212 protein-coding genes, 1 tRNA gene, 2 pseudogenes and 1 riboswitch (1 of these 216 cut by a window edge) are annotated in these 226,840 nt (G+C 57.2%); of the genes and pseudogenes, 111 read left to right on the forward strand and 104 right to left on the reverse strand.

Translation table 11 applies throughout. The annotated features are described in order from the left end of the window. From ACR0NN_RS02840 to ACR0NN_RS02870, 7 genes are all read right to left on the reverse strand, one after another. On the reverse strand, positions 1–1,236 hold the 5' portion of the coding sequence (locus tag ACR0NN_RS02840; protein ID WP_170719468.1) for a DUF3772 domain-containing protein. 1,206 nt of this gene lie to the left of the window's left edge; only the first 1,236 of its 2,442 coding nucleotides appear in the window; its start codon is at positions 1,234–1,236; the stop codon falls past the left edge of the window. Then, positions 1,236–2,270, reverse strand: a complete 1,035-nt coding sequence (locus tag ACR0NN_RS02845; protein WP_170682877.1) for a cysteine synthase A — start codon at positions 2,268–2,270, stop codon at positions 1,236–1,238. Before ACR0NN_RS02845 ends, ACR0NN_RS02840 begins: the two co-directional genes overlap by 1 nt. Positions 2,271–2,339: 69 nt before the next feature. Then, positions 2,340–3,455 (reverse strand): NUDIX domain-containing protein, encoded by a 1,116-nt coding sequence (locus tag ACR0NN_RS02850; RefSeq protein ID WP_170719469.1) that lies wholly within the window; start codon positions 3,453–3,455, stop codon positions 2,340–2,342. A gap of 30 nt (positions 3,456–3,485) precedes the next feature. Beyond that, the gene (locus tag ACR0NN_RS02855) at positions 3,486–3,926 is read right to left on the reverse strand and encodes a TrgA family protein (protein WP_170719472.1); all 441 of its coding nucleotides are present in this window, start codon (positions 3,924–3,926) and stop codon (positions 3,486–3,488) included. 16 nt (positions 3,927–3,942) lie between these two features. Beyond that, positions 3,943–5,151 carry an SAM-dependent methyltransferase gene (locus tag ACR0NN_RS02860; RefSeq protein ID WP_170719474.1) on the reverse strand — a complete coding sequence of 403 codons (1,209 nt, stop codon included), beginning with the start codon at positions 5,149–5,151 and terminating at the stop codon, positions 3,943–3,945. 69 nt (positions 5,152–5,220) lie between these two features. After that, positions 5,221–6,645, reverse strand: coding sequence for a cryptochrome/photolyase family protein (locus tag ACR0NN_RS02865; RefSeq protein ID WP_480683849.1), 1,425 nt, complete (start codon positions 6,643–6,645; stop codon positions 5,221–5,223). A 47-nt stretch (positions 6,646–6,692) separates the two neighbouring features. After that, on the reverse strand, positions 6,693–7,919 hold the full coding sequence (locus tag ACR0NN_RS02870) for an aminotransferase class V-fold PLP-dependent enzyme (protein WP_170719478.1): 1,227 nt from the start codon (positions 7,917–7,919) through the stop codon (positions 6,693–6,695). A 266-nt stretch (positions 7,920–8,185) separates the two neighbouring features. Here ACR0NN_RS02870 and ACR0NN_RS02875 point away from each other — a divergent pair, with 266 nt between their 5' ends. Beyond that, a complete protein-coding gene (locus ACR0NN_RS02875) occupies positions 8,186–8,566 on the forward strand; it encodes a VOC family protein (protein ID WP_170719481.1) in 381 nt (126 codons plus the stop codon). A 48-nt stretch (positions 8,567–8,614) separates the two neighbouring features. Here the strand turns inward: ACR0NN_RS02875 and pyrH are convergent, their stop codons facing one another. Beyond that, positions 8,615–9,367: a UMP kinase gene (gene pyrH / locus ACR0NN_RS02880; protein ID WP_170719483.1), complete on the reverse strand. Its 753-nt coding sequence runs from the start codon at positions 9,365–9,367 to the stop codon at positions 8,615–8,617. 97 nt (positions 9,368–9,464) lie between these two features. Here pyrH and miaA point away from each other — a divergent pair, with 97 nt between their 5' ends. From miaA to ACR0NN_RS02905, 5 genes are all read left to right on the forward strand, one after another. Further along, a complete protein-coding gene (gene miaA, locus ACR0NN_RS02885) occupies positions 9,465–10,367 on the forward strand; it encodes a tRNA (adenosine(37)-N6)-dimethylallyltransferase MiaA (protein ID WP_480683850.1) in 903 nt (300 codons plus the stop codon). A 344-nt stretch (positions 10,368–10,711) separates the two neighbouring features. Continuing rightward, complete coding sequence (locus ACR0NN_RS02890; protein ID WP_170719487.1) at positions 10,712–12,382, forward strand: ABC transporter substrate-binding protein; 1,671 nt, start codon at positions 10,712–10,714, stop codon at positions 12,380–12,382. Between the two features lie 135 nt (positions 12,383–12,517). Continuing rightward, positions 12,518–13,564, forward strand: coding sequence for an ABC transporter permease (locus tag ACR0NN_RS02895; protein WP_170682887.1), 1,047 nt, complete (start codon positions 12,518–12,520; stop codon positions 13,562–13,564). Positions 13,565–13,577: 13 nt separating this feature from the next. Further along, the gene (locus ACR0NN_RS02900; protein ID WP_170719489.1) at positions 13,578–15,041 is read left to right on the forward strand and encodes an ABC transporter permease; all 1,464 of its coding nucleotides are present in this window, start codon (positions 13,578–13,580) and stop codon (positions 15,039–15,041) included. 93 nt (positions 15,042–15,134) lie between these two features. Beyond that, positions 15,135–17,222, forward strand: a complete 2,088-nt coding sequence (locus ACR0NN_RS02905; RefSeq protein ID WP_170719490.1) for an ABC transporter ATP-binding protein — start codon at positions 15,135–15,137, stop codon at positions 17,220–17,222. A gap of 108 nt (positions 17,223–17,330) precedes the next feature. Here ACR0NN_RS02905 and ACR0NN_RS02910 read toward each other — a convergent pair whose 3' ends face one another. The 3 genes from ACR0NN_RS02910 to ACR0NN_RS02920 all read right to left on the reverse strand — a co-directional run bounded on the left by ACR0NN_RS02910 (position 17,331) and on the right by ACR0NN_RS02920 (position 20,075). Next, on the reverse strand, positions 17,331–18,317 hold the full coding sequence (locus ACR0NN_RS02910) for an MBL fold metallo-hydrolase (RefSeq protein ID WP_170719492.1): 987 nt from the start codon (positions 18,315–18,317) through the stop codon (positions 17,331–17,333). A gap of 128 nt (positions 18,318–18,445) precedes the next feature. Continuing rightward, the gene (locus ACR0NN_RS02915) at positions 18,446–19,369 is read right to left on the reverse strand and encodes a LuxR C-terminal-related transcriptional regulator (RefSeq protein ID WP_480683853.1); all 924 of its coding nucleotides are present in this window, start codon (positions 19,367–19,369) and stop codon (positions 18,446–18,448) included. A gap of 127 nt (positions 19,370–19,496) precedes the next feature. Next, on the reverse strand, positions 19,497–20,075 hold the full coding sequence (locus tag ACR0NN_RS02920) for a lytic transglycosylase domain-containing protein (RefSeq protein WP_170719497.1): 579 nt from the start codon (positions 20,073–20,075) through the stop codon (positions 19,497–19,499). A 207-nt stretch (positions 20,076–20,282) separates the two neighbouring features. Between ACR0NN_RS02920 and ssb the strand changes: the two genes are divergently transcribed. Next, positions 20,283–20,768 (forward strand): single-stranded DNA-binding protein, encoded by a 486-nt coding sequence (gene ssb / locus ACR0NN_RS02925; protein WP_170719499.1) that lies wholly within the window; start codon positions 20,283–20,285, stop codon positions 20,766–20,768. An 18-nt stretch (positions 20,769–20,786) separates the two neighbouring features. Continuing rightward, positions 20,787–21,857 carry a site-2 protease family protein gene (locus ACR0NN_RS02930; RefSeq protein WP_170719501.1) on the forward strand — a complete coding sequence of 357 codons (1,071 nt, stop codon included), beginning with the start codon at positions 20,787–20,789 and terminating at the stop codon, positions 21,855–21,857. A 6-nt stretch (positions 21,858–21,863) separates the two neighbouring features. On the opposite strand, the gene aroB is transcribed toward ACR0NN_RS02930, so the two are convergent. After that, entirely contained in the window at positions 21,864–22,973 is a 1,110-nt protein-coding gene (aroB, locus tag ACR0NN_RS02935; RefSeq protein ID WP_170719503.1) for a 3-dehydroquinate synthase, read from the reverse strand. Next, positions 22,973–23,560: a shikimate kinase gene (locus ACR0NN_RS02940; RefSeq protein WP_170719505.1), complete on the reverse strand. Its 588-nt coding sequence runs from the start codon at positions 23,558–23,560 to the stop codon at positions 22,973–22,975. The genes aroB and ACR0NN_RS02940 overlap by 1 nt, the downstream gene beginning before the upstream one ends. A 79-nt stretch (positions 23,561–23,639) precedes the next feature. Here ACR0NN_RS02940 and ACR0NN_RS02945 point away from each other — a divergent pair, with 79 nt between their 5' ends. From ACR0NN_RS02945 to ACR0NN_RS02990, 10 genes are all read left to right on the forward strand, one after another. Further along, positions 23,640–23,789 carry a hypothetical protein gene (locus ACR0NN_RS02945; RefSeq protein WP_170682897.1) on the forward strand — a complete coding sequence of 50 codons (150 nt, stop codon included), beginning with the start codon at positions 23,640–23,642 and terminating at the stop codon, positions 23,787–23,789. After that, positions 23,779–25,305, forward strand: coding sequence for a hypothetical protein (locus ACR0NN_RS02950; RefSeq protein WP_170719507.1), 1,527 nt, complete (start codon positions 23,779–23,781; stop codon positions 25,303–25,305). Before ACR0NN_RS02945 ends, ACR0NN_RS02950 begins: the two co-directional genes overlap by 11 nt. Before the next feature lie 2 nt (positions 25,306–25,307). Continuing rightward, positions 25,308–26,264, forward strand: a complete 957-nt coding sequence (locus ACR0NN_RS02955) for a tyrosine recombinase (RefSeq protein WP_170719509.1) — start codon at positions 25,308–25,310, stop codon at positions 26,262–26,264. A gap of 63 nt (positions 26,265–26,327) precedes the next feature. Then, a complete protein-coding gene (locus ACR0NN_RS02960) occupies positions 26,328–27,635 on the forward strand; it encodes an HlyC/CorC family transporter (protein ID WP_170719512.1) in 1,308 nt (435 codons plus the stop codon). A gap of 87 nt (positions 27,636–27,722) precedes the next feature. Further along, a complete protein-coding gene (locus ACR0NN_RS02965; RefSeq protein ID WP_170719514.1) occupies positions 27,723–28,478 on the forward strand; it encodes an aldolase/citrate lyase family protein in 756 nt (251 codons plus the stop codon). 83 nt (positions 28,479–28,561) lie between these two features. After that, entirely contained in the window at positions 28,562–30,979 is a 2,418-nt protein-coding gene (locus ACR0NN_RS02970; protein WP_480683858.1) for a GcvT family protein, read from the forward strand. 31 nt (positions 30,980–31,010) lie between these two features. Then, entirely contained in the window at positions 31,011–31,625 is a 615-nt protein-coding gene (locus ACR0NN_RS02975; RefSeq protein WP_170719519.1) for a nucleotidyltransferase family protein, read from the forward strand. Positions 31,626–32,372: 747 nt separating this feature from the next. After that, positions 32,373–33,809: a Do family serine endopeptidase gene (locus ACR0NN_RS02980; RefSeq protein ID WP_170719521.1), complete on the forward strand. Its 1,437-nt coding sequence runs from the start codon at positions 32,373–32,375 to the stop codon at positions 33,807–33,809. Between the two features lie 163 nt (positions 33,810–33,972). Beyond that, complete coding sequence (locus tag ACR0NN_RS02985) at positions 33,973–34,653, forward strand: response regulator transcription factor (protein ID WP_170682905.1); 681 nt, start codon at positions 33,973–33,975, stop codon at positions 34,651–34,653. Continuing rightward, positions 34,646–36,016, forward strand: a complete 1,371-nt coding sequence (locus ACR0NN_RS02990) for a sensor histidine kinase (protein WP_170719524.1) — start codon at positions 34,646–34,648, stop codon at positions 36,014–36,016. The genes ACR0NN_RS02985 and ACR0NN_RS02990 overlap by 8 nt, the downstream gene beginning before the upstream one ends. Before the next feature lie 35 nt (positions 36,017–36,051). On the opposite strand, the gene ACR0NN_RS02995 is transcribed toward ACR0NN_RS02990, so the two are convergent. After that, the gene (locus tag ACR0NN_RS02995; RefSeq protein WP_170719526.1) at positions 36,052–37,275 is read right to left on the reverse strand and encodes a cytochrome P450; all 1,224 of its coding nucleotides are present in this window, start codon (positions 37,273–37,275) and stop codon (positions 36,052–36,054) included. Positions 37,276–37,367: 92 nt separating this feature from the next. On the opposite strand from ACR0NN_RS02995, the gene ACR0NN_RS03000 reads away from it, so the two are divergent. Further along, positions 37,368–37,715, forward strand: coding sequence for a TfoX/Sxy family protein (locus ACR0NN_RS03000; protein ID WP_170719529.1), 348 nt, complete (start codon positions 37,368–37,370; stop codon positions 37,713–37,715). A gap of 60 nt (positions 37,716–37,775) precedes the next feature. On the opposite strand, the gene ndk is transcribed toward ACR0NN_RS03000, so the two are convergent. Both ndk and ACR0NN_RS03010 read right to left on the reverse strand, forming a co-directional pair. After that, positions 37,776–38,198, reverse strand: a complete 423-nt coding sequence (ndk, locus tag ACR0NN_RS03005) for a nucleoside-diphosphate kinase (RefSeq protein WP_008757405.1) — start codon at positions 38,196–38,198, stop codon at positions 37,776–37,778. 104 nt (positions 38,199–38,302) lie between these two features. After that, the gene (locus ACR0NN_RS03010) at positions 38,303–39,505 is read right to left on the reverse strand and encodes a multidrug effflux MFS transporter (RefSeq protein ID WP_170682909.1); all 1,203 of its coding nucleotides are present in this window, start codon (positions 39,503–39,505) and stop codon (positions 38,303–38,305) included. 105 nt (positions 39,506–39,610) lie between these two features. On the opposite strand from ACR0NN_RS03010, the gene ACR0NN_RS03015 reads away from it, so the two are divergent. From ACR0NN_RS03015 to ACR0NN_RS03045, 7 genes are all read left to right on the forward strand, one after another. Beyond that, entirely contained in the window at positions 39,611–41,464 is a 1,854-nt protein-coding gene (locus ACR0NN_RS03015; RefSeq protein ID WP_170719531.1) for an ABC-F family ATP-binding cassette domain-containing protein, read from the forward strand. Next, positions 41,461–42,081 carry a MarC family protein gene (locus tag ACR0NN_RS03020; protein ID WP_170719533.1) on the forward strand — a complete coding sequence of 207 codons (621 nt, stop codon included), beginning with the start codon at positions 41,461–41,463 and terminating at the stop codon, positions 42,079–42,081. Before ACR0NN_RS03015 ends, ACR0NN_RS03020 begins: the two co-directional genes overlap by 4 nt. A gap of 41 nt (positions 42,082–42,122) precedes the next feature. Beyond that, on the forward strand, positions 42,123–42,704 hold the full coding sequence (locus tag ACR0NN_RS03025; protein ID WP_170719535.1) for a TIGR02281 family clan AA aspartic protease: 582 nt from the start codon (positions 42,123–42,125) through the stop codon (positions 42,702–42,704). A 49-nt stretch (positions 42,705–42,753) separates the two neighbouring features. Beyond that, entirely contained in the window at positions 42,754–43,380 is a 627-nt protein-coding gene (locus tag ACR0NN_RS03030) for a hypothetical protein (protein ID WP_170719537.1), read from the forward strand. A gap of 43 nt (positions 43,381–43,423) precedes the next feature. Beyond that, a complete protein-coding gene (locus ACR0NN_RS03035; RefSeq protein WP_170682914.1) occupies positions 43,424–44,638 on the forward strand; it encodes an MFS transporter in 1,215 nt (404 codons plus the stop codon). Next, the gene (locus ACR0NN_RS03040) at positions 44,635–45,231 is read left to right on the forward strand and encodes a YceI family protein (RefSeq protein ID WP_170719540.1); all 597 of its coding nucleotides are present in this window, start codon (positions 44,635–44,637) and stop codon (positions 45,229–45,231) included. Before ACR0NN_RS03035 ends, ACR0NN_RS03040 begins: the two co-directional genes overlap by 4 nt. Before the next feature lie 80 nt (positions 45,232–45,311). Further along, entirely contained in the window at positions 45,312–46,532 is a 1,221-nt protein-coding gene (locus ACR0NN_RS03045) for an MFS transporter (protein WP_170682916.1), read from the forward strand. A gap of 33 nt (positions 46,533–46,565) precedes the next feature. On the opposite strand, the gene ACR0NN_RS03050 is transcribed toward ACR0NN_RS03045, so the two are convergent. From ACR0NN_RS03050 to ACR0NN_RS03060, 3 genes are all read right to left on the reverse strand, one after another. Further along, positions 46,566–48,239, reverse strand: coding sequence for a flotillin domain-containing protein (locus ACR0NN_RS03050; RefSeq protein ID WP_170719547.1), 1,674 nt, complete (start codon positions 48,237–48,239; stop codon positions 46,566–46,568). Between the two features lie 35 nt (positions 48,240–48,274). Continuing rightward, entirely contained in the window at positions 48,275–49,030 is a 756-nt protein-coding gene (locus ACR0NN_RS03055) for an OB-fold-containig protein (RefSeq protein WP_480683864.1), read from the reverse strand. A 166-nt stretch (positions 49,031–49,196) separates the two neighbouring features. Further along, positions 49,197–50,072: a hypothetical protein gene (locus ACR0NN_RS03060; RefSeq protein WP_170719550.1), complete on the reverse strand. Its 876-nt coding sequence runs from the start codon at positions 50,070–50,072 to the stop codon at positions 49,197–49,199. A 275-nt stretch (positions 50,073–50,347) separates the two neighbouring features. Here ACR0NN_RS03060 and metG point away from each other — a divergent pair, with 275 nt between their 5' ends. The 3 genes from metG to ACR0NN_RS03075 all read left to right on the forward strand — a co-directional run bounded on the left by metG (position 50,348) and on the right by ACR0NN_RS03075 (position 56,678). After that, positions 50,348–52,066: a methionine--tRNA ligase gene (gene metG, locus ACR0NN_RS03065; protein ID WP_170719552.1), complete on the forward strand. Its 1,719-nt coding sequence runs from the start codon at positions 50,348–50,350 to the stop codon at positions 52,064–52,066. A 293-nt stretch (positions 52,067–52,359) separates the two neighbouring features. Continuing rightward, positions 52,360–53,541, forward strand: a complete 1,182-nt coding sequence (locus ACR0NN_RS03070; protein WP_170682920.1) for an efflux RND transporter periplasmic adaptor subunit — start codon at positions 52,360–52,362, stop codon at positions 53,539–53,541. Further along, positions 53,541–56,678: an efflux RND transporter permease subunit gene (locus ACR0NN_RS03075; protein ID WP_170719556.1), complete on the forward strand. Its 3,138-nt coding sequence runs from the start codon at positions 53,541–53,543 to the stop codon at positions 56,676–56,678. Before ACR0NN_RS03070 ends, ACR0NN_RS03075 begins: the two co-directional genes overlap by 1 nt. A 59-nt stretch (positions 56,679–56,737) precedes the next feature. On the opposite strand, the gene glpD is transcribed toward ACR0NN_RS03075, so the two are convergent. Further along, complete coding sequence (glpD, locus tag ACR0NN_RS03080; protein ID WP_170719557.1) at positions 56,738–58,315, reverse strand: glycerol-3-phosphate dehydrogenase; 1,578 nt, start codon at positions 58,313–58,315, stop codon at positions 56,738–56,740. A gap of 191 nt (positions 58,316–58,506) precedes the next feature. On the opposite strand from glpD, the gene ACR0NN_RS03085 reads away from it, so the two are divergent. The 4 genes from ACR0NN_RS03085 to ACR0NN_RS03100 all read left to right on the forward strand — a co-directional run bounded on the left by ACR0NN_RS03085 (position 58,507) and on the right by ACR0NN_RS03100 (position 62,445). Then, positions 58,507–59,265: a DeoR/GlpR family DNA-binding transcription regulator gene (locus ACR0NN_RS03085; RefSeq protein WP_170719561.1), complete on the forward strand. Its 759-nt coding sequence runs from the start codon at positions 58,507–58,509 to the stop codon at positions 59,263–59,265. A gap of 88 nt (positions 59,266–59,353) precedes the next feature. After that, complete coding sequence (locus tag ACR0NN_RS03090; protein ID WP_170719565.1) at positions 59,354–59,716, forward strand: DUF3302 domain-containing protein; 363 nt, start codon at positions 59,354–59,356, stop codon at positions 59,714–59,716. Positions 59,717–59,737: 21 nt separating this feature from the next. Continuing rightward, positions 59,738–60,883 (forward strand): HlyD family secretion protein, encoded by a 1,146-nt coding sequence (locus ACR0NN_RS03095; RefSeq protein WP_480683866.1) that lies wholly within the window; start codon positions 59,738–59,740, stop codon positions 60,881–60,883. An 11-nt stretch (positions 60,884–60,894) separates the two neighbouring features. Continuing rightward, positions 60,895–62,445: an efflux transporter outer membrane subunit gene (locus ACR0NN_RS03100; RefSeq protein ID WP_170719570.1), complete on the forward strand. Its 1,551-nt coding sequence runs from the start codon at positions 60,895–60,897 to the stop codon at positions 62,443–62,445. Positions 62,446–62,448: 3 nt separating this feature from the next. On the opposite strand, the gene mprF is transcribed toward ACR0NN_RS03100, so the two are convergent. Next, the gene (mprF, locus tag ACR0NN_RS03105) at positions 62,449–65,055 is read right to left on the reverse strand and encodes a bifunctional lysylphosphatidylglycerol flippase/synthetase MprF (RefSeq protein WP_170719573.1); all 2,607 of its coding nucleotides are present in this window, start codon (positions 65,053–65,055) and stop codon (positions 62,449–62,451) included. A 91-nt stretch (positions 65,056–65,146) separates the two neighbouring features. Further along, positions 65,147–65,575, reverse strand: coding sequence for an Lrp/AsnC family transcriptional regulator (locus ACR0NN_RS03110; RefSeq protein WP_170682928.1), 429 nt, complete (start codon positions 65,573–65,575; stop codon positions 65,147–65,149). An 86-nt stretch (positions 65,576–65,661) separates the two neighbouring features. Between ACR0NN_RS03110 and rocF the strand changes: the two genes are divergently transcribed. From rocF to ACR0NN_RS03125, 3 genes are read left to right on the forward strand one after another with little or no spacing between them, the layout of a single operon-like run. Next, the gene (gene rocF / locus ACR0NN_RS03115) at positions 65,662–66,582 is read left to right on the forward strand and encodes an arginase (RefSeq protein ID WP_170689881.1); all 921 of its coding nucleotides are present in this window, start codon (positions 65,662–65,664) and stop codon (positions 66,580–66,582) included. Beyond that, complete coding sequence (ctlX, locus tag ACR0NN_RS03120; RefSeq protein WP_170719574.1) at positions 66,582–67,502, forward strand: citrulline utilization hydrolase CtlX; 921 nt, start codon at positions 66,582–66,584, stop codon at positions 67,500–67,502. The genes rocF and ctlX overlap by 1 nt, the downstream gene beginning before the upstream one ends. A gap of 6 nt (positions 67,503–67,508) precedes the next feature. Next, complete coding sequence (locus tag ACR0NN_RS03125; RefSeq protein WP_480683870.1) at positions 67,509–68,552, forward strand: ornithine cyclodeaminase; 1,044 nt, start codon at positions 67,509–67,511, stop codon at positions 68,550–68,552. Between the two features lie 48 nt (positions 68,553–68,600). Here ACR0NN_RS03125 and ACR0NN_RS03130 read toward each other — a convergent pair whose 3' ends face one another. The 3 genes from ACR0NN_RS03130 to ACR0NN_RS03140 are packed head-to-tail and all read right to left on the reverse strand — an operon-like array spanning position 68,601 to position 71,714. Then, entirely contained in the window at positions 68,601–70,004 is a 1,404-nt protein-coding gene (locus ACR0NN_RS03130) for a TRAP transporter large permease (protein WP_170682932.1), read from the reverse strand. Positions 70,005–70,007: 3 nt separating this feature from the next. Next, entirely contained in the window at positions 70,008–70,637 is a 630-nt protein-coding gene (locus tag ACR0NN_RS03135; protein ID WP_170682933.1) for a TRAP transporter small permease, read from the reverse strand. Positions 70,638–70,697: 60 nt separating this feature from the next. Next, a complete protein-coding gene (locus tag ACR0NN_RS03140) occupies positions 70,698–71,714 on the reverse strand; it encodes a C4-dicarboxylate TRAP transporter substrate-binding protein (protein ID WP_170682934.1) in 1,017 nt (338 codons plus the stop codon). A gap of 408 nt (positions 71,715–72,122) precedes the next feature. Here ACR0NN_RS03140 and acs point away from each other — a divergent pair, with 408 nt between their 5' ends. From acs to ACR0NN_RS03180, 8 genes are all read left to right on the forward strand, one after another. Beyond that, positions 72,123–74,087, forward strand: coding sequence for an acetate--CoA ligase (gene acs, locus ACR0NN_RS03145; protein ID WP_170719580.1), 1,965 nt, complete (start codon positions 72,123–72,125; stop codon positions 74,085–74,087). A gap of 7 nt (positions 74,088–74,094) precedes the next feature. Further along, the gene (locus tag ACR0NN_RS03150; RefSeq protein ID WP_170719582.1) at positions 74,095–74,778 is read left to right on the forward strand and encodes an adenylate kinase; all 684 of its coding nucleotides are present in this window, start codon (positions 74,095–74,097) and stop codon (positions 74,776–74,778) included. 182 nt (positions 74,779–74,960) lie between these two features. Then, complete coding sequence (locus ACR0NN_RS03155) at positions 74,961–75,245, forward strand: DUF4212 domain-containing protein (protein WP_010439512.1); 285 nt, start codon at positions 74,961–74,963, stop codon at positions 75,243–75,245. 5 nt (positions 75,246–75,250) lie between these two features. Next, positions 75,251–77,035: a sodium:solute symporter family protein gene (locus ACR0NN_RS03160; protein ID WP_170719584.1), complete on the forward strand. Its 1,785-nt coding sequence runs from the start codon at positions 75,251–75,253 to the stop codon at positions 77,033–77,035. A 107-nt stretch (positions 77,036–77,142) separates the two neighbouring features. Then, positions 77,143–78,966: a DUF294 nucleotidyltransferase-like domain-containing protein gene (locus ACR0NN_RS03165; protein WP_170719586.1), complete on the forward strand. Its 1,824-nt coding sequence runs from the start codon at positions 77,143–77,145 to the stop codon at positions 78,964–78,966. 27 nt (positions 78,967–78,993) lie between these two features. Next, complete coding sequence (locus ACR0NN_RS03170) at positions 78,994–79,512, forward strand: hypothetical protein (protein ID WP_170719588.1); 519 nt, start codon at positions 78,994–78,996, stop codon at positions 79,510–79,512. 2 nt (positions 79,513–79,514) lie between these two features. Continuing rightward, positions 79,515–80,927: a 3'-5' exonuclease gene (locus tag ACR0NN_RS03175; RefSeq protein ID WP_170719591.1), complete on the forward strand. Its 1,413-nt coding sequence runs from the start codon at positions 79,515–79,517 to the stop codon at positions 80,925–80,927. Between the two features lie 87 nt (positions 80,928–81,014). Beyond that, on the forward strand, positions 81,015–81,515 hold the full coding sequence (locus ACR0NN_RS03180; protein ID WP_170720170.1) for a flavin reductase family protein: 501 nt from the start codon (positions 81,015–81,017) through the stop codon (positions 81,513–81,515). Here the strand turns inward: ACR0NN_RS03180 and ACR0NN_RS03185 are convergent. The 3 genes from ACR0NN_RS03185 to ACR0NN_RS03195 are packed head-to-tail and all read right to left on the reverse strand — an operon-like array spanning position 81,512 to position 83,744. Continuing rightward, complete coding sequence (locus ACR0NN_RS03185; protein WP_170719595.1) at positions 81,512–81,991, reverse strand: DUF6505 family protein; 480 nt, start codon at positions 81,989–81,991, stop codon at positions 81,512–81,514. The genes ACR0NN_RS03180 and ACR0NN_RS03185 overlap by 4 nt on opposite strands. Next, positions 81,991–82,686 carry a biotin/lipoate--protein ligase family protein gene (locus ACR0NN_RS03190; RefSeq protein WP_170719598.1) on the reverse strand — a complete coding sequence of 232 codons (696 nt, stop codon included), beginning with the start codon at positions 82,684–82,686 and terminating at the stop codon, positions 81,991–81,993. Before ACR0NN_RS03190 ends, ACR0NN_RS03185 begins: the two co-directional genes overlap by 1 nt. Continuing rightward, positions 82,683–83,744 carry an Mrp/NBP35 family ATP-binding protein gene (locus ACR0NN_RS03195; protein WP_170719600.1) on the reverse strand — a complete coding sequence of 354 codons (1,062 nt, stop codon included), beginning with the start codon at positions 83,742–83,744 and terminating at the stop codon, positions 82,683–82,685. The genes ACR0NN_RS03190 and ACR0NN_RS03195 overlap by 4 nt, the downstream gene beginning before the upstream one ends. Positions 83,745–83,876: 132 nt before the next feature. Here ACR0NN_RS03195 and ACR0NN_RS03200 point away from each other — a divergent pair, with 132 nt between their 5' ends. Further along, on the forward strand, positions 83,877–84,605 hold the full coding sequence (locus ACR0NN_RS03200) for a cytochrome c family protein (protein ID WP_170719603.1): 729 nt from the start codon (positions 83,877–83,879) through the stop codon (positions 84,603–84,605). Here the strand turns inward: ACR0NN_RS03200 and ACR0NN_RS03205 are convergent. Next, positions 84,599–86,554 carry a 4Fe-4S binding protein gene (locus tag ACR0NN_RS03205; protein ID WP_170719605.1) on the reverse strand — a complete coding sequence of 652 codons (1,956 nt, stop codon included), beginning with the start codon at positions 86,552–86,554 and terminating at the stop codon, positions 84,599–84,601. The genes ACR0NN_RS03200 and ACR0NN_RS03205 overlap by 7 nt on opposite strands. 262 nt (positions 86,555–86,816) lie before the next feature. Between ACR0NN_RS03205 and ACR0NN_RS03210 the strand changes: the two genes are divergently transcribed. From ACR0NN_RS03210 to ACR0NN_RS03255, 10 genes are all read left to right on the forward strand, one after another. Further along, positions 86,817–87,371: a DUF3305 domain-containing protein gene (locus ACR0NN_RS03210; protein ID WP_170719608.1), complete on the forward strand. Its 555-nt coding sequence runs from the start codon at positions 86,817–86,819 to the stop codon at positions 87,369–87,371. Then, complete coding sequence (locus ACR0NN_RS03215; protein ID WP_170719610.1) at positions 87,368–87,946, forward strand: DUF3306 domain-containing protein; 579 nt, start codon at positions 87,368–87,370, stop codon at positions 87,944–87,946. The genes ACR0NN_RS03210 and ACR0NN_RS03215 overlap by 4 nt, the downstream gene beginning before the upstream one ends. Positions 87,947–87,950: 4 nt before the next feature. Next, positions 87,951–88,562 (forward strand): molecular chaperone TorD family protein, encoded by a 612-nt coding sequence (locus ACR0NN_RS03220; RefSeq protein WP_170682948.1) that lies wholly within the window; start codon positions 87,951–87,953, stop codon positions 88,560–88,562. A gap of 57 nt (positions 88,563–88,619) precedes the next feature. Next, positions 88,620–88,808, forward strand: a complete 189-nt coding sequence (locus tag ACR0NN_RS03225) for a ubiquinol-cytochrome c reductase iron-sulfur subunit N-terminal domain-containing protein (RefSeq protein ID WP_170682949.1) — start codon at positions 88,620–88,622, stop codon at positions 88,806–88,808. 105 nt (positions 88,809–88,913) lie between these two features. Further along, a complete protein-coding gene (locus ACR0NN_RS03230; protein ID WP_170682950.1) occupies positions 88,914–91,808 on the forward strand; it encodes a formate dehydrogenase subunit alpha in 2,895 nt (964 codons plus the stop codon). Positions 91,809–91,823: 15 nt separating this feature from the next. Next, positions 91,824–92,420 carry a formate dehydrogenase FDH3 subunit beta gene (fdh3B, locus tag ACR0NN_RS03235; RefSeq protein ID WP_039530246.1) on the forward strand — a complete coding sequence of 199 codons (597 nt, stop codon included), beginning with the start codon at positions 91,824–91,826 and terminating at the stop codon, positions 92,418–92,420. A gap of 74 nt (positions 92,421–92,494) precedes the next feature. Beyond that, positions 92,495–93,703, forward strand: coding sequence for a formate dehydrogenase subunit gamma (locus ACR0NN_RS03240; protein WP_170719612.1), 1,209 nt, complete (start codon positions 92,495–92,497; stop codon positions 93,701–93,703). Further along, positions 93,704–94,966, forward strand: coding sequence for a c-type cytochrome (locus ACR0NN_RS03245; protein ID WP_170719614.1), 1,263 nt, complete (start codon positions 93,704–93,706; stop codon positions 94,964–94,966). A gap of 13 nt (positions 94,967–94,979) precedes the next feature. Further along, complete coding sequence (locus ACR0NN_RS03250; RefSeq protein WP_480470072.1) at positions 94,980–95,105, forward strand: hypothetical protein; 126 nt, start codon at positions 94,980–94,982, stop codon at positions 95,103–95,105. Further along, positions 95,106–95,978, forward strand: a complete 873-nt coding sequence (locus ACR0NN_RS03255; protein WP_170719617.1) for a helix-turn-helix transcriptional regulator — start codon at positions 95,106–95,108, stop codon at positions 95,976–95,978. A gap of 39 nt (positions 95,979–96,017) precedes the next feature. Here ACR0NN_RS03255 and ACR0NN_RS03260 read toward each other — a convergent pair whose 3' ends face one another. The 11 genes from ACR0NN_RS03260 to ACR0NN_RS03310 all read right to left on the reverse strand — a co-directional run bounded on the left by ACR0NN_RS03260 (position 96,018) and on the right by ACR0NN_RS03310 (position 105,780). Beyond that, positions 96,018–96,833, reverse strand: coding sequence for a substrate-binding domain-containing protein (locus ACR0NN_RS03260; protein ID WP_170719619.1), 816 nt, complete (start codon positions 96,831–96,833; stop codon positions 96,018–96,020). A 23-nt stretch (positions 96,834–96,856) separates the two neighbouring features. Further along, positions 96,857–97,591, reverse strand: a complete 735-nt coding sequence (locus ACR0NN_RS03265; RefSeq protein ID WP_480683877.1) for an ATP-binding cassette domain-containing protein — start codon at positions 97,589–97,591, stop codon at positions 96,857–96,859. Further along, the gene (locus ACR0NN_RS03270) at positions 97,584–98,297 is read right to left on the reverse strand and encodes an ABC transporter permease (RefSeq protein ID WP_170719624.1); all 714 of its coding nucleotides are present in this window, start codon (positions 98,295–98,297) and stop codon (positions 97,584–97,586) included. The genes ACR0NN_RS03265 and ACR0NN_RS03270 overlap by 8 nt, the downstream gene beginning before the upstream one ends. A 155-nt stretch (positions 98,298–98,452) precedes the next feature. Further along, entirely contained in the window at positions 98,453–99,442 is a 990-nt protein-coding gene (locus tag ACR0NN_RS03275; RefSeq protein ID WP_170682957.1) for an ABC transporter substrate-binding protein, read from the reverse strand. Between the two features lie 59 nt (positions 99,443–99,501). Then, the gene (locus ACR0NN_RS03280; RefSeq protein WP_170682958.1) at positions 99,502–100,347 is read right to left on the reverse strand and encodes an ABC transporter permease; all 846 of its coding nucleotides are present in this window, start codon (positions 100,345–100,347) and stop codon (positions 99,502–99,504) included. Further along, positions 100,344–101,261: an ABC transporter permease gene (locus ACR0NN_RS03285; RefSeq protein WP_170682959.1), complete on the reverse strand. Its 918-nt coding sequence runs from the start codon at positions 101,259–101,261 to the stop codon at positions 100,344–100,346. Before ACR0NN_RS03285 ends, ACR0NN_RS03280 begins: the two co-directional genes overlap by 4 nt. Next, positions 101,258–101,689: a GNAT family N-acetyltransferase gene (locus ACR0NN_RS03290; RefSeq protein WP_170719626.1), complete on the reverse strand. Its 432-nt coding sequence runs from the start codon at positions 101,687–101,689 to the stop codon at positions 101,258–101,260. The genes ACR0NN_RS03285 and ACR0NN_RS03290 overlap by 4 nt, the downstream gene beginning before the upstream one ends. Then, entirely contained in the window at positions 101,689–102,480 is a 792-nt protein-coding gene (locus tag ACR0NN_RS03295; RefSeq protein ID WP_170719629.1) for an ABC transporter ATP-binding protein, read from the reverse strand. Before ACR0NN_RS03295 ends, ACR0NN_RS03290 begins: the two co-directional genes overlap by 1 nt. After that, positions 102,477–102,971, reverse strand: coding sequence for a DUF4760 domain-containing protein (locus tag ACR0NN_RS03300; RefSeq protein WP_170682962.1), 495 nt, complete (start codon positions 102,969–102,971; stop codon positions 102,477–102,479). Before ACR0NN_RS03300 ends, ACR0NN_RS03295 begins: the two co-directional genes overlap by 4 nt. 11 nt (positions 102,972–102,982) lie before the next feature. Then, entirely contained in the window at positions 102,983–104,437 is a 1,455-nt protein-coding gene (hydA, locus tag ACR0NN_RS03305; protein WP_480683881.1) for a dihydropyrimidinase, read from the reverse strand. 92 nt (positions 104,438–104,529) lie between these two features. Further along, complete coding sequence (locus ACR0NN_RS03310; RefSeq protein ID WP_170719635.1) at positions 104,530–105,780, reverse strand: Zn-dependent hydrolase; 1,251 nt, start codon at positions 105,778–105,780, stop codon at positions 104,530–104,532. 171 nt (positions 105,781–105,951) lie between these two features. On the opposite strand from ACR0NN_RS03310, the gene ACR0NN_RS03315 reads away from it, so the two are divergent. Together ACR0NN_RS03315 and ACR0NN_RS03320 are read left to right on the forward strand one after the other, a co-directional pair. Beyond that, positions 105,952–106,560, forward strand: a complete 609-nt coding sequence (locus tag ACR0NN_RS03315; protein ID WP_170720172.1) for a TetR family transcriptional regulator C-terminal domain-containing protein — start codon at positions 105,952–105,954, stop codon at positions 106,558–106,560. Positions 106,561–106,597: 37 nt separating this feature from the next. Further along, on the forward strand, positions 106,598–106,819 hold the full coding sequence (locus ACR0NN_RS03320; RefSeq protein ID WP_480683883.1) for an N-(5'-phosphoribosyl)anthranilate isomerase: 222 nt from the start codon (positions 106,598–106,600) through the stop codon (positions 106,817–106,819). Between the two features lie 51 nt (positions 106,820–106,870). On the opposite strand, the gene preA is transcribed toward ACR0NN_RS03320, so the two are convergent. Next, positions 106,871–108,175 (reverse strand): NAD-dependent dihydropyrimidine dehydrogenase subunit PreA, encoded by a 1,305-nt coding sequence (gene preA, locus ACR0NN_RS03325; protein ID WP_170719641.1) that lies wholly within the window; start codon positions 108,173–108,175, stop codon positions 106,871–106,873. 45 nt (positions 108,176–108,220) lie between these two features. After that, positions 108,221–109,555 (reverse strand): NAD(P)-dependent oxidoreductase, encoded by a 1,335-nt coding sequence (locus ACR0NN_RS03330; RefSeq protein ID WP_170719643.1) that lies wholly within the window; start codon positions 109,553–109,555, stop codon positions 108,221–108,223. A 434-nt stretch (positions 109,556–109,989) separates the two neighbouring features. Here ACR0NN_RS03330 and ACR0NN_RS03335 point away from each other — a divergent pair, with 434 nt between their 5' ends. The 3 genes from ACR0NN_RS03335 (at position 109,990) to ACR0NN_RS03345 (ending at position 113,064) form a co-directional block, all read left to right on the forward strand. Further along, positions 109,990–110,985: a hypothetical protein gene (locus ACR0NN_RS03335; RefSeq protein ID WP_170720176.1), complete on the forward strand. Its 996-nt coding sequence runs from the start codon at positions 109,990–109,992 to the stop codon at positions 110,983–110,985. 72 nt (positions 110,986–111,057) lie between these two features. Beyond that, positions 111,058–112,350: an O-acetylhomoserine aminocarboxypropyltransferase/cysteine synthase family protein gene (locus tag ACR0NN_RS03340; RefSeq protein WP_170719646.1), complete on the forward strand. Its 1,293-nt coding sequence runs from the start codon at positions 111,058–111,060 to the stop codon at positions 112,348–112,350. Positions 112,351–112,353: 3 nt separating this feature from the next. After that, entirely contained in the window at positions 112,354–113,064 is a 711-nt protein-coding gene (locus ACR0NN_RS03345; protein WP_170719654.1) for a GNAT family N-acetyltransferase, read from the forward strand. A gap of 1 nt (position 113,065) precedes the next feature. On the opposite strand, the gene ACR0NN_RS03350 is transcribed toward ACR0NN_RS03345, so the two are convergent. Next, positions 113,066–113,761, reverse strand: coding sequence for an SIMPL domain-containing protein (locus ACR0NN_RS03350; RefSeq protein WP_170719657.1), 696 nt, complete (start codon positions 113,759–113,761; stop codon positions 113,066–113,068). Between the two features lie 164 nt (positions 113,762–113,925). Here ACR0NN_RS03350 and ACR0NN_RS03355 point away from each other — a divergent pair, with 164 nt between their 5' ends. Then, complete coding sequence (locus tag ACR0NN_RS03355; RefSeq protein WP_170719659.1) at positions 113,926–115,851, forward strand: hypothetical protein; 1,926 nt, start codon at positions 113,926–113,928, stop codon at positions 115,849–115,851. A gap of 55 nt (positions 115,852–115,906) precedes the next feature. On the opposite strand, the gene hppD is transcribed toward ACR0NN_RS03355, so the two are convergent. Continuing rightward, positions 115,907–117,004, reverse strand: a complete 1,098-nt coding sequence (hppD, locus tag ACR0NN_RS03360; RefSeq protein WP_170719661.1) for a 4-hydroxyphenylpyruvate dioxygenase — start codon at positions 117,002–117,004, stop codon at positions 115,907–115,909. A 147-nt stretch (positions 117,005–117,151) separates the two neighbouring features. On the opposite strand from hppD, the gene ACR0NN_RS03365 reads away from it, so the two are divergent. Then, positions 117,152–117,607, forward strand: coding sequence for an Lrp/AsnC family transcriptional regulator (locus ACR0NN_RS03365; RefSeq protein ID WP_170719663.1), 456 nt, complete (start codon positions 117,152–117,154; stop codon positions 117,605–117,607). A 20-nt stretch (positions 117,608–117,627) separates the two neighbouring features. Further along, the gene (locus ACR0NN_RS03370) at positions 117,628–119,511 is read left to right on the forward strand and encodes a monovalent cation:proton antiporter-2 (CPA2) family protein (RefSeq protein WP_170719667.1); all 1,884 of its coding nucleotides are present in this window, start codon (positions 117,628–117,630) and stop codon (positions 119,509–119,511) included. Here ACR0NN_RS03370 and cobT read toward each other — a convergent pair. Next, entirely contained in the window at positions 119,508–120,518 is a 1,011-nt protein-coding gene (gene cobT / locus ACR0NN_RS03375) for a nicotinate-nucleotide--dimethylbenzimidazole phosphoribosyltransferase (RefSeq protein WP_170719669.1), read from the reverse strand. The two genes, ACR0NN_RS03370 and cobT, sit on opposite strands and share 4 nt — an antisense overlap. On the opposite strand from cobT, the gene cobS reads away from it, so the two are divergent. After that, positions 120,517–121,362 carry an adenosylcobinamide-GDP ribazoletransferase gene (gene cobS / locus ACR0NN_RS03380; protein ID WP_170719671.1) on the forward strand — a complete coding sequence of 282 codons (846 nt, stop codon included), beginning with the start codon at positions 120,517–120,519 and terminating at the stop codon, positions 121,360–121,362. The two genes, cobT and cobS, sit on opposite strands and share 2 nt — an antisense overlap. Here the strand turns inward: cobS and ACR0NN_RS03385 are convergent. The 6 genes from ACR0NN_RS03385 to ACR0NN_RS03410 form a co-directional block, all read right to left on the reverse strand. Further along, positions 121,359–122,123 carry an ion channel gene (locus tag ACR0NN_RS03385; protein ID WP_170719674.1) on the reverse strand — a complete coding sequence of 255 codons (765 nt, stop codon included), beginning with the start codon at positions 122,121–122,123 and terminating at the stop codon, positions 121,359–121,361. The genes cobS and ACR0NN_RS03385 overlap by 4 nt on opposite strands. A 121-nt stretch (positions 122,124–122,244) precedes the next feature. Next, positions 122,245–122,754 carry a CarD family transcriptional regulator gene (locus tag ACR0NN_RS03390; RefSeq protein ID WP_170572040.1) on the reverse strand — a complete coding sequence of 170 codons (510 nt, stop codon included), beginning with the start codon at positions 122,752–122,754 and terminating at the stop codon, positions 122,245–122,247. A 284-nt stretch (positions 122,755–123,038) separates the two neighbouring features. Next, entirely contained in the window at positions 123,039–123,377 is a 339-nt protein-coding gene (gene fdxA, locus ACR0NN_RS03395; protein ID WP_170682977.1) for a ferredoxin FdxA, read from the reverse strand. Between the two features lie 66 nt (positions 123,378–123,443). Beyond that, positions 123,444–123,809, reverse strand: coding sequence for an RNA-binding S4 domain-containing protein (locus ACR0NN_RS03400; protein WP_170719678.1), 366 nt, complete (start codon positions 123,807–123,809; stop codon positions 123,444–123,446). A gap of 6 nt (positions 123,810–123,815) precedes the next feature. Continuing rightward, positions 123,816–126,629 (reverse strand): helicase-related protein, encoded by a 2,814-nt coding sequence (locus tag ACR0NN_RS03405; RefSeq protein WP_170719681.1) that lies wholly within the window; start codon positions 126,627–126,629, stop codon positions 123,816–123,818. Positions 126,630–126,652: 23 nt separating this feature from the next. Further along, positions 126,653–127,261: a tetratricopeptide repeat protein gene (locus ACR0NN_RS03410; protein ID WP_170719685.1), complete on the reverse strand. Its 609-nt coding sequence runs from the start codon at positions 127,259–127,261 to the stop codon at positions 126,653–126,655. A gap of 30 nt (positions 127,262–127,291) precedes the next feature. Between ACR0NN_RS03410 and ACR0NN_RS03415 the strand changes: the two genes are divergently transcribed. From ACR0NN_RS03415 to ACR0NN_RS03425, 3 genes are all read left to right on the forward strand, one after another. Further along, entirely contained in the window at positions 127,292–127,582 is a 291-nt protein-coding gene (locus tag ACR0NN_RS03415; protein WP_170719688.1) for an SCP2 sterol-binding domain-containing protein, read from the forward strand. Further along, complete coding sequence (locus ACR0NN_RS03420) at positions 127,582–128,559, forward strand: alpha/beta hydrolase (RefSeq protein ID WP_170719690.1); 978 nt, start codon at positions 127,582–127,584, stop codon at positions 128,557–128,559. Before ACR0NN_RS03415 ends, ACR0NN_RS03420 begins: the two co-directional genes overlap by 1 nt. 72 nt (positions 128,560–128,631) lie before the next feature. Further along, a complete protein-coding gene (locus tag ACR0NN_RS03425; RefSeq protein WP_170719692.1) occupies positions 128,632–130,452 on the forward strand; it encodes a M3 family oligoendopeptidase in 1,821 nt (606 codons plus the stop codon). Positions 130,453–130,480: 28 nt separating this feature from the next. Here the strand turns inward: ACR0NN_RS03425 and ACR0NN_RS03430 are convergent, their stop codons facing one another. Genes ACR0NN_RS03430 through ACR0NN_RS03440 form a run of 3 tightly spaced genes read right to left on the reverse strand, consistent with a single transcriptional unit; the run spans position 130,481 to position 132,689 of the window. Further along, positions 130,481–131,374 (reverse strand): DMT family transporter, encoded by an 894-nt coding sequence (locus ACR0NN_RS03430; protein WP_170719694.1) that lies wholly within the window; start codon positions 131,372–131,374, stop codon positions 130,481–130,483. A gap of 14 nt (positions 131,375–131,388) precedes the next feature. Then, entirely contained in the window at positions 131,389–131,658 is a 270-nt protein-coding gene (locus ACR0NN_RS03435) for a DksA/TraR family C4-type zinc finger protein (protein WP_170719696.1), read from the reverse strand. Between the two features lie 56 nt (positions 131,659–131,714). Next, complete coding sequence (locus tag ACR0NN_RS03440; RefSeq protein ID WP_170719698.1) at positions 131,715–132,689, reverse strand: Gfo/Idh/MocA family protein; 975 nt, start codon at positions 132,687–132,689, stop codon at positions 131,715–131,717. Positions 132,690–133,018: 329 nt separating this feature from the next. Between ACR0NN_RS03440 and ACR0NN_RS03445 the strand changes: the two genes are divergently transcribed. Beyond that, positions 133,019–134,086: a fasciclin domain-containing protein gene (locus ACR0NN_RS03445; protein WP_480683889.1), complete on the forward strand. Its 1,068-nt coding sequence runs from the start codon at positions 133,019–133,021 to the stop codon at positions 134,084–134,086. Positions 134,087–134,129: 43 nt separating this feature from the next. On the opposite strand, the gene rpoH is transcribed toward ACR0NN_RS03445, so the two are convergent. Both rpoH and ACR0NN_RS03455 read right to left on the reverse strand, forming a co-directional pair. After that, on the reverse strand, positions 134,130–135,026 hold the full coding sequence (gene rpoH / locus ACR0NN_RS03450; protein WP_170682988.1) for an RNA polymerase sigma factor RpoH: 897 nt from the start codon (positions 135,024–135,026) through the stop codon (positions 134,130–134,132). 147 nt (positions 135,027–135,173) lie between these two features. Then, entirely contained in the window at positions 135,174–136,208 is a 1,035-nt protein-coding gene (locus tag ACR0NN_RS03455) for an RluA family pseudouridine synthase (RefSeq protein WP_480683891.1), read from the reverse strand. On the opposite strand from ACR0NN_RS03455, the gene ACR0NN_RS03460 reads away from it, so the two are divergent. Next, positions 136,207–136,509 carry a DUF6476 family protein gene (locus tag ACR0NN_RS03460; protein ID WP_170719703.1) on the forward strand — a complete coding sequence of 101 codons (303 nt, stop codon included), beginning with the start codon at positions 136,207–136,209 and terminating at the stop codon, positions 136,507–136,509. The two genes, ACR0NN_RS03455 and ACR0NN_RS03460, sit on opposite strands and share 2 nt — an antisense overlap. 2 nt (positions 136,510–136,511) lie before the next feature. Here ACR0NN_RS03460 and ACR0NN_RS03465 read toward each other — a convergent pair whose 3' ends face one another. The 5 genes from ACR0NN_RS03465 to ACR0NN_RS03485 all read right to left on the reverse strand — a co-directional run bounded on the left by ACR0NN_RS03465 (position 136,512) and on the right by ACR0NN_RS03485 (position 142,471). Further along, positions 136,512–138,512 (reverse strand): tetratricopeptide repeat protein, encoded by a 2,001-nt coding sequence (locus ACR0NN_RS03465; protein ID WP_170719705.1) that lies wholly within the window; start codon positions 138,510–138,512, stop codon positions 136,512–136,514. 155 nt (positions 138,513–138,667) lie between these two features. Then, positions 138,668–139,804 (reverse strand): N-acetylglucosamine-6-phosphate deacetylase, encoded by a 1,137-nt coding sequence (nagA, locus tag ACR0NN_RS03470; protein ID WP_170719707.1) that lies wholly within the window; start codon positions 139,802–139,804, stop codon positions 138,668–138,670. Further along, positions 139,801–140,829 (reverse strand): SIS domain-containing protein, encoded by a 1,029-nt coding sequence (locus ACR0NN_RS03475; RefSeq protein WP_170719710.1) that lies wholly within the window; start codon positions 140,827–140,829, stop codon positions 139,801–139,803. Before ACR0NN_RS03475 ends, nagA begins: the two co-directional genes overlap by 4 nt. A gap of 12 nt (positions 140,830–140,841) precedes the next feature. Further along, on the reverse strand, positions 140,842–141,597 hold the full coding sequence (locus ACR0NN_RS03480) for a GntR family transcriptional regulator (protein ID WP_170719712.1): 756 nt from the start codon (positions 141,595–141,597) through the stop codon (positions 140,842–140,844). Next, positions 141,584–142,471, reverse strand: a complete 888-nt coding sequence (locus ACR0NN_RS03485) for a BadF/BadG/BcrA/BcrD ATPase family protein (protein WP_170719714.1) — start codon at positions 142,469–142,471, stop codon at positions 141,584–141,586. Before ACR0NN_RS03485 ends, ACR0NN_RS03480 begins: the two co-directional genes overlap by 14 nt. 160 nt (positions 142,472–142,631) lie before the next feature. On the opposite strand from ACR0NN_RS03485, the gene ACR0NN_RS03490 reads away from it, so the two are divergent. The 7 genes from ACR0NN_RS03490 to ACR0NN_RS03520 all read left to right on the forward strand — a co-directional run bounded on the left by ACR0NN_RS03490 (position 142,632) and on the right by ACR0NN_RS03520 (position 149,192). Then, complete coding sequence (locus ACR0NN_RS03490; RefSeq protein ID WP_170719717.1) at positions 142,632–143,552, forward strand: N-acetylmuramic acid 6-phosphate etherase; 921 nt, start codon at positions 142,632–142,634, stop codon at positions 143,550–143,552. Then, complete coding sequence (locus ACR0NN_RS03495) at positions 143,549–144,799, forward strand: ABC transporter substrate-binding protein (RefSeq protein ID WP_170719720.1); 1,251 nt, start codon at positions 143,549–143,551, stop codon at positions 144,797–144,799. The genes ACR0NN_RS03490 and ACR0NN_RS03495 overlap by 4 nt, the downstream gene beginning before the upstream one ends. A gap of 69 nt (positions 144,800–144,868) precedes the next feature. Continuing rightward, positions 144,869–145,783 (forward strand): carbohydrate ABC transporter permease, encoded by a 915-nt coding sequence (locus ACR0NN_RS03500; RefSeq protein ID WP_170393443.1) that lies wholly within the window; start codon positions 144,869–144,871, stop codon positions 145,781–145,783. 10 nt (positions 145,784–145,793) lie between these two features. After that, positions 145,794–146,633, forward strand: a complete 840-nt coding sequence (locus tag ACR0NN_RS03505; protein ID WP_170719722.1) for a carbohydrate ABC transporter permease — start codon at positions 145,794–145,796, stop codon at positions 146,631–146,633. Then, positions 146,630–147,664 (forward strand): Gfo/Idh/MocA family protein, encoded by a 1,035-nt coding sequence (locus tag ACR0NN_RS03510; protein WP_170719725.1) that lies wholly within the window; start codon positions 146,630–146,632, stop codon positions 147,662–147,664. The genes ACR0NN_RS03505 and ACR0NN_RS03510 overlap by 4 nt, the downstream gene beginning before the upstream one ends. After that, positions 147,661–148,656 (forward strand): ABC transporter ATP-binding protein, encoded by a 996-nt coding sequence (locus ACR0NN_RS03515; RefSeq protein ID WP_170719728.1) that lies wholly within the window; start codon positions 147,661–147,663, stop codon positions 148,654–148,656. Before ACR0NN_RS03510 ends, ACR0NN_RS03515 begins: the two co-directional genes overlap by 4 nt. Before the next feature lie 182 nt (positions 148,657–148,838). After that, positions 148,839–149,192 carry an Arm DNA-binding domain-containing protein gene (locus tag ACR0NN_RS03520; RefSeq protein ID WP_170719730.1) on the forward strand — a complete coding sequence of 118 codons (354 nt, stop codon included), beginning with the start codon at positions 148,839–148,841 and terminating at the stop codon, positions 149,190–149,192. Positions 149,193–149,258: 66 nt separating this feature from the next. Here the strand turns inward: ACR0NN_RS03520 and ACR0NN_RS03525 are convergent, their stop codons facing one another. From ACR0NN_RS03525 to ACR0NN_RS03560, 8 genes are all read right to left on the reverse strand, one after another. Continuing rightward, entirely contained in the window at positions 149,259–151,919 is a 2,661-nt protein-coding gene (locus tag ACR0NN_RS03525; protein ID WP_170719732.1) for a nitrate reductase, read from the reverse strand. Further along, entirely contained in the window at positions 151,919–152,251 is a 333-nt protein-coding gene (gene nirD / locus ACR0NN_RS03530) for a nitrite reductase small subunit NirD (protein ID WP_170719734.1), read from the reverse strand. Before nirD ends, ACR0NN_RS03525 begins: the two co-directional genes overlap by 1 nt. Next, entirely contained in the window at positions 152,248–154,683 is a 2,436-nt protein-coding gene (nirB, locus tag ACR0NN_RS03535; RefSeq protein ID WP_480683897.1) for a nitrite reductase large subunit NirB, read from the reverse strand. Before nirB ends, nirD begins: the two co-directional genes overlap by 4 nt. A 4-nt stretch (positions 154,684–154,687) precedes the next feature. Further along, complete coding sequence (locus ACR0NN_RS03540; protein WP_170719739.1) at positions 154,688–156,367, reverse strand: ABC transporter ATP-binding protein; 1,680 nt, start codon at positions 156,365–156,367, stop codon at positions 154,688–154,690. 5 nt (positions 156,368–156,372) lie between these two features. Continuing rightward, positions 156,373–157,455 (reverse strand): ABC transporter permease, encoded by a 1,083-nt coding sequence (locus ACR0NN_RS03545; protein ID WP_170719741.1) that lies wholly within the window; start codon positions 157,453–157,455, stop codon positions 156,373–156,375. Between the two features lie 72 nt (positions 157,456–157,527). Continuing rightward, positions 157,528–158,892, reverse strand: a complete 1,365-nt coding sequence (locus ACR0NN_RS03550; RefSeq protein ID WP_170719743.1) for a CmpA/NrtA family ABC transporter substrate-binding protein — start codon at positions 158,890–158,892, stop codon at positions 157,528–157,530. Positions 158,893–159,163: 271 nt separating this feature from the next. Further along, positions 159,164–160,333, reverse strand: a complete 1,170-nt coding sequence (locus ACR0NN_RS03555; RefSeq protein WP_170719745.1) for an ABC transporter substrate-binding protein — start codon at positions 160,331–160,333, stop codon at positions 159,164–159,166. Continuing rightward, complete coding sequence (locus ACR0NN_RS03560; RefSeq protein WP_170719747.1) at positions 160,330–160,914, reverse strand: ANTAR domain-containing protein; 585 nt, start codon at positions 160,912–160,914, stop codon at positions 160,330–160,332. The genes ACR0NN_RS03555 and ACR0NN_RS03560 overlap by 4 nt, the downstream gene beginning before the upstream one ends. A gap of 509 nt (positions 160,915–161,423) precedes the next feature. On the opposite strand from ACR0NN_RS03560, the gene ACR0NN_RS03565 reads away from it, so the two are divergent. After that, on the forward strand, positions 161,424–161,564 hold the full coding sequence (locus ACR0NN_RS03565; RefSeq protein WP_170719749.1) for a hypothetical protein: 141 nt from the start codon (positions 161,424–161,426) through the stop codon (positions 161,562–161,564). Positions 161,565–161,818: 254 nt separating this feature from the next. Here the strand turns inward: ACR0NN_RS03565 and ACR0NN_RS03570 are convergent, their stop codons facing one another. Continuing rightward, positions 161,819–162,502 (reverse strand): winged helix-turn-helix transcriptional regulator, encoded by a 684-nt coding sequence (locus ACR0NN_RS03570; protein WP_170719752.1) that lies wholly within the window; start codon positions 162,500–162,502, stop codon positions 161,819–161,821. A 151-nt stretch (positions 162,503–162,653) separates the two neighbouring features. Between ACR0NN_RS03570 and ACR0NN_RS03575 the strand changes: the two genes are divergently transcribed. The 3 genes from ACR0NN_RS03575 to ACR0NN_RS03585 all read left to right on the forward strand — a co-directional run bounded on the left by ACR0NN_RS03575 (position 162,654) and on the right by ACR0NN_RS03585 (position 164,291). Continuing rightward, positions 162,654–162,869 (forward strand): tautomerase family protein, encoded by a 216-nt coding sequence (locus ACR0NN_RS03575; protein ID WP_170686818.1) that lies wholly within the window; start codon positions 162,654–162,656, stop codon positions 162,867–162,869. Positions 162,870–162,948: 79 nt separating this feature from the next. After that, positions 162,949–163,467, forward strand: a complete 519-nt coding sequence (locus ACR0NN_RS03580; RefSeq protein WP_170719755.1) for an OsmC family protein — start codon at positions 162,949–162,951, stop codon at positions 163,465–163,467. Beyond that, positions 163,467–164,291, forward strand: coding sequence for a class I SAM-dependent methyltransferase (locus ACR0NN_RS03585; protein WP_170719757.1), 825 nt, complete (start codon positions 163,467–163,469; stop codon positions 164,289–164,291). The genes ACR0NN_RS03580 and ACR0NN_RS03585 overlap by 1 nt, the downstream gene beginning before the upstream one ends. Positions 164,292–164,391: 100 nt before the next feature. Here ACR0NN_RS03585 and ACR0NN_RS03590 read toward each other — a convergent pair. From ACR0NN_RS03590 to ACR0NN_RS03600, 3 genes and pseudogenes are all read right to left on the reverse strand, one after another. Then, positions 164,392–164,622 (reverse strand): annotated as a pseudogene (locus ACR0NN_RS03590) (integrase core domain-containing protein); the annotation flags it as partial. Then, a complete protein-coding gene (locus ACR0NN_RS03595) occupies positions 164,556–164,825 on the reverse strand; it encodes an IS3 family transposase (protein WP_170719759.1) in 270 nt (89 codons plus the stop codon). The pseudogene ACR0NN_RS03590 and the gene ACR0NN_RS03595, both read right to left, overlap by 67 nt. A gap of 98 nt (positions 164,826–164,923) precedes the next feature. Next, complete coding sequence (locus tag ACR0NN_RS03600; RefSeq protein WP_170719761.1) at positions 164,924–165,211, reverse strand: transposase; 288 nt, start codon at positions 165,209–165,211, stop codon at positions 164,924–164,926. Positions 165,212–165,445: 234 nt separating this feature from the next. Here ACR0NN_RS03600 and ACR0NN_RS03605 point away from each other — a divergent pair. The 3 genes and pseudogenes from ACR0NN_RS03605 to ACR0NN_RS03615 form a co-directional block, all read left to right on the forward strand. Beyond that, a pseudogene (locus ACR0NN_RS03605) lies at positions 165,446–165,571 on the forward strand (TetR/AcrR family transcriptional regulator); the annotation flags it as partial. Between the two features lie 34 nt (positions 165,572–165,605). After that, entirely contained in the window at positions 165,606–166,097 is a 492-nt protein-coding gene (locus ACR0NN_RS03610; protein WP_480683903.1) for a hypothetical protein, read from the forward strand. A gap of 57 nt (positions 166,098–166,154) precedes the next feature. Further along, positions 166,155–166,784 (forward strand): class I SAM-dependent methyltransferase, encoded by a 630-nt coding sequence (locus tag ACR0NN_RS03615; RefSeq protein ID WP_170719766.1) that lies wholly within the window; start codon positions 166,155–166,157, stop codon positions 166,782–166,784. Between the two features lie 260 nt (positions 166,785–167,044). Here the strand turns inward: ACR0NN_RS03615 and ACR0NN_RS03620 are convergent, their stop codons facing one another. Next, positions 167,045–167,890 carry an ankyrin repeat domain-containing protein gene (locus ACR0NN_RS03620; RefSeq protein ID WP_170719768.1) on the reverse strand — a complete coding sequence of 282 codons (846 nt, stop codon included), beginning with the start codon at positions 167,888–167,890 and terminating at the stop codon, positions 167,045–167,047. A 413-nt stretch (positions 167,891–168,303) separates the two neighbouring features. Continuing rightward, positions 168,304–168,390, reverse strand: a tRNA-Leu gene (locus tag ACR0NN_RS03625). Between the two features lie 132 nt (positions 168,391–168,522). On the opposite strand from ACR0NN_RS03625, the gene ACR0NN_RS03630 reads away from it, so the two are divergent. Both ACR0NN_RS03630 and lipB read left to right on the forward strand, forming a co-directional pair. Beyond that, positions 168,523–169,182, forward strand: a complete 660-nt coding sequence (locus tag ACR0NN_RS03630) for a DsbA family oxidoreductase (protein WP_170719777.1) — start codon at positions 168,523–168,525, stop codon at positions 169,180–169,182. Between the two features lie 39 nt (positions 169,183–169,221). Beyond that, positions 169,222–169,878, forward strand: a complete 657-nt coding sequence (gene lipB, locus ACR0NN_RS03635; RefSeq protein WP_170719780.1) for a lipoyl(octanoyl) transferase LipB — start codon at positions 169,222–169,224, stop codon at positions 169,876–169,878. 400 nt (positions 169,879–170,278) lie between these two features. Here the strand turns inward: lipB and ACR0NN_RS03640 are convergent, their stop codons facing one another. Then, positions 170,279–170,698 (reverse strand): HIT family protein, encoded by a 420-nt coding sequence (locus ACR0NN_RS03640; protein WP_170720184.1) that lies wholly within the window; start codon positions 170,696–170,698, stop codon positions 170,279–170,281. Between the two features lie 280 nt (positions 170,699–170,978). Between ACR0NN_RS03640 and ctaD the strand changes: the two genes are divergently transcribed. From ctaD to ACR0NN_RS03660, 4 genes are all read left to right on the forward strand, one after another. Beyond that, positions 170,979–172,637 carry a cytochrome c oxidase subunit I gene (gene ctaD, locus ACR0NN_RS03645; protein ID WP_170683003.1) on the forward strand — a complete coding sequence of 553 codons (1,659 nt, stop codon included), beginning with the start codon at positions 170,979–170,981 and terminating at the stop codon, positions 172,635–172,637. Positions 172,638–172,798: 161 nt separating this feature from the next. Further along, positions 172,799–173,827, forward strand: a complete 1,029-nt coding sequence (locus ACR0NN_RS03650; RefSeq protein ID WP_170719782.1) for a bestrophin family protein — start codon at positions 172,799–172,801, stop codon at positions 173,825–173,827. Positions 173,828–173,910: 83 nt separating this feature from the next. Then, complete coding sequence (locus tag ACR0NN_RS03655) at positions 173,911–174,510, forward strand: 2-hydroxychromene-2-carboxylate isomerase (RefSeq protein ID WP_170719785.1); 600 nt, start codon at positions 173,911–173,913, stop codon at positions 174,508–174,510. A gap of 43 nt (positions 174,511–174,553) precedes the next feature. Next, positions 174,554–175,033: a DUF2244 domain-containing protein gene (locus tag ACR0NN_RS03660; protein WP_170719789.1), complete on the forward strand. Its 480-nt coding sequence runs from the start codon at positions 174,554–174,556 to the stop codon at positions 175,031–175,033. Here ACR0NN_RS03660 and ACR0NN_RS03665 read toward each other — a convergent pair. Beyond that, the gene (locus tag ACR0NN_RS03665) at positions 175,030–175,512 is read right to left on the reverse strand and encodes a GatB/YqeY domain-containing protein (protein ID WP_170719791.1); all 483 of its coding nucleotides are present in this window, start codon (positions 175,510–175,512) and stop codon (positions 175,030–175,032) included. The genes ACR0NN_RS03660 and ACR0NN_RS03665 overlap by 4 nt on opposite strands. A 182-nt stretch (positions 175,513–175,694) precedes the next feature. Here ACR0NN_RS03665 and carA point away from each other — a divergent pair, with 182 nt between their 5' ends. Together carA and ACR0NN_RS03675 are read left to right on the forward strand one after the other, a co-directional pair. Then, entirely contained in the window at positions 175,695–176,861 is a 1,167-nt protein-coding gene (gene carA, locus ACR0NN_RS03670) for a glutamine-hydrolyzing carbamoyl-phosphate synthase small subunit (RefSeq protein ID WP_170719794.1), read from the forward strand. Between the two features lie 79 nt (positions 176,862–176,940). Then, on the forward strand, positions 176,941–178,845 hold the full coding sequence (locus ACR0NN_RS03675) for a glycosyltransferase family 2 protein (protein WP_170719796.1): 1,905 nt from the start codon (positions 176,941–176,943) through the stop codon (positions 178,843–178,845). Here the strand turns inward: ACR0NN_RS03675 and ACR0NN_RS03680 are convergent. Then, a complete protein-coding gene (locus ACR0NN_RS03680) occupies positions 178,802–179,449 on the reverse strand; it encodes a GntR family transcriptional regulator (protein WP_170683010.1) in 648 nt (215 codons plus the stop codon). The two genes, ACR0NN_RS03675 and ACR0NN_RS03680, sit on opposite strands and share 44 nt — an antisense overlap. 100 nt (positions 179,450–179,549) lie before the next feature. Between ACR0NN_RS03680 and ACR0NN_RS03685 the strand changes: the two genes are divergently transcribed. The 3 genes from ACR0NN_RS03685 to ACR0NN_RS03695 all read left to right on the forward strand — a co-directional run bounded on the left by ACR0NN_RS03685 (position 179,550) and on the right by ACR0NN_RS03695 (position 181,799). Continuing rightward, complete coding sequence (locus tag ACR0NN_RS03685; RefSeq protein ID WP_170719799.1) at positions 179,550–180,194, forward strand: pyrimidine 5'-nucleotidase; 645 nt, start codon at positions 179,550–179,552, stop codon at positions 180,192–180,194. Positions 180,195–180,281: 87 nt separating this feature from the next. Continuing rightward, complete coding sequence (locus ACR0NN_RS03690; protein WP_170683012.1) at positions 180,282–180,530, forward strand: hypothetical protein; 249 nt, start codon at positions 180,282–180,284, stop codon at positions 180,528–180,530. Positions 180,531–180,602: 72 nt separating this feature from the next. Beyond that, positions 180,603–181,799: a UbiH/UbiF family hydroxylase gene (locus tag ACR0NN_RS03695; protein WP_170719801.1), complete on the forward strand. Its 1,197-nt coding sequence runs from the start codon at positions 180,603–180,605 to the stop codon at positions 181,797–181,799. Positions 181,800–181,829: 30 nt separating this feature from the next. Here ACR0NN_RS03695 and ACR0NN_RS03700 read toward each other — a convergent pair whose 3' ends face one another. After that, positions 181,830–182,957: an aminotransferase class V-fold PLP-dependent enzyme gene (locus ACR0NN_RS03700; RefSeq protein ID WP_170719803.1), complete on the reverse strand. Its 1,128-nt coding sequence runs from the start codon at positions 182,955–182,957 to the stop codon at positions 181,830–181,832. 222 nt (positions 182,958–183,179) lie between these two features. Between ACR0NN_RS03700 and ACR0NN_RS03705 the strand changes: the two genes are divergently transcribed. Continuing rightward, complete coding sequence (locus ACR0NN_RS03705; protein ID WP_480683910.1) at positions 183,180–183,890, forward strand: GntR family transcriptional regulator; 711 nt, start codon at positions 183,180–183,182, stop codon at positions 183,888–183,890. On the opposite strand, the gene ACR0NN_RS03710 is transcribed toward ACR0NN_RS03705, so the two are convergent. Beyond that, positions 183,887–184,345 carry an Lrp/AsnC family transcriptional regulator gene (locus ACR0NN_RS03710; protein ID WP_170683015.1) on the reverse strand — a complete coding sequence of 153 codons (459 nt, stop codon included), beginning with the start codon at positions 184,343–184,345 and terminating at the stop codon, positions 183,887–183,889. The genes ACR0NN_RS03705 and ACR0NN_RS03710 overlap by 4 nt on opposite strands. Further along, positions 184,342–184,797 (reverse strand): Lrp/AsnC family transcriptional regulator, encoded by a 456-nt coding sequence (locus tag ACR0NN_RS03715; RefSeq protein WP_170719805.1) that lies wholly within the window; start codon positions 184,795–184,797, stop codon positions 184,342–184,344. The genes ACR0NN_RS03710 and ACR0NN_RS03715 overlap by 4 nt, the downstream gene beginning before the upstream one ends. A gap of 131 nt (positions 184,798–184,928) precedes the next feature. On the opposite strand from ACR0NN_RS03715, the gene ilvC reads away from it, so the two are divergent. Further along, on the forward strand, positions 184,929–185,951 hold the full coding sequence (gene ilvC, locus ACR0NN_RS03720) for a ketol-acid reductoisomerase (protein WP_170683017.1): 1,023 nt from the start codon (positions 184,929–184,931) through the stop codon (positions 185,949–185,951). Between the two features lie 51 nt (positions 185,952–186,002). On the opposite strand, the gene ACR0NN_RS03725 is transcribed toward ilvC, so the two are convergent. Then, complete coding sequence (locus tag ACR0NN_RS03725) at positions 186,003–186,452, reverse strand: SRPBCC domain-containing protein (protein WP_170719810.1); 450 nt, start codon at positions 186,450–186,452, stop codon at positions 186,003–186,005. Then, positions 186,449–186,760, reverse strand: a complete 312-nt coding sequence (locus ACR0NN_RS03730; RefSeq protein ID WP_170719819.1) for a metalloregulator ArsR/SmtB family transcription factor — start codon at positions 186,758–186,760, stop codon at positions 186,449–186,451. The genes ACR0NN_RS03725 and ACR0NN_RS03730 overlap by 4 nt, the downstream gene beginning before the upstream one ends. 78 nt (positions 186,761–186,838) lie before the next feature. Here ACR0NN_RS03730 and ACR0NN_RS03735 point away from each other — a divergent pair, with 78 nt between their 5' ends. Then, complete coding sequence (locus ACR0NN_RS03735) at positions 186,839–187,741, forward strand: DMT family transporter (protein WP_170719822.1); 903 nt, start codon at positions 186,839–186,841, stop codon at positions 187,739–187,741. On the opposite strand, the gene glmM is transcribed toward ACR0NN_RS03735, so the two are convergent. The 9 genes from glmM to ACR0NN_RS03780 all read right to left on the reverse strand — a co-directional run bounded on the left by glmM (position 187,738) and on the right by ACR0NN_RS03780 (position 199,994). Further along, entirely contained in the window at positions 187,738–189,081 is a 1,344-nt protein-coding gene (gene glmM, locus ACR0NN_RS03740; RefSeq protein ID WP_170719824.1) for a phosphoglucosamine mutase, read from the reverse strand. The genes ACR0NN_RS03735 and glmM overlap by 4 nt on opposite strands. Positions 189,082–189,114: 33 nt before the next feature. Continuing rightward, positions 189,115–190,113, reverse strand: a complete 999-nt coding sequence (folP, locus tag ACR0NN_RS03745) for a dihydropteroate synthase (RefSeq protein ID WP_480683913.1) — start codon at positions 190,111–190,113, stop codon at positions 189,115–189,117. Continuing rightward, on the reverse strand, positions 190,110–191,030 hold the full coding sequence (locus tag ACR0NN_RS03750; RefSeq protein WP_170719826.1) for a dihydroneopterin aldolase: 921 nt from the start codon (positions 191,028–191,030) through the stop codon (positions 190,110–190,112). The genes folP and ACR0NN_RS03750 overlap by 4 nt, the downstream gene beginning before the upstream one ends. Positions 191,031–191,132: 102 nt before the next feature. After that, positions 191,133–192,506 (reverse strand): multicopper oxidase family protein, encoded by a 1,374-nt coding sequence (locus ACR0NN_RS03755; protein WP_170719828.1) that lies wholly within the window; start codon positions 192,504–192,506, stop codon positions 191,133–191,135. Positions 192,507–192,579: 73 nt separating this feature from the next. Beyond that, positions 192,580–193,218: a cell wall hydrolase gene (locus ACR0NN_RS03760; RefSeq protein WP_170719831.1), complete on the reverse strand. Its 639-nt coding sequence runs from the start codon at positions 193,216–193,218 to the stop codon at positions 192,580–192,582. Positions 193,219–193,404: 186 nt separating this feature from the next. Continuing rightward, on the reverse strand, positions 193,405–195,966 hold the full coding sequence (locus tag ACR0NN_RS03765; protein WP_170719833.1) for a pyruvate, phosphate dikinase: 2,562 nt from the start codon (positions 195,964–195,966) through the stop codon (positions 193,405–193,407). A 36-nt stretch (positions 195,967–196,002) separates the two neighbouring features. Beyond that, positions 196,003–198,249 (reverse strand): glycine--tRNA ligase subunit beta, encoded by a 2,247-nt coding sequence (gene glyS, locus ACR0NN_RS03770; protein WP_170719835.1) that lies wholly within the window; start codon positions 198,247–198,249, stop codon positions 196,003–196,005. 9 nt (positions 198,250–198,258) lie between these two features. Next, complete coding sequence (gltS, locus tag ACR0NN_RS03775) at positions 198,259–199,467, reverse strand: sodium/glutamate symporter (RefSeq protein ID WP_170690934.1); 1,209 nt, start codon at positions 199,465–199,467, stop codon at positions 198,259–198,261. Positions 199,468–199,472: 5 nt separating this feature from the next. Next, the gene (locus ACR0NN_RS03780; protein ID WP_170719837.1) at positions 199,473–199,994 is read right to left on the reverse strand and encodes a DUF6446 family protein; all 522 of its coding nucleotides are present in this window, start codon (positions 199,992–199,994) and stop codon (positions 199,473–199,475) included. Positions 199,995–200,072: 78 nt separating this feature from the next. Here ACR0NN_RS03780 and ACR0NN_RS03785 point away from each other — a divergent pair, with 78 nt between their 5' ends. After that, entirely contained in the window at positions 200,073–200,705 is a 633-nt protein-coding gene (locus ACR0NN_RS03785; protein ID WP_170583726.1) for a MarC family protein, read from the forward strand. Positions 200,706–200,713: 8 nt separating this feature from the next. Here ACR0NN_RS03785 and ACR0NN_RS03790 read toward each other — a convergent pair whose 3' ends face one another. Then, positions 200,714–201,643: a glycine--tRNA ligase subunit alpha gene (locus tag ACR0NN_RS03790; protein ID WP_170719839.1), complete on the reverse strand. Its 930-nt coding sequence runs from the start codon at positions 201,641–201,643 to the stop codon at positions 200,714–200,716. 207 nt (positions 201,644–201,850) lie between these two features. Here ACR0NN_RS03790 and ACR0NN_RS03795 point away from each other — a divergent pair, with 207 nt between their 5' ends. Then, on the forward strand, positions 201,851–203,590 hold the full coding sequence (locus tag ACR0NN_RS03795; protein ID WP_170719841.1) for a serine protease: 1,740 nt from the start codon (positions 201,851–201,853) through the stop codon (positions 203,588–203,590). A 55-nt stretch (positions 203,591–203,645) separates the two neighbouring features. Here the strand turns inward: ACR0NN_RS03795 and ACR0NN_RS03800 are convergent, their stop codons facing one another. The 5 genes from ACR0NN_RS03800 to metZ form a co-directional block, all read right to left on the reverse strand. Beyond that, a complete protein-coding gene (locus ACR0NN_RS03800; protein WP_170719843.1) occupies positions 203,646–205,220 on the reverse strand; it encodes a thiamine pyrophosphate-binding protein in 1,575 nt (524 codons plus the stop codon). After that, positions 205,220–206,668 carry a TrkH family potassium uptake protein gene (locus ACR0NN_RS03805; protein ID WP_170719844.1) on the reverse strand — a complete coding sequence of 483 codons (1,449 nt, stop codon included), beginning with the start codon at positions 206,666–206,668 and terminating at the stop codon, positions 205,220–205,222. Before ACR0NN_RS03805 ends, ACR0NN_RS03800 begins: the two co-directional genes overlap by 1 nt. Before the next feature lie 51 nt (positions 206,669–206,719). Further along, positions 206,720–207,451 (reverse strand): hypothetical protein, encoded by a 732-nt coding sequence (locus ACR0NN_RS03810; protein ID WP_170719846.1) that lies wholly within the window; start codon positions 207,449–207,451, stop codon positions 206,720–206,722. Between the two features lie 281 nt (positions 207,452–207,732). Then, entirely contained in the window at positions 207,733–208,836 is a 1,104-nt protein-coding gene (gene folE2, locus ACR0NN_RS03815; protein ID WP_170719848.1) for a GTP cyclohydrolase FolE2, read from the reverse strand. A 181-nt stretch (positions 208,837–209,017) separates the two neighbouring features. Further along, a complete protein-coding gene (gene metZ, locus ACR0NN_RS03820; protein WP_480683919.1) occupies positions 209,018–210,208 on the reverse strand; it encodes an O-succinylhomoserine sulfhydrylase in 1,191 nt (396 codons plus the stop codon). Positions 210,209–210,270: 62 nt separating this feature from the next. Continuing rightward, positions 210,271–210,348, reverse strand: a riboswitch (SAM riboswitch). 129 nt (positions 210,349–210,477) lie between these two features. On the opposite strand from metZ, the gene ACR0NN_RS03825 reads away from it, so the two are divergent. From ACR0NN_RS03825 to ACR0NN_RS03840, 4 genes are all read left to right on the forward strand, one after another. Then, positions 210,478–211,167 (forward strand): glutathione S-transferase N-terminal domain-containing protein, encoded by a 690-nt coding sequence (locus ACR0NN_RS03825; protein WP_170719854.1) that lies wholly within the window; start codon positions 210,478–210,480, stop codon positions 211,165–211,167. Positions 211,168–211,359: 192 nt separating this feature from the next. Continuing rightward, on the forward strand, positions 211,360–212,586 hold the full coding sequence (locus ACR0NN_RS03830) for a hypothetical protein (protein ID WP_170719856.1): 1,227 nt from the start codon (positions 211,360–211,362) through the stop codon (positions 212,584–212,586). 114 nt (positions 212,587–212,700) lie between these two features. After that, complete coding sequence (locus ACR0NN_RS03835) at positions 212,701–213,024, forward strand: 2Fe-2S iron-sulfur cluster-binding protein (RefSeq protein WP_170719857.1); 324 nt, start codon at positions 212,701–212,703, stop codon at positions 213,022–213,024. Next, the gene (locus ACR0NN_RS03840; protein WP_170719859.1) at positions 213,024–213,815 is read left to right on the forward strand and encodes an FG-GAP repeat domain-containing protein; all 792 of its coding nucleotides are present in this window, start codon (positions 213,024–213,026) and stop codon (positions 213,813–213,815) included. The genes ACR0NN_RS03835 and ACR0NN_RS03840 overlap by 1 nt, the downstream gene beginning before the upstream one ends. A 94-nt stretch (positions 213,816–213,909) precedes the next feature. On the opposite strand, the gene purD is transcribed toward ACR0NN_RS03840, so the two are convergent. Then, a complete protein-coding gene (gene purD, locus ACR0NN_RS03845) occupies positions 213,910–215,172 on the reverse strand; it encodes a phosphoribosylamine--glycine ligase (protein ID WP_170719862.1) in 1,263 nt (420 codons plus the stop codon). 74 nt (positions 215,173–215,246) lie between these two features. Here purD and xseA point away from each other — a divergent pair, with 74 nt between their 5' ends. After that, the gene (gene xseA, locus ACR0NN_RS03850) at positions 215,247–216,731 is read left to right on the forward strand and encodes an exodeoxyribonuclease VII large subunit (protein WP_170719863.1); all 1,485 of its coding nucleotides are present in this window, start codon (positions 215,247–215,249) and stop codon (positions 216,729–216,731) included. A gap of 3 nt (positions 216,732–216,734) precedes the next feature. Then, entirely contained in the window at positions 216,735–217,382 is a 648-nt protein-coding gene (locus ACR0NN_RS03855; protein WP_170719864.1) for a glutathione S-transferase family protein, read from the forward strand. A 2-nt stretch (positions 217,383–217,384) separates the two neighbouring features. Here the strand turns inward: ACR0NN_RS03855 and ACR0NN_RS03860 are convergent, their stop codons facing one another. Beyond that, positions 217,385–217,780, reverse strand: coding sequence for a hypothetical protein (locus tag ACR0NN_RS03860; RefSeq protein WP_170683044.1), 396 nt, complete (start codon positions 217,778–217,780; stop codon positions 217,385–217,387). Between the two features lie 136 nt (positions 217,781–217,916). Between ACR0NN_RS03860 and ACR0NN_RS03865 the strand changes: the two genes are divergently transcribed. The 6 genes from ACR0NN_RS03865 (at position 217,917) to ACR0NN_RS03890 (ending at position 222,805) form a co-directional block, all read left to right on the forward strand. Continuing rightward, positions 217,917–218,555: a lysoplasmalogenase gene (locus ACR0NN_RS03865; protein ID WP_170720195.1), complete on the forward strand. Its 639-nt coding sequence runs from the start codon at positions 217,917–217,919 to the stop codon at positions 218,553–218,555. A 58-nt stretch (positions 218,556–218,613) separates the two neighbouring features. After that, the gene (gene ftsY / locus ACR0NN_RS03870) at positions 218,614–219,753 is read left to right on the forward strand and encodes a signal recognition particle-docking protein FtsY (protein ID WP_170719865.1); all 1,140 of its coding nucleotides are present in this window, start codon (positions 218,614–218,616) and stop codon (positions 219,751–219,753) included. Positions 219,754–219,835: 82 nt separating this feature from the next. After that, positions 219,836–220,738 carry an EamA family transporter gene (locus ACR0NN_RS03875; RefSeq protein ID WP_170719866.1) on the forward strand — a complete coding sequence of 301 codons (903 nt, stop codon included), beginning with the start codon at positions 219,836–219,838 and terminating at the stop codon, positions 220,736–220,738. A 16-nt stretch (positions 220,739–220,754) separates the two neighbouring features. After that, the gene (locus ACR0NN_RS03880) at positions 220,755–221,360 is read left to right on the forward strand and encodes an inner membrane-spanning protein YciB (RefSeq protein ID WP_170719867.1); all 606 of its coding nucleotides are present in this window, start codon (positions 220,755–220,757) and stop codon (positions 221,358–221,360) included. 109 nt (positions 221,361–221,469) lie between these two features. Then, positions 221,470–222,138, forward strand: a complete 669-nt coding sequence (locus tag ACR0NN_RS03885) for a Crp/Fnr family transcriptional regulator (protein WP_170719868.1) — start codon at positions 221,470–221,472, stop codon at positions 222,136–222,138. Between the two features lie 349 nt (positions 222,139–222,487). Then, on the forward strand, positions 222,488–222,805 hold the full coding sequence (locus ACR0NN_RS03890; protein ID WP_170719869.1) for an EthD family reductase: 318 nt from the start codon (positions 222,488–222,490) through the stop codon (positions 222,803–222,805). A gap of 155 nt (positions 222,806–222,960) precedes the next feature. Here the strand turns inward: ACR0NN_RS03890 and ACR0NN_RS03895 are convergent, their stop codons facing one another. The 4 genes from ACR0NN_RS03895 to hflK all read right to left on the reverse strand — a co-directional run bounded on the left by ACR0NN_RS03895 (position 222,961) and on the right by hflK (position 226,800). After that, positions 222,961–224,400: a Do family serine endopeptidase gene (locus ACR0NN_RS03895; protein WP_480683996.1), complete on the reverse strand. Its 1,440-nt coding sequence runs from the start codon at positions 224,398–224,400 to the stop codon at positions 222,961–222,963. Between the two features lie 182 nt (positions 224,401–224,582). Then, complete coding sequence (locus ACR0NN_RS03900; protein ID WP_170669666.1) at positions 224,583–224,777, reverse strand: DUF2065 domain-containing protein; 195 nt, start codon at positions 224,775–224,777, stop codon at positions 224,583–224,585. Further along, positions 224,777–225,655 (reverse strand): protease modulator HflC, encoded by an 879-nt coding sequence (gene hflC, locus ACR0NN_RS03905; protein ID WP_170719871.1) that lies wholly within the window; start codon positions 225,653–225,655, stop codon positions 224,777–224,779. Before hflC ends, ACR0NN_RS03900 begins: the two co-directional genes overlap by 1 nt. Further along, on the reverse strand, positions 225,655–226,800 hold the full coding sequence (gene hflK / locus ACR0NN_RS03910; RefSeq protein ID WP_170720197.1) for an FtsH protease activity modulator HflK: 1,146 nt from the start codon (positions 226,798–226,800) through the stop codon (positions 225,655–225,657). The genes hflC and hflK overlap by 1 nt, the downstream gene beginning before the upstream one ends. Positions 226,801–226,840 lie beyond the last annotated feature (40 nt).

Below are 226,840 nucleotides of genomic sequence, written 5' to 3' on the forward strand. Positions count from 1 at the left end.
GACTGGCGTCGCGATCCCGAGCATGAACAGAGCGCGCCGCAGAAACTCGACCAGTTGGCTGAATCCGGCAGCACGTCGGGTCGCCTCCTGCTCTGCCTGCTCTTGCTGCGGCTCTGATTGCCGGATTTGACGCACACGCAGCAAAAGCAAGGCGGTCGCCACAACGATTGGAAAACTCACAACCGCACGGGTCGCGTCCGAGATATTCTCAATCTGTTCAAACAGAAGCGTAAGATCATGCAGGATCAGCATGACCGCCAATAGATCAATATAGACCCGCAACTCTTTGATTTTGCCTGCGGATAACCTTTGAAAATTCTGGGCAGCACCCATTAGGTAAACCTGCCGGCCAATCCAATCAAAATAGAATATGATTGCGGCCCAATAGGGAACTTTTTGGAACAACAGTGTACCGCGTAAGCCAAGTACGCCTGTCATGACGATGGCACTCACCAATGCCACTACGCCCAACCATGGCAGCAATATGCGCAACAGCGAGACGACAAAGGTCCAAACGCCACTGCCACTGCCGCCGAATGAGCGCAGAAATTCGCCCCCTTTCTCTGACCACTTGCGCCCGAAAAGCAGTAGCACTGCCGAGATGATCAACAGGACAAAGATACCAAGACCACGCTCGCGCACCTGCTCACGAACCACGTCGGACCGCATGTTCCCGACGGTTTCATTGACAAGGCTTTGCGTCGCTTCTTTGATATCCGACCAAGCGGGGGCCCAATAAACTGGATTGAGCGGCGATGGCCCACGTTCCAGCATCTCTTTTTTCTGTCGATCACGGATGATCCGGTCGATTTCGCTGATCAGACCGTTGGCTCGGCTGAACGCCTCTTCCGAGATAATACGCGGGACCCGCAAACTGTTTATCTGGGTTTCGAGATGTTCGCGCAACTTGGCGATATCTTCAGGCTCAGATTCACCTTCGGCAGGCTTCGGCCCAAGCGCCTTAAGCTGGCTTTCAAGCGTCTGAAGCCGATCTGTATTTGCGCTCCGCGCGTTGTTAAAGTCTTCGCGGTAATTATTTATTTCTGAACGCAAATTCTCGAGCGCGGCGTTCGAGGCCCGATTGGCCCGGATAACAGATTCCGCACGGTCCGCCGTGCTGACCCAGCCCTGATAATATTCACTCTGTCTATCGGTCAGCTGGGCAGACGCGACGCCACCCAGCCCGATGAGACAGACTAAAATCAGTACCAGAAACAGGCGGACCTGTCGCAGCATTACACGTCCTCAAACACGCCGGGAATGCTACGCGGCGCTTCGGTCATCCAGTCTGGAACAGGCAGTTCTTTCTCCCGCAGGAACTCGGGATTGAACAGCTTCGATTGGTAGCGCGTACCATAGTCACACAAGATGGTTACGATGGTATGTCCCGGTCCCAGCTCTTTTGCCAGACGAACAGCACCGGCAATGTTGATCGCGGTCGAGCCACCCATCACCAAGCCCTCTTCGCGCAGCAGATCGAAGATATATGGCAGAGCCTCGTTGTCTGTGATCTGCCAGGAATGATCTGGGGTGAACCCTTCTAGGTTCTTCGTTATCCGAACTTGCCCGATGCCCTCCGCGATCGAGCCACCCTCCATCGCGATCTCACCAGTGGTGTAATAGGAGTAGAGCCCTGCCCCCATCGGATCCGCCAAACCAATCTTGACACCTTTGGGCTGCAACGCATCGGCCACACCTGCAAGGGTACCACCGGAACCAACGGCACAGATGAAGCCATCGACTTTGCCGCCCGTTTGTTCCCAGATTTCGGGACCCGTTGTCTCCACATGCGCTTGACGGTTTGCGACGTTATCAAACTGGTTCGCCCAGATGGCGCCGTTCGGCTCGGTCTGCGCCAGTTCTTCGGCCAAACGACGTGAATAATGCACAAAGTTGTTGGGATTGCGGTAAGGCGCTGCAGGCACCTGCACCAGTTGCGCCCCGGCAAGGCGGAGCATGTCTTTCTTTTCTTCCGATTGGGTTTCGGGGATCACGATCACTGTCTTGAACCCCATCGAAGCACCAACCAGCGCAAGGCCAATGCCCGTGTTCCCTGCTGTGCCCTCAACGATCGTGCCGCCCGGTTTCAAGTCGCCACGCGCGATCGCATCACGGATGATATACAGCGCGGCACGGTCTTTGACCGACTGGCCTGGATTCATGAATTCGGCCTTGCCGAGGATTTCGCAGCCCGTCTCGTCGCTGACGCGTCGCAGCCGGATCAGAGGTGTTTTCCCGACCGCGTCGGCAAGGTCTTTTGCAATGCGCATGGCGTCCTCTTGTCATAAGGTATTTCAGCAGATTTACAGGTGCCCCGACATGATCACAAGTCGGGATAGTCACGTACGCAGGCGCTCACGGTTTCGCGCCAACCAATGCGCCAAGGTCAAGAGCGGCAAATCCTTGAAAACATGGGCGTCTACCATCTTCATGAATTCATCAAAAGGTAGAATTTTGCTTCGGATATCTTCGCCTTCCGACGCCAATCCGCCGCTTTCAACTGTATGGGTCAGATCACCCAGCCCAACATAGAGATAGACGTATTCAGTAGAGGACCCACTCGAGGAATAGGCACCACCGGCAAATTCCAACCGGCTCAGTGATATTTGCGCCTCTTCCTTTGCCTCGCGCAGGGCCGCTTGTTCGGGTGTTTCACCGGGATCGATCATGCCGGCGACGGGCTCCCACATCCATGGTTCGGGATCGTCAATCAAAAATACTGGCGCGCGGAACTGTTCTACCAACAAAACTGTGTCGCGCACCGGGTCGTAAGGCAGGACGATCACAGCCGCTCCCTGCATCATTCCGCTGCGATGTAGTACCGGGCTCATTGCGCCATTATTCTGACGGTGCTGGAGCTGGGCCTCATCCATTGCGAAATAGTTAACATAGGCCTGTTTGCGTTCTTTGACGATCACGTCACGTGCGATGGTACGATCATCGCCAGTTCCGCGCTGTCTTGCTGCAAGCTTTGCCCAAGCGCGCGTGCGTATGGCCGGAAAACTGCGCGCTATGGCAGCGGCATCAATTCTGCCGTAATGGCCCATCACCTCTTCCGCAGCCAGTAATGAAACCGCGCCCCAGTCTTTGGTCCAGTCTTCGATATCCCATGACGTGCCTGCTTCCCAAGCGGCAGGATCAGGGAAGAACACCAAAGCCTGATGTTGGGTCCCATCGGCTGCCATGATTGTTTTTGGGCGAAGGTCATATTCAAATCCGCCTTCGTAAAATGCCAAGCGGGCACGCTCTGCTTCTCCTAGCCCGCGCACCAGCACGCCTTTGGCCTCACTGCCTGGTTCCGCCATTATCATTGGAAAGGGCTGATCCAAAGCGGAGTATACCGCATGATCAGGCAACACCGCTTGAGTTACCGACAAAGCGTCAGCATTGCGCCCCATAACAAGTTCGAGCAAAGGCACATGGCGCAAAGTGCCATAGAAAAACAGGTCAGACAAAGTTAGAGATCCCGATTTGGCAGATCAGACTTAGCGCCAGCGGCGAGAGGCGATTTCGGTGAGAATTCCGCTTAGTATCGCGCCGACCCCAAGTGTTATCAAAATCTCGGGTACCACCAGTTGTTTGCCAAAGTCGATCCCAATCTCGAAAATGGCAAGCAGGGCTTCGAACGGGCCGCCAAAGCGGTGACGCATGGCCTGGCTGAACATCTCGTGCGTGCCTTGGACAAAAAGTCCCCAGAACACGAGCGCCGCAACCCCGGTCAAGCCGTTGTTGATGGCTGCGGTCCAGCCGCGGCCTGCACGTTTCCCCATAACGACCCAGCCACAGATCAGACCCAGACCCATGTTGATATAGGTGAAGTAGCCGTAATCCTTGCCCTCTTCCCCGTTGTCGATAATCATGCCCGAAACAAGAAATGCGATCACCAGCAGACACAACGCGGCAACGAGACGTGAGGCTGTAGGCATTCGGATTATCCGTTCTTCAACTGGGTTTAGCTACTGTGATCTGTGTCACATCACAATTACCCGTGTCAAAGGCTGCGCCGCATGCTGTTAAATAATAATTCCACATGCGGCGAAAACGCTCATCGAAACCCATGTCCGAGATCTGATCCCATTTGGCATTAAACGTCTCGTACCAACGGCGCAGCGTCAGATCATAGCTTTTGCCAAACTCTTTGGATCGCACCACTGTCAGCCCAGCCTGATCAATCTGCTCTCTCAGGATTGTCGGGGCTGGTAGCATTCCACCCGGAAAGATATATTTCTGAATGAAATCAACGCCGTTTTTATAAACGTCCCAGCGGTGATCCGCGACAGTGATAATCTGCAAGGTCGCATGCGCGCCCGGCTTTAGTCGATCTCGGACGGTATTGAAGTACGCAGGCCAATATTTCTGACCAACCGCCTCGAACATTTCGATCGAGGCAATTCCGTCATATTGCCCCTGCTCGTCGCGATAATCTTGCAGTTTAAAGTCTACAAGATCGGAAAGCCCTGCTTTTTCAATACGTTCTTTCGCAAACTTTAACTGCTCTTGACTGATGGTCAGCCCTGTTACATGCAGCCCACGTTCTTTTGCGGCATATTCGGCAAACCCACCCCATCCACATCCGATTTCAAGGATATGGTCCCCAGGCTTGGCGCCCATTTCATCAACCATACTGGCATATTTAGCAGTCTGTGCTTTTTCGAGGCTTTCTTGTCCGGTTTCAAAAATGGCGCTGGAATAGGTCATCGTATCGTCGAGCCAAAGACCATAGAAATCATTACCCAAATCATAATGATACGAGATGTTCTTTTTCGCCTGGGTCTTGTTGTTGCGATGCAACCAGAACCGCAGCCTCTCATAGGCGCGAACAAGAAATTTCCCCGTAAAGTCGTCGTATACGGTTTCGGTTCCCAGGTGCACGAGGTCCATGAAGCTGCGCAAATCAGGCGTGCTCCAATCCCCTTCCAGATAACCATCAGAAAATCCCAATTCACCTTCTCGCACCAACCGCGCAAACACATCAGGGTCGTGAATATCGACATGAGCGACCGGGCCTGGCTTGGGCGCGTCGGCTCGGAAAACGCGACCATCTGGCAATGCGATATCAAGCCGCCCGCTCTCCATCCGGTTCAGCATCTTGAAGACTTGTGCAAAATATCTTGGCAGATTTTCCTGCCCTTCGGTGCTCGTCAAGAACATCCGCTCTCCCCTCTGCGGTTGCGGAATAAAGCTAGGACGGGATTCGGTTTCTGGCAAGTTTTCAGTTCCTTACTGGTTTTTTCTGGAATTATATGCACCCAATGCCCGGGCACGGCCCTCTTTCAGCCCCACCACTGGCTCAGGGTATGCGTCTTGATGGGACAGGCCCCAGGATCGTGGTACCGCATCAAAATAGGCAAGTGCCGTGGGCGACGGGTCTAGCCTACCCTCAGCGATCCAGCGATGCAGATAGTCAGAATTCGTGTCAAACCGCTCACGCTGAGTATCGGGATTGAAGATACGGAAATACGGTGCAGCATCCGGGCCGGATCCTGCCACCCACTGCCAACCCATCGCATTTGCAGCTGGGTCCCAGTCAATCAGGCAGTCGGCGAACCAATCCGCACCGATTTTCCAGTGCGTCATCAGATGCTTTGTCAGGTAGCTTGCAACAATCATCCGCGCCCGATTGTGCATCCGTCCGGTCACATACATTTGCCGCAACCCCGCGTCGACAAGCGGTATGCCTGTTCGGGCCTGTTGCCAAGCGCGCACTTCGGGCGCATCTGGATCAGTGTTCCAGGGAAATGCATCCCATTCGGGCTTCCAGTTATCCGTTAGCAGATGCGGCCAATGGTACATCAGGTGATAAGCAAACTCGCGCCAAACAAGCTGACGCAAGTATGCCTCGCCACCACGTGTGCCGGTCAGTTCAGCGTTTTGTACACGGTGCCAGATCGTTCGGGGCCCAATTTCACCGAGTGAAAGATATTCGGACAGATCAGAAGTTCCGTTCTGATCCAGTTGATCGCGCTGTACGGAATACTGATCGATGCGCTCTAAGAACGCGTCCAACTGATCCAATGCCGCGTCTTCTCCAGGTCGGACATACGGGCGAACGACCCGCGACCCGCGACGCATGTCCCGATCCAGGTACCAATCAGACAGTTGATCCGACTTTGGCCAAGCAACCGGCATGATCAGCTCCGAAGGGCGTGCCCGCGGCGTCGGGATATCGCGCCCCTGTACTGACCGCCCCATCGGAGTAAACACACGAAAGGGCTGACCGGTTTTGGTGGCAATTGTCCAAGGCTCGAACAGCAGATGGCCTGCAAAGGACCGTGCTTCGATCCTTTGGTCGGTCAAAGTCGCCTTGATTTCTTTGTCCCGGCGAATTGCCTCTGGATCATAAGCGCGCGACCAGAAAACAGATTTTGCGCCAGTTTCCTTTAGCAGATCTTGCAGCACATCCAGCGCTGTCCCTCGACGCAAGATCAGCCTGCTGCTAATCTGCGTCAGGCTTTTCTCAAATGCTTCCAGACCCAAGCCAAGCCGCCATTTCGGAGCTGCCCCCAAGCCTTGAGCCTGATCATCAAGTATGAAAACGGGCACGATAGGGCGACCCGACTGCACCGCTGCTGCAAGTGCTGGGTGATCCCCCAATCGCAGATCGCGCCTGAACCACAAAATGATCGGAGAGTGCTCTGATTCCATAACCGCCCTTTGTTTTCTTCGATCTACGAGGCGACGCGGAAACTGGATCACAAAACGCGGTCAAGCGCCTCCAAAAGCTGATCAATTTCCTGTTGCGACGTGTAGTGCGTAAAGCTGAGCCGCAGCACGCCTTGATCAACATTGACGCCCATCGCCTGCAAAGGGCGCACCGCGTAGAATTCGCCTCCGCCTGCCATAATGCCATGTTTTGCAAGCTCAGCGGCAACTGGCTCTGCCGCGCGGTTCAACGATAATGCCACAGTCGGCGCCCGCCTGTCTGCTTTGGAGGGACCAAGCAGCCGAAGCGCGTTGCGGTCTTTGACAGCATCAAGCAGAGGCTGCAGCAATTTAACCTCATGCCCACGCATCAAATCATGCACAAAGGCACCGCGCGCAGCGTCGCCAGTTTCGGGCCCGCCATGATGGTCGCACAGAAGATCGATATAGTCGGCCATACCGGAACTCGCCGCAATCTGGGAATGATCCGGCCCTGCCGGGGTAAACCGCTTGTACAGCGTATCGGCGTTGAAATAATGCGCCTGATTTGGAAGCATCTCGCCCAATGCGCGCCGGATGACCATGCAGCCCTGATGCGGGCCATAGGTTTTGTAGGCCGAGAATAGATAGATATCCGGACCCAAATCTCCGACATTCGGAAGACCGTGCGGCGCGTAAGAGACGCCATCAACGCAGACAAACGCGCCTGCAGCATGAGCGATGGCGGTGATTTCGGTCACCGGGTTGATCTCTCCCACCACGTTCGAGCAATGTGGGAAACAGACCAAGCGCACTTTCTCGTCCAACAAGTTCTCCAGATCCTGCGGGTCCAAGGACCCACTCTCTGGATCAATCTGCCATTCGCGGATTTCAATTCCGTGTTCAGCCAGCCGACGCCAGGGGCCGGAATTGGCCTCGTGATCCTGATTGGTAACAACAATGGCATCGCCGGGCTGCATCCACTGGCGGAAGGCTTGCGCCAGAACATAGGTGTTCTGAGTGGTCGATGGGCCAAAACTCAGCTCATCCGTATCCACCCCCATGATGGCGGCCAGACGCAGGCGAGCCTCGTCCATCTCTTCCCCACCCAGGCGGCTGGCCTCGTAGGGTGCATAGGGCTGGACCTTTCGCTGGGTGTAAAACCGGGTCAACCGGTCAATCACATGCTTGCAGGTGTATGATCCCCCGGCATTTTCGAAAAACGCCTGACCTTGCAAGCTGGGTTCGGCAAAGGCCGGGAACTGCGCCCGGACGAAATCAATATCGAGGGTGCCCATCGCATCTCTCCTGTTTCATGCGCCACATTTCAGGAGTTTGCCCGCGCATGATCCGGTCAACTCCGAAAACAAGGCAGGTCTTCCAGCCCAGCCGCGGGCTCAACAGCGTTGAAAGGTCGGCGGCAGCCCTTGGCGTGAGTGTTTGCTACCAAAGGTCCGCGCCAGATAGCCAGAGCTTTGCTTGTGGGTCAAGCACCTGTTCTGATGACGGTTTTTGTCATCATGGGATGGGAAGGTGCCGCAATACAAAACCAAGAGGAAAGACCATGAACTATACACCCAAAGATTTTCTGGTTTGGGGCGAATTGCCCGTCAGCAATCTGGACAAGGCCATAGCATTCTATGCCGAGGTGACTGGGGCTGAGCTGCATCTGGACGAAAGCGGCCCAAACCCGATGGCCGTCTTCAAACCTGCTGAGGTTGAGATCGGTGTAGCGTTGCACTTGTATCCGGGCAAACCTGCCAAAGGTGGCGAAGGTCCCACTCTGCATTTGGCCGCGCAGGGCAAAATTGAGGATACGATGATGCGCGTTGTACGGGCTGGCGGCAAGGTTCTTTCTGACCCGATTTCCATTCCCGCAGGCCGGTTCATTTATGCAACCGATCCCGATGGCAACTCGGTAGGTTTCTTCGAAGGCCAAAAATGAAAGAGGCCGGGCGTAAATGCCCGACCTCATACTAAAACAGCGCGGAAACTAGCCCTGCACTTTGGTATAGGTGCCCTCGCCCGCCAGAATTCCGCGGAACCCGCCCGGCTCATCCAGACCAAACACAATCAGCGGCAGATTATTGTCGCGTGCCAGTGCAATCGCCGATGCGTCCATGACTCGCAGCCGTTTGGCAAGCACGTCATCGTAAGACACAGTATTGTAACGCACCGCATCCTCGTGAACCTTCGGATCTTTGTCATACACACCGTCCACGCCGTTCTTGCCCATGAAAATGGCCTGACAGGCCATTTCGTTCGCACGCAAAGTCGCGGCTGTGTCGGTGGTGAAATAAGGGTTCCCGGTCCCGGCTGCAAAGATGCAAACCCGTTTCTTTTCAAGGTGACGCACAGCGCGGCGGCGGATGTAAGGCTCGCAAACCTCGTCCATGCGAATGGCCGAGATCACGCGCGTAAAGACCCCAACACCCTCAAGCGCGGATTGCATCGCCAGTGCATTCATGACAGTCGCCAGCATGCCCATGTAATCGGCCGTCGTCCGCTCCATCCCCTGCGCAGATCCAGATAGCCCGCGGAAGATATTCCCGCCGCCAATCACCATACAAATCTCGACCCCCAGATCGTGAACCGATTTGACCTCTTGCGCGATGCGCTGAACGGTTGGTGGATGCAGCCCGAATCCCTGATCCCCCATCAGCGCCTCCCCCGAAATCTTCAACATGACGCGGTTATAGGTTGTTTTCGGGGTTTCTGTGGTCTCAATGGATGAGGAAAGGCTCATGTTGCGCTCCGGGCTGGCACGGGGTTATTTTCCGGCGCAAAATGAAGCAAAATCTCCGCAGGTTCAATGCGGATCGTCAGGAACAAGGCAAGCATCAATGGCCGACAACACCGAGAACCGGCTTTGGGCGCAATTGCCGTCAATTCCCGATGACAAACCCGTGTTGATTGCCGGGCCTACGGCCTCAGGCAAATCGGCGCTGGCACTGCTAATTGCAGAGCGTTGCGGGGGCGAGATCGTCAATGCCGATGCGAGTCAGGTATATGATTGCTGGCAGATCATCTCGGCCCGGCCTTCGCCCGAAGATGAGGCGCGCGCGCCGCACCGACTGTACGGGCACATCGCCCATGATCAGACCTATTCAACAGGTCACTGGCTGCGAGAGGTTACGCCCTTACTGTCCCAAAAGCAGCGCCCAATTATTGTCGGCGGTACCGGGCTTTATTTCACTGCCCTGACTGAAGGTATGGCCGACATACCCGCTACGCCACCGGATATTCGGGCGGAAGCCGACACAATCCCGTTGCAACAATTGATCAAGGGCTTGGACACCCAGACGCTGCGAAAAATCGACACTCAAAATCGCGCCCGAGTTCAACGCGCTTGGGAGGTCAAGGTTGCTACAGGTCGTTCCCTGCTTGAATGGCAGGCCGATACCCCTGCGCCAACACTGGGCATCCGAGACACCGTTCCGATTGTATTCGACGCCGAAAAGAACTGGCTGTTGGAACGCATCAGTCGCCGGTTTGATCTGATGGTGGAACAGGGAGCAATGGACGAAGTGGCCGCGATGCGCGATCGTTACAATCCGGATTTACCGTCCTGCAAAGCGATTGGGGTTCCGGAGCTGATGGCCTGTCTGGAAGGTCGCATGACATTGGACGAAGCCCGCGAGAAAGCAACAATTGCGACACGCCGGTTCGCCAAGCGACAACGCACCTGGTTTCGCGCCCGCATGAAATCATGGAATCACATTGAAGCCGCTGGCTCAACGCTTTAGCTCATAGGCACTCAATCACATATACAAATCAGTATTTTATTAGGCAAACTTGGTATGCAATTGCATGCCAAAATTAGCCAATCGTTTATTGATCCGCCAGGTTTCAGATCGAAGCTTATCTTGGCATACTTTTGTCAATGATGTCGCTTTTGAACCATCTATGACGATTTCCAACATTGACGCCACGTGAAAACTGGTGCCGAATACGACCATGGGGATGTACACAAATCTAAAATCCAAACCCTCGGCACTACCGACCGATACCAAACGGTCCCTGTAGCGCCCGTCTTGAATCAATCAGAAACACGAAATCTAACAAAAATATGTGTCACAGGGAGACATCTATGGAGAACCAAACAATCAACGGAAAGCCAGTGCATTGGGCAGCAGAGATGCATGCTCAGGAATATCGTGACGGCAAACTAAGCCGACGCGAATTCCTTACGCGCGCCACAAGCCTCGGCGTGACGGCAGCGGCAGCCTACAGCTTGATTGGCCTGCCAACACCTGCCGTTGCAGAAGGCGAGGATGCCAAAAAAGAGGGTGGCACCCTGCGCGTTCAAATGGAAGTGCGGGCTCTGAAAGATCCACGGACTTATGACTGGTCGCAGATTGCCAACTTCAGCCGCGGCACCTTGGAATATCTGGTTGAATACAACTCGGATGGTTCCTTCCGCGGCATGCTACTGGAAGGCTGGGAAATCAACGACGACGCCACTGTCTATACACTGAAAGTCCGTAAAGGTGCCAAGTGGAACAACGGTGATGATTTTACCGCAAACGATGTGGCTCGCAACATTGCGCGGTGGTGTGACAAGGGCTCGGAAACCAACTCGATGGCGGGTCGCTTTGCGACATTGGTTGACGACGATACCGGTCAGGCGATTGAAGGCAGTATTCAGGTCGTGGACGATCACACAGTTCAACTGAACCTGCCTGCCCCAGATATCACGCTGATCCCTGGTATGTCGGACTATCCCGCTGCAATCGTGCACGAATCCTTCAGCGAAACCGATCTCCTGAACAACGTCGGCACCGGCCCCTATCTAATGCAAGAGCTGGAAGTCGGCGTGAAAGGCGTAATGGTACGCAATGAGGACCATACTTGGTGGGGCGAGGAAGTATTCGGGCGTCCTGCGCTCGACCGGATCGAGTATATCGATTACGGAACCGATCCATCGGCCTGGCTGGCCGCGCTGGAATCTGACGAAGTCGACATGCTCTACGAGTCGGTCGGTGAATTCATCGACGTTATGGACAGCCTCGGTTACGTGAAGTCCGAAGTTGTCACGATGGCAACCATCGTGATCCGGCCCAACCAACTTGCTGAAGTGGACGGCGTAAAACCCTATGCCGACAAGCGTGTGCGTCAGGCTCTGACAATGGCAGTCGACAATTCAGTCTGTCTTGAGCTGGGATACGGCGGTCGCGGTTCGCCTGCTGAAAACCACCATGTCGGACCAATCCACCCGGACTACTTCGAGTTGCCGAAGCAGAAGGTCGATCCCGCAGGGGCGCTTGCTCTGATGGAAGAGGCTGGCATGGCCGATTATGAGCATGAGCTGCTTTCAATCGACGACGATTGGCGCCGGAATACCACCGATGCGGTAGCCGCTCAGCTTCGGGATGCTGGCATCAAGGTCAAGCGTACCGTTCTTCCCGGCAACACGTTCTGGAACGACTGGGCAAAATACCCGTTCAGTTCAACCAACTGGAACCCGCGTCCGCTGGGTGTTCAGATCTGGGCCTTGGCCTACAAATCTGGAGAAGCCTGGAATGAATTCGGTTGGGAAAATCCTGAATTCGACGCCATCCTGGCCGAAGCGTTGGCCATCGCCGACGCCGATAAGCGCCGTGAAATCGTCGCCAAAGGTGAGGCCATGATCCAGGAGGAAGGTGTTACCATCCAACCCTACTGGCGCTCACTCTACCGTCACATGAAAGATGGTCTTGTGGGAACCGACATGCACGTCGCTTTCGAGCATCACCAGTATAAGTGGGGCTGGGCCGCGTAATCACTGCTTACTCATGACAAGGGGCGCCGGTTCAGGCGCCCCTTTCCAGCCGCAGACTTGCCGACACGGGGTCGGACGTCCGAGGCCAGATAATGGTCCACTGATCTGCGGAACACCCAAACAACAGGGGCCATCATGGGACTCTTCATCCTCCGACGGTTTGGCGTAATGCTGCTGACAGCGCTTTGCCTGACTTTCGTGGTCTTCTTTTTGACCAACCTATACCCAAACCTCGAAAAACTTGCCAAAACTCAAGGGAACCAGCGGATGTCGGACGAACAGGTCCAGACTTGGCTGGAAAACCGCGGCTATCTGCAGCCTACATTGATCAAATATGGTCAGTGGCTTGGGGTCGCGCCTGGATTTACCAACACATTGGATGACGGCACATTTGTTGGAAGCTGTACGCGTCCCGGCTCGACCGAGGAAACCACGCCACGCTACTGCGGTGTCCTGCAGGGCGATTGGGGTTATTCCACCGTCTTCAAGGATGAAGTGGGTACAATTGTCGCAAAACGCCTTGGCAATACTGGCTATCTGATGTTCTGGGTGCTCGTGTTGATGGTGCCCTCTGCCTTGCTGGTTGGGGTACTTGCGGGGATGCGCGAAGGGTCTGCTCTGGATCGGTCGCTATCGACATTCTCGATCATCACGACCGCAACCCCAGAATATGTTTCGGGTGTTATCTTTATCGCGATCTTCACCTCGTCGACTGTTGGCCTGAAATGGTTCAAGGGCACGGCAACACAAGCGATGGAGAACCCGACCTTCGAGAACTTCTTCCTACCGGTGTTGACCATTGCGCTTTACGGGATGGGTTATATCGCCCGGATGACCCGCGCCTCGATGACCGAGGTTATGACAGCGCAATACATCAGAACCGCACGCCTCAAAGGTGTGTCGTTCGGCAACATCGTCATGAAACACGCGTTGCGCAATGCGCTGATCGCGCCCTTCACCGTCATCATGCTGCAGTTCCCATGGTTGCTGAATGGTGTGGTGATCGTCGAGACCCTGTTCAACTACAAGGGCTTTGGCTGGGCGTTGGTTCAGGCCGCAGGCAATAACGACATCCAGCTGCTGCTGGCGATCTCGGTCGTGTCGGTCTTTGTTGTTCTGGTGACGCAGCTGATTTCAGACATCGGCTATGTCTACCTCAACCCGCGCATTCGCATTTCGTAAGAAGGGATAGACTATGGAACCTCTAAGCTGGACCGGCTCTATCGCCTTCCTTAATCCGATCCTGATGATCGCTTTGGCGGCGCTTGTGCTGTCTATATTGGTCTGGATCGTCGCGAGCATCTTCCTGCCCGAGCAACAAATCACAGTAAACTCTGACGGGACTGTCAGTTCCGGTGGCGGGTTTCGCGGCCTGATCCAGTTGGCACTAAACTACAGTTTCCTTGCCTGTGTTGGCTTGTCTGTGGCCTATCTGCTGCTTGGCATCGTGATGGGCACGAGTGCAGGAATTATCGGGGCAATGTCCCAGCAATTCCTGCCAGTTTGGGTTGCCCTGATCATCATGTTCGCGTCTTCCATCGCCTTCAAACGGCGCCTGGGTCTGTATGGCAAGCTGTATGACAGCCCCATCGGCATGATTGGTTTTGGCCTTGTGATGTTCTGGGTGTTTACTGGCATCTTTGGTGCAATGGACATGATCGTCACCCATGACCCGCTGACACAGGTTTCGGGCATGAAAAACAAGGTGCCGGGAACTCCGCTGCCGAATGTGGAAGATGGAGAGCTCGCCTGGTATCTGCTGGGTGGGGACAACTTGGCCCGCGACGTTTTCAGTCGCATGGTCAAAGGGGCCTGGATCGTGGTGCAGATCGCACCGCTGGCGACCATGTTCGCCTTTATGGTCGGGATTACTTTGGGCCTGCCCGCAGGCTACTACGGCGGACGTCTCGACACGTTCCTGTCCTTCCTGGCAAACTTGATCCTGGCCTTCCCCGTCATCCTGCTGTTCTACCTGTTGGTGACGCCTGAGATCGTTGCAACCGGGGTGCCGAATTACATGGCGGCAGTGTTGTTCGTCTTTCCGATTCTGTTCTTGGCGGTTTTGCTGAACTCTCGGTTCTATACGCGCCCCAGTTTCCGGACACCGCTTTTGATTGCTGTGTTGGGCATTACGGTTTGGCTGTACCTGTCGCTGATTTCGACCGGAGGGTATATCATCAACACTGATGCCTACCGCATTTGGGGGCTGCCCACATATCTGGATCTGTTCGATATTCCGGGTGGTATCCTGGTGGTCTTTGTCTCGGTGGTCTTCGTGAATTCGCCCACGGTGTTCCGCATCGTGCGCGGGTTGGCGCTGGACATCAAGACGCGGGACTATGTGGCGGCGGCGCAAACCCGTGGCGAGGGTCCTTGGTACATCATGCTGTGGGAGATCCTGCCCAATGCACGCGGCCCACTGATCGTCGATTTCTGCCTTAGGATTGGCTATACCACCATTCTATTGGGAACCTTGGGTTTCTTCGGGCTGGGTCTGCCACCCGAAAGCCCGGACTGGGGGTCGACGATTAACGAGGGCCGCAAGCTCTTGTCGATCTATCTGCACCCTGCCCTTCCGCCTGCTTTTGCACTGCTCTCACTGGTTCTTGGTTTGAACCTGTTGGCAGACGGGCTGCGCGAAGAAAGTCTGAAGGATTGATGTGACCGAGGCCGGGGGCTCTGCCCCCGGACCCCCGAGATATTTTTAGCCAGATGAAGGGGATCCCCCTGACTCTCGCGAGGAGTAAACAAGATGAGCAAAATGGCGGAATTTGACGGCCCGATCCTGGAGATCGACAAGCTGTCGATATCCTTCTTCACCCGTCTGCGCGAAATCCCTGCAGTCATGGACTTTTCGGTCAGTGTTCAGCCCGGTGAGGCTGTAGGGCTGGTTGGTGAATCCGGCTGCGGCAAATCCACTGTGGCCCTTGGGGTCATGCAGGATCTTGGCAAGAACGGCCGTATCGTTGGCGGATCGATCAAGTTCAAGGGGCGTGATCTAAGCGAGATGACGACCGAAGAACTGCGAGACATTCGCGGCAACGAAATCGCCATGATCTATCAGGAGCCAATGGCGTCGCTAAACCCGGCGATGAAGATCGGTAAGCAGCTGATGGAAGTGCCCATGATCCATGAGGGCGTGGGCGCGGAAGAGGCCTATGCCCGTGCCTTGGAGGTGGTCACTGATGTTAGACTGCCCGACCCTGAGCGGATGTTGAATTCATTCCCGCACCAGCTGTCCGGTGGTCAGCAGCAGCGGATCGTGATCGCGATGGCGCTGATGTCGAAACCGGCGCTTTTAATCTTGGATGAACCGACGACTGCATTGGATGTGACCGTTGAGGCCGCAGTGGTTGAACTGGTCAAGGATCTGGGCAAGAAATACGGCACCTCTATGCTGTTTATCTCGCACAATCTCGGGCTGGTTCTGGAGACCTGCGACCGGCTATGCGTGATGTATTCAGGCGAAGCGGTCGAGCGCGGCTCGATCAAAGATGTATTCGACGAAATGCAGCACCCGTATACACAGGCGCTGTTCCGCTCAATCCCGCTGCCCGGAGCTGACAAGAACTCGCGCCCGCTGGTGGCAATCCCGGGGAACTTTCCCCTGCCCCATGAACGGCCCCCGGGCTGTAACTTTGGTCCACGCTGCGACTATTTCGAAGAAGGTCGCTGCGACGCCAAGGACATTTTGATGGAGGCGGTGCCCGGCAACGACCGGCACCACACGCGCTGTTTGAAGTTCCAGGAAATCGACTGGAACGCGCCGATCACTGTGGGTGAACAAAAAGAAAAAGGCGAAATCGGCCGAACCGTTCTGAAGATGGACAACCTCAAGAAATATTACGAGGTTGCGGCCAATGCCTTGTTCGGGGGCGGCGAAACCAAGGTCGTTAAGGCCAATGAGACGCTCAGCTTTGAGGCGCATGAATCGGAAACGCTCGCCATTGTGGGCGAATCCGGCTGCGGTAAATCGACCTTTGCGAAGGTTTTGATGGGGCTTGAGACAGCCACTGACGGGCAAATCTTGCTGGACAATCGCAACATCGAAGATGTTCCGATCGAGGAGCGGGACGCGAAGACCGTGGGCGAAGTGCAGATGGTTTTCCAGAACCCGTTCGACACGTTGAATCCGTCGATGACGGTAGGTCGACAGATCATACGCGCATTGGAAATCTTTGGCGTCGGGAATTCGGAAGCTGAACGCAAGCAACGGATGTTGGAACTGTTGGATCTGGTGAAGCTTCCTCGGGCCTTTGCGGACCGGATGCCACGTCAGTTGTCCGGTGGTCAAAAGCAGCGCGTGGGTATCGCCCGCGCGTTTGCAGGCGACGCGCGAATTGTTGTTGCGGACGAGCCGGTTTCTGCACTCGACGTCTCGGTTCAAGCGGCGGTCACCGACCTGTTGATGGAAATCCAGCGCGAACACAAAACCACGCTGCTATTCATCAGCCACGATCTGTCGATTGTGCGCTATCTCAGCGACCGTGTGATGGTGATGTATCTGGGTCATGTGGTAGAACTGGGGACCACCGATCAGGTGTTCAGCCCACCCTATCACCCCTACACCGAGGCTCTGCTAAGTGCGGTTCCAATCGCAGATACTTCGATTGAGAAGCAGCATATCGTGCTTGAGGGTGATATCCCATCGGCGATGAATCCGCCACCCGGTTGCCCATTCCAGACGCGCTGTCGCTGGAAGTCCGAGGTGCCCGATGGGCGGTGTGAGTCCCATGTACCTCCGGTACAGACGCTTGCGGATGGGCATCAGGTGAAATGCCACCTTGCCGAGGATATTCTGGCAAAGATGGAGCCGGTTATCAAAATCGCAGCCGAGTAAGGCACAGCAAGAGATAAAAGGGCCGGTCCATGACCGGCCCTTTTTTTGTGTCACGGGGTGTTGGGGGACAGGCGACACAATTTGCGTGTGAGAGGTAGAAAATTCTATTCAGCCCGTCATAACGTTGCTGCCGAAGTGCATGAATTCGTTGGACATCCCAGCGACTTCTTCGGCGTTCAACTGAAGGCTCGCACTATCAAGCATCTTGAAGCTGGGCTGCGATTTGACCCACTCATCTGCGGATTGAAGCGTCGTTAGCGTGTAGGATGTTACATCGTTCAGATAATGCGTCGGGATGATGATCTTGGGCTGTAGTTTAGAGACAATGTCATTGCCCTGATCATAGCTGAGGATATGCTGCGATCCGTCAATAGGCAGTGTAAGTACGTCAACTTGCCCAATGGCATCCCAGAACTCTTGCGGTGGATTGTGCCGATTGTCGCCCCAGATAAGGGTGCGAATGCCTCCGGTTTCGACAAGATACACTACCATATCCATGTGCCCGACATTGTTCGGCGGGCAGGCCTCGGCACCAAATTCGGCCAGCGCATTCGTCCACTCATACCAGCCCGGTGCAACACAGGCGTGCTTGTCGGCAAAACCGGTAATCTTGAGGTCTGCGAACTCAAAATTGCCGACCATTCTATCCAGAACCATTGTCGAGCTGGGTCGTTCAATAGCGTCATGGTCGAAATGCGCGTGGGTGGACATGGTAATATCGACAGGGATTTGCGGAAACTCGTTCCGAAACCACAAGCCCCAGGCACCCGACGGATCGTCCCGCCAGGGATCGAACAATACCGTCGCCCCGTTGGGTGAAGTGATCTTGATCGCACAGTGACCGTAGTAATCAATCCCGACGGTTCCGGTGCTGGCCTGCCCTGTTGAACCCTGCAGCTCGACCACGTGGTTGTTGTTGCCCGGTTGCAGCCACGCCTGCGATTGCGCTTGGGCTGGTTTGCTGCCCAGCAACGAGGCACCTGCCCCCACACCTGCGGCACCAGCTGCCATAAAGAACGACCTACGCGAAAGGCCCTTCGCCAGCGCGTCGCGTTCCCCGTTCAGAAATACCGACTTTAGATCTTTGCGATCCATATTCATCCTCCCGATTGACTGGGCACGGCTGGTTCCGTGCCCTTCTGATCAGGTTAGCAAGGTCAACCCGAGTGGCTCAGATCAGAAAAATCAGGGGAAAATATGGGGGTAATCCCCATATTCTTAGATCACGAAATCGACAAAAGATGGCTGCGCAGGTTCTGATCCCGGCCTTCAAGGCCAAGTTTCCGGCGAATATTGTTACGATGAAAATCAATCGTAGACGTCTCGCGCGACATGGCGCGGGCGATGTCTTTGGTGGATTTACCCGACATGACCAACTGTGCGATCTCGATTTCCGTTGGCGTCATGACCGAAAACGCTTCCGAAAGCTTATCAGAGATCATCGACGTGATATCTCTGAGATTGCTTTCGGCCAGATCGAGATAAACTTGCGCAGTATCACCTTCGGTCAATTGTCCACGCAGCTTGTCCAGATAAGGCATGACCATCGTGCGAACCCGTTCAACAATATCCTGATCATGGTCCTTTCGATCATCATCCAAACTGGTCAGTAACACCCGTAGGGCCGTGTTCGTTTCCTGCAATTCGCGCGTTCTTGCCTCGACGCGATTTTCCAAATGTGCCAACGTTTCGTTCAGCTTATCCTCTAGGGCGCGGCGTAGGTAAACCTCTTGAATCAAAGCCAAATCTGATTCGACCATGCGTGCGAACTGCGCCAACCCTTCACGAAACAATAGGGCACGGCGATTGCGGTGGCGATCCAAGACACAGATGGTTCCAAACACTGCACCATCCGGCCATTTCAATGGGTATCCAATGTAAAAGGACATCCCATGTTCCAAATCTTCGTTATCGTTCCAGGCCGGGTCGCACGTGGCATCTTCGACGACAAATTCGCCATCCCGCTCAAGAACGCCCTGACAATATAGCTTGGGGTTTAGGCGAAAGTTCATGCCAACAGGGTACGGGTTCTCGGGGTGATCCGAAGTGATCAGGACTGCATGATCTGGCGCATCGGTTTTCATGATCAAGGTGGCAGGCACATCGGCCAGTTGCGAAACCAAATCCACCAGGCGCTGCCAGTTCACCAATGTGTCAGAGGGAATTTCTGGTCGATCCTGAAGCATCACGAAAACGCACCAAAGCTGGGAACTACCTTCCCAGACTATGTCAGTGCGCGCAGATCGATCAACAATCGGCCTCGCCGCGATGCAGCTAGCCGCCCCAGATCACTTTCACATAGTTCTGGGTCTCTTTGTAAGGTGGGATGCCGCCATGTTTTTCAACCGCCTTAGGGCCTGCATTGTACGCAGCCAAAGCAAGACGCCAGGATTTGAACTTGCGATATTGCCACGACAGATACCGCGCACCGCCTTCGAGATTCTGAATCGGGTCTCGTGGATCAACACCCAGCAATCTGGCTGTCTGCGGCATCAACTGCGCCAAACCTAAAGCACCTTTGTGTGAAACAGCATGCGGGTTCCAGCCACTTTCCTGCTGCACAAGACGCAGAAACAGCTCTTCGGGAATGTTGTGCTGCCGTGCAGCGTTTCGGGCGTGTTCAAGATATTGCCCCCGATAGTTACCGGTGTAGCGCTTGACGAACTTTCCACGCTCAGTCTTGGGTTTCAGCCTTTCTGAATCGCGATATTGGCTGGCAGCGCGATTGTCCAAAACCTTGGATTGCTTAAGGAACAACGCTTTGCGATTCTTGGTAGACAGCGTTTCAGCCTGCGTCGCAAACGACGTCAGGCAAAGGCCCAATACCGAGATACCACCAACCAGAAAACGCATTAATGCCAATCCTGCACCCTCAACAACCAGACAGATTATAGTTAAAACAGTCCGAAATGAAAGCTTGGTTAAGACCAGACTAAAATTTTGATGGTCACAGTTGCATGATCAATCATGTTTTAACCAAGTCGCAGCCCGTATAGGGTCAGCAGCAGAACGCAGCGCCAGATTCGGGCGCCATCCAATCAGAGTAGAACGAGGGAATATATGGCGGGTTCAGTCAACAAGGTGATTTTGATCGGCAATCTTGGTGCCGACCCCGAAGTGCGGTCGTTCCAGAACGGTGGTAAGGTATGCAACCTTCGCATCGCTACGTCTGAAACGTGGAAAGACCGCAACACGGGCGAACGACGGGATCGAACCCAGTGGCACACGGTCGCCATTTTCTCGGAACCTCTGGTTCGCGTTGCTGAGCAGTATCTGCGCAAAGGCAGCAAGGTCTATATCGAAGGCCAGCTAGAGACCCGCAAATGGCAGGATCAGTCGGGGCAGGATCGCTATTCGACCGAGGTTGTGTTGCGGCCCTATCGCAGCGAACTGACCATGCTGGATTCCCGCGGTGAAGGTGGCGGTAGTGGCGGTGGCTATGGCGGCGGTCAAGCTGGCGGTGGCTATGGTGATCCCTATGGCGGCCAGTCCAGCGCCCCTGCCCCTGCATCCGGTGGTATCGATGACGACGAGATTCCGTTCTAAACCAAACGGAGAAACAACATGGCATGGTCCTTCTCACTTGGCCGATTGCTCGGCTCGGAACTGAGGGTCCATGTCACCTTCTTCCTGCTGCTGGCCTGGGTTGGGTTTGCAGCCTATTCCAGCGGTGGGTGGGCTGCCGCGCTCAACAACATCGTATTCGTTCTGGCCTTGTTTGCCTGCGTCGTGGCGCATGAATTCGGACACGCCCTGATGGCGCGGAGATATGGCATCCGTACGCCAGACATCACCCTGTTACCCATCGGCGGGCTGGCGCGTCTTGAGCGAATGCCGGAAAAACCGATGCAAGAGGTTTGGGTCGCATTAGCTGGCCCCGCGGTGAACATAGCCATATGGGCCATCCTGGTTGTGCTGGGTGCGGGCATACAGCTTGGCTCATTGGCGCAGATTGACTCGCCCGGGACCAGCCTGCTCAGCCGTTTGGCATACGTGAACCTGCTGCTGGCCGCTTTCAACATGATCCCTGCCTTTCCCATGGATGGCGGGCGCGTATTCCGCGCATTGCTGTGCATGAAAATGGAACGCACCAAAGCCACGCGCATTGCGGCCCTCGGCGGTCAGATCGTTGCGGTTGGGCTTGGCTTTCTGGGACTTACAACTGGCAATCCCATTCTTGTGCTGATCGCTGTCTTTGTCTTCATTGCGGCGAATGCTGAAAATCAAGACGTCGCGTTGCGCTCGGTCACGCGGCGCGTGATGGCGCGGGATGCGATGATCACAGAGTTCAGAGCTCTATCGCCCGATGACACGCTGGCAACGGCCGCGCAGGCTGTCATTCACACGACGCAGCACGAATTTCCTGTTCTGGCACATGATGGCAGCCTATTGGGGTTTGTCACCCGGGATCGGCTGTTCACGGCGCTTGCTGGTGATCACCCCAGATCGGAATCCGCCGTCTCGGTCATGGAGACCGATATCCCGCAGGTCGGGCTGACCAGCGGGCTGAACAAGGTTTTGGACGGGCTGCACAAAGGCGCGCCTGCGATTGCCGTGTGCACCAAGTCAGGCCAGATGGTAGGCTACATTACACGTGAGAATATTGGTGAGTTGATGGTGATCCAGGGCCGCTAATCCCAATCACACCTCCAACGCATCCTTAAGCACTGAAACCACCGTTTCGCGCGGTACATCTGATGTGACGAAAGCTTGCCCAATCCCGCGCGCCATGACAAAGCGCAGTTGGCCGTCCATGACCTTTTTGTCCTGCCCCATCAGATCAACCAGCGTTTCAGCGTTCGGCAACTCGCCGGGGATATCGGCAAGATCGGTCTTCATGCCCATCGCGCGCAAATGCGCCCTGACACGGCTTGGGTCTTCTTGCGAGCACAGGCCAAGACGAGATGACGTTTCAAACGCCAGCGCGCACCCGATGGCGACACCTTCACCATGCAGCAGTCGATCTGAATACCCCGTTGCAGCCTCAAGCGCGTGACAGAAGGTATGGCCCAGATTCAGCAGCGCCCGGTCACCTTGCTCGGTCTCGTCCCGCGCCACGATATCAGCCTTCATCTGAACTGAGCGTGTGACAGCCTGCACCCGCGCCGCCATGTCGCCCGATGCCAAGATCGGGCCGTTCTGTTCCAGCCATTCAAAGAATTTGGCATCTCCGAGAAGACCGTATTTGACCACTTCGCCATACCCGGCCAAGAAATCACGCGCCTGCAAAGAGCCCAGTACATCCGTGTCCGCCAATACCAACGAAGGCTGATGAAACGCACCGATAAGGTTCTTTCCATGTGGCGCATTGATCCCAGTCTTGCCGCCGACCGAACTATCGACCTGTGCCAGCAGCGATGTCGGTATCTGCACAAAGCGCACCCCGCGTCGCATCACTGCGGCGGCAAAACCCGCCAGATCGCCGATAACACCCCCACCGAGCGCGACTACGATATCGTTACGTTCTACCTTTTCCGCAAGCAGCCATTCCACTGCGCGCTCAAAATGCGGCCAGCTTTTGGTGGCCTCACCCGCTGGCAGTGCCAGAGCACTCATCTCGATCCCGGCTGAGGCCAGGCCTTCACGCAATGCATCCAGATGCAGGCCTGCGACAGTCTCATCCGTCAGAACCGCGACACGCTTACGCTTTATCAGCGGAGCAATCCATTCCCCGGATTGCGCCAAAAGGCCGGGACCGATCTCAACATCATATGAACGCTCGGCCAGATCAACATGTACGGTTTGATGCATTAAATTCGTTCCAAAATATCCGGGCGTGTCGCCAGTGCGGCAATGACCCGATCCACCATATCTTCGATTGCGGTTTCACCATCAGAGTCGGCCACCAGATCGGCCTGTTCATAGATTGGCACGCGCGCCACGTACAAATCGCGCAAGGTCGCATACGGGTCGGCCGTACGCAGCAAAGGCCGCGTATCTTTATGTTTGACGCGATTCCACAAGACGTTCAGATCAGCCCGCAACCATACAGACGCGCCTAGCTCCGAGATCATTTTGCGATTGCCTTGCGACATAAACGCACCGCCCCCGGTCGATAGGATACCTTTTTCCTCGTCCAAAAGCCGCCCGATGATCTGAGTTTCCTTACTTCGAAAGAAAGTTTCTCCGTCGCGGGCAAATATCTCGGGGATGGTCATATTGGCCGCCGATTCGATTTCGGCATCGCTGTCCAGAAACGGAACACCCAGCCGTGCCGCCAGCGCTCGGCCAACCGCCGTCTTACCAGCCCCCATCATTCCGACCAATACAACCGTTTTGTGCAGTCGAAACTGCGCCGCTGTGTCGGAACGCACCGTGTTATGCTTAATTTCGCTCATTTCGTCGTGAATGACGTGATCTTAAGAAAAATGCTAGTTATAACTTGGGTAAAAGCAAAAATTGAGGCAGCGTTCACCCATGGGCCGTTTGATCAAGTTCCTGATTTACCTCATCTGCCTGTGTTTTATCGGGTTGGTCGGGTATACCTATATCGGACCATTTTTTGGCGTGGACTTCTCAGCGCCGCAAAGCGAAATACGTGAACCGGTCATTCTTAATGCCGACTAGAAGCACTTTGCTGGCGCTTCTTTTGGCCGGAACCGCGCAGGCACAAACGCAAGAGCCATTGTCGATCATCGACTGGCTGACCAATCCACCTGAGAATCTGCCGGGTACCGTTCTTCTGGAACCTCCGGTAACACAAACGGGGCTGCAACCTGATGTGCAGGTGACCCCGCTTGAGGCATTGTCTGCGCCGTTGGGGTTGGTGGCCTCTTCGGTGACGGGATTGCCCGTGGACCTCTGGCAAGGCAGCAATGCAGAACGGTTGGCCGAACTTATAGCGCAGGTTCGGGTCAAATCCAATCCCGCCATGCAGCGACTGCTGTTCACACTGTTGCTGTCCGAGGCGCGCGCACCTGCCGGAGGTCAGGCAGAAGATATACTGCTGAAGGCGCGCCTGGATCGTCTAATGCAATTGGGAGCATCTGATCCGGTGCAATCCTTGGTCCAGTTGGCCGGTCCGACCGATTCACAAGACCGCTTCAAGCGCTGGTTTGATGCGACCTTGCTGACCGGTGATGAGGACCGCAGTTGCACGGCCCTGATCGCGCAACCGAATTTGTCCCGGGACTATGCCGCTCAGATCTTCTGCAAAGCCCGTCGTGGCGACTGGGCTTCGGCAGCCCTGACGCTTGAGGCTGTGCACGCGCTGCAGGTTTTGCCCGAAGACCAACTCGCCCTGCTTGACCGATTTCTCAGCCCGGAATTGTTTGAAGGTGCAGAATATCTGCCGCAGCCCGACAATCCCAATCCGCTTACCTTCCGTCTGTTCGAAGCCATCGGAGAGCGCTTGCCAACAGCCTCTCTGCCGCGGGCTTTTGCCAATGCGGATCTGCGCGACGTGGCCGGATGGAAAGCACAGGTTGAAGCTGCTGAACGGCTGACGCGCATTGGTGCGCTGACCCCCAATCAGTTGCTGGGTCTTTATACTGCACGTTCGCCTGCGGCCTCGGGCGCAGTATGGGATCGAGTCGCAGCTATTCAAAAATTCGAAGCGGCCTTGGATGCAGGCGACCCAGAAAAAGTTTCAAAGGCGCTGAAATCCGTTTGGTCACAGATGAAAACCGTGGATTTGGAGGTTCCTTTCGCTGAACTCTTCGCCCCCCGGCTGGCGTCGATGACTCTGCCGGATCAGGCCACCGAAAATCTACGCTGGCGCATACTGCTTTTGTCCGAGCTTTATGAGGATGCGGCCCAAACCGTCCCCAGCGAATCAGAGGCCAACATGTTTCTTTCGGCCCTCGCGCAGGGCGATCCTCAACGCGCAGCGTCGCCTACCCCTCTGGCGGATGCGATTTCGCAGGGTTTTGCCTGGTCTGCCCCCATCCCCTCGGACATCGATGCATTGCTTAACAATGATCAATTGGGCGAAGCCATTCTGGAAACGATGCAATTGTTTGCCCATGGTGCACGCGGTAATCTTGTAGACCTGACTGCCGCGATCGCTGCATTCCGTCGCGTTGGGCTTGAGGATACCGCCCGTCGTGCGGCATTGCAGTTGATGATCCTAAACGGGACGTGATCATGACCGCGCCTGCGACACAGGACATTTGGATATCCACATTCCTGGAAGCGCAAGCCGCCGAGCTTGGGGCGGCAACGAACACTCTGCTTGCTTATGGCCGGGACCTAAAGGATTTCTCGGATTGGCTGACGCGCCGGAAATCGGATTTCACCGAGGCTGATCGTGACCGGATCGAAGGCTATCTGATCGATTGTGATGCGCAGGGGCTTTCACGCTCAACTCGCGCGCGGCGTTTGTCGGCGATCAAGCAGTTGTATCGATTTGCTTTCGAAGAAGGTTGGCGGGACAATAATCCGGCAATTCAAATCAAAGGTCCTGGGCGGGCAAAAAGACTGCCTAAAACGCTGGATGTCCCCGAAGTGGACCGCCTGATTTCTGCTGCGCGTCGAACGGGCCGATCCGACGCGGACAAAGTGCGTAACACTTGCCTGATGGAATTGCTCTACGCCACGGGAATGCGGGTGACCGAGTTGGTGTCGCTGCCCGTTAGTTCGGCCCGAGGCGACCCGCGGATGCTGCTGGTCCTCGGCAAAGGCGGGAAAGAGCGCATGGTGCCCTTGTCCCCCCCTGCCCGTGAGGCGTTGGCCGAGTGGCTGGAAGTCCGCGACGTGGCTGAGGAGAACGCAATCGCCAACGGCGGCCAAGTATCGCGTTTTCTGTTCCCTTCGCGCGGGAAATCCGGGCATCTGACCCGGCATCGTTTTTTTCTGTTGGTCAAGGAACTGGCCGTTGAAGGTGGCGTTTCGCCCGAAAAAGTCACTCCGCACACATTGCGACATGCTTTTGCGACGCACCTGCTTGCAAACGGGGCTGATCTGCGTTCGATCCAAACTCTGCTGGGTCATGCGGATGTCGCTACGACCGAAATCTACACCCATGTTCTGGACGAGCGCCTCTCGGAACTGGTGCTGGAACACCACCCGTTGGCGAAAGACACCCCGACAGATGATGGCTAACCCCTTGATTGGTAGGGGCCGCACCCCCATAACGGATGCAGCAACAAGAACAACCTAGGACCAATGGAACCCACCCCTTCTCTGCTTGACGGCGCATTCTGGATCACGTCAGGATCCATTCTTCTTCTCCTTGTCCTATCGGGCTTTTTCTCGGGCTCCGAAACGGCACTGACCGCATCATCACGTGGTAAGCTGCGAGCGCAGGCCGACAAAGGATCGCGCGGAGCGCAAAAGGCGCTGGATATAACCGACGACAATGAGCGCCTGATCGGCTCGGTCCTGTTGGGCAACAACCTGGTCAACATCCTTGCCGCCTCGCTGGCGACTGCCCTGTTCACACGGCTGTTCGGTGAAAGCGGCGTGGCGCTTGCCACGCTGGTGATGACCTTGTTGGTACTGATCTTTGCCGAGGTTCTACCAAAGACATATGCCATCACCAATGCAGAAAAAGCCGCCGCCTTGGTCGCGCCTGTTATTGGTGTCGTGGTCACGGTGTTCTCTCCGGTCGTGGCCGCCGTCCGGCTTTTGGTGCGCGGCGTGTTGCGCCTGTTCGGCGTGAAGATCGATCCCGACAGCAACATTCTTGCGGTCCGCGAGGAAATCGCAGGCGCGCTGCAACTGGGACATTCGGAAGGCGTGGTTGAAAAAGAAGACCGCGACCGCATTCTGGGCGCGCTGGATCTTGGTGATCGCACGGTGGAAGAGATCATGCTGCATCGCTCGAACATCGAAATGATCGATGCGGATGACGAACCCGAAGCGATCCTGAAACAGTGTTTGGAAAGCCCGCATACCCGCCTGCCCGTGTTCCGGGAAGAACAGGAAAACATCGTGGGTGTCGTCCACGCGAAAGACCTGTTTCGCGCGATGTACGCGCAGGTTGGTGGCCCCGAGGGGGATACGGATCAGCTTAAGAACTTTGACATCGCGAAGGTCGCGAATGATCCATATTTCGTTCCCGAAACCACCACTCTGGACGACCAGATGCGCGAGTTTCTTCGTATGCACAGCCATTTTGCATTGGTTGTGGACGAGTATGGATCATTGCGCGGGTTAATCACGCTGGAAGATATCCTGGAAGAAATCGTCGGAGAGATCGCCGATGAGTTTGACATCGACGAAGAGGTTCCCGTGACCCGCACCGACGATGGCCAATTCCTTGTCGAGGGTGCGATGACCATCCGCGACGCGAACCGCGCGCTCGATTGGACTCTACCGGACGAAGAGGCCAATACGCTAGCCGGTCTGGTGATCCACGAGGCACAGATGATCCCGATTGTTGGTCAGGTTTTCTCATTTCATGGTTTCCGCTTTGAAGTCACTGCGCGCGAAGGGAATCGTATAACGGCACTGAAGGTTCGCCCACTCTAGCGCTTACGAAATGTTTTCATGAGTTTCTGACGCCCTGCTAAGGTGCCCGCAATCGATAACGTCAATCAATTGCAGGACAAATGACAGATGCCCAGCCTCAAGAGAAAATTGCAGGACACTGAAGATCGGGTCAGCTCAATCGTTTGCACGATACCTTCAGCGACTGTCACGCAGGCGCTTGCGGCGTGCGGTGTTGATTCACTGATCATTGATCTTGAGCACGGAGCGGTCGACTATGCCTCAGCCCATGCGATGATCGCGGCGACTGCAGGAACGGACTGTGCGCCTTTGGTGCGCGTGGCAGAAAACCGGCCATCTGACGTAAAGCGAGCTCTGGATCTGGGCGCGGAAGGCATCGTATTTCCCCTCATTCGAACCGTTGAAGATACCCAAAAAGCCGTTGACAGCCTACGCTATCCGCCCAATGGCACGCGAGGGTTTGGGCCGTTTCTGGCGCAATCGCGCTGGGGGGAAACTCTCGCCACCTATCCCGGCGTTGTTGAGCCGGAATTGATTTGCTGTGTCTTGATCGAAACTGCCGAAGCCATTCAGAACATTGACGCAATTTGCGCTGTTCCCGGCGTCGATTTGTTAATCGTCGCACAGTTCGATCTGAGTACAGAACTGGGTTTGATGGGCCAGTTCGACCATCCCGACTTTATCGCAGCTGTTCAGAAGGTCGAAAAAGCTGCATTCGGAGCCGGAATTCCCCTTGGCAATGCCGCGATGAGCGAAGCACAGGCAGCCGACCTGTTTTCACGTGGTTACCGACTGATCGGAGGCTTTGATGTGCTCTGGTTGCGAGAGAAGGCATTGCAGATCCAAAGTTGGTGCAAAGCATGAGTTACGACACCTGTTGTCGCTAACAGAATAGTAATCTCGACACCTGCTCGACAATTTTGCCAAAAAAAATCTGGAGATCAATCGTGAAAACCACCACTCGTGTCGCAGTTATTGGCGGGGGCGTCGTCGGATGTTCGGTCCTCTATCATCTGACCAAATTGGGTTGGTCGGATGTGATGCTGCTGGAACGCTCTGAGCTAACGAGTGGTTCGACGTGGCACGCAGCGGGTGGGTTTCATACGCTGAACGGCGACACCAATATGGCTGCCCTGCAGGGCTATACCATCCGGCTGTACAAAGAGTTGGAAGAGATCACGGGTATGTCCTGCGGCCTGCACCATGTTGGCGGCGTGACATTGGCCGATAATCAAGACCGGTTCGACATGCTGCTCGCGGAACGCGCCAAGCATCGGTTCATGGGCCTTGAGACCGAGATCGTAGGCCCCGAAGAGATCAAGAAAATCGCCCCGATAACCAACACAGATGGCATTCTTGGCGCGCTTTATGATCCTTTGGATGGGCACCTTGATCCATCGGGCACCACTCATGCCTATGCCAAGGCTGCACGTATGGGTGGCGCCACGATCGAAACCCATTGCATGGTGCACGAGACCAATCAGCGCCCGGACGGAACTTGGGATGTGGTGACCGATAAGGGCACGATCCACGCCGAACATATCGTCAATGCGGGCGGCTTGTGGGCGCGCGAAATCGGCGCAATGGCGGGCATCTACTTCCCGCTGCATCCGATGGAGCATCAGTACCTGGTCACCGATAACATCCCCGAGATTGAGGCCATCATCGACGCAGGCGGTGAACATCCGCACGTGATGGATCCAGCCGGAGAAAGCTACCTGCGGCAAGAAGGGCGCGGGTTGTGTATCGGATTTTACGAACAGCCCTGCAAACCTTGGGCCGTAGACGGCACACCTTGGGAATTTGGCCATGAACTGCTGCCCGATGACTTCGAAAAGATCACGGACAGCATCGAATTCGCCTACAAACGCTTCCCCGTGCTCGCCGAAGCGGGCGTCAAATCCGTAATCCACGGACCGTTTACCTTTGCCCCGGACGGCAACCCTCTGGTCGGGCCTGTGCCCGGAGTCCGGAATTATTGGTCGGCCTGCGGTGTCATGGCGGGCTTTAGTCAGGGCGGCGGCGTTGGCTTAACTCTGGCTCAATGGATGATCGACGGCGAACCCGAACGCGATGTATTTGCTATGGATGTGGCGCGGTTTGGTGACTGGATCAACCCGGGCTATACGCGCCCCAAAGTGATCGAAAACTATCAAAAGCGTTTCAGCGTCGCTTACCCGAATGAGGAACTGCCCGCTGCGCGTCCGAACCGCACCACGCCGATGTATGACATCTTCAGTGACCTCGGTGCCGTCTGGGGGCAGCAATATGGGTTGGAGGTACCAAACTATTTTGCCCAAGGCGATGAGCCCGATTTTGAGACACCATCGTTCCGCCGCTCCAACGCCTTTGAGGCCACTGGACGAGAAGTCCGCGCCGTACGCGAGGGCGTTGGGATCAACGAAGTCCACAATTTCGGCAAATACCGCATCACTGGGGCCGGTGCACGCGCGTGGCTGGACCGCGTCATGGCAGGCCGCATTCCAAAACCGGGCCGCATCTCGCTGACGCCTATGTTTTCGCCCAAGGGAAAATTGATCGGGGATTTCACAGTTTCCTGCCTGCATGACGGCCTGTTTCACCTCACCGCCTCTTACGGAAGCCAGGCGTTCCATATGCGCTGGTTCCTGAAGAACCAGGAGGAAGGGGTAAAGATCGAGAATATCAGCGACCGTCTCAACGGATTCCAGATTGCGGGCCCAAAGGCTGCCGAGGTTCTTTCGGCCTGTACCCGCGACGATGCTGGCTCGCTCAAGTTTCTCGATGTCAGAGAGATGACCATTGGCATGACTGACTGTATCGTTCAGCGCGTAAGCTATACCGGCGATCTGGGCTATGAAATCTATTGTGATCCGATGGCTCAGCGGCAGCTTTGGTGGACCTTGTGGCAGGCGGGCCAGCCCCACGGAATCACTCCGTTTGGCATGCGCGCGATGATGAGCCTGCGTCTTGATAAATTCTTTGGCTCGTGGATGCGGGAGTTTTCGCCGGATTACACCGCAGCAGAGACAGGCTTGGACCGGTTTATTTCGTTCACGAAGAACACCGACTTTATCGGTCGCGCCTCGGCCGAGGCCGAACGCGCCGCCGGGGCCAATCGCCAGTTGGTTGCGTTTGATGTTGATGCAACGGATGCTGATGTGAACGCATACGAACCGATTTGGCTGGATGGCAAGGTCGTCGGTTTCTGCACGTCAGGTGGTTATTCCCACTATGCGCGCAAATCGATCGCCATGGGGTTCCTGCCAACCGATCAGGCAACCGAAGGGCGAGAAGTTGAGATCGAGATACTTGGTCAGATGTGCAAGGCGCGGGTGATTGCGGCGCCCTTGTTTGACGCTGACGGCGCAAGAATGCGAGCGTGACTTAAACCGCCCTTAGCGACATGCTGGCGAAATGATTGAGATACCCATCATCCTGCTCGCCGCTGGGCAATCCAGCCGCATGGGCGGAATTGACAAGCTGATGCAACCGGTTGACGGCGTGCCGCTGCTGCGCCGTTCCGCCCAGAGGGCCCTTGCCGCAGGCCCTGTTATTGTCGCTCTTCCCTCCTTCTCTCATCCGCGCTTTGATGCGCTGGAGGGGTTGGATGTGATGCCTGTCGAAATCCCCGATGCGCAGGAAGGTATGAATGCCAGCCTAAGGGGCGCGATGGCCGCTGTTCCGTCTGGTGCGCCTGCAGTCATGATCCTGTTGTCGGATCTACCGGATCTTACGACAAAAGATCTGATAGACGTTATCCAGTCGGTTGAAACACACCCAAACAATCTGGTTTGGCGCGGATCGACCCAAGAAGGCAAACCTGGGCACCCGGTCGTTTTTGATCGATCTCTTTTTTCTGAGCTAAGTGAACTTGCCGGTGACAGCGGTGCTCAATCTGCCGTGCGGCGCTGTAAGGACAAGGTGCATCTTCATCCACTACCCGCTCGCAACGCTCTGCTCGATTTGGATACACCAGATGACTGGGCGCAGTGGCGCGCCAAACGGTCCCGAAACCAAACCTTAAAGTGAACACGGCCCGGTCGTTTTCGACCGGGCCGGTTGCCCAAAAACAGGACTACCACTTTCACCAATCTCTAAACCGCTACCAAACCGCCAATCAGGCTATCTGGCTTTGAGCTGCCGAACCTAAACAAGACCCCCTCGTTAACATGCCGCTCAGCGCTATGGAGATTGAGATGTGCCTTTGACACCCCCTAGTGTCTCGGGCCCCCCTCACTTGGGCAAAACCAATGTCGCTCATCAGATGCGCTCAAACAACGTAAAATTGGATGGAATGGTAAATTTCCGCAAAACCGGACTGTCTTTTGCGCAACATTGCAACACTTGAGATTCTACCAGTGGTTGCATGATGCTGTATGCAACTGAGGACTTTCGTGCAATTTCATGGACCTAATTCGGTCAACACGCCTATTTCACAAGCTTCTCTCACTGCGCTCAAAACTCAAACACAGAATACGTTGCAACTTTTAGGAGAAGCTTTTTGATGTTCGGATAAGCGCCGTTTCTTTGTTAACAAAAATGAATCAATTCAATGCTTTTTCTAAATCATTGACTTTGTCGGCAACAATCCACCGATTCGCCCCGATTCACCCAAGCTGATTCTTGCCGCTAGGCGCCTCAGAACGGCCACATCTAAACGGCAAAACATGGCGAAATTAAGGTTTCTTAATTTTTCTCTCAGGATATCCAAAGGTTGCTGGGGCATCTCCTTTCTCAATGCGCGGGATAAACCGCCAAACACAGACAGGAGTCAAAATGAGCATCCGCAAATCCTCACTGCTTTTTCCACGCACATCCAACTGGATGGGAGCTAGCGCACTGGGCGCGGCCATGCTGGCCACAACCGCCCTGCCCGCAATGGCAGACGAGGCGCTGGCCGATCTGGTCGAAACGGTTTCCCCCTCGGTGGTGACCATCATCGCGAAACAGGACGCCACACCGACCCCCGCACAGGGACAGGAATTCAATTTCGAAGGTCACCCCTTTGGTGAATTCTTCAAGCGCTTCGGTGGGCCGGACGGTTTCGAAATGCCACAACGCGGCCCCAGCCAAGGTCTTGGATCGGGTTTCGTGCTTGATGAGGCTGGATATATCGTCACCAATCACCACGTTGTCGACAACGCAACCGAAGTGACCGTGCGTCTGAGTGACGACCGCACGTTCGAAGCGGAGATCATCGGAACCGATCCGCTGACGGATATCGCGGTTCTCAAGATCGATGCAGGTGAAGACCTGCAAGCGGTCGAGATGGGCGACAGCGACGTTATTCGCGTTGGCGAGGATGTAGTCGCCATCGGCAACCCGTTCGGCCTGAATGCTACCGTGACGACTGGCATCGTCTCTGCAAAGGGACGCAACATTTCGGAAGGTCCCTACGCCGAATTCATACAAACCGACGCTGCCATCAACAAAGGCAATTCTGGTGGTCCGCTGTTTAATATGGAAGGCGAAGTCATTGGTGTGAACTCGGCGATCTATTCGCCCAGCGGTGGCTCGGTCGGTCTGGGCTTTGCTGTCACGTCGAACATCGTCGATCATATCACAGCTGATCTGCTGGATGATGGCGAAGTCAGCCGGGGCTGGTTGGGTGTGTCGATCCAGAATGTCAGCCCCGAACTTGCGGCAGCCATGGGTATCGATGAGGCAACGGGTGCCTTGGTATCGGATGTTGTTCCGGACAGCCCCGCCGATGGAATATTGCAGCAAGGTGACGTCATCCTGTCCTTCAACGACGAAACCGTTGATTCTAGTAGCGATCTGCCGATTATTGTCGGAACGACCAAAGTCGGTACTGACAGCACATTGACGGTGTTGCGCAATGGCAAGGAAGAACAGATTGAACTGACGATCGGTCAACATCAATCAGCTTCAGCAGCGGTTGATAGCGTGGTTGAAGATAAGTTCGAAGGCACCTCACTGGGTGTGACCGTGGCCCCTTTGACTGAAACCGCACGCGCCGAAAATGGCGTGGCCGAGAATGTCGATGGCGTTGTCGTCACCGATCTGAAACCTGAAAGCCCTGCGGCCAAAGCCGGTTTGCAACGCGGTGATGTGATTGTCCGCTTGGGTAATCTGGATACCGTGACACCAGATGCGCTGAAAGAAGCGCTGGAAAGCGAGAAGACGGATCCGGCTCTGGTTTTGATCAATCGCGGTGGCAACCAGATCTTCGTCGCGGTCGAGATCGCCTAACCCAACACCTAAGCGCGCCACATGATGGGGAAATCTGGAGCGCTTAATCTGGCCGGCACGGATTGTCCACGCGCCGCCGGAGCTGCCGGGTGCGAAATCGCACCCGGCATGTTTTTTTCAAAGAGTATGTATGTTTATATCCCAGTTAGAAGGAGCCCTGACCATGAGCAGACGCTTATTGATCGTTGAAGATGACCAGGACACGCGGGACTTCATCGCCAAAGGGTTTGGTGAGGAAGGCTATGTTGTCGAGGTCGCATCAGACGGGCGAGAAGGCCTGTATCACGCCACGGATGGCGGGTTCGATGCGGTCGTACTGGACCGGATGTTGCCGGGGCTGGATGGTTTGTCTTTGATCAAATCAATGCGCGCGGCTGGGTTGAAGACCCCTGTTCTGATGCTAACCGCGATGAGCGCGGTGGACGAGCGGGTAAAAGGCCTGCGTGCAGGCGCAGATGATTATCTGGTCAAGCCCTTCTCGTTTCAGGAGCTCCATGCCCGGATCGAGGCGCTGTTGCGACGTCCACAAGAGGCGGAAGAGGCACCAACGCTCGCCTGCCGCGATCTTGAAATGGATCTATTGACGCGAAAGGTCACACGTAATGGGCGTGAGATCACGCTAACCCCACGCGAGTTCCAAATTCTGGAGTATTTTCTGCGTCGAAAAAACCGCGTCGTATCGCGCACCATGTTGCTAGAAGGTGTTTGGGACTATCACTTTGACCCGAACACCAATGTGGTTGACGTGCATATCTCAAAGCTGCGCCGTCAGCTTGACGAAGACGGGGCAACCCCGATCATTGAAACGGTCCGAGGGGCCGGTTACATGGTTTCGGATGGATAACCTGCGCCTGTCGCTGAAAAATTCGCGTACGAGACTGGTTCTTGCCAGCATGGTTCTTAGCACGTTGCTAACAGCGGCCGTGCTGACCATGGTCTATGTCACCGCCAATCGCACGATTACAGGCGAAACACGCTCGGTCGTCTCAGCGGAACTGACCGGTCTAGCGGATGAATATGAACGGCGCGGCATGATCGGGCTGATTACCGCGATTGAGCGGCGTTTACCCACGGCTGCCGAACGCGATGCGTTGTATCTGCTAACCGGCCCCCAAGGCGGCAAACTGGCAGGCAATTTGGTGCGCTGGCCTGAAGGGATCACGCCAGGTAGTGGCTGGGTCGACCTGCAGCTCCGCAAGGGTGATACGGAGCAGTTTGTTCCGATATCGGCAGCCTCAATCAGATTACCGGGCGGAGAACGACTGCTTGTCGGGCGCGATGCGCTGGCGCGGCAGCAGTTTGACCGCGTTCTGTTTCGCTCGGTCGCGCTTGCTCTGGTTACCGCGCTGGCGCTCAGTTTGCTGACCGGCTGGCTGCTGACCCGGCTGGTGTTTTCACGGCTGAAAGACATTGCCGACACTGCCGACAATATCGTTTCGGGCGATCTGGCTCTGCGCATGCCGATGCGCGGTACGGGGGACGAATTCGATCAGGTTTCGGGCACATTGAACAACATGCTGGACCGCATTGAAGAACTGATCAGCAACCTGCGCACCACATCGAATTCAATCGCGCACGACCTGCGCTCCCCCCTGTCGAGGCTGCGCCAAAGAGTTGAGTCGCTGGCCGAGCCAGGTAAAAGCGAGCAGGATCGCGAAATCGATCTGGCGCGTGCGACTGGGGAAATCGATCATCTGCTGCGCGTTCTCAGCCAATTGACCGAGATTTCGCGGGCTGAGGCCGGACTTGGGCGCGAACAGTTTGAGCCCGTTAAGCTGCCGCAACTGGTTGGCGATGTGGTTGAACTCTATGAGCCGGTCGCCGCAGATCAGAACATTCGGCTTGAAGTTGTTGGTAATGCTCAACCGATCCAGGGCCACCGCCCACTGCTGTCACAGGCGCTGTCAAACCTTCTTGAAAACGCGATGCGCTATGCACCGCCCGGTACGGCGATCACGATCGAAATCAAGGATGAAGACGACAATGCGTTGCTGAGCGTTCGCGACCGTGGCCCCGGTGTGCCAGAAAGCGATCTGCCCCGATTGCAGATGCCATTTGTCACGCTTGACCCGGCCCGAACTGAACGCAATGCGGGTCTTGGCCTCGCACTTGTTGCGGCAATTTCGCATATGCACGAGGGCACATTTCTGGCCCGCAATCGGAAGCCAGGGCTAGAGACGACCTTAAAGCTCTCACGCAACGCTTAGGCGCATAAAGAACGCCACCTAAACGTTTGCCTACGTTACAGAACTGCAGGCAGCGATGCATAACCGTGAAAGCGAATGCGACCGCCTTGCACCCGTTCCTTCATAATTCCGTAGTTGGGGAACCGGTTCAATAACCGACCTAGTGCGATGCGGCCTTCAAGCCGTGCCAAGGTCAGGCCGACACAGACATGCGGTCCGCCTGCAAAGGCCAGATGCCTGTTCGGCTTGCGCGTGATTTCAAATCGGGTTGGATCGACAAAAACCTCTGGGTCACGGTTCGCCGCCCCGATACATAGATGCAGGTTTGTTCCCTTCGCGATCCGTTGGCCCCCGATCTCTACCTCCGTCGTCGTTTCCCGATTGCCAAACTGGTTCGGGGATCGAAAGCGCAGCACCTCCTCAACCGCTGGAACAATCAGCTCGGGATTTTCCAGTAACAATTCACGCTGTTCGGGATAATCATTCAACAACGCCAAGCCGTTGCCGATCAGATTGGTGGTTGTCTCGTGCCCGGCATTCAGGATGAAGATACAGTTTTGCAAAAGCTCAATTTCGCTCAACATCTCGCCTGCGCCTTCGCCACGGATCAAGCGCGTCAGAACATCTGTCTCGGGGTCACCCGGATCGGCACGGCGACGGGCAACAAGATCGCGAAGATACGCTTTGAATTCGCGCACCGCGTTGTGTCCGATCTCAAGCTGAGCTTCCGTCAAGGCAGGCTCCAAAGCGCCGAGGATAGCCAAGGACCAATCCCGCAACGGTGCGCGTTCATCCATGGGCACGTCCAGCAGATTACCGATGATCTGGATCGGGATTGTCGAGGCAAAGTCCTCAATCAAATCGACCTGCCCTTTGCCAGCCATACCGTCCAACAGAGCATCAACGGTATCGATTAGGCCCGGCTCCATTCGCGCGATTGCGCGCGGCGTGAGAGCTAAGGTCATGATCTTGCGCACCCGAGTGTGCAGTGGCGGATCGGAAAACACCAGTGAGGTTGTGTGATGTTCGAACAGAGGCGACCCAACACCGAATTTCGGGCCAAACGCAGCCTCTTTATCCGAGGAATAAAGCGTCGTGTTGCGATAGATGGCATCCAGATCCGCATGGCGCGACAATAGTATCGATCCGTCCGGCTGCCGCAGAATAGGCGCATGCAATAGCAAGGCGTCGTAGAACTGAAATGGATCATCAACAAACCCGACAGGCGGGTTCATCAGGTCCAGATTTTGCGCTATATTCTCAAGGCTTAGATCATTCATACTTCGCTCTCCCAACATTTGGGTAGCGGAAAGGGACGCTTCAAACAACCATGTGCAGGTGACACGTCGGAAAGGGCGGGATAAGACAGGGCATGTCTGACCCGATCTCATCCATTCGCAACCTTGGTCCCGCGTTCGAGCAAGCCTGCGAACGCGCTGGTATCATGACAGCTCAGGAGTTACGTACGCTCGGCGCGGATGAGGCCTATTCGCGCCTGCTCCAAGCCGGAACCCGCCCGCATTTCATTGGCTATTATGTTCTCGTCATGGGTCTGCAAGGCCGACCCTGGAACGATTGCAAGGGCGAGGAAAAGAAGGCGCTGCGTGAACGGTTCGATGCGATCAAGGCCAGTTCCAGTCGGGCCCCTGAAAGCCAGTTGATCTCGGATCTGGATGCCGTTGGCGTGCGCGTGACGGCGAAAGATCTCAAACCCGTTTGAGCAATGAAAAAGGCCGCGCCCCCGCAAAAAGGCACGGCCTAGATTTAATCTGACGACAGATTAGCCGACGAGTTCGATACCCGAGAAGAAGTAGGCGATCTCAACCGCAGCAGTTTCCGGTGCGTCCGAACCGTGGACCGAGTTTTCGCCAACCGACTCGGCGAACTCGGCGCGGATGGTGCCGGGTGCCGCGTCTGCAGGGTTGGTTGCGCCCATGACTTCGCGGTTCTTTGCGATGGCGCCTTCGCCTTCCAGAACCTGAACAACAACCGGAGCCGACGACATGAATTCGCACAGTTCGTCATAGAACGGACGCTCAGCATGCACGTCATAGAACTTGCCTGCTTGGGCTTTGGTCATGTGAATGCGCTTTTGCGCAACGATGCGCAGACCAGCTTCTTCGAACTTGGCATTGATCTTGCCAGTCAGGTTGCGGCGGGTTGCATCGGGTTTAATGATCGAGAATGTGCGTTCCAGTGCCATATTGGCCTCTCCTTGACTTAAGGGCGCGGTCCTCGCGCCGAAATCTATCGCGCGCCGCCTAACATGGTATTTGCCTCATGAAAAGCGTTATGATCGTTTATCACTCAGATCGCATCAGGCAGCGGGTCAGTACGATCAAGCCTTCGGACGTAGAGCACCGCCAAAAGGCCTGCGAAGCTGCTGCCAAACATCATACCCAGCACTAGATAGGGCCCGTTCTCAGGGCTTACAAATGTACCGGTCATTAGGGTCAAAACAGCCCCTAACGCCACGATTAACGCACCCGACAAGCCCGCCGCGCTGCCAGCCAGTTTTGGGCGCACCGACATCACCCCGGCCGAGGCATTTGCATTGGTCAGGCCATTGCCGAACCCGACGCAGATGGCCGATCCAAAAAACACCCAGACCGAGCCCATGTTGCCGATGAACAGCAACAGCCCCCAGAACGGTCCGACAGATGCCACGATCCGACCGATCAGGATCATTGTGGTGAGTTGAGTGTGCTTGGCGATGCGCCCCGTCACAAAGTTGCCGACCATAAACCCGCCAGTAATGATCCCGATGCCAAGGCCCAGCATTGCAGGGCTCAGATCAAACCACGCCGCAGCGACCAGGGGTGCTCCGGTAATAAAGCTGAAAAACCCGCCAATGGAAAACGATGCGCATAAGGCGTAACCCCAGAATCTACGCGCGCGGAACAAGTGCGGATACTCGCGCATCTGCGCCGCAAAGGTGGAAGATCGATTGGTGTTGGTCTCTCCCATGTCGAACCACAGCAGCAGCAGCACCCCTGCCCCAAGCAGCGAATACAGCACGAACCCGGCTCGCCAACCAAACAGCATGTCCAGTGCGCCGCCCAGCATTGGCCCAAGCATCGGTGCCAGTGCCATGGCCATCGCAACATAGCCGAGTTTGCTGGCGGCCTCGTTTGGTGGATATCGGTCGCGGATTGAGGCACTCGACAACACGGGCCCGGCTACCACTGCGGCCTGAATCATTCGGAACGAGAGGAAAGCCCAGATCGACTCGGCCAAGACGCATCCAATTGATGCAGCAACAAAAACAGCCATCGCAATCAGGAGGACTGGCCTGCGCCCGTAGCGATCTGACAAGGGCCCAACGATCAACTGCAAGACCCCCGAGACACAGAGATACCCGGCCACGGATACGTTCATCAGGCCATACTCCACACCAAAATCTTCGCTCATATGCGCCAGCGACGGCAGGAACATGTTCAATGTCAGAACCGACAATGCCGTCGCAAAGATCAGTGTTATCAGGGTCGGAGGTGTTTGAGCCGCACGCATAGCGAAACCAATTGGAAGACGAACCGGAACAGCGCTAACACATTGCTTCTGAATTGAACATGGCGACCTCTGGCGGCGGTTTGGATGCTCTGGTAAGAGCGGCTCATGCTACGGATCGAGAACATCACCTACGCCGTTGAAGGGCGACCCCTGTTTGATGGGGCCAGTGCAACCATTCCGGATGGTCACAAGGTGGGCCTAGTGGGGCGGAATGGCACCGGTAAAACCACGCTCTTTAGATTGATCCGGGGCGAGTTGTCTTTGGAATCGGGTAATATCGCGCTGCCGAAGCGCGCACGGATCGGGGGCGTGGCGCAGGAAGTGCCCTCATCAGATGTTTCGCTGATCAACACGGTTCTGGCAGCGGATGTCGAACGCAGTGCTTTGATGGCCGAGGCTGACAGTGCGACCGATCCGGATCGAATTGCAGAGATTCAGACCCGTCTGGCCGATATCGACGCTTGGTCGGCTGAGGCGCGTGCCGCGTCGATTCTCAAAGGATTGGGCTTTGATGATGAGGATCAGCTCAAGCCCTGCTCGGACTTCTCGGGCGGCTGGCGGATGCGCGTGGCGCTGGCAGCGGTGCTGTTTTCGCAGCCCGATCTGCTGCTGCTGGACGAACCGACCAACTATCTGGACCTTGAAGGTGCATTGTGGCTTGAAAGTTATCTGGCCAAATATCCCCACACTGTCATCATCATCAGCCACGACCGTGGTCTGTTGAACCGCGCCGTGGGGGCAATCCTGCATCTGGAAGACCGCAAGCTGACCTACTACGCGGTGCCTTACGATAAATTCGCCGAACGTCGCGCCGAACGCCTGGCGCAGGCTGAATCCGAAAATGCCAAAGCCAAGGCGCGCATCGCCCACTTGCAGAGTTTCGTGGATCGGTTTCGCTATAAGGCGTCTAAGGCTGTTCAAGCCCAATCTCGCCTCAAGATGATCGAGCGCATCCAGCTAGTCTCAACCCCGCAAGAGGCGGCTTTGCGCGCCTTTTCTTTCCCTGAACCGGAAGAACTGTCGCCCCCTATCATCCAACTTGAGGGCGGTGTGACCGGCTATGGTGAGACCGAAGTTTTGCGTCGGCTGAACCTGCGCATTGATCAGGATGACCGCATCGCATTGCTCGGCAAGAATGGTCAGGGCAAATCGACCTTGTCGAAACTGCTGTCCGACCGCCTGCCCCTGATGGCTGGCAAAATGACCCGCAGTTCCAAACTGCGCATCGGCTATTTCGCGCAGCATCAGGTGGATGAGCTGCATGTGGACGAAACACCTCTGGACCATCTGCGCCGCCTGCGCCCCGACGAAGCTCCGGGCAAGTGGCGCTCGCGGCTGGCCGGGTTCGGATTGAACGCGGATCAGGCCGAAACGCTGGTCGGGCGTCTATCGGGTGGGCAAAAGGCGCGTTTGTCGCTGCTGATCGCCACGATCGACGCGCCGCATATGTTGATCCTTGACGAACCGACCAACCACCTGGACATCGAAAGCCGCGAAGCGTTGGTCGAAGCACTGACCGCCTATTCCGGCGCGGTCATCTTGGTGAGCCACGACATGCACCTGCTGTCGCTGGTGGCGGACCGGCTTTGGTTGGTTTCGGATGGCACCGTCAAACCGTTCGATGGCGACCTCGAGGCCTATCGCGCCCTTCTGCTTGCGCGTGACAAGCCTGTGAAAGAGAAACCACAGGCGGCCAAGCCCAAACGCCCATCGCGCGAGACGGTATTGGCACTGCGCGCAGATTTGCGCAAATGTGAAGATCGGGTCGAGAAACTCACGGATATGCACGACAAGCTATCGGCCAAGCTGGCGGACCCGGCGCTCTACGAGGATGATCGGATCAACGATTTGGAAACCTGGAACCGTAAGTTCGCCGAAGTGGTCGAAGCCATGCAAAAGGCCGAGGCGCTTTGGGTTGCCGCCGCAGAACGTCTGGAACAGGCTGAGAACACCGCATGATCGACATGGCCTTTTTCATAACCGCTTTCACCACGATGTTCGTGGTGATTGACCCCTTCGGAACCACGCCAATCTTTGTCGCCCTGACGCAAGAAATGGACGCTGCCGCACGCCGTAAGATCGCGATCCGCAGTTGCCTGACAGCTGTTTTTATCCTGATCGCCTTTGCCGCGTTTGGTGAGGCGGTTCTGGGTTTTGTCGGTATTTCGATGCCAGCATTCAAAGTAGCCGGTGGCGCTTTGTTGTTCTTGACCGCGCTTGACATGCTGTTCGAGCGGCGCACCAAACGGCGAGAAAACCGCGCGGAGGAGGAAGAGCATCCTGACCCGTCGGTGTTCCCGTTGGCCATTCCGCTGATCGCCGGCCCCGGCTCGATCGCGACCATCATTCTTTTGGCCGGGCAGAACCCGGGCATTCAAGGGATCGCAGCCGCCTGCGCCGTTATGCTGGCCGTTATGCTGGTGGTTTTCGTGTTCTTTCTGGCAGGCGGGCTGATCGCCCGTATCCTGGGCAAAACCGGGCTGAACGTGCTGACCCGGCTGCTGGGTATGCTGCTGGCCGCACTGTCGGTTCAGTTCATTCTTGATGGGCTCAAAGCCTTTGGTTTCGCTTCGTGAACCACCATATTGGTATGAGATAACTGACTTCGGGTGATGGAATGGACGGCTACGATATTGGGCGCTTGACCTATCTGGTTCTGCTGGGTGCGGCCCTGTTGATGTGGTTTATCACTCAGAACCGCCAGTCCTTGGGCAAAACCATGCAGCAGGTTGCGGCCTGGGTGTTTATCTTTATCGGCGTTATCGCTGTTGTCGGACTGTGGGATGATATCCGCTCGACCGTCAGCCCCACACCGCAGCTCACCGTGACGGATCAAAGGATCGAGGTGCCGCGTTCATTTGACGGGCATTATTATATGCCGATGTTGGTGAATGGTACTGCGGTGACCTTTCTGGTCGATACCGGGGCCAGCAATATCGTCATTAGCCCGAAAGACGCTGAACGAATTGGCATCGATACGGATCAGCTGAATTATCTGGGTCGCGCCTCGACCGCCAATGGCGTCGTGCGAACCGCCCCGGTTCGGCTAGACAGCCTGTCTTTGGGTCCGATCACTGATCGCGATATCCCGGCCTCGGTCAACGAAGGCGATCTGGATCAATCCTTGTTGGGGATGGCGTATCTGCACCGCTTTTCGAACATCCAGTTTGCCGACGGGCGGTTAATACTGTCGCGCTGACGGCATTCCCTGATTGAGAACAAAATAAGAACATGCTAGGGTGATCAGCATGTCCACCCATCTTCTTGGCCGAAAACCCGCGCGCACTCCGCCCGGGGTCGCCCTGCACCCACAGATCAGCCTGCAACTGGCCCGTGTGCACGAGGCCTGCGGCCCGGCCCGGCGCAGCTTTGCACTGTGGGTGGCGGGGCAGACTCAAGGGCCGGTGATGTGGATTACTCCGGCGTGGGAGGTGGCGCAGTTGCACCCCGAGGGCATGTTGCCTTTTGCCGATCCGTCCCGGTTTCTGCTGGTCCGCCCTGATAAACCCGAAGACCTGTTGTGGTGCATGGAAGAGGCCCTGCGCAGCAGCGCCGCCCCGCTGATCGTCGGCGACCTGCCCGGCCCGCCGGGCCTGACGCCGGTCCGTCGGATGCACTTGGCCGCAGAACAGGGCGGCGCGTCGGGACAGGCCCCGCTGGGGCTGTTGCTGACACCTGACGATGGCGGCGCGCAGGGGATTGAAACGCGCTGGCATATGCAGCCGACCTATCAGGACGCGGCCTGCAGTTGGATCCTGACCCGCCGCCGCGCCCGCGCCCTGCCCCCGACCAGTTGGCACGTGACGCGGGCCGCCCCTCATTCCGAGCTGCAATTGCAGCAGATCAAATCCAAAGACGCGCCCGCGATCACATAACTTGTGACTGGCCAAAGCCTGACGCGCACCCTAGCGTGCCGACATGACACATCCGATCCATGACAGCCGATACTCTTGGCTTCGCCTGCTGATCACACTGGCCATCGCAACTGTGGTCAATGTCGGCATGTGGGCTGTGGTCGTCGTGATGCCCGCCATTGAAACCGATTTTGGAGCTGGCAGGGCCGCAGCATCGATGCCCTACACACTCACCATGATCGGTTTTGCGTTCGGCAATATGTGGCTTGGCAGACTGGTGGATCGTCTGGGGGTAACAAAAGCGCTGATCGGGGCGGCCCTGCTAAGCGCCTTAAGCTATCTGCTGGCAACTCTTGCCCCGAACATAGGCCTTCTTTCGGTTGCGCATCTGTTGCTGGGATTGGGAACATCGATCGGGTTTGGCCCCCTGATCGCCGACATCTCACACTGGTTCATGCGCCGCCGTGGGATCGCTGTGGCGCTGGTGGCCAGTGGCAACTATTTGTCGGGCGCAATCTGGCCGACATTGTTGTCAGGCATGCTGCAACGTGAAGGATGGCAGCAGGTCTATTTGAGCCTCGCCGTCATCACTCTGATCGTTGTCATTCCCCTGTCCCTGCTCCTGCGTCGCCAGGTCCCGGTTGAGGCCCACAGCACCGCCGCAGCCGCCGCACAGATCAAAGCGCAAAGCGTCGGCTTTTCGCCGCGAACCCTTCAGTACATCCTTGGGCTGGCTGGTATCGGCTGTTGCGTCGCCATGTCGATGCCACAGGTTCACATCGTGTCCTACTGCGTCGGCCTTGGCTACGGCCCAGCCGTCGGAGCCGAAATGCTGTCACTGATGCTACTGGGCGGTGTGGTTAGCCGCGTGATCTCAGGCTTGGTCGCAGACCAATTGGGAGGGTTGTCGACACTGCTGATCGGTTCGGTCCTGCAATGCATCGCGCTGTTTCTGTTCCTGCCGTATGACGGCATGGTATCGCTCTATGTTGTCAGCATGCTGTTTGGACTAGCGCAAGGCGGCATCGTCCCAAGCTATGCACTGGTTGTGCGCGAATACATGCCCCCGCAAGAGGCTGGCGCACGAGTAGGCTTTGTGATGATGATGACCATTCTGGGCATGGCTTTGGGCGGCTGGATGTCCGGCTGGATCTATGACGTGACCGGAAGCTATCAACTTGCCTTCATCAACGGAATCCTGTGGAACGGGTTGAACATCGCCATCGTGCTGATGCTCATGAAACGCTCAAGACCGCGTGGAACCGCGGCGATGGCATGACCGATCTTACCCGACGGACAGTGATCGCGGGGCTTTCAGCAGCACCTTTTGCGCGCGCGGCACATGCAGCACTAACCCCATATGTTCTTGCTAAGACGCTCAGTACGGTCGAGTTCACGTACGTTCTGTCTGGCACAGCGCAATCAGGGACAATGCCAGTGCAGTCAGCGCAAATTCTCATCGACACGCACCGCCTTCAAGACAGTCGGGTCGATGTTGTGATGGACGTGACCCGCGCACGCACGAAATTGCCGTTTGCACGTGGCCCAATGCTGGGCAACAGTGTGTTGAACTCGGCCAGCTATCCCACCATTCGGTTCACCACGACGAAAATACAATTGGGACCAACGGGCCGTATCTCGGAAGGCGCTACCGTGAACGGAGACCTGACAGTGCGTGATGTCACCCGCCCTTTGACATTGAGGGCAGATCTATACAGAAAACCGGGCAGTGCAGTGGATGATCTGGATGAGTTGTCGATCAGATTGGTGGGCGCACTCAATCGAAACGAATTTGGTGCTTCGGGCTATCCCGATCTTGTGCAACCAACTATAGGTCTGGACATCCACGCCGAGATTCTACGGCAAGAATAATGGCCCAAAGGCAAAAAACGACCTAAGGGCGTCGAATAGGCGCGCGCAATTCGTGGCAGCCAAGACAAGTTGACCTTATCATGCGTACGATCATTTCATTTGCTGCCCTATTCCTTTCCGTAATCCTGCTACAACTCTCAACAGGTGGCGTTGGTCCTTTGGATGCGATCTCGGGCCTGACGCTTGACTTTTCGACCGAGCAAATCGGTCTGCTGGGGTCGGCACATTTTGTTGGCTTCTTTGTCGGCTGCTGGTGGGCACCGCGCCTGATGGGCAGCGTTGGCCACTCGCGCGCCTTCGCGGTGTGTACCGCTTTGGGCGCGATGGGGCTGATCGGGCATACGTTGACCGAGAACCCCTATATCTGGGCCGCCCTTCGGATCGCCTCGGGCACTTGCGTCGCTGGTTGCTATACGGTGATCGAGGCTTGGTTGAACGCAAAAGTCACCAATGAAACTCGCGGTCGCGCTATGGGCACTTACCGAATTGTTGACATGGGCGCGTCACTCTGTGCGCAGTTAATTATCGCAGTTTTGCCACCGGCCTCGTATGTTTCCTACAACTTGCTGGCCATCCTGTGCTGCGCGTCGATCCTGCCCCTCGCCCTGACCCGTGCCAGCCAGCCCGAAACCCCTGCCGCCCCTCGCCTGCGTCCCAAGCTGGCGTGGAATAGTTCGCCACTGGCCGTCGCAGGTGTAATTGTGGCCGCCCTCAGCTCTGCATCATTCCGGATGGTTGGTCCGGTTTATGGACAAGAGGTTGGTCTGGGCGTCGATCAGATCGCCTTCTTCCTCGCGTCCTTCGTCCTTGGAGGAGCGCTGGCGCAGTACCCAATGGGGTGGCTCGCGGACAAATATGACAGGCGTTGGGTGCTGATCTGGCTCTCGGCCGCAGCGGTCGTCAGCTGTGCGATTACAATGGCTGCAGGCGGCACTGGGACACTCGGGGTGATGCTATCCGCCGGTCTGTTTGGCTTTACCACCTTCCCAATCTTCTCGGTTTCATCCGCCCACGCAAACGACTTTGCCACAACCGAACAAAGGGTCGAGCTCTCAGCTGCGCTGATGTTCTGGTACGCGCTCGGGGCAATCGCCTCGCCCTATATTTCCTCCACCCTGATCCAGAACTTCGGCCCGCCCGCGCTGTTTGCATTTGTCGCTTTGGGCCATGTCTTCCTGATCGGGTTTGGTTTGGCGCGGATGCGCTCTCGCCCAACGCCCGAGGAAAGAACGAATTATGTTTATGCGCCTCGGACTTCCTTTATGATTGGTAGGTTGCTCAAAGGATCGCGCGAGAAGTAATGAAAAGGGCCGGGAAATCCCGGCCCTTATGGGTTATTGCTGTGTCGGTGCGGCGTCGTCGTCAACCACCTCGACCACTTCCGAGGCCTCAACCGTGGACTCAAGCGCCCCGTTGACCACGCCGCCGACGCCGTTCTCCATCGACAGACCCAGCTCTTCGCCCAGCTTCTTGAGCGCGGGCATCTGCACGGCCATGCCCATGATCGAGTCCAGCGCCTGATTGACCACTGGTTTTTCGCTGTTGGCCGCCCCACCCGCGGAGCCTGCCCCGATCCCTCCAACCTGGTGGATCTTGATCGAGTCGATCTTTTCAGCGGGTTTGACCATTTCCGAGATGATCGACGGCATGGTCTCGATCCGTGCCAGATCAACCTTCATGCGGATTTGTTCAACCGACAGGGCGTTATCCGCCTCGACAATCGCGCGCTTACCTTCCGCTTCGGCCAGCATGTCGTTCTTCTTGGCCTCGGCGCGGATGTTCAGCGCGTCTGCTTCGGCCTGCGCCTCTTCACGGCGGGCTTCGGCGCGGTCAGCAGCAGCCTCTTTCTCGGCCTGCGCAGCCAGACGAATCGCGGTGGCCTGACGTTCGGCTTCACGGGTGGCCTCGATCAGAGCGATCTGCTTGAGACGTTCAGCCTCAGCCACTTCGCGCGCTGTTGCCACAGCTTCGGTTGCCTTGGTTGCTTCGGCCCGGGCCAGATCAGCGGATGCACGTGCACGGCTTTCCTCTTCGGATTTTTGCGCGATGATGATCTGACGCTCTTGCTCGGCGACTTCGATCTCACGCTCCTTGGCAATCTCGGCATCGCGGATTTTGCGCTCACGCTCGATTTCGGCCGCACGAATAGCTTCTTCACGGGCGATCCGGGCACGTTCGGTCTCGCGCACCGAATCCTCGGTTCGCGCTGCAATCTCGGCCTCTTGCGCCACACGCAGTGTTTCAACCTGCTGCGTCTGCTCGATGCGTGCCTGCTCTTCGTCCTTTTCAATCAACAGCTTCTGGCGCTGTGCTTCCATCGCCGCACGACGCACTTCCACCTCGGCTTCGGCATCAATTTGCGCGCGCTCTTTCTTCGAGGTCGCTATCACCTCAGCCAGCTTGCGCATACCCACCGCGTTAAAGGCGTTGTTTTCATCCAAAGCTTCAAACGGCGTCTGGTCCAATGCAGTCAGCGATACCGATTCCAGCGACAGACCGTTTTTCAGAAGGTCCTCGGACACCGCATTCTGCACCTCTTGCACAAAGTCGGCACGGTTTTCATGCAGACCGTCCATGGTCATCTGAGCCGCCACAGCGCGCAGACCATCGATCAGTTTGCCTTCGATCATCTCGCGCAGCTGCTCGACGTCAAAGGTACGATCGCCCAGCGTCTGAGCCGCGCGCGCGATCCCCTCTTCGGTCGCCATGACCGAAACGTAGAATTCCACGCCCACATCAACGCGCATGCGGTCCTTGGTGATCAGCGCGGCCTCGCCGCTGCGCTGCACTTCCAGGCGTAGGGTTTTCATGTTTACAGGGCTCACCTCATGCAGCAGCGGCACGATGATGACGCCGCCATCCATAATAACCTTTTTGCCTCCCGCGCCGGTTTTCACCAAGCTAACCTCGCGGGTCGCGCGTCGATAAAGGCGGCCAAGCACAAGGCCAATGAACAAGAGTACCGCTAAAATGGTCACAATTGTGACGGCTAGGAATGGAAGTTCCATGCAATATCCTCCGGATTGGGGTTAAGTTTTTTGGGCTAATTAGACATGCGAACCAGAACGAACCGGTCGCGCCGTCGGTCGCGTAGAACAAGGACGTCTGTACCTTGCTCCAGCGCATCTTTGTCCTGCAACGGCTCGGCGCGCAGGTAATGGGTGTTGCCAAAGCGATCCATCACGCGGACTTCGGCCGGGCGGCCACGCGACGCGGTGCCCTGGGTGATCACGCCCCGGCGTCGGGCAAGCATCCGCTCCGACATCGCTTCGGTCTCAGTCTTGGGCAATAGGCGAGCGAAGACACCGCCGAAGCCACGTGCAAACCACAAGCCGAATGCCCCAGCCGGAATTGCAGCCAACCATGAAGGCAGGTCAAAACCCAGCAGATCGCGTAGCGCCAATTGTAGGCCCATGCCGCTGAGGCCGAAACCGGCCAATAAGACGACGAGCCAGATCATGAACGGCATCTTACCGATGCCCAGCCATCCGAATGGACCAGCGGGCGCAGCCTCGGGCACGTCGGTTTCGATCTCGGCCAGCTCCAGATCACCCAGATCGATGTCGGCGTCGATATCCAGGTCAAAATCGGCCACGTCCAGATCGGGTGTGTCGATCGTATCCAGATCAACCTCACCCTCACCCGCAAGCAGACTTCCGCCCAGAACCAATGCGATCAGTTCCAGGCCCAGCAGACCGAACAATAGCGCAAGAGATAGGGTAAAGGGCACAAACGCGCCCTCTAGCAGAAAGTCGAACATAAGCAGGTTGCCCTCGTTATTGTATACTTTTGTATACACTATAGATGGGAAGTCATCACTACTATTTCAAGAGGTTGTGATTCCGTGGTTCAACCAGAGGTTATTCACAGCACAAAATCATGTGCAATCAGCAATTCTGATAAAAGCCCAATTTCTACCAGCCCATGCAATACGCAACGCTTGTCTGCATAAGTTAAGAAAACCTTTAGTCTGCAGGCTTTGGCGGAGGTGCCGGGATCATCTCATCCAAGATCGCTCCGGCCTCATATCCCAGCAGATCAACCCGCATCCGCCCCGGATCACCAAACGCCCAGGCACCGACATGCCTCTGCATCCGGACGTAACCGGCGTATCCAGCCAGAGCATCGTTCCCGTGTGCGTTCTCAGCAAACAAAACCTGCCCGGCGGCGACCTTTTCCGGCATCACACGTTGCAGATACAAAAGCACAACATTAACGTCTTTGACGCTGGAGCCACCGTGATGCACGACGTACATCTTCGCCCATTCGTCCTCGCTCATCGCTGCGCGCGCATCTGACACGGCGGAATGCAGCGCGTTTAACTCCGCTCGCGCAGATTTCTCCATATTCTCGGCCCAGATCGGTCGCATGTCGTTGATCGCCTGCGAAACGGCCTCTCGCGTGATCTGATCCTTATCGAGCGCGGCCTGAGCAAAATCGCGCGCCATCTCGAGCATTTGGCGCTGGCTCGCCGCGTCGTCCTCGGCGATATTCAACTCATCAAACGCTGCAAGAAACGTGTCTATTTCTTTGATGATACTTGCAAACTCTGCCTTCCAACGCGCGTCGTCAGTATCTTCATCCGGCCATGGCGTCACCGCCCCGATCAATCCCAGTACAACGTGCGAGGTTGATTTCAGATGCTGATAGGCCGGCGCATCCCTTGGATAGCTCGCCTCTCCGTCCTTGGTCATGACTGCTACATCCCGCGCAATGACCATGACAGGCCGGGTTTCTTTGGTCAGCGCGTCCTGACCTCGGTGAAAGATCGAGAGCATTGCATGATCAAATGCATGAACCGGATCATCTGCGGCTTTCTGGTCGGCAAAGGCGCTGGTCATCAACGATAAAGCAGTTCCAAAAACAACAGCGACGACTGCACTGCGGCGAGACCATATATTTTGCATATTGAAATCCCCCTGAACTGAGCTTGCCTTAGCATCATACACGATCGGTGCGCTCGAGGTGAATTTGCCAATGCGGGCAGCGCAATTGACTGGGCGTATTCATAGGTGCCTTGGAATTCCAGCTAAATTCAAACGGGTATGAATGCGGGCTTTTGATTGCGGGCCACATAAGGTAGACGGGCGCGCAGACAGATATGTGGAAGCGCATTATGGCCCGGATTCTCATCACCTCGGCGATCCCTTACATCAACGGGATCAAACACCTCGGCAACCTGATCGGCTCGCAATTACCAGCCGATTTGTACGCGCGCTATCAGCGTGGCCGGGGGAACGAGGTCATGTTCCTGTGCGCAACCGATGAGCACGGCACCCCGGCCGAGCTGGCCGCCGCCAAAGCGGGTAAGCCGGTGGCGGAGTATTGCGCCGAGATGTACGCGGTGCAGGCCGATATCGCCAAGCGCTTTGGTCTGAGCTTTGATCATTTTGGCCGATCCTCCAGCGATCAGAACCGCAAGCTGACCCAGCATTTCGCGGGCAAACTGGATGAGGCCGGGCTGATCCGGGAAGTCAGCGAAAAGCAGGTTTATTCCAACGCCGATGGCCGTTTTCTGCCCGACCGCTATATCGAAGGCACCTGCCCAAATTGCGGTTATGATCGCGCACGCGGCGACCAGTGCGAAAACTGCACCAAACAACTGGACCCAACCGACCTGATCGAGCCTCGCAGCGCGATCAGCGGCTCGACCGATCTGGAAGTGCGCGAAACCAAGCACCTGTATCTGCGTCAGTCGGCGATGAAAGATCAGTTGGATGCCTGGATCGACAGCAAGACTGATTGGCCGATCCTGACCACATCTATTGCCAAGAAATGGTTGCACGATGGCGACGGCCTGCAGGATCGCGGCATCACTCGTGATCTGGACTGGGGCGTGCCGGTCAAGAAAGGTGATCAAGATTGGCCCGGCATGGAAGGCAAAGTCTTCTATGTCTGGTTCGATGCCCCCATTGAATACATTGCCTGCGCCAAGGAATGGGCCGACGCCAATGGTAAGTCTGATGCCGATTGGGAGCGTTGGTGGCGCACCGACAAAGGCGCAGACGACGTGCGTTACGTTCAGTTCATGGGCAAAGACAATGTGCCCTTTCACACCCTGTCATTCCCGGCCACCATTCTGGGATCGGGCGAGCCCTGGAAGATGGTCGATCACCTGAAATCGTTTAACTACCTGAACTATGATGGCGGCCAATTCTCGACCTCGCAGGGCCGTGGAGTGTTCATGGATCAGGCGTTGGCCATTCTGCCCGCTGACTACTGGCGCTGGTGGCTGCTGAGCCATGCGCCGGAAAGCAGCGACAGTGAGTTCACGTGGGAAAACTTCCAGCAATCAGTGAACAAGGACCTCGCGGATGTGCTTGGCAACTTTGTCAGCCGGATCACCAAATTCTGCCGCTCGAAGTTCGGCGAGACGGTTCCCGAAGGCGGCGCATACGGCGAACGGGAACAGAACCTGATTGACGAACTCACCAAACGCATCCGCGCTTACGAAGGCCATATGGAAGCGATGGACGTACGAAAATCGGCGCAAGAGCTGCGTGCGATCTGGGTTGCAGGCAACGAGTATCTGCAGGCTGCCGCGCCATGGTCAACTTTCAAGGAAGACCCGGAACAGGCTGCCGCGCAGGTGCGCCTGGGTCTGAACCTGATCCGGCTTTATGCGGTGCTGAGCGCGCCGTTCATTCCGGATGCCTCGGCAAAGATGCTCAGTGCGATGAACACGCTGGATACCAGCTGGCCTGACGATATCTCCGCCGCGCTAAGCGCCCTGCCCGCTGGGCATGAATTCACGGTTCCCGACGTTCTGTTTGCCAAGATCACCGATGAGCAGCGTGAAGATTGGCAGAATCAGTTCGCAGGAACCCGCGAATAACAACAAAATTAGATTTATGAATGCCGCAGCGGGGACCCGAGTGGTCTCTGCTTCGAACGTTGTTGACGAATTATGGTGCGGTCGCATTAGATCGTTCCGGGCATATTAATCCTTCGGATTCAGGCTAAGCCTGCCAATTGGCAAGAAATTCCGAACACCTTCCTCTGGCCTCTCCGCCTCAACACGCTTGAGTAACTGCGATAAACCCGCCATCCTGCCTGTAAAATCAATCGACTCGTCCGGGCGTTCCTGTTGCCCGGTTGTGCAATCTTTAGTTTGAACGAGGCGCCATCATGTCCCTTGCATTTAAGAAGCCAATAGACCGTCAAAGCGGATATCTCAGGGCGATAGGCGTTTCAGCCGTTTTGATTGCATGTTCGAACCTGCCGCAAATGGCGATGGCACAGGATCAGAGCGACGCCCCGGCACCCAAAGTGTCAATCGCGGCGGCCTATACCGAAGAGATCACCGATCAAGCCACGTTTATCGGGCGGGCCGAAGCGATCGACAAAGTTGATATCATTGCTCGGGTCAGCGGGTTTCTCGACAGCCAGAACGTTGAAGATGGCTCTCCGGTAACCAAAGACGAACTGCTGTTCACGATTGAGCCTGATCTATATCAAGCCACGCTGGACGCGCGCAAAGCGGATCTGGACCGGGCGCAGGCAAATCTCGAACTGGCCAAGGTTGATCTGGCGCGTAAAGAAGAGCTGTACAAGCGCGATGCGACGCCGGAATCAGAACGTGATATCGCCCGGGCGAACGAATTGGTTGCCGAAGCCGAAGTCAAGGCCGCCAATGCCGCGATCCAACAGGCAGAGCTCGATCTCAGCTACACCCAGATTCACGCCCCTTTTTCAGGCCGGATCGGTCGCGTTGAAACCAGCGTCGGTGATGTAGTCGGCCCCAACAATCCGCCACTCGTGACACTGGTCAGCGAAGCCCCCATCTACGTGAATTTCTCGTTGAATGAAAAGCAGTTCACCTCGGTTCTTGAACAATTTGGTGAAGACCCGGCCACGCTGGCTGAAAGCAACAAAAGCCCGAATGTTCACGTGACTTTGCCGAACGGAACAGAACTGGATGAAACGGGTGAGATTATCTTTGTCGATAACCGAATCGATCCATTAACAGGTGCGATCACCATCACCGCCGAATTCGAGAATGCGAAACGGCTGCTTGTTGATGGCGCCTTCATCAATGTCCAGATCGAAGCGCTTGAGCCAACTCTGCAGGTATTGATCCCCCAAGCAGCGCTGCAGCGGGATCAGCGTGGAGAGTTCGTTCTGGTCGTCAATGACAAGCAAATGGTCGAGCAGCGCTATATCACGACCGGCGATACCGTGGACACGGCCATTATCGTGACAGATGGTCTGCGCGAAGGTGAAAGCGTCATTGTCGAAGGCCTGCAACGCGTGCGTCCCGGCGTTGCCGTTGATGCGGTTGTCGCGTCCGAGCAGCCGGAGAATAACTGATGTTCTCAGCCCTGTTTATCAGCCGGCCCAAGCTGGCGCTTGTCATTTCGCTGGTCCTGACCATTCTGGGCGGGATCGGGTATCTGGTTCTGCCGGTTGCGCAGTTTCCAGACATCACTCCCCCGGTGGTCAGCGTCTCGGCAACCTATACAGGTGCAAACGCCGAAACTGTCGAAAACACCGTTGCCGCCCCAATCGAGGCGCAGGTCAACGGCGTAGACGACATGATCTACATGACGTCGACCTCATCGGATAACGGCTCATATTCGTTGAATGTAACGTTTGAGGTTGGCACTGACCCCGATATTGCTTCGGTGAACGTTCAGAACCGTGTGGCACAGGCGATGGCATCGCTGCCATCCGAGGTGACCTCTTCCGGTGTCGTCACGCAAAAAGCCTCGACCAACATGTTGCTGCTGGTCACTCTGACCTCGCCCAATGGCACTTATGACAGCGTTTTCCTGTCCAACTATGCGTCGATTAACCTGAAAGACGCGCTGGCGCGAGTTCAGGGTGTGGGTAAAGCGGATGTTCTGACCAATCTGGAATACGCTATGCGCATCTGGATGGATCCGGATAAGATGGCCGCGCTGTCGATCACTCCGGGCGATGTGATCAATGCCATCCGCGAACAGAACATCGAAGTCTCTGCAGGCTCAATCGGATCACCTCCAGTGCCCGAAGGCCAGACCTTTCAATACACGATCAAAACTAAAGGCCGCCTGACCTCGGCTGACGAATTTGGGGATATCGTGATCCGCACCGGCGAAGCTGGCGCGATTGTGCGGGTCAAAGACATCGCGCAGGTCGAATTGGGGGCGCAGTTCTATTCCGCCTCGGGCTATTTCGAAAGCGTCCCTGCGACCGTTATCGGGATTTACCAGGCCCCCGGCGCAAACGCGCTTGCCGTGTCCGAACGTGTTCAGGCCGAGCTTGATCGGCTTTCACGCTCCTTTCCTACCGATGTCGAATATGATGTTCCATTCAACACCACGGACTTCGTTGAACAATCCCTTAACGATGTGGTCTCGACTCTCATCCTGACGTTCATATTGGTGATCACGGTGGTGTTCATCTTCCTCGGCAGTTGGCGAGCTACGATCATTCCGGCGGTGGCGATCCCGGTCTCGTTAATCGGAACGTTTGCCTTCCTTCTGGCCTTTGGCATGTCGCTGAACACGATCTCACTGTTCGCGTTGGTTCTGGCCATTGGGATCGTTGTGGACGACGCCATTGTTGTGGTGGAAAACGTTGAACGTATCATCGCTGATGAAGGCCTGCCTCCGGCCGAGGCGACTCGAAAAGCCATGGGCCAGATTACCGGACCAGTGATCGCGACCACGCTGGTTCTGCTTGCGGTGTTTGTGCCGGTGACCTTTATGCCCGGCATATCCGGGCGATTGTATTCGCAGTTTGCCGTCACAATCTCGACCGCTGTTGTGATCTCGTCGATCAACGCGCTGACCCTTTCACCAGCCTTGTGCGGATTGGTTTTGCAGGCGCGCTCAGGCCCACCCAAAGGGCTGCTGGCCGTGTTCGAGAAGTTTATCGGCGGCATGCGCAGCGGCTATGTCGCCATTGTGCGCAAATTATTGGTCCTGCCGGTCATTTCACTTGGTGTCATTGCGGCCTTCGCCGCGGGCACCGGGACCATCATGGGCAACACGTCCAAAGGTTTCATTCCGCTAGAGGACAACGGATATCTATTCGTCGATATCCAGCTTCCCGACGCTGCGACGCTTGAACGGACCGAAGCCGTATCAGCTCGGATTGACGAGCAGATTCAGCAGATCCCGGGCGTGGCCAGTACGGTTTTGGTCAACGGCTTTTCGCTGTTAAACGGCACAACCACGAACGGAGCGGCGATCTTTGTCAACCTCACCAACTGGGAGGAACGGCAAGAGCCTGACCTGAGTGCGGATGCTATCCTCAACAAGGTTCTTGCGATCGCTTACGGTGAATCCGCGGCGTCGATCGTCGCGTTTAACCCACCGCCTATTCAGGGCCTTGGGATGTCGGCTGGCGTGGAGATGGAGGTTCAGCAGACCGGTGGCGGGACGCCACAGGATCTGGCCTCAGCGGTTGGCTCTTATGTTTACGCTGCGAACCAAAGACCCGAGATAGCACAGGCTTACACAACCTTCCGCGCGAACGTGCCGCAACTGTTTGTTGATCTGGATCGGGAAAAGGCCAAGACCCTGCAGGTATCTGTGGCCGAGATTTTCCAGACGATGCAGGCACAGCTGGGTTCGTACTACGTGAACGACTTCAACCTGTTCGGGCGTGTTTATCGCGTGATGATTCAGGCCGAAGGATCGTACCGGAATAAGGTTGAGGATATCTCAGAGCTTTATGTGCGTTCAAACAAAGGTGAGATGGTCCCGCTGGGTACGCTTATCGACGTCGAGAACGTATTGGGCCCGGTCCTGCTGAAACGGCACAATCTGTTCCGGTCAGCCACCGTGACCGCTGTTCCCGCAGCCGGGCTTTCTACGGGTGACGCAATCACTGCCATGACCGAGGAGTCGGCAACAGCCCTACCGCCCGGCTATGCCTTTGAATGGACGGGTACCGCGCAACAGCAGTTGGCATCGGGTAACCTGGTTGTCGTGATCCTCGGGTTGGCGATCTTGTTCGGATATCTGTTCCTCGTTGGCCAATACGAAAGTTGGACAATGCCGGTATCGATCCTGATGTCAGTGACGGTTGCATTGTTTGGCGCGGTAGCGGCGGTGGCAATCGTTGGCAGCGACATCAATCTGTATACGCAGATCGGGATGATCATGCTCGTCGGGCTAGCCTCGAAGAACGGGATTCTGATCGTTGAATTCGCGATGGAACAACGCGCCAAAGGCCTGTCCATCAAGGACGCCGCAGCCGAGGCAGCCTATCAGCGTTTCCGCGCCGTGATGATGACCGCTCTGTCGTTCCTGTTGGGCGTGGTTCCCCTGCTGGCTGCGAATGGTGCCGGTGCCGCTAGCCAGAAGGCAATCGGTGTCGCCGTTTTCGGCGGTATGCTGGCGGCGACCTTGTTCGGGGTCATTCTAGTTCCTGTCCTTTATGCCGTCATGCAAGGCCTGCGTGAGTGGATCAAAGGCAGCAAGAACGACCCGGGACCGTCAAAAGAAACGGCTTAACTCTGGCATCAAGAATTAAGACGCCCCGCAATTCTGCGGGGCGTTTTTCTATGGACAACCTAATTGCTTAGACGACTGGCCATCCATTCATCGATCCGGCCAATCTGCTCAGGCGTCAGACGCAATCCGAGTTTGTTGCGCCGCCAAACAACGTCTTCTGCTGAACGCGCATATTCTTTGTCCACCAGCCAGATCAATTCGGCTTCGGTCAAAGTTGCCCCGAAATCCTCACCCAAATCGGCCTGGTCTTTTGCTGAGCCCAGAATGTCCCAAGTTTCTGTCCCATAAGCCCGTACCAACCGATGTGCCCAAAACTGGCTAAGGAACGGAAAATCGGCCCGCGCTACACTGATTAAATCCGGTACACCATCCACAGGGAAGTCACCGCCGGGCAACGAAACACCTGCGGTCCAAGGACCTGCGAGATTTGGAAAATGCTCTGCGATCTTCTCCAACGCGCTTTCCGCAAGCCGCCTGTAGGTTGTGATTTTACCTCCAAAGACATTCAGCACCGGGGCGCCGCCCTCGGCGTCGACCTTCAACGTATAGTCTCGGGTCGCCGCCGTGGCGCTACTAGCGCCATCATCATACAGCGGGCGAACGCCGGAGTAGGTCCAGACGATATCTTCACGGGTGACGGGCTTTGCGAAGTATTTCGATGCAAATGCACACAAATACTCCTGCTCAGCCTCGGTACAAACCGGAGGTTCGGACGGGTCCGAGTGATCCTGATCCGTCGTTCCAATCAAGGTAAAATCCTGCTCATACGGGATCGCAAATATGATGCGCCCGTCCTCGCCTTGAAAGAAATAGCACTTGTCGTGATCGAACAATTTGGGCGTCACGATATGGCTGCCGCGTACCAATCGAACGCCCTCGCGGGAATTGACCCGGATCTTGGTCTGGATGATATCGCCGACCCATGGACCTCCTGCATTGATCAACATCTTGGCAAAGACGGTCTCAGTTTCTCCGCTGTCCCGATCCCGGATTGTAACCTTCCACAAATCGTCGACCCGCTCCGCAGAAAGAACTTCGGTGCGCACCATGATCTTCGCGCCATGTGCCTCGGCGTCGCGGGCATTCAGGACCACCAGCCGCGAATCCTCGACCCAGCAGTCCGAATATTCATATGCGGTTTCGAACTTGTCCTGCAGCGGAGCGCCTTCGGCCGCCGAACGCAGTTTCAGCGAGCGCGTACCCGGCAAGATTTTTCGACCACCGAGATTGTCATATAGAAACAGACCCAACCGGATCAGCCAAGCAGGTCTTCGCCCACGCATCCACGGCATCACCGTGCTAAGCAATCGCGAGGTTGGCGTTTCTGTATCGAAACGCATATCGGCATGATAGGGCAACACGAAGCGCATGGGCCAGCTGATATGAGGCATCGCGCGCAACAGCGTCTCGCGTTCGATTAGCGCTTCACGCACCAAACGGAACTCAAAAAACTCCAAATATCGTAGCCCACCGTGAAACAACTTGGTCGAAGCAGAAGATGTTGCCGAGGCCAAATCGTTCATTTCAGCCAAAGTGACTGACAAGCCGCGCCCCGCTGCGTCCCGTGCAATGCCACATCCATTGATGCCCCCGCCGATTACAAAAATATCGGTGGCGTGGTTGCTGTCCGATGACATGTCCAAATGATTCCCCAAAGTGGCAGTTTCGACCGCATTAGCCGCATGACACTTCGTATCGTCAACTTTTATTTTCGTTATATTTCGATAATTACGATAATTCATCAGATTCTGTGGTCAAACCTGTAAATCTTCTTGCCAAACTTCGAAATTAGAACAAAAACGAACATATCGAAACGAATAGGCAGCCAATGTCACTCTCATTCCGCCAAGCAGACATCCTTGAAATCGCCAAACAAGAGGGCCGCGTCACGGTTGATGGGCTTGCCGAGCGTTTTCAGGTCACGGTCCAGACCATACGCCGCGACCTGGCCGAACTGTCTGAGGCCGGCAAGCTGGATCGGGTCCATGGGGGTGCCGTACTGCGATCGGGTGTTTCCAACATCGGTTATGAAGACAGGCGTGGGCTGAACTATGAGGCCAAGGCTCGTATGGCCGAGCGGTGCGCGGCCGACATCCCCGAAGGTAGCTCGGTCTTTATGAATATCGGCACCTCGACTGAGGCGGTTGCGCGCCAGTTGCTGAACCACAAGAACCTGATGATCGTGACCAACAACATGAACGTGGCCAATATCCTGGCTGAGAATCCGGATTGCCAGATCGTTGTCGCAGGCGGCATGCTGCGCCGATCAGATAGCGGGTTGGTCGGGAATCTTGCGGTCTCGTCCATTCGACAGTTCAAATTCGACCACGCGATCATAGGTTGTTCAGCGTTGGACATTGATGGAGATCTGATGGATTTTGACCTGCAAGAGGTGCTTGTCAGCCAGACGATCATCGGACAAGCCCGGAAAATCGGCCTTGTGGCAGATGCTTCAAAATTCCAACGCACCGCACCGGCGCGCATCGCCTCGCTGGCCGATGTAGACATGGTTTATACCGATCAACCCCTGCCCGGAGACTTGCCTCAGAAGTGTAAAGACTGGCAGACCCAAATCATTGAATGCTGACGCATTACACCGATCAGCTAGAAATTGATTGATTAGCTGGACAACAGCGCCCGAGGATGGAACAGTTTGCCCAACAGGAGGCGCGAGCATGGGACTTTTGGGGCAGCCGCTGGGCTATTATGATTATCTGACATTTGTGGCGCTTATTCTGCTGCTGGCGGCTGTGATGGCGCTGTTTTTGTTCCTCATGGGCCTGCCGGGACGTATTGCGATCAAACGCAACCATCCCCATGCCGAGGCGGTCAAGATCATGGGCTGGATGGGGTTTCTAGCGATCGTCCCATGGGTGCACGCTTTCATTTGGGCGTTTCACGATGGTGTAACTGTCGACATGCGCCGCGGCCCCGAAGACGAGCGCAAGGCAATCCGGGATGAGATCAAGCGCCTGGGCGGAACCGTCAAACCGGAATACCAGGACCCGCTGGATACTGACGAAACAAAACAAGCCTAAAGCCAAAGGAATTCAGCACTCATGTTCGTCGCCCTTGGCATCACGCTGTTCTACATCATTTTTGTCTGGTTCATCTTCTTCAAGGTGCAATGGCTGAAATTCAACATCATGTGGGGGATTGTCTCTTTCTGGGTGGGCGCGCACCTGCTGCTGATCTTTCTGGTCGCGTTGCGGTTTTTTCAGCCTTTCTCGGTCGATAGCCACGTCGTGCGGTCCACCATCCAGATCGTGCCGCGCCTGACACAGCCCACAATCCTGACCGATGTTCTGGTCGAGCCTAACACCTGGATCACCAAGGGTGAGCCGCTGTATAAGTTCGACGACACCGTGTTTTCGCTGGCCGTAGACAAGGCGAATGCCCAATTGGTGGCGGCGCAGCAAAATGCAAAAATTCTGGAACAGGATGTCATCGCGGCCAGCGAAGCGGTTGAGCGTGCAAACGCGCAACTGGCCTATGCGCAGACCGAGCAGGCGCGGTATGAAAACCTTGTTCCCGCAGGTGGCGCGCGTCAGGACGAGCTTGATCGTTGGAACGAACAGGTCGCGGAAGATCAGGCGAAGATCAAGGAAGCGCAGGCCAATCTGGAAAAGGCCAATCTTGCGCTAGATTCACAGATCGATGGGGTAAACACCGGCATTCTTGAGGCTGAGGCTCAGCTTGCCGAAGCCGAGTATTTTCTCGAGAACACAACCATCTATGCGCCTGAAAACGGCATGATCGTTTCGCAACAGGCGCGCCCCGGGATGGTCGTGGGGGAAATCCGGCTAGGGGCAATCGCGAGTTTTGTCACCGAAGACAGCCCCTATATTCTGGCCACTTTCCGCCAGCAGAACCTGAAGTTTGTCGAGGTAGGTCAGCCTGTCGAAGTTGCGCTGGATCTCTATCCCGGCGAAATCTTGACCGGCAAGGTCGAGGCGGTCTGGTGGGCGACCCGCCAGGGCCAGTACCTGCCCTCTGGCCGCCTGCCCCGCTTTGAGCTGCCAAAGCTGCCCGGTCGGATCGCTGTTCAAATCTCGGTTGATGTGCCTGAAGGGCATACCTTCCCTGCCGGTGGTCACGCTGCAGTGGCGATTTATACCGGCATGGGCCAAAGTTTTGAGTTTCTGAGACGCATCAACATCCGTCTCTATTCCTTCGCCAACTTCATCCGACCGCTGGACATCTGAGGATACGCGCCATGACCCTCCGCCGTCTACTCGGCACCGCCCTATGCGCCGCCACCCTCGCGGCTTGTACTCCGGTTGGCCCTGATTTCGTGCGCCCGAACTCGCCGGTTGTGAAGCAATGGATCGAGGTCAACAGCCCCAGCACAGGCCAAAGCGGCCTAACCTCGCGCAGCGCGCCTGTTGTGCGTTGGTGGGAAACATTCAACGACCCAACGCTGAACAAGCTGATCGCAGAGGCCTATGCGCAGAACCTGACTTTACAGGTCGCAGGCGCACGCGTGCTTCAGGCCCGTGCACAACTTGGAATCGCGTTTGGAGAGCTTTACCCACAATCACAAGCCGTTGGCGGTTCGTTGCAGCGCCGCCAGATTAGCGACAACCTTGGGCCGATTTCGGATATCCGGCGGATCATTCCCTTGGACACCGAATTCTCAACCTCGCAGGTGGGGTTCGACGCGCAATGGGAGCTGGATGTCTGGGGCCAGCAACGACGCGGCGTACAGGCCGCGCGGTCAAACCTCGCGCTGCAAGTCGCAAACTATGACGACGCATTGGTCACGCTGACGGGCGATGTTGCGGCGCTTTATATCAACATCCGTTCTCTGCAACAGGCACTGCGCATCGCACGGGAGAACATAGCGATCCAGCAGGAATCGGCAGATCTGACCCAGTTGCGATTTAACAACGGTGTGACGACCGAGTTGGATGTGCAGGAATCCACCGCTTTGCTGAACAACACCAAGGCGCTGGTGCCCGAGTTGGAAAGCGATATTCAGCAGGCCAAGAACGCTCTGGCGGTGCTGCTGGGCAAAACACCCTCACAAATGGCGGGCTTGATCGGCAATTCAGGCCGCATCCCATCAGCACGCAGCAACGTGGCCGTCGGCGTACCCGCAGAACTGCTACGCCGCCGCCCGGACGTACGCGCCGCCGAGTTGGCAGCGGCTACACAGTCGGCGCAGGTAGGGATCGCTTTGGCGGACCTCTACCCGCAGTTCATCCTGTCGGGTGCGATCGGGCTTCAGGCCTCGGGCGGGCGGGACCTGTTCAGCAGCAACAGCGCAACTGGATTAGCAAGCGCCGGTGTCGTCTGGAATGTACTGAACTATGGCCGGATCAAGAACAACGTCCGCGCGCAAGACGCCGCCTATCAGGCGCTGATCGCGAACTACCAGAACACAGTCCTGACCGCCTATTCCGAGGTTGAAAGCGCGATAGTCGCCTATGCACAGGCACGCAAGCAGGTCACATTCTATCAACGCAGTGTCGACGCGTCGCGCAAGGCTGCCGATATAGCGGTTGACCAGTACCGAGACGGCATCGCCAGCTACTCGCGCATTCTGAACACGCAAACTGCATTACTGAGATCACAAGCTAATCTGATCGAGGCACAGCAAGAGGTTTCGTCAAATCTAGTCGCGATCTACAAGGGTTTGGGCGGCGGCTGGCAGATCCGCCAGAATCAGGAGTTCCTGCCCGAAACAGTTCTGGCCGAGATGGCCTATCGAACCGATTGGGGTGATCTGCTTGAGAAAACGCCAACGCGCGCCAGCCTGAACTAAGCGCTATTTGGTCAACCCGCGCAGGCCGCCCGAGATCAGGATGTTCACCTCATAGAGTATACGCGGCGCCGCCAATCCGCCGGGGCTGGCCAGATAGTTGGGGCTCCATTCCGGATCGAATTTCTGCTTGAAGGAGCGCAGGCCTTCGAAGTGATAAAATTGCTCGCCATGTTCGTAAACGAATCCACCGATCCTGTTCCAGAGCGAGGCCAACTGACGGTTTTCGATCCCTGAAAACGGTGCCGCACCCAGCGAGAACCAGTGGAACCCCTGCTGAGAGCCCCAGACCATCATTTCAGCAAATAATGCATCCATGACAAAGCTGGGACTGTCTGGTTCATAACGCATCAAATCCAACGAAAGCTCGGACTTGTTGCCGCCCTGAAACAGGTTTGCAAAGGCCATGATCTTGCCCGTCTCGTCCCGCAAGACCGCATGGTCAAAGTAAGACAAGTAGTCATCGTCAAACCCGCCCAAGGCAAAGCCTTTTTCCTCACCGGCCTTTTGAGCAAGCCAATCGTCCGAGATCTGGCGAAGCTCGGGCAACACAGGCGCAAGCTTTTCCTTGGGGATGATTTCGAACTTGTACCCTTCACGCTCAGCCCGGTTCTTTGCCTGCCGGAACCGTTTGCGCGATTTTCCATCTAATGAAAAATCCTGCAGCGGCACGCGGGCCACCTCACCAATCTTCAGGATCGACAGCCCGAGGTCCAGAAATGTCGGCAGATACTTGGTTGAGACACTGTAGAACGCACACAGCTTGCCTTCCCGGTCCGCCATCTCTCGCAATTGCCAGATCAGTTGCTGGCCCGCCTTTTCATCACCCACGGGTTCCCCCTTGGTGATGAGCGCGTTGCCGGTATCGGCATAGGCAATGAATGCGGTCTCATCCGGCGAGATAAGGAATTGTTTGTCACCGGTCAGCGATATCTGCGACTCGGTGTCTTCGCTTTCCATCACAAGCCGCTCGACAACCTCGGGAATCTCGGTCCGGACCGGAGCAGGTATTTCACGCCCGAATAGCGAGTTTACGGCAACGATGCCAAGGATCACCGCAACAACAAGGCTTGATCGCAGGAAACGGGAAGCATCGCCGTTCCAAGCGAAATCCCACCACAGCGCATTCTGGTATTGGACGTGGGAATAGGCAAACAACCCGATCCAGAATATCACGGCCAATAGGGCCACCACGCTGACCAACCATGGGATATTCAGCCGAAAGATCGATGCCCCACTGACCCGATAGAACGCCCCCCGGAACATCGCCAAAAGCCCGATCGTAAACAGCAACGAAATGGCCTCGTGCGTGTCCAGCCCTTTGGCGAGCGAGGCGAAGAACCCGGCGACCATCAGCAGCATGGCGACGACCCATGCCCGGTAAAGCTTGCGGAACAGGCCCCGTGAGACCAGCAACAGGAGCACGCCAACCGCACTGCCTGCAAGATGGGACGCCTCGACAAAGGACAGCGGCAAAACCTCGCGCAGCACGCCCAAATTCTGAGAGCTTGAGGGCAATGCGCCCGAGACCAGCAGGATCACCCCTGCCACAGCGGCCACACCTGCAGCCACCATTGGTACAATGGGTCGAATAGCGCGATACACCCACGTCAGCGCACCCCCGATGCGATGCCGCTGGGTCAGTGCGGAAGCGACCGCGATCGACAAGCTTGCAATGGCAAACGGCAAAAACGTGTAGACCAGCCGGTAGAGCAGTAGTGCTGCGATTACATCAGACCGGCCCGATGCCCCCAGACCTGCAATCAAGGTGGCTTCGAACACGCCAATCCCGCCCGGTGCATGGCTCAAGATACCCACCGCAATTGCGCCGATATAGACTGCGAAAAAATAGGGGAATCCAACCCCCAGATCATCCGGCATCAGTACGTAAAGCGCCATTGAGGCACCGAACAGATCGCCAACAGCAGCAACGGTGAGCAGACTGGCCAGCTTGCCACCGGGCAAGTTGAACCCAAAACCACCGTAAGACAAACGCCTTCCACCGCTTGAAAGCCAGACGAACAAAGCAACAAGCCCGGCCAACATGCACAGCCCGATCACGGTTTCGGCCGTCTCGCTGATTGGCAAGACCTTGGAGATACCGTCCGGGTGTATGGTCAGCAACAGCCCCAGCAGCAGGATTAGCCCCATCCAAAACGCCACCCATGAGGTCGCGATCACCCCGGCGACGCGGCCAAGATCAAGCCCCAGGGACGCATAGATGCGGTACCGGATTGCCGTACCCGTGATGTAGGAAAACCCGAGGCAATTTGACACCGCATAACCGCTGGCCCCAGCCATCCCAGCGACAGGCAACGGCACTTTGCCATCGGCAACGCTCTGCACCGCAAGCACATCGTAGAACGAGAGCGATAGAAAACTGAACGCGGTCCAGAACATCGCGAAGAACATGAACTTCCATGGCTTCGCCGCGATATCGCTTTGAATATCTGACCATTGCACATGCGCAGACAGGTCATGCAGAACCGCCAGCGCAATGCCGGTAATCAACAAAGGAACCGCGATCTTGACCAGAGGCTTTTCCAACAGCCCTGTCACACGCTCGGCCAGACGCATGGCGCGCGTATCTTCGGTTGTCGGTTCTGTGGTCATTCCTGTGGTCCCTGCCCTGCGATCTTCAGATCAATGTTAATTCAAAGCTTTGCACGAATTTCCCATTAGGCAAAGCGCCTTGCGCAGCCAGTTACGAACGGCCTTTGCGTGTTGAAAGTAATAGGTTGGTTTCAGACCGTGTAATGCCCTCCATCCGCCTGATCTGAAACAGGACCTCATCTAGCTCATCCAACGTATCTGTTCCGATCTCGGCGATCAGATCCCAACTGCCATTGGTCGAATGCACAGCGCGAACCTGACGCATGGCGGCGATCCGCGATCTGATGCGTTCGGTGCCTCGGCCCTCAATCTCAAGCATCATCAGCCCGCGCACCGGGCTTTCCGACACACCTTGCCGTGTAACCACGGTGAAGCCCACAATTTCACCGGATTGCTTAAGACGCTGAAGTCGACTGCGCACAGTCGTGCGGGTTACACCAAGCAGTTCTGCCAGCTCTGACAAAGATGCACGCGCATCTCTGTGCAACGCGTTCAACAATCGATTGTCCAGTTCGTCCATATGTGATTACCAAATCGGAATTAGTTGATCCAGTTTGACCAATTTGCCCCCTTTTCTCAACTCATATCGCGTCGGTAGACAGGCTTATGAGCAAAAAGAACATCATTCTCGCCGGAGCCCCTATGGACGTCGGCAAACGCCGCCAAGGCTGCCTGATGGGTCCCGACGCCTATCGCGTCGCGGGGTTGGCACAGGCCCTGTCGGACCTTGGTCACACCGTTACTGACATCGGCAATACGCAACCGGATCCTGTTGGCATACCGGAGGACCCCCATCTTTACGCCCTGCCGGAATGCGTGGGTTGGACACAAGCACTTTGCCGCACGGCGCAAGAGGCTGCACAGGATGGCCTTCCCATCTTTATGGGCGGTGATCACGCACTGTCGATGGGTACGGTGACCGGGATGGCAGCCCACGCAAAGAGCATCGAGCGCCCCTTGTTTGTCCTCTGGTTGGACGCGCACAGTGATTTTCACACGCCCAGCAGCACCGCCAGTGGCAATCTGCACGGCACACCGGTCGCCTATTTCACTGGTCAGCATGGTTTTGAGGCTTTTCCTGCTTTGGAAGCCCCAATCCCAACGGACCGCGTGGGAATGATCGGTCTACGCTCGGTCGATCCTGCCGAACGTGCCGCGCTGGAAAAAGATCAGGCAATGCTCGCTGATATGCGCAGCATCGATGAACACGGTATCAAGACCCCCCTACTGGCCTTTCTTGACAAAGTGCGCGCAGCGAACGGCATGCTGCATGTCTCGCTGGATGTAGATTTCCTTGATCCATCCATCGCGCCCGCCGTTGGCACAACCGTTCCGGGTGGCGCCACCGAGCGCGAGGCGCATCTGGTCATGGAACTGCTGCATGAAAGCGGCCTCGTCTGTTCGCTGGACCTTGTTGAGCTGAACCCGTTTCTTGATGAACGCGGTCGAACTGCAAAACTGATGGTCGACCTCGCAGCATCGCTGATGGGGCGACGCATTTTCGATCGCCCAACCCGGAGCTTCTGATGATATCTCTGCAATCCCCTTCAGCGGTCGTAATGGTTCGCCCCCATGCCTTCGCGTCGAACCCAGAAACCCGTGACGATAATGCGTTTCAAACGCTGGCAAATCGATCCGCTGCGGCAACCTCAGCAGCAGCGCGTGATGAGCATGACGAAGCTGTAGAACGGCTTCGCGCTGTCGGTGTAACCGTTCATTTGTTTGACGACGAAGGCGAACACGATACGCCAGATAGTGTTTTTCCAAACAACTGGTTTTCGACCCATCCCGGCGGGCATGTCGCCGTATATCCGATGTTCGTTCCCTCTCGCCGACGCGAGCGGCGTTCAGACGTAATCGAACTGCTTAAGCAGGAATATCGGGTTCAGGACGTCATAGACTATTCCGGCCTCGAACAAGACGACCTTGCGCTTGAGGGAACCGGAGCAATGGTTTTGGATCACGTTGGCCGCATCGCCTACACCGTTCGATCGAACCGCGCTGATCCGGTTTTGTTGGAAAGATTCTGTACCCATTTCAACTATGAGCCGATTGCGTTCGATGCAAAGGACGCCGAAGGCCGGGATGTCTATCACACCAATGTCCTGATGGGCATCGGGACGCACTACGCGCTGATCTGTTTGGACATGATCTCTGACCCAGAGCGCCGCGCAACAGTTCGGGCGCGGCTGGAAGAGTCGGGTCGCACTGTCATCGATCTGTCCCATGAACAGATCGCCAATTTTGCCGGAAACGCGATTGAGCTTAGTGGCAAAGATGGTCTCGTTCTGGCGTTGTCCAGCCGAGCGCTGAAGGCTCTTACGCCATCTCAGGTCTCGGTTATCGAAGCCAGCGCGACCCCGCTGCCGCTCTCGGTTCCCACAATTGAAACAGCCGGTGGATCCGTACGTTGTATGATCGCTGGTATCCATCTTTCCCGTCGATAGGAGTCTTTGATGCAACCCTCTGATAAGGCCCTCGTGCCATTTGTATCCGTCGACAACATGATGCGTCTGGTTCACCACGTCGGTGTCGAACAGATGATCACACAGATCGCCGCGCAGATCGAAGCCGATTTCAAACGCTGGGAGAGTTTTGATAAAACGCCCCGCATCCCGGCCCACTCGCCTCATGGCGTAATCGAACTGATGCCAACCTCGGATGGTGAGGCATACGGGTTCAAATACGTTAACGGGCACCCCAAGAATACGTCCGAAGGCCTGCAAACCGTAACAGCATTTGGTCTGCTGGCCGATGTCTACACCGGCTATCCAACTTTGCTGACCGAAATGACGATGCTGACCGCTCTGCGGACGGCGGCAACCTCGGCGCTGGTCGGCAAATACCTCGCGCCCAAATCGGCCACGGCGATGGCGATGATTGGAAACGGCGCGCAGTCCGAGTTCCAGTGCCTCGCCTTCAAAGCCATGTGCGGGATCGATACTGTCCGGCTCTACGATACCGATCCGAATGCAACGGCAAAATGTGCAGCCAATCTGCAGGGCAAAGGGCTGACGGTCGTGCCCTGCAAAACGCCGGAGGACGCGATCGAAGGTGCTCAGATCATCACGACCTGCACCGCTGACAAGAAATACGCGACCATCCTGACCGACAACATGGTTGGCCCCGGCGTGCACATCAACGCGATCGGAGGCGATTGCCCCGGCAAGACCGAACTGCACCGCGATATCCTGCTGCGATCGAAAATATTTGTAGAATACCCCGAGCAAACGCGGATCGAGGGTGAAATTCAAGCGCTGGAGGATGATCACCCGGTCACCGAGATGTGGGAAGTCATGACCGGACAGGCAAAAGGGCGTACCGATGATCGGCAGATCACTCTGTTCGATAGCGTGGGCTTTGCGATCGAAGATTTCTCGGCCCTGCGCTACATCAAAAGTGCGATTGAAGGCACTGATTTCTATGAACCTCTGGACATGTTGGCCGACCCCGATGACCCAAGGGACCTGTTCGGGATGTTAATGCGGGCAGGATAGAGAACCCGCACATCAAAGACTGACCCCGGCCCCCGGTCGGGGTATTTCTTATCCAGCAAGCGATGGCAGGTAGAGAACGATCCCCGGAAACGCCACCAACAAAGCGATTGTCAAAGCATCCGCAATGAAAAACGGCGTAACACCTTTGAACACGTCCTGAACGCTGAGGTCCGGCCGCACACCAGCGACAACAAAACAGTTCAGGCCAATGGGAGGTGTGATCAGGCAGAACTCGGCCATTTTAACCACCAGAATTCCAAACCAGATGGCGCACATCGGTCCGGACATACCAAAGGCGCTGTCTGCAGCGCTGACCGCCTCGCCTCCGTTCAGGGCCATTACAGCAGGATACACGACCGGAAGGGTCAAGAGCAGCATACCGATAGCATCCATGAACATGCCCAGCACAGCATAGGCCAGCAGGATGCAGATCAGGATCAACATGGGCGACATTTCGAGCGAGGTGATCCAATCGGAAAACGCCCCCGGCAAATCTGCGAACCCCAAGAACCGCACGTAGATCAGAACCCCCCAAATGATCGCAAAAATCATGGCGGTCAGCTTGGCGGTTTCCAGCAGGGCTGACTTGAACTCGGGCCAACGCATGCCATGGATCAGCGCGAAACAGAACACGATGAAGGCCCCAATGGCTCCACCCTCGGTCGGGGTACCCCAGGCCTTGTCGCCAAATGGATTGTAGACGAAGCAGATAATGATGAGGATTACCGCCACGATGGGCAACGCGCCCGGAAGTGCGGTAAATCGTTGCTTCCAGGTAAAGCCTCTTACCGGGGGTCCAACGGATTTGAAGATCACCGCGATGCCAACGATCAGTAAGCCATAAATAACCGCCGAAAACGCGCCGGGGATGAAACCCGCAAGCAGCAGTTTGCCCACGTCCTGCTCGACTATGATTGCATAGATCACAAGGATCGCTGATGGCGGGATGAGCGAGGCCAGGGTCCCGCCGGCGGCGACAACTCCGGCTGCGAAACGTTTGTTGTAACCAACGGCCAGCATCTCGGGGATAGCGATGCGTGCAAAGACGGCAGAAGTGGCTACCGACGCACCTGAGACGGCGGCGAAACCTGCAGTCGCAAAGATCGTTGAAACGGCCAGTCCACCGGGAACCCATGCCACCCAGCGCTTTGCCGCTTCGAACAAAGCACGGGTCAGACCGGCATAGTAAGCAAGATAACCGATCAGGATAAATGTGGGGATCAGGCTAAGGGTATGCGATGCAACCTTGGAATGCGGCACCTGCCCGGCTGTTTTGACAGCAACTGTCATCGCCTTGCCAAACCGCTCGGGGTCATATCCAAACTTGGCCCAGAAAATCCAAATCAGGCCGACCAGGCCCGCCAAACCAGCAGCGAAGGCAACGCGCATGCCAGTGACGACAAGAACCAATAGCCCAGCGGTAACCCAAAGGCCGATTTCAACCGTATCCATGGATCAGGTCCGCCCTTCGAATTGTTCGGCTTCGGCCGCAGCCTGCGCAGCCGCGTCTTGTATCAGCGGGACAGCAACCGGGGTCTCAAGCCCCAACACAAAGGCGCGCCCATATCCCCAGATCTGCAGAACCAACCGGGCGCATAGAACCGAGAAGGCAATCGGTGCCAGCAGTTTTGCGGGCCAGAGTGGAATTCCGATGTCAATCGAACTGTCACGGCTCCATAGCGGAGCTCCAAAGTCAAATGAGCGGTCAAAGTGGGACCAGCTACCCCAAACCAGAGCGAGCATCAGCAGCAGAATCAAAACGACCGAAATCAGCTCGAACAACCACAGCGCCCGCCCTTTCAGGCGAGAGATCACGATGTCCATGCGGATATGTCCGCCATCGCGCTGAACATAAGAGATGCCCAAAAACGCGATCAGAGGCATCGCCTGTTCGATCCAGTCCACATAGCCCGGCAAGGGCGCATTCAGTGCATTACGCCCACTCACCGAGATGACGGCCAAAACCATTAGTCCGAAGACCGCCAAACCACTGATCAACGCCATAAACCGCTCTAACTGAAGCAAACGGTGATCCAACCGGCTGAGAAGACTGCCGTCCTCTAGCACCGTGGCATGTCCTGCCATCTTTCTATTCCTTTATTGGAAGGAAAAGCCGAGTGCCCATAGGCACCCGGCTTAAGGCGATCAGTTGCCGCCGCGCTGCTGCTGCAGCGTGGATTGCACAAGATCGTAAAGCTCTTGCGCAGGCATGCCTTGCGCAGTCATGTCCTCGATCCATTTCGCACGAATCGGATCGGCGGCCTTGGCGCGAAACTCCTCAAGTACAGCGTCGTCAATCTCGACCTTTTCAACGCCCTTCTCTGCAAGAACGCCGTCCCACTTTTCAAGCAGCCCGCTATAGTTGGCTAGGTAGTGCGCAATGGCTTCGTCGATAGAGCTATCCAATGCCTCGCGATGCTCAGCGGGCAGAGCCTCGTAAGCGTCGATATTCACAACCACCGGACAGTTCACAGTTCCGGGGTTCAGGTTGGCTGTCCACCAATCCGCTTCGTTAATCGTCCCGAAAGACAGGTGCGCGTGCTGTGCAAAGGCCACGGTGTCGACCACGCCGGATTCCATCGCATTGAAAGCTTCAGTAGCGGGTACGGATGTGGGCACGCCGCCGACCGCTTCAAAAGCCTGCCCCAGACCGCCGGTGGCACGGACGCGCATACCGTCGAACTCGGCCAGTTCATCACGTGGATCACCGGTGCCAACAAGGTTATACTGCGGCATTGGCGAGGTCATGATGATGCGGGCATTCCATTGCGCCATCTCATCCTTGACCGCTGGATGATCGTAAACCGCGTGGCTGACCGCCACCTCTTCATCCAGAGTGTTCACGCCCAGGAACGGCAGTTCCAGAACGGTTATCGCGCGGTTCTTGTCGCGGTGATAGCCCGCGCAGAACTGCGCCATCTCGAATGCGCCAATTTCGATCCCATCCAGATTTTCGCGCGGTTTCGACAGCCCGCCATAACTGACATTGATTGTGAAATCGCCACCGGTTTTCTCGCTGACCAACTCGGCCAGTTTCTCGACATGTTCAGTAAAAGCACGGCGTTTACCCCAAACCGAAGCGTTCCATTCAGTCGCCGCCGCTTCGGTGACAAATGCCACGCTCAGGGCGGCAAAGGCCGCACCGCTCAATATCTTGTTCATCGTGATCTCTCCCATTGGTGCGCCCCCTATCGAAGCGCTTGAAAGAGAAGCTAGCGCCAAGTCCGGAATCTGCCAACCCCTGCACGCAGATGTAGTGTTACCGCAATCAATCCGAGAGAGCATAGCTAGACTGGAAGCTAACGCAAAAAGTACACTCCAAAGTGCCTCTAATTCGTTACATCCATGAAGTTGATTTAAAACTATTTTTTAAAATCTTTTCTTGAATGTTTACTTTTTTCTCAGCAATCAAAAAATTTATTTACAAAGAAATCCAAGGATTATGGCAATTTATTTATTTCTTTTCTGATCCCCGTATTATCCAAATTGGGGAGGAACAGGATCGACTTTGCCTGATCGGCGGGCGATATCGATCCTATGTAATCCAGTCCAGAGGGAGGAGCCTCAAAAATGACTACCGCTGCCCAGGCAGATGCCAAGACATATCCGCCATCCGCAGAAACCGTCGCCCGTGCGCATGTCGACGCCGACAAATACGCAGATATGTATGCTGCATCGATCAAGAACCCCGAGGCGTTCTGGGATGAGCAAGGCAAGCGCGTTGACTGGATCAAGCCCTATACTCAGGTCAAGGATGTCAGCTATGATTTTGGTTCTGTTGGCATCAATTGGTACGCAGATGGCACGCTGAACGTCTCGGCCAACTGCCTTGATCGTCATCTGAATACGCGCGGCGATCAGACGGCAATCATCTGGGAACCCGATGATCCAAACGACGAAGCTCAGCACATTACCTACGCCGAGCTGCACCGCCGCACCTGCCGAATGGCCAACATCCTCGAGTCGATGGGCGTACGCAAAGGCGATCGCGCTGTGATTTATCTGCCCATGATCCCCGAGGCCGCTTATGCGATGCTGGCTTGCGCGCGAATTGGCGCGATCCACTCGATTGTTTTTGCTGGCTTTTCGCCTGACGCTCTGGCAGCGCGGATCAATGGGTGCGATGCCAAAGTCGTTATCACCGCTGATGAAGCACCGCGCGGTGGCCGCAAGACCCCGCTAAAGTCGAACGCGGATGCTGCCCTGCTGCATTGCAAGGACACTGTGAAATGTCTGGTGGTCAAGCGAACCGGTGGGCAGACCACATGGATCGATGGCCGCGATTATGACTATAACGAAATGGCGCTGGAGGCGGATGATTATTGCGCGCCTGCCGAGATGAGTGCCGAAGACCCGCTGTTCATCCTCTATACCTCTGGCTCGACCGGACAGCCCAAAGGCGTCGTCCATACCACCGGTGGCTATCTGGTCTATGCGGCGATGACGCATGAGATCACGTTCGATTATCACGAGGGCGATATCTACTGGTGTACGGCGGATGTCGGCTGGGTCACCGGCCACAGCTATATCGTCTATGGCCCACTGGCCAATGGCGCGACCACGCTTATGTTCGAAGGCGTGCCAACCTACCCGGATGCCTCGCGCTTTTGGCAGGTCTGTGAAAAGCACAAGGTGAACCAGTTCTACACCGCGCCGACTGCGCTGCGAGCCCTGATGGGTCAAGGCAACGAGTGGGTCGAGAAATGCGACCTGAGCGACCTGCGGACGCTGGGCACAGTGGGTGAACCGATCAACCCCGAAGCCTGGAACTGGTACAATGAGGTTGTTGGTGGCGGGCGTTGTCCGATCGTTGACACCTGGTGGCAGACCGAAACCGGTGGCCACCTGATGACCCCTCTGCCCGGCGCACACGCGATGAAGCCCGGCTCGGCTATGAAGCCCTTCTTTGGCATCCAGCCCGTGGTTCTGGATCCGCAATCCGGTGTCGAGATCGAAGGCAACGGAGTCGAGGGTGTTCTGTGCATCAAGGACAGCTGGCCCGGCCAGATGCGCACCGTCTGGGGTGATCATGAGCGGTTCGAGAAGACTTATTTCTCGGATTACAAAGGCTACTACTTCACCGGTGACGGCTGCCGTCGCGATGAAGACGGTGACTACTGGATCACGGGCCGCGTCGATGATGTGATCAACGTTTCCGGCCACCGTATGGGTACTGCCGAGGTCGAAAGCGCGCTGGTTGCTCATGCTGCCGTGGCCGAGGCCGCCGTGGTTGGTTATCCGCATGAAATCAAAGGGCAAGGCATCTATTGCTACGTCACCTTGATGAATGATCGCGAACCTTCGGATGAGCTGCTGATAGAGCTGCGGACATGGGTCCGGACCGAAATCGGCCCGATTGCCAGCCCGGATGTGATTCAGTGGGCGCCCGGGCTGCCCAAGACACGCTCGGGCAAGATCATGCGCCGTATACTGCGCAAGATCGCGGAGAATGACTTTGGCTCATTGGGCGACACCTCGACCCTCGCTGATCCTTCGGTCGTCGAAGACCTGATCGAAAACCGTGCGAACAAGTGAGGGTGTGATGGACGCTGCCACGACCATAGCACCCGCTGTTCTCATCCTTCTCGGCCCTCCGGGTGCCGGGAAGGGTACGCAGGCCCGTATGTTGGAAGACAAATTCGGGCTTGTACAACTTAGCACCGGTGATCTGCTGCGCGACGCGGTCGCCGCAGGCACCGAGGCTGGCAAAGCTGCAAAGGCCGTTATGGAAGCAGGCGATCTTGTCAGCGACGGCATCGTTATCGCGATCCTGCGCGACCGCATGGCGGAACCGGACTGCGCCAAGGGCGTCATACTGGACGGTTTCCCCCGGACCACAGTTCAGGCCGAAGCGCTTGATGGTTTGCTCGCGTCTTCAGATCAGATGATCAACGCGGCCATCAGCCTTGAGGTTGAAGACGCCGAGATGGTTACGCGGATTTCGGGTCGCTACACCTGCGCCGGATGCGGTGAAGGCTATCACGACACGTACAAGCAGCCCGTGGAAGACGGCAATTGTGATAAGTGCGGCCACACAGAATTCAAGCGCCGCGCCGATGACAATGCCGAGACGGTTGCCTCGCGGCTCGCCGCATATCACGCGCAAACCGCACCATTGATTGACTACTATCAAGCCCAGGGCGTGCTGAAAGGCATTAACGCAATGGGTCAAATCGACGACATCGCTCAAGACCTTCACGGGCTTGTCGGCGAAGTCATGGACTAAGGGGAGAAGATAAGCCCTAGGTCTTTGATCCTAAAACAGAATACTTCAATGGACCCGCCTTGGCGGACCGGAGAAGTTATGCCTGACGCCATCCGGCATCTGGCAATTTCGAGAAGCGGCCCACGGCACTGGAGGAGTTGGGCAACGGGCCGCCAATGAGGGAAGCGAAGGAGGAACCCGCGATGGCGGATCATTCAACAAACTCCGCGCAGACTGCCGAAGCCGACAAGGGCTATTGGCAGGCCAACCTGCGCCTCATCTACATCAGCCTCGCGATTTGGGCGCTGGTGTCGTTTGGATTCGGCATTCTGCTGCGTCCGCTACTGTCCGGCATCGCCGTTGGCGGTACAGATCTGGGCTTTTGGTTTGCTCAGCAAGGATCGATCCTGGTCTTTCTGGTACTGATCTTCAACTACGCCTGGCGCATGAACAAGCTCGACGCTGAGCACGGCGTGGACGAGGAGTAATCGGCATGGATCAGTTTACCATCAACCTGCTGTTTGTGGGCGCGTCGTTTGCGCTGTACATCGGCATCGCGATCTGGGCCCGTGCGGGTTCCACATCGGAATTCTATGCCGCTGGTCGCGGCGTTCACCCGGTCACCAACGGTATGGCGACAGCGGCAGACTGGATGTCTGCGGCCTCGTTCATCTCGATGGCGGGCCTGATTGCCTTTACCGGCTATGATAACTCGACCTTCCTGATGGGTTGGACCGGTGGCTACGTGCTGCTGGCGCTGCTGCTTGCACCCTACCTGCGTAAGTTCGGCAAGTTCACCGTGTCGGAATTCATCGGCGACCGTTTCTACAGCCAGACTGCACGTATCGTTGCGGTGATCTGTCTGATCGTTGCATCGGTGACCTACGTGATCGGTCAGATGACCGGTGTTGGCGTGGCCTTTGGCCGCTTCCTCGAGGTGTCCAACACCACTGGTCTGCTAATCGGTGCGGGCGTTGTGTTTGCCTACGCGGTGTTTGGTGGGATGAAGGGCGTGACCTACACTCAGGTCGCTCAGTACTGCGTGCTGATCACCGCCTATACCATCCCGGCGATCTTCATCTCGCTGCAGCTGACCGGCACGCCTGTTCCGGCACTGGGTCTGTTTGGTGACACCGCCAGCGGTGAGCCCCTGCTGACCAAGCTGGACGCCATCGTGACCGAGCTGGGCTTTAACGACTATACGGCCCACCACTCGAACACGCTGAACATGGTGCTGTTCACCCTGTCGCTGATGATTGGTACGGCTGGTCTGCCGCACGTCATCATGCGCTTCTTCACCGTCCCCAAAGTGTCTGACGCACGTTGGTCGGCAGGCTGGGCGTTGGTCTTCATCGCTCTGCTGTATCTGACCGCCCCTGCGGTTGGTGCTATGGCGCGTCTGAACATCACCGACATGATGTGGCCCAATGGTGGCATCGATGGTGGTGCTGTTTCGGTTGAAGAGATCGACAATGATCCGCGTTACGACTGGATGGCCACATGGCAGAAAACCGGTCTGCTGGATTGGGAAGACAAGAACGGCGACGGCAAAATCCAGTACTATAACGACAAGTCGGAAGCCATGACCGCGATCGCGGAAGAAAAAGGCTGGGTTGGTAACGAACTGACCAAGTTCAACCGTGACATCCTGGTTCTGGCCAACCCCGAGATTGCAAACCTGCCGGGTTGGGTAATTGGTCTGGTCGCTGCTGGTGGTCTTGCGGCTGCTCTGTCGACCGCTGCGGGCCTGTTGTTGGCGATCTCGTCGGCTGTGTCCCATGACCTTGTCAAAGGTGCGATCAACCCGTCGATCTCTGAAAAGGGTGAACTTCTGGCGGCGCGGATTGCCATGGCTGTGGCCATCGTCGTTGCAACCTATCTGGGTCTCAACCCTCCGGGCTTTGCGGCACAAACCGTGGCCTTGGCCTTTGGTCTGGCGGCTGCCTCGATCTTCCCGGCGCTGATGATGGGGATCTTCTCGACCCGCATCAACAACACCGGCGCGGTTGCAGGTATGCTGGCTGGTCTGACCGTAACCCTGGTCTACATCTTCCTGCATAAGGGCTGGCTGTTCATTCCGGGCACCAACTCGTTCACCGATGCTGACCCGCTGCTGGGTCCGATCAAGTCGACCTCGTTCGGCGCCATCGGTGCGATGATCAACTTTGCGGTCGCCTACTTTGTAGCAGGCGCAACCAAAGAGACTCCGCAGGAAATCAAAGATATGGTCGAAAGCATTCGCATTCCCCGTGGTGCGGGCGCAGCTCAGGATCACTGAGTGTGATGCGGTCGGCGGCTCTTGTCTTCGGTCGCGTCTTTCGACTTACTGTTCCCGCCCGGCACACCACCGGGCGGGATTTTTATTCGGAACTCCGGAGAGCGTAAATGCCCCTGTCACATGACGAAATCACCCGGTTTCTGAAATCCGTCCACCCCTATGACGCCCTACCCCAAGATGCGTTGGATGATCTTGCCAAGCAGATCGAGGTGCGCGAAGTCGACGCAAATGGCAGCATTTACCAGCTAGGAAATGACCTGCCCGGCGTCTTTGTGATCTACGAAGGACAGGTTGAGATTACCGATGAGAACGGCGCTGTCGTCTCACATCTGGGATTGCGCAATTCCTTTGGTGAGCGCGGATTGCTGAAAGACGGCAAGGCTGCCACCCATGCGCAAGCGCACACGCCGTCGGTGCTGATCGTACTGCCACCAGATCTGGTGAAGAACCTGATCGACGGACATGACGTGGTCTCAAAATTCTTCAACCGCACACGCGGTGGACGCAGCGGGCCGCAAAGCCTGGCCACCAGTTCAATTGACATTTTGATGGTGCGCAACCCTGCCACCTGCCCGCCCGATACACTGGTTCAAAACGCCGCGCAGATCATGCGCGACCGACATATCTCATCCCTCTGCGTGACCGAGGGGGACAGTTTGCTGGGCATCACGACCCTACGCGATATTTCGGGCAAATTCATTGCCGAGGCGATGCCAGCAGACACAGTGGTTTCGGCCATTATGACCACCAACCCGATCACGCTGTCCCCCACCGATATCGGCTCGGACGTGCTGCATGTGATGATGGAGCGTGGTATCGGGCATATCCCGATTTCCGAGGCCGGACGGTTGGTTGGCATTGTCACTCAAACCGATCTCACCCGCTATCAGGCGGTCAATTCTGCCGAGTTGGTGGGCCGGATCGCCCGTGCCAACACCGCTGACGAGATGGCCACGGTCACTGCCGAAATCCCCCAACTGCTGGTCCAGCTCGTCGCGGGCGGCAACCGGCACGAAATCGTGACACGACTGATCACCGACATCGCTGACACCGCAACACGGCGTTTGCTGGCACTGGCAGAGGCCGAGCTTGGCGCACCGCCGGTGCCATACCTGTGGTTGGCCTGTGGCTCACAAGGGCGGCAGGAGCAGACAGGTGTTTCGGATCAGGATAATTGTTTGATGCTGGATGACAGCGTAACCGAAGACGATATGGCGTATTTCGCTGCACTGGCTAAATTCGTCTCGGACGGGCTGGATACCTGTGGGTATTTCTATTGCCCCGGGGAAATGATGGCGACCAACCCGCGCTGGTGTCAGCCCGTTAGCGTCTGGCGTGAGTATTTTGATGGCTGGATTGCCAAGCCCAATCCCGAGGCACAGATGCTGGCCTCGGTCATGTTCGACCTGCGCCCTATTGGCGGGTCCTTCGACCTGTTTACCGATCTGCAGGCAGACACCTTGTCAGCGGCCAATGCGAACTCGATCTTTGTGGCGCATATGATCTCGAACTCTCTGAAACACACCCCTCCACTGGGTCTGTTGCGCGGCTTTGCGACGATCCGCTCGGGCGAGCATCGCAACACGCTGGACCTCAAGCATAATGGTGTGGTGCCGGTCGTGGATCTGGCGCGCATCTACAGCCTGCAGGGGCAATTGACCGAGGCGAACACTCGCGCGCGGCTCAGCGCCGCTGAGGCGGCTGGTGTCCTAAGCGCTACTGGAGCACGCGATCTTTTGGACGCCTATGATCTCATCGCTGAGACCCGACTTGAACATCAGGCACGTCTGGTCAAGGCCGGTGATGCGCCCGACAACTACCTCCCTCCGGCTGATTTGTCCGACTTTGAGCGAAGTCATCTCCGCAATGCATTTGTGGTGGTAAAAACGATGCAATCGGCGGTTGGACACGGCAAGGGAATGCTGGGTTAGAGAACTGGAAATGAACGGAGAAACCATATGTTTCTGGAACTGATCGGCACGATTTTTGCGGGCTTTGCATTTGCGGGTGTCGTGATGGTTGTGAACAAGCTGACCGGGGGACGCCTACCCAAATGGGCCGCACCGGTTGCAGCGGGCATCGGCATGATCGCGATGACGATCACCAGTGAATACTCTTGGTACGATCGCACACGTGACCAACTGCCCGACAGTTTGACTGTGGTGCAAGAGGTCGAGAGCCGTGCCTTTTATCGCCCCTGGACCTACGCGGTACCGTTTGTAGACCGCTTTGCCGCGATCGATTCCGCCACGGTCCGTACCAATGACAGCGTGCCCGACGAACGTTTGGTCGATCTGTATTTCTTCGGTCGCTGGGCGCCAGTGTCGAAGATGCCCGTTGCGGTCAATTGTGCCGATAATAGCCGGGCTAATCTGGCTGACGGGGCAGAATTCGCTGATGATGGGCGCCTCCTGAACGCCAGTTGGATCAAGATTGACGTTGATGATCCGGTGATCGAGGCAACCTGCGGGGTCTGACAATGCTGAACCATCTGAGCCTGCGCCTGAGGGTCTTTCTGTTCTTCCTTCTGCTTGCAGTGGGAGGGCTGGTTATCAGCGCTTTGGCTTTGTGGGTTGGCTATCAACGTGCACGTGATCCCGGTCTGTTGGACGCGTTCATCTTTGCAGAAATCCTGATCGCATTTGGGATGCTGGCGCTGGTTGCCGGAGTTTGGCTTCTTTTTGATGACAACGTTGCTAAACCGATCGAACGGCTTTCGGCCCAACTGCGCGCGCGCGCCCATGCAGGTGTCAGCACCGATCTGGACCTCCAGGCCGCACGCTATCTGGGCGATCTGGCCCCTGCCGCTGCCGGGCTTGCCGAACAACTGGCTGCGAATGCCATGAACACAGCAGAGGCCGTGGCGGCTGAGACCGCTCATTTGGCGTCGGAAAAACAGCGCCTCACCGCGCTGCTGACCGAAATCCCGGTCGCCATGCTGCTGGCGGGACCCAAGCATCAGATTGTTCTGTATGACGCGCAGGCAGCCGAGGTTCTTGCGCAAATCGCGCATCCGCGTTTGAATGCTTCGCTGTTTGACTACCTCGAAGCCACCGGCCTGACGGATGCCTATGCCAAGCTGATCAAGACCGGAAAGGATGTGCATTGCACATTGACCAGTGTTGACGGGCGGCAAACCTATTCAGCGCGAATGAAACCCTTAGGCGATGCGCCCGGGTATATGCTGGTTTTCGACGACAGCGCAGCACAGATCGAACCGGACGAAGCGCGCCCACTGGTCTATGATTTCGAGCTTCTTGAAACACCCGGCGACGACGCGTTTGAAGAAAGGTCGTTACTGGATTTGTGCTTTGTGGTGTTTGACACCGAAACCACGGGGCTTCTACCGCATAAGGACGAAATCGTTCAGATCGGCGCGGTGCGCGTCGTGAAGGGCAAAATTGTCGAGGGCGAGCGGTTGGACACGTTGGTTAATCCCGGCATACCGATCCCGCCAGCCTCGACCAAGGTGCACAAGGTCAGTGACAGGATGGTTCAGGGTGCACCGGATATTGCCGAAGCTGGCCGCAGCTTTCACCAATTCGCCCGCGATGCAGTTATTGTTGCGCATAACGCGCCGTTCGACATGGCATTTCTACACCGCCACGCAAAGCGTATGGAGGTCGAGTGGACTCACCCCATTCTAGATACCGTCCTGCTGTCAGCGGTGCTTTTCGGGGCAAGCGAAACGCATACTCTGGATGCGGTATGCGAGCGGCTGGGTATCACAATCCCCGATACCTTGCGTCACACGGCATTAGGCGATGCGGTCGCCACGGCAGAAGTGCTGGTTCTGATGCTGCCAATGCTGAACGCGCGCGGCATGGTGACCTTTGGCGACGTTATCGCTGAAACGCGCAAACACGGTCGGTTGCTGGAAGACCTGAACTGATCGGAAAATCCCGAGATCACATCAGCTTTCCATGGACAATCCCTACGTCGCATGGCACCTCAGACTGGCCCATTGAACGAGCGTGCGATGACGGAAAAGACATTCATTCCCGGTCCCGAGCAAATCCTTGCATTTCGCGACGCTTTGGGTTGTTTCGGTACCGGTGTCACCGTTGTCACCACCAATACCTCCGAAGGCCCGGCCGCGATCACCGTAAACTCGTTTGCATCCGTGTCGCTGGACCCGCCCTTGGTCTTGTGGTGCCTCGACCGGAACTCGAACCGATATGACGCCTTCAGCACCTGCGAGCACTATGCGATCCACGTGATGGCACAAGATCAGCATGATCAGGCGTTACAGTTCGCGCGCAACGGGTCTGATTTTTCCCATGCAGAGTGGCAGGAAGATGAAGCCGGTCGGCCCCGTTTGGCCGAATGTCTTGCCCGTTTCGACTGTCGCCTCTCAGCCCGACACGAGGCTGGGGATCACCTGATCCTTGTGGGCCATGTCGAAAAGGTCATGCACCGTCCGGGTCAAGGTCTGATATTCAAACGCGGTCAGTTTGGCGGTTTCGCGGACTTTATCTAATCGTCCAGCGAACCGTGGACGGCCAATGCTTCAAGCTGGGTTTCCTGCGGGGTAATCACACGAAACGCCTCATGCACGCCTGCTTCCGTCAGTTCTCGGACGACAGTTAGCAGAGTGTTCGGCGGGTGATCCTCGCACATTTCGGCCATGTGAGATATTTCGGTTTGTGCAACATCCATCGCTGCATCAGCTGAAGGCGCACCGTAAAATTGCACAAAATGATCGGCCAAGTTCTGAGTGATCTTGTCGATCTCTGCCTGCTCAACCTGCGTGACCGCAACGAAGGTCACGCGCCCAAATGTCTCAAGGCCCAACCAGCCATTGGAAAAGGCTTGCCGCGCCTTGCCTTCCAGATCCGCCTGTCCCCAGTTTGAGAATTCGAACCCGCCCGAGATGCACCATTCGCCTGTTCTTGCGGGCGAATGAAACACGTTCATATCACTTTCATCAAAGTGGATAGCACGGGCGAGTTTCATCAGGCGTTCTCCAACAGTATCGTCAATGGGCGTAGGTGGGTGTCAGCACCGTCACGGATCAGCATGCCGAACCGCTCATCAGTGCCAAGAAAGACACCGGTTTCCCCGATGGGTTCTCCGACACCGCGCAACAGCCCCATCCACTCGGCATGGATTGGTGCGTTGCCTTCATCCTGCCAGCGGTTCAGCCAGGTCAGCGTGTGACGCGACCAGCTTTCGACCAGCTGTGTCGCTGATACCTCTGCGCAGCCTTCGTCATACAAAGCGGTGACATCCGGCGTCTCGCCGGGCGCGTCGCCGGTCTGCATCAAAGCAAGCTCCCAGCCGATTACAAGCCAATCGGGAACTTCGCCAGCATCAGCAGACGAAGCCGCAACCTTGAACATCCCGCATTTGGCCCCATTCACACAGATCAGCCCGTCCCAGCCCAGATGTACCGCAACCTCCGGGGGGGCCAGCGCGCCCAGCGCATTCTGTAGCCCAACGGCGCAAAGCGGAAGCATAGCCATCGCGTCCTGCAAAGGAACCTCGGGCGCAAACACAATTGCCACACGCAGGCGGTCAGCCTGAATGTTGTAGACCACCGTCCCCCCGTCACAGCCCAGCGCCGCCATCGACTGAGCCCGCTCGAACGGGTCCTCTCCGGCTTTGGCAGGATGTCCGCTAAGCAAAGGGGGAAAGACGGGCTGGGTCATGCGTTCCCCTTGGCAATCATGTCGCGGGCGATCTTGCGGAAGGCTTCGGCTTGCGTGCTGTCCGGTTTGCTGACCACGATCGGTGCGCCACCGTCCGCCGCCAATCTGATGTCCAGGTGTAACGGGATTTCCCCCAACAGCGGAACGCCCAGCCCCTCGGCTTCGGAGGCCACTCCGCCATGTCCAAAGATATGCTCTTCGTGCCCACAGTTCGAACAGATATGCGTCGACATATTCTCGATCATCCCGACGATAGGTGTCTTGAGTTGATTGAACATGTCGATCCCTTTGCGGGCATCGATCAAAGCCACATCCTGTGGGGTCGAGACGACTATTGCGCCATCCACCTGAAACTTCTGGCTCAGCGTCAATTGCACGTCACCGGTGCCGGGCGGCAGGTCGACGATCAGCACATCTAGCGCACCCCACTGCACTTGGCTCATCATCTGTTGCAAAGCCCCCATCAGCATCGGCCCTCGCCATACAACCGCCTGCCCCTCGTTGGTCATCAGCCCCATCGACATCATGGTCACGCCATGATTTCGAAGCGGCAAGATTGTCTTGCCATCGGGGCTGGCCGGACGACCGGAAACACCCAACATGCGGGGTTGCGAGGGTCCATAGACATCCGCATCCAGCAGACCCACGCGTCGACCTTCAGCAGCCAAAGCGCAGGCAAGATTCGCCGAAACGGTCGACTTTCCAACACCCCCTTTGCCCGAAGCCACAGCAATAATCCGGTCCACGCCCGGCACGGCCTGAGGGCCTGTTTGCGACGGTTTCGGCTTTGGCTTCAAGTCCGGTGGCGCCTTTTCCGAATGCGCCGTCATCATGGCCGAGACATTGGCGACCCCGTCCACCATCTGCGCGGCCTTTTCGGCGGTTGCGCGGACGGGTTCCATCTTTTCGGCCTGCTTGGGATCAATCTCCAGCACAAACCTGACGGTATCACCTTCGACATTCAGCGCGCGCACGATGCCCGCGCTGACAATATCCTGTCCCGAAACCGGGTCGGTGATCTTTTTCAAGTTCGACAGAACGGCGTCACGGATGCTCATGCCATATTCCCTTTGAATTGCCCTGCACGATGGGCATTGCGTATCGACACTTTAAAGTCGCCGCTCATTGCATGTATCTCCGTCTCTTTCTGTTCATTTGACGCATTGGGTCTGTCGCCGTTAGGTTTGCCCATGCGCTTTGTTCTGTTGTGCCTGAGCCTGACGCTCACCGCCACCCCCTCTTGGTCGCAAGAGGCATTGGGTCTTGCCGCCCCGGATGAGGTGACAAAATCGGGCCTTTTGCAACATATTCTTCCCCGCTTCTCTCTCAAGACCGGAATACGTGTTGTTGCTGAAGAAAGTGGTGTCATGTCACTGGCTCCGTCCCCGCCCGGTGATCCGGTCTTTGCGCGCGGCGATGTGATTTACCACCTGCGCATCGAAGACGATGCCAAACAGGCTCGGTTCCGGGACTGGCTTCAATCCGATATCGGCAAGCGCACGGTCGAAGGTTTCGCCCCCACTGAAGGCACGCCCTTTAGCGCAAGTTTCGAAATTGCTGTGGTCACCGAGGATACTGAGATCGACGGCAATGCGCTGCTGGGTGAAGACCTGTCGATGACCCACTGTGGCCGCTGCCATGTGATTGGCCCGCAAAACCGTATGAACGGGTTGGGATCCACCCCGTCCTTTGCGGTGCTGCGCGCGATGCCGGATTGGTCCGAGCGGTTTCAGGCCTTCTTTGCCCTGAATCCGCATCCTGCCTTCACTCAGATCGAAGGCCTGACCGAACCATTCCCGCCCGAGCGCCCCTCGCCCATCCATCCGGTCGAGATAAGTCTGGATGACCTCGAAGCGATTCTGGCTTTCGTCGCCGCCCTCCGCGCCGCCGACCTTGGCGCTCCGCTGCAACTTCAGTGATCCTTACGTTTTGAAAGATAGTCGTCGGTCGTGACAACCCGTGGCCTTGGGGCCGACTGGAACGGATTCTCGGTGCTGTGGAATTGGGCATTCACCCGGCAATTGTCACACATCTGGATCATCCGCGCCTGATCCGAAGTCGCGAACATAGGATGCGTGCCCGACAGCTTCTCCATGATCCGCTCAACCGTTGATCTGACACCAAAGGCCGCGCCGCATTCGACGCACTCGAAGGGTTCCTCTTCATTCAGCATCTGCTGCGAAAGGGCTTTGTCGCTCAGATCAAGCTGAGGCACCAACGTGATCGCCTGTTCGGGGCAGATCGTGCTGCAGATCCCGCATTGCAAACAGGCATCCTGTTGAAAGTTGAGCTGCGGCTTATCCGGGTTGTCGATCAAAGCGCCTGACGGGCAAAGCGAAACGCAGCTCAGGCACAAGGTACAGGTGTCGGTGTTCACCGCAACCGCACCATAAGGCGCGCCTTCGGGCAAGGCCAACGGTTCCTCGGCCTCGGGGTTTAGAGCCTGCGCCGCCAGACGCGCGATTTGTCGGCGGTTGCCCAGCGGCAGAACCGGTTCTGAAATAGGTTGCGAAACCTCTTGCGAATAAAGCAGATCAGTCAGTGCGTCCGGGTCTGCTACGTCGATCAAGCTCAGCACGTCCTGCCCCGAAATGGCCTGCGCTAGTGCAAGTTCCCGATCCAGTGCGTCGCGTTCAGTCTTGTGGCCCAGCAAGACGTCGACACGGGCAAAGCCATGCGCCAGCCCGGCCAGCATTTCAGCATGACCAAAGCCCGAAACCACATTAAGCTCCAGCGGAATGACATTGGCAGGCAGGCCCCGGCCGTAGCGGGCTGCCATCCGTATCATCTGCGCGCCATGGGCATCATGTACCAGCAAGCGCGGTGCCAAGCCGCCCGCGCGCCGGAAGGTTCGGGCCAGAATGTGCATCCTAGAAAGCACAGCGGATACGGGCGGATCTTCATATGTAATAGCCGTTGATGGACAGAGGGCCGCGCAAGCCCCGCATCCGGCACAGATCATCGGATCGATCGCCACGTGATCGCCCGCAGGTGTAATTGCTCCGGTCGGACAGATGTCCAGACAATTCGAGCACCCCGTTTGCTCGGCCCGGGAATGGGCGCATAGCGATTCATTCAACCTGACATAGAGCGGCTTCTCAAAGGTTCCGACCAATTGCACCGCATCGAACGCCATACGCGCAACAGCCACAGGGTCACGAGGATCAGCCCGCAGATATCCTTCGCGTTTGTCCGGCGCCGCAACCAGCGGCGACGCACCGGTTAAATCAACAACGATATCGCAGCGTGATGTCGCGCCATCGCGCGGGGCGCTCCAACTGAAATCTCCGCGCCCGCCGGGTAGCAGCTGCTGCACCTGATCCAAGTGCCAAGTGAAACCGCCCAGTGCGCCGCCAAGATTGCGAACCTGCGCCCTGGCAACGTCGTATGATCGGCTGAGGGGCTCAGCGTCATCCGTCACCAACACGGTCACGGCCAGGACACCAGAAAGCTGTTCCGCCAGTGGATAGGCAACCTCACCCGACCCTATGATACAGCAGGTGCCTTCGCTGATGACATCAACGCTGGGCGTAATGGGTTGCGACAACAGCGCCTCGGCCGCAAGCGCCGCCATCTTAGGGGTTGCGTCGGCGCTTTGTTCAGACCAACCGGCCCGGTCGCGCAAATCGACAAAGCCGGGTTCACTCACACCCAACTCTTCAGCGAGCTCACGAAAGACAGCTCTCTCCTGACCGCAGGCAATGACCAATTGTTCATCGCCTTTTATCAGCTCAGCCGCGGTTTCAAGCTCGCGTGTACATAACGCCGTATGAACCTTTGAACATCCCAGATCGCAGGCCGCAGAAATACCTTCCGCGTTCAGAGACTGAGTTCCCTCGCAATCACATAATACGAGCTTGCTGGCCATATCCCCTCCTGGCGCTGCTGGCAATTCCCCAGCACCTTAGGGCTTATCCCCGCGGAAGCAATCCGTAGGTCACGTGAAAAGATGTATAAAAGATATCTTTATGCACTATTTTTCACCCTGCACGACCTATCACATTGGTACTTTACGGATAAATAGCGAGTGAATGCGACATAATTAACCAAAACAGGGCTTGGCAGGTCGTCAATTTATGTACCATAGTACATCGCATAGAGGCAGGGGAGAGCCTTTCGGGGAGGAGCCAGTGGCCAAGGCCGCAAGCCAGAAAGAAATGCCAATTGGCGTCATCGTGCGCAAAACACCCGGGGTAACTCGCTGGGCGAAGTGGAACTGGCGTGCAGTTGCCCTTTTGCCTGGTGCCGGACCCGCAAACTGGCAGGAGTTGCGCCGTGAAGGCGAGGCCGTTGAATACCACGCGGCCACGCTCCCTTTGACGCTTTGGGCAGATGAAACCGAGGCCTATATGGTCAACCTATCGGATGGGCAGCCGTCTCTTTATCTTGTGCTTCGTAATGAGCTAGAGGGCGAGACGCCATTGAATGCCGTACTCCTGACCGCCTCGCCTTTTGAGGGTCAGGACTATGCCGATACCGGCGAAGAGATTGTCGAGAAAATTCCGATGACAGAGGGCCTGATCGCTTGGGTGCGCGATTTCACGTTGCAGTATCATCAGGACGAGGTGTTTGTGAAACGTCGCCGCGACAAGAAGCGCATTGATCTGATCGAAGACGGCAAAGGGGATGCGCGCATTCGGCAAGACTCGGATGTTTACCGTGCACCACGGCGGGTTCTGCAATGACTGAGACCCGCGATTTCTGGTCACGCCGCAAGGCCGCCGTACAGGCCGAAGCCGAGGCCGAGGCTTTGGCAGCGGAGAACGAAATCGTCGCGGCACAACACGCCGAGCTGGAAGAAAAGTCCGACGCCGAGATTTTGGCCGAATTCGACCTGCCCGATCCCGATACGTTGCAAGCAGGAGATGACGTTTCGGGCTTCATGGCCAGAGCCGTCCCTGATCGCCTGCGCCGTCGGGCTCTGCGTCGGTTGTGGAGGTTGAACCCGGTGTTGGCCAATGTCGATGGGCTGGTTGATTACGGAGAAGACTATACCGACGCCGCCTGCGTGATAGAGAACATCCAAACCGCCTATCAGGTTGGCAAGGGTATGCTCGCGCATGTCGAAGCACTTGCTGCCGAGGCAGCGCCTGAAGAAAACGCAACCGAACCCGAAACCGAAGAGCCTGAGGCCGTCGAAGAACCCGCAATCACCGCCGAGCCTGTTTCAGAACCTGTGTTAATGGCCGAAGTGGAAGTACCAGAGGAAACCGACCTCGTCCCCGCTCCGCGCCGTATGAAATTTGAATTCGAAGGATAACTCTATGACCGCAGACAACGCGCAAACCATTGATATCTCGGCCGAGGATCGTCTGCGCGCGGATTTCTACAACTTTCTGGGCCTGCTGCTGGCGGGCCCGCCAGATCAGTTGCTGCTGGATCAAATGGCGGGGCTGAGCGGGGATGATTCAGATTTGGGTCAGGCCATAGGCGCGATGGCACGCGTGGCCAAAGTCACCAAACCCGCGGCTGCCGAACGCGAGTTCAACGCGCTGTTCATCGGGCTGGGGCGCGGCGAGTTGCTACCCTATGCTAGCTTCTACCTCACCGGATTCCTGAACGAGAAACCTCTGGCGCAGTTACGCAATGACATGGCTGCGCGCGGCATCACGCGGGCGCAGAATGTTTATGAACCCGAAGACAACATCGCCTCGTTGATGGAGATGATGGCGGGCATGATCGTCGGTCGGTTTGGCACGCCCGCGACGCTCGAAGATCAAAAGGCGTTCTGGAACAAACATATCGGCCCATGGGCTGCACATTTCTATTCGGATTTGGAGGGCGCCGAAAACTCGGTTCTCTATGCCTCGGTCGGCACGGCTGGGCGGGTGTTCATGGAGATCGAGCGTGAAGCCTTCCGAATGACGGCGGCCTAACCCGCCATTCACCGGTGCCCTCTGGGCATCAAACCGCAATTGGGACAGGAGGAGCCCATGAGCAAGACCAAGGAAGAAGGCGCAACCCGCCGCGACTTCCTGAAACTGGCCGGAACCGCAGCGCCCGCTGCTGTTGCCGCTGCCAGCCTGACCGGGAAAGCCGAAGCGGCCGAGCTGCCAACGGATGATACCCGGATGCAGGATACCGCGCACACGCGCGCATACCTTGAAAGCACCCGGTTCTAAGCCGGACGTTTTCACCACCCGACAGACGGTTGCGATTGGCCCTGACGTCGGACGTAGCAGTACCAAGCCAGCCGTGGCTGACACGGCGCGCAAGGGAGGAAAGAAATGCTTAGGAAAAAGACCAACGGGGTTGCGAGACGCCCCCAGCGGACAAGTATCCTGTCCCAGGTCGGCGAAAAAACCGTCGATCGCCGCGCATTCCTGCGTGGCTCGGGCCTGACGATCGGCGGCCTCGCCGCGATCAGCGCCACGGGTGGAACCGTGACGCCCGCCAGCGCCCAGACAGCGGCAAACGCCGCCGTCGAAAATATCAAATCCGTATGCACCCACTGCTCGGTCGGCTGTACAGTTGTTGCCGAAGTTCAGAACGGTGTGTGGGTCGGGCAGGAACCCGGATGGGACAGCCCGTTCAACCTGGGTGCGCACTGCGCCAAGGGGGCCTCGGTCCGCGAGCACGCTCATGGTGAGCGCCGCCTGAAATATCCGATGAAAAAGGAAGGCGGAGAGTGGAAGCGCATCAGCTGGGAACAGGCGATCGACGAGATCGGCGATGGCATGATGAGCATTCGCGAAGAATCCGGGCCGGACAGCGTGTACTGGTTGGGGTCTGCGAAACATAACAACGAACAGGCCTATCTGTTCCGTAAGTTCGCCGCCTACTGGGGCACGAACAACGTGGACCATCAGGCCCGTATCTGCCACTCGACCACTGTTGCGGGCGTTGCGAACACATGGGGCTACGGCGCCATGACCAACTCGTACAACGACATGCATAACAGCCGGGCCATCTTTATCATCGGTGGTAACCCGGCCGAGGCGCACCCCGTCTCGCTGCTGCATATCCTGCGTGCGAAAGAGCAGAACAATGCCCCTCTGATCGTCTGCGACCCGCGCTTTACGCGCACCGCGGCCCATGCGGATGAATATGTTCGCTTCCGCCCCGGTACGGACGTCGCTCTGATCTGGGGTATCCTGTGGCACATCTTCGACAACGGTTGGGAGGACAAAGAGTTCATCCGCACCCGTGTCTGGGGTATGGACCAGATCCGCGAAGAGGTTGCCAACTGGAACCCCGAAGAGGTTGAGCGCGTCACCGGCACACCCGGCTCGCAGCTGCGCCGCGTGGCCCGGACGATGGTCAACAACCGTCCCGGCACTGTCGTATGGTGCATGGGTGGTACCCAGCATACCAACGGGAACAACAACACCCGCGCCTACTGCGTTCTGCAGCTTGCCTTGGGCAACATGGGCACAACGGGTGGTGGCACCAACATCTTCCGCGGCCACGACAACGTGCAGGGCGCGACAGATCTTGGTGTTCTGTCCCACACCCTGCCCGGCTACTATGGCTTGTCGAAAGGCGCATGGGGTCACTGGGCCCGCGTTTGGGGGGAAGAGCCCGAATGGCTGGCTGGCCAATTCGCCACGATCAAAGACAAGGAAGGCAAGGATAAACCGCTGCAGAATGAGCGCGGCATCCCGGTCTCCCGCTGGATCGATGGTGTTCTGGAAGATCCGGCCAACATGGATCAGGACAACAACGTCCGCGCAATGGTTCTGTGGGGCCACGCGCCCAACTCGCAGACCCGGATGACGGAAATGAAGACAGCGATGGAGAAGCTGGACATGCTGGTCGTGATTGACCCGTATCCCACCGTTTCTGCTGTTCTGCATGACCGCACCGATGGCGTCTATCTCTTGCCCGCCTGTACGCAGTTCGAAACCCGTGGCTCGGTCACGGCATCGAACCGGTCATTGCAGTGGCGCGACAAGGTGGTTGATCCGCTGTTCGAAAGCCTGCCGGATGAGGTCATCATGGCCAAATTCGCCAACAAATTTGGCTGGGCAGATCGGTTCTTCCGCAACATCGAAATGGAAGATCCAGAGACACCGAATGTTGAAAGCATCACGCGCGAGTTCAACTCGGGCCTCTGGACCATTGGCTATACCGGTCAGTCGCCGGAACGTTTGAAAAGCCATATGGCCAACCAGCATACGTTCGACAGAACCACGCTGCAAGCCATTGGTGGACCTAACGACGGTGAGTATTACGGTCTGCCCTGGCCCTGCTGGGGAACCGCTGAGATGGGTCATACGGGGACACCAAACCTCTATGACATGTCCAAACCGGTGGCCGAAGGTGGCCTGACCTTCCGCGCGCGCTTTGGCGTTGAACGGGATGGCGACAACCTGCTGGCCGAAGGGGTCTATAGCGTTGGATCGGAAATTCAGGATGGTTATCCCGAATTCACGATGCAAATGCTGATGGACCTTGGTTGGGACGGTGACCTGACGGCTGAGGAACGCGCGGCCATCGACGCCGTTGCGGGGCCAGAGACCAACTGGAAAACCGACCTTAGCGGCGGCATCCAGCGGGTCGCGATCGCTCATGGCTGTGCGCCCTTCGGGAACGCCAAAGCCCGCGCGGTTGTCTGGACCTTCCCGGATCCGATCCCACTGCACCGCGAGCCGCTTTACACAAACCGGCGCGATCTGGTGGAGGACTATCCAACCTACGACGACCGTCAGGCTTATCGCCTGCCGACCCTTTATGCTTCGATCCAAAAGAACGACTTTTCAAAGGATTATCCGATAATCCTCACATCTGGTCGTCTGGTCGAATATGAAGGTGGCGGGGATGAGACGCGGTCGAACCCGTGGCTGGCCGAGCTTCAGCAGGACATGTTCGTCGAGATCAATCCGCGTGATGCCAACAATCTTGGTATTCGTGACGGATCACAGGTCTGGGTCGAAGGTCCTGAGGGTGGCAAGGTCAAGGTGATGGCGATGCTGACCAACAGGGTCGGTGCCGGTGTGGCCTTCATGCCGTTCCACTTTGGTGGCCATTTCCAGGGCGAGGACCAGCGGCACAAATATCCCGCCGGTGCTGATCCCTATGTGCTGGGTGAAAGTACCAACACCGCCCAGACCTATGGCTATGATTCAGTGACCCAGATGCAAGAGACCAAAGCGACTCTGTGCAAGATCTGGGCAGCGTAAGGAGGAGAAGAGAAAATGGCAGCAAGAGCAAAGTTTCTCTGCGACGCCGAACGCTGCATCGAGTGCAATGCCTGCGTCACCGCGTGCAAAAACGAGCACGAGGTGCCGTGGGGCGTAAACCGCCGCAGGGTGGTGACGATCAATGACGGTGACCCGGGCGAACGCTCCATCTCGGTGGCCTGTATGCATTGTTCGGATGCGCCTTGCATGGCGGTGTGCCCGGTCGACTGCTTCTATCAGAACGAAGAAGGGGTCGTCCTGCACTCCAAGGACCTGTGCATTGGCTGTGGCTATTGCTTCTACGCGTGCCCGTTCGGCGCGCCGCAGTATCCACAGGCGGGCAACTTCGGATCACGCGGCAAGATGGACAAATGTACCTTCTGCGCTGGCGGCCCCGAAGAAACGCACTCGACCGCAGAGTTCGCCAAATATGGTCGCAACCGGATTGCCGAGGGCAAATTGCCCATCTGCGCCGAGATGTGTTCCACCAAGGCCCTGCTTGCCGGTGACGGCGATGTGGTCTCGGCCATCTACCGCGAGCGCGTCGTTGCGCGCGGGTTTGGCTCGGGCGCATGGGGTTGGGGCACTGCCTACGACCAGAAGGACGGCTAAGACCGTTCTCCATAAACCAAACAGGCGACCCGCATTCGTGGGTCGCCTGATCTGGGATTATGACCGAGGTTCAGATGCTCCGCTTACTCATCGCATTGCTGTTCACCATTGGGCTGGCTCAGACCACCGTTGCGCAAACCAACGAAGCCGAGGCCCCTGCAACCGAGAATGAGCGCTCCACAACCGGAGGCGCAACCACGCTTGAGGACATTCTGGCCCGGCAGCGTGGCGAGAAGGTGGACAATGCGTATCGTTCGGAGAACACTGGGCAAGGCAATGTTGAAGGACTGCTAGGTCAGTTCGGTGCAAGCGGCGTGGCCTCGGACAGTGACGTCTATCGGGCGTTACGCTTTGGCTCGGCTGACGTCAGCGTTTCCTCTCATGGACCGGCTGACAGTGTTTTGATTCAGGACGGCGGCATGTGGTGGCTGAATTTCCGGACCGGGCCATTGCGCGAATATGGAACCTTTATTCTACTCGGCATGATCGCCATCATCGCGCTATTCTTCCTGCTCCGTGGAAGAATTCGGATCGATGGAGAAAAGACCGGCCGCACCGTCTTGCGTTTCAACAGTTTCGAACGGTTTGGTCATTGGCTATTTGCCGGGTCGTTCATTGTGCTGGCGATTTCTGGTCTGCTAACACTTTATGGACGCGACTTCCTAATCCCGATCTTTGGCAAAGAAGGCTTTGCGACCATCGCGCAGGGGTGCAAATGGCTGCACAATAACCTCGCCTGGGCCTTTATGCTGGGGTTAATCATCGTCACCATAAACTGGATCGCCCATAACATCCCCAACCGGACCGACCTGAAATGGTTGGCCGCCGGAGGGGGCCTGTTCACCAAAGGCAGCCACCCACCCGCCAAGAAGTTCAACGCGGGCCAGAAAGTGATCTTCTGGGCCTGTATCCTGCTCGGCGTCTCGATCAGCTTGTCAGGTCTGTCACTGCTCTTCCCGTTTGAGTTGCCAATGTTCGCCAAGACCTTCGCAGTGGCGAACTCAACCGGCATCCCGCAAGCCTTGGGCCTGAACCTGCCCGTTCAGATGTCACCGCAGGAAGAGATGCAATATGCACAAGTCTGGCACGTAATGGTCGCCTATGTGTTCATCGCCATCATCATTGCCCATATCTACCTTGGCTCGGTCGGCATGGAAGGTGCCTTCGATGCCATGGGCACCGGTGAAGTCGAAGAGCAATGGGCGCGCGAGCATCACTCGCTTTGGCTGGAAGAGGTGCAGGAAAAAGAGGCCAGCAAGGCGGCGGCCTCACCCGCAGAATAGATGCGCTGGCTGGTTCTTGCAGTTGCCCTGATCCCCCTACCCGCCTGGGCCGAGTTCTTTACGCTCAAAGGCCACGGCGGGCCGATCATGGGGATCGCCACCGCCCCGGACGGGCGCATTGCAACCGCCAGCTTCGACAATTCGGTCGGTCTGTGGACCGGACAGACACCGGAATGGCTAGAGGGGCATGAGGCCGCAGTGAACACGGTCGCTTTCAACGGAACCGCGATCTATTCCGCAGGGGATGATTTCACACTACGCCGCTGGCCCGGAGGCGAAGTGGTCGGGCAACACAAAGGCAAGATCGTCGGTATCGCGGCATCGAAAACGCATGTCGCGACCGCAAGTTGGGATGGCACCATCGGACTGTGGCCAGAGGATGGGTCAAATCCCACAATACTTGGCCCAACCGGCAGCGGTGTAAATGCTGTCGCCTTTACCCCAGATGGCGCAGAGCTTTATTCGGCAGGTGTCGATGGCTCGCTTCGTATCTGGAATGTCGCCAGCGGTCAGGAGACGGATCGCCTTGTCGAGCATGGCTTCGGCATCAACGAACTGGTCCTGAACACACAAGACGGATGGATCGCCTATGGGGCCGTTGACGGCGTGACCCGCATCCTGAACCTGACCACAGGGGAAGAGCGCGACTTTACACTGGATCGAAGACCCATCCTTGCTATGGCGCTTAGCCCTGATCGCCAGCTTTTGGCAGTTGGTGATGGCGAAGGCTATATCATGGTCATCGACACCAAAGAGTGGCGCATCGCACAGGATTTCCGCGCCACCCTGCGCGGTCCGGTCTGGGCACTGGCATTTTCTGCGGACGGGCAGAACATCCATGCAGGCGGCATTGATGAGGCGATGTACAGTTGGCCAGTCCAGTCCCTGCGCGATCAGGAACAGATGGCAGCAGCTGAGCCGAGTTTTCTGAAAGACCCCGACAAGATGGACAATGGTGAACGGCAATTCGCTCGCAAATGCTCAATCTGCCACAGCCTGACACCGGATAGTGAACGGCGCGCGGGTCCCACATTGCATCAGATCTTCGGACGGCGGGCTGGAACCTTGCCCGGATATTTCTACTCGGACACGCTGCAAGACTCTGATATCATTTGGAATGAAGAGACCATTAATGCTCTTTTCGACGAAGGCCCTGACCACTACATTCCGGGGTCAAAGATGCCGATGCAGCGGATCACGCAAGCGCAGGACCGGATCGATCTGATCACGTTTCTGCAGAGCGCCACCGCATCACAGGATTGAGCCGGAGGACCAAATGAAAGCCTTTCTGACTGCTGTCGCCGCAATGGTCGTGATTACAGTCGCCGCCCCGTATACGCTGGATCAGTTCGGGTTCAGCGCCGAAGATAGGACTTCTGGTTCGGCAGTCCGCCTCGACTGAATGACGCAATACCTTACCACCCGAGAACTGGCTGATCTGCTGCGCATTGGTGAGCGGAAAGCATATGATCTGGCCTCATCGGGGGAGATCCCCTGTGTGCGCGCCATGGGCAAACTTCTGTTCCCAAAGGCCGAGATCATCGCCTGGCTGAACGCCTCACGCTCAGGCCCGCAAGTGGCCGAGCCGCCTCTGCCGCCGATCGTCGCCGGCAGTCACGATCCGCTGCTGGATTGGGCTTTGCGGGAAAGTGGCTCTGGATTGGCAACCTATTACGATGGCTCTTTCGACGGGTTGAACCGTCTTGCCGATCGCAGCGCGCAGGCGGCAGCCCTGCACATCCATGAACCGGACGGCTTCAACATCCAATCCCTGCGCGACACAATGGGTGAAGCGCCGGTGATCCTTTACCAGATTGCACTGCGACAACGCGGCCTGCTTCTGGCACCCGGCGTATCAGGCATCTCGGGCTTTCAGGACCTGAAAGGCAGGCGGATCATCCTGCGGCAAGACAGTGCCGCCAGTCAGCGACTATTTGATGCGCAGCTCAGCGCCCACAAACTGACACGCAGTAATCTGAACACCCTGCCCGTCTGCGCCCGCACCGAAGAAGAACTTGCGACCGCCCTGCGGGATGGCAAAGCCGAGGTTGGGTTCGGCCTTGGAGCACTGTCCCGACCGAATGGCCTGAGTTTCGTACCCACTCATCCCGAGCGGCTTGACCTCGCCATCTGGCGACGCGCAGTTTTTGAACCGCCGATGCAGACCTTGACCCAGTTCCTGCAATCCCAGCGTTTTAAAGAACGCGCAGCCGAACTGGGTGGGTACGACCTGACGGATCTGGGCCAAATCCACCACAACGGTGCCAGCGGCTGATCCTTCATCTTTTCCCAAATACTCTCGCCGAAGGCGAAATCACCGCGCGTTCGGAAAGAACATCTGCTGCCCATCCAACTGATAGGATTCAATCGCAGCCTGACCATCAGGCCCGATCAGCCAGTCAATGAACCGCTGCCCCGCTGCAGCGCGCACTCCGGGGTGTTTTTCCGGGTTCACCAAGGTTACCCCGTATTGGTTGAACAAACGGGGGTCGCCTTCCACCAGAATCTCAAGATCGCCCCGATTGCCAAAAGAAGACCACGTGGCACGATCGGTCAGGACATAGGCGTCCATTCCGCTCGCTACATTCAGCGTTGCCCCCATCCCTGCGCCCGCTTCGCGGTACCAAGTGCCCGAGGCGGCGGTTGGATCAATACCCGCCGTCTCCCAGTGACGCATCTCAGCCTTATGGGTGCCGCTGTCATCCCCACGCGAGGTAAAGGGCGCCCTTGCCTCAGCCACTGCAGTCAGAGCAGCAACGATATCGTTCCCGCCGCGTGCTCCGGCCGGATCGGACTTCGGACCAACCAGCACAAAGTCATTATACATGACATCAAACCGTTCGACGCCCCAACCATCGGCCACAAACTGTTCTTCCGCGGGTTTGGAATGGACCAGCAGCACGTCACCATCGCCGTTGACCGCATTTCGGATCGCCTGCCCGGTGCCGACCGCAACGACGCGCACATCGATGCCCGTCTCTGCCTCAAACCCCGGAAGGATGTAGTCCAACAGGCCCGAGTTTTGTGTTGAGGTCGTGGATTGCACGATGATGAAAGGCTCGTCTGCCCAACTGGCACTAGCCGTCAGCCCCATCGCAACAATTGATGCCCGAATGAAATCAGGGATCATTCGATATCTCCATTCAAGTTTTTTCAGGTTACCAGACCACCCGCCAGATACCGGCGCGCCGCGTCGCTTTCGGGCTTCTCCAGCACTTGCCGAGCAGGCCCATGTTCCACAACATTTCCCGATTGCATCATCACAATATCCGACGCCAAGCGCCGCGCCTGTCCGATGTCATGCGTCACCATCACAAAACGTGCACCGCGTTCCGAAGCGCGCAGGACCATCCGCTCGATCTTTTGCGTGGCGCTCGGGTCAAGGGCGCTGGTGGGCTCATCCAGAAACAAGGTCTCAGGGTCTAAAGCCAACGCGCGCAAAATTGCCAGCCGCTGCGCCTCACCCCCTGAGAGCGAGCGCGCAGGCTGGCGCGCCTTACCACCCAAGCCACCTTCGGCCAGCAGGGCATCAATGCGTGCCTTCCGCTGACTGCGCGAGAGAGATTGCCGCCTCAGCACAAAATCCAGATTGGCGGCAACCGAACGGCGCAGCAAAACGGGATTCTGAAACACCATCGCCTGCCGCGCGGTGTGGCTTGCATTCAGAACAAGCCCGTTTTGGCGAACACGTCCCGTATCTGGATGGATCAGGCCATGAAGGCAACGCAGAAGAAGACTTTTCCCAGCCCCGTTTGGCCCAAGGATCAATGTCGGCCCCGGCCCATCCAAGCAAAGATTCGGGACGTCGAGCAGCACCTTGCCATCACGCGCGATGCTCAGGTCATAGACTTCTAATATGCCCGGCGCTCCGGTTACTACATCACGCATGGCGTAACCCTTCCCGCTCGGCCCGCAGGGTCAGGGCACTGACCATGGCGTTCACCGCCACGGCCAGACCGATCAGGATCACCCCTAAGGCTAGCGCCAGCGCCAGATTCCCCTTCGAAGTTTCCAGCGCGATTGTCGTCGTCATGACCCGGGTCACGTGATTGATATTGCCACCCACAATGATCACCGCCCCGACCTCAGCAATCGCGCGGCCAAACCCGGCCAACAGAGCAGTGACAAGCGCCAGCCGTGCATCCCACAACAGCACCGGTACCGAGGCCAACCGAGACACGCCAAGCGAACGGAGCTGCTCGGCATATTCTTCGGCCAGCATCTCGACAACCTGTCGGGTCAGTGCAGCCATGATCGGTGTTACCAGCACCATCTGTGCGATGATCATGGCGGTAGGGGTATAGAGTAATTCCAGCACGCCCAGGGGGCCCGACCGAGACAACATCAGGTACACCAACAAGCCGACAACAACCGGAGGGAACCCCATCAAAGCATTCACCAGAATGATCAGCGCGCGACGCCCCGGAAACCGCGCGACGGCCAGAGCTGCACCGATCGGCATCCCGATGACCGCCGAAATCAGCACCGCGAAGATCGAAACGCGCAGCGACAACAGCACAATCGCCCACAGCTCAGAATCCCCTTCAAGGATCAGCGAAAGCGCGTGACTGAATTCTGATGCAAAACCTTGCATTTTCTACCGATATCACCCCAATTTCTAACGAAATGCGTTAAAATACAGGGAAATACTAAAGACTCTGTCTCACAAGTACAGACACAAATTCGGCATTCAAAACAAGAAACGCGGCCCCGAGGGGCCGCGTTAGACTACAGCGATTTAAGCAGCGCTTAGTTCAGCGCAGCATCCGTGATCTGGTGGGTCCAGGCCCCATCGGGCTTCTGGGTGATAACCGGATCAGAGCCGCCTGCCAGCAGCGTATCAACCGTGCGGTCGAAATCTGACGGGTCCAGCGCGCCATTCGATCCTGCGGTCAGCTTGGCGATCTCACCCATCATACGCTTTTGATGCTCTTCAGTCTGGGCACCGGTTTCATCGTTCTCAAGAACGATCTCGGCCGCTTCGTCCGGGTGCTCTTCGGCGTATTTCCAACCTTTCATCGAGGCACGAACAAACCGTTCCATCTTGTTGGTGAAGTCTGCATCGCTCAGATTTTCTTCAAGCACATAAAGGCCATCCTCAAGCGTGGCGACGCCCTGATCCTCGTATTTGAAAGTCACCAGCTCTTCGGGCGTGACGCCCGCGTCGATGACCTGCCAATATTCGTTGTAGGTCATGGTGCTGATGCAATCCGCCTGACGCTGCAGCAGCGGGTCGACGTTAAAGCCCTGCTTCAGCACCTCGACACCACTGTCGCTTTTGCCATCGGTGCTGATGCCCAACTGGCTCATCCAGCTCATGAACGGGAATTCGTTGCCGAAGAACCAGACCCCCAAAGTGCGGTTTTTCAGGTCCTCGGGTGAAGCAATCCCCGCATCTTTCCAGCAGGTGAGCATCATGCCCGAGCTTTTGAAGGGCTGGGCGATGTTCACCAGCGGCAGCCCCTTTTCACGCGCGGCCAACGCAGCAGGCATCCATTCGACGGTTACATCGGCACCGCCGCCAGCAATAACCTGTGTGGGTGCGATGTCAGGGCCGCCAGGCAGAATGGTGACATCCAGCCCCTCTTCTTCGTAGAACCCTTTGTCCTTGGCTACATAATAGCCTGCGAATTGAGCCTGCGTGACCCACTTCAATTGCAATGTCACCTCATCCGCCGACCAGGCCGTGGTTGCGGCCAGGCTAAAGGCGGCAACCGCCCCGCTGAGTAGCTTTTTCATCTTCAAGTCTCCTAGTTGCTATTGTTGTCCCGTTTTCGGGATCTGTTGAATTGTTGCCCTTATCCGCGTTGCGACGGGTGCCAGAAGGTCACCGCCTTTTCGATCATCGCCACCAGGCCATAGAAAGCGGTCCCTGCCAGCGCGGCCACCACAATCTCGGCCCACACCATATCCAGCGACAGCTGCCCGACGCTGGTTGATATCCGAAAGCCCATGCCCAAAGTGGGTGAGCCAAAGAACTCGGCCACGATAGCGCCAATCAGAGCCAGAGTCGTAGAAATCTTAAGCCCGTTGAAAATGAACGGCATCGCGGCGGGAAGGCGCAGCTTCAGAAAGCTTTGCCAATAGGTGGCCGCATAGGTTTCCATCAGATCACGCTGCATTGCTGTGGCCTCGCGCAGCCCAGCGACGGTGTTCACCAACATTGGAAAGAACACCATCACAACGACCACAGCCGCTTTGGAATGCCAGTCAAACCCGAACCACATCACCAGAATGGGGGCCGTGCCCACAATCGGCAGCGCCGCGACGAAATTGCCTACAGGCAAAAGGCCAAGGCGCAGGAAATCCCACCGATCCACGGCAATCGCCATCAGGAAGGCCGCACCACAGCCGATCAAATAGCCACTCAGCGCACCTTTGATGATCGTCTGCACGAAGTCTGCCCAAAGGATCGAGAGGCTGTCACCAAAGCGCACCGCAATCACCGACGGCGCGGGCAGAATGACCAGAGGTACGTCGAGCCCGCGCACCAAAAGTTCCCACATACCGATGATGGTCAGGCCAAAGATCAGTGGGGCCAGAAGGCGCACCATCTGGCTGTTTGCCTGCGGCCCGCTTGCAAGGCGGGTGTTGAGCCACCAGCCGAACAGCCACAAAAGGATCGCACAAAAAACCAGTATCATTGCGCCATCCCCATTCGCTTGAGAACCGTCCGCTCCAGCAGCCCTAACAGGCCCACAAGACAGGCGGCCAGGATGGCTGCTCCGAACAGGGCTGACCAGATTTGAACCGTCTGGCCATAATAGCTGCCCGCCAGCAACCGCGCGCCCAGCCCCGCAACCGCGCCGGTTGGCAGTTCACCCACAATGGCCCCGACCAAAGACGCCGCGATCCCGATTTTCAGCGACGTGAACAAGTAAGGCATCGACGCAGGCAGGCGAAGCTTCCAGAAACTCTGTGACCGGCTGGCGTTGTAAGTGCGCAGCAGATCTAACTGCATTGCATCCGGGCTGCGTAAGCCTTTGACCATGCCGACGACGACCGGGAAAAAGCTTAGATAGGCCGAGATGATCGCCTTTGGTATAAGCCCCTGCACTCCGATGGAATAGAGAACCACAATGATCATTGGCGCCAGCGCAATGATCGGGATGGTCTGGCTGACAATCGCCCAAGGCATCACTGACAGGTCCATCACCTTGCTATGCACGATCCCGACCGCCAGCAGAATGCCCAGCCCGGTGCCAATCGCAAAGCCCAAGATCGTCGCGCTGAGCGTGATCCAACCGTGATAAACCAGCGAGCGTTTCGAGGTGATCTTCTTGTTGACCGTGGAATCCCACAACTCAAGCACCACGTCATGCGGAGCAGGAAGACGGGGACGATCTTGCTCCCAAGTCTCTGGAATGGCGAAACTATTGTCCCAGACCAGAATGATATCGTATTCCAGCAAGCGCTCTTTCGCGGTCGGCGGGTCCACCTCCTCGCCCGCGCGCTCGGCTGCGTTCAACGCGCTGTCGATATTCATCGGGATGCAGGCAATATACCAGATCGCCACAATGGCTGCGATGACCCACATTACGGCTGTGAATTGCTTCATGCCCGCCACTCCATCCGGATCACCGGGACCGTATCGGGCGGCACCGGCGGCTCCGTCCCTGTCTCAACAAACCCCTCGCGCCTATAAAACCGCTGCGCGTCTACGTTGGGTACGTGGGTCGTTAACCAAAGGTAGTCGCGATCCTCTTTGGCCATGTCCAGCAATGTTTTGCCCATGCCCTCGCCTGTCCGCAGGCAATAAAGCGCACCGATTTTCTTTTCGACCGGATCAACCGACATGTAGCAATCCACTGGATCGCCCGCGACCCAGATGTCACGTTTTGGAAATGCCTCGCGGATCAAATCCTCTAGCTGTTGCTGAGGCAGGTCTTCAGGCATCCACTCCGTCTCATCGAGCCACGTCCAAATGACCCGAGCGCAAGCGGCCACGTCATCCACCGTTGCCTTTCTGATGTCATTGCCCGCCATCACACGTCATCCCCATGCCCCGCCCGCAGCCCTTCGCGCACGCGGTGGGCCACTTCGATGAACTCAGGCGTATCACGAATGTCTAAAGGCCGCTCTTTCGGCAGTGGGCTGTCGATCACATCTGTGATCCGCCCAGGCCGCGGGCTCATCACCACAATCTTGGTGCTTAGATACACCGCCTCGGGGATCGAATGTGTAACAAAGCCGATGGTTTTTTCGGTTCGCGCCCACAATGCGAGCAACTGTTCATTCAGGTGATCCCTCACAATCTCATCCAGCGCGCCGAACGGCTCGTCCATCAACAGGATATCCGCATCAAACGCCAAGGCCCGCGCGATACTGGCCCGCTGCTGCATCCCGCCCGATAACTGCCACGGAAATTTAGCACCAAACCCTGCAAGATCAACAAGTTCCAGCACTTTGTTGACACGTTCATCCTGCTCGGCTGAGGAGTATCCCATGATCTCAAGCGGCAACTTGATGTTCTTTGCGATGGTACGCCAGGGATACAGCCCCGCCGCCTGAAACACATAGCCATACGCCCGCTTTCGCCGCGCTTCATCCGGGGTCATCCCATTCACGGTCAGAGTTCCACCTGTCGGCGCCTCAAGCGCAGCGATACAACGCAAAAAGGTCGTCTTGCCGCAGCCCGAAGGGCCGATGAAACTCACGAACTCCCCTTTCTTAATGGATAGGTTTACGTCCTTGAGGGCATGAACTGGCCCATCATTTGTCTGGAAGGTGAGGTCCAAGTTGTTGGCCTCAATAACTGTATTGCCTGCTTCGTTCATGTCTCTTTGTCCGTTGCCTTCCAGCGGGTGACCATATGCTCGGTCGCTGCAAAAAGGTTTCCATTCTTTGCCCGCAGACGCTCGCCACTGACGAAATTCTCAAGCCTGTCCCAATCTCGATAGAGCGCTGTGCGCCAGTAGTCACGCAGGATATCCTCATCAATCGCGCCATGCTTGATCATCCGCGCCAACAGCCCATAAATGCTGAGGATATAACGCGCTAACCCGCGTTCCTCACTTTCCAAGTCGCCATAGTCTTGCGTGTGCAAGCCAGCAAAGAAACGCTGTCTCGCCTCGCGAAACTGTGCAGCCTGCAGCGTTTCGTGAATCACATGGATCGACTCACGCAAAAACCGACGCTCATCCTTGTCCTGCCCGCGCGCTTGCAATCGCATCTGACGCCATACAAACGCAGTTGTCACGATCACAGCCAGCGCGGCAAGGATCGCCGCCACATCCGCCGAGATATCCAGCCAGAATTCCAAACTCATTTCAGCCGCGATCAAACACCTGAGGCCGGAATGCCGGTCCGCTCAACAGGCCGAGGCGCTGTCAGCTCTTTCCAGGTGCTCAGCGCTTTGTTCACGTGGGTATTGGCCTCACGCGCCACGAACTTCCCGTGCCCTTCCTGTGTCTGAATTTCTCCATCATGGACAGCCACTGCACCACGCGTCAGCGTGAACCGAGGCAACCCGCGTACCTCCTTACCCTCGAAAACGTTGTAGTCGATCGACGACTGCTGTGTCTCGGCGGAAATGACTTTGGCCTTGTCCGGATCCCAAACCACCAAATCCGCATCCGCACCCACCAAAACTGCACCCTTTTTTGGATAGCAATTCAATATCTTGGCGATATTTGTCGAAGTCACGGCCACAAACTCGTTCGGCGTCAGACGCCCGGTATTCACACCATGAGTCCACAGCATCGGCATCCGATCTTCCAACCCGCCGGTCCCGTTCGGGATCTTTGTGAAATCCCCCACGCCATTGCGTTTCTGTTCGGTCGTAAAGGCGCAATGATCCGTTGCCACAACGCTTAGCGTCCCCGATTGAAGGCCGTTCCACAGGCTGTCCTGGTGCTGTTTGTTCCGAAACGGTGGGCTCATGACCCGCCGCGCCGCGTGTTCCCAATCGTGGTGGAAATATTCGCCTTCATCCAAGGTCAGATGTTGGATCAAAGGCTCTCCCCATACCCGCTTGCCCTGCATCTTGGCGCGCCGAATGGCCTCATGGGCCTCCTCACAGGATGTATGCACCACATAAAGTGGTACTCCCGCCATGTCGGCAATCATGATCGCGCGGTTCGTGGCCTCACCCTCAACCTGAGGCGGGCGAGAATAAGCATGCGCTTCCGGCCCGGTATTGCCCTCGGCCAGCAGCTTGGCACTCAGCTCTGCCACCACATCGCCGTTTTCAGCATGGACCATGGCAGTGCCACCCAGCTCGGCCAGACGCTTGAACGAAGCGAACAGTTCATCATCGTTCACCATCAACGCGCCTTTATAGGCCATGAAATGCTTGAACGTATTGATGCCGCGCGTCTCGATGACGGTTTTGATATCATCAAACACCTGCTCGCCCCACCAGGTCACCGCCATATGGAACGAATAGTCACAATTCGCGCGCGTCGACTTATTGTCCCAGCGTTTCAGAGCATCCAACAGGCTCTCCCCTGGATTTGGCAGCGCAAAGTCCACCACCATCGTGGTTCCACCCGCCAAAGCAGCCCGCGTACCGCTTTCGAAATCATCGCTGGAATAGGTGCCCATGAATGGCATCTCCAGATGCGTATGGGGATCGATCCCACCCGGCATCACATAACAGCTCGACGCATCCAGTTCCTTGTCACCTCGCAGGTCCGGCCCAATCTCGGTTATCACCCCGCCTTCGACCCTTACATCCGCCTTATAGGTCAGATCAGCCGTCACAACGGTTCCGTTCTTGATCACAGTGCTCATCTTAAACTCCCTGATGCGGTCTGCGCCGCTTGCTTCATCTGGCTAAAAATATCCCGGGGGAGCCGCCCATCGGGCGACGGGGGCAGAGCCCCCTATTCCACAATCTCTGCTGTCTCAACGACCGCATGCAACAGAACATCCGCCCCGGCTGCAGCCCAATCCTTGCTGATCTCTTCGGCCTCGTTATGGCTCAACCCATCTACGCATGGGCACATCACCATCGCGGTTGGCGCTACTCGATTGATCCAGCAGGCGTCATGCCCGGCCCCTGAGATGATGTCCGTATGCGAATAGCCCAAACGCTCGGCCGCACCGCGTACCGCCGCCACGCAACCTTCGTCGAACTTAACCGGATCAAACCCACCGACCTTCTCAAACTCGATCTGCAGCCCCATCTCTTCAACGATATCTTCGGCGGCGACCCGCAGACGGTTTTCCATGTCGGTAATCACGTCCAGCTCGGGCGAGCGGAAATCGACCGTGAACACCGCCTTCCCCGGGATAACATTTCTCGAGTTCGGATAGACATCGATATGGCCCGCCGCGCCAACGGCATGAGGCGCATGCGACCACGCGATCTCATCCACTTTTTCAAGAATACGCGCCATAGCCAGCCCGGCGTTCTTGCGCATTGGCATCGGCGTAGATCCAGTATGCGCATCCTTGCCGGTCACCGTCACCTGCGTCCAGCTTAGCCCCTGACCGTGTGTGACAACACCGATGTCCTTGCCTTCGGCTTCCAGAATCGGACCCTGTTCAATGTGCAATTCGAAGAACGCGTGCATCCTACGCGCGCCGACCTCTTCTTCACCGCGCCATCCGATACGATTCAGCTCATCCCCAAACTTTTTACCTTCGGCATCCTCGCGATCGTAAGCCCAATCTTGTGTGTGCATACCGGCGAATACGCCCGAAGACAGCATTGCGGGCGCATATCGCGTCCCTTCTTCGTTGGTCCAGTTGGTCGCGACAATCGGATGCTTGGTCTTGATGCCAAGATCATTCAGCGTCCGAATGATCTCTAATCCGCCAAGTACCCCCAATACGCCATCATACTTGCCACCGGTTGGCTGTGTGTCCAGATGCGATCCGACGTACACAGGCAGGGCCTCAGGGTCAGCCCCTTCACGATGCGCAAACATGTTGCCCATCTGATCCAACCCCATGGTGCAGCCCGCATCCTCACACCAATTCTGAAACAAGGCGCGCCCTTCAGCGTCTTCGTCAGTCAAGGTCTGGCGATTATTCCCGCCCGCAACACCTGGGCCGATCTTGGCCATCTCCATCAGGCTATCCCATAACCTATCGCCATTGATCCTTAGGTTCTGCGCCGGAGCTGCCATCTTGTTCTTCCCTGTTGCTTGCGATTTGGCTCGCTTTTGGTGTCTTGATTTGACCATCTGGTCAAACTCACGCTATCACGGGTTCGACATCAGTCAAGAAATTGCAGTGACCTGCCGGAATTTTCGACATAATTGACGCCCATCTGGCCGAAAAAGAGACATCAGGTGAATATGCCCAAAGACCGCGCCCCTACCCGGATTCAACAAAAGAACCGTACAGCGATTCTGGAGGCGGCCCTGAACGTGTTCTCTGCTCATGGTTTTCGAGGCGCAACCGTTGACCAGATCGCTGCCGAGGCTGGGCTTAGCAAGCCAAACCTGCTGTACTATTTCCCATCGAAAGAGGCGATCCACACAGCGCTTTTGTCCGGATTGCTCGAAGTCTGGCTCGCCCCCTTGTATGCACTGAATGAAAACGGCGACCCTTTGGAAGAGATACTGGCCTACATCCAGCGCAAACTTGAAATGAGCCGCGACCTTCCCCGCGAAAGCCGACTATTTGCCAACGAGTTGGTCCAGGGCGCGCCCCGAATTCACGATGCGCTGTCCACTGACCTCAAAAAGCTGGTCGATGAAAAAGCAGCGATTCTGACCCGTTGGATGGACCAAGGCAAAATCGCAAACTTGCATCCACACCATCTGATCTTCTCGATCTGGGCGCTGACCCAGCACTACGCAGATTTCGACGTTCAGGTCAGGGCGATTCTCGCGGACGAAGACCCTTACGAAGGTGCCGCCCCGTTTATAGAAACACTCTATCGGAAACTGCTCACACCTTAAGGGACGATTAACCCTATTGAGAAAAGTTCGGGGGATGATGACGTATCGGCCAGATCCCGAGCCATGGATCACTCAGCTTTTCTCATCCCGGTCTGCGCGAAAGGGCGCCATCGTGCGCCGCTCGGTTGCCTGGGTTGAGCGCGAAGTTGGTCACGCAGCCTTTCAGGCCGAAGTAAAACGGCGCGGATATCACCTGATCCGCACCGCCAATCAATATGTCATAATCTGCCACAACGGCCCGATCGACATTCTGTTCTGAGAAAGTTCGTCGAATTTTCTCCACCAAGATTTTTCGACGAAAAATCTCTGACTACTCTGCTGCTTTTGCCATCGGGTTATTCGGATGCGTCGTCCAGTTGGCATAATCTGGATCAACGACTTTGCCCGTGCGTGGATCAACGTCTCCTGCATTCATTGGCACCATCGAGATGCACCCTTCTACCGGGCAAACATCCACGCAAAGATTGCAGGCCACGCATTCTTCATCGATGACCTCAAACACGCGGTCTGCCGACATCGAAATCGCCTGATGGCTGGTATCCTCGCAAGCCGCGTAGCAACGGCCACATTTTATACACTGATCCTGATCGATCTTTGCCTTGGCGATGTAGTTGAGGTTCAGATACTGCCAGTCCGTCACATTGGGCACCGCCCGCCCGATCACTTCGTCGACGCTGGCATAGCCTTTTTCGTCCATCCATTCCGACAAGCCAGCCGTCAGTTCGTCAATGATCTTGAACCCATAGGTCATAGCTGCAGTGCAGACCTGAACATTGCCGCAACCCAGCGAGATAAACTCTGCTGCATCGCGCCAAGTGGTGACGCCACCGATGCCTGAGATCGGCAGCCCATGCGTGGCTTCGGCCCGCGCAATCTCGGACACCATCGACAACGCGATTGGTTTCACCGCCGGTCCGCAGTAGCCACCATGGCTGCCTTTACCGTCAATCGAGGGTTCGGGGCTGAACGTATCCAGATTGACGCTGGTGATCGAGTTAATCGTATTGATCAGCGATACAGCATCCGCACCGCCATTCTTGGCTGCCGCTGCCGGTTTGCGGATATCCGTAATGTTCGGCGTTAGCTTCACGATAACTGGGCGGTCGTAATACTGTTTGCACCAACGGGTCACCATTTCGATGTATTCCGGCACCTGCCCGACGGCAGACCCCATACCCCGTTCACTCATCCCGTGCGGACAGCCAAAATTCAGCTCGATCCCGTCCGCACCGGTTTCAGCCACACGCGGCAGAATGGCCTTCCAAGCAGCCTCCTCACAGGGCACCATAATCGAGGCGATCAGGGCGCGATCTGGATAATCCGCCTTTACGCGGGCCATTTCCTCAAGGTTCACCTCAAGCGGCCGATCTGTGATCAGTTCGATGTTGTTGAGTCCCAACAACCGGCGGTCCGCGCCATAAATCGCGCCATAGCGTGGGCCGTTCACATTCACGACCGGAGGCCCCTCGGCCCCCAAGGTCTTCCACACTACGCCGCCCCATCCGGCCTCGAAGGCGCGGCGAACATTGTACTCCTTATCCGTCGGTGGCGCGGAGGCCAGCCAATACGGGTTCGGGCTTGATATTCCAAGAAAGTTTGATGTTAAATCAGCCATTTATCCGGCCTCCCTGATGCAGTTCTGCATCTTTGTCTTTGAGTTTCACGCGCTCAGAGCAGCGTGGATATCCATCGCGGCATCGCGACCTTCGGCTACAGCGGTCACGGTCAGGTCTTCGCCTCCTGCCGCACAGTCTCCGCCAGCCCACACACCGGTCATTGAAGTGCGTCCCGCCCCGGTCACGGCAATCTTATTGCCATCCAGCGTTAGGCCTTCCGGCGCACCGTCAAGCGTCTGACCGATGGCCTTAAAAACCTGATCGGCGGGCACACGGACAGTTTCACCCGTTCCGGTCAGTCGACCATCATGGCTAGCAGTATACTCCAATTCGATCTCTGCTGCGGCCCCATTTCCGTGAACTGCCAAAGGTTGAACGTTGCATAAAATCCGAACACCGTGCGACGCCGCCAAATCCTGTTCGTACCGGCTGGCCCCCATCGCGTCGCGACCGCGGCGATAGGCAATGGTCACATGCTCGGCCCCCAGCAGCTTCGATTTCACTGCCGCGTCCACCGCTGTCATGCCGCCGCCAATCACAACGACATTCCGCCCTACCGGAAGATCAGCCAAATCGCTGGCCTGCCGCACATCCGAGATAAAGTCGACCGCCGGGCGCACCCCGTCTTTCTCGACTCCCTCGGCGCGCAGGGCGTTCACCCCGGCCAGTCCGATCGACAGGAACACAGCATCGTAGTTCTCTTGAAGCCCGTCCAAAGAAATCGTCTCGCCCAGGACCGAACCGGTCTCGATTGCGATTCCACCGATTTTCAACAGCCAGTCGACCTCAGCCTGCGCAAAATCGTTGGTCGATTTGTATGCCGCAATGCCGTATTCGTTCAGGCCACCCGGCTTGGGTTTGCCTTCGTGGATCACCACGTCATGCCCCAGCATCGCCAGACGATGCGCACAAGCCAGGCCGGCGGGCCCCGCCCCGACCACAGCAATTGTCTTGCCCGTCGATGCAGCGCGCGCGAACGGATGCACGCCCGATGCCATCACATCATCGGTTGCATAACGCTGCAGGCGCCCGATCTCGACCGGCTTGCCCTCAGCCGTCTCACGCACGCAAGCCTCTTCACACAGAGTCTCGGTGGGACAAACCCGGGCACACATGCCGCCCAGAATGTTCTGCTCCAGAATGGTCTGCCCTGCCGCTTGCGGCTGCCCGGCCTGAATTTGGCGAATGAACAACGGAATATCGATATCCGTCGGACAGGCCGTCACACATGGCGCGTCATAGCAGAAATAGCATCGATCAGCGGCCACGGCGGCCTCATGCGGGGCCAGTGGCGGATGCAGATCGGTGAAATTCGAGGTCAGTTCATCGCTGGAAAGCCGCCCGGAGACGATCCCGGGTGCCATCTGGCCCTGTGCCATCACTCTACTCCCTGTAGATATGTTTGTTCTGAGTTACAGCTTGCCACAAAGAAATTTTTTATCAATTGGTAAAATTTGCCAAATGGTCAAAAAATGAAAAATAGCGTCGGATTAGCCCGGATTTGCGCTATATTTGCCTATTTTGATGGCACACGTGGCGTCAGACCACTCCTCCAGAGCGGTCCAATACCTTACGCTCGACGCTGGCGACAAATGAAGCAACCCACCTGATCCGGTCAAATCGAACGGCGACCCGTTGCGCAAATTCCTTGTTGATCGGCTTCTTCAAGCATTCTGCAATGAAGGAAATTGAGTTCAAAATCGGGCCAGGAATCCAAACCAAGGCCTTTTGGGGTTTTGACGCCCTACACAGCTTGTTGTACTTCCCATTGAGGCAAATGCCGAATTCCGGCCCGATCAGAAAGCGCGACAAGATGCAGGCAAGCCCGACGACATTCAACATCCTCATCATCGGGCAAAACAACCGCTTGCAATATGAGGCGCTTTTGTTTGCGGCCTCACTGCGACATAGCTCTCCGGGTTTCATGGGACGGTTGTTCGTGGGTGTGCCGCAACCCGGCCCGCTCTGGCCACAGAGCCCCAGCCTTCAGGACCCCGAGGTGCTTGAGGCGTTGCAGCATTTAGGTGCCGAAATCCTGCCCTTTGAATCTCGTGTCTTTGGCGCGCGCTATCCTCACGGAAACAAGATCGAAGCGCTGCTGGCGATGCCCGAGGGCGAGCCGTTCATTTTCTTCGACAGCGATACGCTAATCACGGGTGAGCTTGCCGACGTGCCGTTTGATTTCAACCGACCCGGAGCGTCTCTGCGGGTTGAAGGAACATGGCCAAAGCCAACGCTCTACGGCCCCGGTTATGAAGGTATTTGGCGGTCGCTGTACAACCGGTTCGGTCTGGATTTCGAAAGTTCACTCGATCCCAGCCAGCCGTCTGGGTATTGGCGGCACTACCTGTATTTCAACGCCGGTTACTTCTTCTATAAATGCCCCCGCCAGTTCGGAGAGCGTTTTCTGGACTACGCTCGCGCTATTCAAGACGAAGACATCCCAGAATTGACCGGGCAGGTTTTGGAACCGTGGCTGGATCAGATCGCCTTGCCGCTGGTCATTCATTCCTTTGGCGGGGGTCGGGATGTTTTGCCCGAAGGTCTGCTAGATGGATCGATCAGCTGTCACTATCGCCTGTTTCCGTTGCTCTACGCCCGCGAAAGCGATCATGTGGTCGAGGTACTGGAAACCGTTGTCGCCCCCAACAAGATCAAGAAAGTGCTCAAAGGCTACGATCCGCTAAAGAAGCTGGTCATCCAACGCAAGGGCGCCAAAATCCGGGCGCTGTTTGATCGCAATACCCTGCCGGCGCGGGAACAGGTCATTCGCAAAACCATCAAGTCCAAGGGGCTTTGGCTGCGCTGACGCAAGCGTTGTGCCGAGCCGGGCAATGCCCTAGAGATTCATCAACACACATTCCAACAGGAGTTATTAACGATGTCTGACGGCCCCACCTACGGTTTCGATACGCTGCAAATTCACGCCGGGGCCCGCCCCGACCCCGCCACGGGTGCGCGCCAGACACCGATCTATCAAACCACGGCCTATGTCTTCCGCGATGCCGAGCACGCCGCTGCACTGTTCAACCTGCAGGAAGTAGGCTTCATCTATTCGCGCCTGACCAACCCCACGGTTGCAGTGCTGCAAGAACGCGTGGCAACCCTTGAGGGCGGTGTTGGCGCTGTATGCTGCTCGTCCGGTCATGCGGCGCAGATCATGGCGCTGTTTCCGTTGATGGGACCGGGCTGCAACGTCGTTGCTTCGACCCGCTTGTACGGCGGCACGGTCACGCAGTTCAGCCAGACCATCAAGCGCTTTGGCTGGTCGGCCAAGTTTGTCGATACCGATGATCTGGACGCCGTGAAGGATGCCATCGACGAAAACACCCGCGCGGTGTTCTGCGAATCCATTGCTAATCCTGGTGGCTATGTCACCGACATCCGTGCGTTGGCAGACGTTGCAGACGGTGCAGGCATTCCGCTGATCGTCGACAACACCTCGGCCACGCCCTACCTCTGCCGCCCAATCGAACACGGCGCAACACTGGTCGTGCATTCGACCACCAAATACCTGACCGGAAACGGCACTGTTACCGGCGGCTGCATCGTGGATTCGGGCAAGTTCGACTGGTCCGCGAATGACAAGTTCCCTTCGCTCAGCGAACCTGAAGCCGCCTATCACGGCCTGAAATTCCACGAGACCTTCGGCCCGCTGGCGTTCACCTTCCACGGCATCGCTATTGGTCTGCGCGATCTGGGGATGACGATGAACCCGCAAGCTGCGCACTATACGTTGATGGGGATCGAAACACTGTCCTTGCGGATGGAGCGCCATGTCGAGAACGCCCAGAAGATCGCCGCGTGGCTAGAAGCGGATGACCGCGTTGACTACGTAACCTACGCGGGCCTGCCCTCGTCGCCCTATCACGACCGGGTCAAAGCGCATTATCCCCGCGGCGCCGGTGCCCTGTTCACCTTTGCGGTCAAGGGCGGCTATGACGCTTGCGTCAAGCTAGTCAATGCTCTGGAAATCTTCAGCCACGTCGCCAACCTTGGCGATGCGCGGTCGCTAATCATTCACTCAGCCTCGACCACGCACCGTCAGCTGACGCCCGAGCAACAAGAGGCTGCAGGCGCAGGCCCCGGCGTGGTGCGGGTTTCAATCGGCATCGAGGATGCGGACGATCTGATCGCTGATCTGGATCAGGCTCTGTCCAAAGCAAGTGCCTGACCCGTGACCAAGCACAACACAAATGAACTGGGTCAACCCATCGGCTTGCCGGTCACGGGCGAGTTTCCTCGCCCGACGCCGCCTTACACACCGATGGAGGGCCGGTTCTGCTCGGTTGTGCCACTGGATGTAAATCGGCATGCGCCCGGCTTGTACCGGGCGTTTGCCAACGATACGGACGGCCACAATTGGACTTACCTGCCCTACGGCCCGTTCGACTCTGAGGCTGATTTCACCGCATGGGCGCAGTCAAACTGCATGGATGCGGACCCGATGTTCCATACAGTTCTCGACGCGGATGAGGTACCCGTGGGGATTGCCTCGTATCTGCGTGTCGAACCTGCTGTGGGTGCCATAGAAGTGGGCCATATCCACTTCTCTCCCCTGCTCCAGCGTAAACCGCAATCGACCGAAGTGATGTATCTGATGATGCGCCGGGTATTCGATGAGCTTGGTTATCGCCGCTATGAATGGAAATGCGACGCCCTGAATGCGCCTTCAAGGCGTGCGGCCGCACGCTTGGGATTCACGTTCGAAGGCGTCTTTCGGCAGGCGACCCATTACAAAGGACGCAATCGGGATACCGCCTGGTATTCGATTATCGACGGCGAATGGCCGCGCATCCGCGCCGCTTTCGAGAACTGGCTCGCGCCGGGGAATTTCGATGTAGCAGGCCAACAGCGCCAAGCGCTGCAAGCCCGCGCTGAGGCTTAGCCTAGTCGGCGATCTCGAACTCCATCGCGATATTGACCGACACGGAAATCTCTCCGCCCGCGACAGGTACGCCACCCGCATCCGACATCGCCATTTCGCGCATCTGCGCCATCGGACGAACGCCCCCACCGTGATCGTTGATCGAAATCACCGGCCCGAGCGTGACGCCAGAGGCCTGCGCCAGTTGTTGCGCCTTTTCCGTCGCATCGGCCACAGCTTTGGCTCGCGCTTCGGCTTCAAGCGGTTTGGGCTCTTGCACACCAAAGCTCAGACCCCCGAAATCATTCGCACCGTCGTGTATGACAGCATCCATGATCTGGCCCAGCTTGTCCAAATCTCGAACGCGCACCGACACGCGGTTCGAAGCTGTGAAACCGGTGATCTTTGGTGCCTCGTTGCTTGCATTGTTCCGCCCAGACCAAACCGGCGAGAGCGACAGATCGCGGGTCTGCACATCACGTGACTCCAGCCCCATTTCGTCCAGGCGTTTGAGAATCTGCGTCACCGCATCCGATGTCGCCTGCATCGCAACCGAGGCCTGAGCGTCCTGATTGGTCACGCCCAGCGTGATTGTCGCCATATCAGGTGCGGCGAGCGCTGTTCCGGTGCCGCTGACAGTGATGCGACGTTCTTCCGCATGGGCGGGCAATGTGGCGATGGCTGCGGTCATCGCAGCCAAAAAAGCAAGTGTCTTCAAGGTGATCCCTCCTGAATGCTTACCCTATAGATGGGGGTGTCTGGTTGCACACGGCAAGGGGGAAACGCGCCTTTTTCTTTCCCTCGGCGGGTTCCTGCTCTAATCTCGCTGGGCAGACATCCAAGCGTTTGCATTGAAGCTGACAATTATGGTTCATCGCGATTATGAAACCCGCCTTTGCGCTGTCATTTTCTGAAAACGGCATTTCCTTGCATCATCAGTCGGATGGAGACTGGTACTGCATTGGAACCGTACCGTTGGATGCGCCGGATTTTTCGGATCAGATGCAGGCGCTTCGGGAACAGGGATTCGCGCTGGAAAACGACCTGAGCTGCAAGCTTGTGATTCCATCAGATCAGGTTCGCCTGTTGTCGGTCGATACAGAAGGGCTGGATTCAAACGCAGCCTCGCAGAAGATCGAAGAGACGCTTGCTTCAGCCACACCCTATGAGCTGTCGGAACTCTCTTATGTAACCGATGCGCAAGGGGTCGAATCCCAAGTTGCTGCGGTGGCTCAGCAAACATTGGACGAGGCCAGTGCGTTCGCCACCGATCACGGCTTTATCCCCGAGGCATTCTGGGTCAGTGCAACCGGTGTGGATACGCTGGACCAACCGTTTCTTGAATTGCCGATCGCAGGTGATGAACCACCTGTGGTCGCGGCTGCGCCAGCCATAACCGAAGATGCCCCGGACATACCGGTCCACGCCATCGCTGAGGATGCCGAACCACCGGCCTTTGAACCCGCAACCAACGCGATCCTTGCACCCGAAAAGGCCGGGATCGACCTGAAACGCTTTGCCATTCCAACAATTGCCGCGTCGGTGTTCTTCGGGATGTTGTTGGGTGCCTGGTCCTTCAACAGTTCTGAACCTGAAAGCGTCGACGTGGCTGAGACGGCAGAGCTTGACCCCGAGCTGCAGCCCGAGCCCGAAATCACATCGAACGAAACCGAGGTACTGCTCGAAGAGACGGAACCCGAAGCGAACGCAGAAGAAATCGCAAGCCTTCCGTTTGAACCAGAGGTGCCAGAGCCGGCGGTGGACGCAGAAGAGGCCCTCACCGCCACGGACGAAGCGATCCTCGAAGCACTGAAGATTGAACCGCAACCCGTTGAGAGCATTGCTGAACCGCCTGAAACCCAAACCGAGTTTCTCGAGTTCACAGGATCAGCCCCTGCTGAGCCTTCCGATCTGACCGCCCCGCCCGAGCAGAGCGATGACGACTTGTATCTCACATCCATAGATCGCTCGGACCTATCGACCGATGTCGTCGCGCTTCCCGATTTTGCCAGCCTGGATACGGACGCACCCTTTGAACCCATCGCTCTTCCCAGCCAGGCGGGGCAGCGGTTCGAATTGGATGAGCGCGGGCTAGTAGCCCCAAGCACCGAGGGAACGCTGAACCCTGCCGGGGTAGTGGTTTATCTCGGGCGCCCCTCGTCAGTCCCCCCTGAGCCACCGACCCGGTTCGAGACTGAGCCGGTTGTGATCGAAGAGGTCGATGAACGGCTCGCAGGTATCCGCCCTCGCCCACGTCCGGAAAATCTTGTGGACCAGTTCGAACGACGGCAGTTGGGGGGACGCTCCCGGCAGGAGCTGGCGTCGGTCAGGCCCAAACTGCGACCAGATTCGTTGCAAGTTCCGCCGCAAGTTGACGAAACGCCGACAGCGCTGGCCGTTGTGCGCGTGCCCCGCCCAAAAAATCGACCTGCTGGAATTGCTGCCCGCGCAACGCAAAGGGCGAGCGCGGCCAGTGCCTCACAAGCATCAACTGCAAATGTGGCGAGCAATGCTGACGAACCCGGTTCATTCCAGCCCAGAACGGTTAATCCCAAGATCCCGTCCTCGGCATCCGTCGCACGACAGGCAACCATCGACAATGCGATTAACCTGCGCAAGTTGAACCTGATCGGCGTATACGGCACCCCGGCCAACCGCCGTGCCTTGGTCCGCCTTCCCAGCGGGCGCTACAAGAAGCTGAAAGTGGGCGACCGCATTGATGGCGGGAATGTTGTGGCCATCGGCGACAGCGAGCTGCGTTACCAGAAACGCGGAAAGAACATCACACTCAAGATGCCGCGCGGATAAACGCAAAGCGCCCCGTTCAGTGAACAGAGCGCTTTGTTTTTAAATAAACCTCAGATCAGGCAGCCGAGATTTCACCCGATTCAATCTGCTCACGCTCGATCGATTCAAACAGGGCTTTGAAGTTACCCTCGCCGAATCCGTCATCCCCCTTGCGCTGGATAAACTCGAAAAAGATCGGGCCGATCACGGTTTTCGAAAAGATCTGCAGCAGGATCTTGGTCTCACCCCCATCAACAACGCCTTCGCCATCAATCAGAATGCCGTGTTTCATCATCCGATGCTTGGGCTCATCATGGCCGGTCACACGGTCGTATGACATCTCGTAATAGGTCTCGTTTGGGCCGGGCATGAATTTCAAGCCCTTCTCGGCAATGGCATCGGTCGAGCTGTAGATGTCGTCACTGCCGACAGCGATATGCTGGATGCCTTCGCCATTGTATTTCTTGAGATAAGATACGATCTGTCCGGTTTCGCCCCGATCCTCGTTGATCGGAATGCGGATGCGACCGCAAGGCGAAGTTAGCGCACGGCTGAACAGGCCTGTATGCTTCCCCTGAATGTCGAAGAACCGGATTTCGCGGAAGTTGAACAGGTCTTCGTAAAACTTGAACCACTTGTCCATGTTACCCTTGAAGACGTTATGGGTCAGGTGATCGAGATAATAGAATCCGTCGCCGCGCGGTTTCGACTGCTCCAGCCACTCAAACTCTTCATTATAGGGCGAGGTGTCGTAATAGCGGTCGATGAAATAGATCAGAGAGCCACCGATGCCCTTGATCGCCGGTACGTTCATGGTTTTGTCGGCGCCGTCATAGGGCTCGGCCCCTTTGGCAATCGCATGTTCATATGCCTTTTGCGCATCCACAACACGCCAGCCCATCGCCGGGGCGCAGGGGCCGTGCTCGGCCACGAATTTGGCGGCAAAGCTGTCAGGGTCAGCATTCAGGATGTAGGTCACGTCACCCTGCTGCCACAGCTCGACCTTGGGCATATCACGGTGATAGCCGACATACTCGAATCCCATCCGCGTGAACAGATCACGCAGTTCTTGCGGTTCGGTGTGGGCGAATTCAACGAACTCGAACCCATCGGTGCCGGCGGGATTTTCTTCGCTGATGACAGATTTCGGGGCGTTATGCGGGAAAGGACCCATGGCGCGTCTCCTCGGAAAACAGGAATTTCTTTGCTGATTCAAAAATACGCCTTATTCCACGCTGTTTCTGCGCATTGTTTTCGTATAAACTGGGATCAAATGCGTATTCTCCGCATATTGAAGAGGAATTTTGAGGAATCGCCGCACGTGCTGGATCGGATTGATATCGGAATACTCGCCGCCTTGCAGCGCGACGCGCATCTGACGTCGCAGCAATTGGGCGACGTTCTCAATCTTTCTGCCAGTCAGGCGGGCCGCCGCCGACAGCGCCTTGAGGCCGAGGGTTATATCACCGGATATACCGCCCGGTTGGACCCGCTGAAGCTGGGTCTACAGGTTCAGGGGTTTATTCAGGTGCATCTGGGTACGCATGGCCCTGAACAATCCGCCGGCTTCGCCCGCATGGTCAACACCCGCCCCGAAATCACCAGCGCGTGGACGATGACAGGAGAGGCAGATTACCTGCTTCATGTCTATTGTGACGACTTATCCGCACTCAATACCTTGCTTCACGAAGTGATCCTGCCGCATCCTGCTGTTGCAAGGGTGCAAAGCCAGATTGTGATGGACCAATTGAAACGCGACGCGCCGCTCCCGACCTGAGCGGATTTAAGAGGACAAAAATGAACGAGTTCCTTTATCAGGCATCGATCTATCTGGCAGCTGCGGTGATCGCCGTACCACTATCCGCCCGTCTGGGTCTGGGATCGGTACTGGGTTATCTGGCCGCGGGCATCGCAATTGGCCCCATTCTGGGTCTTGTCGGGGCGGAAACTGAAAGCTTGCAGCACGTGGCCGAATTCGGGGTTGTCATGATGCTGTTCCTGATCGGGCTCGAGCTTGAACCCCGCGCGCTTTGGGATATGCGCGACAAACTGCTGGGATTAGGCGGGCTGCAAGTCGGCTTGTCCACTGCCGTGATTGCAGCTGTGGCCATTTATGCAGGGCACCAATGGTCGGTCGCGCTGGCGGTTGGATTGACCTTGTCGCTCTCTTCCACCGCAATCGTGTTGCAGACGCTATCAGAAAAAGGCCTGATGCAAACCAACGGAGGCCGCGCGACATTCTCGGTCTTGCTGACGCAAGACATCGCGGTGATCCCGATTCTCGCTTTTCTGCCCCTGCTGGCCTTGCCCGCAAGTATTCACATCGAGGATGACGGCTCAATCGATCGCGGTGTCGATGCGGCGCACGGTGCTGATCACCACGCCACATTGTCGTTGGTAGAAGGGCTGCCGGGCTGGGCCGTGACACTCGTTACCATCGGGGCGGTCGCCTTTGTTGTGCTAGCGGGCATCTATTTGACCCGCCCCCTATTCCGCTTCATCCACGCCACCCGCCTGCGCGAGATGTACACGGCACTAGCGCTTATGATCGTGGTCGGTATCTCGTTCCTGATGACGCTTGTGGGCCTTTCACCCGCCCTTGGCGCGTTTCTGGCGGGCGTCGTTCTGGCCAGTTCGGAATTCCGGCACGAGATGGAAAGTGACCTTGAGCCATTCAAAGGGCTGCTGCTTGGCCTGTTTTTCATCACCGTTGGGGCCGGAATTGATGTAGGCTATTTCTTCGCTGATCCGTTTGATCTGATCGGTCTGGCTCTGCTGGTCATACTCGCCAAAGGCATCATCCTCTTCATCGTCGGACGCGCCTTCAAACTGCGTGGGCGTGATCACTGGTTGTTCACACTCGGTCTGGCACAGGCTGGTGAATTCGGCTTCGTGCTGCTGGCTTTTTCAACACAGCAAAACGTGATTCCACCGGGCCTGTCGCAAAAACTGCTGATGATTATTGCGCTGACTATGCTGATAACGCCGCTACTGTTCATCATCTATGATCTGCTTTCCCGCTCAATCGGTGAAAGCAAACCGCAGGTTGAGGCGGAAGAAATCGATGAGCGTGGTCCAGTTATCATTGCCGGGATTGGCCGCTTTGGTCAGATCGTCAATCGGCTGGTGCAGGCCAGCGGATTCAAGACCGTCGTTTTGGACCACGACATCGAAACCATCCAGCTGATGCGCCGGTTTGGTGTCAAAGGTTTCCTTGGCGATCCGACCCGCCCCGAGCTGCTGCGCGCCGCCGGGATCGAAAAGGCTGCGGTTCTTGTCGCGGCTATGGATGATTACAAACAGGTCACCCGTCTGGTCGGCTATGCACGTCGGCAGCGGCCCGATCTGCACATCATCGCGCGCGCGCGCGACCGCAACCACGTATACGAACTCTACCAAGCAGGAGCCAATGACATCGTACGCGAGATGTTCGACGGATCGCTACGCGCGGGCCGCTATGTACTGGAGAACATAGGTCTCAGTGAATACGAGGCCGCACAAGCCGAACAAACCTTTTATCACCACGACCGAGGATCGGTGCGAGAGCTGGCGGAACTGTGGATTCCAGGCATGCCGACCGCCGAAAACAAGAAATATATCGAACGTGCGCGGCAACTTGAAAAGGATCTAGAAACCGCGTTGCTGGAACTGGCAGAAGAACACGCCAAGAAGTCGGCTTAACCGTCAGAGACCCCCGCTTCGGCGAAGGTCGCCATGCCGGAATGGCAGGCCACGGCGCTTTTCAGGATGTTGATCGCCAACGCCCCGCCCGAGCCTTCGCCCAAGCGCAAGCCAAGGCTTAGCAATGGTTCCTTGCCAAGCTTGTCCAACATTGCTGCATGAGCACCTTCGGCGCTTTGGTGGCCTGCTATGGTGTGATCCAGTGCGGTGTCCGAAATCTGCGCCAGACACGCTGCGGCGGCTGTGCAGATGAAACCATCCAGAATGACCGGAATGCGCAATACGCGCGCTGCGGCGATGGCCCCTGCCATGGCTGCGATTTCGCGCCCGCCCAGGCGACGCAGGATGTGCAAGCCGTCCCCTTGACCGTGCAGGGCTACGCCTTCGGCAACCACTCGGGTTTTGTTGGCAAGCCCGGCATCATCCACACCAGTTCCACGTCCGGTCCAGTCGGCAGCATCTCCGCCGAACAGTGCGCAGGCGATAGCGGCAGCCGGAGTTGTGTTTCCGATCCCCATCTCTCCGACTACGAGCAGATCAGCCTGCGGATCAACCGCCTGCCAGCCCGTGCGCAGCGCGCTCAGCAATTCCTCTTCGCTCATCGCCGGGGTTTGAGTGAAATCTGCAGTCGGACGGTCCAGCTCCAGCGCGTGCACATCCATCTTCGCACCCGCGGCCTTGGCCAGTTGGTTGATCGCTGCGCCGCCATGTTCGAAGTTCATGACCATCTGCACGGTCACCTCGGGCGGGAATGCAGAAACGCCCTGCACCGTTACCCCGTGGTTCCCCGCGAATACGATGACCTGAGGCGCAGTGATCTGTGGCCGCGCATCCCCGCGCCAACCTGCGTACCAAATCGCCAGATCTTCAAGCCGCCCCAACGCACCCGGCGGTTTGGTCAGTTGACCATTACGCTCTTCCGCGCCCTGCCGCGCGGAGGTATCCGGTCCGGGCGCGCCGGTCAGCACATTGCGGAAACTGTTCAGATCATTGAGTTCGGGCAGCATGAAAAGCCTCGTTGCATCAGAGTGGTCCTGTGTGTTTAACCGAAGCTGGCAATGCGACAAGACCTTGAAAGGCCTGGGAGTGACCAAAAACGACACCGTCCCGTTTTCTGCGTGGGATATCCCGCTGGCGCTGGTCCTGCTGACCCGCCTCCCGCTGCCTCGCCTGCCCGATCAGGCATTTGACCGCCAGTCGCGCGCGGCCTGGGCTTATCCCATTGCCGGGCTTGTTGTCGGAGCGCTGGCGTGCGGGGTTGCCTGGATCGCCATCTGGGCGCAACTGCCGGCTTTCGCCATCGCTGCTTTATTGGTCGCCGTACTCATCATCACGACCGGAGCGATGCACGAAGACGGGCTGGCCGATACGGCCGACGGACTTTGGGGCGGGTTCACCACCGAACGCCGTTTGGAGATCATGAAGGACAGCCATATCGGCACCTATGGCGTGCTGGCACTTTTGTTTGCCCAACTGCTCAGGATTGCGGCTGTTATGGCTTTGATCGGCACAGGCCTGTTGACGGGTGTCTTGACCGCCTGTGTCTTCTCGCGCGCCATGATGCCCGCGCTGATGCGCGCGTTACCCAACGCCCGCAAATCTGGGCTAAGCCATTCGGTTGGTGCTCCGCCTCTGTCTGCAGTTCTGTCTGGCATCGGGCTGGCCATATTCCTGTCGTTGCTCCTGCTGGGCGGATCAGCCATCGTACCAATGCTCTGCGCCTTGATCGCGGCGGCGATTGTCGCGCGCACCGCCAAGATCAAAATCGGGGGCCAGACCGGCGATATTCTGGGGGCCACGCAACAAATCTCGGAAATCACGTTCCTTTTGGCGCTGACAGCCGCGATCTAAGATGCCCCACCGGTCTCAATACGCAGCGTCGTACCACAATGTTTGCAATGAACCGCATCCGGGTCATGCCTGAACAGACCGCAACTTGGGCATTTATAGCGCACCTTCTGCGGCATAAAGATCGCCTGCGCCAAACGCACAAATAGCGCCACGCCGACGACCATGATGAAAACGGAAAACAGCTTTCCCGCAGGTGTGCCCAGAGTAATATCGCCAAATCCCGTCGTCGTCAGCGTGGCCATCGTGAAATAAAGCGCATCGATATAAGGCGTTTGCGCATCTTCAGGGACGAAAAAGACCAGCACTGCGGTCGAGGTTGCAAACACAAAGACCAACAAATTGATCGCCGCAATCACGGCGTCCTCATGCGTTCGAAAGAACGGGCTGTCGCGGCGCAGGTCACGAAGCAGATGATAGGAATGGATTAGCCGCAACGCCCGCAATATCCTCAGGAACGCCAGGTTGCCGGTTAGAAACGGATCAAGCAGCAGAGATACGATCACAACGATATCTGCCAACGTGTAAATCTGGCGCAGCAATTTCCAACGGTCTTTGGAAATCCACATCCGGGCGCAGAAATCCAGCAGGATGATCAGCCCGACCCCCATGCTTGCAGCGGTCAATCCCAGCCCGTGCGGGATGTTTGCGGTGGCAACGAAGAAGATGATCGAAGCAATGTCGAACAGGATCAACCCATAGCGGAACCAAACCGATATCGGCTCGTGGCTGATGTAGAGAAACTTGACAGTTTGCTTGATCATGACCCCGTATCTTCCTGCATTTGCGGAAAAATACCCGACAAACGCCATTCGACCAAGCTTCAAGCCACGAAAAAGGGCCGCCCAGATCTTTGGGACGGCCCTTGATGGAATTCGAATGCGATCAGGCAGCGCGGGAGGTCAGTACCTCATCAACCTGCTTTGCGGCTGAGATTTCATCGGCACCGGACACGGCAGCCACTTCGCGGGTCAGACGCTCGAGCGCGGCCTCATAAAGCTGACGCTCGGAATAGCTCTGCTCGCGCTGATCATCGGTGCGATGCAGGTCGCGAACTACTTCAGCAATCGAGATCAGATCACCCGAGTTGATCTTTTGCTCATATTCCTGCGCCCGGCGCGACCACATTGCGCGTTTGACTTTGGCCTTGCCCTTCAGCGTCTTCATCGCCTGGCTGATCACATCGGGTGAGCTTAGCGAACGCAGGCCGGATTCGGTTACCTTGTTCGTCGGCACACGCAGGGTCATCTTGTCCTTTTCAAAGGAGATCACGAACAGCTCAAGCGAGAACCCCGCAACGTCCTGCTCTTCGATCGAAATGATCTGACCCACGCCATGGGCGGGATAAACAACATAATCGTTCGGGCGGAACTCAAGCTTTTTCGACTTCGACATTCAGTTTCATCCTTCATTACAGATCGGGACATGAGACGGCAAAAACACCCCAGGCGCGGCCACACAAGGCCCCGTCAGGCGCATTTCTTGTCATAAAATCAGGACTCCATAGTTGGCATACTAACGGAGCACTTCCCCATCACAGTCATCATTCAGATGTAAGTATATCACAAATTTACGACACTCGAAAGACCAGCCCCAGATCAAGGCTGAAAACGCATTCTAACTCAAGGGGATAAGGTATTTCCGGGTATCGGTGCGGCCCAGCTTGGCAGCCGAATCGCTTAGCCACCCTCGCCAGGCGCTTCCGAGAAATACTTCTCCATCTTACCCTCTTCGCCGTCGCGCTCTTCGGCTTCGGGCAGCGGGTCTTTCTTGGTCACAATCACCGGCCACATTTCTGAGAATTTCCGGTTGAACTCGACCCATTGTTCCATCCCCGGCTCGGTATCGGGGCGGATCGCATCGGCAGGGCATTCAGGTTCACAGACCCCGCAATCGATACATTCGTCAGGGTGAATGACTAGCGTGTTCTCACCTTCATAGAAACAGTCCACCGGACATACCTCGACACAGTCGGTGTATTTGCAGCCAATGCAGTTTTCGGTGACAACGTAGGTCATTGTTCAGTTCCCATGTGCGCTTTGGGCGACTAGCTAATTCAGTCTGCCCGCCTCTTCAAGAGAAGATCACCCCTTTGGGGTACGAGAAAGATCAAGCGCGCGCCTTTCTTTCTTGGTTGGGCGACCTTTTCCTTCAAAACCCGGATTCTTGGGAGTCGCGTCCTGTTTTTCGGTCAGATCGAAATACAACGTTTGCGCCTCGGGCGCCGGGCCGCGGCGTTCCCCCAGTTGTTCGATGCGCACGACCCGCACGATGCGCCCCTGCGGGAACGTCAGCACGTCTCCGGGTCCAACGGCCTGAGCCGGTTTGAGGACCCGATTTCCATTCAAACGTACGTGGCCGCCGCTGACTTGTTTGGCGGCCAGGCTACGGGTCTTGAAGAACCGCGCCTGCCACAGCCATTTGTCGATCCGCAGCTTGGCCTCGGCCATTGTCGGTCAGTTGCCGTCCTTCAAACCCATCAGCGCTGCGGCGAATGGGTTGTCAGGATCAATGGCCTTTTCCTTCTTAGGCGGCCGTGACGAGAACGACTTGGCACCCTGAGGCTTGCCACCCTTCTTGCCCTGAGGTCTACGACCATCCTGCGGCTTGCCGCGCGGTTTGCCTTTACCCTGCCCCTGCTCGCGGCGTGGGCCTCGGTTTTGCTGACGCTGACGACCCCAGGTGAATGTGTAGAACACTTCGACCTCAGGCTCATCTGCAGCGGACTCATCCGCAACGGGTGCCTCGGCTGCCGCCTCGGTGCTTTCGGTGGCCTCGGCTGGCGCCTCGGCGACTGCGCTCACCTCTTCCGTTGAATTGTCTTGTGCAGAGGTTTCATCGGTTGCCGGTTGCTCTGTCGCTTCTGCTGCAGGTTGCTCCGCGGGGGCTGGCTTGACCTTGTCGCGCTCGCCGCGCTCGGCCTTGTAACCCAATCCTTGCATCAAATCAGCGAACTGATCCAGCGTCATGCCGGTGATCGATAGCATATCTGGCTTGGCTTCGAACCCGCCCCGGCTGTCCTCGGACCGCAACATGTCTGCGAGCCTTTCCAGCATGTCGATTCGGATCGAGCGTTCGCCCGCATAACGGTAGCCGCACATAGTGTCGTACCCTTGCGGTGCATCCTTGGCGACCGGCACGGTGACCAGTCCCGGAGGCGGCGCTTCGGGGAATTCCTGCAAACCGCTGGACAACGCCCAGAGCACCAAACGCAGGCGTGTTGGCGCAGGTTTCAGCAACAGAGGCATGAAGATGGTGAATTGACCAAAGCGAATGCCGTGCTTGCGCAGCGCGCCACGGGCGTCTTGATCCAGATCCTTGACCTCTTGCGCGACCTGGGCGCGGGGCAGCACGCCCAGCGCCTCGACCATGCGAAAGGCAAAGCCTTTGGCGAGGCCGGTAAGCTCTTCATCCCGCGACAGATTCAGCAGAGGTTCAAACAGAGCAGCCACTTTGCGGTCGATGAAATGCTGCAAACGACGCTGCACTTTCTGTTCGACATCCGGCCCTGCGGCCTCATCCACAAAAACTTCAACCACAGGCCTAAGCGGTTCTGCCCCGGCAACCAGCTTGCCGACGGCATATTCGCCCCACATCAGGCCGCCCTGATCAGTGAAATCAATTTCGGTATCGGGCGCGTTGTAGAAGCGATCGGCACGCAGATGGAATTGCGGCGCGAGTGCTTGCAGAGAGGCCGATTTCAGGGCTTTCGCCTCGGTTCCCTGCGCGCTTTTGTCCGGGGTAAACCGGAACCCTTCCAGACGACCGACGAATTCGCCTTCGACGGTCACTTCACCCTTGTCATTTACTTCGGCCAAAAGGGCCTCCTTCTGTTTGAGCCGGCGCAGCAATACGGATGTGCGCCGGTCCACAAATCTCTGTGTCAAACGATCATGAAGAGCGTCTGACAGCCTGTCTTCTACAGTGCGCGTTTCCTCACGCCAATGGGATTCGTCACGCACCCAGCCGTTTCGTTGCGCAACATATGTCCAGGTGCGAATATATGCCAACCTTTTAGAGAGCGCATCGATATCTCCATCCGTTCGGTCGATCCGGCGGATTTGTCGCGCCATGAAGTCATCCGGGATCGATGCGCGTTCGTGCAAGTGGCCATAAATCACTTCAAGCAGGCTGGCGTGTTCGGCGTGGCTGATGCCGCGAAAATCGGGGATTCGGCATACATCCCATAACAATCGGACCGACGGGCCATCGCTAGCGCGCGCCATAACCTCGGTGACCTGAGACAGAGATTTCAGCGCATTAAGGTCGTCAGCGGGGCGTGATTTGACCAGATGCTCATCGTTGGGACCGACCTCCAGCGATGTGATCAGCGCTTCGATCGAGCCAAACCTAAGGGCAGCATTCCGCCAGTTCAGCTTTTTCATCGGCGTGAAACGGCTGTCCATGATGGCTTGAGCCACGCCTTCGTCCAAAGGCGGCGCTTCGCCAGTCACGCCAAAAGTCCCATCGGACATGCCGCGCCCTGCCCGACCTGCGATCTGAGCCAATTCATTGGGGGCCAGCGGTCGCATCCGGCGACCATCGAACTTAGTCAGAGATGAAAACGCTACATGATTCACATCCAGATTTAAGCCCATTCCGATGGCATCGGTGGCGACCAGGTAATCAACCTCGCCGTTCTGATAGAGATCCACCTGCGCATTCCGCGTTCGCGGGCTGAGGGCGCCCATCACAACGGCAGCCCCGCCCTTTTGACGACGCAGCAATTCAGCGATTGCATAGACGTTTTCGACCGAAAACCCCACGATGGCGCTGCGAGCGGGCATACGGCTGATCTTTTTGGACCCGGAATAAACCAGTTGAGACATCCGCTCTCGCCGGACAAACTGTGCCTCAGGCACGAGCGCAGCAATGGCACCGCGCATGGTGTCGGAGCCCAGAAACAGTGTCTCATTGGTACCACGTGCCCGAAGCAAACGGTCGGTAAACACATGCCCACGCTCGGGATCGGCGCAAAGCTGGATTTCATCGATCGCCACGAAATCCGCGCCCATGCCTTCGGGCATCGCCTCAACCGTGCAGACCCAATACTGTGTTCTAGGCGGCACGATCCGTTCTTCACCCGTCACCAGCGCCACGACCGAGGGGCCGCGAATGGCGACGATCTTATCATAGACCTCACGCGCCAAAAGACGCAGCGGTAAACCGATGACACCCGTCCGGTACCCCAGCATACGTTCAATCGCGTAGTGAGTTTTTCCTGTGTTCGTCGGGCCAAGTACGGCCACTACCCGGGATGACCCGCTCACCTTTGCCCCCTGCGCCCTAAGACTTACAGCGCCTTGCCTTCAACCTGAGGCTTCAGCCGATTCACGGCATTGGTTACTTCTTCATGATGGGGATGTATAGCCAGCGCGCGCGAATAGGCCTGAAACGCCTGTTCGGGCTTACCCACAATCTCGAAAATCAGGCCCAGACCATAGATGGCCTCATAATGATTGGGATTAAGGGTCAGAGCATGTTCAAGATCTGCCGCCGCCATGCCAAACCGGTCGATACCAAAAAAGACCGACGCGCGGACGTGCCAGCCTTCGGCAAATTCGGGTGCATGATCCGTCAGTGCCGTTAGATGATCAAGCGCAGCCTCGATATCGCCATCTTCCAACGCTTCTCGCCCACGCTCAAGCAGCAGATCTGCCGAGGCCGAGCCTGACTGTGACCACAGCGCCTGCAACTGCCGATCCAATCCCACCGCCTGTTCAGGCGTGGACTGCGCCAGTTTCTGCAACAGCTCTGCCTCATCCCGCGAATCCGCCTCTTGCGCGAGGGAACTGGTGGAAAACGTGACTATGACAGCAAGTGCCGCGACGGTACCTTTGAGATTGTTGATTGCAATACCCATAACAATGGTCAGTGTAGCGTAGCGACCGAGGATGTCCATTCACGGCGCATGAACAAAATGAGGAAGACCATGAGCGATATTCTGGAAAAAGCCGCAGAGGCCTTGAACGAAAAACTGTCGGGCGGCGATTTCGATGCATCAGCCAAATTTGCAATCGCTGATCTGGGGTCTATCATTCTGGATGCAAGTGGCGCGCGGGTCAGCGATGAAGACGCCGACGTCACCCTAAGCGCCGATGCGGACACGTTCGAACAGATTCTCAGCGGTGACCTGAACCCAACAGGTGCGTTCATGTCTGGTAAGCTGAGCGTTGATGGAGACATGGGTATCGCCATGAAACTTGCCTCGGTGCTGGCCTGATGGATTTGTCGCCGGCCCCCTTTTTCGAAGATGTGGCCGGCGGTCCCGCCGGTGGAGCGGCGCATTGGCTGACAACGCAAGACGGTAAACGCATCCGCGTCGGCCATTGGCGTCCCACTGGCGATGCCTGCGGTACAGTGATGCTGTTCCCCGGGCGCACGGAATATATCGAGAAATACGGCGATACTGCGAAGGAATTCGTTAACCGGGGCTTTGCCAGCCTTGCGATTGATTGGCGTGGGCAAGGTCTGGCGGATCGTTTGCTTGATGATCCTCGGATTGGCCATGTCGAGCAGTTCACCGATTATCAGCATGATGTACGCGCGACACTGGAACTCGCCCGGCATCTGGAACTGCCCAAACCATGGTACATAATCGGCCATTCCATGGGTGGAGCAATTGGGTTGCGCGCGGTTCTGGAAAGCGTGGACTTCGCGGCCTGTGCCTTTACGGGCCCGATGTGGGGCATATTCTTTACCCCGATCATGAAACCGCTCAGCCAGTTGACCGCCTATTGGGGGCCGCGTCTGGGGCTTGGAGAAAAGACACCGCCCACGACAACGCTGGAAAGCTATGTCGCATCGCAACCTTTCGAGGGGAACGTGCTTACCCGTGATCCCGAAATGTATCAGATGATGCAGAACCAGTTGGCCGCGCATCCTGAACTGGCCCTTGGCGCACCATCCACGATATGGCTGCGCGAAGCGCTGGATGAGTGCATCTGGCTAATGGAGCAAACCGCACCTGACATCCCTGCCTTGACCTTCCTCGGAAGCCATGAGCAGATCGTCGATCGCAAGGCAATTCGCGCTCGTATGGCGAACTGGCCCAGCGGGACTTTGGTTGAGATACCTGACGGCGAGCACGAAGTCTTGATGGAAGCCCCCGAGGTGCGTGGACCGGTGTTTGATCAACTGGCGGCCCATTTCCTCAAAGCGGGATCCATATCCGAAAAAGAGCCCGCGCTGTCGCGCTGATCCAAACAGGCTGCTTGTGATCCGGCTAAGCCGCGCCTAAATGTTTGCCAACACAGTTTATTGAGGTGATCCATGCGCGACCTTCCCTTCCCCGTCCGTGACGCAAATGCAGGTGGCGGTTCTGATGATCTGGGCAACTTGCCGGAATGGGATTTGACCGATCTCTACACCTCGGAAGACGCGCCGGAACTGTCCCGCGATCTAGACTGGCTTGAAGGCGAATGTGTGGCCTTTGCAACCGATTACGAAGGCAAACTGGCCGATTTGGATGCCGCAGCCCTACTGACCTGCGTGCAGCGAAACGAAAAGATCAACACCATCGCCGGTCGCATCATGTCGTTCGCCGGTCTGCGTTATTACCAGCTGACAACCGATGCCGACCGCGCCAAGTTCCTGTCTGACATGCAAGAGAAGATCACGGTCTTCACCACGCCGCTGGTGTTCTTCACGCTGGAACTGAACCGTATTGAAGACGACGCGTTGGCCGCGCATTTCGCCGCCAATGCTGATCTGGCCCGGTATGAACCCGTGTTCCGCCGTATCCGCGCGATGAAGCCTTATCAACTTTCCGACGAGCTTGAGAAATTTCTGCACGATCTCGGCGTGGTCGGCGATGCATGGGAGCGCCTGTTCGACGAGACAATTGCGGGCCTGAACTTTACCGTTGATGGCGAAGAATTGAATATCGAAGGTACGCTGAATCTGCTGACCGAGCAGGATCGTACCAAACGTGAAGCTGCCGCACGCGAACTAGCCGGCGTTTTCCAAAGCAATATCAAAACTTTCGCGCGCGTGCATAATACGCAGGCCAAGGAAAAAGAAATCGTTGACCGCTGGCGCAACATCCCAACGGCTCAGACTGGTCGCCACCTGTCGAACGATGTTGAGCCCGAAGTTGTCGAAGCCCTGCGCGAGGCTGTCGTCGCGGCCTACCCCAAGCTGAGCCATCGTTATTACGAGCTGAAACGCAAATGGCTGGGTCTGGACGTCATGCAGGTCTGGGACCGCAATGCCCCTTTGCCGATGGAAGACACTCGCATCGTTGATTGGGCTGAGGCAGAAAAGACGGTGATGGACGCCTACAACGCCTTCGATCCGCGCATGGGTGAAATTGCAGCCCCATTCTTCTCGAAAGGTTGGATCGATGCGGCAGTAAAACCCGGCAAAGCACCCGGCGCCTTCGCCCACCCCACAGTCACCGAAGTTCATCCTTACGTGATGCTCAACTATCTGGGCAAACCACGCGACGTAATGACCCTGGCGCATGAGCTGGGCCACGGTGTGCATCAGGTTCTGGCTGCAGATCAGGGCGAGATGCTATCGTCCACACCGCTTACGCTGGCCGAAACTGCCAGCGTGTTCGGCGAGATGCTGACCTTCCGCAAAATGCTGGATCAGGCCGAGACCCCGGAACAGCGCAAGGTGCTGCTGGCCGGCAAAGTCGAGGATATGATCAACACGGTCGTTCGCCAGATCGCGTTCTACGACTTCGAATGCAAGCTTCATGCTGCCCGACGCGAAGGTGAACTGACCCCGGATGACATCAATGCCCTGTGGATGAGCGTCCAGGCCGAAAGCCTTGGGCCTGCGTTTGAATTCATGGACGGGTACGAGACCTTCTGGGCCTATATCCCGCACTTCGTCCATTCGCCCTTCTACGTCTACGCCTACGCGTTTGGCGATGGCCTCGTGAACGCACTCTATTCGGTCTACGAAAGCGGAGCGGACGGGTTCGAAGACAAGTATTTCGATATGCTGCGCGCCGGTGGCTCAAAACACCACAAGGAGCTGCTTGCCCCCTTCGGACTGGACGCCAGCGACCCCGAGTTCTGGGACAAGGGCCTTTCGATGATCTCTGGCTTCATTGACGAACTGGAAGCGATGGAAAGCTAAAGCCAAGGGGCAGCCGGTTCAGGCTGCCTCATTTCTCTTTGCTTGATTTCATCGTCGTCACGAAAATCGCCGTCACAATCAAAACCGCGCCAACAATCGCCAGCGGCGTGATCGTCGCGCCCAGAAACAGCGCCGAATTGATGAAAGTAAACACAACCGAGGCGGCAAATAGCAACGTCGCCGTCAAGGTTGAGACACGCGCAGCGGCCTCGTACCATAGATAATAGGCCAGCGCGGTCGGCAAAACGCCCAGAAGGATCAAGAAGACCACGTCATTTACGTTTGGTATCTGAAACGCGAACGCTGCCAATGGTACCAACAGCGCCCCTGAACACAGGAAAATGCCAAACAGAAAATTCAGCCTTTCGGCGGTGGTCTCCGACGATTGCATCGCACGGCTGCTGGAAATCAGGAATACCGCCCAGCTAAGCCCCGCCCCGATTTCCATCAGATCGCCCAACAGAGGCTCTCCGCCGCCTTGAAAATCCCGATAGACCGTCAAAAACACACCAAGGATCGCCAGCAGAGTTGCCAGCACGTCGGTGCGCCCGACGGCGGTATCTGCGAAGAAATACAGGAATATCAACACGAAAAACGGCGCAGTATTTTCCAGCACCATCGCATTCGCGGCACCGGTGTGTTCAAGGCCGATATGGAACAATATGTAGTTCACGACGGTAGACAACACCGCCAACCGAAAGTTCCAATCGCGATATTGGACCGAAACCGATGCACCCATCACCCGCAGCATGCAGTAAATCGCAAACGCAGCAATGAACAGGCGTGATACGGCAATCTGCAACCCGCCGAGATCGCTGGTCAGGTACCGCACGATGACACTGTGCGTACCCCAAAGAAACGCAGCCAGAAATCCAAGAAACAACCCGTTATGCAGCAGTGATTTCTGCAGTTGATCCTGCATCGGCGTTCCCCAAGTTATTTCAGCTGGCTGTCTTTCGACCCGCGCCGATTGATCCCGCTACGGGCCTTAAAACTGCTGTCACGCTCTTGTTGACAATCAAGGCAGAGTTTGACGCCCGGCAGAGCGACGCGGCGCTTTTCAGGAATCGGCTCTTCGCATTCAGCGCAATGGGTCAGGCTTTCGCCAACCGGCCGCTTTTGCGCCTGCATCCGCGCCAGTTCATCGGAAATCGACGCTTCGATCTGTTCGCTTACCGCACCGTCGCGCGCCCAACCGCCCGCCATTGAACCCTCCTGATCTGGTCGGATCAGGTTACGCGAGACACTGCACGCGTGGCAAGTTACAGCGAAACAGCCGTGTCAAAGACCTGATCGATCACCTCCTGCGTGCCGCGTAAGAATTCAAGTGGACAGGGATACGCGACCCCTTCGCGGATCGAACGGCCAAAGGCTTCGACCTGCAACTGATAGTGACTATCTGCGGGGAACCGAGTCACCAGAACCTCAAGCCCTGGTCGGTGTAGTTCAACCCGCGCTTCCCCGAATACCCGTGCGTTGAAGGGAGCGGTCAGGCGGATCACACCACCTTCACCGTGAAACACCATTTCCTGATGCGGGTGCATGCGGGTCGAAACATAGGTGGAATAAGTAAAGTCATGAAATTGCGCACGGATTTCGGTGAAAACATCTACGTCGTTTTCCCATCGAATTGCACCGCTGACCGAAACGGGTTCTTGCCCTGTAGCAAACCGCGCGCTGCCGATCACATAGACCCCAATATCACGCAACCCTCCGCCCCCGGTCTCGGCACGATTGCGAATGTTGCCCATGTCCGTTCTGTTGTCATAGCTGAACGCTCCGGTGACATGGATCAGCTTACCGATCGCTCCGTCGGCAATCAGTTTGCGGGTCAGATGCCACTGAGGATGATGCACGATCATATAGGCTTCGGCGGCCAACAAACCCGTCTGATTCCGCTTGGCGATGAGTGTATCAAACTCCTCAGCCCGCATGGTCATCGGCTTTTCACACAGCACATGCTTGCCCGCCTCCAGCGCCTTCAGGCTCCACTCGACATGAAGATGATTGGGCAGCGGGATGTAGACCGCCTCAATCTCAGGATCGGCCAGCAGCGCGTCATAGCTGTTGTAGACGCTTAGATCAGGGCAATAGCTGATAAACGGGTCAGCTTTGGCCGGATCGGATGTCGCGAGCCCAGCCAACCGCGCACCATTGGCAGCATGGATTGCCGGGGCCATTTGTTGTCGGGCAAATTTCGCCGCGCCCAAGATGCCCCAATTCACCGGCTTATGCATATTCGTTCCCCCAAGATATTGATCGTGCCCACCCGCGGCAGGCCCCTACAATTCGGTCTGGAACTGTCTAGCAATCACCAACAAACATGTCAGGCCTTTCTGAACGCGCCTCAAAATCTCGCACTGTTTCAACAATATTGATTGGATTAAGGACGCCGCATTAGGCGCTTGTAACCAAAGACAAAACCGTCCTTCCCTCTGGCATCGTTTCAGATTCCAACGCAGTTTTGTTGATCCACCCTGTCATTCCCCGCGTAGCCAAATCATCAACAGGCAGATGCATTCGCTCTGTCCAAAACCAAGGCATACAGGGTGGGAGGTATACCGAAATGCCAGCAACACACACGATTACTGAAAGGGTACTGCAAAGCGGTGACCCTGGGACGTTTGACAACGACAATCAGGATTTCGACATCCTGCGCGAAGCGGTCATCTTGGCCGGGCTTGCGGACGCACTGAATGACCCAGAGGCTGCCCTGACGGTTTTTGCCCCAGCCGACGCTGCGTTTATCACCTTGGCGCAGACTCTTGGCTATCAAGGCGCAGACGAAGCCGGGGCTTTGGGTCACATCGTCAAAGCGCTTACGCTGCTTGGCGGCGGCGACCCTCTACCTTTGCTGACCAATATTCTGCAATACCACGTAGTTGACGGCGAGTTCGACAGCGCCACGGTGATCAGCCTCGGGGATGGTGCCGAAATCCCCACACTGCTTGGGCCATCAGTCGAACTGAACCTTGAAAGCGATCCACCAAGTCTGGGCGATGCAGACCCTGGCATTGCCGATCCAGGTCTTATCGCATTCGACGTCGAGGCCTCGAACGGCATAATTCACGTGCTTGATGGGGTTCTGTTGCCGGTGTCCGTGACAGGTATCCTTGGGAAAAAGAACACCGATTTCATCCTGGGCGATAGCAGTGATGAATTCATCTATACCGGACGCGGGAATGATTTTGTTCTCGGCGATGGCGGTAATGATGTGATCAAAACCGGCTCGGGCAATGATGTGGCGCTTGGAGGCGCCGGAAATGACATAATCTTTGGCGGGCGTGGGAAGGATATTTTGCGCGGTGACGAAGGACACGACAAAATCTTTGGCGGTCGCGGGAAAGACATCATCGACGGTGGTGAGGGCAACGACAAGCTATTCGGCGGTCGGGGTAAAGACATGTTCTTTTTTGAGGACGGCGACGGCCAGGACTGGATCGTCGATTTCCGCGTCGGCAAGGACAAGATCGATCTGTCCGAGTACGATGGCATCACAAGCTTTGAAGACATAGAGGACGATATCGACGGCAAGTTCTTCGGAACCAAGATCGAACTGGACGAAGGCGACAGCATCTATCTTACAGGTGTCTGGGCAAGCCACCTGTCCGAGTCGGACTTTATCTTCGCATAAAAAAATCAGCCCGCTTATTTGGCGGGCTGATGATTGGCTGGGATCAGTTTGATCCCAGCATTCCCTTTTCGCGAGCAAGCTCTCGCATCTTTTTTTGCAGCTTTTCAAAGGCGCGCACTTCGATCTGACGGATGCGTTCGCGGCTGACATTGTACTGAGTGCTGAGCTCTTCCAACGTCACAGCTTGGTCCATCAGACGGCGCTGAGTCAGAATGTCTTTCTCACGATCGTTCAGCACGTCCAGCGCAGCCGCCAGCAGCTCACGACGGGCTTCAAGCTCATCCCGCGCCTCGTAGTCGCCGGCCTGATCCGCATCTTCATCTTCCAGCCAATCCTGCCATTGCATCGTGCCTTCGCCTTCGGACCCGACGGTCGCGTTCAGCGAGGCATCGCCACCGGACATCCGGCGGTTCATGCTGATCACTTCTTCTTCGGTTACACCGAGGTCTTCGGCGATTTTGGCAACGTTTTCGGGACGCAGATCGCCCTCTTCCAACGCACCAATGCGAGCCTTGGCCTTGCGCAGGTTGAAGAACAGCTTTTTCTGCGCCGAGGTCGTGCCCAGCTTCACCATCGACCACGACCGCAGGACATATTCCTGGATCGAGGCGCGGATCCACCACATGGCATAGGTCGCCAGACGGAAACCCTTTTCAGGATCGAACTTCTTGACCGCTTGCATCAGGCCCACATTGGCCTCGGAAATCACCTCGGCTTGCGGAAGACCATAGCCGCGGTATCCCATGGCGATCTTGGCTGCCAGACGCAGATGCGACGTTACCATTTTATGCGCGGCCTCGGTATCCTGTTCCTCGACCCAACGCTTGGCCAGCATATATTCCTCTTCTGGCTCCAGCAGAGGAAACTTGCGAATCTCTTGCATATAGCGGTTCAGTCCCCCTTCAGGAGACGGCGCCGGAAGATTTGAGTAATTTGCCATTTATTTCTGCCCCTTGGACAAATGTTTAAGCCCTTAACATGGGATATGGGTACCCGTCCCGGTACATTCAAGAGGATCTAATAACAGTCTGAAATTAACCCTATGTAAAGGAAAGCTGAAAAGGCCATATTCACAAGCCTTTGCAGATTATTTCAACGGTTTTCTTAGATTTTCCAATAGCTCAGCCATATCCTGCGGCAGCGGCGCCTCAAAGCGTAGCGTCTCGCCTGTGACTGGATGTTCGAACCCAAGTACGGCGGCATGCAGGGCTTGTCGTGGGAAAGCCTGCACCGCGTCTGCAGCCTCGGTTGTAAAGGCGCGCGCCGCCAGCTTGCGTTTGCCGCCATAGACCGGATCGCCAACCAAACCATGGCCAGCGTGGGCCATATGGACACGGATCTGGTGTGTCCTGCCCGTCTCAAGCCAGCATTCGATCAAGGACAGACCGCCGGGCGTTCCAAAAACTTCGACAATCCGTGCCCGTGTCACTGCGTGGCGGCCTCCGTGAAACAGCACGGCCTGCTTTTGCCGATCCGTCCTGTGCCGCGCCAGTTGAGTTGTTAGGCACATGATGTTGCCGGGCTCAAAACTGACACCCTTGATCCCGCGCAACCGAGGGTCATTGGCATCCGGCACACCATAGCAGATCGCGCGATAGTAGCGCTCGACGCTATGCGCCTCGAACTGGGCAGCCAGCCCGTGATGCGCCGCATCCGATTTCGCCACAACCAGCAACCCGCTGGTTTCCTTGTCGATCCGGTGCACGATGCCCGGGCGCTTGACGCCCCCCACACCCGAGAGATCATCCCCGCAATGATGCAGCAGCGCATTGACCAGCGTCCCGTTCGGCGAGCCCGGCGCCGGATGCACGACCATCCCTGCTGGTTTGTTGATCACGATCAGATCGTCGTCCTCATAGACGATCTCCAATGGGATATCCTCGGGCCCGATATGGCTATCTTCGGCCTCGGCCACAGTAATTCCAACCAGCGCGCCTTCGAAAATCTTTGCCTTGGCGTCCTCAACCGCAATTCCATCAACGGTCACGGCCCCGTCACTGATCAACCGGGCCAGCCGGGTACGCGATAGGTTCTCTTCCGCTGGCACATCCCGCGCAAGCGCCTTATCAAGGCGGGGCGGCGGTGCGGCCGCGATATGAAACTCTATCAGGCGGGTGCCCATGACTGTCCCTTCCGAACCTCAGGAACCGCTGGAAACGCCTCAGCTTCGATTGCTGCGGCGCATGGTCATGTTGCTGACCGCGGTTATGATTGGCGGGGTTCTAGTGACATTCGCCCTGATTGTCATCCGCCTATCGGATCGGACGCCAAGGCTGCCTGATCAGATCGAACTACCCGATGGTGCAAGGGCACAGGCATTGACCATCGGCAGCAACTGGTACGCGGTCGTGACCGAAGACAACCGGATCATGATATTTGACAAGACAACCGGTAAACTGCGGCAAGAGATTGCGTTGGACTAAGATCACCCCTGCCCTGAAAGCCTGTTCAACTGATTGGTAAACCGCTTGTAGGGCGGATAAAGATCACGCGCTTTCTCTAGATACGGGCGAGCTTTGTTCTTGTTTCCGCGACGCATATGAATCTGACCCGCCGCACCCTGAATGGCGACTGTGATTTCATCTTGATCGGCTGCTTCCAGAATCAGCTTCTCACCCTTCCCGGCTAGGCCCGTCCGTTCAAGCAATCGGCCCATTGCAAACAAAAGAAACGGGCTTTCCGGGTCACAAGCCAACGCCTCGGCCATCGTTTTTTGGGCGGCCTTGAAGTCACCTTCTGCTTCATACAACTCGGCCAGCCGTTTTTGATACAAGGTGCTCTCTGGCACGTCTGCCACGATATGCCGGACGTTATCGATCGCTTGGGCGCTGGAAATTTCGCCTAGATGTCTCTGCAGCACCACCTGCGCGCTCAGCAAACGCGGGTCATCTGCCGAAACGTCAGGCAGATCATCCAAAGCCACGCTCAATGCCTCAAGCCTTTTGCGCTGATCGAACAACCGCCTTGCACGTTGATCAAGCGCCAGATCCGCCCAATCCAGCAGAACGAAATCGAAGTTGCAGGGTCGCCAAGACACCACTTTGTGCTGCACCAGATAGAGGTTATTGAACGGCGGAAAACGGCGTTGCCGGACGGCTCGCTGCAACGACCAATCGACCGGCGGCAACAGCCTGTGCGCCAGATGGGACCGATAGAGCATTCTGGACCCAAGCACCACAACGTCAGGTCGTAACGGCTTGGCCCAGAACGCTTTCGCGAAATGCCGGGTTGCAGCCCAGCGTTTGCCCTGAACACCCAGAATGGCCCCGCGTAAGGCGCACATGACAGCGTAATCCTCAGGCCAGAGATGCGGGTTCTCTAACCCTTGCTTTGCAAGCGCCTCACTTTCCTGCCACTTGTCCAAATAGAAGCAATTCAAGGATTGCAGCAGCGGCATAAAGGCATTGTCAGCGCCAGCCTCAAGAATGGGCTTCGCGCTCTCATACGCCTCTTCGCAGCGGTCCTGCGCTGACAGGTATTGTGCAGCCTTGGAATAGATGTGCGCCGCTTCCGAGGGGTTCAGAAACGCAGATGGCCCGTGTGCGACCCGTTCGATGACCCTTTCGTTGGCCGCTTGCAGCTGTTCTTCGGTCAGCACATCGCGAAACACTTTGCGCTGCTGGCCGGAAATCCGCGCCGCTGCCATTGAAAACGCAGAAATGTAAGGCGCGATTACTTGTTCGGCGCGCGACATCGCATAAAGTTCAAGAAAATCCCGTTGCGCCCGGGTCAAGCTGGACAAATCAGCGATATCCGACATTTGCATGAGCTGCGGAAACCGCTGCTTGAAGCGGGCAATCAACTCGGGTTGATCCGAGAACATGATCGCCGTCTGGTCCTTGGATTTCTCCAGATGCGCCTCATAAAACTCTTCCGGTTCGATCTTTGCAGGCCAGGTCGAGTGCTTCCACGGCAAACCGTTCAGGATATCTCCGCGCCGGATGTGATAGGCCGATACCCCTTGTCCCGAAAGCTTCTGATCCGCGCGATCCATGATCTGGCGAATCTCATCCACAAAACCAACGCTGCGGATAAAGTCGCGATAGCGCGGGCGAATGGCTTCGATATCTTCCCATGGGAAGGCCAGCACCTCAAAGCCCTCTTCAACCAGAACCGACCGACCCGACGCCAAATGGTCCAGCAACCGCTGCGGCGATGAATCGTTCTGGAAAGCCCAAATCGGCAGAGCCGTCGCGCCCAGCGCGTCGAATTCGGATTGTTCAAGGAAATGTGCGTCCATCCAGCCAGAGGTGAACAATTCCTCAGGCTGATCCAGCTCCGGCGCGTCCGCCCCTTGCGGAAACCAGTTCACGCGGTAGTCGGTTCCGAAATCTTCGGCCAGCCGAATGCAGGTCAGAATCATCAGAAGACGTGCGCCCATCCGATCCTTGCGTTGACCAATGAATACGCCGGGCTTCCGCTTCATGGAATGGTCCGGGCTGTCGCCCTAAAGCCGTTATTGCCCATCGCTTGAAGCATCAAGATATTCCCAATCCATATTCGCTTAATGTCTTATACAACCGCCACAGCTAGGACGAGATGCGAAATGTATGGAGCATTGTGAATCGCCGCCGATGGAGGTCAGTCCGCAACAACAGGGCGTGCCTGCGACAAGTCCGGAGATATTCGAATGGTCTGCGTCAGCGTGTTCAGGTGTGAAAGCGAATTCTGAGAAATGATACCTGCGGGAATGCGCGTCGCTGCAGCCAATGCATCTGGCAGAGAAACTCCAACTTGCTCTGATAAAACGCTTAACGCCGTCGTCAGATCAAGATCGGCCCCAGCCAGCGTACCATTCTGCAGGGTCAACCTGCCGTTTTCACGCTGGATAATGCGGCCTTCCAACTGGAATTCGGTCAATTCTGTCCCCGCGACGGCCATCGCGTCACTGACCAGGAACAAGCGCCCTGGTCCTTGCTTGGCGGCGAAGGCTGCACGCATGGTTTGTGGGTGAACGTGGATCGCATCCGCAATCAGCCCGGCGGACATTTCCCCACTGGCCAGCGCCGCGCCAACAAGGCCCGGCTCACGATTGCCGAGCTGGCTCATGGCGTTGAAAAGGTGTGTTGCACACTGCACGCCGGCCTTTGTGTAGGCCACGCAGGTTTCGAAATCAGCATCACTGTGCCCTAGCGAAACAACTACTCCAGCTTTTGCAAGAGTTTCGACCTGAGCGGTTGTGACACTCTCGGGCGCAAGCGTAACCATCAAAGCTGGCAAGGCTCTGGCCGCATCTAACAACTGCTCCAGATCGGCCTCTTCCATCGGCCGGATTAGAGCAGCATCATGCGCCCCCTTGCGCCGCACGGATAGATGCGGCCCCTCAAGGTGCAGGCCGACAATCCCCTGAACGCCGTTCTGAATGGCCTGCTTCGCGGCCAAGATGGCCGCTGTCGTCTTTTCCGGCGTGTCCGTGATCAGTGTCGGCAGGATCGATGTTGATCCCAGTTGGCGATGCGCTGCGGCGATCCGCCGTAAAGTTTCGACCGATGGATCGTCATTGAACATGACACCTCCACCGCCGTTGACCTGCAAATCGACGTAACCTGGGCTGAGAACGTCGCCCGACAGGTCCTCAACCAATTCGTCTGAAGGCAACTGATCGTCGGGCAGAACGGATTCCAGCTTTCCACCGACGAACCGCGCAGCATGCCCCTCAAGCAACTTATCGCCGTCAAAGATCGGCCCGCCCGCGAAGGTGATCGATGCTCGGGTCATACCGTTTCCGTTACTTTCCTGAGATGACGTGGAGCATCCGGGTTGATGCCTCGGCGTGTGGCGACCGTTTCGACCATTCCATAAAAGGATGCGATTGCGGCCACCGGGTCTGTCATCCAATGCGACGTGCGCACATGCGGTAGAGATACGGCCTTGGACACCTGATCGGTTGTCGCGAACACCTTTGCCCCCTTGCCTGCAAGTGCGTCGGCGACTTCAGCGATGTTGGCTTCCGCTGCATCCCCCGACGAAAATGCAATCACCGGAAAGCCCTGATCGACAATTGAAACCGGACCATGCAGCACCTCTGCCGATGAATAGCTTTCTGCGTGGATCTGACAGGTTTCCTTGAACTTCAGCGCCGCCTCATTTGAAATCGCCCAAGTTGTTCCACGACCCAGCGTGAACAGCGACTGCCCATCAACGGCCTCAACAACCGCACCCCAATCACAAGTGATCGCCTGCGCCAAGGAGTCTGGCAGCTTATGGATGGCGCGCAGCAAGGCATCGTCGTGCTTGACCTCGGCCAATAGCCAAAGCCCGGTGACCAGCGAAGTCACGAAGGTCTTGGTGGCTGCCACGCTCAGCTCGGGCCCTGCATGTATCGGCAGTGCAGACGAGGCAACGCCAGCCAAAGCCGAGGTCGGATCATTCGTGATTGCAACCGAATAGGCACCACCTTCAGTCAAAGATCGTGTCAGTTGAACAATATCGGGGCTTTGACCGGATTGTGACACCGAAATACACAGCGTGCCGGGGCAACGCAGATCCACCCCGTAAATCGACTTCACGCTTGGCCCGACCGAGGCCATCGGCAGCCCCAACAGCAATTCGGACGCATATTTCAAATAGCTGCAGGCATGATCCGACGACCCCCGGGCAACCGAGATCAGAAAGCTGGGATCGTGGTCACGGATGGCGGTTGCAGTCTTGGCAATCGCCGTGCCACCTTCAGTGAGAAGACGTTCAACAGCGGCAGGTATCTCATTGATTTCCCGACGCATTTGTGTTTTTTCAGTGGACATGAGCCACACCTTTCAGGTTGACAGCCGCAGCTCTGCCACAAAGTCGTAGGCATCGCCGAGGTAAATGGATCGGGTCAGTTCAGCAACACGCCCGCTTTCAAGATATGATGTCCGCTGGATACTCAGCCCTGCCGTCCCTTCGGCCACGTTCAGCAAACCGGCCTCAGTCGCTTCGAGATTGATCGCCGAGATCTTCTGAATCGCGCGGACCGGACGGTTTCCCGATTGTTCGAGGACCGCATACAAAGACCCGGTGACTTCTGTAGGATTTGGCAAAATATCCAACGGCAATGCTGCGCGCTCCAGGGCCATGGGCCGCCCTCCGGCAGCGCGCAATCGGTGGATACGCGCAACTTGGTCATTGGCTGACAGGCCAAGCGCCAACATCTCATCCGGCGATGGCAGGAATATCCCCCGTTCCAACCAGGTTGAAGTTGTTTCGTACCCACGACGCTCCATATCCTCGGTAAACGAGGTGAGATGCGAAAGCGATTGCTCAACCCGCGCAACAGGCTGCCGCACGAATGAGCCCGACCCCTGTCGCTGTTCGATCGCCCCCTTGCGCACCAGTTCCTGAATGGCCTTGCGGACAGTGACGCGTGACAAATCTGTCAGTTCAGCGATCTCGCGTTCCGGTGGGAGCGAGCTGTTCGGGGCCAGAATGCCTTCTTCAATCCCCTGCTCCAACCTTTGGCGCAGTTGCACATAGCGCGGACCGGCAGTTTGTCCCAACCACCCCTCAGGTTTCAGGAAGTCAGCAACGCTCATGTTCGATATCCTCCTGAAACGCGTGAGCCAGCGCAATTGCTCCGGTCAACGGATCCCCCAGCGGTTTAGTCAGGTCTTGCTGCATGAACTCTGGTAGATAAGTCGCATAATGCGGACCAATGCCTCCGGTCAGGCAAACCGGGAGGCCGGGCATCCATCCCATTGCCTCCATCTGATCCACCAGATACTGCGCGCCGGATTCCAAGATCGAGACCGCAACTGCATCCCCTTGCGCAGCGTGTTGAGTCACTAAGGGTGCCAGCGCACCAAACTCGGTAGGCGACATCCCGGATGCCACTTGCACAATGCCCGCCGCACCATCAAAACGTGACAACAACACATTCGTCATTTCAGACATGGATCGAAGGCCATCGACACAGTCGAGCGTGCAAGCCAACGCGCGCCGTCCAACCCATTGTGCCGAGGCCTGATCACCAAGCACCGGCCCCCAACCCCCGGCAAACAAACTTTGATCCCTCTTCTGGGCCGCCAGAAAAGAGCCGGTGCCACAATGGGCAACAAACCCATCTTTAGGCCCAAGCGCACCGCGCAATGCCGAGGGGCGGTCATCTTCGATGCGCGCACAATCAAACGGCAGCTCTGCTGCCAACCGCACCGCCAAAGCTTTACCAGTGACACCTGCAAGCCCGAGATAGGCGGGTGTACCGGTCAGTTGGCTTGCCTCCAATCCGATACGCTCCGCCAAAACGGAGATCCCTTGCTTCAATTCAGCGCAGGCAGCGTCGAAATCGGTCGACACATTCGCCGCCCCGACCTCAACCTGCTGAACGCGGAAGCCATCGGAAACAGCGATACGGCAGCGCGTGCCGCCGCCATCAGCGGCCAGCACAATGGTATCAGCAAGGCGACTCATGTAGATACCTTTATAATACCTATTTCCAATTTTGAAGACCCAATAACGACCAAACTGCACGCATAGCGATAAAATACTGATACATATCGACACAAAAATAAAATGGTAGACTAATGGTATCTAAAAGGTATGATATTCGAAATCTCGGGGGGAGAATCACGTGGCCACGCCAGTAACGGAACAACTGCATCAAAAGGCGATCGGGCTTGATACCCGACCGCTGGCCGAAGTTGCCGAGCTGCTGGCAAGCTCCCAATCCGAAGCCGCAACTGCCCCCCTCACCGCCCTGACTGCGATATGCGCTGGCGCGAAGGCGATGGCGCAAACCATCCGCTCTGGCGGCACGCTTCGCTATGTTGCGGCAGGTTCATCCGGCTTGATGGCAGCTTCGGATGCGCTCGAATTGGGCGGGACATTTTCGATCCCCTCAGATCAGATTCGCATTCATATGGCAGGCGGTTTGCCGACCGGCACTGAAATGCCAGGTGATACCGAAGACGCTACACACGGCCTTGCCGACGAGTTGGCCGACATGACAACCGCCGATACCCTGATCGCTGTTTCAGCCAGCGGAACGACCCCTTATACGGTCGCTGCAGCTCGCTCCGCGCGCGAGCATGGAGCTGCAATCATCGGCATTGCGAACAATCGCGATTCCGAGTTGCTAAGACTGTCCGATCACCCGATCCTTTTGCCCACACCGCCGGAACTGATATCGGGCTCAACCCGAATGGGTGCCGGAACGGCTCAGAAAATTGCTCTGAACATGCTGTCGACACTTATGGCCATGGATTTGGGCCATATCCAAGACGGAATGATGATCAACCTGCGCGCCGACAACGACAAGCTGCGCGCCCGGGCCAATGGGATTGTTTGCCAACTGACCGGCGTTGATGCCGAGCAGGCAGCATCGGCATTGATCTCGGCAAACGGGGACCTCAAGTGCGCCGCTCTTTTGGCCGCCGGGGCGCAGTCTCTGGACCAAGCGCAAATTGCGCTGCGCGAGACCAACGATCACCTCCGCCCTGCGCTGGAGAAGCTTAATAACAAAGAAACTATCAACCTGGGAGATACAAAATGAAACGCAAAGTTCTAAGCCTTGCTTTGATGAGCACGGCGCTGGTCACAAGTGCCTACGCGCAAGACGCCACGCTGACGATCGAAAGCTGGCGCAACGACGACCTGACTCTTTGGCAGGACAAGATCATTCCCGCGTTTGAGGCCGAGCATCCGGGCATCAAGGTAGTGTTTTCACCTTCGGCGCCAGCGGAATATAACGCCGTTCTGAATTCGAAGCTCGAAGCCGGATCGGCGGGCGATCTGATCACCTGCCGCCCGTTTGACGCCTCACTGGCGCTGTATGAAGGCGGTCATCTGACCGATCTGTCCGATCTGGAGGCCATGGGCAATTTCTCGGACGTGGCGAAATCCGCGTGGCAAACCGATGATGGATCGGCCAGCTTCTGCGTTCCGATGGCATCTGTGATCCACGGCTTCATCTACAACAAGGATGCGTTCAACGAGTTGGGCATCGACGTTCCCACCACCGAAGCCGAGTTCTTTGCCGCCCTCGACAAGATCAAGGAAGACGGCGCTTATATCCCGATGGCGATGGGCACCAACGATCAGTGGGAAGCCGCCACAATGGGCTATAACAATATCGGCCCGAACTACTGGAAAGGTGAAGAAGGCCGTCAGGCGCTGATCAAAGGTGAGCAGAAGCTGACCGATCCACAGTGGGTTGCCCCTTATGCGACGCTGGCCAAATGGGCGGATTATCTGGGCGACGGGTATGAAGCGCAAACCTATCCCGACAGCCAGAACCTGTTCACGCTGGGTCGTGCAGCGGTCTATCCTGCCGGTAGCTGGGAAATCTCGGGCTTTAACACACAGGCCGATTTTGAGATGGGCGCTTTCAAGCCGCCGGTCCAGAACGCAGGCGACACCTGCTATATTTCGGACCACACCGATATCGGCATCGGAATGAACGCGGCGAGCGAAAACCAAGAAGCTGCGCGCACCTTCCTGGCTTGGGTCGCAAGCCCGGAATTCGCCAGCATCTTCGGTAACGCCCTACCCGGCTTTTTCCCGCTGTCCAGCACTCCGGTCGAGCTGGAAGACCCACTGGCCAAGGAAATCGTCGGTTGGCGGGATGAGTGCGAAAGCACAATCCGCTCGACCTACCAAATCCTGTCGCGCGGCACGCCGAACTTGGAAAACGAGACCTGGGGCGCATCCGTTGCTGCCATCAAAGGCGCTGAGACCCCCGAAGCTCTGGGCCAGCAGCTACAGGACGGTCTGGCCAGCTGGTACGCACCGCATCAGTAACACCTAGCCCGCTCACACCGGACGCGACCGCCGCGTCGCGTCCGGGCACTAATACCCCCGGAGATTCCCATGCAGACCCGCCGCATACGCTGGCACATTGCCGTTTTCCTCGCCCCTGCGGTACTGGTCTACACGGCGGTGATGATCTTCCCCTTGTTCAACACACTGCGCCTCGCACTGTTTTCCGAGGTCGATCAGACACGTATCTACGTGGGCCTGCAGAATTTCCGCACCCTGTTCTTCGATCCGATATGGTCCGAGCAGTTCTGGAACGCTTTGGGCAACAACTTCTGGTTTTTCTTGATCCACATGCTGGTGCAGAACCCGATTGGCATCGCTCTGGCCGCACTACTTTCGCATCCCCGGCTGCGGTTTGCGGCGCTCTACCGGTCCGCGATTTTCATTCCGACCATTCTGAGCTTTGTAATCGTCGGTTTCGCGTGGAAGCTGATCCTATCACCGCTCTGGGGCATCGCGCCCTCGATGTTGGACGCGATTGGTCTTAAGTCTCTGTTTGCACCATGGCTGGGCAAGGAAGAATACGCGCTGACGACACTGGCACTTGTCTCGGTCTGGCAGTTCGTCGGCATCCCAATGATGCTGATCTATGCCGCTCTGCTTTCGATCCCCGAAGAAATTCTCGAGGCCGGAGAAATTGACGGCATCACCGGGGCCTCAGCCTTCTGGAAGATCAAACTACCGTTGATCATTCCTTCAATCGGTATCATCTCAATCCTAACATTTGTTGGAAATTTCAACGCCTTCGACCTGATTTACGTCTCGCAAGGCGCACTGGCGGGGCCGGATTTCTCGACCGATATCCTGGGCACCTTCATGTACCGCACATTCTTTGGCTTCCAGCTGCAACTGGGCGACCCGCACATGGGCTCCGCCATCGCTGGCGCCATGTTCGCGATCATCCTTGTAGGTGTCTGTATCTACCTCTTCGGCATCCAGACCCGGATGCGCCGGTATCAGCTGTGAGGATCGCCGGATGAACAAAGCTCGCCATAACCCGCTGAACACGGCCGCCATGCATGGGGCGTTGATCCTCTACACGTTGATTGCCCTGTTCCCGGTCTTCGTGATCATCATCAACAGCTTCAAAACCCGACGCTCGATTTTCCGCGAGCCACTCGCCCTACCCGATGCCGAAAGTTTCTCGCTGATCGGTTACCAGACGGTGATGAAACAAGGGGATTTCTTCCTTTATTTCCAGAACTCGTTGATCGTGACAGTGGTGTCGCTGGCGTTTGTCCTGTTGTTCGGCGCAATGGCTGCTTTTGCGCTGAGCGAGTACAAGTTCAAGGGCAACACCCTGATGGGCCTCTATCTGGCGCTTGGGATTATGATCCCGATCCGTATCGGCACCGTGGCGATACTTGAGATGATGGTGGCAACCGGGTTGGTGAACACGCTTTGGGCCCTGATCCTTGTCTACACGGCACAGGGCTTGCCGCTAGCCGTGTTCATCCTTTCTGAATTCATGCGACAGGTCTCAGACGACCTGAAGAACGCGGGCCGCGTTGACGGGTTGTCGGAATACACCATCTTCTTCCGACTAGCCCTGCCTCTCGTCCGCCCTGCCATGGCCACCGTTGCCGTGTTCAACATGATCCCGATCTGGAACGATCTCTGGTTCCCACTAATCCTCGCCCCGGCTGAGGAAACCAAAACACTGACACTGGGCAGCCAAGTCTTCATCGGCCAGTTCGTCACCGACTGGAACGCGGTTTTGTCGGCGCTTTCCATGGCGATCCTGCCGGTACTGGTGCTCTACGTCATCTTCTCGCGCCAATTGATCCGCGGCATCACTTCAGGAGCTGTCAAATGACCAAAGTTCTGATCGCCGGCCTTGGCAATATGGGTCTGAGCCACGCGCTGGCCCACCACCATCACCCAGACGCGCAGATCGTGGGGCTGGTGAACCGGTCGGGCCGCGTGGACCATCCCGATCTGGCGGGCTACCCGGCCTATTCGGATTTTCACACCGCGCTGACTGAAACCACCCCCGATCTGGTCGTCGTCGCCACATATTCCGACAGCCACGCCGATTTCGCCTGCGCCGCGATGGAGGCTGGCGCGCATGTGTTTGTGGAAAAACCGCTGGCGACCACGGTGGCCGACGCCAAGCGTGTCGTTGCCAAAGCCGTCGAGACCAACCGCAAGCTGGTGATCGGCTATATCCTGCGCCACCACCCCTCTTGGATGCGCCTGATCTCCGAGGCGCGCGATCTGGGCGGGCCCTATGTCTTCCGCCTGAACCTGAACCAACAGTCCTCAGGTGCCGAGTGGGAGACGCACAAGGCCCTGATGCAGACTACTTCCCCGATCGTCGATTGCGGTGTGCATTATGTCGACGTGATGTGCCAGATCACCGACTCCGACCCCGTGCGAGTCCACGGCATGGGCCTGCGCCTAAGCGATGAAATCGACGAAGACATGTATAATTACGGCCAGTTTCAGGTGGTCTTCGAGGACGGCTCGGTTGGCTGGTACGAGGCTGGCTGGGGCCCGATGATGTCCGAGACTGCGTTTTTCGTAAAAGACATCGTCTCGCCCAACGGCTCGGTCTCGATCACCGACGGTAACAAGGGTGCGTCAGCCGATATCGAGGGCCACACCAAGGTCGGCGGCCTTCTGGTACACCGCCCTGAAGGCGATCAGACAATCGACATGCCCGATGAACCTGGCCACCAGGAGCTCTGCGATGCTGAACAAGCCTATATGTTGCGCGCCATCGCCAAGGATATCGACCTGACCCGCCACATGAACGACGCCGTGCAATCGCTGGCCATTTGTCTGGCTGCCGATAAAAGCATCCGCACCGGCCAACCTATTTCGCTGAAAGAGGCCTCCAAATGACCGCCCTGACGCTTACGAACGTGAACAAGTCCTTCGGCTCTGTCGAAGTCCTCAAGGATGTCAACATCGAGGTGGAAGATGGTGAGTTCGTCGTCTTTGTCGGCCCCTCGGGATGTGGCAAATCCACCCTATTGCGTGTGATCGCAGGGCTCGAAGATGTCACTTCAGGCGAAGTGCGCATTGGGGGAAAATTAATGAACCTCACCCCGCCCTCCAAACGCGGCATTGCGATGGTGTTTCAGAGTTATGCACTCTACCCCCACCTGAATGTACGCAAAAACATGTCGCTGGCGCTGAAACAGGAAGGTCAAAGCAAACAAGTAATCGAGGAACGCGTTGCCAAGGCTAGCAAGATGCTGAACCTTGAGCCGTATATTGACCGCTACCCGTCCGAGCTGTCCGGTGGTCAACGTCAGCGCGTCGCCATCGGTCGCGCCATCGTGCGGGAGCCCAAACTGTTCCTGTTCGACGAACCCTTGTCCAACCTCGACGCCGCCCTGCGCATGAACACGCGACTGGAAATCGCGAACCTGCACCAGCAGCTCGACGCATCGATGATTTACGTCACCCATGACCAGACCGAAGCGATGACGCTCGCCGACAAGATCGTTGTCCTGCGCGATGGTCGCGTCGAACAAGTTGGTAGCCCCATGGAGCTGTACAACAATCCCGCCAACCAGTTCGTCGCAGGTTTCCTCGGTGCGCCCTCGATGAATTTTTTCCCAGCCAGCGTGATCGGTGACAGCGCGGACACCACGCTGGGTATACGCCCCGAAGATCTGTATCTGACCGACGAAGGCCCCCTGACCGCGAACGTGACTCATGTCGAACATCTGGGCGGAGACACCAACGTGATCGCCATGATGCAAGAGCACCAAATCACCGCGCGCCTATTCGGCCAACATCAGGTCAACGCAGGCCAGCCCATCCGGTTCGGCTATACCCAAGACCGCACTTACCGCTTCGACGAACAAGGCACGCGTTTAAACTGATGATGACCTGCTTCGATTTTCAGGATGTTGGTGCGGCCGAGATGCATTGAATACTTGAACACGCACATTTCTGACCGTTTCGGGTTGTCTCAACAATGCAGCTAAAGCACTGCAAAACATAAAAATATGGCTTCCATCCGCGTCAGAGTGGTTCACTGTGTCTCAAAGTAATAGGTGGACCAATGCCAGCACTCAACAAGCTATCATCATTGCTGGTAAAGAATGCGCAACCCGGCAAATACTCGGATGGCGGAGGCCTGTGGCTGCACGAAAAAGATGGAGATGGCGGAAAGTGGTTTCTTGGGGTTCACGTGCACGGGCGTCGTAGAGAGATGGGCTTGGGCACCCTATCTGCCGTCTCCCTGAAAGAAGCCCGCGTAGGGGCCGAGAAATGGCGGGCCGTAGCCCGTCAAGGAAAAGACCCGATCAAAGAACGAGAACGGATACGCCGGGAACGCCCCCATCACCGGGAATTCCTCGACCCAGCTTTGCGCTCGCGCGTTCAATGTCTCTATGTCGCGGCGATTTTGGTGTAAATGGAACACGCGTTCACGTTGACAACCTACCAAAGCTGGCCGAACTCCTGTTCGAAATCCCTGAGCTTATCGCAATTGTTCTTGCAGGCAATTCTTTAGTCTAGTGCAGTTCGGTTTTGAATGTTCATTGATTAGGTCTGCCAACTCTGGCCGACATGAACCGCAGTTCGTTCCAGCCTGAAGGACGTCTCCGATATCGTCCACAGTAATCAAACGCTTTTGGGCAATAGCGCCGATGATTGTTTTTAGTCCGACCTCGAAACACGAACAGACAATTGGTCCACAGTCTTCTGATATAGCTGATGACCGTCCGGACAAGACATGCTGGAGCGCGCCCTGAGGCAAAGTTGCCAAATAATCCCGCATCAGTGTGATCGGTTGACGAGAGACGAAAAGCGCCGCCAAGATGTTTTGGCCGTTTGACAAAGCAATTCTGAAAGAGCCGCGTTTGGTGTCTTCTACTGAAGTGGCCACTGCGTCGGGTAACCCAAACCAAGCACGCGCGGTTTTTTCCCAGTTTTCGACGGGCTTTTTCCCTGCCAACTCCATCCTGTACCCGTTCGTCGTTTTGGCAGCTGCCCAATACTCGGCATCGGGTTCGGCCGCGGCCGCTGAAACGGCAAATCCATACCAGGCGGCGTTCAGACGTCGCAGGGAGACAGCCGTTGACTTGCTTTCCGGTTGTCCTGAAATCGGGTCAGTTACACTTGGAACAAGCGCATCCACACGGGCTGACGGAGCGGTTTCACCTGTCCAGTGAATCGGCGCAAACACTTGACCCGGCGCGACTGTGTCGGTGCTGCGAAGTCGAAAGATGCCGCTTCCAACCGGGCTGCACATTTCTACCAGATCGGCGGTGCCGAGGCTCAATTGACTGACGTCTTGGGGGTTAACCTCGACAAATGGTTCGGCCAAGTGGGCCGAAAGACGCGGTGACAGACCAGATCGGGTCATAGTGTGCCACTGATCCCGGTTTCGCCCTGTGTTCAAAAGAAATGGGTATTGTTCAGATGTCGCGGCCTGAGGCGGACGATGCGCAACGGGGATAAAACGCGCTTTACCGTCGGAATGAAAGAACTGCCCGTCGCCAAAAAACCGGCCATTCGATTTGCAGGATGTCGTTGGCCATCGTGTCGGGTTTAGCGCTTCGTAACCTGCGTCATCAATGTCCGACAACTCCGCGATGTCCAAGTCTTTGCCAAACGTCACGGCAAGCGAAGTCATGTTCGCATATTCTCGAAAAATCTGCGCGGGCGCCTCGTAGCTGAAAGCCTCTTTCCACCCCATGCGGCGGCCCACTTCGGCCAAAATATCCCAATCGGCGCGTGCTTGCCCCGGAGGTGGCAGAACGGCGCGCTGTCTGCTGATCGTGCGATCAGAATTGGTCACTGTACCGTCTTTTTCACCCCACCCAGCCGCAGGCAGCAACAAGTCTGCGTACCGCGCCGTATCTGTCTTGGCGGTCAGGTCGCTGACGACTGTAAATGGACAGTTTTTGATCGCCGTCTGCACCCGATCTGCCTCTGGCATGGTGGCTGCCGGATTGGTGTGGATGATCCAAAGTGCCTTAATCTGGCCGCCTTCGACCGCGCGAAACAGATCGACCGCCTTAAGCCCCTGCTTTTCCGGCAGTTTCGGCGCTTTCCAGAAGTCTCGGACGGCTGCTCTGTGGGCCGCGTTATCGATATCCAGATGACACGCGAGCATATTGGCCAATCCGCCGACCTCTCGACCGCCCATAGCGTTTGGCTGACCGGTGACCGAGAACGGGCCCATCCCCGCGCGGCCAATCCGACCCGTTGCCAGATGGCAGTTCAGGATCGCGTTGACCTTGTCTGTTCCGCTGGAGGATTGGTTTACACCCTGGCTGAAGATCGTAACAACGCGCTCGGTGCCGATCCACAGATCGCAAAACGCCTCAAGGTCGTCAGGGCTGAGCCCGGTCTCATCCGGATCATCAAGCTGTGCGAGTTCGAGGGCCTCTGTGAACCCGTGACTTCGATCCAGAAAATCCGCAGCTACATGCCCAGTTTGGTAAATTCTGCTCAGTAGGCGATTGAACAGCGCCACGTCGCTGCCGGGTCGCAATGCCAGATGCAGGTCCGCCTGATCACAGCTCGCCGTTCGACGTGGGTCAATAACCACAATCTTCGTACCGCGCGCCTGACGCGCGGCTATAACACGCTGATAAAGAACCGGATGGCACCAGGCGAGGTTTGAACCAACCAGAACAACCAAATCAGCTTCGTCCAGATCCTCATAAGTTCCGGGCACGGTATCTGTGCCGAAGGCGCGTTTGTGTCCAGCCACTGTAGACGCCATGCACAATCGAGAATTGGTGTCGATATTGGCCGACCCCATGAACCCCTTCATCAGCTTGTTGGCGACATAATAGTCTTCGGTCAGCAACTGCCCCGAGACGTAAAACGCCACGCTGTCCGGCCCATGGTTCTGAATTGCTTCAGAAAAACGATCTGCGACCAGTTGCAGCGCGTTGTCCCAGTTGGTGTCTTGGCCAAAGGCGCGAGGAGCCAGCAACCGGTGTTCCAGCCCAACTGTTTCGCCCAAAGCCAGCCCTTTCGAGCACAAACGACCATGGTTCGCCGGATGATCCGGATCGCCGCGAACGGTCAAACCGCCGACCCCATCGGGCCGCAATAGAACACCGCATCCGACCCCGCAATAGGCGCAGGTCGAGCGAACCTCGGGCAGACCGCTTCCGTCCATCAGGCAGCGCTCCGCCGGGAAACCGCGCTGTCGTCCAGCAGAATACGGCCGTCTTCAAGTCGCACCGGATAGGTGGTGATGTGACCATCGTCGGCACCCTGTGCCTCGCCAGTGTTCAAGTCAAAAACCCAGTTGTGCAGCGGGCATGTCACCGACTGGCCGTGGACGATCCCCTCGGACAGGGGACCACCCTTGTGCGGACAGCTGTTGGTCGCGGCATAGACCTCTGCCTCGGCAGTGCGGAAGACGGCGATGCATCCGATATGGGTTTTCACCAAACGCGCCCCGCGCAAGGGAACCTCGTCGATATGTCCGATGTCGATCCAGCTCATTCCGCGGCCTCCAATGTGAAATCTGCAATCGGCGCGTAAGTTTGCGCTTTTTCTTTGACGTGTTCGGCCCACGGATCTTTGCGGTAGATGCTTTGCGACAGCTCGAACCGGGCGACAAGGGCCGCGCGATTTTCAAGGTCGTCCACGACCTGCGCCTTGACCCAGCCCATGCCCACCTTGCCCAGCCATTTATACAAACGATCCAGATACTTGCCACCTTCGCGATAGGCCTGCGTGACGGCCACAACGACTTCGATCGCTTCGTCTTCGGTGGGAACCTGACAAAGCAATTCGGTTTCTTTCACATCCATACCGGCAGCGCCGCCAATGCTGATCTGGTACCCCGAGTCCACGCAAACGACGCCAATGTCCTTGCAGGTCGCCTCGGCACAATTGCGGGGGCAACCGGATACGGCCAGCTTCAATTTATGCGGCGTCCACGACCCCCAAAGGGTTTTCTCAAGCTTGATACCCAAGCCAGTGCTATCCTGGGTACCAAACCGACAATGATCAGTTCCGACACAGGTTTTGACTGTACGCAAGCCTTTAGAATAGGCATGGCCTGAGACCAGACCCACCTTGTTCAGATCAGACCAGATCGCAGGCAGATCCTCACCCTTCACGCCCAACAGATCAATGCGCTGACCACCGGTTACTTTGACAGTTGGCACGTCGTATTTGTCGGCCGCATTGGCGATGGCACGCAGTTCTTCCGGCGTAGTGATCCCACCCCACATGCGCGGCACGACGCTGAACGTGCCGTCTTTTTGGATATTGGCGTGTTTGCGTTCATTCACAAAGCGGCTTTGCGGGTCATCCTGGTATTCCAGCGGCCAATCCGCCAGCAGGTAATAGTTGATTGCCGGGCGACAGACATGGCAGCCATTTGGCGTTGTCCAGCCTAGCTCTTGCCAGACAGCGGCCTGGCTTTTTAGTTCTTGGCCCTTGATCAGTCGGCGCACATCCTCGTGCGTCAGGTCGGTGCAGCCGCAGATTGGTTGCGCCGCTGGCATCTGGAATTCGTCACCCAGAGTGACCTGCAACACCTGTTCGACCAGACCCGAACAGGTCCCGCAGGACGCGCTGGCCTTGGTACTTGCCCGCACCGCGCCCAGATCGTTGTCCCCCGCATTGATCGCCTCGACAATCGCGCCTTTGCATACGCCGTTGCAGCCGCAAATCTCCGCCTCAGGCGGCAATGCTGCAACGGCTGAGAGAGGGTCCGCGGTATCGCCCCCCTGATAGGCCGGGCCAAAGATCAGCGTCTCGCGCATCTCCTCAATGCTGGTGCCGTCCTTAATCAATCCGAAGAACCAGCTGCCATCGGCGGTGTCGCCATACATGACAGCACCAACCAGCCGATCCTCTTCGATAACGAGGCGCTTGTAGACGCCGTGCGAGGGGTCACGGAACACGATATCCTCGCGCCCCGACCCGTCGGCAAAGTCGCCTGCGCTGAACAGATCGCAGCCGGTGACTTTCAACTTGGTCGAGAGGGTTTTCTGAACAAAGGCAGCCTCTTCGCCCAATATTGCCTGCGCGGCCACTTTCGCCTGATCATAGAGCGGTGCGACAAGACCAAAGACCTCTCCATCATGTTCGACGCATTCGCCCACGGCGTAGACATCCGGATCCGAGGTCAGCATTTGATCATCCACATGGATACCGCGCCCGGTGGCCAGATCAGCCTCTTGCGCCAGTGCCGTATTGGGGCGGATACCGACGGCCATAACGAGCAGATCACAGGGCAGTTCGGTCCCGTCATCCAGCAGCAGCGCGCGGACCTTGCCGTCTTTCCCAAGGATTTCCTTGGAGTTCGCCTGCAAGCAAATCTTGATACCTTTGTCTTCCAGCGACTTCTTCAGCAAATAACCTGCGGCTTCGTCCAGCTGACGCTCCATCAGGTGACCCATGATGTGCACCACAGTCACGTCGACCCCATGCGCGGCCATGCCCGCTGCGGCCTCCAGCCCGAGTAATCCGCCGCCAATTACGACGACTTTGTTGGCGGGGACCATGCCCATCATCCGCTGGGTGTCTTCCAGATCGCGATAAGCGATCACACCGTCCAGATCATGACCGGGCAGAGGGATGATGAACGGATTTGACCCGGTCGCAACAATCAGCTTGTCGTAAGGAACATGCCCGTTCGCGCCCTCAACCACCTTCATCTCGCGGTCGATCTTTTCCACCTTTTCGCCAAAGCGACAGGCCACGCCCCGCTCGGCATACCAGGTGTCATCATGGGTGACGATCTCTTCATAGGTCTTCTCACCCGACAAAACTGGGCTGAGCATGATGCGGTTGTAGTTCCCGCGCGGCTCGGCGTTGAACAGGGTGATGTCGAACGCATCCGGCGCGGCTTCGGTCAGGTGTTCCAACACCCGGCCTGAGGCCATACCTGCGCCTATGACAACAAGTCTTTGCTTCATGATTTCACTCCGCTGCAATCGCCTTGGGGGCGGGTGTTTTTGGTTTGGCGCCATGTTCATATTCTTCGAGGAAATCGAGGACTTCCTGCCGGTAAGCATAGTAATCCGGGTGCTCCAGCAGCGCTTTGCGCGTGCGCGGACGCGGCAGCTCAACCTTGGTGATCTTGCCGATCGTTGCCTGCGGACCGTTGGTCATCATCACCACGCGATCGGCCAGCAGGATCGCCTCATCCACGTCGTGGGTAACGCAGATCGCAGTGACCTTGGTGCGGGACCAGACCTCCATCAGGACTTCCTGTAATTCCCATCGGGTCAGGCTGTCGAGCATCCCAAAGGGCTCGTCCAGCAACAGCAGCTTGGGGGACAGAGCAAAGGCGCGGGCGATGCCGACGCGTTGCTTCATGCCGTTCGACAAGTCGGAGGCGGATTTGTCCATAGCATCGGCCAGTCCGACCCGTTCCAGATAGTATTCGACCACATCTTGGCGCTCGGCCATGCTGGCCTTTGGATAGACCTTGTCCACCCCTATCGCGACGTTTTCCTTGGCGCTGAGCCAAGGGAAAAGGTTTGGGGATTGGAACACCACGGCGCGTTCGGGATCGGCCCCTTCGACGTGGCGACCATCCAGCTTGATTGCACCCTTTGAGATGTCGTTGAGCCCAGCCGCCATGGTCAGAACCGTGGACTTGCCACAGCCCGAGTGGCCAATCAGCGAGATGAACTCGCCCTTGTCGATCTTCAGGTCGAAATCCTCAACCACGGTCAGCGGGCCTTTGGGCGTCGGATAGACCTTGTGCAGTTGCGAAAAGTCGAGGAAGCGGTTCTCGATCAGCCCCTTTTGCGCCTCTGCCACCGCGGTTGGAACACCGTGGATTGGGGTGACATCCGGGAGGATACGCGAGCCTTCGACCTTGGCCTCGATCCCCACATCCATCAGGTATTTGGTGACGTCCGCGCGCAGGCGCTTGAACGTCTCATCGTTGTTCATCGCACCGCGTTCGCGCGGGCGCGGGATCGAAACACGGAATTCCTGGCCCAGCGTACCGTCGGGGTTCAGGGCAATGATGCGGTCGGCCAGAATGATGGCCTCATCCACATCGTTGGTGATCAGAACACAGGTTTTCTTGTCAGCATCCCAGATATGTTCGATCTCATCGGCCAGATTGGCGCGGGTCAGCGCGTCGAGCGCTGACAGAGGCTCGTCCAGCAGCAGCACCTCGGGATTCATCGACAAGGCGCGCGCCACGTTGACCCGTTGGCGCATCCCGCCCGACAATTCCGCCGGGCGACGCGTTGCGGCATGGCTGAGGCCTACCATCTTGACGTAATGCGCGACCTTTTCAGCCTTCTCGGTCTTGCTGAGGCCGGGAAAGACGGTATCCACCGCGAGCCCTACATTGCCGCTGACTGTCAGCCACGGCATCAGCGAGTAGTTCTGGAAGATCACACCACGCTCCGGGCCCGGCCCCTTGATCGGGGTGCCTTTGAAGGTGACTTCGCCCTTAGATGGCATGTCCAACCCTGCCATCAGGTTGATCAGAGTGGTCTTGCCAGTGCCGGAAAAGCCGAGGATCACCAGAAACTCACCCTCTTGCACGTCCAGGTCGATGCCTTTCAGCACATCGGTGCGCGCGGTGCCTTCACCAAAGGATTTCGAGGCGTTCTTGAAGCTCAGAATGCTCATCGTGCTCACCGGTTGTTTGTGAAGGTAAACAGGGATTGCAGTGCGTACATCACGCGGTCCAGCAGGAAGCCGATGATGCCGATGGTGAAGACCGCAACCATGATCTTGGCCAGCGAACTGGACGAGCCGTTCTGAAATTCATCCCAGACGAATTTACCTAGACCGGGGTTCTGCGCCAGCATTTCCGCCGCGATCAAGACCATCCAGCCGACACCCAGCGACAGGCGAAGGCCGGTGAAAATCAGCGGCAGGGCCGAGGGCAGCACCAGCTTGGTGATCTTGGTATAGGTGTTCATTTTCAACACCTTGGAAACGTTCACCAGATCCTTGTCGATGGACGCCACACCCAGCGCCGTGTTGATCAGTGTCGGCCACAGCGAACAAAGGGTCACGGTTATGGCCGAGATCAAAAAGGACTTGGCGAACCAGCCGTCATTCGTGACGTAAACGGCCGACACGATCATGGTGACGATCGGCAACCATGCCAATGGCGAAACCGGTTTGAATATCTGGATCAACGGGTTCAGCGCGGCGTTCGCAGTCGGAGACAGACCAGCGGCAATTCCAAGCGGCACAGCGATAACGGTGGCAATCAAAAAACCGAAGAAAACGGTTTTGATCGAAGTCCAGATTTGTTGGTAGTACGTCGGCGCCCCGGTGAAGGCGACGTCCTTCACTTTCTCAGGCTGACCGGCGTCAATGAATTTCTGATTGCGCTTTTCGACCATCGCCTCGAACTTGGCGCGTTTGGCGGCTTTGGCCTGCGCATCTTCGTTCAGGCTTACCATTTCTTCCCAGACCTGAGCCGGTCCAGGCACCGCGCCCAGCGATGTCTGCACCTTGGGGGCCAATGTCCCCCAGAGCAGCAAGAAGGCGCAGATCGACAGCAGCGGGACGATCAGCAACCGCCAAATCTCGGTCATCTGAGCGCGCGGGTTATCTCCGGCAGCGGCCTTCAGGACGGGAGTGGCCCAGCTGAGGCCCAGCACCTGGAACCATTTGTCGGCGGCGTTGATGCGGGTGAACAGGCGGGTGCGACGCGCCTCTCGGGCGGCGTCTGCGTTGAATTCGGGATCGACCGTTGTCATCTGTTGTGTCCTTGCGATGGCGGGGAACTTGTGGTGCCGCGCCCGACCGATGCCGGGCGCGGCGTTTCGGGATTAGCCTTGTACGTCCGAGCCGACGATTTTCTGCTCGCCTTTCAGACCAATGGACAGGCTTTCGAGATAGGCGTTGGGGGTGCGGCCGTCATAGGCGATGCCGTCGATGATATCTTCGGCAGGGGTCGGTGCCTTGTAGCCGTCGCTATCCCAGGGGAAATCAGCCTCATTTGCCATCCCTTCGTCGACCAGTAGACGCGCAGCCTCGAGGTAAATCTCGGGTTTGTAGACCGACTTGGCGACCTCGTCATACCAGCTGTCGGGCTTGGCCTCGGCGATCTGACCCCAACGGCGCATTTGGGTCAGGTACCAGATGGCGTCCGAGTAGAACGGGTAGGTGGCGTTGTAGCGGAAGAACACGTTGAAATCTGGAACTTCGCGTTTGTCGCCCTTTTCGTATTCAAACGTCCCGGTCATCGAGTTGGCGATGACGTCGTAATCCGCGCCTACATATTCCGCACGGCTCAGGATTTCGACCGCTTCGGGACGGTTGGCATTGTCGCTCTCATCCAGCCAGATCGCCGCGCGGATCAGGGCCTTGGTTACGGCCAACGTGGTGTTGGGGTATTGTTCCGCGAACTCGGCGTTGAGACCAAAGACCTTTTCAGGGTTGTTCTTCCACAGCTCATAGTCGGTGATCACCGGTACGCCGATGCCCTTAAACACCGCCTGCTGGTTCCAGGGCTCGCCCACGCAATAGCCGTAGATCGTACCGGCCTCCAACGTGGCGGGCATCTGCGGCGGTGGCGTCACCGACAGGAATACATCCGCACCGATCTGACCGGTCACGTTTTCGGGGCTGTAAAAGCCCGGATGCAGCCCACCCGCTGCCAACCAATAGCGCAGCTCATAGTTATGGGTCGAAACCGGAAAGACCATGCCCATATTGAATGGCTTGCCTTCGGATTTGTACTTCTCGACCACCGGGGCAAGCGCCTCGGCGCTGATCGGGTGCTGGGGGCGGCCATCCTCCATTACAGGGATGTTCGGCTTCATCTCTTCCCAAATCTCATTGGACACGGTGATGCCGTTGCCGTTCAGGTCCATCGAAAATGGTGTGATGATATGGGCTTCGGTCCCATAGCCTATGGTCGCGGCCAAAGGCTGCCCCGCCAGCATATGCGCGCCGTCAAGCTGCCCGTCGATCACGCCATCCAACAGGACTTTCCAGTTGGCCTGTGCTTCCAGAGTTACAAACAGGCCTTCGTCCAGAAAGTACCCATTCTCATAGGCGACGGCCAGCGGGGCCATGTCGGTCAGCTTGATAAAGCCAAAGGTCAGTTCGTCTTTTTCAAGTTCCAGTTCGGCCAGTGCCGGAGACACAAGCGCCGTCGTTGCGGCAAGGCCTAATAGAAGCTTTTTCATCTCGATCCCTTTCGGTTCAGCCCAACCCCTTGGGCAAACAAAAAAAGCCGCCGACGCAGTCCGCCGGGAGGAGGTGGCGGATGGTCGAGCGGCTTTGCTCTTGTGAGGTGCCCTGGATTGTGGGCGAATTCCGTCGGTGGGCTCCGTTGCCTGCCGATAGGCTAAGTAAGCCTGCCAGGGCTCGCGCCGTCATCTGTTTTCGGCGTTTCAGCGCAGGTTTCTCTGCATCGCAGCGATAATTTACGCTGCACTGCAAAAAAAATGTGCAGGCTTATACAGTCGGCTCGAAAATGCGCCGGTCGAAAAACAGATTTTGCGGCAGAATCAAACCACCATTGGTCGAAGCGACCGTCGTCGACTCGGCAAGCGCGCCTTCCAGTTTTTCTGAAGCACCAGGTGTCTCATCACCCAAACCCTGAAGTTCACGACGATACAGATCGCTTCGAAAGACCCTGCCAGCCTGGCGCTCCGCAGTACCCGCGTCCAACCCGTTACGAACGGCGAGTTGATGTGCAATCCACTTCGCTTGGCTGCGCCAAGGAAAAGTAGCAGCGCCATCAAAGAACTCGACAAACCCATCCACATGGCGTTGCTCGCCGCGCGCCGAGATAGTGAACTCACCCATCAGCGCCCGGTCGATCAATTCGGGTGAGACGTTAAGGTAGGTTTTGCGCGACAACATCTCGGATGCGGTTGTTGTGCTGTCCGTGTTTGAAAGCCAACGTCCCGCGTGCCAAACGGCCCGCATGAGGCTGCCCAGCAAGTGCGGTTCGGTTTCGGCCCATTCGTATCTAACCGCCAACACCTTTTCAGGTGCGCATGTCCAGATAGCCTTACCGGGCAGCAGCAAAGTGCCAACATTGTCATCCACGGCGAATGAGCCCCAAGGCTCGCCAACACAGAAGGCATCAATCTCGCCACCCGCAAGCGCCTGCGACATAAGAGGCGGCGGAACAGTGCGGATTTCGACCTGTTTCGACGCCAGTTCGGTTCCCGCAACCCAATAGCGCAGCAGTTCAACATGCATCGAAAACGGAAACGGCACGCCGAACACCAAAACGTCACCAGCAGCCTTTGCCAGTGCAGCCCCAGCCGCAGCGGCATCAGTGAAATCAAAGCCATAGCCCTGATCGATCAGACGCCCGGCCAATTGAGTTCCAACACCTATGACGTTGCCATTCAGGGAAATGACCGACACCGCAGAAAGCGGCGTCGCGATACCGCCCAAACCCAAGGCCATTGCGACGGGGATAGGTGACAAAAGATGCGCCGCGTCCACATGCCCAAAGGCCAGCATATCGCGCAAAGAGGACCATGACGGAGCCGGTCGCAGGTCCAACGAAATACCTTCGGCATGGTCGAATCCCATCTCGCGCGCGACAATCAACGGGGCCGCGTCAACCAGCGGCATATAGGCGACAGGCAGGTTTACGGTTCTCATGACAACAACCCCGAAGCCGTGACCAAGGCTTCGGCCACATCTGCAACCCGGCGGTTCTGGTTCATCGCCGTTTTGCGCAGAAGGGCATAAGCCTCGTCTTCCGACACGCCTTTTGCTTTCATCAACAACCCTTTGGCACGGTCGATTACCTTGCGTTCTTCCAGTGCGCGGCGGGTCTCGGCCAGTTCGGTCCGCATCTGGCGTAGCACCTGAAACCGGGCGATCGCGGTATCGATCACAGGTTTGATGCGCTCGGCTTGCAAACCATCGACTACATAGGCTGATACCCCGGCCTCAACCGCGGCTTTCGCTAATCCGCCCGCAGCGCCCGAGACGAACATGGCCACTGGTCGCTCCATCGGGCCGGAGGCAACGGTCAACTCTTCCAGCATATCCCGCGATGGATTGTCTATGTCGATCAGAACGATGTCTGGGCTATGCATTGCGATTTTACGCGCCAACCCAGAGACATTGCCGATTACAGAAACGTCTACGTCTCCCGTCTCTTTTAGAGCATCCACAATTGCAAAGGCGCGCTCTTGGTTCTGTTCGACGACAACGATAGTTAGATGTTGATTCATAGGGTCTCAATTGAGCCAAAGATTCTTTGGTCACAATTCCAAGGCCAATAAACTTTTCATCAGACTGGCGCTTCGCCCAATTTATTAGCCAATTTTTGGAATGTAGCGGAATGTCTGCACATTATTTCTATATGCCTTAAGCGAATTCTACCCTCGGCAAAGCGGTGTGCGCATCCCATCGATTCACTGGTACTTCAGTAGCGCCACCTATTGGTTGTTTGAGGGTTCGGTTACAGGCTCAGATATAACTTACAAAAAAAGGGGGAACGGGTCCGCTTTGAGCTCGGAGCAGACATTCGTGCTGCAGTTTCCTGAGATTGTTCGACAGCTGATCCAACCAGAGTTTCCAATTGACCCTCACGGCAAACAGGAGCGTTGAGGCCCGGCTGGCACAGCACTAGGTATCCTTGTGAAAGGCGGATGCGCGCACTGAGATATGTACGACGATCCCCGATTTCGACATCGACCTTTACGTTGAAACCGACCGGATAACCCTCTCTTCAATTTTATTGAGTCGCACGACAATATCGCGCGAAGTGGATCGCGGACAATTGTTCTTAAGCGGAGATGCCAAGCTGGCGCGTACAATGGATCGTTGGCTGTATCACCGGGCAAAAGAAGACAGGAACGAAATTCTGCAACTTGCCTAGTGACGTGTGAGAGACTTCTACGGCGGGTACAAAAGCAGACTTTTGTCTCTCACGCAGCATCGATCACGCAGGGTTCAAAGCAGTCATTCGACGAGTTCAGATGAACGACCGAAGTGCGGGGCATAGCGAGCTTTCGCTGCGGTTACTCGAGTGAACGCTCCGGAGAAAACACCGCATATGAAGGCTCGTTTTTGAATGCAAGAACGCATCATATATGAGACGAGTTCAGCGTGGTTGCGAGTTCGAAGCGGGCGTTACGCAACATTCGCAAAGCTGCTTCGCATGAGCCATTTGGTCAGCGTCCGTGCCATCAGGTCGTGGCCCGTCAAGGTTATTCGCCCTGCCGCGATTTCCGCCTCAAAAGTGGAATGTCCCATCCACGCGGAGGTCAGGTCTCGCAATTCGCAAACGACAAAAAGATCAACATCATACTTCGGGTCCGTGTAACATAGGTCGGTTTCCTCGCCAGGCTTTGCCACGATCCAGTAGTTAACCGTCTCTTTGGAAGGTTCTGCAAGGATGAACTGGATGACGCTTCTGCGCTTGGGGAGTTGCAATTGGTCAATCTTACCCCGGATTTTCCACATCAAAAGGCGAGCATCGAGTTCTTGCAGAGACACCTCGCAGTCGATGTTCCTGTGCGCCCATTCACCAAGCGCGAAGATAAGCGGCTTCACCTCATCGGCTAGAGGCGTTGTCAGATATTCGGTATGCGCCCCGGCACCAGCGGCATGACGCGCAACAAGTCCGTTTTGCTCCATTTCCTTGAGCCGTTTGGAAAGCAGTCCCGGCGACATGCCCGGCACACCTCTCTGAATCTCATTGAAGCGGGTGGAACCAGACCACATTTCGCAAAGCAGCAGCATGGTCCAGCGTGGTTCCAAAAGGCTTGCGGCCATAGCGACAGGGCAAAACCTGGGATAGTTGGACTCTGACATAGCGTTACCTCCAAAGGCAGCTAAGCACCCAGGCACAGTAACTGTCTACTTCAGAAAATGTAGTTAGTTTGCTGCATTTGCTGAACTGGTTCACCTGCGACCATCGATGTCAGTCTCGTCACACCACAAATTCACGGAAGGGAGGCAAGCTATGCCACTGGTAGATATCGAAGTAATCGAAGGTGTTTTCGATGAGGCTCAGAAGGCTCAGATGATTGAGAAAGTGACCAACGCGATGGTGGAGGTCGAGGGCGAGAACATGCGGGGTGTGACCTGGGTGCGCGTGAAAGAAGTGCGCAGCGGGCAATGGGGCATCGGCGGCAATACACCAAGCGCCGACGACATCAAAGCGATGGCCGCAGGTTAAGCGGTCAAATCGACCGGGCCGCATAATTCGGCGGCCTGGTCCGTCACAAAACCTACTAATAAACTCCGAAGGAAAGCCAATGGAAAAGAACATCCATGCAAGAGATGCGCAGTTGCGGGCCATCAGTGTGTTCACAAAACGACCCGAAGCGGCACAGGTCCTGAACTGCGGCAGCGCTGAAGTTCACGATGGCCTTCGCTGCACCTATGCAAATGAGGGTCATCAGCTGGTCATCGATATGCCCTCAGCGATTGGGGGAACCGACGATGGCTTGACACCCGGTTTCTATGGCCGCGCCGCGATTTGTAGCTGCCTTGCCATCGGCATTAAGATGACGGCCACGCGGGAAGACCTTCACCTCGAAACGGTAGAAGTGGGAATTGAACAGGACTGGGACAATCGAGGAGTCCTCGCAATGGATGGGGCAAGCCCAGTGCCAAGCGACACTCGCATTGCAATTATGGTTAAGAGCACTGAGCCGAATGACGTACTGAAAGAGATGATTGATCGTGCAATGTCCGGTGACCCGTGGTTTTTGGCATTCAAGAATGCACAGCCGGTGCAAACACACGTCTCTTTTGCGTCGGTGCCTGCGTGATGGACGCTCGTTTGCAACTTCGCGTCCAGCGCTATGGCTGGGATGCAGCCGCGAGCCACTACCACGAGAGTTGGGAAAAGCAGCTAAAGCCTGCGCAAGACACATTCCTTCGCATGGCCGACATCCAACAAGGTCAAAGAGTGATCGAGACGGCTTGCGGTAGCGGTTTGGCGACACTGCGCATGGCCGACGCCGTTGGATCAACGGGTCAAGTCATTGCCACCGATCTGTCACAGGGGATGATTGATGATCTTATAGACCGGCTGAATGCTCTTGATGTCGCGAACGTAACTGCCCTGCGCATGCCAGCGGAAAAGCTGGACCAACCGGATAATGCTGTCGACGCCGCGATCTGTGCGCTGGGGCTTATGTACACGCCCGATCCCGCCAATGCCGTCACAGAGATGGCACGCGTTGTTAAGCCGGGCGGTAAGTTGGCCGCGTTGGTCTGGGGCGAGCGCCGAAACTGCGGCTGGGCAGATGTCTTTCCAATTGTCGATGCTCGGGTCGCGTCTGAAGTTTGCCCGATGTTCTTTGGAACAGGTGCGCCGAATGCTCTGCCCCGAATTTTCGAACAGGCGGGACTGACGGAAATCGCGGAGCATCGCCATTCAGAATTCTTGCGTTTCAAAGATGAAACCGCCGTAATTAATGCCGTCTTGTTGGGCGGCCCGGTTGCCCTGGCGGTTAAACGGTTCGACAAAGCGACCTGGGAAGAGGTCTGCCATCAGTTTTTGGCATCGATCTCCGCATATCAGAAAGTTGATGGGAGCTATTCAATCCCCGGTGAGTTCGTGACCGTTGTGGGAGCAGTTGCGATTTAGTCCGAGAAGGGCTGTTTTTGGAAGCAAACATTCAAGGAAGGCGCCGCCTTGGTCAATCCGGGCTCGGAGCAGACCTTCGGCAGAATTCAGTGAATGTCTGCTACGCGGACAAGCCACCTTGTGCGCCTGCAGCTATTGCTGACGCAGCATTTTGTCTAGCCCCGTGTTCTGGGCCATCTCGGACTAGAGTTTCGGGGACTGGTGGGCGCATGTTGAGGGCCTGATGCGGTCGGGTGTGGTTGTATTGCCTGAGCCAGCAATTGATCACAATCTGTGCCAGCTTGGTCGTTGTGAACCATTCGGAATTGAGAACCTCGCGGCGGAGCGTTCCATTGAACCTCTCATTTTATCCTTTCTCCCAGGGAGAGCCCAGGTAGATCCGGATCGGGCTACCTTCTTGTGGTTGACACGCCAGCCCTCGACCCGAAGCAGCTGCGCCACCTTACGGTAGCCATACCGGCCATAGCTCTTGGCCAGACGGATCATGGCCAGTCGAAGAGCATCATCGTTCTTCTCTACGGCCTGGTATTGCATGGAGCTGCGTGCAAGGCCGACCACCTTGCAGGTGCGGCGCTCTGATGTGCCGAGCTTCTGGCGAGCATGAATGACGGTCTGACGAAGTTGGCTCGTCGTCAGGCCCTCGGTTTCAGGGAGTTCAGACTTTCCTTTAGGATCAGCTTGTCCAGTTCCAGTTCGGCCACGATCTTCTTCAGTCGGGCATTTTCTTTCTCCAGGCTGCGCAACTCCGACAGTTGCGACTTGCCCATGCCACCGAACCGACGCCGCCAATTGTAGTATGTCGCATCGCTGACACCGACACCACGACAGGCCGTCCGAACATCGTCGCCATCTGCCAGCTTCAGTTCATCCTCACGCAGCAGCTTCAGAATGTCCTCGTCCGAGTATCGCTTCCGAGCCACCTCTTGTCCCCCCTTCTCAGCCAAAGTAGTGACCCAATTTTAGGGGGCAAAGACTTGTGTTCGACGGTTTCTCCATCAGGACAAAAACCAACCACAACGTCTAGTTGACCGATGGTGCAGTGGAAGTTGTGCAGTGAGCAACGCATAGTCTTATGATGCTAATGATATGTTCGGGAGCGACCGTAGATGAAGTATCAGACCAAGGCCGCGACCTCCTCCAAGAGGTAGCAAATCCTGAATGCAGCACAACGAGCGATCCTCGAGAAAGGTGTTTCGGCAACGACAATTGAAGAGTTGATCGTTGAAGTTGGAGTGTCGAAGAATGGGTTCTTTTATCACTTCCAAGATAAGGCCCAAATGATCGAGGCCATTCTGAATCGCAATCTGGAACTTGATGAAACATGGTTTGCCGACCTTCTGGGAGGCGCAGAAAATGTCGATGCAGACCCGCTTGGAAAGTTCCTTGCCTTTTTTGGAATTGCTTGCAGAAGAAATGAGCGGCATGCCGGAAGGACTTCCGGGCTATATGACGACTGCTTGTTGCAATCAGGACCGCCTGTTGAGCGACAAGGTCAGGCAAGTTGCAAAGGCGATATTGGTTCAGTGGCGTGAAGTTTCTTTGGCACAACTGCGCGAGGTCGCCGCGCATCACCCACCGACTATCGACATAGACTTGGAAGCGTTGGGAGACTTGTTACCCGCTCTGATCGACGGTTCGATCATCTTCTCACGCGTGGTTGGAGATCAATCCGTCTTGCCTCGCCAGATACGATTGTACCGCAGCCTCATAGAAAGCACTTTTAAGCCTGAAGCAGAGACTTTTAAGCCTGAAGCAGAGACTTTGTCGAAAGGGTGCAGTCGAAAGGGCGGACATCAGTGCCTTTGAGATTTGAACCATGCGCGGTAGGCTGTGCGCAGCGAGTTATTGCTTTGACAGGACAAGATGGCCGATATTCATTATCCCCCCGATTTCGTAGCAGGAATGCAGATGCAGTGGGGCATAGGGTTTCTGTCGCCGGGTGGCCCTGAGAAAGTAGCGGAAATACTGAAGACAGTCGATGTCGCGGGCAAATCCGTTCTTGATATTGGATGTGGTGTTGGTGGTCCGGCCATGGTGATCGCCGAAGAGTTGGGCGCGACTGACGTCGTCGGTATAGACATTGAAGAATACCTTATCGAAACAGCGCAAGAAAATGTGTTGGCGGCAGGCTTGGGCGACCGCGTTTCGATGGAGTTAGTCGAAGAAGATCCGCTGCCCTTTGCAGATGGACGTTTCGACATTGTTTTTAGTAAAGATTCCCTGATCCACGTGCCTGATAAGTCCGCACTCTACACGAAGTCCTTCGCGTACTTACGCCCGGTGGGGTCTTTGCCGCAAGTGACTGGCTGTGCGGAGAAGATGCTGAGAACTTGGATGGCTACAAAGAATGGCGTTCACATTCGTCGCTCGACTTCAGAATGCAAACACCTGCCGAAACAGAAGCCGAAATGCGAAATGCGGGGCTCACCGGCATTCGGACGAATAACCGCTCCGAATGGTACGCAAGTGTTGTTGATCAGGAAGTCGCCATGATGCACAGCGATGCTTGGCGGGATCGCTTTATCAGCGCCTTCGGAGAAGAGGCGTACGAAAAAAAGCTGGTTGTACGCATCGCCAACGCCCGGGCGGCAGCGAGCAACGGTTTGCAGCCCACTCACCTATTCGGCAAAAATGCCGACTTAGGACTAAGTGGAGCGAGCCGCAGCTCCGTCCGCGCTTCCGACTTTGGAAGACCTGATGGGCCACGAGCCAATGCGGCTGACCGCTTTGAGCCCAAAGCGGTCAATTCGAAATCAAGGTAGTGGAATTGGACTATCGCTAAGGGTTCTGATGTAGGCAATGATGTCTACTCTGTCCTGCTCGTCAGCAATTCCGTCAATGTCCATTCTGTTACCGGGAATCGATACTCTGGGGCTCGCGATAAATGAATTCAACGTGTCAAAATCCCAATGTCCGCCCCGGTTGGCCAGAGTTGGAGTGTATTCAAAGTCCTCAGATGAGCCTACTTCCCTGCCCAAAACGTCCCAGAGAGGGGGACCGTCCTTTTGACCTTTCCTTGGCTGTGCTTCCATGTGGTGGCACTGGCGACAAGCGCCTGTCAGAAGGCGACCACGTTCAATATCGGCCGATACAAGCAAATGTGAAACGCTTGGATAGGACCTTCCGTCAGGGACACCTGATTCGATTAGCATGTCCTCAATTTCCGTGTGCCCCCGAACGCGGGCTAAGTGCAAGGCCGTTCCGATCCAAGGGTCAATGAATGACGCATCAACACCAGCGTCAAGCAGGATACGAACGATGTCTGCGTGGCCGTTACTGGAGGCCACGTGAAGTGGGTAGGAGTAATTGAATTCCGTTTCCGCGTCTGGGACTGTGTAACTGGGATCAGCGCCAAGTTCCAAGAGAGCTAACACTACGTTTGTCCGACCGAAGCGTGCAGCGACCACCAATGGTGACGAGCCCTTGATGCGGGCGCCGGTGGTGCTTGGCAGATCAACGGGAACTCCTTTGTCAATTTCCGCCTGTACTTTAGCAACGTCTCCTTTGCGCGCCATTAGATGAATCATTTCGGCAGATACCGCCGTACCCAAGACTAAAAACGCGCAGGTTGCTGCAAAACAGAGTGATCTTAGTTGCATGCTGAACTCCCCCGCTCGCTGGGGAGATTATCGAATAATGGCCCTCACATCCAGCTTCCGTCGTTTGTCGGCTTTGTCCGCAACTTGATCTTTGGCCTCCAAATTTCTCAGCGCCGCCCACGAACGGCCGGTATCTTCGTCGCGTTGCAGCACCGAAGACAGCGCATCTGCAGCGATTTTCGTGCTGCGAGCGCGTGCAGCGAGAAAATGGTAAGTCGGCTGTGGGCTCGAAGCGGAAGCTCGACAAATTTTACTGAACCGCCGCTACGCGGTACATGCGGAAATTTGGCGGAAGTAGAAGCTGCTTACTTCCATCCGGCACCTTAGCGTTAGAACAAGGGTGTCCAAAGGGTGGTCTCTTAATTTAAATATGTCTTTAAGTTATTGTTTTATATAATATTTCACTATTAAGCTGGTGCGGTCGAGAAGACTCGAACTTCCACGGGTGTTACCCCACAGCGACCTCAACGCTGCGCGTCTACCAATTCCGCCACGACCGCACTGCCAATGACTTGGTAGAGGGGCGTATAGACGCTGAGCCGGGCGATGTGAAGAGGCAAAAACACAGCCGATTGAATTCCTTTGACGCTGTCATATCTAAACGTGACTCGCCGAAGTTTCAGGAGCACCCCATGCCCTCGCCCGATCCTCGCCCCACCGTACAGATCGATGTCGTTTCCGATGTGGTCTGCCCCTGGTGTATTGTTGGATACCGCCAGCTCAATGCAGCATTGAAGCAAGAAAATGTGCTGGCTCAACTGCGTTGGCATCCCTTCGAGCTGAACCCCAATATGGGGTCCGAAGGGCAGAATTTGCGCGAGCATATTGCCGAGAAATACGGCTCAACGCCCGAACAAAGCCAACAGGCGCGCGCGCGGTTGTCCGCATTAGGAGCTGAACTTGGATTTACTTTCAATTTCAGCGATGACAGTCGAATTGTGAACACCTTTGCCGCGCATCAGCTGCTTGACTGGGCCGAGACGCAGGGGCGACAGCACCCGTTGAAGCTGGCTTTGTTCGATGCCTATTTCACCAAGCAGCAAGATGTCTCGGACACTGAAGTATTGCTGAGCACAGTCGAGGCCGTAGGGCTGAACCCGATTGCGGCGCATCAGGCGCTCGAAACAGGTGCGCATGTCCAGCCAGTGCGTGAGAAACAACAGTTCTGGACCAGCAGGGGTATTTCAGGTGTGCCTTCGATGGTGTTTGGCGGGAAATACCTGCTGACCGGTGCACAAGGGGCTGACACCTATGCCCAGGTCCTGCAACGCTGCTTGGCCGAGGCCGCCTGACCCCTTTCCCCTACCCCGCAGACGGGCTAAGGAACTCGCATGGAATGGAAGACTACAGACGGGCTGATTGACTACGACGAGGCCACCGCCTTCATGGAGGCGCGCGTTGCTGCGATTGCGGCGGGTGAGGTAGATGAGTGTATCTGGCTGTTGGAACATCCGCCACTTTACACCGCCGGGACGTCTGCCAAACACGAGGATCTGACCGACCCGGATCGCTTTCCAGTCTATGAAAGCAAGCGTGGTGGTCAGTATACCTATCACGGGCCCGGACAGCGCGTGGTCTACGTCATGCTAGATGTCGGCAAACGCGGCCATGATGTACGCCGCTTTGTAAAACAACTGGAAGAATGGGTTATCGCGGCCTTAGCCGAGTTCAATGTAGCCGGAGAAATACGCGACGGTCGCGTGGGTGTCTGGGTCCAGCGGCAGGACAAGCCGCTGACGATCACAGGCCAGCCAGCAGAAGACAAGATTGCGGCCATCGGCATTCGCCTACGGAAATGGATCAGCTTTCACGGCATTTCGATCAATGTCGAACCGGACCTGTCTCATTTCACGGGTATCGTGCCTTGCGGCATTCAGGAACACGGGGTGACGTCGTTGGTCGATCTTGGCCTGCCTGTGACCATGGATGACGTCGACGTCGCCTTGCAAAAGACCTTTGATGAGGTCTTCGCCACCGAGGGCGCTTAGCTAATAGGTGATTCCACTTATTCGGCGTGATCGAACCGGAATATCCAAACGACAATGCCAAAATTTAGAGCATTCTGTTTCGAAAAAATCGTGCAGATTTCCTTTGAATTGCCCCAATTCGCGTCAAATTCAGGGATTTTTCACATCCTCTCCTTACAAACGCCATCTGACCACATAGTATGTAGAGACCGTTCATGAGTGAGTGGTGTGTTAACCGGTGATCTCAGGGCTGCCCTGCGAAATCCGTGAAAGTGTTTGGTTACGAGTCTGCCGTTCCGACCCCATATCGGAACGGCAATTCTCTTTTTGGGGCCACCGTTTTGCATTCCAATCAGCCTTAAGGCACAAGCGTGACCTCTTGCTGTTTCTCCAGCGAAATCGCCGCTAAACCCTTTCGGGCCTAGCTCAATGCAGCGCGGATTTTGTCGGCATGCTGGGCGATCAAGTCGAACTCTCCCATCTTGCCCGGCGGACGCAAGGAGATGCCTTCGTGGCGCGGCAGAACGTGGACATGAAGGTGAAACACCTCTTGCCCCCCTGCCGCTTCGTTGAATTGCTGAATGGTAACGCCGTCTGCGTCAAAGGCGGCTTTCACGGCATGTGCCATCTTCTGTACGGTCGCCATCACCGCAGCCAGCTGCTCGGGCGTCGCATCCAGCATATTGCGGCAGGGTGTTTTCGGGATGACAAGCAGATGACCGTCGGCCCGGGGCATGATATCCATCAGGGCAATCGTGTCATCGTCTTCATAAACACGGTTCGACGGGATTTCCCCGCGCAGTATCTTGGCAAAGACGTTTTCGGGATCATAGGCGGTCATCTCGGGCCTCCGGCGTTGGAACTTTCCGTTGTTCTGAGCCGCGCTGCCGTATCGGTCAAGCGGGATTCCCCCAGCGCCACTTGAATTCAGGGACGGAACACCCAAATCCATCGCATCCAGGATCAAATAAACGCGCAGGCCCACCTGCCCGCGACAATTAATCTTGATCCAGATCAAACTCGACCATTGAAGGTCGCCCCTTGGCAAACTAAAACCAGCAGGAATCCCGCGCGTTGGAGAGGTCCGACTGCGCGGTGTAGTTGCAACAGGAGGCACCTAAATGGCAGACGCAGCCATTCATGGTCACGATCATGAAGACCAGCGCGGTTTCTTTACCCGTTGGTTCATGTCGACCAACCACAAAGATATCGGGATTCTGTACCTGATCTTCTCGGCACTCGCCGGTCTGATCTCGGTTCTGATGACCGTCTATATGCGGCTCGAACTGATGCACCCCGGTGTGCAGTACATGTGCCTCGAAGGCTTCATGGCCGATCCATGTACCCCGAACGGGCATCTCTGGAACGTGATGATCACCTATCACGGTGTTCTGATGATGTTCTTCGTGGTTATTCCGGCCCTGTTCGGCGGATTTGGCAACTATTTCATGCCGTTGCAGATCGGTGCGCCGGATATGGCGTTCCCGCGGATGAACAACCTGTCCTTCTGGCTGTATGTGGCTGGTACCTCGCTGGGTGTTGCTTCGCTGCTGTCTCCGGGCGGTAACGATCAGCTTGGTTCGGGCGTTGGCTGGGTTCTTTATCCTCCGCTGTCGACGACCGAGGGCGGTATGTCCATGGACCTTGCGATCTTCGCCGTGCACGTATCGGGCGCCTCCTCGATCCTCGGTGCGATTAACATGATCACCACCTTCTTGAACATGCGTGCCCCTGGCATGACGCTGTTCAAGGTGCCGCTGTTCAGTTGGTCAATCTTCGTCACCTCGTGGCTGATTCTGCTGTCGCTGCCGGTTCTGGCAGGCGCGATCACCATGCTGCTGATGGACCGCAACTTTGGCTTTACCTTCTTTGATCCGGCCGGTGGCGGCGATCCGATCCTGTATCAGCACATCCTGTGGTTCTTCGGCCACCCGGAAGTGTACATCGTGATCCTGCCCGGTTTCGGCATCATCAGCCACGTGATCGCAACCTTCGCGCGCAAGCCGATCTTCGGCTATCTACCGATGGTCTGGGCGATCATCGCAATCGGTGTTCTGGGCTTCGTCGTATGGGCGCACCACATGTACACCGTGGGCATGTCGCTGCGTCAGCAGGCCTACTTCATGCTGGCGACGATGGTCATCGCGGTTCCAACGGGGGTTAAGGTCTTTTCGTGGATTGCGACCATGTGGGGCGGCTCGATCGAGTTCAAAACCCCGATGCTGTTCGCCTTCGGCTTCCTGTTCCTGTTCACCGTTGGTGGTGTGACCGGTGTTGTGCTGTCGCAGGCCGGCGTGGACCGTGCCTATCACGACACCTACTACGTCGTTGCGCATTTCCACTATGTGATGAGCTTGGGTGCCGTCTTCGCGATCTTCGCTGGCGTATACTTCTACTTCTCGAAGATGACGGGCCGTCAGTATTCAGAGTTCTGGGGCAAGGTTCACTTCTGGCTGTTCTTCATCGGCGCCAACCTGACCTTCTTCCCGCAGCACTTCCTGGGCCGTCAGGGCATGCCTCGCCGCTACATCGACTATCCCGAAGCGTTCGCGCAGTGGAACTTTGTTTCGTCGATCGGTGCGTTCATCTCATTCGCCTCGTTCCTGCTGTTCTTCGGCATCGTGATCTACGCCCTGCTGCGTGGCGCGAAAGAGACCCGTCCGAACCCGTGGAACGAATACGCGGATACGCTGGAATGGACCCTGCCTACCCCGCCGCCTGAACACACGTTCGAGCAGCTGCCCAAGCAGGAAGACTGGGACAAGGGCCACGCGCACTAATCCCGCCATCCAAACCAAATTCAGCAAAGCCCCGCCTTGTGTGGGGCTTTGTGTTTTTGTGACCCCAGTCCGCAACTTGCTGCACCCAACACGTAGACGCACCAAAGATCAGGTCGCTAGTATTTGCGAAAGCGGCATAATCTACGACGGGTGCGCACCACATGATACTCCATCACGGCATCACACTTCGGCAACTGGTCAAAGGCTCTGCCGGGTTCATTTGCATCGTCATGGCCTGGATATTCCTGTTGGAGCTGATCGATGAAGTCACCCCGTTAGAGCTGATCTCGAACTCAAGCCCCCCGGTCACGATGCTGGGTCTGGCGGTGGCGTTTTTTCTGGGTTTCAAAAACACCTCGGCCTATGGGCGCTGGGTTGATGCGCGGAAAATCTGGGGCGATATGGTTAATGCGAGCCGCGACTGGGGAAATACGATCAGCAATCTGGTGCAGACGGATGGAACACCGCTTGATCCCGAAACCCGCCGCGAGCTGTTGGAGCGCCATATTGCGTGGCTGAACATGCTGGCCTTTCAGCTGCGTCAGCCCACCGCCAACGGGCGATCCCGCCGCCCGTGGATGTTCGGGCACAAGCCCGTCTCAGACAAAATCGCGTTGCATCAGGATCCTGAGTGCTGGCGCAGCAGCCAGCTTGAAGCTGATCTGCCGCGGCTAGAGGGTAAATCCAACCGCGCTGCGTACCTGATGTTTCTGCAAGGTGAACGTCTGTCAGCCCTCGCCCAATCCCGCAAGATCGATCCCTACTGGCACGTGGCGCTGATGAACAGGCTGGCGCGGTTTACGGATGCGCAAGGCCAAAGCGAGCGCATCAAGAACACCCCTTTCCCTAGGCAAGTGGCCGAGGTTGGCAGGATCTTCAGCTATATCTTCATCTTTATGCTGCCGCTGGCCCTGAACGATCAGCGGTCGTTCACTGCGGGCATGGGTTTTCCCGTGGTAAAGGCGGTCGTGCTCGACTGGATGGTCTTTGCCCCGATCGGCGCGTTGGTGTGCTGGATTTTCTTCGTAACCGAACGCGTCAGCGCCTCGATGGAGGATCCTTTCGAGGGTGATGTCACCGATGTTCCAATCTCATCCATCTGCCGCATGATCGAAATCGACCTACGCCAGATGACGGCCTGTGGCACTGCCCCTCAGCCAACCCAACCTATTGATAAGGCGATGCTCTGACCGCCTGATTTGGGCAAAGATCGAAAAATCCTTCATTTTGAGGTATTCTGGTAGGCACAGCCCCTTTTGACAGGAGCCCCGCCATGCCCGAGATCGATTTTTGGTATTCCATCGGCAGCACTTACAGTTTTCTAACTATCACGCGCCTGGATGGCTGGTGCGAAGAAAACGATGCGACGGTTACCTGGCGCCCCTTCAACGTGCGCACGGTGATGTCGGAACAGCAGAATATTCCCTTTGCAGGCAAGCCTGTGAAATCCGCCTATATGTGGCGTGATATCGAACGCCGCGCTGCGAAATACCATATCCATGCAAAGTTACCTGCGCCCTATCCGATCTCGGATCTGGCACTTGCCAATCAGGTGGCATTGCTGGGCATGCAGGACGGTTGGGGCAAATCGTTTACTCAAAACCTCTATCGCATCTGGTTCGAGGAAGGCATTGAGGCGGGCAGCGAAAGTGCCATATCCGAGGCACTACTGCGGTGTCAGCAAGATCCGCGCCTGATCCTTTCGCGCGCCCGTAGCCCCGAGGCTGCCAGCGCACTTGAAGACGAGACAAATACAGCGATTCAGCTGGGCGTATTCGGCGCACCAAGCTTTGTTGTGCGCGACGAAGTGTTTTGGGGGGATGATCGTCTGGATGACGCCCTGTCCTGGGTGCGCGTCGGTCACGTCGTCTGACTTTTTGCTTCGCCTTGCGTACCCGCCGCGCTAGGTTTCAGCCATGCCGTATCAATGGACGAAAAACTCGGATGCTGAACAGGAGTTGCGCCTCTGGCCGCACAACTCTCTGCCGCCGCGTGGCGCAATGATCGTCATCCTGTCGGTGTTTCTGTTCGGATTGATCCCGCTTTTGGCAATGCTGGGCTCGGTTGTCCTGTGGGGGCTGCTGCCCTTCCTGATACTGACAGTCTTGGGCCTGTGGCTGGCGATCCAAACCAACTATCGCGCACGCAGCGTGTTTGAGGTGCTGACACTGAACCAAACGCAGGCGCGTCTTGTGCATCATCACCCGCGCAAAGGGGATCAGGAGTGGTCCTGCAACCGCTATTGGGCGCGCCCCGAGATGCACGCAAGCGGTGGGCCGGTACCCCACTACGTCACGTTGATCGGCGACGGGCGCGAAGTCGAAATCGGTGCGTTCCTGTCCGAGGACGAACGGATCGCTCTATTTGATGATTTAACGCGAAAGCTGCGGAGCTAGCCGCCGTTTGATGCAGCGCACAGGTGGTCTTTGACCATTGGTCCGACCTTGCCGAAATCCATCTGCCCGGTATAGCGCGTCTTCAGCTCGCCCATCACCTTGCCCATATCGCGGATCGAACCCGCGCCAGTGGCTGTGATGGCGGTCAGAATCGCTTTGCTGACCTCGTCGTCGTCTAACTGCTTGGGCAGGAACTCCTCGATCACTTCAACCTCGCGCAGTTCGCGCTCGGCCAGGTCCAGGCGTCCGCCTTCTTCATAGGCGCGCGCGCTTTCCTTGCGCTGCTTGGTCATTTTCCCAAGGATCTCAAGCACCTCGGCATCACCGCAGCCCTTGGCCTCTTCGTTTTCTGAAGCACGCGATGCAATGTCGCGATCCTTGATCGCGGCATTAATCAGGCGCAGTGTCGAAAGGCGCTCGGCGGCTTTGTCTTTCATAGCTTGCTTCAGGGCGGCATTCACCCTTGATCGCATATCCATATGGTCTGTCCATCCCCATGGCAAAGGAACCCTGACCATATCGAAACAAAAAGGCAGGCACAACAAGAGTGTTCGCGGTTAAATCATTGATTTTAAACGATAGCCCAAAATTTGAACAGACTTGACCCGGCGCACTAACCCCCTTAGGTATGCGTCCGTTTACCTTGCAGGAGAGTCGCGCCATGGCCCAGAACGCCCCGTCCAAGCCCACCGCATGTCTGGCTTTGGCCGATGGAACACTGTTCTATGGCATCGGCTTTGGCGCAACCGGACAAACGGTTGCTGAACTCTGCTTCAACACTGCGATGACCGGCTATCAGGAGATCATGACCGATCCCTCGTACGCGGGCCAGATCGTGACCTTCACCTTCCCCCATATCGGCAATGTCGGCGTAAACCCCGAGGATGATGAAACCGGAGATCCGGTTGCCGCAGGCATGGTTGTCAAATGGGACCCGACCGATGCATCGAACTGGCGCTCGACCGAAGAGCTGAAGACCTGGTTGGAGCGTCGAGGACGCATTGCGATCGGCGGTGTCGACACACGCCGCCTGACCCGTGCCATTCGGCAGCAAGGCGCCCCGCATGTGGCGTTGGCTCATGACCCCGACGGCAATTTCGACATCGAAGCCCTGATCGCAGCTGCACGCGGCTTTGCCGGGCTTGAGGGGATGGATCTGGCCAAAGAAGTTACCTGCGCCCAGAGTTATCGCTGGGATGAAATGCGTTGGGCATGGCCCGACGGCTACCCGAGGCAGGAAGCCCCGGCGCATAAGGTGGTCGCTATCGACTACGGCGCCAAGCGCAATATCCTGCGCTGCCTTGCCTCTGCTGGCTGCGACGTGACCGTGCTGCCGGCCACTGCCACGGCGGCAGAAGTACTTGCGCATGAGCCTGATGGCGTCTTCCTGTCCAACGGTCCGGGCGATCCGGCAGCTACCGGCGAATACGCAGTTCCGATGATCAAAGAGGTTCTTGATACAACAGACCTGCCTGTCTTTGGCATTTGCCTGGGTCACCAGATGCTGGCGCTGGCTCTGGGTGGTCAGACCGTCAAGATGAACCACGGCCACCACGGCGCGAACCATCCGGTCAAGGACATGGAAACCGGCAAGGTCGAGATCACCTCGATGAACCACGGATTTGCGGTAGATGCACAATCCCTGCCCGACGGCGTGGTCGAAACCCATCGCTCGCTGTTCGACGGTTCGAACTGCGGCATCCGCATGACGGGCCGTCCTGTCTATTCAGTTCAGCACCACCCCGAAGCCTCACCCGGCCCGCAGGACAGTTTCTATCTGTTCGAACGCTTTGCCGCCGCGATGGCAGACCAAAAAGCACAAGCCTAAACCTGAAAGACCAGAGTTAACCGCGCGTTAACCCTGTTTGAGCAACCCTGTCGCCTGTGATTTGCGGCAGGGTTTTCTTATGGTTGAATTGAATTTGCAACGCCAGATACCGGCGCAACCGGTTCCTGGCCCCCATGCGCGCAAACCCTTGGGTGCCTGCCTCCGAGATCAAGGCGTTATTTCTGAGGCTCAATTGCAGCAGGCATTGCGCTTACAATCAAATCAGAATGCCCCAGTGGGTGAAATTCTGGTCGGCGAAGGGTGGGCCAACCGGAGTGAGGTTCTCTCTGCCCTCTCCGTGCAAACCGGCCTGCAAATCGCCGATCTTGAGCAAACCCCGCCCTCTGCCGAGCTTTGCAAGATCAAACCGGTTGAGTTCTGGCTGGCCCATAATGTGCTGCCATGGATGCGAGTTGGTCCGATTTTATTGATCGCAACAGCAAGGCCGGACAGGTTTGCCGCCGTGCGGGACGCGCTTGGCGAAACTGGATATAACATCGTACCAGTTCTCGCAGAGACCGAACAGATTGACGCCGCCATCGCACACCGCTTTTCAACTGAATTGGCTGAGGCCGCTGAAACGCGTGTGAAGGCGCAGCAGAGTTGCCGCAACTGGACGTCGACGGCACAAGCCAAACCCATCGCTACTGCCTTGTTGCTGGTCGCCTTATTTGCCTCGTTTCCGACGCAAGGACTGACGTTCCTGCTGTGGGCAACGCTGATCACCTTGGCATTGTTTCTTTCTCTTCGTTTGTCAGGGCTGATCGCCTATTTGATGCCTTCCAAGTCAAAAACTGTCTCGGCTGAGCCCATTCGCTTGCCCTGCGTGTCTGTTTTGGTACCACTTTATAAAGAAAAAGAAATCGCCGAGGTTCTGATCGCCCGCCTCCAACGGTTGACCTACCCCAAGGCGCTGCTGGATGTCATTCTGGTGCTTGAAGAACAAGATGATGTCACCAAAGCAGCGCTAAGCGACGTCAAACTTCCCAGTTGGATACGCGCGCTAGAGGTGCCGAAGCTGGGCAATCTGACCACCAAACCCCGCGCCATGAACTATGCGCTGGATTTCTGCCGGGGCGAGATTTTGGGCGTTTGGGATGCCGAAGACGCCCCTCTGCCGGATCAGATCGAAACCGTGGTCCGCCAGTTTGCAACCGCGCCGAAGGATGTGGTCTGCCTGCAAGGCACTCTGGATTACTACAACCCCCGCACCAACTGGCGCTCGCGCTGCTTTACCATTGAATACAGCGGCTGGTTCCGGGTGGTTCTGAAAGGCATCGCCCGGTTGGGGCTTGTGGTTCCGCTGGGTGGCACCACGTTCTTTTTCCGCCGGGATAAACTCGTCGAACTTGGCGGCTGGGATGCCCATAACGTGACTGAAGATGCCGATCTTGGCGTCCGCCTTTGCCGCGCCGGATACCGGACAGAGATCGTGAACACCACCACATATGAAGAAGCCAATTTCCGCGCCTGGCCGTGGATCAAGCAGCGCTCACGCTGGCTGAAAGGGTTTATGGTCACTTATCTGGTCCATATGCGCGCGCCCCTGAGGTTGCTGCGCGATCTGGGGCCACTCCGGTTCCTGGGGTTTCAGGCCTTCTTTCTTGGAACGCTCGGGCAATTCCTGCTTGCACCGGTTCTTTGGGTCTTTTGGCTGGTCTACCTAGGCCTGCCGCACCCGTTTCAGCATATTGCGGCGCCCGAGTTTTTATATGGCTGTATATACCTGTTTCTCATCGCCGAAGCTGCAAACATTCTGGTCGGCATGCTGGGCGTTGTCGCAGGCAACAGACGATTTCTGTTGCCCTGGGTGCCGACCATGGTCCTCTATTATCCATTGGGTGTGCTGGCGGCCTACAAAGGGCTCTGGGAACTCGCGGTTCGGCCATTCTTTTGGGATAAAACCCAGCACGGTCATGCGGTCGAAGAATGCATGACCCCTATTTCTCCCGCCGCACCGCATCCTGTTTCAAACGGGTCATGAACGCGACCGAAATATGGTCTTGCAGCGCGCGTGCTGCGCCATCTTCGTCACGTGCTGCGATGGCTTCCACGATGCCTTTGTGCTCACTCTGCGCGATCTCGCCTCGCCCCTCTACTGCTAGCGAAGTGGTTGCCATCAGCGCCATGGTCCGGTGAACCAGATCAAGTTGCTGAACAAGATAGCGGTTGTGCGAGGCCAGATGAATCTGTTCGTGAAACCGCCGATTAGCGCGCGACAATGCGGTGGGATCGTTCACCAGCGCATCATCTTCGGCAACCATATCCTGCAGGACCCGGATTTCTTCTTCGGTGGCATGTTTGGCCGCCAGCCGCGCGGCCAGCCCCTCCAGTTCACGCCGCACAACATAAAGCTCGGCCATTTGGTTGTGATCCAACGAGGCCACGATCAGCGATCGCCCGTCTCGTTCCAGCAGTGATTGCGTCTCAAGCCGTTGCAGCGCCTCTCGGATCGGGGTGCGGGAAACACCAAACCTCTCAGCCAGCTCGCTTTCCACCAGCCGATCACCGGGTTTGTAAACGCCAACATCGATTGCTTCGAGAATAAGGCTGTAGGCGTCCGTATTGGACTGTTTGGATTGGGGCATGGGGTGCGTGATCTCCTCGTTCGGACATGTCTAGCCGCCTGATGCCACCGCAATCAAGAGCGGCATTGAAAACAGCTGCGCATCGCCCTAAACCACAACCATGGTCAAACCTGCTTTCGCTCACGTCACCCAATGGGTGTTCGACCTCGACAACACGCTTTATCCGCCACATATGCGCCTGTTCGATCAGATCGAGGTGCTGATGACGGATTACGTGGTGCAAGCCATCGGTGTCGACCGGCCCGAGGCCGACCGGCTACGCTCGCATTACTGGCGCGAATACGGAACCACGCTTGCAGGGCTTATGGCCGAGCATGATCTGGACCCCGATCCATATCTGCATGCGGTGCATCAGGTGGACATGAGCCATATGGAACCCGATGCCACGTTGGCCGATCACATCCGCGCCCTGCCCGGTCGACGAATTGTCTATACCAATGGATCGGCGCCTTATGCCGAACGTGTGCTGGAAGCGCGCGGTTTGAATGGGTTGTTCGATGCGATCTACGGTGTCGAACACGCAGGCTATCGCCCCAAGCCCGAAAAGGCCGCGTTCGAGACGATCTTTACCCAAGACGGGATCGACGCCACAAAAGCCGCAATGTTCGAGGATGATCCGCGCAATCTGGCCGCCCCGCATGAGATGGGAATGCGCACCGTTCACGTTGCGCCTGACCCGCATGAGGCCGACCATATTCACCATTACACGGATGATCTGACTGGATTTCTGGGTCGCCTGCGATAGGCTGTCACACTGCGACGATCTGTGCGTTTTGCAAGCGCAGCATTGCCCCCATATGCAGCTCAGCGACGAACAGAATCGGAGACCCCAATGACCGCGCTTGAGATGCCGCAGCGCCTGCCTTTTTGGCAGCGCCTTTTGTTTGCAATCCCCCTGTTTGGCTGGTTGGCCCGGGACGCGGCAAATGCCGAGGCCGATGACTTGTTCTACACGGCCGCAGCGCTGATCAGCATGTGGGGCTGTTCGATCCTACTGTTCGGCCTGCCAGGCCTTTATATCCCGGCCCTGATGATGGTGCCGGTGATGTTCCTGATCCTGGTCCTGATCTCACGAGGATAAGGCACGAGACAGGATGTCACTTGGCGGGCGGCGCCTAACAGCACTAGTGTCTGCGGCAACGGAGACATACCTATGACTGACAGCTGCGACATCCTGATTTCCGGCGGAGGAATCGCTGGACTAACCGCCGCCGCCGCCTTTGGCGCGGCCGGTTTTGACGTGATCTGCGTTGACCCCACTCCTCCGATTACCGAGCGGGACGTGGACGGATCGGATCTGCGCACCACTGCATTTCTGCAACCCGCCCACGGCTTGCTGGAACAATGCGGACTTTGGGCCCGGCTGGATGCCCATGCCGCGCCTTTGCAGATCATGCGCATCGTGGATGCAGGCGGAGATATGCCCGAACCGCGCGTCGTGCGTGATTTCAATGCCGCCGATATCTCGGAGCAACCCTTTGGTTGGAACCTGCCCAACTGGCTACTACGCCGCGAGATGGTGGCGCGATTGGCCGAGTTGCCCAATGTCGATTTCCGCCCCGGCACCGGTACGATCAGCCTGTTCACCCGCACCAATGAGGCGCGCGTTGGTCTGAGCGACGGAACCCGCATCCGCTGCAAGCTGGTGATCGCCGCCGACGGACGCAATTCCCCAATGCGCGAGGCCGCCGGGGTCAATGTCCACACTACGCGCTACGGACAGAAGGCGCTGGCCTTCGCCGTCACGCATCCCGTCCCGCACGAGAATGTCTCGACCGAAATCCATCGCTCGGGAGGGCCATTCACTTTGGTGCCCTTGCCCGATTGGCAAGGAAAGCCCTCATCGGCGATCGTCTGGATGGAGCGCGGGCCGCAGGCCGTAGAGCTTTTGAACCTCGGAACCGAGGCGTTTGAGGCCGCTATGACCGAACGCTCTTGCGGGTTGTTCGGAGCACTGAAACTGGCTTCGCGCAGGACGATCTGGCCGATCATCAGCCAGTCAGCCGAACGCTTGTCTGGCGAACGACTTGCCCTGATGGCCGAGGCTGCACATGTGGTGCCGCCGATTGGCGCACAAGGGCTGAACATGTCTCTGGGCGATCTCCGAACGGTGCTTGATCTGGCTGTGGACGACCCTAACGGGCTGGGCGATGCGCAGATGTTGGATGCCTATCACAAGGCCCGCCACACTGAGATCGAGCTGCGCGTCAAAGGCATCGACCTGCTGAACCGCGCCTCGATGATCGAAGCGCGCCCGCTGCGCGATGCACGGGCGATGGGCTTGAACGCGCTCTATTCGCTTCCACCGGTGCGCAAGACGCTGATGCAGATGGGCCTCGGCGTCCGCTAAGTGTAGGGCGGGTTTCTGCCCGCCACAGGGTCAGAGCACCTGACTCAAAACGCGGGTCAGGCGCGCGATAGTGCCATCGACATCATAGAGCTTGTCCAAGCCAAACAGCCCCAGCCGAAACGTGCTGAACCCTTCAGGCTCATCACATTGCAGCGGGACGCCTGCAGCGATCTGCATGCCCAAAGCGGCAAATTTCTTGCCATTCTGCACTTCTGGATCGGCAGTATAACTGACGACCACGCCCGGCGCGCCAAAGCCCTCGGCGGCCACTGACATCACGCCCTTATCCTTCAGATAGGCCCGCACTCCATCCCCCAGCGCCCATTGCGCCGCGCGTAGCTTTTCAAAGCCATACTGCTGTGTTTCGGCCATCGTATCGCGAAAGGCGCGCAGCGAATCCGTGGGCATCGTGGCGTGATAGGCATGACCCCCCGCCTCGTAAGCCTGCATGATCTGCCGCCACTTTTTCAGATCAATCGCAAAACTGTCTGATGTGGTCTCAGCCAACTGGGCCTCGGCCCGTTCGGACAGCATAACAAGGCCGGCACAGGGCGTCGCGCTCCACCCCTTTTGCGGGGCCGAAATCAGCACGTCGACGCCAGTGGCCTTCATATCAACCCACGCACATCCCGAAGCGATGCAATCCAGCACCATCAGCGCGCCGACCTCATGCGCGGCGGCGGCCATCGCGGTTACATAGTCATCAGGCAGAATCACCCCGGCCGAAGTTTCCACGTGCGGAGCGAAAACAATCTCGGGCCGTTTTTCTCGGATTGTCGCCACGACCTCATCAATCGGAGCTGGAGCAAACGGAGAAGGACTGGCGTTACCGGTTTCGCGCGCTTTGAGCACCGAGGCAGAAGATGTCAGATCACCCGATTCAATAATCTGGCTCCACCGATATGAAAACCATCCGTTGCGCACGACCAGCACATTGGCACCTCGCGCGAATTGCCGTGCTACGGCTTCCATACCGTAAGTGCCCCCGCCAGGAATAACGGCGACGCCCTCAGCGTTGTAAACCTCGCGCAGCATCTGGGAAATATCGCGCATGACCTGTTGAAAGCTTGCGGACATATGATTGAGCGAACGGTCTGTAAAAACCACCGAGAATTCCTCGAGACCCTCGGGATCAACAGTATCCAGTAATGCCGGCATGACGCTTCCTTTCCATTGCGTTTTCTTCTTCTGCCTTGTCCTGCAGCGCTGGTAAAGCACCAAACCGGTCAGAAAGTTGACCTAAAGTAAACTACTGCCAGAAGTTTTACTTTGAGATTTTACGTGTCACAATTGCTAAAAATGACGCCAACTAGAGTCAGTAACCCTTTACACCCTAACGTGTTTCTGAACAGATACACTCACTTTGAACAAGAACGGATTATGTCACTCGTGACTGCGCAAAAGCGGATTAGTTTTCAGGTCGTCCGGGATGAAGTTAAACGTCGGATTGAATCCCGAATTTGGCCTCAGGGCTCACTTCTCCCCACCGAAACCCAACTAGCAGAAGAATTCAATTGTGCCCGCGCCACGGTAAACCGGGCGCTCAGGGAATTGGCTGAACAAGGCTTTGTCGAGCGCAAGCGCAAAAGCGGAACCCGCGTCAAGAAAGAGCCTCGCAAACAGGCGAAACTGGAAATTTCTCTGGCACGCCAAGCAGTTGAGAACCAAAACTCAGCCTATCGCTATGCACTGGTTGAACGGAACGTGGTCTATAGCCCCGGCTGGCTGACCTCGCAATTGAATGTTGAGCCCGACGCACGCGTGCTGCACGTGATCTGCATGCACTATGCCGATAACCGACCTTTTCAATTGGAAGAACGCTGGATCAACATCGAGGCGGTGCCAGAGGTCGAGCAAGCCGATCTTAACAAAAGCGGACCGCATGAATGGCTGCTGAACGCCGCACCCTTTACCGAAGCCGAGATCGCCTTTTGCGCAATTTCCGCAGATAGCCGCCTGGCCGATTTCATGGGCACCACCACTGGCACATCGATGATCCAATTGGAGCGAACCACCTGGAAAGACGGGCAGCCCATGACTTTTGCCCGCATGACCCACCACCCGGGATTCCGAATCCGGACAAGATATTAACCGATCGGTCCTGGTAGGCGCTCCTCGCTCAGCAAGACATTGGCCTCGACATCCCCGGCCCCCGGTAAGGTCATTACCCTGCGTCGCAAGACCCGCTCGAAATCGGCCAGGTCCCGCGCCACGACGCGCAAACGGTAGTCATAAAGCCCAAGCACATGTTCTACCGTCTGAACCTCGGGGATCGCGCTGACGGCACGTTCAAAATCTTCAAGGCTGACCTGTCCCTTACGCGCCAGTTTCACGCCCAGAAACACGGTTACGCCAAAGCCCAGTGTTTCGGCATTCAAACGCAGCCTCCGCCCCTTGATCACGCCCGCCTCTTCCAGTCGACGAATGCGCCGCCAGGTCGCTGGTTGCGACAGGCCAAACCGCCGTCCCAGCGCCCCGGCGCTTTGGGTCGCGTCCTGCACCAGCGCGCGCAGGATTTTACGGTCGATCTCATCCAGTTCGATCATACCGGTAATACCTCATCCCGCTTGACTCGCGCGATATGCATCAAAGCCTCGATATCCGCGATATGCGGCAGGGTCAGAATGCGATCGCGATAGAGCTGTTGATAATGCGCCATATCCCGGGCCAGTACGGATAGGCGTACGTCTACCCGGCCCAGAAAAGTTTGGATCTCGATTACCTCGGCCACCTCGCGCGCCGCTGCTATGAATTCATCAAAGGCCCGCGCCTGCGTCTTGTCCAGCGTGATCCGCAAGGACACTTCGACCGCATATCCCAAAGCCGCCCAGTCAATCACGGCCTCTTGCCCTTCGATCACACCAGCGGCCTGCATCTTCTCGATCCGCCGCCAGCAGACACCCGAACTGATGTGGCATCGCTCGGCCAATTCCGCCGTTGTCAGGCTGGGTTCGGCCTGAAAATTGCGCAATATACGTCGGTCAACATCATCAAGCATGAAGTTTACACCATCCAGTCATTTGACGAATAATTCTTCATCTTTTTCCTAAATACTCAATCCCAACCCTATCGCCAATACCAATCGCTCGGGATAGAAGCACAGCAATCGAAACTGAAAGGACCGGCGAAATGCGCGTCTATTACGATCGCGATTGCGACATCAACCTGATCAAAGACAAAAAAGTGGCCATCCTGGGCTATGGCAGCCAAGGCCACGCCCACGCGCTGAACCTGCGCGACTCGGGCGCAAAGAACCTGGTCGTCGCCCTGCGCGAAGGTTCGCCCTCGGCCAAGAAAGCCGAAGCTGAAGGCCTGCAAGTCATGAGCATTGCCGACGCCGCAGCCTGGTGTGACCTGATCATGTTCACCATGCCCGACGAGCTGCAGGCCGAGACCTACAAGAAATACGTCCATGACAATATCAAGCCCGGCGCAGCCATCGCATTCGCCCACGGCCTGAACGTGCATTTCGGCCTGATCGAGCCGAAAGAAGGCGTCGACGTCATCATGATGGCCCCCAAAGGCCCCGGCCACACCGTGCGTGGCGAATACACCAAAGGAGGCGGTGTTCCTTGCCTCGTTGCAGTCGACAACGACGCAACCGGCAAAGCGCTGGAAATCGGCCTGTCCTATTGCTCGGCCATCGGTGGCGGTCGTTCAGGCATCATCGAGACCAACTTCCGTGAAGAATGCGAAACCGACCTGTTCGGCGAACAGGCCGTTCTGTGCGGCGGTCTGGTTGAGCTGATCCGCTGCGGCTTTGAAACTCTGGTCGAAGCGGGTTACGCGCCCGAAATGGCCTATTTCGAATGCCTGCACGAAGTGAAGCTGATCGTTGACCTGATCTATGAGGGCGGCATCGCCAACATGGACTATTCGATCTCGAACACCGCCGAGTACGGCCAGTACGTCACCGGCCCGCGCATCCTGAAATACGACGAAACCAAAGCGCGCATGAAAGAGGTTCTGAACGACATCCAGCAGGGTAAATTCGTTCGTGACTTCATGCTGGAAAATGCGGTTGGTCAGCCGACCATCAAAGCATCGCGTCGCGCCAATGACGAGCACATGATCGAGGAAACCGGTGCCAAACTGCGTGCCATGATGCCCTGGATCTCGGCTGGTAAAATGGTCGACAAAGAAAAGAACTAAGTCTGGCTCATGTCAGCGAAAGGGCGGCCCAAGTGGCCGCCCTTTTCATTTTCAGATTGCATCTGCGAAACACGTTGCGATCACATAGTCCCAGCCACCGCTATAACCGTCGCGTTTGGCTTGCGCCTCGGCGGCCCAGACGTCCCAACCGGAATGGGTTAGCGTGACTTTGGTTTGTCCCTGCCCATGATCTTCAAACGTGACATCGACACGGGTTTGTTTCTCGGGATCGGTTCCCGGATGCCAGCTCATGCCAAATCCTCGGCCAGCCTCAAAGCTCAGTACCTTACCCCAATCTGCCCGGGCGCCGTCATGCATCATTTCATAGACCGCGCCGCCAACCCGAGGCTCAATCACAACGCCCAATGCTGCTTTGCCGGCTCCGGCGGATACCGCGTGCCGATCCAGCGGCCACCATTTGGCTGTCCGATTGACGAATATGTCGAATGCATGCTCTGGCGTCGCATTTACAACCACAGTTTTGATGATGGGATCAGTCATGTATCCTGCCTTCCTTCGTTAACCTCGGCTGCAAAACTTTCCAGAACATCTGACCAGTATCGCTCCAGCCACTTTCGCATCTCACTTAACCCGCCAGGCCGCGCGGCATATATCCGGCGCGTGCCTTCTGCCCTGCACTCGACCAAACCGGCATCGGAAAGCACTTTCAGATGTTGCGATACCGCCGGACGGCTGACAGGCAATGCGTCGGCCAATTCACCAACTGGCTGTGGTCTTTCTGCGACCGCTTCAAACACTTGCCGACGCGTCGGGTCACCCAATGCTGAAAATGTATCTTGGTAAGTCATAGCTTACGGTAAGCAAATACTTACATAAAGTCAAGATCACATCGTGACACCGGTCCAATCGCAGGCTAAGGGAATGGAATGGTTCAACAACCTGACCAACGCGACTGGAGCGGAATCGCAATACTTGGCCTCATCTGGGGTGCCACGTTCATGGTCGTTGCCATGGCGCTTGAAGGGTATGGCCCCGTCACCGTGGCGACCGCACGTACCACACTTGGCGCAGCCACCCTACTGCTGTTGATGCGAGTTACACGACGCAAATTGCCAAGCATGAACGCGCAGCTTTGGTGGTCAATCATCGTGATCGGAGCGCTTTCGACCGCCCTGCCCTTCATCCTGCTCAGCTGGGGGCAACAGTATGTGACGTCGGCCTTTGCCGGTCTCTCGATGGCGGTCGTGCCACTGATGGTTCTGCCCTTGGCGCATTTCTTCTCGGATGAGCCGCTTATACCGCGTCGGGTCATCGGTGTTTTAATGGGCTTTTCCGGCGCGCTTGTGCTGATTGGCCCCGGTTTGCTGAACATTGGCCAAGGGGCCGGTCCTTTGGCTCAGCTGGCCTGTATCGGGGCCGCGTTCTGCTATGCCAGCTCTTCAGTCATAACGCGTCGCTGCCCGCCAATTGATCCGGTCACGCTTTCTGCTCTGACGCTGGTCGTCGGATCGGTCATTCTGCTGCCCCTCATGCTGCTGACCGAAGGCCTGCCCACATGGCAAGGCACCCGCCCTAGCCTGGCGATCATCACGTTGGGACTGATCCCAACCGCATTTGCAACCTTGCTACGGGTTGCCATCATCCGCAGTGCAGGATCGGTGTTCATGACGCTGGTCAACTACCAGGTGCCGATCTGGTCAATGATTTTTGGCACCTGGATTCTGTCCGAATCCCTGCCGCTGCGATTTTACATCGCGCTGGCCATGATCCTGACCGGACTGGCGATCAGCCAATGGTTCAGTCTGCGCAAGCTACTGATTGGGCGCTAACTGGCTGCTGCCTCAACCTCGGCCACAATCCCGTCAACCACTTGAGTCAGCAGCGCATCATCCTCGCACTCTGCCATAACGCGGATCAAAGGCTCGGTCCCGGACTTCCGGATCAGTAAACGCCCCTGTCCGTTCAAACGCGCCTCGGCATCCGATATCGCACTTTTGACGCTGGCAGCTTCAAGCGGAGCCTGACCGGCAGCAAAGCGCACATTCTTCAGCAGTTGCGGCACGGTTTCGAATTGGCGCGACAGGTCCGAGGCTTTCTTACCGCTTTGCACCAGTTCGGCCAGAAAATGCAGCCCTGCCATTAGCCCGTCACCGGTTGTGGCATAGTCGCTCATCACGATGTGGCCAGACTGTTCCCCACCCAGATTGAAGCCACCTTCGCGCATACGTTCGACCACATATCGGTCGCCCACCGCAGTGCGTTCCAGCCGCAGCCCCTGACCGGCCAGATACCGTTCCAGCCCAAGGTTCGACATCACTGTTGCCACCAACGCGCCGCCCTTCAACTGATCCGCTCGCGACCACGCAGTCGCTAACAGAGCCATTAGCTGATCCCCATCAGCAACAGCCCCGGTTTCGTCGATCACAACCACGCGGTCGGCATCCCCGTCCAAGCAGATGCCCACATCAGCACCATGTGAAACCACGGTCTCAGCCGCAACGCGCGGTTGGGTCGAGCCACAGCCAAGATTGATGTTCTTACCGTCCGGCGCTGTACCCACCGGAATCACATCCGCGCCCAGCTCCCAAAGCACTTCGGGCGCGGTGCGGTGTGCTGCCCCATTGGCGCAATCAATAACCACTTTCAGCCCGTCCAGTCGCAGATCGCGCGGCAACGAGGATTTCACCCGTTCACCATAGCGGAACCGCGCGTCATCCACACGGCGCGCGCGGCCAATATTTTGTGCTTGTGCAGGGCTTACCCCCTCTTCGATCAGCCGCTCGATCTCAAGCTCCGCCTGATCTGACAGTTTGAAACCGTCCGGCCCAAAGAACTTGATCCCATTGTCGATCGCCGGGTTGTGGCTGGCCGAGATCATTACGCCCAGATCGGCACGCATCGACCGGGTCATCAGACCTACCGCTGGCGTGGGAACCGGTCCCAGCAAAAGCACGTTCATACCGGTCGAGGTCAATCCCGCCGTCAGCGCATTTTCCAGCATATAGCCTGACAGCCGCGTATCCTTGCCGATTACCACCCGGTGCACACCCGATGCATCGCGGCGGAAATACCGCCCCACCGCAGCCCCAATGCGCAAAGCCATTTCCGCCGTCATCGGGTGCGTGTTGGCGGTGCCCCGCACACCGTCGGTTCCAAACAGCTTGCGCATAAGTCGGTCTCCTGAAAATTCCTGTTGCCCGGATTACCGGACGGCAGCCCATAGACGCAAGGCCTGAGCCGTTTCGGCCACGTCATGAACCCGAACAATCTGCACGCCCTGCGACAATCCTGCCAGAGCAACGGCGATTGACCCCGGCGCACGCGCATCCTTGCGCGGCTCATTGCCGATCTGTCCGATGAATCCCTTGCGTGAAACACCCAACAGGACCGGGCAGCCTAATCCGTGAAACAGGCTGAGATTACGCAAAAGCGTAAGATTATGGTCCAGATTCTTACCAAACCCGATGCCCGGATCAACGATGATCAGGTCACGGCTCAACCCCAGCGTTTCCAGATGCGCGATCTGCGAATCGAGGAAATCATAAACGTCCAATAAAACTTCGTCGTACTGCGGATCATCCTGCATCGTGACGGGATCACCCTGCATATGCATCACACAGACCGGAGCGCCAATTTCTGCGCAAAACGGCGCGAGTTCGGAATCGAATGTAAAGCCGGACACATCATTGATCAGCCCCGCGCCCGCCTGATGCGCCGCCTCGGCAACGCGAGCCTTACGTGTGTCGATTGAGATCAGCGCGTCTGTCTCGCGCTGGATTGCTTCGATCAGAGGGCGTGTCCGGGCGATCTCTTCGTCTTCGGGCACAAAATCAGCGCCGGGGCGCGTGGATTCTCCGCCAATGTCCAAAATGCTTGCCCCATGCGCCACCATGTCAGCGGCAGCGGCCCGAGCGGCCTCGACCGAGTTGTGCACTCCGCCATCCGAAAAACTGTCCGGCGTGGCATTCAGAATGCCCATGATATGCGGTTGCGCCATATCAAGCCCGGCGATTGCTGGCCGCGCGCGGGTCAGACGATCCAACTGTTCTTCTGGAATTTCAACGGCATCGACAATCTGAGCGCTTTGCCCTCGTACAATCCGTTCGGCCTGCATAAACCACAGAGCCTGCCCGGCCAGAGCCATCGCCCCTTTTGGACGTGTGGCTCCGTGCTGCACCAATGGGCGGTAGTAGACGGTCACAGTTGCGCCTGCTCCACGGGAACCGCGCGCAAGGGCGTTTTGGGGGCTTCGGGCAGGTCTCCGCCGATGACCAGCATTTCGCTGGCCTCAAATGTAGCCGCGAACCATGCCGCCAGCGCCACCGCTTCCGACGGTGCCGCCGAAGGGCCATCAACCGCATCCAGCACAATCTTGGACGGGGCCCAAACACAAATCTGGCCGTTCTTCATTGCCCAATCCAGCTCGGTCCGGGTTGAGACGACCACACAGCGATGATCGCGCGCGGCCAAGACCCATGCGTTCTGTTCGATGGCCAACAGATCGATCCGGCGTTGGGTCATCGCATGACCGGTCTGGGAAACAGCCAGATCAGAAGCACCAACACACAGGATCAACGGCCGCTGGCGGTTCTCAAGCTGATCGATCCAGCCGGACAGATTGTCCGACGCAATCGCAGCATTTGACAAGAAGACCAACCGTGGATGCGGCCGCTCTTCCTCAGCCACATCGTGGTGCACCGCGTCCTTGCCGCGCACGATTTCGACCCCCAAAGCTCCGGGGCCGCGATCCAATTTTTCAATGCGAACAAAGGCCCTTACGGCCTGCGGCTCAAGCAAAATACGCTCTGCTACACGATCCGCCAATGTCTCAAGCAAGTTCAGCCGTTCTGCGGCCAGCTCAAACGCAATCGCCTCGGTCACACGGTCATAGGACAGAATGCGATCCACATCATCATCGATGGGGTCCGTCAGCGGACGCACCTCAACCACGATGTTGAAACAAATCCGCTGGGTCGTGCCGCGTTCGGCTTGAAACGCCCCAATCTCGACCTCGACAATGTGATCGCGCAGCGAGATGCGATCCAGCGGACCGCGCGTTGCGGTGGCCTCGGACCGTTCAGATGGGTGCGCAAAGGCGAGGCGGATTTCAGAGCTCATGCGGCGGACCTTTTCGGGCACGGTGGACTGATCAGCCCACTTTAGGCGTTTCGCGGGCGTATAACACCGCAACAAACGCCTTTCCAGCCATGGAATGCGGCGTCAGGCCACCCGGAACCAGCTCAGCATCCCAGATGCCGCGTGACCAAGCATGTGGCAATGCAACAGCCAGTCACCAGGATTATCCGCCACAAACGCAATCTGACGGGTCTGCCCGCGATCAACCAAAACGGTGTCGCGCCACGGTCCGAGACTGCCGTCAGCTAGGATCAATCGGAAATGATGGCCATGCAAGTGCATCGCATGCGGAAACGCTGTTTCATTGGCAAATTCGATCCGATGGACCGATCCCAGCGGCACATTCAAAAACGGCTCAACTGGCTGTTCAGCGTGGCCGTTCAACGCCCAGAACCGTCCCAACTGGGCCAGTTCTCGCCCCGAAAGCTCAGCCTCGCCCAAGCGCGCATTCTCAAGCCAGCGCATGGCGCCGCCCTGCATGGCCATGCGATGCAGCGGTGCATCCTGCAAAGTGATAACTGGCACCGGGTTGGGTGGCAAGGGGTCAACGCCCTCTCTCGGAATGTTTGCCGAACTTCCGGCAACATCGAATTTGACCAAACCAAATGCGCCGTCGCGTTCCACACTGACAATACTTGCCACCTGACCAGAGGTGGCCGTTACATCCACGATCAGATCCGCCCGCTGTGCTGGTGCAAGCGGAAAACTGTCCTCCACCGGCAACGGCACCTCAAGCGGCATTCCGTCCAGCGCCACGATCCAGCCTGTGATCCCGTCGAGCCCTACGTCGAATATCCGCGCATTGGCCGCGTTTATCAGTCGCAGCCGCAACCGCTCGGACGTCCGAACCGGGTACGATGGATCAAACCGTCCGTTCACGGTGACAAGATTGCCTAATCGGCCCGCATGGCTCAGATCATGGCCATTGTCGAAATCAGCAGAAATCTCAGCGTTCTCTGAGTTCAAGCGCCAATCGTCCAGCATAAGGACCAAATCTTGATCAACATCGGGGCCGCTGGCCTCTTCAACGATCAAAGGTCCGTACAGCCCCCGCGCCACCTGCTCCATCGATTGGTTATGCGCGTGATACCAATAGGTTCCCGCGTCCGGCACCGCAAAGTCATATTCAAAGCTGCCATTCGGCGGCACCACATCCTGAGTCAGCCCGGGCACCCCATCCATCGCATTGTCGATCCGGATACCATGCCAGTGAACAGTAGTAGGCTGCGGCAGAGCATTGACCAGCTTGCGGCGCACCCGAGCCCCTTGCGGAACACGAATCTCCACCCCAGGGACACTGCCGCCATAGCTCCAGATCGGAGTTTCCGGATACCCATCGGGTGCGATCTGTTGGCTAGCAAGCTGTGCGACCAATTCGGTCTCAGATGCCAGTGCCAAACGCGGCAGCACGGATAAGGCCAGGGTCGATTGCAGAAATTGTCGGCGAGAAATGGTCATTGCGAGCCTCCTGGCTCGCAACATAGTTGGTAAATTGATCGCTGCCAGCACCCTTCCAGCGCTGGTGCGTCAATCAGTTACTCGCCGTGCGATAGTTGTGTTTATAAAAGATGTGCACACCAATCCGCGCCGTTTCCTTGTAAACGCGGGACCAGTTCGGGCGAACTGCCTTGGTGTGATAATGCGTGGCACCTGCAGTCATCTCGTCAGCCACACCGTCAATTGCAGCACGGGCAACTTTCGAAACACGCTCATATGCGCGCTTTTCGTTGATCACTTCTTTATGGCCATCGCAAGTATAGGTGAACTGACACTGATATCGCTTGCCGGTGCCTTGCTTGATCACGCCACACAGCGAATCTGGAAAGCGGCTGCTTTCGACCCGATTCAGGATCACTTCAGCCACGGCAAACTGGCCGCGCACGCTTTCACCACGGGCTTCGAAATACAGCGCTTCGGCAAGACAGCGAAAATGCTCGTCGCCGGTCGCCTTTGGCTGCTGGTCCAGCCAGCCTTTGGTATAAGAGATTTCGACCTTTTCCGGCGCCTTCCGTGGCTTGAACAGCTTCAGATAGTCGCGGAAATTCTGTGCTGGCAACTCGTTACGTGCAACCAACTCAACAGGTCTAGGTTCGTCCTGCTTTTCAGCAAAGGACAAATTCGGCAGCAAGGCTGCAGCCCCCACGGCAACAGCCACTATGTAGCGTCTCATCAGATAACCTCGTACAGGCACAAACGCGCCATACCCTCCCCCGGCGGGCGCGACGAGGCTAATATCCCAGACGAAGCGAGACGTCTAGTTCTGAAAAAATTGCAAGTGGATTTTTGCCTGTTCGGCAGAATTGTTCCTACCGCAAGCCCATCCCTAACCCACTATTCTTAGGGCTTTGGGGTCAAGTCAACCCCCAAGTTTGGACGAAATCGCCAGTTGAGCGGCAGACAGCCGAGCGACCGGTACCCGGAACGGAGAACAGGACACATAATCGAATCCAAGCGACCGGCAGATGGCAATTGATTCGGGGTTGCCGCCATGTTCGCCGCAAACAGAAAGTGTAACATCTGGCTGGGCTTCGCGCCCTCGCTCGGCCCCCAACTTCAGCAATTCACCCACGCCGTCTGCATCCAGAACGTGAAACGGATCTTCGCCAAACACGCCTTGGCGGACATATGCCGACATGAACCGCCCTGCATCATCGCGCGACAATCCATAGGTCATCTGGGTCAGGTCATTCGTCCCAAAGCTTAGGAACGCGGAATGCGGTGCAATCTCATTCGCGCGCAAACAGGCTCTAGGCGTTTCGACCATCACGCCTAGGCGATAGTCAAATTCCTGCCCCTGTTCCGAGGCCACTTCGGCCGCGACGGTATCAATCCGTGTTTTGACCAGTTCAACCTCGCGTTTGGCAGAAACCAATGGGATCATTACTTCGGGGACCACCGGTGCGCCTTCCTTGCTGGCCTCTATCGTAGCTTCGAAAATCGCGCGCGCCTGCATGTCGTAGATTTCGGGAACGGTCACACCCAGACGCACACCACGCAGTCCCAACATCGGATTATATTCGCTCATCGCCTCGACCCGACGCTCGACATCCGATACCGGCAGGTCCAGCGCCTCAGCCAGTTCTCGCTGTCCGGTGCGTGTTGTGGGCAGGAACTCGTGCAAAGGTGGATCGAACAGGCGGATGCAGACGGGCTGCCCCTCCATGATGCGAAACAGCTGCACAAAGTCCTGCCGCTGCATTGGCAGCAGGCGTTCCAACACGGCGGCGCGGCCCGAAGGCGTTTGCGCAAAAATCATCTCACGCATTACGGTCAGGCGACCGGGATCAAAGAACATGTGCTCCGTCCGGCACAGGCCAATGCCTTCGGCTTTGAAATTCCGCGCGGTTTGCGCATCAGCGGGCGTATCGGCATTGGCGCGGATCGCGATATCGCGCTCGGCATCTGCCCAACCCATAAGCGTCTGAAAACAATCGTCCAACGCGGCTTCGAGCATTGCGGGCTCTCCGGCCAGAACCTGCCCCGACGTGCCGTCGATGGTCAGAATATCACCGGTCTTAAATACACGCCCATCTGGTGCGTTCAGCAGCTTTTTCTTGGTCTGAAACCGCATCTCTGACGCACCAACGATACAAGGCAGCCCCAACCCACGGCCAATCACCGCCGCATGGCTGGTGATCCCACCCTTTTCGGTCAGCACCGCCACCGAGGCATGCATCCCGCGTACATCCTCGGGTGAGGTTTCGCGGCGCACTAGAATGCACGGCTCACCACGGGCGGCGCTTGCCTGAGCCTCGGCAGCCGTAAACACTATGCGCCCGGTCGCGGCGCCGGGGCTGGCGGCAATAGCTGTGGTCAGCACGTCACGCTCGGCTTCGGGATGGACCTGACGGTGCAGCAATTCATTCAATGAATGCGGATCGATCCGCATCACGGCCTCTTGCGATGGGATAATCCCATCTTCAGCCAGCCGCACAGCGATCCGCATTCCAGCCCGCGACCCGCGCGGAACCCGCACGCCGTCCAGAATATGCACCTGCCCGTTCTGCACCACGAACTCAACCTGCATCTCTTCGCGCAGCTTCTCACGCATCTGCGCAGCGTGGGCTTTGAGATCGGCGAACGCTTCGGGCGCTACATCCTCCAGCGACGGACCGCGTTCATCCTTTTCCAGATACAGCGCGGCAACGCCTTCTCCCAGCGCGTCGCGCCCCTGACTCTGGCTCAAATACCGCCCCGTGATCTGCGGCAAACCCGTCGCCGGATCAATCAGTTGCAACACGCCTGAGCCGCATTCGCCCTGCCCGACACCCGGAATCATCTCTTGGATCACAAGCCCAAGTCCCGCATCCGCTGGCGCACCCTTGGCCTGCCGCAACAACCGGGCCGAGGTTCCGTCCCATGCCCGCGCCATCGACCGAAGCACACCGATCAACTGCTCGCCCCGATCCTGAGGGAACGCCTCGTCGGTTTCATCTTCATAGGCACGCAGGGACAGGCTCAGCCCTTCGCGGCCATCCTCTCCGATATCGTCGAACACATCTGGGTCCAAGCGGGCCACGTGCAGAGCATAGCTCTGTACGAACCGCAGATACAGCGCCGCTGCCGCTTCTGCACCCATATCCGCTGATCGATCCAAATAGCGCGCGTCGTTCATGCCGATGTTCAACACGGCCCCCGGCCCACCCCAATCGGGATCTTCCGAGCTGGGCCGCACGCATAACAGCGCTTCCGGATCAAACTGTTCCAGAATGGCCGCGATATCTGGGACGTCACCCTTGGCTATATGCTGCACTGCGTCAAAAGACAGTGCCACCGTGCGCGGCACCGGCATGTCCAGCCGGACCAAGCGTTGCAGGCATTTCGCCCGCCCGCCATGGGTATTGGCGGCAACGGGCGCTTTTGAAGTGATAAGCGTGGTATGCGGATTATTCTGCACTGCGGCACCTTTTGGTTTCACCGCAGCATAAGCCCCTGCGCCCTTGGCGCAAGGGCGTTATCCCTCGATCAAAGACAGATCGGCCACGCTGGAGCAGACCTTGCGGATCTGGCTCAGCAGGTTCAGACGATTGCGGCGCAGAATGTCATTGTCGGTGTTGACCTGCACATCCTCAAAAAACGCATCCACTGGTGCGCGCAAGGCTGCCATCGCCGCCATGGCCGCCGGAAAATCCTCTGCCCCAAGCGCGGCATCTATCTTGCCCTCCGCCGCGTCCAGCGCCCCAAATAGCGCCTTTTCGCTGTCGGTCTCGGCAAATTTCACATCCGCGCCATAGGAGTATTCGACCCCATCCTTCTCTTCCGCCTGAGACAGGATGTTGTTGGCCCGCTTGAAACCCTGCACGAGGTTCTCACCATCCTCGGTCGCGATCACCGCGTTCAGAGCGCGGGCACGTTTGACCAGCAGATTGAGGTCGTCATTCCCCTCCATCGCGATACAGGCGTCGATGATGTCGTGGCGAATGCCTTCGTCTCGGAGGAAGACTTTGAGGCGGTCGTGGAAGAAGGAGAGGAGGTCTAGCGCTCGCTCCTTTTCCCATTCTTGCGGAGGCACGCTGTTTCCAAATCCTGTGTCCATCAAGTCTGCTGCCTCGCGAGACGTCGCAACCAACTCCGAAAGAACGTTTTCTTCAGAGAGTATTCCCATCGCTTCCAAGGTTGGTAGGTTCAACGAAGTCTCCAGCGACTTTGACGCAACTTTCAACATGTCTGCCATGGCTCGCCGTCCACCAACGACGAAACCAGTAGCCCAAGGTGCCCTCAGGTCGTTCTCCAAAATCAACCGAATAGCCCCCAAGGCCGCACGACGTAGCGCAAACGGGTCTTTGGAACCGGTAGGCTTCTCTTTAATCGCCCAGAACCCCGTCAGCGTGTCCAGCTTATCCGCCAGCGCAACGGTGACCGACAAAGGCGCGGTCGGCACGTCATCTGACGGGCCAAGCGGCGAGTAATGCTCCTGCGCCACGGCGGCCACAGCGGCGTCTTCGCCTGCGGCCTCGATATAGTACCGCCCCATAAGCCCTTGAAGCTCGGGAAACTCATAGACCATCTCGGAACTCAGATCGGCCTTGGCCAGACGCGCGGCTTTCTCGGCCTGATCTGCATCCGCTCCAACAACCGCGGCCAGTTCGCGGGCCAATGCGGCGATACGGTCGATCCGTTCGGCCTGCGTGCCCAGCTTGTTGTGGAAGGTCACATTCTCTAGCGCGCGGGTCCATTGGGCGATGTCCGATTTGGCAACGCGCAGGTCGTTCTCCCAGAAGAACTTGGCATCCGCCAGACGGGCCGAAAGCACCTTTTGGTTGCCCGCAAGAATGGTCGCGCCATTGTCGACGGTCTCGCGATTGGCGACGGTAATGAAGCGCTCGATCCGCCCCGTCTTGGGGTTCTTCACAGAAAAGAACTTCTGGTGTTCTTTCATCGAGGTCTGCAGCACCTCGGGCGGCAGCTCAAGAAACTCCTCGTCGATCTGCCCCATCAGCACAACGGGCCATTCGACCAGACCGGCAACCTCGGCCAGCAGACCCTTGTCGTCGACCACTTCCAGACCTGCGGCAAAGGCCAAGTTCTGGGCGTCGTTCCAGATATTCTCTGCACGTTCCTCGGGCGACAGCATCACGCAAGAGCGTTTCAGCTTGGTCTCGTAATCCTCGAACGATGTGACAGAAAATCGCCCCGGCGCCATAAAGCGATGGCCTTCGGTGCTGTCACCGGTTTTGATCCCTTCGATCTCAAGCGGCACGACCTGCGCCCCGGCCTCATCCGTTAGAATACACAGGATCGAGTGCAAAGGCCGCACCCAACGCATCGACCCTGCCCCCCAGCGCATCGACTTGGGCCAAGGGAAGTTACGGATGGTCGCATCAAGCACCTCAGCCACGATCTCGGCCGCCGGACGGCCGGCTTTCTCGATGGTGGCGAAATAGACTGCACCCTTAGGCGTGTCGCGCTCTTCCAACTGGTCGCGGGTTAAACCAGCTCCGCGCAGGAACCCTTCGATGGCTTTGTCCGGCGCACCGACCTTGGGACCTTTACGCTCTTCCCGGATGGTAGGGCTTTCTGCCAGCAGCCCTTCAACCGCCAGTGTCAAACGACGTGGCGTCGTCAAGGCAGCGGCAGAGGCATAAGTCAGACCGCCCTCGACCAAACCGTCCGTGATCCGTTTTTTCAGGTCTTCACCGGCACGGGCTTGCATCCGTGCAGGGATCTCTTCGGAAAACAGTTCGATCAGCAGGTCGGGCATTGTCGGTCCTTAGAAACTCACGATCGTCTGGATGACGATGGCATTGGCGATATCCACAAAGAATGCGGATACAAGGGGCAGCACGATAAAGGCAATAGGCGACGGGCCATATCGCTTGGTTACGGCGGTCATATTTGCGATAGCGGTCGGGGTTGCGCCCAGAGCAAACCCTCCGAACCCGGCGGCCAGAACTGCGGCGCGGTAGTTCGATCCCATCAGCGGGAACAGAACCCAGATCACGAACACCACGGCAAACAGGGTCTGGGTGGTCATGATCACCGCAATCGCAAGGCCCAGCTCGGCGATGGTCCACAACTGCAGGCTCATCAGTGACATCGCCAGAAAGGCGCCAAGCGCGAATTCCGAGATCAGCGCCAGTGAAGACGTGCGTGAGACCGGTTTGGCATTGGGTGCGAACATGGCGCGGAGGTTGGCAATCACGATACCCATGATCAGGCAGGGCACGAATAGCGGCAGTTTCAGCCCTGCGGCGCTGATCGCCTCACTCAGGAACGTGCCGGAAATGATCGCGAAATTGAGGTACAGCAGAACCCGCATGATTGTCAGATGATCAATCTCGGATTTCTGATCGGCCTCATTGGGCAGACCCACCGTATGCTCTTCCTCTGGCCGTTCGGGGCTGAGCTTGCGCCCTTCGATCAGCAGCCGTGCAATCGGCCCCCCGACCAAAGCCGCCAGCACAAGGCCCAATGTGGCAACGGCCACGCCCAGCTCGGTTGCGCCGCTCAGCCCGGTGGCGTCCGCAACTTCGGGGGCCCAGGCGATCGCGGTCCCGTGCCCTCCGATCAGCGCAGCAGACCCGAACAGCACCCCGGCCTGCGCCGGATAACCGAACATGGCGGCCCCCGCAGCGCCGATCACGTTCTGCGCAACGATGGTTAGAAGTGTTAAAATCAGAAGCAATAGCAACGGCTTGCCACCTGCGATCAGATCCGACAGGCGGGCGTTCAGACCAATCCCGGCAAAGAAAAGAACCAACAGGAAATCGCGCGCGGTTAGGCCAAAGGACAGTTCAATGCCGAAACCCAGATACAAGGCCAGCACCACGAGCGAGGCCAGAAGGCCCCCGGTCACCGGCTCGGGGATGTTGAAGCTGCGCAAGGGCGCAACGCGGGCGTTAATCTCGGCTCCCAACAGGTAAACCGCAAAGCCCAGCGTTGCGGTCAGGAACTCCGGAATCTCAACGACCGTCCCCATCTGCGTCAGCCCTCGGGTCTGGATGGGCATTCCTCGCCCACAACCGTGCCGTCATAGGCTTTTTCACCGCAATTGTTCAGCGCGTGCCAGATGTATCCTTTACCATCCTGAGTAATGGCGACGATCCGGTCGACACCATAATGGATGTTCTTTGCGCCCATGAAGGCCTGCGCCTGCCCTGATTTCAACGCGTCTGCCAGTGCGACCGCGTCGTAGCAGTCAAACCATCCCGGCGCAGTCAATGGCTCGGGGTTCTCGACAGGGATGAAATCCACCATCTGATCCGGCATCATCTCGGTTTCGAAACAGGCCCGATACCGGATCGGTGAGCTATCGGCGTCAATGGCCTGGAACGCAGTGTAAGCGATGGGTTCGGGAGCCTCCGCCCCTTGCGCCAGCAAAACCACATCCTGGCCCGGGCGCGGCTCGACCTCATAATAGAACCCGTAGACCTGCAGATAGTACATCCCGGCACCAGCCAGAACGGCAGAAATCACAAGGATCAGCGCAAGCAGTTTTCCAGTCATCGTCTACGCCGCCTCTTTCAAGTTCGCAGAAAATAGGACAGGTTCCCAACCAGTACGGGCAGAAACGAGGCTACACGCATGGAAACCACCCTTGCCGTCGGATTTTTCGGCGCGTTGTTCGCGATCATGAATCCGATCACCAACCTGCCCGTGTTCCTGAGTGTTACGCAAGACCTGCCCGTTTCGGATCAACGCAAAGTGGCTGTGAAAACCGCGCTCTACTGCTTGATCCTTGGTGGAGCCTTCGCCGCAATTGGCAGTCAAGCGCTTGGGCTGTTCGGCATCAGCGTCGATGATTTGCGAGTCGCCGGCGGCCTTGTCGTCCTGATGATCGGGCTGAACATGCTGAACGGAAACGAAAGCAGCTCGCACCACGGAACCGACGGAGAAAAGAAATCTTACCCCGCGCCCGAGACGGTTGCGTTCTATCCCTTGGCTTTTCCGATACTGGTCGGGCCCGGCACGATCACGACCTTGATTCTCTACGCGCATCACATCAAGACACCGGTTGAAGCCATTGTCTATGCAGGCGTATTTCTGTTTGTCGTCGCTTTGTTGCTGGGGACGTTCTGGAACGCTTCGGCGCTGGCCAAACGGTTGTCGGACAATGCGCGCGTGATCATGAGCCGCTTCATGGGCATGATCCTTGCGGCTATCGCAATCAGCATGATCGCAGACGGCCTGAAGGCGTTGTTGCCCGGTCTGGCCTAGGCGTTGCATCAAACCTCGAACCCGGCCGCCTCGGTCTGCACGAACGCATCGGCGCATTGCTTGGCCAATGCGCGAACGCGGCCGATATAGGCCTGCCGTTCGGTCACCGAGATCACCCCGCGCGCGTCCAGCAGGTTGAAGATGTGGCTGGCCTTGATGCACTGATCATATGCGGGATGCGCCATGATGATGCGTTTGCAGGTCTTCGGATCGTCATGGTCCTGCGCCAGAATGGCCGCGCATTCGGCCTCGGCCTCTTCGAAATGGCGTAGCAGGACCTCGGTATTGGCCACGTCAAAGTTCCAGCGGGCATACTCCTCTTCGGTCTGCTTGAAGATGTCGCCATAAGTCAGCGGGCTGGGTGATTGCGGATCGTTGAACGGCATGTCCATCACATGGTCAATGCCCAGTACATACATCGCCAGACGCTCCAGACCATAGGTCAACTCACCCGAAACCGGCGTACAGTCGTGGCCCCCGACCTGCTGGAAATAGGTGAACTGGCTGACTTCCATTCCGTCACACCAGACCTCCCAGCCCAGTCCCCAAGCACCCAGGGTAGGACTTTCCCAGTCATCTTCGACGAACCGGATGTCGTGCAGCTCCATGTCCACGCCAATGGCCTCAAGGCTGCCCAGATACAGCTGTTGCAAATCCGGCGGGCTGGGTTTGATCAGCACCTGATACTGATAATAGTGCTGCAGCCGGTTCGGATTCTCACCGTATCGGCCATCAGTCGGGCGGCGTGAAGGCTGAACGTAGGCCGCAGCCCATGACTTGGACCCCAATGCGCGCAGGGTGGTTGCCGGGTGGAACGTGCCCGCGCCAACCTCCATGTCGTAAGGTTGCAATATAGCACAGCCTTTCGACGCCCAATAGGTCTGAAGCCGCAGGATAATCTCCTGAAATGAACGGGGTGCGCTTTTGGGTTCGGTCATGACATTTCCCTTGGACGCGCGGGGCGCCCGGTTCCGGTAGGTTCGGCCCTTCCTATGCAAGGTGCCGAAGGGCGTCAACGGGCCAATGGGCACAGGCTGTCACTGCGCAGCCACACACAGAATTCCCCGTAATCCGGGCATGGTCATCGGGTCGCGATTCCGCGTACTCTGCGCCAAAGTGAAAACACTGCAGAACACGGGCAGACAATGACACGCGTATTTACAGTTATTACATTCTTTTTCCTCTTCGGCCTGCGCGCCGCTTTTGCCCAGCAAGACGCTGGCGTTTGGGTTCAGGTTGAGGCGCAGCCTTCGCTGCGTGAAGCGCAGGAACGGGCGCAGGCCTATGCAAATGCCCTGCCCGATGTAAACGGGTTTCAGCTGAACTCTGGCTGGTATGCCATTGTTATTGGGCCTTATTTGCGCGAGGACGCCGAACAGGTTTTGCGCGTCTATCGGGCCGAGCGTCAAATTCCTTCGGACAGCTACATCGCCTTTAGCAGCGCGCTGGGGCAGCAGTTCTGGCCCGTCGGCGCAAACATTCTAAACCGCGGCGTGGTCACCGCCCCGGTCCAGCCCGAGCCGCAGCCAGACCAATCTCTGGCCGGTTTGACGCCACAAGCGGCTGACGAAACGCGGTCGCAAGCGCTGCAAGGCGAACGGCTGCTGACAGCGCAGGAACGCAGGGACCTGCAAACAGCCCTGCAAGCGGCAGGGTTCTACAACTCCACCATCGACGGTGCGTTTGGTCAGGGCACCCGCCGCTCGATGAGCGATTGGCAAAGCTTCAACGGGTTTGAGGCGACCGGCGTTCTGACCACCCTACAGCGTAAAACACTGATGGATGACTATAACGCCCCGCTGATCAGCGTCGGGATGGCGCGCTATACCGATCCGCAGGCTGGGATCGACATGGACATGCCATTGGGCGCGCTTGAGTTTGACCGCTATGAGGCCCCCTTTGCCCATTTCAAACCCAAATCCGATGTGGATGCCAAGGCGCTGCTGATCTCTCAGGAAGGCTCTGCGGCAACCTTGCGGGCGCTCTATCAGGTGATGCAATCGCTCGAAATTGTTCCGCTCGAAGGTGAGCGCGCATTGCGCAGCAACAGCTTCACCATCGAAGGCCGTGGCAAGGGCGTTGTCTCGTTCACCCAGGCGGCATTGGAAGACGGCAAGATCAAGGGGTTCACGCTGGTCTGGCCCGAAGGTGACGAGGCGCGCCGCGCACGTGTTCTGGCCGCAATGCGCACCAGCTTCACCCCGACTGACGCGGTGCTGGATGCCGGTGCCAGTGCTGACGCCGAACAGCGCATCGATCTGATCTCGGGCCTGCAAATTCGCAAACCGCGCCTGTCGCGCTCCGGATTCTTTGCGGATGCCAACGGCACGGTTCTCACCGTCACCGAGGCCGCGAACAACTGCGCCCGCATCACGCTGGATGGTGATCAAGAGGTTCAGGTGGCATGGCAGGATGCCGATCTTGGCGTCGCTGTTCTGCGCCCCAGCAAGACGCTCGCCCCGATCAGTGTTGCCGAGTTCCAATCAGAGGTTCCGCGTATTCAATCTCAGATTGCCGTCTCGGGCTTTTCTTACGAGGGTGCTTTGGGCGCCCCAACCCTAACCTTTGGTGAGATCGCCGATATTCGCGGCCTGAACGGCGAAGATGGTGTCAAACGCCTAGCACTGGCCGCGCAGCCGGGGGATGCGGGTGGACCAGTCTTTGATGACAGCGGCAGTGTCGTTGGCATGCTGCTGCCCACCCCGTCCGACGGTCGCGCCCTGCCCGGCTCGGTCAGTCTGGCCGCCAATGTCGCGCGTTTAACGGATGTGCTGACCAAAGCCGGCATTTCCGGTCAATCCGCTCAGGCTTCAGCACGGATTTCACCAAATGAGCTGAGCCGCCGCGCCAACGGGATGACCGTTCTGGTGCATTGCTGGGATTAAGCCACTAAAAGTTCAGAGAAAGGCGCTGCACCCAAATGCAGCGCCTTTCTTCTGTTTATAGAATGTCTGGAGTGACCCGGATCAGCGTTGGCCCATCGGCCTTGAAAGCGGCGCGAACAGCTGCTTGCATCTCATCCAGTGACGCTGGCGCAGCCGAATGCGCGCCAAACGCCTCGGCCAGTTTGCAGAAATCCGGGTTGCGCGCGATCACCGCGTTCGGTGCAATCTGCCCGCGCACCATGCTGTCCTCAATCTCTTTCAACTTGCCATTGTCCCAAAGGATAATGGGCAGCGAAAGCCCCAGTTCCACAGCCACGCCTAGCTCTTGCATCGTGTAGTGAAACCCATAATCACCCGCGATCACCGCGGTAGGTTTGCCGCGCCGTGCGACCGCGCCGCCGATCCCGGCAGGCAGAGCGTAACCCAAGGTGCCAAAGCCGGTCGGGTGATGCCAATGATAGGGAAACGCCATATCCCAGATTTCTTTCGAGACATAAGCAAATTGCGTCATATCCGAATAGATCATCGTATCCGGCGGCATGGCCTCCCTTAGCGTATCAACCACTGGCACGATCCCTGGGCGTTCGGCATTCACCTCAGCCCGCCAACGCGCGCGCGCATCGCGCACCTCATCCTCGGACCATCCCGTGGCCGGTTTCATCTGGTCGATTGCGAACCACAGTGCTTGGGCAAAGCTTTCACCATCTGTCTGCAGCTTCACCGCGGCGCGGTGGTGATCTGACAGAACCTGTGGATCCAGATCTACGCGCACCATGTTCGCGGTATGCCCCAGTTCACGCCGCCAAAGATCCACCTCGCCAAGCTCGGCCCCTACGACGACGACCAGATCGGCTGACGCGATCACCTCGGCGCTGCCCGGCCGGGGCAGCATGGAGCCAAAATCAAGCGGATAGTTTACACCGGCCAGCCCTCGCCCGGCGTAGGTCGTGAAACAAGCCGCGCCAAGCTGGGTCAGGATCTGCCGCCACAGGTTCGACCGACAGCCACCACCCAAGATGAACAGCGGCCGTTTCGCGATATTGAGCAAAGACAATACAGGCGCGACATCCGGCGGATGGCTTTTGTTATGCAAAGCAGGCTGGTTCGGGAACGGTGCGGGTTCAGCTTCTCCCTCTAGCTGCACAATTGGAACCTGAATATGCTTAGGGCGCGGGCGTGAAAGCTCAAACTCTTCGAAGGCACGCTCGATCAGCCCATAGGCAGTCTGCGCGTCGTTTGCCTGATAGGACCAGTCAGCAACCGTATCCGCCGCAGCGCGCTGATCTTTCATCTGATGAAGCTGACCGTGCTGCGCCTGAACATCGCTCAGACACGAAGACAGCACCAGCATTGGCACCGAATCCGAATAGGCCTGCCCAATCGGTGTCATGATATTACACAGGCCCGGACCGGTGATCACATAGGCGACCCCAGGATTGCCTGTTGCACGGGCGTATCCATCGGCCATGAACCCAGCCCCCTGCTCGTGCCGGGCCAGAACGTGGGTTATGCCTGCCTCCTCTATGCCGCGATACATTTCCTGATTGTGCACGCCAGGAATGCCAAAAATCACATCGACACCGCGATCTTTCAGCATGTGCGAGATTTGCGCCCCAAGGGGTCTTTTCATCAGTCTCTCCAGAATTGAACGGTAAATATTGCGTAGACGGCCAGCAGCTCAAGCCGCCCGACCAGCATGCCGATGGTCAGCAACCATTTGGCGTTATCATTCAGACCGGCGAAATTGCCCGCAGGTCCGATCTGATCCCCAAGCCCCGGCCCTACGTTGGCCAGCGCAGTCGCAGCCCCTGAAACCGAAGTGATGAAATCCAACCCAGTCAGCGCCAGCGCCCAGGACAGAACCCCCATCGACAGCGCGAAGAACATAAAGAAACTCATGACCGAGGTCAGCACGTCGCGACCAATAGGTCGCCCGTCATAGCGCGGTACGAACACACCATGAGGCGAGCGGATGCGGTTGATCTGGGTTTTGATCGACGCAAACAGCAACTGATAGCGGAACACCTTGATCGAGCACGCGGTCGATCCCGCGCACCCACCTATCAGCCCGATCAGAAAGAACAGCATCACCGGAAAGCTGCCCCAGCCCATATAATCGACGCTGGCATAGCCGGTGCCTGAAATGATCGACGTAATGTTGAAGAGCGACTCGCGGAATGCCCGTTCCCAATGGTGCGGAAAGACCGAGGTCAGAAACACCGTCATCGCCACCACCAGAACCACTATGGTCGCCAGAAAAGCCCGGATCTGGCTGTCTTTCCACAGCGAGCTTGTATTGCCGTTGGCCAATTGCACATAGCGTACAAACGGCAACGCCGCGAGGATCATGAAAACGGCCGCAGCATATTCCATCGGACCCGAAAAACGCGCGAATGAGCTATCGTAGTTCGAAAACCCACCTGTGGCGATTGTGGTCATGGAATGCACAACGGCATCAAAAAAGCTCATGCCAAACCCGGCATAAACGAGCGCGCAGACAAAAGTGAGAAATACATAGATCAGTGAGATCTGCCCTGCGATCTCTTGCGCACGCGGCAGGATTTTCCCCATCGTCTCAAAGCCTTCCGAGCGGAAGATCTGCATTCCTCCAACGCGCAATTCGGGCAGAAACACCATGGCAACGACGATGATGCCAATACCGCCCAGCCATTGCAGCACGCCGCGCCATAGAAGAAGACCCTGAGGCAGATCATCAAGGCCGGAAATCACGGTCGAACCTGTGGTGGTAAGCCCCGACATCGCTTCGAAATAGGCGTCGACAAAACGCAGTTCAGTTTCGCCGAAAATGAACGGAATGGCGCCAAATACCGGCAGCGCCACCCAAACGCCCGAGGTCAGCAAAAAGGTCTGGCGGATGGTCAGACCTTCGCCCACTCCGTTCGAGCAGCTCATTGCAAGAACACTGCCGATCAGCAGCGTGATGACCGCGCTTTCAAAGAAAACGTGCCATTCGCCGCGTCCTTCGACAAAATCGACAAGCATCGGCAGCAGCATGGTCGCCCCAAGTATGGCGACCAGCAGGCCAATCACATATCCGACCGGGCGAAGATCCATCATGACGGGCAGCGTTGGCGCGCCAGCCCGACAGTGTCAAGCAGATGATCCCTCTTAGCTGTCTGATTTCTCAGCAGCGACCGGCATTGCCGGGGGTTTCGACGGCGCTCGGGTGCGACGCGTGGCGGGTGCAGTCGCCTCTGTGGTTGGCTTTTCCGGGGCTGCCTTCGCGGGTGCGGGTTTGGGCTGAGCAGGCTTTGCTGCAACCGATTTGAATTCAGCAGCTTTGGTCTCAACCGGTTTTGGGGCCGCAGGCTTGGCGACAGACGGTTTCGCCGCAGCGGGCTTTGCTGCAACACGTTTAGGCGCCGCTTTAGCAGCAGGCTTGGCAGCAGCGGTTGGCTTCGGAGCACTGGGTTTAACGGCTGCTGCCGGTTTTGTGGCAGCTATAGCCTTCGGCTCTGCGGCTGATTTCGCAATCGGCTTCGTGGCAGCCGCTTTTGGCGTAGGCTTCGCGACAGGTGCCGCCTTAACTGCGGCAGGTTTCGCCTTGGGCGCAGCCTTCGCCTTGGGCGCGGGCTTAGGTTTCGCGGCGACCTTCGGTTTTGACGCTACAACCTTTGGCTTAGCGGCAGGCTTCGCCCGCTTGGCGACGGCTGGCTTCGCCGGGGCCGCCTTGCGCGCGGCTGGCGCTTGCGCTGTGGTTGATGTTTTCAGCGATGTCATTGGCAGTTCAAACGCCGCGCGGGTCATGATTTGCATGATCTCCATCTGGCTGACCATCGCATATCCGGCCATACGGATGGCCGCTGCCTGAAACTCAAGCGGTTGGGAAATCGGATTCATTGCATGTTTCTCCTGACAAAACAGAGGCAGCCGGAAAGAGAGTAAAGGACCTTACCCGCCCAAATCGTCCGGGCGGGATTGCAGGTTCGCGGTCCAAAGCGTGGCACGTCCCGGCTTCCTTTCAGGCTACACCCCAATGATCTCTCGGGTATGCAGCAGCTGCACTCCGTGATAATTTAACGCGATTCACAACGCAGATGCAGCAATATTTGCTGCATTGCGGCAATAAAGCGCCAATGGCCGAGTTTTGACTGTTTTTACAGCATCTTCCGCTGGGTTAATCAGCCGACATGGAACAGAGTCGTAAATAAACGCGGGTCCAAGCTGGCCGAGTCGAAGGTGGGACCCTCGGTTAGAATCGACACCGCATCATGGCTGTGCAGGCTTTCCTGATGGCTGGCAATCACGCGGAAATCACCGACGTGATGGTCGGCCTGCAGCTCGGCGCAGAACAGACGCGCGGCGTCTTCAACAAAGATCGGATTGGCTGCGTTCAGCTCGGCAAAGGCCTGTTCATCCTCACGCTTGACCATCACCTGCGTCTCGGTCGGCACCGCCCGACGGCACAGCGCGATCAGGTCTTCGAACCACAGGCAATCGGCGTTGCAATCTACAACAACCGAAATACGCGCGACCGAGCGCTGTGAGTGTGGCGTTGCCAACTGCCCCCGCGTGGCGCGCGCATGTTCGCTCAGCTCCAGCGAGCAGGGACAGGTCGAGGAATAGACATAGTCCAGATGCATGATCTTCAGGCGCTCTCCACCCCGTTCGACCAGCTCCAGCGCGATATCATAATACTGATAGCCGGACAGGCCCGAACGCAAGCTGTCAATCCTGTCGGGATAGGAAAACCGCATCTGGATGCGCGCATCCAGACTGTCCAGATCGGACAGATAATCGCTCAGCGCTGCTTCCATTACTTCGAAGCTAAATGTCCGCTCGGAATGCTTGTAGAACGACCGCATGATCCGGGACATGTTGATGCCCTTCTTCTCGGCCTCAAGGCTGACCGACCCGGTGACTGAGGTTTCAAGCGTCAGCTCGGCACCGCTTTTGCGGTGAAATCGGATAGGCAGGCGGAAATTCGAAATGCCGACATGCTGGATCTGCTGCTTCGATCCCCGGATCAGGCTGGACGGACCATTCTGCAGATCAGGCAAGGTGGCCTTATAGGCTGCATCCGCCTCAAACCCTTCGGGAAAGTCGCGCGATAAGGCCGGATAATCTGCCCCAGACAACCCCGGAACAAGTTGCGCAACGGCTGGATCAAGTTGGCTGATCTCAGCAGCCGACGCCGATTTCGCCCATTCGCGCAGTACCTTGAGCGCTGCGGCAGCTTGGTCGTGATCGGGTGTCTCGTTGATATCGCGCGGATGAATGTTCATTGGCACGGATCCCTTGCTAGGCCGTCGGTTATATACGACCGAGGTTTAATTACCAGTCCGGAACGATACGCGCCAAATATCATCCCGGATCGAAATTAGATGGGAAAAACCGCCACTTTTCAACCAAAAGCGCCCGATCAGGCGGATCACACCCGCCTGATCATGGGTTATCAGCGCAGTCCTAGCTCTGCGAGATGGCCAAAGCGCGTTCAATATCCGCCAGAAGATCACCAGCATCTTCCAGCCCCACCGACAGGCGGATCAGGCCCCGAGTGATACCCAACTCATCGCGCTGATCTTCGCTCAGTCGCTGATGGGTGGTTGTGGCCGGGTGGGTTGCGATCGACTTGGCATCGCCCAAATTATTCGAGATCACAGGGATCGTCAGCGCATTCAGGAACGCAAACGCCGCCGCTTTGCCACCCTTGATGTCCAGCGACAGAATCGTGCCGCCCTTGCCGCCTAGCTGCTCCTGCACCAGCGCGTTTTGCGCGTGGGTTTTCAGGCCGGGATACAGCGTCCGCTCCAGCGCCGAATGCCCTTCCAGAGCTTCTGCAATCTTCTGTGCGCTGTCAGCTTGCGCATTCACACGCAAGGCCATGGTTTCAAGACCTTTGACCATGATCCACGCACTAAACGGGCTCAGCGCGCCACCTGTATGCTTCATATAGGGCTCGACCGTGCCGCGGATGAATTCCTTGGTGCCGATGATCACACCACCCAACGCGCGCCCCTGCCCGTCAATATGTTTGGTCGCAGAATAGACAACCACATCCGCACCCTGTTCGATCGCGCGTGAGAACACGGGAGTTGAGAACACATTATCCACGATCACAACCGCGCCCACGGCATGGGCCAGCTTCGAGACAGAGGAGATATCGATCACCTCAAGCGTCGGGTTCGACATGGATTCGAAAAACACCGCCTTGGTGTCGGGTCGGATCGCGGCCTCCCATGCGTCAAGATCGGTGCCGTCGACAAAGGTCACCTCAACTCCGAACCGGATCAGGATGTTTTCAAGGATATAAAGACAGGACCCGAACAGCGCCTTGGCCGAAACCACATGGTCGCCTGCCTTCAGCATCGAGGTCAGCGCGCCATTGACCGCAGCCATGCCCGAGGCCGTGGCAAAAGCGTCCTCGCCCCCTTCCAGCGCCGCAATACGCTGTTCGAACATCGAAACAGTCGGGTTGCCATAGCGGGCATAGATGAACTCATCCGGGCCGCTTTCGATAAACCGGGCCTCGGCCTGCTCGGCGTTTTCGTAGACAAACCCCTGCGTCAGAAAGATCGCCTCGGACACCTCATTGTACTGACTGCGACGGATGCCGCCATGGACGGCTTGGGTGCGCTTATTCCAGCTCTCGCTCATCTCATTCCTTTCAGCCCCGCTTGGGAGGCAAACAAAAAACCCCAGACGCGGCCAAGCGAAAGGGGTCTTTCATCCTGACCTTTTAGCGGTGTTGTTTAGCGTGGCCCGCAATCCGGTAACAAATCGCCACGTGGTAGGCATGCGTTTACGCCGCGTCCTGAACCTCGTCAAGCCCACCCGGCCACCTGTCACGCTTTCGTAACAGGGCTCGGCGCCCTCTTGCCGTTTGCGCAGAAAGCTTCATGATCTCCGCAACCCAAGGAGGCCCCATGATTGATCTGTATTTCTGGCCCACCCCCAACGGCTGGAAAGTGTCCATCGCGCTGGAAGAGATGGAACTGCCCTACAAAACCCACCTTATCAACATCGGCAAAGGCGACCAGTTCGACCCCGAATTTCTAAAGATTTCGCCCAACAATCGCATGCCCGCCATCGTTGACCCGGACGGCCCCGACGGTGCACCGGTATCGGTCTTCGAAAGCGGCGCGATCCTGATGTACCTCGCCCGCAAGACCGGGCGGTTCTATGGCGAAACCGAGCGCGATCGGATCGCGGTCGAAGAATGGCTGATGTGGCAGATGGGCGGCGTCGGCCCCATGGCGGGTCAGGCGCACCATTTCCTGAAATACGCTCCGCAATTGGACCCGCCACAAGACCTGCCCTACCCCAAAGATCGCTACCGCTCCGAAGTCGGGCGACTCTATGGCGTACTGGATCGCAGGCTTGCTGAGCATGAATATGTCGCAGGCGATTTCTACTCGATCGCTGACATGTCGATCTGGGGCTGGGCAAGCCTGTGGGAAGGCCAGCAACAGGTGCTGGAAGACAAACCCCACTTCACCCGCTGGCTGCACATGATGAGCGCCCGCCCTGCGGTGCAAGCCGGTCGAGCCCTACATGCGGAGCTAAGAGGGGATCATCGGGACAAGCAGTCTCAGGGGGTTTTATTTAAGCGATAGATCGGCTCCGATTCCCATTTGCCTGACAATTCACGGACGAACTAAAATGCGCGTGTTATGGTCTACTCAATCTCCGGAGGTTGATGCCACCGAAGGGTTAGTTCAATGATTGATCTCCGTGCAAGGCTTCAACGGTCCATCGACCAGAAATTCTACTGGTGGTTCTTCGCCCTGATTGTGCTGACAACGCTATTGAAATCGCTGCCGTTTCTGCCCACCGGTCGAATTTGGGCCGAAGAGGGAGCAGATTTTTTGGCTGGCATGTGCGCGAAACCCACATTCGATGCCCTGACATTTCTCTTCAACAACCATCTGGAACTTCTCACAAATTTCGGCGTCTACCTGACCCGCTTCGTAGACCCGCACGCTCTGCCTACAGTCACCACAGGCTATTCAATCGCTGTCCAGAGCTTAGTGCTGACGCTGATTGCTGTGAAACGACGCGAATTGGGGCTGTCGAACTGGGCGGCGCTGGTTGTGGTCCTCTGTGCTATGGGTATTTCGCAATCGGTCGAGGTCTGGGCCAATACGATAAACCTTCACTTCTACGGCTTGCTAACCGCAGGTATTATTCTGGCACTACCTACAACAGGCAACCGATGGATTGCCTTCAGCACCTTGCTGCTGCTGTTGGCTGGCCTTAGTGGTGTGCCAGCGAACTTACTGATACCGGTATTTCTGATAGCCGCGCTCATCGAGCGTACGCGAGCGCGTTACATACAGGCGGCAATTCTTTTCGCAACAACAACGCTGCAGGTGGGGCTTTTATTGGACACGGGGTATGGCAATGAACGGGGCCTACTGCCCCCCATTGACATCATAACCTTTTCGCTTATTTCGCAAAGCTTCTGGGGTCTTTTCTTTGGTTTGCTCGGCGGCTCAAACGCCGCAAACATATTCAGAGAATTTTATTTCCAACCCTCTTTGCTTTCAGGCCTCGGCGTCGCACTACTTTTGTTTGTCAGCGTCTGGATGATGCGCCTGACTTTCCCGCTCGGTTTCTTGCGACAGCCGAACTTTCGAGGGCTAGAATGGGTTCGTATAAAATTGTTGATCGCAGGGGTGGTGGCTGCCTCGGCAACGATTACCCTTGCTTTGGGTGACAAGATGAATCTGGTATCGGCATCAAATGCCGGGCGGTACTTCTTCGCACCAAACTTGCTGTTTGTCATCGCCTTTTTGTCCATAGACAATTGGAACCCCCTCAGACGGTTTTTTCTTCTTTGTCTCTGCATCTCATCGCTGGTGGGTCTTCCTCGACAGTACAGCGGTCCGAAGTGGGCGATGGCAATGGCCAATGCCCATCCAGACCCCTCCCGTCAAACCCATCTGATCCTCGAAATCTGGCCACCAGGCTGGACAATGGCCTTACCTTCAGGCTGCCTTGACGTCAGCCAAGTCGGGACAGGGACAAAATGAGAATATCAGCATGGAAAGCTCGGACACGGCATACCAATTCGCAATTCCCACTAGAAACACCTACTTCCCTTCACTAAGGAAGAATTCGAACATCGAAAAAGGAAGACGCACGCAATGGCAAAGATCACCTATGTCGAGCATGGCGGTACCGAGCACACAGTTGAGGTCGCCAACGGACTGACCGTCATGGAAGGGGCCCGTGACAACAATATTCCCGGCATCGAGGCCGATTGCGGCGGCGCCTGCGCCTGTTCGACCTGCCACGTCTACATCCATCCCGATTGGGTCGAGAAAATCCCGACCAAAGACGACATGGAAGAGGACATGCTGGACTTTGCCTTTGAACCCGACCCGGAGCGCTCGCGCCTGACCTGCCAAATCAAAGTTACCGATGCGCTGGATGGTCTGATTGTCCAGATGCCCGAAAAGCAAATCTGATGCATCTAATAGCGCCGCGTCTTCCCTTCCGCCTGTGGCGATCATGGGCACGCGGCGCGGCTCTGACATCATGCATGTGGCTGGCCGGCGCATTGCCCGCGGTCAGCGCCGATTTCAGCGTATCAGCTCGCTTCACCGAACCAACTACGCGCTATGCACATGGGGTGTTGGGCGATGCTATCGAATATGGCGCTCTTGAAATCAGTGTTGCAACTGAACCTGCCTCCACGACTTCGCAAACGCGAGCAACCGCAAATCGCGCGAACGTAACAGTCCGCCTGCCCAATGAACGTGTTTTCGAAGACCTTTCGCCGCGCCTCACCGATGTCGATCAGGATGGAGTGCCTGAGCTTATCGTTGTGGAGTCGCACCAACAAACCGGAGCACAGTTGGCGATCTATGACATCAGAGGTCAGAAAATCGCCGCCACCCCGCATATCGGCACCCGCAACCGCTGGCTCGCGCCCGCCGGGGCCGCCGATCTGGACGGCGACGGCCGTATTGAGATCGCCTATATCGACCGCCCGCACCTCGCCAAAACCCTACGCATCTGGCGCTTTGAAAACGGCGCTCTGACCGAAATAGCCTCAATCCCCGGCCTCACCAACCATCGGATCGGAGAAGACTTCATCTCAGGCGGTCTGCGCCAATGCGATGACCCACCCGAACTGATCCTCGCCAGCGCTGACTGGTCCCGCATCATCAGCGTTTCATACCAAAATGGCTGGCAAACAAAGGACCATGGGCGCCTCAACGGCCCAAAAGATCTGACCAACGCCCTAAAGTGCTGATCCGCCCTTCATCTGGCCATAAATATCTCGGGGAGCGCGAGCGGCTGGCCCCTCGCCCCGAAACCATCAAGCCGGGCGCAGCCCGACCGCTAACCTACAGCGCGCGCCAGCCGATATCGCGGCGATAGAACCCTTCGGGCCAATCAACACCTTCGACCATGCCATAAGCCCGATCCCGCGCCTCTTGCAGCGTGTCCCCTCGCGCAGTCACATTCAGAACGCGACCGCCAGAGGCCTGAATTTTACCCTCAGCGACCCTGGTGCCCGCGTGGAACACCATGTTACGGCTATCTTCAGCCAGATCATCCAGACCGTTGATCACCGTCCCTTTTTCATAGGAACCAGGATACCCGTTGGCTGCCATCACGACCGTGATCGCATGATCGTCGGCCCAGTTCACCCGGGTCTCAGTCAGGCGACCTTCGGCGGCTGCATGCATCAGGTCCATAGCCTGCGCGCCAAGGCGCATCATCAACACCTGGCATTCCGGATCACCAAAACGCACGTTGTATTCCACCAACCTGGGCTGGCCATCCTTGATCATCAGACCCGCATACAAGACCCCCTGGAACGGAGTGCCGCGTCGCTTCATCTCGGCCACTGTGGGGCGCACGATCTCATCCATCGCACGCGCCTCAATCTCGGCACTCAGGACAGGTGCGGGCGAATAGGCCCCCATTCCACCGGTGTTAAGCCCGGTATCACCTTCGCCCACACGCTTGTGGTCCTGCGCGGTTCCGATCGACAGAATGTCCTCTCCATCACAGAGCACGAAAAGAGACGCCTCTTCGCCGTCCATGAACTCCTCGATCACCACTTCGGCCCCGGCACCGCCAAAGGCTCCGCCGAACATATCGTCAATCGCGTCCAGGGCGGTTTGTTCATCCATCGCAACGATCACACCCTTGCCGGCAGCCAGCCCATCGGCCTTGACCACGATCGGAGCGCCCTGCGCACGGATGTATTCCTTGGCTGGTCCGGCCTCGGTGAACCGCGCGTAACCCGCCGTCGGCGCGCCAGACGCGTCGCAAATTTCCTTGGTAAAGCTCTTTGAGGCCTCCAGCCTCGCCGCTTCCGCCGACGGACCAAAAACCAACACACCCGCCTCGCGCAGCCGATCGGCAACCCCTGCCGCCAATGGCGCTTCGGGCCCAACGATGACGAAATCAATCGCGTTTTCCTCGGCAAAGCTGACCACAGCTCCGCCATTCTCGATATCGAGCGCCGCACACTCTGCGATCTGAGCGATCCCTGCATTCCCCGGAGCCACAATCAGCCGATCACATTTGGGGTTCTGCATCACCGCCCAGGCCAAACTGTGCTCGCGTCCACCGCTGCCGAGAATGAGGATATTCATGAAACGCTCCGATCTGCTTGGCCTTGCCTGCGCGGCGTTCTAAGCTGCGCAGAGATTTGACACAAGGCGCTGAAATGTCCGACCTGCTTGATGACCCGATTCCGGGCCAAAACACCCCCGAATACACCGTCTCGGACATCTCGGGTGAGGTGAAGCGCACGCTCGAAGGCACCTTTGGCCGAATCCGTGTGCGCGGCGAGGTGGGGCGTGTGTTCAAGGCGCGCTCGGGGCATCTCTATTATGACATCAAAGACGACCGGAACGTACTGGCCTGCACCACTTGGAAAGGGCAGATATCAGGTCTTTCTGTCGTCCCCGAGGAAGGCCTCGAGGTCGTCGTCACTGGTCGTCTGACGGCGTTCGGGGCCCAGTCGAAATACAATCTGAACGTTGATGAGGTCGCCGTCGCCGGGCAAGGCGCGCTGATGGCGCTGTTGGAAAAGCGCAAGAAACAGCTCGAGGCCGAAGGATTATTCGCGCCCGAGCGCAAAAAACCGCTACCCTATCTGCCACAGATCATCGGCGTGGTGACCTCGCCCTCTGGTGCGGTAATCCGAGACATTCTGCACCGCCTACGAGATCGTTTCCCGCGCAAGGTGCTGATCTGGCCCGTCGCCGTGCAAGGTGCGAACTGCGCCCCCGAGGTAAGCCGCGCCATCGAAGGCTTCAACAACCTTACGCCCGGCGGGGCCCTGCCCCGACCCGACCTGATCATCGTTGCCCGAGGCGGCGGTTCGATCGAGGACCTTTGGGGCTTCAACGAAGAAAGCGTCGCTCGCGCGGCTGCCGCCTCAGATATCCCGCTGATCTCGGCTGTCGGGCACGAGACCGACACCACCCTGATCGACTATGTCTCAGACCGCCGTGCGCCCACGCCGACCGCTGCCGCTGAACTTGCCGTGCCCGTGCGGATGGAACTTCTGGCCTGGACCAACGAACAAGGCGCCCGCCTGTCACGCGCTGCAACCGATGCCGTGCAGCGCCGCAGCCAACGCCTACGCGATCTGTCCCGCGCCCTGCCGCGACCCGACACATTGCTGGAAAGCCCGCGCCAAAGGCTGGATCAAATATCAGAGCGCTTGCCCAACGCGTTGATCCGCGGCGTTCAGAACCGTCGCGTAAAGCTGCTCGACAGTGCGGCCCGTCTGCGCCCCTCGACCCTGCGTAGCTTTGTTGAAACCCGCCGCGATCGCTGGCGCAACCTGTCCTCGCGCCTGTCACTGCGCCCGATCCAGCGCGAGCTGGGAACACGCCGCGATACCCTCGACCGTCTATCCGAACGCCTGAACACCGCGCAAACAACGCGGCTGGACCGACTGCGGCAGCAGATGGATGCCACCGATCGCCTGCGCGAAACGCTCAGCTACAAGGCGACGCTTGGGCGTGGCTACGCCGTGGTGCGCGCCGAAGGGGAGGTCATCACAACCAAAGCGCAAGCCTCCGGTCACGCTGTTCTTGAGATCGAATTCGCTGACGGTCGCCTCAACACCGGGGCTTCGGGCAAAGCACCACCCAAGAAATCCAAACAGGCACCCCCTGATCAGGGTTCGCTGTTCTAACCGATGCTGACGATCTGGGGCCGCAAAACATCCTCGAATGTACAGGCCCTGATGTGGTGCGTGGGCGAACTTGGTCTCGAATACCAGCGCCACGATCTGGGCCACAAATTCGGTGGGCTGGATAGTGACGCATTTCAGGCACTGAACCCAAACCAAACCATCCCCGTCCTGCAAGATGGCGACGATCCACCGCTTTGGGAAACCGGTGCGATCCTGCGCTATCTGGCGGCTCAGTATGGTGAGGACGCTTTCTGGCCCTCAGAACCCACCCGCCGTGCGCAGATCGACAAATGGGCGGAATGGGCAAAGCTCAACGTCGCGATGGCCTTCACTGTTCCAGTTTTCTGGCAAGTGGTCCGCACAGCTGCCGAACATCAGGATGAGGTCAAAATCCGTCATGCTATCAGCAATTTAGAAACCAAACTTGAAATCGCAAACACCCAGCTTGCAGACACGTACTATCTGGCTGACAATGCATTCACTCTGGCCGATATCCAGCTCGGCCACATCCTCTACCGCTATTACGACATTCAAATAGACCGCGCATCGCTCCCGCATCTGCGCCGATACTACGACGCACTAACCCAAAGACCCGCGTTTCAACGACATGTCATGATTGGGTATGACGAGCTCAGACCACCCAACGCCTGACGTCAGACCCCAACATCCGGCCCATAGCACAGCATCTCTTCGCCGATATCCTCGGCCTCGTATAGCTCCGTTGCAGTCGGATCACCTTCGAATTGTGCGATCAAACCGCCGCCGAACTCGGTGAACACCCAGCATTGTGGCGCCAATTGATCCTCATAGACAAAGCAAATCTGCTCTTCCCACTCGTACCAGACCCCTTCCATGCAATTGCCATCCAGAAAGGACCAGATTACACGGCGATTGGGCAGATACCGCTCGACCCCATAGGCCTGCCCGTCAAACCCATAAAACAGTGTTTTCCCGCGCGTATAGGCATCAAATTCTGTCGCAGTCAGGGGGGACTGCGCCGCAACGGGTTGTGCAACAAGGGCCAACAGAATCAAGAAAGCTCTGAACATGCACTCAGTCTGTCAGATGCTGCAGCCAAGCGCCATTCAACCTTTCCTGTTCGGTCAGATCGGCAAGATAACTCTACGTCACGCCTTGATGCACAATCCTGATCATGGCGAGATCGGCAAAAACCGGGGAAACACGATGACAGCACTGCTTTTCTGGGCCGCTGCGGCCTGCGCTTTGGCCTACCTACCGCTCACCGCGCACCCTACCGGTTTTCTGCGCAGCACGCTGAAAACCGTATCAGTTGCCCTGCTGGCCGTGATCGCAATGCTGGCAAGCGCGCCTTCGTTGCTGATCCTCGCGCTCGCCCTCTGCGCTGTCGGAGATGCCCTTCTATCTCGCGAAACCGACATCACATTCATGGCAGGTATCGGAGCATTCGCCGCAGGTCATTTGGCCTATATCGCGCTGTTCCTGACCCATCCCAGCAGCGACCCTGCGGTGATCTTCGATCAACCGGCCATCTTCTGGTCTCTCATCATCCTCGGCATCATAATGGCCACTCTACTCGCCCGGCGCGCCGGAGACCTCAAGATCCCCGTCCTCGCCTATATCCCGATCATCCTCGGCATGGGCGTCACGGCTCTGGCCGTCCCGGACACGGGCGCCCTGCGGTGGGCGCTGCCCGCCGCGATGGCTTTCATCACCTCGGACCTGATCCTTGCGACAGAAAAATTCCTGCTGCCTGCCAAGCATCCGGCCCTGAAGCTTACGCCCTATCTGGTCTGGCCGCTTTACTGGGCGGCCCAAGCCGGGTTTCTGATCGCCTTCATCTGACCCTTTGCAACTGCCTTCAATCCACATTAGGTGAGGGGAACACCTGCGGAGATCAAAAATGGCGTTTTTCTCAAAGCTCAAGGACAAGCTGTTCAAATCCTCATCGCGCCTCGAAGAGGGGCTGGATGCAATTGTCGAGGATGGCGGCGAGGAAACCCCAAATCCTGATCCGGTGATCCCCGAACCAGAGCCCGAACCGCAACCGGTTCCCGAAGTGCCGGAACCCACGCCCGCGCCCCAACCGGTCGAGCCTCCCGCTCCGATCCCGGCTGATCCCACACCGGCGCCTCCACCCCCAGAGGTTCCGGAATCCAAGGGCTTGATGGGTCGCCTGTTCGGCCGAAATGAATCCAAGACCGTCGTCCGCCGCACGCTGGACGATGACATGCTGGAACAGCTCGAAGAGCTGCTGATTGCCTCAGATATGGGCGTCGACACCGCCCTGCGCGTTACGTCCAACATGGCCGAGGGGCGCTTTGGCCGCAAACTCTCGACCCAGGAAATCAAGCAACTGCTGGCACAGGAAGTCGCCCGCGTGATGGAACCTGTTGCCAAACCCATGCCGCTCTACCCCAAACGCCCGCAAGTGGTTCTGGTCGTGGGCGTCAACGGGTCTGGCAAAACCACCACCATCGGCAAGCTTGCCAGCCAGTTCAAAGCCGCAGGCAAAAAGGTGGTCATTGCCGCCGGAGACACCTTCCGCGCCGCCGCTGTCGAGCAGTTGCAAGTCTGGGGCGATCGCGCGGGCGTGCCCGTGCTCACCGCCCCTGAAGGCTCCGACCCTGCCTCGCTGGCCTTCGACGCGCTGACCAAAGCGCAGAATGAGGGCGCTGACCTGCTGATGATCGACACAGCAGGCCGCCTGCAAAACCGCGCCGACCTGATGGAGGAACTGGCCAAAATCGTGCGCGTCATCCGCAAGGTTGACAACACCGCCCCGCATAACACCCTGCTCGTTCTGGATGCGACTACCGGCCAAAATGCCCTCAGCCAGGTCGAGACATTCCGCAAACTCGCCGATGTCTCGGGCCTTGTGATGACCAAGCTCGACGGCACAGCCAAAGGTGGCGTGCTGGTCGCACTCGCCGACAAGTTCGGCCTCCCTATCCACGCCATCGGTGTCGGTGAGCAGATCGACGACCTCGCCCCGTTCGATCCCGAAGAATTCGCCGCCGCCCTGACGGGTCTGCAACCCTGATCCGCCCCTTCATCTGGCCACAAATATCCCGGGGGTCCGGGGGCAGAGCCCCCGGCCTGTCCACCCAAGCGAAAGCCCTGATTTGAGCGACTGGCTGATCTCCCTCGAAGGCACCGAAGCGGGCCATCACCTCGCCCTCGCCCTCGCGCTGATGGCCGCCTTCCTGCACGCCGTGTTCGGCGCCCTGCAAAAGGGCCGCCACGACCCATGGATGTCGCGCGGCGCCATCGATGCCTGCTATTGCCTGATGGCGATGCCTTTTGCGTTGTACGTTGTCCCGTGGCCCGAGCCTTACATGTGGCCCATCTTTGGTGTCGTCTGGCTGATCCATATCGGCTACAAAACCCTGCAGGCCGCCGCCTATACCAAAGGGTCCTACACCGTCGTCTACCCGGTCGTGCGCGGCACTGGCCCGCTTTTTACTGTGATCGGAGCCTATCTCCTCTTCGGAGAAACCTTTTCAGCCACCCAATGGCTTGGCGTCGCGACGTTGCTCGCGGGCATCTTCGGCCTCGCCGCCTATAACCTGCGCTACCTCGAAACCAACCGCGAAACGCTGGGCATCGCGCTGGCTCTGGCGCTCGCGACAGGCCTCTTCGTCGCGCTATACACCACTTACGACGCCTACGGCATCCGCGCGACGGCCGACCCCTTCACCTTCCTTGCGTGGTTTTTCATGATCGACGGGGCCGCGATGCCGATCTATGCCGCGCTTAGATACCGCGCCATGATCCACCGCCCCGCGCTCGGCCCCTTGATGCTGCGGGGGCTGGCCGGCGGTATCATCGCACCGATGTCCTTTGGCGCCATCATGATGGCCACACGGCTCGACAAGGTTGGTGAGGCCGCTGTATTGCGCGAAACCTCCACCGTCTTTGCGGCGCTCATCGGCTGGCTGGTCCTGAAAGAAACTGTCGGCCCCAGACGCATTGCCTTGATGGCATTGATTGCACTCGGCGCCGTAATAGTTGAAATGGGCGGGTAAGCAGCAGGTCGGAATCATGGCAGAGAAAAAAGACATCAATCCATTCCTCAAACAGGTGCTGGAACTTGGGCCTCCGCTCGCGTTCTTCTTCATATACCTGCGTCTGCGTGATGACAGTTTCGTGATCGGCGGCACCGAATATTCAGGCTTCATCGTCGCCACCATCCTGTTCGTGCCCCTCATGCTGGCCGCCATGGGCATCCTCTGGTATCTGACCGGCAAACTCAGTCGGATGCAGATTTTCACCGCCTTCATGGTGATTTTTTTCGGAGGCCTGACCGCCTGGTTCAATGACGAGCGGTTCTTCAAGATGAAAACCACGCTGGTCTATGGCTTTTTCTCCCTCATCCTCGGCATTGGCCTTTTGCAGGGAAAGTCCTATCTGGCATACGTTTTGGATGAAATGCTGCCCATGCGCCACGAAGGCTGGATGATCCTGACACGGCGCCTTTGCGCCTGCTTCGCGGCGCTGGCTGTGGCCAACGAACTGGTCTGGCGCACATTGTCGACAGACCTCTGGGTCAAGATCGAAACCTTTGGGTTTCCAATCGCTTTGATGGCGTTTCTGATGCTCCAGTTCAACATACTCCAGAGCTATATGGATGATCCCGATCAGCAATAAACCTTCATGGTTTTGCAGGGTATACTAACAATATTTCTTGGCTTAAGCGCAAAGCTGTGAAAAGTTAGGTCACCACCCGCACCACTCAATCCCGGAGACCAATGCCCGTATGATGGCTTTCCCAAACAGCGGATTCCTTTCCGAGGCTTCCGAAGAACTTCGCGAAATGCTGGCCGCCCAGGCCACCGAACTCACTCTGGACAAAGGCGAAGTCTTGTTCGAGCAGGGCGATGAGGGGGACGCACTCTATGCCATTCTCTCTGGCAATCTCGAAGTATCGTTCCTTGCGATGAGCGGGCGCAAGCTGTCGCTCAGCATGATGCGCCCGGGTGAAGTTTTTGGGGAAATCGCATTGTTTGACAATGACTCCCGAACCGCAACCGTAACGGCCACTGAGCCTTCAAAAGTGCTTCGTGTCCGTCGGCGCGATGTGATGGCGCAGATCCGTGAACACCCCGATCTGGCCGTTGATCTGATCCGGCTAGCAGGCGTGCGCATGCGCCGGATGGGCGCGCAGTTGAACGAGCAGGTCTTCCTGCCGATGCCAATCCGTCTGGCGCGCAGGCTGTTGTATCTGGCCGGTCAGCAGGACTCGCCTAACGCAAAAATCACGCTCTCACAAAGCGAGCTAGCCGAATTTGTGGGTGCCACCCGCGAGGCGGTATCGAAAACCATTTCGATCTGGAAACGCGACAATGTGGTCGAAGCCTCACGCGGCGGGCTGCAGATTCACGACTTCGACGCCCTGCGCCAACTGGCTGAATCCGATTTAATCTAAATTTTCGGCCCAGGTGTGATCCGCTTCACATACGGAAGCCAACGATTACCCTAGGGTCAACCCTGTTACCGTAGGAGGTCGGCTTTATCATCCCCGATATCTGTCCACCGACCTCTCCCTGTACCAGAGCCATATGCCTTCCCCGGCATATGGCTTTTTTCTTGGAATTCTCAGTCCACTTGAAAATAAACTCGTTCTCAACAGAAACAGATCGACAGACTCCAAACTGCCCATTTGCGTTTGCTGCGATTTACCCATTAGCAGGTGCGAGCGTGTCGGCTATCATACTAGTATTCTGTTCAGCTAAAGCCGTTCACCTGAAACAACTTAAACCGAATTGGAGGACCATTTGTCTGACGTATACCTAACTGTTCTTTACCCTTGGCCTAAAAACACATCACAATTTGAGGTCGATTACCAAGCTCACTTAATATTGCTTCACGAGAAAGCTGGCATCCCAACCGATGCGCGGCCCTATTCCGTGACAAAGTTTCTCTCTGGTCCTGACGGTAATCCGCCATTCTATCAGATGTTTTCCATGCCCTTTGCCTCGGCCCAGGCGCTTCAAGACGCAATGAGCACTGAAGGTATGCAGCAAGTCGGAGCAGATGCCGCGCGTATCTCTTCTGGTGGGTCTCCTGTCATCCTTATCGGAGAAAAACAATAGGCGCATCCTGTTGTTGTATGAAGATCAGCCAGCCCAATAAAAACTGCCCTTCCAGCACATCTCCAGCCCACCGATCCAGTTTTCGATTGAACGTCCACAAAGCAAAAGGCCGGACGAAACGTCCGACCCTGCTACAATTGTGACGCGGGACCTTACTACTCCAAGCTCAGCGCCACGAAACGCGGTTCTCCGCCGCGCCGCACCAGCAGCAACAGCGATTTGCGCCCCGCTTCCTGCGCCTCTTCCATACGGGCTTCAAGGTCAGCAATCGAGGTCACCTTCTGTTGCCCCGCCTCCGTTATCAGATCACCGGCGCGCAGGCCTTTCTCAAAGGCTTCCGAGGTCTCATCCACATTGGTGACCAGCAGCCCTTCGGCCTCGGCATCCAATCCCAATTCCTCACGCTGGCTGTCGCCTAGCGGGGCAATGGTCAGACCAAGAATGTCTTTATCCTCTTCCGCGGGTGCTTCTGCCTCGGGCTCCTCGCCATTTTCGGCGCGCTCGGCATCCTCACGGCGGCCCAGCGTTACCAGCACGGTCTGCGTGCCGCCATCGCGGTGCACAACCACGCGCACGGACTTGCCCACGGTGGTCTCCCCCACCTGACGCACCAGACCTCGCGTATCTTCAACCTCAACTCCATCAAAGCTGATGATCACATCTCCGGCCAGCAGGCCCGCTTCTTTGGCGGGGCCGTCAGGGACATCACTGATCAGCGCACCGCCGGGTTTGTCGAGGCCCATCGCCTCGGCCATATCCTCGGTCACGTCCTGAATGCGTACACCCAACCAGCCGCGGCGGGTTTCACCGAACTCGCGCAGTTGATCAACGACTTTGATCACCACGTTTGATGCCATCGAGAACCCGATGCCAATCGAGCCGCCATTGGGCGACAGGATGGCGGTGTTCACGCCGATCACCTCACCATTCATGTTGAACAGCGGCCCGCCCGAGTTGCCCCGGTTGATCGCTGCATCTGTCTGGATGTAATCGTCATACGACCCGCTCAGCGCCCTATTCCGCGCCGAGACAATTCCGGCCGAGACCGAAAAGCCCTGACCCAGCGGGTTGCCCATTGCAATCACCCAGTCCCCGACGCGGGCCGTATCGCTATTGCCAAACTGTACATATTTCAGCGGCCCTTCGGCCTCGACCTTCAGCAGTGCGATATCGGTTTTTTCATCCTTGCCGATCACCTTGGCCACCAGCTCTTCTGCAGGCTGGCCATCCCCGGGGAAGAATTCGACCAGAATTTCATCCGCCTCGGCGATGACGTGATTGTTAGTGACGATATAACCGTCTTCCGAGATCACAAAACCGGACCCTAGCGCGTTACTACGACGTGGACGGTTTTCATCATCCCCGCCATTGCGATCCTGAAACTCGCGGAAGAAATCTTCGAACGGAGAGCCCTCGGGCACAATCCCCTGAGGGCCGGTCTGACCTTCGATCAGTGTCGAAGTGGTGATATTCACCACCGCCGGGCTGATCTGTTCAGCCAACGGTGCCAGACTTTCGCCCCGTGCCTGGGCGGCCACGGATTGCGCCAAAACCAGCAACATCCCAACAAAGGCCAGCCACATCAGCCGCATCATTACCAAAACATCGTCCCGCCGGACGGACACACTGCGCGCTTTTGCCTGCACTTGGGGTCTCCTTGTCGACAATTCTTTTGCGGGTACCGATCAGATACCCCTCTTGGCAACCAATGTAGTCAGTTTGGCCAAGCCCGCAACTCGAGATCGCGGGGAAATCACCAGCGCGTGAAACCGTCGCATCAAAATCCGACTTGATACGCGCCCCAAAGCAACACCAGCCCGCTGACGACGCAGAGCAATCCCATCAGCCGTCGCGCCTGTTCAGGCAGCGCGCGCAGCGCTTCAAGCATGCGCTCAATAAGCGAAGGGGCCAGCGCATAGGCCAGCCCCTCGACAATCAGTACCAGCCCAAAGGCCAGAAGGATCATTCCCATTACTGGGAGGCCTTCCCGGTGGGCGATTTCAGGTAGTTGAAGAACTCGGAATTCGGGCTCAGCACCAATGAGCTGTTCCCGCCCTGCAGTGCATTTTCATACGCGGACAGCGAGCGGTAAAACTCAAAGAACTCCTGATCGGCGCCGTAAGCTTCGGCAAAGATCGCGTTGCGTTCCGCATCCGCTTCACCGCGAATGATCTCGGCTTCACGGTTCGCGTCCGACACCAGCTCGACCACAGTCCTGTCGGCTTGCGCGCGCACACGCTGCGCCGCCTCGTTACCCCGAGCGCGCTCATCGGTCGCCTCACGTTCCCGTTCAGCCTTCATCCGGTCAAAGGTCGCTTCAAGGTTAGCCTGCGGTAGATCGGTTGCCTTCAGACGCACGTCGATCACGCTGACGCCCAGCGCCTGCGCCTCGGCAATCGCGCTGTTGCGGATGCGCAGCATCAGCGCGGCACGGTCCGAGCTCAGAATGTCACGGGACGATACCGAACCCAGAACCTCACGCGTTTCAGCACGCAGGATACGGTCCAGACGATCCTCGGCGACCGGGATACCACCAACACCAACGGCCTGACGGAACTGCTCCAGATTAGAAATCCGATAGCGCGCAAACGCATCCACAACCAGACGCCGGTCATCCAGAGGTGTTACCTCCAGCGGCTGCACGTCGATCGACAGGATGCGGTCGTCATAGCGCACCACTTCCTGAATCAGAGGAATCTTAAAGGCGAGACCTGGATCTTCTTTCACAGCCACAACGCGGCCGAATTGCAGAACCAGAGCACGCTCACGCTCATCCACGATGAAGATCGAGGACAGGATGCCGACGATTGCGACGAAAACGATCGGCAGAATGATTGTCGTTTTACGCATCAGTTGCTCTCCCCTGCAGGGTTACGGCGCAGTTCGTTCAGCGGTAGATATGGCACGACGCCTTGTCCCTGACCGGTCGAGTTCTCGTCGAGGATGATTTTATCAACGTCACCCAGAACCTGCTCCATCCGCTCCAGATACAGGCGCTTGCGCGTCACATCCGGCGCTTTGGAATATTCCTCCAGAACGGCGCTGAAACGGCTGGCTTCACCCATGGCGCTGTTGATCTGCTGGGCGCGATAGGCTTCGGCCTCTTCCAGAACCTGCGCCGCTTCACCGCGCGCTTCCGCCAGAACACGGTTGGCATAAGCGTCGGCCACGTTCTGCAACCGGTCACGTTCCTGCGCGGCGGCCTGAACGTCACGGAAGGCCGCGATCACCTCTTGCGGTGGGTCGGCTTTGTCAAAGTTCACACGGATGATGTTCACACCCGAATCGTAGCTGTCCATGGTCGACTGGATCAGTTCCTGCAAACGCTCGGCGATGATACCGCGATCCCGGTTCAGGATCGGAGCCAGCTCGCTTTGCGCAATAATCTCACGCATCGCCGATTCCGACACCGCGCGGATCGTCTGGCGCGGGTCACGCAGGTTGAACAGGAACTTGGCCGGGTCGTTAATATTCCAAACGACCTGATAGTCGATATCGACCACGTTCTCGTCGCCGGTCAGCATCAGACCATCATCGCTGCCACGGGCGCCGCCCATATCCTCGGTCTGTTCGCGAGTGACCGGGATAACCTCAGCCGTCACAACGGGCCATGGGGCGAAGTTCAGACCCGGGTTCCCAACAGCGGAAAACTCACCCAGAAACAGCTCAACCGACTGTTCTTCGGGTTTGACAGTGTAGAAACTGGCCGCAGCCCAAAGTCCTATCGCAACCAGAGCACCGATAGCTACGGTCCCTCTGGTAAAGATCGGGCCTCCGCCACCACCGCCTGAACCATTTGTGCCACGGCCACCGCCGCCACGACCGCCCATCAGGACGCGCAGCTGTTCCTGGCCTTTTTTCATCAGCTCATCGATTTCGGGAATCTGCGGGCCATCGCCTTCGGGGGGCTTGCGCCCGTCCCCGTTATTGCCCCGATTTCCTCCGCCACCGGATGAGCCTCCGCCCCCCCAGGGGCCGCCGCTGTTGCCCGCCATATGTGTCTTATCCCTTGTATTGGACCAGTTGTAGGACCGT

The organism is Ruegeria sp. BA2 (assembly GCF_056539605.1).

What these genes read in the sequence shown, in the direction of transcription:
- ACR0NN_RS02845 (WP_170682877.1), bottom strand. Translation starts at nt 2,270, where the DNA reads ATGCGCATTGCAAAAGACCTTGCCGACGCGGTCGGGAAAACACCTCTG.
- ACR0NN_RS02855 (WP_170719472.1), bottom strand. Translation starts at nt 3,926, where the DNA reads ATGCCTACAGCCTCACGTCTCGTTGCCGCGTTGTGTCTGCTGGTGATC.
- ACR0NN_RS02860 (WP_170719474.1), bottom strand. Translation starts at nt 5,151, where the DNA reads ATGTTCTTGACGAGCACCGAAGGGCAGGAAAATCTGCCAAGATATTTT.
- ACR0NN_RS02865 (WP_480683849.1), bottom strand. Translation starts at nt 6,645, where the DNA reads ATGGAATCAGAGCACTCTCCGATCATTTTGTGGTTCAGGCGCGATCTG.
- ACR0NN_RS02870 (WP_170719478.1), bottom strand. Translation starts at nt 7,919, where the DNA reads ATGGGCACCCTCGATATTGATTTCGTCCGGGCGCAGTTCCCGGCCTTT.
- ACR0NN_RS02875 (WP_170719481.1), top strand. Translation starts at nt 8,186, where the DNA reads ATGAACTATACACCCAAAGATTTTCTGGTTTGGGGCGAATTGCCCGTC.
- pyrH (WP_170719483.1), bottom strand. Translation starts at nt 9,367, where the DNA reads ATGAGCCTTTCCTCATCCATTGAGACCACAGAAACCCCGAAAACAACC.
- miaA (WP_480683850.1), top strand. Translation starts at nt 9,465, where the DNA reads ATGGCCGACAACACCGAGAACCGGCTTTGGGCGCAATTGCCGTCAATT.
- ACR0NN_RS02890 (WP_170719487.1), top strand. Translation starts at nt 10,712, where the DNA reads ATGGAGAACCAAACAATCAACGGAAAGCCAGTGCATTGGGCAGCAGAG.
- ACR0NN_RS02895 (WP_170682887.1), top strand. Translation starts at nt 12,518, where the DNA reads ATGGGACTCTTCATCCTCCGACGGTTTGGCGTAATGCTGCTGACAGCG.
- ACR0NN_RS02900 (WP_170719489.1), top strand. Translation starts at nt 13,578, where the DNA reads ATGGAACCTCTAAGCTGGACCGGCTCTATCGCCTTCCTTAATCCGATC.
- ACR0NN_RS02905 (WP_170719490.1), top strand. Translation starts at nt 15,135, where the DNA reads ATGAGCAAAATGGCGGAATTTGACGGCCCGATCCTGGAGATCGACAAG.
- ACR0NN_RS02910 (WP_170719492.1), bottom strand. Translation starts at nt 18,317, where the DNA reads ATGGATCGCAAAGATCTAAAGTCGGTATTTCTGAACGGGGAACGCGAC.
- ACR0NN_RS02920 (WP_170719497.1), bottom strand. Translation starts at nt 20,075, where the DNA reads ATGCGTTTTCTGGTTGGTGGTATCTCGGTATTGGGCCTTTGCCTGACG.
- ssb (WP_170719499.1), top strand. Translation starts at nt 20,283, where the DNA reads ATGGCGGGTTCAGTCAACAAGGTGATTTTGATCGGCAATCTTGGTGCC.
- ACR0NN_RS02930 (WP_170719501.1), top strand. Translation starts at nt 20,787, where the DNA reads ATGGCATGGTCCTTCTCACTTGGCCGATTGCTCGGCTCGGAACTGAGG.
- aroB (WP_170719503.1), bottom strand. Translation starts at nt 22,973, where the DNA reads ATGCATCAAACCGTACATGTTGATCTGGCCGAGCGTTCATATGATGTT.
- ACR0NN_RS02940 (WP_170719505.1), bottom strand. Translation starts at nt 23,560, where the DNA reads ATGAGCGAAATTAAGCATAACACGGTGCGTTCCGACACAGCGGCGCAG.
- ACR0NN_RS02945 (WP_170682897.1), top strand. Translation starts at nt 23,640, where the DNA reads ATGGGCCGTTTGATCAAGTTCCTGATTTACCTCATCTGCCTGTGTTTT.
- ACR0NN_RS02950 (WP_170719507.1), top strand. Translation starts at nt 23,779, where the DNA reads ATGCCGACTAGAAGCACTTTGCTGGCGCTTCTTTTGGCCGGAACCGCG.
- ACR0NN_RS02955 (WP_170719509.1), top strand. Translation starts at nt 25,308, where the DNA reads ATGACCGCGCCTGCGACACAGGACATTTGGATATCCACATTCCTGGAA.
- ACR0NN_RS02960 (WP_170719512.1), top strand. Translation starts at nt 26,328, where the DNA reads ATGGAACCCACCCCTTCTCTGCTTGACGGCGCATTCTGGATCACGTCA.
- ACR0NN_RS02965 (WP_170719514.1), top strand. Translation starts at nt 27,723, where the DNA reads ATGCCCAGCCTCAAGAGAAAATTGCAGGACACTGAAGATCGGGTCAGC.
- ACR0NN_RS02975 (WP_170719519.1), top strand. Translation starts at nt 31,011, where the DNA reads ATGATTGAGATACCCATCATCCTGCTCGCCGCTGGGCAATCCAGCCGC.
- ACR0NN_RS02980 (WP_170719521.1), top strand. Translation starts at nt 32,373, where the DNA reads ATGAGCATCCGCAAATCCTCACTGCTTTTTCCACGCACATCCAACTGG.
- ACR0NN_RS02985 (WP_170682905.1), top strand. Translation starts at nt 33,973, where the DNA reads ATGAGCAGACGCTTATTGATCGTTGAAGATGACCAGGACACGCGGGAC.
- ACR0NN_RS02990 (WP_170719524.1), top strand. Translation starts at nt 34,646, where the DNA reads ATGGATAACCTGCGCCTGTCGCTGAAAAATTCGCGTACGAGACTGGTT.
- ACR0NN_RS02995 (WP_170719526.1), bottom strand. Translation starts at nt 37,275, where the DNA reads ATGAATGATCTAAGCCTTGAGAATATAGCGCAAAATCTGGACCTGATG.
- ACR0NN_RS03000 (WP_170719529.1), top strand. Translation starts at nt 37,368, where the DNA reads ATGTCTGACCCGATCTCATCCATTCGCAACCTTGGTCCCGCGTTCGAG.
- ndk (WP_008757405.1), bottom strand. Translation starts at nt 38,198, where the DNA reads ATGGCACTGGAACGCACATTCTCGATCATTAAACCCGATGCAACCCGC.
- ACR0NN_RS03010 (WP_170682909.1), bottom strand. Translation starts at nt 39,505, where the DNA reads ATGCGTGCGGCTCAAACACCTCCGACCCTGATAACACTGATCTTTGCG.
- ACR0NN_RS03015 (WP_170719531.1), top strand. Translation starts at nt 39,611, where the DNA reads ATGCTACGGATCGAGAACATCACCTACGCCGTTGAAGGGCGACCCCTG.
- ACR0NN_RS03020 (WP_170719533.1), top strand. Translation starts at nt 41,461, where the DNA reads ATGATCGACATGGCCTTTTTCATAACCGCTTTCACCACGATGTTCGTG.
- ACR0NN_RS03025 (WP_170719535.1), top strand. Translation starts at nt 42,123, where the DNA reads ATGGACGGCTACGATATTGGGCGCTTGACCTATCTGGTTCTGCTGGGT.
- ACR0NN_RS03030 (WP_170719537.1), top strand. Translation starts at nt 42,754, where the DNA reads ATGTCCACCCATCTTCTTGGCCGAAAACCCGCGCGCACTCCGCCCGGG.
- ACR0NN_RS03035 (WP_170682914.1), top strand. Translation starts at nt 43,424, where the DNA reads ATGACACATCCGATCCATGACAGCCGATACTCTTGGCTTCGCCTGCTG.
- ACR0NN_RS03040 (WP_170719540.1), top strand. Translation starts at nt 44,635, where the DNA reads ATGACCGATCTTACCCGACGGACAGTGATCGCGGGGCTTTCAGCAGCA.
- ACR0NN_RS03045 (WP_170682916.1), top strand. Translation starts at nt 45,312, where the DNA reads ATGCGTACGATCATTTCATTTGCTGCCCTATTCCTTTCCGTAATCCTG.
- ACR0NN_RS03050 (WP_170719547.1), bottom strand. Translation starts at nt 48,239, where the DNA reads ATGGAACTTCCATTCCTAGCCGTCACAATTGTGACCATTTTAGCGGTA.
- ACR0NN_RS03060 (WP_170719550.1), bottom strand. Translation starts at nt 50,072, where the DNA reads ATGACCAGCGCCTTTGCCGACCAGAAAGCCGCAGATGATCCGGTTCAT.
- metG (WP_170719552.1), top strand. Translation starts at nt 50,348, where the DNA reads ATGGCCCGGATTCTCATCACCTCGGCGATCCCTTACATCAACGGGATC.
- ACR0NN_RS03070 (WP_170682920.1), top strand. Translation starts at nt 52,360, where the DNA reads ATGTCCCTTGCATTTAAGAAGCCAATAGACCGTCAAAGCGGATATCTC.
- ACR0NN_RS03075 (WP_170719556.1), top strand. Translation starts at nt 53,541, where the DNA reads ATGTTCTCAGCCCTGTTTATCAGCCGGCCCAAGCTGGCGCTTGTCATT.
- glpD (WP_170719557.1), bottom strand. Translation starts at nt 58,315, where the DNA reads ATGTCATCGGACAGCAACCACGCCACCGATATTTTTGTAATCGGCGGG.
- ACR0NN_RS03085 (WP_170719561.1), top strand. Translation starts at nt 58,507, where the DNA reads ATGTCACTCTCATTCCGCCAAGCAGACATCCTTGAAATCGCCAAACAA.
- ACR0NN_RS03090 (WP_170719565.1), top strand. Translation starts at nt 59,354, where the DNA reads ATGGGACTTTTGGGGCAGCCGCTGGGCTATTATGATTATCTGACATTT.
- ACR0NN_RS03095 (WP_480683866.1), top strand. Translation starts at nt 59,738, where the DNA reads ATGTTCGTCGCCCTTGGCATCACGCTGTTCTACATCATTTTTGTCTGG.
- ACR0NN_RS03100 (WP_170719570.1), top strand. Translation starts at nt 60,895, where the DNA reads ATGACCCTCCGCCGTCTACTCGGCACCGCCCTATGCGCCGCCACCCTC.
- mprF (WP_170719573.1), bottom strand. Translation starts at nt 65,055, where the DNA reads ATGACCACAGAACCGACAACCGAAGATACGCGCGCCATGCGTCTGGCC.
- ACR0NN_RS03110 (WP_170682928.1), bottom strand. Translation starts at nt 65,575, where the DNA reads ATGGACGAACTGGACAATCGATTGTTGAACGCGTTGCACAGAGATGCG.
- rocF (WP_170689881.1), top strand. Translation starts at nt 65,662, where the DNA reads ATGAGCAAAAAGAACATCATTCTCGCCGGAGCCCCTATGGACGTCGGC.
- ctlX (WP_170719574.1), top strand. Translation starts at nt 66,582, where the DNA reads ATGATATCTCTGCAATCCCCTTCAGCGGTCGTAATGGTTCGCCCCCAT.
- ACR0NN_RS03130 (WP_170682932.1), bottom strand. Translation starts at nt 70,004, where the DNA reads ATGGATACGGTTGAAATCGGCCTTTGGGTTACCGCTGGGCTATTGGTT.
- ACR0NN_RS03135 (WP_170682933.1), bottom strand. Translation starts at nt 70,637, where the DNA reads ATGGCAGGACATGCCACGGTGCTAGAGGACGGCAGTCTTCTCAGCCGG.
- ACR0NN_RS03140 (WP_170682934.1), bottom strand. Translation starts at nt 71,714, where the DNA reads ATGAACAAGATATTGAGCGGTGCGGCCTTTGCCGCCCTGAGCGTGGCA.
- acs (WP_170719580.1), top strand. Translation starts at nt 72,123, where the DNA reads ATGACTACCGCTGCCCAGGCAGATGCCAAGACATATCCGCCATCCGCA.
- ACR0NN_RS03150 (WP_170719582.1), top strand. Translation starts at nt 74,095, where the DNA reads ATGGACGCTGCCACGACCATAGCACCCGCTGTTCTCATCCTTCTCGGC.
- ACR0NN_RS03155 (WP_010439512.1), top strand. Translation starts at nt 74,961, where the DNA reads ATGGCGGATCATTCAACAAACTCCGCGCAGACTGCCGAAGCCGACAAG.
- ACR0NN_RS03160 (WP_170719584.1), top strand. Translation starts at nt 75,251, where the DNA reads ATGGATCAGTTTACCATCAACCTGCTGTTTGTGGGCGCGTCGTTTGCG.
- ACR0NN_RS03165 (WP_170719586.1), top strand. Translation starts at nt 77,143, where the DNA reads ATGCCCCTGTCACATGACGAAATCACCCGGTTTCTGAAATCCGTCCAC.
- ACR0NN_RS03170 (WP_170719588.1), top strand. Translation starts at nt 78,994, where the DNA reads ATGTTTCTGGAACTGATCGGCACGATTTTTGCGGGCTTTGCATTTGCG.
- ACR0NN_RS03175 (WP_170719591.1), top strand. Translation starts at nt 79,515, where the DNA reads ATGCTGAACCATCTGAGCCTGCGCCTGAGGGTCTTTCTGTTCTTCCTT.
- ACR0NN_RS03180 (WP_170720170.1), top strand. Translation starts at nt 81,015, where the DNA reads ATGACGGAAAAGACATTCATTCCCGGTCCCGAGCAAATCCTTGCATTT.
- ACR0NN_RS03185 (WP_170719595.1), bottom strand. Translation starts at nt 81,991, where the DNA reads ATGAAACTCGCCCGTGCTATCCACTTTGATGAAAGTGATATGAACGTG.
- ACR0NN_RS03190 (WP_170719598.1), bottom strand. Translation starts at nt 82,686, where the DNA reads ATGACCCAGCCCGTCTTTCCCCCTTTGCTTAGCGGACATCCTGCCAAA.
- ACR0NN_RS03195 (WP_170719600.1), bottom strand. Translation starts at nt 83,744, where the DNA reads ATGAGCATCCGTGACGCCGTTCTGTCGAACTTGAAAAAGATCACCGAC.
- ACR0NN_RS03200 (WP_170719603.1), top strand. Translation starts at nt 83,877, where the DNA reads ATGCGCTTTGTTCTGTTGTGCCTGAGCCTGACGCTCACCGCCACCCCC.
- ACR0NN_RS03205 (WP_170719605.1), bottom strand. Translation starts at nt 86,554, where the DNA reads ATGGCCAGCAAGCTCGTATTATGTGATTGCGAGGGAACTCAGTCTCTG.
- ACR0NN_RS03215 (WP_170719610.1), top strand. Translation starts at nt 87,368, where the DNA reads ATGACTGAGACCCGCGATTTCTGGTCACGCCGCAAGGCCGCCGTACAG.
- ACR0NN_RS03220 (WP_170682948.1), top strand. Translation starts at nt 87,951, where the DNA reads ATGACCGCAGACAACGCGCAAACCATTGATATCTCGGCCGAGGATCGT.
- ACR0NN_RS03225 (WP_170682949.1), top strand. Translation starts at nt 88,620, where the DNA reads ATGAGCAAGACCAAGGAAGAAGGCGCAACCCGCCGCGACTTCCTGAAA.
- ACR0NN_RS03230 (WP_170682950.1), top strand. Translation starts at nt 88,914, where the DNA reads ATGCTTAGGAAAAAGACCAACGGGGTTGCGAGACGCCCCCAGCGGACA.
- fdh3B (WP_039530246.1), top strand. Translation starts at nt 91,824, where the DNA reads ATGGCAGCAAGAGCAAAGTTTCTCTGCGACGCCGAACGCTGCATCGAG.
- ACR0NN_RS03240 (WP_170719612.1), top strand. Translation starts at nt 92,495, where the DNA reads ATGCTCCGCTTACTCATCGCATTGCTGTTCACCATTGGGCTGGCTCAG.
- ACR0NN_RS03245 (WP_170719614.1), top strand. Translation starts at nt 93,704, where the DNA reads ATGCGCTGGCTGGTTCTTGCAGTTGCCCTGATCCCCCTACCCGCCTGG.
- ACR0NN_RS03250 (WP_480470072.1), top strand. Translation starts at nt 94,980, where the DNA reads ATGAAAGCCTTTCTGACTGCTGTCGCCGCAATGGTCGTGATTACAGTC.
- ACR0NN_RS03255 (WP_170719617.1), top strand. Translation starts at nt 95,106, where the DNA reads ATGACGCAATACCTTACCACCCGAGAACTGGCTGATCTGCTGCGCATT.
- ACR0NN_RS03260 (WP_170719619.1), bottom strand. Translation starts at nt 96,833, where the DNA reads ATGATCCCTGATTTCATTCGGGCATCAATTGTTGCGATGGGGCTGACG.
- ACR0NN_RS03265 (WP_480683877.1), bottom strand. Translation starts at nt 97,591, where the DNA reads ATGCGTGATGTAGTAACCGGAGCGCCGGGCATATTAGAAGTCTATGAC.
- ACR0NN_RS03270 (WP_170719624.1), bottom strand. Translation starts at nt 98,297, where the DNA reads ATGCAAGGTTTTGCATCAGAATTCAGTCACGCGCTTTCGCTGATCCTT.
- ACR0NN_RS03275 (WP_170682957.1), bottom strand. Translation starts at nt 99,442, where the DNA reads ATGAAAAAGCTACTCAGCGGGGCGGTTGCCGCCTTTAGCCTGGCCGCA.
- ACR0NN_RS03280 (WP_170682958.1), bottom strand. Translation starts at nt 100,347, where the DNA reads ATGATACTGGTTTTTTGTGCGATCCTTTTGTGGCTGTTCGGCTGGTGG.
- ACR0NN_RS03285 (WP_170682959.1), bottom strand. Translation starts at nt 101,261, where the DNA reads ATGAAGCAATTCACAGCCGTAATGTGGGTCATCGCAGCCATTGTGGCG.
- ACR0NN_RS03290 (WP_170719626.1), bottom strand. Translation starts at nt 101,689, where the DNA reads ATGGCGGGCAATGACATCAGAAAGGCAACGGTGGATGACGTGGCCGCT.
- ACR0NN_RS03295 (WP_170719629.1), bottom strand. Translation starts at nt 102,480, where the DNA reads ATGAACGAAGCAGGCAATACAGTTATTGAGGCCAACAACTTGGACCTC.
- ACR0NN_RS03300 (WP_170682962.1), bottom strand. Translation starts at nt 102,971, where the DNA reads ATGAGTTTGGAATTCTGGCTGGATATCTCGGCGGATGTGGCGGCGATC.
- hydA (WP_480683881.1), bottom strand. Translation starts at nt 104,437, where the DNA reads ATGAGCACTGTGATCAAGAACGGAACCGTTGTGACGGCTGATCTGACC.
- ACR0NN_RS03310 (WP_170719635.1), bottom strand. Translation starts at nt 105,780, where the DNA reads ATGGCAGCTCCGGCGCAGAACCTAAGGATCAATGGCGATAGGTTATGG.
- ACR0NN_RS03315 (WP_170720172.1), top strand. Translation starts at nt 105,952, where the DNA reads ATGCCCAAAGACCGCGCCCCTACCCGGATTCAACAAAAGAACCGTACA.
- ACR0NN_RS03320 (WP_480683883.1), top strand. Translation starts at nt 106,598, where the DNA reads ATGACGTATCGGCCAGATCCCGAGCCATGGATCACTCAGCTTTTCTCA.
- preA (WP_170719641.1), bottom strand. Translation starts at nt 108,175, where the DNA reads ATGGCTGATTTAACATCAAACTTTCTTGGAATATCAAGCCCGAACCCG.
- ACR0NN_RS03330 (WP_170719643.1), bottom strand. Translation starts at nt 109,555, where the DNA reads ATGGCACAGGGCCAGATGGCACCCGGGATCGTCTCCGGGCGGCTTTCC.
- ACR0NN_RS03335 (WP_170720176.1), top strand. Translation starts at nt 109,990, where the DNA reads ATGCAGGCAAGCCCGACGACATTCAACATCCTCATCATCGGGCAAAAC.
- ACR0NN_RS03340 (WP_170719646.1), top strand. Translation starts at nt 111,058, where the DNA reads ATGTCTGACGGCCCCACCTACGGTTTCGATACGCTGCAAATTCACGCC.
- ACR0NN_RS03355 (WP_170719659.1), top strand. Translation starts at nt 113,926, where the DNA reads ATGAAACCCGCCTTTGCGCTGTCATTTTCTGAAAACGGCATTTCCTTG.
- hppD (WP_170719661.1), bottom strand. Translation starts at nt 117,004, where the DNA reads ATGGGTCCTTTCCCGCATAACGCCCCGAAATCTGTCATCAGCGAAGAA.
- ACR0NN_RS03370 (WP_170719667.1), top strand. Translation starts at nt 117,628, where the DNA reads ATGAACGAGTTCCTTTATCAGGCATCGATCTATCTGGCAGCTGCGGTG.
- cobS (WP_170719671.1), top strand. Translation starts at nt 120,517, where the DNA reads ATGAAAAGCCTCGTTGCATCAGAGTGGTCCTGTGTGTTTAACCGAAGC.
- cobT (WP_170719669.1), bottom strand. Translation starts at nt 120,518, where the DNA reads ATGCTGCCCGAACTCAATGATCTGAACAGTTTCCGCAATGTGCTGACC.
- ACR0NN_RS03385 (WP_170719674.1), bottom strand. Translation starts at nt 122,123, where the DNA reads ATGATCAAGCAAACTGTCAAGTTTCTCTACATCAGCCACGAGCCGATA.
- ACR0NN_RS03390 (WP_170572040.1), bottom strand. Translation starts at nt 122,754, where the DNA reads ATGTCGAAGTCGAAAAAGCTTGAGTTCCGCCCGAACGATTATGTTGTT.
- fdxA (WP_170682977.1), bottom strand. Translation starts at nt 123,377, where the DNA reads ATGACCTACGTTGTCACCGAAAACTGCATTGGCTGCAAATACACCGAC.
- ACR0NN_RS03400 (WP_170719678.1), bottom strand. Translation starts at nt 123,809, where the DNA reads ATGGCCGAGGCCAAGCTGCGGATCGACAAATGGCTGTGGCAGGCGCGG.
- ACR0NN_RS03410 (WP_170719685.1), bottom strand. Translation starts at nt 127,261, where the DNA reads ATGGACATCCTCGGTCGCTACGCTACACTGACCATTGTTATGGGTATT.
- ACR0NN_RS03415 (WP_170719688.1), top strand. Translation starts at nt 127,292, where the DNA reads ATGAGCGATATTCTGGAAAAAGCCGCAGAGGCCTTGAACGAAAAACTG.
- ACR0NN_RS03420 (WP_170719690.1), top strand. Translation starts at nt 127,582, where the DNA reads ATGGATTTGTCGCCGGCCCCCTTTTTCGAAGATGTGGCCGGCGGTCCC.
- ACR0NN_RS03425 (WP_170719692.1), top strand. Translation starts at nt 128,632, where the DNA reads ATGCGCGACCTTCCCTTCCCCGTCCGTGACGCAAATGCAGGTGGCGGT.
- ACR0NN_RS03430 (WP_170719694.1), bottom strand. Translation starts at nt 131,374, where the DNA reads ATGCAGGATCAACTGCAGAAATCACTGCTGCATAACGGGTTGTTTCTT.
- ACR0NN_RS03435 (WP_170719696.1), bottom strand. Translation starts at nt 131,658, where the DNA reads ATGGCGGGCGGTTGGGCGCGCGACGGTGCGGTAAGCGAACAGATCGAA.
- ACR0NN_RS03440 (WP_170719698.1), bottom strand. Translation starts at nt 132,689, where the DNA reads ATGCATAAGCCGGTGAATTGGGGCATCTTGGGCGCGGCGAAATTTGCC.
- ACR0NN_RS03445 (WP_480683889.1), top strand. Translation starts at nt 133,019, where the DNA reads ATGCCAGCAACACACACGATTACTGAAAGGGTACTGCAAAGCGGTGAC.
- rpoH (WP_170682988.1), bottom strand. Translation starts at nt 135,026, where the DNA reads ATGGCAAATTACTCAAATCTTCCGGCGCCGTCTCCTGAAGGGGGACTG.
- ACR0NN_RS03460 (WP_170719703.1), top strand. Translation starts at nt 136,207, where the DNA reads ATGACTGTCCCTTCCGAACCTCAGGAACCGCTGGAAACGCCTCAGCTT.
- ACR0NN_RS03455 (WP_480683891.1), bottom strand. Translation starts at nt 136,208, where the DNA reads ATGGGCACCCGCCTGATAGAGTTTCATATCGCGGCCGCACCGCCGCCC.
- ACR0NN_RS03465 (WP_170719705.1), bottom strand. Translation starts at nt 138,512, where the DNA reads ATGAAGCGGAAGCCCGGCGTATTCATTGGTCAACGCAAGGATCGGATG.
- nagA (WP_170719707.1), bottom strand. Translation starts at nt 139,804, where the DNA reads ATGACCCGAGCATCGATCACCTTCGCGGGCGGGCCGATCTTTGACGGC.
- ACR0NN_RS03475 (WP_170719710.1), bottom strand. Translation starts at nt 140,829, where the DNA reads ATGTCCACTGAAAAAACACAAATGCGTCGGGAAATCAATGAGATACCT.
- ACR0NN_RS03480 (WP_170719712.1), bottom strand. Translation starts at nt 141,597, where the DNA reads ATGAGCGTTGCTGACTTCCTGAAACCTGAGGGGTGGTTGGGACAAACT.
- ACR0NN_RS03485 (WP_170719714.1), bottom strand. Translation starts at nt 142,471, where the DNA reads ATGAGTCGCCTTGCTGATACCATTGTGCTGGCCGCTGATGGCGGCGGC.
- ACR0NN_RS03495 (WP_170719720.1), top strand. Translation starts at nt 143,549, where the DNA reads ATGAAACGCAAAGTTCTAAGCCTTGCTTTGATGAGCACGGCGCTGGTC.
- ACR0NN_RS03500 (WP_170393443.1), top strand. Translation starts at nt 144,869, where the DNA reads ATGCAGACCCGCCGCATACGCTGGCACATTGCCGTTTTCCTCGCCCCT.
- ACR0NN_RS03505 (WP_170719722.1), top strand. Translation starts at nt 145,794, where the DNA reads ATGAACAAAGCTCGCCATAACCCGCTGAACACGGCCGCCATGCATGGG.
- ACR0NN_RS03510 (WP_170719725.1), top strand. Translation starts at nt 146,630, where the DNA reads ATGACCAAAGTTCTGATCGCCGGCCTTGGCAATATGGGTCTGAGCCAC.
- ACR0NN_RS03515 (WP_170719728.1), top strand. Translation starts at nt 147,661, where the DNA reads ATGACCGCCCTGACGCTTACGAACGTGAACAAGTCCTTCGGCTCTGTC.
- ACR0NN_RS03520 (WP_170719730.1), top strand. Translation starts at nt 148,839, where the DNA reads ATGCCAGCACTCAACAAGCTATCATCATTGCTGGTAAAGAATGCGCAA.
- ACR0NN_RS03525 (WP_170719732.1), bottom strand. Translation starts at nt 151,919, where the DNA reads ATGGACGGAAGCGGTCTGCCCGAGGTTCGCTCGACCTGCGCCTATTGC.
- nirD (WP_170719734.1), bottom strand. Translation starts at nt 152,251, where the DNA reads ATGAGCTGGATCGACATCGGACATATCGACGAGGTTCCCTTGCGCGGG.
- nirB (WP_480683897.1), bottom strand. Translation starts at nt 154,683, where the DNA reads ATGAAGCAAAGACTTGTTGTCATAGGCGCAGGTATGGCCTCAGGCCGG.
- ACR0NN_RS03540 (WP_170719739.1), bottom strand. Translation starts at nt 156,367, where the DNA reads ATGAGCATTCTGAGCTTCAAGAACGCCTCGAAATCCTTTGGTGAAGGC.
- ACR0NN_RS03545 (WP_170719741.1), bottom strand. Translation starts at nt 157,455, where the DNA reads ATGACAACGGTCGATCCCGAATTCAACGCAGACGCCGCCCGAGAGGCG.
- ACR0NN_RS03550 (WP_170719743.1), bottom strand. Translation starts at nt 158,892, where the DNA reads ATGAAAAAGCTTCTATTAGGCCTTGCCGCAACGACGGCGCTTGTGTCT.
- ACR0NN_RS03555 (WP_170719745.1), bottom strand. Translation starts at nt 160,333, where the DNA reads ATGAGAACCGTAAACCTGCCTGTCGCCTATATGCCGCTGGTTGACGCG.
- ACR0NN_RS03560 (WP_170719747.1), bottom strand. Translation starts at nt 160,914, where the DNA reads ATGAATCAACATCTAACTATCGTTGTCGTCGAACAGAACCAAGAGCGC.
- ACR0NN_RS03570 (WP_170719752.1), bottom strand. Translation starts at nt 162,502, where the DNA reads ATGTCAGAGTCCAACTATCCCAGGTTTTGCCCTGTCGCTATGGCCGCA.
- ACR0NN_RS03575 (WP_170686818.1), top strand. Translation starts at nt 162,654, where the DNA reads ATGCCACTGGTAGATATCGAAGTAATCGAAGGTGTTTTCGATGAGGCT.
- ACR0NN_RS03580 (WP_170719755.1), top strand. Translation starts at nt 162,949, where the DNA reads ATGGAAAAGAACATCCATGCAAGAGATGCGCAGTTGCGGGCCATCAGT.
- ACR0NN_RS03585 (WP_170719757.1), top strand. Translation starts at nt 163,467, where the DNA reads ATGGACGCTCGTTTGCAACTTCGCGTCCAGCGCTATGGCTGGGATGCA.
- ACR0NN_RS03595 (WP_170719759.1), bottom strand. Translation starts at nt 164,825, where the DNA reads ATGCAATACCAGGCCGTAGAGAAGAACGATGATGCTCTTCGACTGGCC.
- ACR0NN_RS03610 (WP_480683903.1), top strand. Translation starts at nt 165,606, where the DNA reads ATGAAACATGGTTTGCCGACCTTCTGGGAGGCGCAGAAAATGTCGATG.
- ACR0NN_RS03615 (WP_170719766.1), top strand. Translation starts at nt 166,155, where the DNA reads ATGGCCGATATTCATTATCCCCCCGATTTCGTAGCAGGAATGCAGATG.
- ACR0NN_RS03620 (WP_170719768.1), bottom strand. Translation starts at nt 167,890, where the DNA reads ATGCAACTAAGATCACTCTGTTTTGCAGCAACCTGCGCGTTTTTAGTC.
- ACR0NN_RS03630 (WP_170719777.1), top strand. Translation starts at nt 168,523, where the DNA reads ATGCCCTCGCCCGATCCTCGCCCCACCGTACAGATCGATGTCGTTTCC.
- lipB (WP_170719780.1), top strand. Translation starts at nt 169,222, where the DNA reads ATGGAATGGAAGACTACAGACGGGCTGATTGACTACGACGAGGCCACC.
- ACR0NN_RS03640 (WP_170720184.1), bottom strand. Translation starts at nt 170,698, where the DNA reads ATGACCGCCTATGATCCCGAAAACGTCTTTGCCAAGATACTGCGCGGG.
- ctaD (WP_170683003.1), top strand. Translation starts at nt 170,979, where the DNA reads ATGGCAGACGCAGCCATTCATGGTCACGATCATGAAGACCAGCGCGGT.
- ACR0NN_RS03650 (WP_170719782.1), top strand. Translation starts at nt 172,799, where the DNA reads ATGATACTCCATCACGGCATCACACTTCGGCAACTGGTCAAAGGCTCT.
- ACR0NN_RS03655 (WP_170719785.1), top strand. Translation starts at nt 173,911, where the DNA reads ATGCCCGAGATCGATTTTTGGTATTCCATCGGCAGCACTTACAGTTTT.
- ACR0NN_RS03660 (WP_170719789.1), top strand. Translation starts at nt 174,554, where the DNA reads ATGCCGTATCAATGGACGAAAAACTCGGATGCTGAACAGGAGTTGCGC.
- ACR0NN_RS03665 (WP_170719791.1), bottom strand. Translation starts at nt 175,512, where the DNA reads ATGGATATGCGATCAAGGGTGAATGCCGCCCTGAAGCAAGCTATGAAA.
- carA (WP_170719794.1), top strand. Translation starts at nt 175,695, where the DNA reads ATGGCCCAGAACGCCCCGTCCAAGCCCACCGCATGTCTGGCTTTGGCC.
- ACR0NN_RS03675 (WP_170719796.1), top strand. Translation starts at nt 176,941, where the DNA reads ATGGTTGAATTGAATTTGCAACGCCAGATACCGGCGCAACCGGTTCCT.
- ACR0NN_RS03680 (WP_170683010.1), bottom strand. Translation starts at nt 179,449, where the DNA reads ATGCCCCAATCCAAACAGTCCAATACGGACGCCTACAGCCTTATTCTC.
- ACR0NN_RS03685 (WP_170719799.1), top strand. Translation starts at nt 179,550, where the DNA reads ATGGTCAAACCTGCTTTCGCTCACGTCACCCAATGGGTGTTCGACCTC.
- ACR0NN_RS03690 (WP_170683012.1), top strand. Translation starts at nt 180,282, where the DNA reads ATGACCGCGCTTGAGATGCCGCAGCGCCTGCCTTTTTGGCAGCGCCTT.
- ACR0NN_RS03695 (WP_170719801.1), top strand. Translation starts at nt 180,603, where the DNA reads ATGACTGACAGCTGCGACATCCTGATTTCCGGCGGAGGAATCGCTGGA.
- ACR0NN_RS03700 (WP_170719803.1), bottom strand. Translation starts at nt 182,957, where the DNA reads ATGCCGGCATTACTGGATACTGTTGATCCCGAGGGTCTCGAGGAATTC.
- ACR0NN_RS03705 (WP_480683910.1), top strand. Translation starts at nt 183,180, where the DNA reads ATGTCACTCGTGACTGCGCAAAAGCGGATTAGTTTTCAGGTCGTCCGG.
- ACR0NN_RS03710 (WP_170683015.1), bottom strand. Translation starts at nt 184,345, where the DNA reads ATGATCGAACTGGATGAGATCGACCGTAAAATCCTGCGCGCGCTGGTG.
- ACR0NN_RS03715 (WP_170719805.1), bottom strand. Translation starts at nt 184,797, where the DNA reads ATGCTTGATGATGTTGACCGACGTATATTGCGCAATTTTCAGGCCGAA.
- ilvC (WP_170683017.1), top strand. Translation starts at nt 184,929, where the DNA reads ATGCGCGTCTATTACGATCGCGATTGCGACATCAACCTGATCAAAGAC.
- ACR0NN_RS03725 (WP_170719810.1), bottom strand. Translation starts at nt 186,452, where the DNA reads ATGACTGATCCCATCATCAAAACTGTGGTTGTAAATGCGACGCCAGAG.
- ACR0NN_RS03730 (WP_170719819.1), bottom strand. Translation starts at nt 186,760, where the DNA reads ATGACTTACCAAGATACATTTTCAGCATTGGGTGACCCGACGCGTCGG.
- ACR0NN_RS03735 (WP_170719822.1), top strand. Translation starts at nt 186,839, where the DNA reads ATGGTTCAACAACCTGACCAACGCGACTGGAGCGGAATCGCAATACTT.
- glmM (WP_170719824.1), bottom strand. Translation starts at nt 189,081, where the DNA reads ATGCGCAAGCTGTTTGGAACCGACGGTGTGCGGGGCACCGCCAACACG.
- ACR0NN_RS03750 (WP_170719826.1), bottom strand. Translation starts at nt 191,030, where the DNA reads ATGAGCTCTGAAATCCGCCTCGCCTTTGCGCACCCATCTGAACGGTCC.
- ACR0NN_RS03755 (WP_170719828.1), bottom strand. Translation starts at nt 192,506, where the DNA reads ATGACCATTTCTCGCCGACAATTTCTGCAATCGACCCTGGCCTTATCC.
- ACR0NN_RS03760 (WP_170719831.1), bottom strand. Translation starts at nt 193,218, where the DNA reads ATGAGACGCTACATAGTGGCTGTTGCCGTGGGGGCTGCAGCCTTGCTG.
- glyS (WP_170719835.1), bottom strand. Translation starts at nt 198,249, where the DNA reads ATGCCCGACCTGCTGATCGAACTGTTTTCCGAAGAGATCCCTGCACGG.
- gltS (WP_170690934.1), bottom strand. Translation starts at nt 199,467, where the DNA reads ATGGGGACGGTCGTTGAGATTCCGGAGTTCCTGACCGCAACGCTGGGC.
- ACR0NN_RS03780 (WP_170719837.1), bottom strand. Translation starts at nt 199,994, where the DNA reads ATGACTGGAAAACTGCTTGCGCTGATCCTTGTGATTTCTGCCGTTCTG.
- ACR0NN_RS03785 (WP_170583726.1), top strand. Translation starts at nt 200,073, where the DNA reads ATGGAAACCACCCTTGCCGTCGGATTTTTCGGCGCGTTGTTCGCGATC.
- ACR0NN_RS03790 (WP_170719839.1), bottom strand. Translation starts at nt 201,643, where the DNA reads ATGACCGAACCCAAAAGCGCACCCCGTTCATTTCAGGAGATTATCCTG.
- ACR0NN_RS03795 (WP_170719841.1), top strand. Translation starts at nt 201,851, where the DNA reads ATGACACGCGTATTTACAGTTATTACATTCTTTTTCCTCTTCGGCCTG.
- ACR0NN_RS03800 (WP_170719843.1), bottom strand. Translation starts at nt 205,220, where the DNA reads ATGAAAAGACCCCTTGGGGCGCAAATCTCGCACATGCTGAAAGATCGC.
- ACR0NN_RS03805 (WP_170719844.1), bottom strand. Translation starts at nt 206,668, where the DNA reads ATGATGGATCTTCGCCCGGTCGGATATGTGATTGGCCTGCTGGTCGCC.
- ACR0NN_RS03810 (WP_170719846.1), bottom strand. Translation starts at nt 207,451, where the DNA reads ATGAATCCGATTTCCCAACCGCTTGAGTTTCAGGCAGCGGCCATCCGT.
- folE2 (WP_170719848.1), bottom strand. Translation starts at nt 208,836, where the DNA reads ATGAACATTCATCCGCGCGATATCAACGAGACACCCGATCACGACCAA.
- metZ (WP_480683919.1), bottom strand. Translation starts at nt 210,208, where the DNA reads ATGAGCGAGAGCTGGAATAAGCGCACCCAAGCCGTCCATGGCGGCATC.
- ACR0NN_RS03825 (WP_170719854.1), top strand. Translation starts at nt 210,478, where the DNA reads ATGATTGATCTGTATTTCTGGCCCACCCCCAACGGCTGGAAAGTGTCC.
- ACR0NN_RS03835 (WP_170719857.1), top strand. Translation starts at nt 212,701, where the DNA reads ATGGCAAAGATCACCTATGTCGAGCATGGCGGTACCGAGCACACAGTT.
- ACR0NN_RS03840 (WP_170719859.1), top strand. Translation starts at nt 213,024, where the DNA reads ATGCATCTAATAGCGCCGCGTCTTCCCTTCCGCCTGTGGCGATCATGG.
- purD (WP_170719862.1), bottom strand. Translation starts at nt 215,172, where the DNA reads ATGAATATCCTCATTCTCGGCAGCGGTGGACGCGAGCACAGTTTGGCC.
- xseA (WP_170719863.1), top strand. Translation starts at nt 215,247, where the DNA reads ATGTCCGACCTGCTTGATGACCCGATTCCGGGCCAAAACACCCCCGAA.
- ACR0NN_RS03855 (WP_170719864.1), top strand. Translation starts at nt 216,735, where the DNA reads ATGCTGACGATCTGGGGCCGCAAAACATCCTCGAATGTACAGGCCCTG.
- ACR0NN_RS03860 (WP_170683044.1), bottom strand. Translation starts at nt 217,780, where the DNA reads ATGTTCAGAGCTTTCTTGATTCTGTTGGCCCTTGTTGCACAACCCGTT.
- ACR0NN_RS03865 (WP_170720195.1), top strand. Translation starts at nt 217,917, where the DNA reads ATGACAGCACTGCTTTTCTGGGCCGCTGCGGCCTGCGCTTTGGCCTAC.
- ftsY (WP_170719865.1), top strand. Translation starts at nt 218,614, where the DNA reads ATGGCGTTTTTCTCAAAGCTCAAGGACAAGCTGTTCAAATCCTCATCG.
- ACR0NN_RS03880 (WP_170719867.1), top strand. Translation starts at nt 220,755, where the DNA reads ATGGCAGAGAAAAAAGACATCAATCCATTCCTCAAACAGGTGCTGGAA.
- ACR0NN_RS03885 (WP_170719868.1), top strand. Translation starts at nt 221,470, where the DNA reads ATGATGGCTTTCCCAAACAGCGGATTCCTTTCCGAGGCTTCCGAAGAA.
- ACR0NN_RS03895 (WP_480683996.1), bottom strand. Translation starts at nt 224,400, where the DNA reads ATGATGCGGCTGATGTGGCTGGCCTTTGTTGGGATGTTGCTGGTTTTG.
- ACR0NN_RS03900 (WP_170669666.1), bottom strand. Translation starts at nt 224,777, where the DNA reads ATGGGAATGATCCTTCTGGCCTTTGGGCTGGTACTGATTGTCGAGGGG.
- hflC (WP_170719871.1), bottom strand. Translation starts at nt 225,655, where the DNA reads ATGCGTAAAACGACAATCATTCTGCCGATCGTTTTCGTCGCAATCGTC.
- hflK (WP_170720197.1), bottom strand. Translation starts at nt 226,800, where the DNA reads ATGGCGGGCAACAGCGGCGGCCCCTGGGGGGGCGGAGGCTCATCCGGT.